The sequence below is a fragment of the Pandoraea iniqua genome, from assembly GCF_902459685.1.
Taxonomy (GTDB): Bacteria; Pseudomonadota; Gammaproteobacteria; order Burkholderiales; family Burkholderiaceae; genus Pandoraea; species Pandoraea iniqua.
Genome location: NZ_CABPSF010000001.1, coordinates 1,028,239 through 1,258,924, shown reverse-complemented (window position 1 = coordinate 1,258,924; position 230,686 = coordinate 1,028,239). Strand labels below are relative to the sequence as shown.

The following is a 230,686-nucleotide window of genomic DNA, read 5'->3' as shown; positions in this document are numbered from 1 at the left end:
CCTCGACGACGGTGACATTGTCCGAAAGGGTTTCTCGCCGTCGGGATCCTTTAAGAGTGAAGGGCTGATTCGGTGGGAGACGCTGAGAGACGAGCTGCGCCATACGAATCGATATTTTCTTGACGAAGCATTGGATTTTGAACGGTTGTCTGAGTTACTAGATCAGCTCATCGCCGACGAGATTCCAACCGAATGGTTCAGAGCAAGAATAGCAAGCGGGGATGTCGGCTACACCGCAAACGAGATGGGAGCACCGCCCAAACATCTGGCATCTCACGGTCGTGCCAACCCGGCAGGAATACCATACCTGTACTTGGGATCGAAACCCGAAACTGCCGTTGCAGAGATTCGCCCGCACACAGGTGAAGTCGCATTCGTCGCCGACTTTGTGATTTCGGATTCACTCAAAATAGCTGATTTGCGAAATCCTCGCTCTTTCGTCTCCCCATTCATTTGGAGTGACACTGCCGTTGTGGCGCAACTTCGCGCAGACATACCTTTTCTCGAACGTCTAGGACAGGAATTAACACGCCCAGTACTTCCGAGAAGCGCCGCAATTGACTACATCCCCAGTCAATACCTTTGCGAATTCATCAAGAAAAGTGGCTTTGACGGTGTTGCGTACAGTAGCTCGGTAAGCAGTGGAATCAATCTCGCTCTATTCGACCCTGGAAAAGCGACTGCGGGTGGTGTTCGTCGATTCGACGTGACCCGTGTATCGGTTGATATCTGCTGCACAACCCCGCCGAGCACGAGAATTGAGACTCCTGCTGGAACGGCATAGCACGCTTACGTAATTAAGTGATTGAATCGCATCGACCATTGTCATGCCCCCAATATCTCTTGGGATTTATTGGCAGCGACTTGCTTGTAAAGCAATACGAATAAAAACCATATCTGCCTGCACGTCAACGGAGCCCTCGGCTCCGTTTTTTGGGCAATGTGTATCTCTGACCACGCCCCCCCTCAAGCAGAGTCCCTATTGAGACGTCGGAATGTTCTGAATTTCAACGAGTGCCCTAGAATGCGACTCTGAACGCGTGGTGCCCACATCTTCGGATAGCTAAGCTGGTTCCCGTCGCGCCCCAAACGCGACCGGGTTTAGCGACCTGAACGATGTTTTCGGGCACACGGCCGCGATGTTTGCGGCTTTCGTGTGCGCAATGCCGCGCCTTCGTGTCCACGGGCGGGTCTGGATTGGGACACCTTCGGGTGTGCCGCCTAATCCGAATCATCAGCGGTTCGCTAACCTAGTCCAGTGCCCGCCCACCCCTGCGCAATGCAGCGGGTGGCGGGGTCCAAGAATTGACTAGATCGAGGTTCCCCGCATGACTTCTCACGCTTCCGCAATTTCCCTATCCCATACGTCGGCTGACAAGCTCAGCACACTCTCCGAACGCATCTTTGCTCTCGCGGTATGCACCACGCACAGCGGAAAGGAGATTCCCAACAGATTCTTGGTTGCGATGTTCGGGGAGCTTGGCGAATTGGCTACGGAGCTCGTTGGTGAGTGCCGTAAGTTGAGGTCCAACGCAACGGCTTCGTAGTTCCGAGGCTGGATATCGGCATGTCGCGGGGATCTCTCGCCGCAGGCCGTCGCGGATCAATGCGCCGCTCCAAGATAGGTGGGATTTTTACAGCAGGAATGCAAAGGGCTCCCGCACGGGGAGCCCTTTGTTTATCTGTGGCGGAGAGAGGGGGATTCGAACCCCCGATAGGCTATTAACCTATACACGCTTTCCAGGCGTGCGACTTAAACCGCTCATCCATCTCTCCTGAAGAGTCGCGCATTATAGCAGGTCGCCGGGAATATCCCACCCCCTTTCGCCGCTACCCCTTCAAAATTTATTCCTTACGGCCGCCGCAGGTGGTCCACCAGATGCTCGTCCCGTTCGCTCGGGCGCCCGCCCAGCAAGCTGAACAGGATCGCCACGGCGAACCCGACCGGCACGCCGAACGCCCCGGCCGCTATCGGATCCACGCCCCACCAGCGGGCGCCCGCGAACCCGGTCAGCCTCGTGAAGAACGGATACGTCGTCATGATGTAGTACACGCACACCAGCAACCCACTCACCATCCCGGCCGTCGCGCCCAGCCGCGTCGTTCGTTTCCAGAACACCCCTAGCACCAACGCCGGGAATAGGCACGACGCCGCCAGCGAGAACGCAGCACCCACCAGAAACAAAATATTCCCCAGTTTCAGCGACGTCACGTAAGACGCAAACATCGCCACGCACAGCAACAGAATCTTCGACGTCGTCACCCGCTTCTGGCTCGACGCATTGCGATCCACCATGTGGAAGTACACGTCGTGCGACAACGCATTCGCAATCGTCAGCAACAACCCGTCAGCCGTCGACAGCACCGCCGCCAACGCGCCCGCTGCCACCAATCCTGAGATCACATACGGCAGCCCCGCGATCTCTGGCCCGGCAAGCACGAGCATGTCCGGCTGCATCCAGATTTCGCCCCACTGCACCACGCCATCCCGATAAACATCCGAAATATCTAACTGCACCGGCGTCGCGTGCCGCCACTGCATCACCCATCCCGGTAAGTTCTCGTATCGGGCCCCGACCAGATGCAGCAGCACGTCGTACTTGAGCATCACGGCCAACGCCGGAGCGCTCACGTACAACAGCGCCACGAAGAACAGCGTCCAGCCCACCGAGCTGCGCGCCCCCTGCACCGTCGCTGTCGTGCCGTAGCGCGTGAGAATGTGCGGCAAGCTCGCCGTGCCAATCATCAGGCACACCATCAACAACAGAAAATTCAATCGCTGCGAACTGCGCGTCGTCTCGTCGCGCGCCGGGAATGGCTCCGTCATCGCGTGCGGCGGCTCACTTCGCTCCGCATACTGATTGCGCAACTCCAGCCACTGGTTCTGTGCATCCCCCACGTCGCGCGGAAACGCGTCCAGCTTCGCTTCCAGCACCTTCACATCGCGCAGCGGGCCGTTATGGCGCTTTGTATCGAGCAACTGGCGCTCCAGCTCCGCACGTTCGGTGTAGAAGCTGTCCGGCAGACCGTCCAGCCGGCGCTGCATCTGCTCGCCCTGCTCCCGGTAATAATCGCGCACCTCTCGCTCGGGGATCGACTGCTGAATCTCACGCTCCAGCGCCTCCACCTTTGCCAACGCCTGCCCGTAACTGAACTGCGGAAACCATCCATGCCCAGTCTGGTGTCCGATCATTGCCGTCGGCACGAGAAACGCCGTGATCATGATGATGTACTGCGCCACCTGCGTCCACGTCACCGCGCGCATCCCGCCGAGGAACGAGCACACCAGAATGCCCGCCAGCCCGAAGAAGATGCCGATGGTGAATTCCACGCCGATAAAGCGCGACGCGATCAACCCAACGCCCTGAATCTGCGCCACCAGATACACGAACGAACACAGAATCGTCGAGAACACCCCCAGCGCCCGCACGACATTGCTGTCGTACCGCGTGCCGAGAAAGTCGGGCACGGTGTAGCGCCCCATCTTGCGAAGGTACGGCGCCAGCAGAAACGCTACCAGACAATAGCCACCCGTCCATCCCATGACATAGGCCAAGCCGTCGTAGCCCGAGACGTACAACGAACCCGCCAATCCCATGAACGACGCCGCACTCATCCAGTCGGCCGCGCACGCCATGCCGTTGAACACCGGTGGCACGCGGCGTCCTGCCACGTAGTACTCCGTAGCATCTGACGTTCTGGAAATCAGTCCGATTACCGCGTAGACGGCAATGGTCACGAACAGAAACGCGTAACCGATCCATACGCCCGGCCCGTTGACCCGCTCAAGCAAGCCGATCATCAGCACGAACGCGAAGAAACCCGCCGTGTAATACAGGTAGTAGCGCAGCAGCCTGCGCGTGTAACTCATCGGGAAGTCGGCGCCGACGCGGCGCGAGAAGTCATGCGAGAAGAAGCGGAAGCAGTGCCCTGTGCGCCGCCGGACATGCCGGAAACCGCTGCATCGCCAAGCCCTAGGCTGTCAGTGTGTGCGCGGCGCAAAGTTTGCAGGTCAGCGCGATATCGTGCGTCGTTACGACGCTGGACCAACGCATAGATGACGATTAATCCGATATCGATAAGGATCGAACCCTGCGCGCCCATGTAGAACGGCAACGGCCAGCCGGCAAATCGCACCGACATCCATTCGCGCGCCCAGAATTGCGGAACGAACGTCACCACGAAGCCGATCGTCATCAGCGCCGCCACCAGCCACAACGTGCGGTGCCAGTGACGCGCCGCAATCGCGGCCGCTTCTCGATGCCAATGCGAATCGCGTGGCAAACCGTCCGTCAGTGCGGACGTTGCTGACAGATCACCGGCATCGGTTTTCGGGGGATTCACCATCGACGCACTCCGGCGTTCCGCAGCACCGACGTACCGCCAGCACGCAGCGGAAGACTCATCATCGCCATGTTCCGAGGTGCAGCAATGTCTACGCGCCATGGGCGCTCGCGTGGCCCGTCAAGTCCTGACGGAACCCCACAGACATTGCTTCGAGGAAGTTGTCTCGGCTTTCGCAGCCTGCGGCACTGTGCCCGGATCAATCTCCGCGACACAGTTGCCGCAGCCAACTCACTGCGCTTGCTTCAACTGATCGAGAATCGCCGGGTTTTCAAGCGTGGAGGTGTCCTGCGTGATCTCCTCGCCCTTCGCGATCACACGCAACAGACGGCGCATGATCTTGCCCGAACGCGTCTTCGGCAGGTTGTCGCCGAAGCGGATGTCCTTCGGCTTGGCGATCGGTCCGATCTCCTTGCCCACCCAGTTGCGCAGTTCGAGCGCCAGTTGCTTGGCCTCGTCCCCCGTCGGGCGCGAACGCTTGAGCACCACGAACGCGACAATCGCCTCGCCCGTCGTGTCGTCCGGACGGCCGACCACCGCAGCTTCCGCCACGATCGGATTCGCCACCAGCGCCGACTCAATCTCCATCGTGCCCATGCGGTGACCCGAGACGTTCAGCACGTCGTCGATACGCCCCATGATCGTGAAGTACCCGGTCTTCGCATCGCGAATCGAACCGTCGCCGGCCAGATAAATCTTCCCACCCAACTCAGGCGGGAAGTAGCTCGACTTGTAACGCTCCGGGTCGCCCCAGATCGTACGAATCATCGACGGCCACGCGCGCTTGATCACAAGCATGCCGCCCTGACCGTTCGGCACGTCTTGCCCCGTTTCGTCGACAATCGCCACGTCGATCCCCGGCAACCCCAGCGTGCACGAACCCGGCACCAGCGGCGTCGCGCCCGGCAGCGGCGTGATCACATGACCGCCAGTCTCCGTCTGCCACCAAGTATCGACGATCGGGCAACGGCCGCCACCAATGTTTTCGTAGTACCACATCCACGCTTCCGGATTGATCGGCTCACCAACCGACCCGAGAATGCGCAGCGACGACAGATCGTATTTCTTCGGATGCACGTCCGGCGTCTGCTCGGCCGCCTTGATCAGCGAGCGAATCGCCGTCGGCGCAGTGTAGAACACCGACACCTTGTGGCGGCCGATCATCTCCCAGAAACGCCCGGCATTCGGATACGTCGGCACGCCTTCGAACACGACCTGCGTCGCACCGACCGCGAGCGGGCCGTAAGCGATGTACGTGTGGCCGGTAATCCAGCCGATATCCGCCGTGCACCAGAAAACGTCGTCCGGCTTGATGTCGAACGTCCACTGCATCGTGAGCGACGCCCACAGCAGATAGCCGCCGGTGCTGTGTTGCACACCCTTCGGCTTACCCGTCGAGCCCGACGTGTAGAGGATGAACAGCGGATGCTCCGCGCCCACCCACTCCGGCTCGCACTGATCCGATTGCGTCGCGACCAAGTCTTGCAACACGTGGTCACGGCCCGCCTGCATCGCCACATTGCCGCCGGTGCGACGGTAGACGATCACCGACTTCACGTGATCGCAGCCGCCCATCGCCAGCGCCTCGTCGACGATGGCCTTGAGCGGCAGCGCCTTGCCGCCACGCATCTGCTCGTCGGCGGTGATGATCGCCACGGCGCCGGCGTCGATCGCGCGCTCGTTCAGCGACTTAGCCGAAAAGCCACCGAACACGACGGAGTGCGTCGCGCCGATCCGTGCGCAGGCCTGCATGGCCACGACGCCTTCGATCGACATCGGCATGTAAATCACGACGCGATCGCCCTTCTTCACGCCCTGAGCCTTGAGCGCGTTCGCAAAGCGGCTCACGCGCGCCAGCAGGTCGCGGTAGGTGACCGGGGTCACCGTGCCGTCGTCGGCTTCAAAGAGAATGGCGTTCTTGTCGCCCAGACCGGCTTCAATCTGGCGGTCGAGACAGTTGTACGACGCATTGAGCTGACCATCTTCGAACCACGTGTAGAACGGGGCGTTGGTCTCGTCGAGGACTTTGGTGAACGGCTTGTGCCAGGCCAGATTCTCGCGCGCCTGACGCGCCCAGAATCCCTCGTAATCCTTCTCGGCCTCGGCGCACAGCGCCTCATAGGCGGGCATGCCGGAGATGTTCGCTTTGGCGACAAGCGCCTGCGGCGGCGCGAAAATGCGCTGCTCCTGCATTACCGATTCAATTGCTGCCATGAGTTGTCCCCTCTTATGGATATGCAAAAACGATTGCAATCAAGCCAAAACAAATCGCTAACGCCACATTAAGACGAGCGACTTACTAACGCCTTACACTGGTGCACCCGCGTGACGTCTCTCGCGTGCGGGACTCACGCAAGCGCGTCACTGCGGTGCAGCAGACCGTGGCGTATTCGCTACAATCCTACCCGCATCATCCCTATCCCGCCAACCCCGGACTCGCCCGGAGCGCCCGTGAATTCGACCTCTTCGTCCCAATCCACGCCTTCAGCCCACGCGTCGGCATCGTCGACCGACCGGCTGTTTGCCCGCTTTCCGAGTTTCGCGCTGGCCCTCGCCATGACCTTCGTCGGCACCAATGTCGGCATCGGCAAAACCATGGTCGCCGTCATGCCTGTGGCCGCCTTTGCCCTCTGGCGCTTCGTGATCGCCGTCATCGCCCTCGCCCCCCGTTATCGCCCGGCGAGAATGCGGCTCGTCACCCGGTCGCAATGGCGCAACCTTTTTGTGCAGACGTTCTTCGGGACGTTTCTGTTCACCCTGCTGATGCTCTACGGCGTGCGTCAGACCACGGCCACCGCCGCCGGGGTGATCACCGCCACGCTGCCCGCCTGTGTCGCTCTGCTGTCATGGGCCGTGCTGCGGGAACACCCGTCGCGGCGCACGCTGGTGAGCATCGGGCTGGCCATCCTCGGGGTTGCGCTGCTGAATCTTTCTCGCGGCGACGCTCACGGGGCAGGCAGTGGCAGCGGCTCCACCGGCAACGCATGGCTGGGGAATCTGCTGGTGCTCGGCGCCGTGGTGTGTGAGGGGATCTACGTGATCGTCTCCAAGCGCCTCGCCTCGGAACTCTCGGCCATCGATATCTGCGCGTACACCCATCTGCTCGGCGGGGCGATGATGCTGCCGCTCGGCATCGTGGGGTTGATGGCCGTGGATTACTCGGTGCTCACACCCGGCCATTGGGCCCTCATCGTCTGGTACGGGCTCGCCGCGAGCGTGTTCTCGTTCTTCCTCTGGATGCGCGGCATTCGCCACGTGAGCGCCCAGCTGGCGGGCGTTTTCACCGCCATGGTGCCGGTGGCCGCCACGGCCTACGGGGTCGTGTTTCTCGGCGAACAGCTGACGTTCACCCAAGGCGCAGCGCTGGCGCTGACGGTCTCGGGTGTCGTGCTCGCCGCCATGCCCGGTGCGGGCGCCAGCAAGAAACTGGCCGCGGCACCCACGGATAAGGGCGGCTCGCCCGGCAAGACGTTGTAAAATGCCGCCGGTGTCGGATTTCGCCTCGCGAATCCGACCGGATGCTTTGATTTGATGTTGATTTGATAATAATGGCCTGCGGCTTCGGGCGCAGGCGAATGTCCCCCACTTCGTCAAGATTGCCATGTCGACTCCCGGCCGCTCCTCCGACGCGCCGATGCGCCCGCTGCCCCGCATCATTTTCTTCAGCCGCTGGCTGCAACTGCCGCTCTATCTCGGCCTGATCGCAGCGCAAGGCGTCTACGTCTACAAGTTTCTCGCCGAACTCTGGCACCTCGTCACCCACGCCGCCAGCTTCGACGAAACGCAGATCATGCTGGTCGTACTCGGCCTGATCGACGTGGTGATGATCTCGAACCTGCTCATCATGGTGATCATCGGCGGCTATGAGACCTTCGTCTCCCGCCTCGGTGTGGAAGGCCACCCCGACGAGCCCGAATGGCTCGATCACGTGAACGCCGGCGTGCTCAAGGTGAAACTCTCGATGGCGCTCATCAGCATCTCGTCGATCCACCTGCTCAAGACGTTTATCGATGCGTCCCAGCAAACGCCGCACACGATCATGTGGCAAGTCATCATCCACATCTCGTTCCTGCTTTCCGCCGTCGTGATGGCCGTGGTCAACAAGATGACCAACGACAGCCACGCCCCGGCGTACGCTACCCCCCAAGCTGTACCGGCTGTACCGAATAACAACACCCATTAAATCCTCACCAAGTCCCCACTAAGTCGAGAGCCGTTTCATGTCTACCGTCATTAAAGAAGACGACGTCATTCAGAGCGTCGCCGGTGCCCTTCAGTACATCAGCTACTTCCATCCGGACGATTACATCCAAGCGCTGGGCCGTGCCTACGAGGCCGAAGAAAGCCCCGCCGCCAAGGATGCCATCGCGCAAATTCTGACCAACAGCCGCATGTGTGCCGAAGGCCGCCGCCCGCTGTGTCAGGACACCGGTATCGTGACCGTCTTCGTGAAGGTCGGCATGAACGTGCAGTGGGATGCCAAGCGCAGCCTCACGGACATGATCAATGAAGGCGTGCGTCAGGCTTACATGCACCCCGAGAACGTGCTGCGCGCCTCGATCGTTGCCCCGCCCGAAGGCGGCCGCAAGAACACGAAGGACAACACGCCCGCCGTCATCCACTACGAAATCGTGGAAGGCGACAAGGTCGACATCACGGTCGCAGCCAAGGGCGGCGGCTCGGAGAACAAGTCGAAGTTCGTGATGCTCAACCCGTCCGACTCGATCGTCGACTGGGTGGTGAAGACCGTGCCGACGATGGGCGCCGGCTGGTGCCCGCCGGGCATGCTCGGCATCGGTATCGGCGGCACGGCTGAGAAGGCCATGGTCCTCGCGAAGGAATCGCTCATGGACCCGATCGACATCCATGACCTGATCAAGCGCGGCCCACAGAACTGGAACGAAGAGCTGCGTATCGAGCTGTTCGAGAAGGTCAACGCCCTCGGTATCGGCGCGCAAGGCCTCGGCGGCCTCGCCACGGTGCTCGACGTGAAGATTCTCGACTACCCGACGCACGCCGCGTCGAAGCCGGTCGCCATGATCCCGAACTGCGCCGCCACGCGTCACGCGCACTTCACGCTCGACGGCTCGGGCCCCTCGTTCCTCGCCGCCCCGTCGCTCGACGCCTGGCCGAACGTGCACTGGGAACCGAACACCGAGACGAGCAAGCGCGTCGACCTCGACACGCTCACGCCGGAAGAAGTCGCCAGCTGGAAGCCGGGTCAGACGCTGCTGCTGTCGGGCAAGATGCTCACCGGCCGCGACGCCGCCCACAAGCGCATCGCCGACATGATCGCCAAGGGTGAGCCGCTGCCGGTCGACTTCAATGGCCGCGCGATTTACTACGTGGGCCCGGTGGATCCGGTGCGTGACGAAGTCGTCGGCCCGGCCGGTCCGACCACGTCCACGCGCATGGACAAGTTCACCGACATGATGCTGTCGAAGACGGGCCTCGCGGTCATGATCGGCAAGTCGGAACGTGGCCCGGCCGCCATCGAAGCGATCAAGAAGCACAAGGCTGCGTACCTGATGGCCGTGGGCGGTGCCGCTTATCTGGTGTCGAAGGCGATTCGCGCCGCTCGCGTGCTGGCCTTCGAAGACCTCGGCATGGAAGCCATCTACGAATTCGACGTGAAGGACATGCCCGTCACTGTCGCGGTGGATTCCACCGGCGTGTCGGTGCACCAGACCGGTCCGAAGGAATGGCAAGCCAAGATCGGCAAAATTCCGGTCGCAGCGGCCTAATGTTGTCGTAATGCTGTCGTAATGGCGTTGTAGTCAAAGGCCCGGCACTGCCCGGGCCTTTTTCTTGTTGAAAACAGGCCGAATGCAACGCGAATGGATCGCGTTACCATTCGTGTCTCGGTTCACGAAAAGCCTTGCAGGGCTTGGCTTTCCGAGCTTTTCAGGCTATCGTTCAACCGCTTGCAAATTGCACAACTGCATATAGGGATCCGAAATGAAAGGCGACAAGAAAGTCCTCGAACTCCTCAACGCTCAGCTCACCAACGAACTGACTGCGATCAACCAGTACTTTCTGCACGCCCGCATGTACAAGCACTGGGGTCTCGACAAGCTCGGCAAGCACGAGTACGACGAGTCGATCGGTGAGATGAAGCATGCCGACAAGCTCATCGAGCGCATTTTCATGCTCGACGGCCTGCCGAACCTGCAAGACCTGCACAAGCTGCTCATCGGCGAGAACACGGAAGAGATTCTGGCTTGCGATCTGAAGCTGGAATACCTCTCGCAGAAGACCTGCAAGGAAGGCGTGGCGCACTGCGAAACCGTAAAGGACTTCGTCTCGCGCGAAATCTTCAACGAAATCCTGCACGACACGGAAGAGCACATCGACTGGCTGGAAACGCAGATCGAACTGATCGCCAAGGTCGGCCTGCAAAACTACCAACAGTCGGGTATGGCTTCGTTCGAAGACTGAGCAAGTTAGAGAATTACGCACGACACCCGTTGGCAAGTACCGACACAGCGTCGGTGAATACCGCCCAACGGGCTTTGCGCTAGAATTCCGGGGCCGGCCATTTGCCGGCCCTTTTCTGTTTACCATGCCCTCCAACGCGCCGATTGGCGTCTTCGATTCCGGTCTCGGCGGTCTCTCGGTCCTTCAGGCCGTGCGCGCCCTGCTCCCCCACGAGTCGCTGCTCTACGTGGCCGACTCCGCCTTCGCCCCCTACGGCGAACGTCCCGACGCCTTCATCGCCGAACGCAGTCTCGCCGTCGGCCGCTGGCTGCGTGAGCGCGGCGCCAAAGCGTTTGTGGTCGCGTGCAACACGGCTACCGCGCATGGCGTCACCGCGCTACGGGCCGACGCACCGTGGCCGGTCGTGGGTGTCGAGCCGGGTATCAAGCCGGCTGCCGCTGTGTCGCGCACTGGTGTGATTGGGGTGCTGGCGACTGCCGCCACCTTGCGCAGCGCCCGTTTCGCCGACTTGCTAGCGCGTCACACGGCGCAGGGGCAACGCTTCCTCTGTCAGCCGGGGCACGGTCTGGTCGAATGCATCGAAGCGGGCGATGTCGACTCGCCCGCCGTCATGGCGTTGCTGGAACGCTACGTCGCGCCGATGGTGGCGCAAGGCGCCGACACGCTGGTGTTGGGCTGCACCCACTACCCGTTCCTGATTCCGGCCATCCGCCAGCGCTTCGGCACGGCGCTCACGCTGATCGACACCGGCGCGGCCATCGCGCGGCAGTTGCAACGCCGTCTGGAAACCGACGGTCTCTGCGCACCGCGCGACCCCGGCGTCAGCGGGAGCATGCAATTGTTCACGACGGCCAATGTTCAGGCGCTTCAGACGATGGCGGACCGCTTGCTCGTCAACCCGCCAGTCGCCCAGATCGTCGAAATCGGACAAATCGACGGGACGGCGTGGCCCCGGATCGATGCACCAGTCAAAACAGGCTCGGCACTCGCCAACTGAGATTTAGCGGCGGCGAATGCCGGTCATCGGCCGCTGCCGCCCGTCCCACGGGCTTCTGCCGCACGCGTCGCCCGGCAAACCTTCCCATAATTCCCAACTGTTTAGCCCGATTCAAACACCCGTATATCCATGAGCGTGCTATGGGATAGGGTATTTAGGCTTGCAAAATCTGATCGGTTAAATAATAATTATTCTCATTAGTGTTACATTTTGACGTTTTCATCATGATCGTTTGCGTCTGCAAATCCGTCTCCGAGCGCCAGATCAAGGCCTGTCTCGACGCTGGCGCCACTTCGATGGAAGATCTCCAGATCGACCTCGGCGTGGCCCTGTGCTGCGGCAAGTGCGGTCCGTTCGTTCAAGAAATGGTGGCCGGTGCGTCGCCGTGCTGCGGCCGCTCGTGCGGTGGCTGCTGCCAGTCCGCCTGCAACGTCACCACGACGACCACGACGGAAGTCGTCGTCATGCAAGAACTCGCGTTGGCAGCGTAATTCAGCGTTCGCGCCCCCTCTGATTGATGAGAGCCGGGTAGCGCCTGTAACGTGTCATCCGGTAGGATTTCGCCATTGCGACAGGGCAACTACGTCGCGACGGCAAGGGAGCCAGCCAGGCGTCTCGCATGCGGTCAACCGCATCAGGCGGCCATGCGCCAGCCAGCGATTCGCGTCACCCACGGAGGTGTCTAATGGAACTCCTGATTGGCTTTGTCTCAACGTTATGCTTATCGTTCTTCCTGTTTCGAAGGTGAGTGCCCGGCAATCTCTCGGTTCACTGCTTTCGCGACATTCGCAGTTTTCGCCGACCGCGCCCCTTGGCGCGGTTTTCCTTTGATCGCACGTCCGGCCTTTCCGAACCCCCGAGTTCCGCACACCGCGCTTCTCTCACCGTTCACCGCCGCAATTAGCGTACCCTAGCCGTTACCATGTCGACCGTGCCCCCTACGACCCTCGCGCTCATGCCGAGCCGCGATCCGTTGATGTCGCCGCGAGCTATCGCGGTCGCCACAGCGATCGTAGTCGTCCATATTGCCGCCCTGATCGGGCTTTCGTTGATGCACAACGAACCCGAGAAGGCAACGATCGAGCCGACGACGTTTACCGCGACGATCATTCCGCTCACCCCTGCGCCCACGCCGCCGCAACCGGCGCCGCCCAAGCCGCAACCCGAACCGCCCAAGCCGAAGGTCGCGCCGCCGCCGCCCAAGCCTCGCGTACAGCCGCAAAACGCGATCACGCAAAAGGCCGAGCCTGTTGCGCCGCCGGCCCCGGCCGAGCCGACGCAGACCGCTGCCCCGACACCACCCGCACCGCCCGCGCCGACGCCGGCCCCCGCACCGTCGGGCCCGATCGAAGGTCTGGCCGTCAAGTGCGATGAGCCGCGCGTGGTCTATCCTACGCAATCACGACGCGTTGGCGAGGAAGGTACCGTCACGCTGCGTCTGGTGATCGATACGCGTGGCGTGGTGTCGACGGCCAATATCGTCAAGTCGAGCGGCTTCCCCCGTCTCGATCAGGCGGCCCGCACCGCCGCACTGGCGATGCGCTGTGCGCCCCCGATGCAAGGCGGCCGCGCGGTAGAAGCCGCCGCGACCAAACCGTTTAATTTCAATCTCAACGATTAACGTAACGATTCACGAACTGGATCTCCCGAGGAACGCAAAATGCAAGAGTATGGTTTGAGCCACGTCTGGGCGCAGGGCGATTTCGTCACCCGTGCCATCGCGATCGTGTTGTTGGTGATGTCGGTGCTGTCCTGGACGGTCATCCTCATCAAGGGCACGCAGATCTTCCGCCTGAGCCGCCTCACGCGCACGGCCGAGCCGGACTTCTGGCACTCGGAAAACTTCACCGCCGGTCTGCAAAAGCTGGGCGAATCGTCGGGCAGCAACAACCCGTTCCTCGCACTGGCACTCGCCGGTCAGGACGCCGCTGAACATCACCGCCAGAGCCAGCCGCATCTGCACGACAAGATGGACGTGAGCGACTGGATCACGCGCGCGCTGAAGAACTCGGTGGACGACACCGTCTCGCGCCTGCAAAGCGGTCTGGCCATGCTGGCCTCGATCGGTTCGACCTCGCCGTTCGTCGGCCTGTTCGGCACGGTGTGGGGTATCTATCACGCCCTGCTGGCGATCGGCGCGTCGGGTCAGACGACCATCGACAAGGTGGCCGGCCCGGTGGGTGAGGCCCTGATCATGACGGCCTTCGGTCTGTTCGTCGCCATCCCGGCAGTGCTCGGCTACAACGCCCTGACGCGCGGCAACAAGGGCGTGGTCTCGAAGCTGAACCGCTTTGCCCACAGCCTGCACGCCTACTTCCTGACCGGTGCCAGCCTGCATTCGCCGCAGTTCGCGAACAACGTCACGCCGGTGCGCAAGTCCACCCCGGCCAGCGCCAGCTAAGCCGCCGCAAGAGAGAAGGAGTTCGCCATGGCCATGGGGTCTTATAGCAGCGACGAAAGCATGGACGACGGCATGATGAGCGAAATCAACATGACGCCGCTGGTCGACGTCATGCTGGTGCTGCTGATCATCTTCATCGTGACGCTGCCGGTGCTCAACCACGCCGTCAAGCTCGACCTGCCGCAGGCAAGCAGCCAGCCGGAAGACACCAAGCCGGCCAAGATCGATCTGTCGATTCAAGCCGACGGCACGGTCTTCTGGGACAAGCAGCCGGTCGACGAGGCCACGCTGCACGCCCGCCTGCAACAAGCCGCCGACGCGCAGCCGCAACCCGAGCTGCACCTGTTCGCCGATAAGAACGTGCGTTACGAGAGCGTCGCCAAGGTGCTCGCCGATGCGCAATCGGCTGGCGTCACCAAACTGGGCTTCGTGACCGAACCGGCCAAGTAAGCGTCCGGGCAGTTCACAAGCAGCAGAAGTCGTACAGAAGTCGAAAAGCGCGGTGTTCATCACCGCGCTTTTTTTCGTCTTGCGTCACGACTTCCGCCCCGATTGTTCCAATCGGGTAACAATCCTTCCCCGCTTGAGGGCTACTCCCCGCCCCACCCGCCCCGATATAGTCTGCACATGACAACGGACTGATCGCGCCACGGCGTGTCAGCCCTCCACAGGAGAGTCCCCTCATGAGCACGACCTACACCCGCCCGGTTGCCCGCGTCTTCACGGCTGCGCAAACGCAGGAAGGTGCCGGCTTTTACGTCAACCGTCCGTTCCCCACGCGCATGCTGATGGACTTCGATCCGTTTTTGCTGCTCGACGAGATGGGCCCGATGCAGGTCGCACCGGGCGATGCCAAGGGCGCCCCCGACCATCCGCACCGCGGGTTCGAGACGGTGACCTATCTGCTCGCCGGCGAAATGGAACATCGCGACTCGCAAGGTCACGCAGGCAAACTCACGCCCGGTGATGTGCAGTGGATGACGGCCGGTGCCGGGGTCATTCACTCCGAGATGCCGTCGAAGGCGTTTCAGGAACGTGGCGGTGAGATGCACGGTTTTCAGTTGTGGGTGAACTTGCCGCGCGTGGACAAGATGATGACGCCGCGCTATCAGGAACTGCCCGCCGCCGGTATTCCGAGCGCCACCAGCGCCGACGGCAAGGTGTCGGTGCGCGTGATTGCCGGCGAAGCCCTCGGCACGAAGGCCGCGATCGAGACCCGCACGCCGATTCTGTATCAGCACTTCACGCTGCAACCGCAGGCGCTGCTCGAACAGGCAGTGCCGGCCGACTTCAACGTGTTTGCGTATGTGGTCAACGGGGAAGGCGAGTTCGGGACGGAAGCGTCGGCGGCCAAGAAGCATCAGATGGTCGTGTTCGGCAGCAACGATGACGGCAAAGGCGAAGGCGTGACCGTACGCAACGTCAGCGACAAGCCACTCTCGTTCCTGCTGATCGGTGGCAAGCCGCTGGGCGAACCGGTCGCACGCTACGGCCCGTTCGTGATGAATACGGAAGGCGAGATTCGTCAGGCGATTCTCGATTTTCAGGCGGGACGCATGGGGCGCATTCCGGCCACGGGTTCTGCTGCCTGATTCCGCGACCTGAGCGAAGCCCATCCGACGTAGCGACGTAGCGGCAATGAGATGAACGGCGGGTATCAAGGTGCGAGGTGCGCCGAGATACCCGCCGTCGCACTTGAGGGACCAATTTGGGTCACAATGACACGCAAAGTGCGTTGTGACCCATTGGAGCATCTAACAGGAGTTGTTATGAGCGCAGAAGCGATTGTCACCGCCCATCTGGGTGCGGCCGGTTTTACTACGCGCCTGTCGGATGGCAAGCACGAATGGGTCGGCGACGAACCCGCCTCGCTGGGTGGCGGCGATCTGGGCCCGATGCCCTCCGCGCTACTGCTCTCGAGTCTGGGCGCCTGCACGTCGATTACGTTGCAAATGTATGCCCGCCGCAAAGAATGGCCGCTCAAGGACGTGAAGGTCACGCTGGCCATGAATCCGGACGGCAAACCCGCGGCAGGCACGACGCAGATCACGCGCAAGATCGAGCTCGGCGGCGATCTGTCGGAAGAACAGCGGCAGCGCCTCTTGGAAATCGCCAACGCGTGCCCAATTCACAAGGTGTTGTCGGGTACGATCGCCATCGACAGTTCACTCATCGAGTAACGCGACGACGGAAAGCCGTCATTGCTGTGGATACGCTTCACCGCCCGCACCTGCTCCGCCGGCCCGCCAATGTGGCGTGCTGGCGGTTATCGATTCAAGGGGAAATTTCTTGCAGTACGAACACCTGATCGAGGTCAACGACCTCCTTAACCCGCTGGCCTTTTCGCTCTCGCGCGAACAACTCTGGAACGGGCTCGTGCTGCGCGCCGAGCAGCCGGCAAACTTCGTGCTGGGTCTGGACGAGTGCATCCTGCATGAACGCACCGACGACACGCTGGAGCGCGAACTGCGCTTCGGCCAAGCCGTGGTGCGCGATCGCGTGATCTTCACGGCGCTGCAATCGGTGCGCTACGAGACCGCCGCCACCGAGCAGCACGCGGGCGGCACGCTCACGATGGCCATCGAAGAGCCGTCGCCCACGCACTACTTCGTGCGCTTCATCTACAGCACCACGCTGCCGGAAGACGCCGCCACGGCCGATACCCGCTACAGCGAGTTTGTGAAATCGGCCTATCGCGAGGCCGACATCGACACCATCGCGCATATTCGCGCGCTCGCCGAGCAAGGCGCCCTCGACTGAGCGGCGCACCGCCCTTCGGTTGACGTCAGCAGTGACGTCGTGCCGGACGCCTCGTCATCGCGCCCGGCACGACACTCCACGAATTCAATAAATCTATCGCCATTAACAACACAATAGACAAATTCAAATACAAATGGGAATGATTCTCATTTAATATTCTTCTCACAGTCAGACATACGGATGAGCGAGATGAGCGCAAGCCACACCACAGCACGCCAGACCACGCCCGCTACGGCGCCGCGCCGCACCTTGTCGGTGTCGCGTACGCAAGTGGCTAGCCCGGTGGCAGCCAAGCCGGCAAGCACGACACCCGGCCGCGTCCTGACGAGCGACCATCTGCTGCAAGGCACGCAATGCGTGAACATCCTGCACAACGGCCAGACTTACCAACTGCGCGCTACGCGCTACGGCAAGCTGATTCTGACGAAGTAACCGAGGTAAGTTGCAAAAAGCAGTAAGAAGGCGAAGTAAAGAATTTTGGCGGTGGCTTGACCACGACCTTGCCGCCGCCTTCACCGAGTTTTGTGGGGACCACCTCGCCTAAGAGGTGTTTGGCAGTAGCCAGCGAACGCAACGCGATCCCATGTAGTTACGGCAAGCCCCTCTCTACCTGCGTTGCGCGCCAGCCAAGCCACTTTTTTTGTCCAGCCACAAGGGTTTCATTGATGTTCTCCTCGTGGCCCAACCTGCCAAGCCTCAGGTTGCGGCCATCCGGCCTGACAAGCCTTTAACCCGTTCGCGAGAGCGGGTTTTTCTTTTTGGGCTGCCGGATGTGCGACGGTGTGCAACGCGTCGCGAGACTGCTGCCCCGCGACGCAGACGCTGAATTACGCGCCAACCACTGCGGCAATACCCGCACGGGCGATCTGCGCGTCCTGCGCCGACTTGACGCCCGACACGCCCACCGCACCGATCACATTGCCGTCGACGACGATGGCAACGCCGCCTTCGAGCATGGCCGTGTTCGGCGCGCTCAGGAAGGCGTAGCGGCCGCCATTGATCATCTCTTCGAACACGCCGCTGTCGCGACGGCCCACGGCCGAGGTCTGCGCCTTGCCCAACGACATCATCGCGGTGCTGGGGGCAGCGCCGTCCATGCGATGCAGCGACAGCGCGTGGCCGCCGTCATCGACAATCGTGATGCACACGTTCCAGCCGTTCGCGGTGGCTTCGGCCACGGCGGCAGCGTTGATCTTTTGTACGTCTTCAGCGGTCAGGACTGCTTTGGTCTTCATATGTCTCTCTCATTCGGGTGGGTGAGCAAAACAGAAAGCCGGCGCTCCGGTCGCGGCACGTGCGGCCGTTCACACGAACTATGCCGCCGCTTCGTGACATCAGGCACACCGAGGGCGGCTCAATGCCCCACGGCAATTGCCATCCACTCGCGCAGCGCGACGCGCGTGGCGCGCATGCCGTCGAGTGTCGGCCACCAGCCGGGAATCGCATCGGGATCCAGCGCGCGCTCGTTGCAGCACGGTGCGGGTACCACCGTGAGTCCGGCGCGGACAAACTGGTCGCGGGCGCGGCGCATATGCCAGGCGCTCGTCACCAGATAGACGCGCGTGACGCCGGCATTGGCCAGCATGCGCGCACTGAACGTGGCGTTTTGCGCCGTGTTCAGCGATTGGGCCTCGGTCCAGCGGACCGGGACGCCGAATTCGTCGGAGAGCACTTGCGCCATCAGGCGGCCCTCCGCAATGGGATAGCCCGACGGCGCACCGCCGGACACGAGAACGGGAAGTTGGGCCCGGCGCGCGAGAAACGCGCCGTAGCGCACGCGGCCAAGGGTCATCTCACTCACATCGGCGCCATCGGGCCGGCCGAATTCCGGCCCGCCAAGACTGGTGCCGCCGCCGAGAATGACCACCGCCTGCGGCAGCTTGGCGGCAGCCTCCGGCGACTGGCGCGCGGCGTCGAGTGCCTTCACATCGATCGGCACCCCGACATTGAGCCCGTGCGACACGCGGCTTGCGACCCACGGCATGGCCTGAAGCCAAAACGCCAGCACGGCCACGACGGCCAGTGTCTTGCCCAGCCGCGGCCAGCGCCGCCAGCAGGCGAACGCCAGCAACGCCAGCACCAGAACATTGGCGGGCGGAAGGAACAGACTGACGAAGAGATTGCGGATAAGCCAATCGGTAGGCATCCGGCCAGTGTACTGGACTGCCTATCCGAGTGCACCCTTTCTCTATGACATTTCTCGTACGATAGGGGGGCTTATGCCAACAAGCTGCGTAGCATCCAAGCGTTCTTTTCATGCGACTGCATGCGTTGGGTGAGCAAGTCGGCGGTCGGCTCGTCCGATGCGGCGTCCACGGTCGGGAAGATGCCGCGTGCCGTGCGGGTCACGGCTTCCTGCCCTTCGACCAACTGGCGAATCATCTCTTCTGCGCTCGGCACACCCTCGGCCTCGGGAATCGACGACAGCTTTGCGAATTCCTTGTACGTGCCCGGGGCCGGATAGCCCAGTGCGCGAATCCGCTCGGCAATCTGATCGACCGCCAGCGCCAGTTCGTTGTACTGGCCTTCGAACATCAGATGCAGCGTGTTGAACATCGGACCGGTCACATTCCAATGGAAGTTGTGCGTCTTCAGATACAACGTGTACGTGTCGGCGAGCAGGTGGTTCAGCCCTTCGACGATGCGCTTACGGTCCTTTTCGCTGATCCCGATATTCACGCTGGCGACGTTGTTTTTCTTAGCCATGATCACTCCGTTCGTTAGGTTCACTTTATTGGCCCTCGCGGGCACGCTCTGGCGACATCGACAGGCGTGCGGTGTCACGGCTTGCCGCCTGTCGTGTCACCTGTTTTGTCATCTGAATCGCGTGACGATGCGAGGCACACTATTTGTCTGATGCGGCAACGCAATGAATGTTCCGGTTACACTGCGCCCATGCCAGCAGACCTAGCCCGATTCCTGTCGATGTCCAGCCTGTCCGGTTCTTCAAGTACGTCCAGCGCCGCCAACGCGCCGGGCAACAGCGCTGATGCCGCCCTGCCCCGTCAACTTCTGGTGACGCCGGAAGTCACGTCGCGCGCAGAGATCGCGTCGTTTGCGTCACGGCTCGCACAGGCGCTCGCGCGCGGCACCCGGCTTGTGCAACTCCGTAACCGTTCACTCGATGCCGACGGCTATCGCGCCCTCGCCGAGTCGGCGCTCGCGCTGACGCATGCCGCCGGCGCGCAGTTGCTGCTCAATCCCCGCGCCGACGTTGCCGATCTCTGGCTCGACGCCGCCAATGGCCTGCACGCCGACACGGTGCCGCATGCCGACGGCTGGCATCTCACGAGTGCGCGGCTGTTGGCCTGCCGTGAGCGGCCAACTGGCTGGAAACTCGTGAGCGCCGCCTGTCACGACACTGAGCAACTCGTACACGCCGGTCGTCTTGGCGTCGACTTCGTGACGCTCTCACCAGTGCTTGCCACTGCCACGCATCCCGACGCCACGCCCCTCGGTTGGCCAGCGTTCTCGGCGCTCGCCGCACAGACAACGTTGCCGGTCTTCGCGCTCGGTGGCATGCGTGCCGACAGCCTGACGGCCGCGCGTAACGCGGGCGCCTACGGCATCGCTGCCATCCGGGCGTTCTGGCCGGCCAGCTAAGCGTTACGGCTTCGCCAGCGCCTCGCGCGCCGCCTTCACACCCTGCGCATAGGCCGGATCGATCTTGCCGAAATGCTCGAGCTGGCGGTCCGCCACGTCATCGGGCACGCCCTGCATCGAAGCAGCGACATTGCCGAACAAGCGCGCTTTCTGCGCATCGTCGAACAACCGGAACAACGCGCGCGGCTGCGAGTAGTAATCGTCGTCGACGCGATGGTCGTAACGATCGGCAACGGCCCCGACCGCTTCCGGCGGATCGCGAAACTCGGGTTGATCGGCAAACGCGCCGTAGCGGTTCGGCTGATAGTTCGTCGTGCCGCCCAGATTGCCGTCCACACGCATCGCACCATCGCGATGGAAGCTGTTGTGGAACGGGCATTTCGGTGCGTTCACCGGAATCGCGCTGTGGTTCACCCCGAGGCGATAGCGCTGCGTGTCGCCGTACGAGAACAGGCGCCCCTGCAACATGCGATCGGGCGAGAAGCTGATGCCCGGCACCACATTCGCCGGATTGAACGCCGCCTGCTCCACTTCCGCGAAGTAGTTCTCCGGGTTGCGATTGAGTTCGAGCACGCCCACGTCGATCAACGGGTAATCGCCATGCGGCCACACCTTCGTCAGATCGAACGGGTTGATGGCGTACGTTGCCGCGTCGGCCTCGGGCATTACCTGCACCTGCATGCGCCAGCGCGGGAAGTTGCCCGCTTCGATGGCATCGAACAGATCGCGTTGGGCGCTCTCACGGTCACCGGCCACAACTTCTGCGGCTTGGGCGTTGGTCAGGTTCTCGACACCCTGCATCGACTTGAAGTGGAACTTCACCCAGAACCGTTCGTTCGCCGCATTGATGAAGCTGAACGTGTGCGAGCCGAAGCCGTGCTGCTGGCGGTAGTTCGCGGGCAAGCCACGGTCGCTCATGAGAATGGTGACCTGATGCAGCGATTCCGGGTGACGTGACCAGAAGTCCCATGCGGCGGTCGGGTTACGCAGGTTGGTCTTCGGGTCTCGCTTCTGCGTATGGATGAAGTCGGGGAACTTGAGCGGATCGCGCACGAAGAACACCGGCGTATTGTTGCCCACGAGATCCCAGTTGCCTTCATCGGTATAGAACTTCAACGCGAAGCCACGCACGTCGCGTTCGGCATCGGCCGCGCCACGTTCACCGGCCACCGTGGAGAAGCGCAGGAAAACCGGGGTTTCTTTGCCAATGGCTTCGAACACGCGGGCACGGCTGAAACGCGTGATGTCGTGCGTGATGGTGAGCTTGCCGTAGGCGCCGGAGCCCTTGGCATGCACACGACGCTCGGGAATCACTTCGCGGTCGAAGTGGGCGAGCTTTTCGAGAAACCACACGTCTTGCAGCAGCGCCGGGCCACGCGGGCCGGCCGTGATCGTGTTCTGGTTATCAGGCACCGGTGCACCGGCGGCGGTCGTGAGTTTCTTGGGATTCGTGGAATCTGACATGCGACGCTCTCCTGTTTCTTGATCGGTCAGCCCGCTGGGCAGGCTGTGGGGGAATTGGCTTACGCCGCCATCTGCGCAAACTCGGCAAGCACGTGTTCCAGCGTGGCTTCGATGTCGTGCAGATAGGTTTTCAGTGCGGTCATCGTGGTCGCCTCCAGTGGGTCGCAAAGGTTCGCAAACGCGTGTCGCTAGGTTAATAATTCTAATTAAAACAGTCGAATTAATCGTTTTTATCTATCACATAGCCAAAAGCAATGCGCCGCGGCGGGAAGCAGCGGCGCATGACGTTCTTGGGGGGGGAGACGGCCCGGTGGCGGGCCGCCGGGTCTGGCGAGTCTGGCTGGCCTTAGTTGGCCGTAGCCGGCAGATCGAGCGTGATCACACCGGGTAGATTGCATCGCGCGATGGCCTGCGCCACCGCCTCGATCGCAGGCAGGCGCGTGAAGCTCTTGCGCCATGCGAGCACGACGCGGCGGTCGGGCACCGGGGCCGAGAACGGCACGTAGCTCAGCAGGCTGTCGGACGCCTGCACTTCAGGCACCGACGTCTTCGGCAACACCGTGATGCCAACACCGCTCGCGACCATATGGCGAATCGTCTCGAGCGACGAGCCTTCGAAGGTCTTCTGAATGCCATCGGCGTTCTGCGAGAAACGCATGAGCTCCGGGCAGACGCCAAGCACGTGATCGCGGAAGCAATGGCCGCTGCCCAGCAACAGCATCGTTTCCTGCTTCAGGTCACCCGCATCGATCTGATCACGGTTGGCCCACGGATGGGCGCGCGGCAGCGCCACCACGAACGGCTCGTCGTACAGCGGGCGCACCATTAGTCCGCTCTCGGGGAACGGCAGCGCCATGATCGCCGCGTCGATTTCGCCCTGCTTGAGCAATTCGATCAGCTTGAGCGTGTAGTTCTCTTGCAGCATGAGCGGCATCTGCGGCGTGGTCTCGATCATCTGCTTGACCAGCGCGGGCAGAAGATACGGCCCGATCGTGTAGATCACGCCCAGACGCAGCGGGCCGGCGAGCGGGTCGCGCCCTTGCTTGGCAATTTCTTTGATGGCAATGGTCTGTTCGAGCACGCGCTGCGCCTGCGCAACGATCTGCTCACCCAGCGGCGTGACGCTCACCTCAGCGGCACCACGCTCGAAAATCTGCACATTCAGCTCGTCTTCGAGCTTCTTGATCGCCACCGACAGCGTCGGCTGGCTGACGAAACAGGCTTCCGCTGCGCGACCAAAATGGCGTTCTCGCGCCACCGCCACGATGTACTTGAGTTCCGTGAGGGTCATGTCGTCCTAACCTGTAAATTAATCGGATTACCGCAATCGATAGATTTTGTTTTTTATAGCACAATCGAGCGGTCATTGCCCGTTTTCAGGCGACGTCCGATCGTCGTCGCCGCATTGAGCGGACCCCGGATTCAGCCAATTGCAGCCCGTTTCGATAAGACTGGCTTCTCGCTGAAGCGCACGTCTCCGGTCAGGCTTTCAGATAGTCCTCTCGCGCACCGAGCCAGCGCTCCAGATGCGCCGCCACGGCGCCCGGATGGGAAGCCAGCAGTTGCTCGGCGGCTTCCTGCGCGCCGGGAATCATCCAGCCGTCTTCGTTCAGATCGACGAAGCGCAACATCGCGGCGCCCGATTGCCGCGCCCCGAGAAACTCCCCGGGACCGCGAATTTCGAGGTCGCGACGCGCAATGACGAAGCCGTCGGTCGTCTCGCGCATCGTTTGCAGGCGCGCCTTCGCGCCCATCGACAACGGCGACGCATACATCAGCAAACACACCGACTCGGCGGAACCCCGCCCGACGCGTCCACGCAACTGGTGCAACTGTGCGAGGCCGAAACGCTCGGCATGTTCGATCACCATCAGTGACGCATTCGGCACGTCCACGCCCACTTCGATCACGGTCGTGGCCACCAGCAGATGCGTGTTGCCGCGCGTGAAATCCTCCATCACGGCAGCCTTCTCGGCCGGCGAGAGTCGTCCGTGGACGAGGCCCACCCGTAACTCGGGCAGCGCGACCATCAGTTGCGCATGGGTGTCGACGGCGGTCTGCAATTGCAGCGCCTCACTTTCCTCGATGAGCGGACACACCCAGTAGACCTGACGTCCGGCCAGCGCCGCCGCGCGCACGCGGTCGACCACCTCGGCACGGCGTGTGTCGCTGATCAGTTTGGTCACCACGGGACTGCGGCCCGGTGGCAGTTCGTCGATGACGGAGACGTCGAGATCGGCGTAGTACGTCATCGCGAGCGTGCGCGGAATCGGTGTCGCACTCATCATCAGTTGGTGCGGCATGGCGTTCGCGCCCATGCCCGCCGTCTGCATCTTGCTGCGCAACGCCAGACGCTGCGCGACACCGAAACGGTGCTGCTCGTCGACGACGGCCATGCCGAGGCGCGCAAAAGTCACCGTGTCCTGAATGATCGCGTGCGTGCCGATGACGAGTTGCGCCTCACCGCTGGCGACACGCGCCAACGCTTCACGCTTCTCTTTCGCCTTCATGCTGCCGGCAAGCCACGCGACCTGTACCCCCAGTGGCGTCAGCCACCCGGAGAGCTTGCGCAGATGCTGCTCGGCGAGAATTTCGGTCGGCGCCATGATGGCGGCCTGATATCCGGCGTCGATGGCTTGCGCTGCTGCGAGCGCGGCAATGATCGTCTTACCACTGCCCACGTCGCCTTGCAGCAAGCGCTGCATCGGGTGAGGTTCGGTCAGGTCCGCGCGAATTTCCGCCCACACGCGCTGCTGCGCGCCAGTCAGCCGGAACGGCAGCGCCGCCTCGAAGCGTTCGAGCAGACCGCCGGGGACATGCTTGCCAAGCGAAGGCGCGGCCAGTCGGCGGCGTGCCGCCTGTGCCCGCTTGAGCGAGAGCTGCTGCGCCAGAAGTTCTTCACACTTGATACGCAGCCACGCCGGGTGCGAGCGCTCCATGAGTGACGTCTCGGAGACCTTGGGCGGCGGCGCATGAAGCAAGCGCACAGCGTCGGCGAGCGACGGCAACGGATGGTCCGGCCCGATCGAGGCTTGCAGGAGCCCGGGCGGCAGCAGTTCGGGGAGCGGCGTGCGCTCCATGGCGTTATGAATCGCTTTGCGCAGATACGCCTGCGACAGACCGGCGGCGCTCGGATAGACCGGCGTGAGCGCTTCGGGCAGCGGCTGCGCGGCGTCGGACACCACGCGATACGACGGGTGCACCATCTCCAGACCGAAGAAGCCGCCGCGTACTTCACCGCGCACTCGTACGCGGGTGCCGACGGATAGCTGCTTTTGCTGGCTGCCGTAGAAATTCAGAAAACGCAGCACTAATTCGTGCCCTTCGTCTTCTATGCGTACCAGCCACTGGCGTCGCGGACGGTAGGCAACGTCACTCGACGTGACCGTGCCTTCGACCTGCGCGAGTTCACTCGGCAGGACGTCATCGATCTTGCTCAGGCGCGTCTCGTCCTCGTACCGCATCGGCAGATGCAGGATCAGATCGATATCGCGCTTGAGGCCGAGTTTGGCGAGCTTGTCCGCACTGCCCTTGCGGGCGGCGCTGCTGCCGGCGGCAGCGGGCTTTTCGGAAGATTTTGCGGACGCTTTTTTGGCGGCGCTTTTGGTGCTGTTCTTGGCCGATGCGCCAGCCGCAGCATCGTCGTTGGCGGATACGCCGGCCTTCGATTTCGCACCGCGCTTCGTGACGGCTTTGCCCCCGGTTTGCGCCGCGTCACCCCGTGCGGACGCGGCGCCGGCGGCAGTGCCATCGGCAGCATCGGCAAGATCCACAAGGTCGGCGGCAGGCGCGGGGGCGGGCATTCGGCGTTCGGTCATGCAGTCGCGGCGTCGGGCGTTCGTCCTCGGGTGCACGCCTTATCGGCAAGCCATCGGACGAACCAAGTAAAATGTCGGTTGCTACGCATTGTAAACGCTGATGTATACCCTTTCCGATTTCGATTTCGACCTGCCGCCCGAACTGATCGCGCAGACCGCGCTCGCCGAGCGCTCCGCCAGCCGCCTGCTGGAGGTCGACGGCAGCGTCACGCCGCCGCATCTCTACGACCGCCGCTTTGCCGACCTGCCGGGCCTGCTAGCCCCGGGCGACCTGCTGGTGTTCAACGATACCCGCGTCATCAAGGCCCGCCTGTTCGGCCAGAAAGCGAGCGGCGGCAAGATCGAAGTGCTCGTCGAGCGCGTGATCGACAGCACCACGGTGCTCGCCCAGATCCGCGCCAGCAAGAGCCCGGGCCCCGGCACCGTCCTGCGTCTGGCCGACGCCTTCGAAGTCACCGTCGGCGAGCGTGTCGACCAGTTCTACACGCTGCACTTCCCGAGTGACTGTTACCCGTTGTTGGAAACTTACGGCCGACTGCCGTTGCCGCCGTATATCGCTCACGAAGCCGATGCGGGTGACGAGACGCGTTACCAGACCGTCTACGCCCGTAACCCCGGCGCTGTGGCCGCACCGACCGCCGGCCTGCACTTCGACGATGCCCTGTTCGAACGCCTCGACGCGCTGGGCGTACAACGCGCCACGCTCACGCTGCACGTGGGCGCGGGCACCTTCCAGCCAGTGCGCGTGGAGAATCTCGGCGAGCACAAGATGCACTCGGAGTGGTACGAAATCACGCCCGAGCTGGTCGACGCAATTGCCGCCACCCGGGCACGCGGCGGGCGTGTCATCGCGGTCGGCACGACGTCGATGCGCGCGCTGGAGTCTGCGGCACAAGCCACGCTGGCCGCTGGCGGCGAGCCGGGTACGCTGCGCGCGGGCAGCACCGAGACCGACATCTTCATCACGCCGGGTTACCGCTTCCAACTGGTCGACCGGATGATCACCAATTTCCACCTGCCCAAGTCGACGCTGCTCATGCTCGTTTCGGCGTTTTCGGGTATGGAGACGATCCGCGCGGCCTACCGCCACGCCATCGAGCAACGCTACCGTTTCTTCAGTTATGGCGACGCGATGATCCTGTCGCGCGTGGAAATGCACGAGGCCCCCAAGGCGGCGGCGTAAGGCGGTAAGTCGGTAAGGCGCACGAGCCCGGGACGCCACCGCAAGCGGCTGGCGTTCGGGCGCGGCGTGCGCTAGCCCATCGACGCGCGCGTGACGCTTATGGAACCGGCAAGGCCCGAGCCGGTACAATAGCGGCTTGGCCGCGCATGGGGCGCGTGCCGCTTTATCCCGTCCCGTGCGGGCGCCGGCTTGTTTTGCCGGTGGTGCCGGGGCGCATGACACATGCTCAAGTTCGAACTCATCACCACCGACGGACAAGCCCGTCGGGGGCGCGTCACGCTCAATCACGGCGTGGTCGAAACGCCCATCTTCATGCCCGTGGGCACTTACGGCTCGGTCAAGGCGATGTCGCCCGTCGAGCTGGTCGAAAACAACGCCCAGATCATCCTCGGCAATACCTTCCACCTGTGGCTGCGCCCGGGTCTGGAGACGATTGCCGCGCACGGCGGACTGCACAAGTTCATGGGCTGGGACAAGCCGATCCTGACCGATTCGGGCGGTTTCCAGGTCTTCAGCCTCGGTGAACTGCGCAAAATCAGCGAAGAAGGCGTGAAATTCGCCTCGCCGGTCAACGGCGACCGGCTGTTCCTCTCGCCTGAAATCTCGATGCAGATTCAGCGCGTGCTGAATTCGGACATCGTCATGCAGTTCGACGAGTGCACGCCGTACGAGATCGACGGCCGTCCGGCCACTGAAACCGAAGCCGGTCAGTCGATGCGCATGTCGATGCGCTGGGCCAAGCGCTCGATCGACGAATTCAACAAACTGGAAAACCCGAACGCCCTGTTCGGCATCGTGCAAGGCGGGATGTACGAGAACCTGCGCGACGAGTCGCTCGCCGGGCTGTCGGAATTGCCGTTCCACGGCTACGCAATCGGCGGATTGTCGGTTGGCGAGCCGAAGGAAGACATGATGCGCGTGCTCAACCACGTCGCACCGCGCCTGCCGGCGGACAAGCCGCATTACCTGATGGGCGTGGGCACACCGGAAGATCTGGTGGCGGGCGTGGCCGCAGGCGTGGATATGTTCGATTGCGTCATGCCGACCCGCAATGCGCGTAATGGCTGGCTGTTCACGCGTTTTGGCGATCTGAAAATTCGCAACGCGTCGCACAAGACGGACACGCGCCCGCTGGACGAAACTTGCGGCTGTTACGCCTGTCGAAACTTCTCGCGCGCCTATCTGCACCACTTGCAGCGAGCCGGGGAGATTCTGGGCGCGCGGCTCAACACCATCCACAACCTGCATTACTATCTGACGCTGATGCAGGAAATCCGGGATGCCATCGAGGCCCACCGTTTCGACGCTTTCGTCGCCCAATTCCGGGCCGATCGCGCGCGCGGCGTGCAGTGACGGCCGGCGCCTGAGGCTCAGGCACCGAATCCCCGGGGGAATGGGGTCGGGCGGTGGTAAAATGCCGGGCTTGGATCCTGCATCCTCGCACCGAAACACATGCCGCGCGTGACCGGATAACCGGCCACACGCGGCTTTTACACGTCTTACACATAAGGAGAACCGAACGTGCTGATTTCAGAAGCCTTCGCCCAGACGGCTGGCGCCGCCAGCCCGACCAGCAACCTGATGAGCTTCCTGCCGCTCGTACTGATGTTCGTGGTGCTGTACTTCATCATGATCCGTCCGCAGATGAAGCGTCAGAAAGAAACGCGCAACATGCTGGCCGCGCTCGCCAAGGGCGACGAAGTCGTGACCTCGGGCGGCCTCGCCGGTCGTATCTCGAAGGTCGGTGAGACCTTCGTGACCGTTGAGATCGCCGAGAACGTCGAGATCAACGTGCAAAAGGGCGCTATCACGACCCTGCTGCCGAAGGGCACCATCAAGGCGCTCTGATCCTTCGCGCAACCGCACGCGGCCGCCATATCCGGCGGCCGCAACGCATGGCGGTACCTGCCCTTCGGGGCGCGGGTACCGCCATGCGTCCGGTCTGAAGCACGGTTTGCCACGAGGCATCACCCTAGCCCGCCGCTATGAATCGCTATCCTCTCTGGAAATACATCGTCATTCTGGTGGCTCTCGCCATCGGGGTGCTCTACACGCTGCCGAACCTGTTCGGTGAAACACCCGCGGTACAGATTTCCAGCGTCAAGGCGACCGTCAAGGTCGACCCCTCGACGCTCTCGCGCGCTGAAGACGCGCTCAAGGCGCAGAACATTACCTATCAAGGGGCAGTGTTCGACAACACGGGTAGCAACCCGAGCGTGCGTATCCGCTTCTCGGATACCGACACGCAGCTGCGCGCCAAAGACCTTCTCCAGACGTCGCTGAACGCCGACCCCACCGACCCGACCTATGTCGTCGCGCTGAACCTGCTCTCGGCTTCGCCCTCGTGGCTGACCAAGATGCACGCGCTGCCGATGTACCTCGGTCTCGACTTGCGCGGCGGTGTGCACTTTCTGTTGCAAGTGGACATGGCCGGCGCCATCACGAAGCGTCTCGACGCCTCGGCCGCCGACGCCCGTGCCCTGCTGCGCGACAAGAACGTCCGTCACAACGGCGTGACGCGCACGGACAGCGGCATCGAAGTCGCTTTCACGAGTCAGGATGAAGCCGATCGCGCCCGCGGCGTGCTCGCCGACGGCCTGCCCGATCTCACCTACACCACGCAGGCCGGTCCTAACGGCACGTTCAAGGTTGTCGGTGCGTTCACCGAAGCGGCCCGCCGCGCGGTGCAGGACAACGCCGTCAAGCAGAACATCGTCACGCTGCATAACCGCGTGAACGAACTCGGCGTGGCCGAGCCGGTGATCCAGCAGGAAGGCCCTGACCGTATCGTCGTGCAATTGCCGGGCGTGCAGGACACCGCCAAGGCGAAGGACATCATCGGCCGTACGGCAACGCTCGAAGCCCGTCTGGCCGACCCGGACGCGCCGCGTCTCGTGACTGCCGACACGCCGGTGCCGCCGCAGGACGAACTGTTCCTGCATGGCAATGGCGCGCCGGTGCTGCTCAAGCGTTCGGTGATCTTCAGCGGCGATCGCATCACCAGCGCCGCCGCCGGCTTCGACGATCACCAGCAACCGTCGGTGAACATCAAGCTCGACGCCGCCGGTGGCCGTGTGCTGCGCGACGTGTCGCGCGACAACATCGGCAAGCCGATGGCCATCGTGCTGTTCGAAAAGGGCAAGGGCGAAGTGCTGACGGTGGCGAACATCCGCAGCGAACTGGGTCAGAGCTTCCAGATCACTGGGATGGGCTCGGCACAGGGTGCCAACGATCTGGCGCTGCTGCTGCGCGCCGGTTCGCTGGCCGCGCCGATGGAAATCATCGAAGAACGTACGATCGGCCCGAGCCTCGGTGCCGATAACGTGCAAAAGGGTGTGGATTCGGTGCTGTACGGCCTGATCGCCATCGCCCTGTTCATGATGATGTACTACATGCTGTTCGGCGTGTTCTCGGTGATCGCCCTGCTGTTCAACCTGCTGCTGCTCGTCGCCATGCTCTCGCTGTTGCAGGCTACGCTCACGCTGCCGGGTATTGCCGCTATCGCGCTCACGCTCGGTATGGCCATCGACGCGAACGTGCTGATCAACGAGCGGATTCGTGAAGAACTGCGGGCCGGCGCTTCGGCGCAAAAGGCGATTTCGCTGGGCTTCGAACACGCCTGGGCCACGATTCTGGACTCGAACGTGACCACGCTGATCGCCGGTCTGGCGCTGCTGGCCTTCGGTTCGGGCCCGGTGCGCGCGTTTGCCGTGGTGCACTGCCTGGGTATCCTGACCTCGATGTTCTCTGCCGTGTTCTTCTCGCGCGGCCTGGTCAACCTGTGGTACGGCGGCCGTCGCAAGCTTAAATCGCTGGCAATCGGTCAAGTCTGGCGCCCGGACGGTGCGAAGAACGCACCCGACGCAGGCGAGCAATAACCGCAGGCGCGAGAGGAAACAGTCATGGAATTTTTCCGTATCAAGAAAGACGTGCCGTTCATGCGGCATGCCCTGATCTTCAACGTTATTTCGGCGCTGACATTTGTCGCGGCCGTGTTCTTCCTGCTCACACGCGGTCTGCATCTGTCGATCGAGTTCACGGGCGGGACGGTCATGGAAGTGGCCTACACGCAAGCGGCCGATCTCGAGAAGATTCGCGGCGAAGTCGGCAAGCTGGGCTATCGCGACGTGCAGGTGCAGAGCTTCGGCACCTCGCGCGACGTGATGATCCGTCTGCCGATTCAGACCGGCACGGACGGCAAGCAAGTCACCAGCGCCCAGCAGAGCGACGCCGTCATGGGCGCACTCAAGGCTGATGCGCCTGACGTGCAGCTGCGCCGGGTGGAATTCGTCGGCCCGCAGATCGGCCACGAGCTCTTCACCGACGGGTTGCTGGCGCTGACGTTCGTGGTTGTGGGCATCATCATTTACCTGTCGTTCCGCTTCGAATGGAAATTCGCCGTGGCCGGCGTGATCGCCAACTTGCACGACGTGGTGATCATTCTGGGCTTCTTCGCGTACTTCCAGTGGGAGTTCTCGCTGGCGGTGCTCGCGGGGGTGCTGGCGGTGCTCGGCTACTCGGTGAACGAATCGGTCGTTATCTTCGACCGGATTCGCGAAACCTTCCGCAAGATGCGCAAGGCCACCGTGCAGGAAGTGATCGATCACGCCATTACGACGACCATGTCGCGGACGATCATCACCCACGCCAGTACGGAAATGATGGTGCTGTCGATGTTCTTCTTCGGCGGCCAGACGCTGCACTACTTCGCACTGGCACTGACCGTGGGTATTCTGTTCGGTATCTACTCGTCTGTGTTCGTGGCCGCAGCGCTTGCGATGTGGTTCGGCGTGAAGCGCGAAGACCTCATCAAGCACAGCAACAAGGACGAAGAAGAAGGTTCCGATCGCAACGATCCGAACTTTGGCGCACGAGTCTGACCGGCTCGCGTTGTCATTTGTCACTTGTCTGAAAAAACCGCCGGCGTGTCCGGCGGTTTTTTTTCGCCCATCCCCGCTGAACCGCATGCCGGACCGAATACGTGCGCGCGCCACGGGCTTGCGGTAATCTCGCGAGATTCGTCGATTACGACTACCTACAACATTCCCCGACATTGCCCGCCATGAAGCCGATCCGCATCTGGGACCTGCCCACCCGTCTCTTTCACTGGTTGTTTGTCGTGCTGGCGGTCACCGCCTACGTCACCGCCAAGACCGGTGGCAACGCGATGATCTATCACTTCTGGTGCGGCTACGCGATTCTCGCGCTGCTGATCTTCCGGCTGGTCTGGGGGCTCGTCGGGCCGCGCTATGCCCGTTTTTGCGACTTCATGACCGGTCCACGGACGTTTTTCCAGTCGTTGCGCACCCCCGCTGCCACTGACGCCCGCTTTGCCGGGCACACGCCGCTGGGTGGGCTGTCTGTCATTGCCATGCTGTTGTTCTTCGGCATTCAGGTGGTGCTGGGGCTGTTCTCGAATGACGATATTTTCAACGACGGCCCGCTCGTCAAGTTCATCGACAAAGACCTGAGCGACACGCTCACCGGCTGGCACCAGCTCAACCAGTGGGTGCTGATCGGGTTGGTAGCGCTGCACGTGCTGGCGATTCTCTACTATCGTTTCGGCAAGAAGAAAGACCTGATCACGCCCATGATCGTCGGCGACAAGCCGCTCGCCACGCCCGCTCACCCTGCCCGTGACGACTGGCGCGTGCGCGCCGGCGCGCTGGTGCTGATCGTGGTCGCATCGGCGCTGGTGTACCGCATCGTCCACCTCACACCGGCCGTGGCTTCGCTCCCGTCCTACTGATTTCGCGGGGGTTTGGGCCGAAGTCTGTCCTTACATCGCCCGAGCGTCAGATCGTCCCGCCGTCGATAGCGGACAAAAAAAGACCGGCCCCCTCTCTGGGACCGGTCTTTTTCTTTGGCGGCGTCAGACAGCGAAAGCTGCCTGCGCATGCCGAAAAGCGACTGACTTACTTCGCGCGGAAGTTGTCGTGGCAGCTCTTGCAGGTCTGTGCAGCGTCGCCGAAGGCCTTCTTGATCGATGCCAGATCACCGCCCTTGGCCACCGTGTTCAATTGCGCCACGGCCGTTTCCATCTTCTCCTGCGCTTGCTGGAACTTCACCTTGTCGGTGAAGACTTCCGGCTTGGCCTTGCTCTTTGCCGTGGTCTGCCCGCCTTCGAAGGCGGGCCACGGCAGCTTCGAGAGCGTGGCGACGAGTTCGGCGTTCTTGGCCACGTCGTCCTTGCTGAACGGCGCGTCACCCTTGACGACCGCACCGATGCGGCCGAAGTGGTTACCGAGCAGGAACAGGGCCGACTGGCGGTACTCCACAGCGTCGTCGGGCTTGGCGAACTGCGCGTGCGAGAGCGCCGGGACCAGGGCCGCGGCGAGGGTAGCGAGAGCAAGGGCGAGCTTCATTTCTGGGGATTCTCCTTTTGAGTTATGCGGCCATGATACACATCTCGTCAGTACCCCGTATGACATGCAAAAAGGGCCGCATCAGCGGCCCTTTTCTTTTCCAGCATGCGACGTGTCTGACGCGTCAGACGCGCTTGGCAAGCGACTCGGCAATACCGATGTAGTTTGCCGGCGTCATTTCCAGCAGAAGCGCCTTGGCATCTTCCGGAATCGCCAGTTGCTTGATGAAGGTTTGCAGCGCTTCACGGGTAATACCCTTGCCGCGCGTGAGTTCCTTCAGTTGCTCGTACGGGTTGGGCACACCGAAGCGGCGCATCACCGTCTGCACCGGCTCGGCCAGCACTTCCCACGTGTTGTCCAGATCTTCATTCAGACGTTGCGGGTTGACTTCGAGCTTGGCCAGACCGCGCAGGCACGAGTCGTAAGCGAGCAGGCTGTAGCCGAACGCCACGCCGATGTTACGCAGCACGGTCGAGTCGGTCAGGTCACGCTGCCAGCGCGACACCGGCAGCTTCTCGGCCAGATGGTGCAGCACAGCGTTGGCCAGACCCAGATTGCCTTCCGAGTTCTCGAAGTCGATCGGGTTGACCTTGTGCGGCATGGTCGACGAACCGATTTCGCCGGCCTTCGTCTTCTGCTTGAAGTAGCCGACCGAGATGTAACCCCAGACGTCGCGGTTCAGGTCGAGCAGGATCGTGTTGGCGCGCGCCACGGCGTCGAACAACTCGGCCATGTAGTCGTGCGGCTCGATCTGGATCGTGTACGGGTTGAACGTAAGGCCCAGACGCTGCTCGATGACGGCCTTCGAGAACGCTTCCCAGTCATATGCCGGGTAGGCCGACAGGTGGGCGTTGTAGTTGCCCACGGCACCGTTCATCTTGGCGAGCAGCTCGACGCGGCGCACGCGCTCGAGCGCACGGGCCAGACGCACGGCCACGTTGGCCAGTTCCTTGCCCAGCGTGGTCGGCGAAGCCGGCTGACCGTGGGTGCGCGAAAGCATCGGCTGCGATGCGTGTTCGCGGGCCAGTTCGCTCAGCTTGGCCACCAGCGATTCGAGCGCGGGCACGATCACCTTGTCACGCGCGCCCTTGATCATCAGGCCGTGCGAGGTGTTGTTGATGTCTTCCGACGTGCAGGCGAAGTGGATGAACTCGCTGGCCTTCTCGAGTTCGGCCTGACCCTGCACCTTCTCCTTGAGCCAGTATTCGACAGCCTTCACATCGTGGTTGGTGACCTTCTCGATGTCCTTGATGCGCTGCGCATCGGCGTTCGAGAAGTTGGCCGCCAGATCCAGCAGGAATTTCTCCGCTTCCGCCGAGAACGGGGCGATCTCAGCGAAACCGGCCTTCGACAGGGCGATCAGCCAATGGATTTCGACCGTCACGCGATGGCGCATGAAAGCGGCTTCGGACAGCCACGGACGCAGGGCGTCGGTCTTGCTGGCATAGCGGCCGTCGAGCGGGGAAAGCGCGGTCAAGGGGGAGAATTCGTCGGACATGGCACTGGGCACCGAAAAAGAAAACCGGGGAGCCGGCGAGGCCTGCCGCAGCACCCGCACGAGCCCGGCCGTCCCCATGGGGGAGCCCGGAACACCGCGCGACGCCGGCCAAACCTTGCAAAACGGAAACGCCAACTCGGAAAGGCCGATATTTTACCATTGCCCGCCCGGTTCACGCCCTTTCCGCTCCCGGCGGGGCTCCCCGGGGCGCTACGCGATGCCCCGGGCAGCACGTTATACTCTGCGGCGCTATTGCGATTTATCAAGGATTCACATGAAGTTGATCGGTGCCCTCGCCAGCCCTTACGTTCGAAAAGTCCGCATCGTGCTTGCGGAAAAGAAGCTCGATTACAAGCTTGAGCTAGAGAACGTGTGGGCCGACGACACCCGCATCCAGCAGTCCAACCCGCTGGCCAAGGTGCCATGTCTGGTGATGGAAGACGGGGAAGCCGTCTTCGATTCGCGGGTGATTTGCGAGTATCTCGACACGCTCTCGCCGGTGGGCAAGCTCATCCCCCCTTCGGGCCGCGAACGCGCCGAGGTGCGGGTGTGGGAAGCGCTCGCCGACGGGGTGACCGACGCCGCCGTGCAGATTCGCGTCGAAATGAAGTTTCACGACGAGGGCACGCGCTCGCAGGCCCTCATCGACCGTCAGCGCAGCAAAATCGACGAGGCGCTGCGCGCCATGTCGCAGGGGCTCGACGAGCGCCAATGGTGTGCGAGCAACCGCCTGACGCTGGCCGATGTGGCCCTTGTCTGCGCGCTCGGCTTCCTCGACTTCCGTTTTCCGGAAATCGAATGGCGCCGTGATCACCCGAATCTCGAACGCCACTTCGAGCGCATGTCGGCACGCCCGTCGGTCGCCGATACGGTACCGGCGTAAGTCCCCGTCTCAGGTCGTCCACGGCTATGCTCGACGCTGGCCGTGGCTGAGCGCATAACCGGTCGCATGATCGGCCGCGTGATCGACTGCAACTCGCCATGCCTAACCGTGACTTGGCGGCCGCCGCTTGGCCGGTACGGCGACGGCCGGGGCGTCGCGGCCTTGCGAGGCCGTACCGCCGCCTGACTCGTCCGACGGACTCCGCGTAATCAACGCGCCCAGCCCCCTCAGTAGTTGCCACGCCCGGGAATGCTCCGGCGTGGCCGCCGCCACGCCGACTTTGCGAGCGCTCACCGGTGCCCGTTCTGTGGCGGTCACCGGCACGCGTGCCGCCACCAGCCGCGAATAACCGGCCATCACTTTTCGAACGTAACCCTGCGTTTCCGGGTACGGCGGAATTTTTCGCCCGTAGCGCAGCACTGCCCCCTCTCCCGCGTTGTACGCCGCCAGTGCCAGCGACAAGTCCCCGTCGAAGCGCGTAAGCAACCATTGCAGATACGTCGCGCCCGCGCGCAGGTTTTCGGCAGGATCTTCCAGCCGGCGAAAGCCGAAACGCGCCCCCGTCTGCGGGCGCACCTGCATCAGACCGATGGCGCCTTTGCGCGATACGGCCAGCGCGTCGTATCCCGACTCCACGTTCACGATGGCATGCAGCAATGCGGCATCGAGCGACAGGTCGTTCGCCGTCGTCTGCACCAGCGCGTCGAACGGCAGGGTTGGCGATGGGGCAGCCCCGATTTCGTCGTCTCGGTTGTCTTGATTGCCTTGATCGCCTAACGCGTCAACGCCCGACGCCTCGGCTGCATGGGTAGGCGCGCTTGTGGCGACAGGCACGGCACGCCGTACCGGTACCTCGATGCCCGCATCGGCCATGCGCGGATGCGAGGGCAGCGTCAGGCGGTCCTGCGCGGACTGCACGCCCAACGGCACGTGAATGAGCGCCAATGCCAGCACGACGCCGGGTACCCAGACCGAATACGTCACCGGCACCAACCAGCGCCGCACGTCAATCGTCGATCGCGTCACGACGCATCCCCTTTGCCCGGTGCCGCCGCCGTCACGGATGCCGCCGATGCCGCCTCGTCAGCGTCCGGCTTGACGCCCCCATTCACCTCATAGGGCAAATCGAGCGCGAGTCGCAGAATCGCTGCCACGACGTCGAACAGATCCGACGGAATCGGTGCATCGATGTCCACATCTGCCATCAGCCGCCGCGCCACCGGGATGTGCTCGACCACCGGCACGCCTTCGCGCTCGGCTAACGCGACGATCGTGCGGGCGCGCGCATCCCGTCCTTTCTCGATGACACAGGGCACCGGCGTTTCACCCGCCACATACCGCAGACACACGGCGAGCCGCGTGGGGTTGCGCACCACCACCGTCGAGCGTTTCACATTGCTGGCGAGACTGCCGCTTTCGATCGTTTCCCGATGAATTTCCCGGCGTTTGTGCTTGATCTCCGGATTGCCGTCGACCTCTTTGAATTCGCGCTTGATCTCGTCGTGCGACATCATCAGTTGCTTGTGAAGGTTGTACTTTTGATAGGCGAAATCGAGCGCACCGAACACCACGTACGCGATGATGAGCACCGACATCAGCCAGAACAGCAAACGTGCCGTCAACGTGAGGCCGCAGTCCGCGCCGCATTGCGGCAGCACGGCAAGCGATGGGGTGTACTGCCGGATCAGATAGAAGAACACCGTGCCGAGCACGCCGACCTTGAGCAACGACTTCGCAAACTCGAAGAGCGACTGAATCGAGAACAGTTGCTTCGCTTTGGCAATGGGATCGATGCGTTCGAACTTCGGCGTAATCGCGTCCGGTGCCACCAGCACGCCGATTTGCAGCACCATGACGAGCCACGTGGTCACGATCAGCACCACGCCCAACCCGCCGCAAAATCGCACGAGCAGCAGCAGCGACGGCACCAGCAAGCCACGCACCGCTTCACCCACCGGGTCGCCCAGCACCAGCAGCATGCGCTGCACCAGCCCGACACAGGCGCCATACAGCGCGGGGCCCTCGAAGACCAGCCACGCCAGCACCACGCCGAGTTGCGCGCATACCGTGAGGTCGGCGCTTTTTGCGACGCGCCCCTTCTTTCGCTCGTCCTGAATCTTCTTGGGCGTGGGCGGCTGGTTCTTTTCGCTCATCGCTGCTCACCCTTTCCCCAGCGCGGTCACGACCCACGCCTGAAACAACTCAGGCAACCGGTACCAGTAGCCCAACGGCACCGCGATGGCGAACGGCAGACTGGCCAGCGTGACGAGCAACGCCATCGCGCTCTTGACCGGCATGGCAAGGAAAAATACGTTGAGTTGCTGCGCGGCGCGATTGATGAAACCCATCGCCATATCGACGAGCACCATCACCACCATGGCGGGCAACGCCACCGCCACGCACATCGTCTGCATGGCTTGCCACAGCGTGAGCAACCAAGGCACGCCCTGCGCCTGCCAGCGCCACGACGTCCCCGGCGGCAATACGGCGTACGAGTCGTACAACGCAGCGAGCACGGAATGCGCGGCCGGGGTCACGAAAAACAGCACGCACAGCATTTGCGTGAGCGCGATGCCGAAGATCGACGACTGCGCCCCCATGAGCGGGTTAAGCACGCTTGCCATCGATGCGCCGCGAATCGTGTCGATCACATAGCCGGTCATGTCGATCGCCCAGAAGGGCAGCGCCGCGGCAAACCCCAGCAGGAGCCCCACGCTCAGTTCCCCGAGGATCAGCATCGCCCACGTGCCCCACTGCGGCGCGATGTCGAGGCCAGCGTGCACCATCGGCACGACGGGCAACGCCAGCGCCAGCACGAGCGCATTGCGCAGCATGCCGGCGCCGAGCATGCCTTGGGAGAAAACGGGCAATAACATCGCGACGCCAAGCGGACGCAGCGCCGCCACGCCCCACGCGAGCAGCCAGCCGGACAGGTCGCCCCAGACGCGCATGAACCACGCGTCGCCCGCGCTATCCGATGCCGGGCCGAGCGTCGAGCCCAATACCGATGCGAACGCGTTCATCACCGAAGACATCGTGCGAGGGCTCCGGTCATTGCATCCGGCTGATCTGCTCGAATGCACTGCCCGCGTAATTGAGCAGCACATTCCCCATCCAGCCATAGGTCGCCACCAGCGTGACCGACACGGCGATGAGCTTGATCAGGAACTGAACAGTCTGGTCCTGCACCTGCGTGAGCGCCTGCACGAGCGACACGAACACGCCGACCGCCGACGCGACAATGACCGTGGGCAACGACAACAGCAACGTGAGCCAGAGCATCTCACTCGTGAATTTGACGACGATCGCTTCACTCATGTCGAATCACTCCGCCCGGTCACGCGTATGAAAGCAGCAACTGGCGGACCAACTGCTCCCACCCGTTCATCATCACGAACACCAGCAGCTTGAACGGCAGCGCAATGGTCATGGGCGAGACCATCATCATCCCCATCGCCAGCAGGATGTTCGAGATCACCAGATCGATGACGACAAACGGCAGGTAGAGCAGAAGCCCGATCTTGAAAGCTTCGGCAAGCTGGCTCAGCGTGAACGCGGGCATCAGCACGAGCAACGAATCGGGGCCGATGCGGGCGCGGTGTTTTTCGGGCCACGTATCGCTTGCAATACCGGCGAAGAAATCGCGCTGACGCGGGTCGGTATGCCGCGTGAGAAAGGCGCGATAAGGCACCAGAATGCTGGCGTCGGCATCGGCCACGGCGCTCGCTGACGACAGTGCCACGGGACGCTTCGCGAGATTGGCTTCGATGTCGAAAACGACCGGCGCCATGATGAAACAGGTCAGCACGAGAGAAAGCCCGTAGATGGCGATGTTGGGAGGAATTTGTTGCGTACCGAGCGCATTGCGCAGCAAGGCGAACACGACGGCCAGTTTCAGAAATGCCGTCCCGAGGACGACCAGCAGCGGCAGGACCGACAGCAGCGAAAGCAACACCACAAGCTGCACCGGGTGGTCGAGCAGGGACATACGGACTCCGTTGGGTACCCGAGGCCGGCACGCGTGTGCGGCGTTGAAGTGCGGCATCGTGCGAGCGCCCGGCGACAACGCCCGGAAGGTTCCTTAGGCGACGCACGGGATGCCACGACAAGTGGCGCGATCTTAGGAGGTCAGCGGGTGCACGCCCATCGGGTCGCCACCCGAATTGGCGGGACTTTGGGCGATGTCGCAGAGCGTGTCGTCGAACGCGTTGTCGAAGGCGTTGTCGAAGGCGTCTTCGAACGTGTTGTCGAGCGTGTTGCCGCCGCGCTCGCCTTCGAGACAAACGGCAAGTTGACCGTCTTCGAAGCACAGCAAGCGCGCAGACGCCCTCGCAGCACCGTCGCGCCAGAGCGTGACGTGGTTCATGTGGAGCGCTGGTTCAGTGGGGGAAAGGTCCGAGGGCGCTGCCGGTAATTGTCCGGCTCGCCAAGCATTGAGCACCGGCACCGGGAACGGCTTCGCGCTCAGCATCGCGAAGATGCGCACGAGCGACGGGGCGTCCATCGTCACGTCCTCGGGATTCACGTTCGCCGGATTCAGTCGCAGCACCTCGACTCCGCTCGCAGGCGCCCGCTGGCCGGCATGCGCGCCGGGAAACGACAACGCGTAATCGCCGTCGATAACCCAATACGCCCCCTTCGCTACGTCGGCCGGCTTGCTGAGTATCACGGCGTCGCCAGCGCGTAACGCGTAGCATCGTTCAGGCGAAATATCGGCCCACCCGGCGACTAAAAGACATTCGCGCTGCGGCAACCCTGCGGGATCGATCGGCTGCGAATCGATCTCGGCCTGCTCGCATCGCTCGCGAAGCCACGATGCCGCCCCATCGATCCATGCCAATGCCAGCCGCCTGCCATCGCGATGCAACACGACACCGACACGCCACGCGAGGCCCACGGTCGATGGCATCACTCGCGTCGCCTGCGGCCATGCATCGCCGCCTCGGCCACCGTCGTCGCTATCGCCAGTGCTACCGCTACCGCCACCGTCGCTGTCCGGGTTTGACGCCAGCGTCAGCGATGCGGCAATGTCGTGCCACGCTTCCGGCAGCGCGTCGAACGACGGCACCGGCAACCACGGTGCAAGCCACTCGCGCCACTGCTGCGTATCGCACCAGAAGCGCACTTCACCGACCGTGCCCTCGTCGATGCGCGCCGTCACGATCAGACCTTCGCCACCTATACGCAGCCAACCGGCCTGCACCTGCAAAGCGCCTTGCGCAAAGTGAACGCTGCCGCCACCGCCCAACATGTCGGCAAACACCTCGTCGCCGATGGCCTCGTCCATCGCGATGTTCGGCTCAGGGTGCATAGCGCGCCTCGACTTCCACCGTCACCGGCAATCCGAGCCGCCATGTCATCGTGCGCGCGAGACGGCCGCGTTGCGTCAGCAGACGACGGTACAACGTGAGACGCGGCGACAGCAGGCTGAGCGTGATGCCGTGCAACCCGCGTCTGGCCTCGACAACCATTTCGTCGAGCACGCCGCCGTGCACGCAGATCCGCAGTGCGCTCCCGCCATCCCACGCCTGCTCCTGCCGAGCGTGCCAGACGCGCAGCCAGCGCAGCACGTCGGCCGGGCCGGTGACGCGCGGTGTCGGTTCCGCGTTCAGCGTGAATTCCCGCTCATCGTCGTCATCCATTTGCCGACGTGTCGCGCTCCCCTTGCTGGCCGTGCGATGCGACACCAGCGAACCGGCCCCCAGACTGGCGAATGCCTCTGCTGACATGCCATTGCGACGTATCGTGCTCATCGTGAAGTCCTTGTGGTTGCGTTGTGTTGCGTAGTGGTTTCGTTGATGTTGCGTAGTGGTTGCGATCGGAATTCGGTTGAATCTCATGCTCGGTGCGAGCGCGTCGACGCTCGCAACGACGCCCGCCATTCGCGCAGCTTCTCCTGCTTGCGGGCATTCGCCTGCAATAGCACCCGTTGCGCTTGCAAGGCCGCTTGCGCCTGCGCGCAGGCGGCGACGGCGGCGTCCAGCGCAGACGATGCGCCGACCAGCGCCGAGCGCTCGGCCTCGACCGAATGACTCACCTCGGAAAGCGTGCGTTGGCGGTACACACCGCCGCGCGTGAGCGCGTCGCGCCAGCGTTGCCGTTGCACCTCACACGCCTGACGCCGTTGCCGCTCGGCCGCCTCGGCCTCATCGAGCGCCTGCGTCGCCCGCGTCACGGCGACACGCAGGCCCACCTCCCGCCGCTTGGCAATCGACGTCAATGCGTCGATCTGAGCGATCGCTTTCAGGTCGTGAGGCGGGCGAGCCATGCTTGCGTCTCGTCAAATGACGCGATCTCGCCATAGGGCTGGCACAGGAATGCGCGGATATCCGGTGAGCGTGAGAGCGCGTCGTCAGTCTCGACGTCCTCCCCCGGTTGATATTCGCCGACGCGTACGAGCAGTTCGACCTCGGAAGCCAGTGCCATCGCGCGGCGCACACGTGCGGCGGCCTCGACATGATGTGCGTCGGTCACTTGGCGCATCACGCGAGACAGGCTTGCCGCGATATCGATCGCCGGATAGTGATTCTCTTGCGCGAGCCGGCGGGAGAGCACGATATGGCCATCGAGAATCGAGCGGACTTCGTCGGCCAGCGGCTCATCGAGGTTGTCGCCCTCCACCAGCACCGTGTAAAACGCCGTGATGCTGCCGCGCTCCGCCGTACCGGCCTGCTCGAGCAAGCGCGGCAGGCGGGCGTAGAAACTCGGCGGCAGACCGCTGGCCGCGCCGAGCGGTTCGCCCGCCGCCATACCGATGTCTCGTACGGCGCGTCCGAAACGCGTGAGCGAGTCCATGAGCAGCAGCACGTCTTTGCCCTGATCCCGGAACGCCTCGGCAATCGCCGTCGCCGTATAGGCCGCCTTCATCCGCTCTAGTGCCGGGCGATCTGAGGTCGCCACGACGCAGACGGTGCGGGCTCTGGCCGCAGGGGTCAGCGCATGTTCGAGAAATTCCCGCACCTCCCGGCCACGTTCGCCGATGAGCGCCAGCACAATGATGTCGGCATCCGCCCCCTGACACATCATGGAAAGCAGCGTGCTTTTACCACCGCCCGCCGCCGCGAAGATACCGATTCGCTGCCCACGGCCGCACGTCAACAGACCGTCGATGGCGCGAATGCCGAGCGGCAGCGGTGTACTCACCAACACACGGGTCATCGCCGGTGGCGGGGGGGCGTCCAGCGATCGCCAGACCGCCCCGGACCGGGCAGTGTCCTGCGAATCGTCGAACATGCCTTGCAACGCCGCATCCGTCCCCGTATTCGTCCCCGTGTTCGTCCCCGTGTTCGTCCCCGTGTTCGTCCCCGCATCCAGCCGTCGCCCGAGACCGTCGAGCACCTGCCCGCCCATGTGCTCGTCCACCGCTACACGAGACGGTGTGCCGAGCGCATACACCAGCGCGCCGTTGGCAACGCCGCTCGGTTCGGCGTAGGGAGACAGCCACACGTGCGGTCCTTCGACGGCAATTACCTCCGCATCGATGACCGGCGACACAATGCGGCATTGCTCGCCAAGCGACGCGCCGGGCAAGCGGGCGCGCAGCGCGTTCGGCGTGACCTTGTCGATACGTCCATGGGGAATGTCCCGCCCGGGTGTGGCACGCCATTCGTCGCAGGCCTTGCGGCGTGCGCTGAGCGAGCGCCGCAAGGCATTGGCAACACGAATCGCGTCAGGCTGGCGCATGTCAGTAGGCCCCTTGCAGATCGATCGTGCCCAGCACGCGCACATGTGGCTCATCGGCCACTTCCTGAAACGACAGCACCGCCAGATCCGCGCGCTCACGCTCGATTAGCTTGCGCACGAAGCGGCGCACGTCGAGCGCGGTGAACAGCACGGCGGGGCTGCCATCGTGCGCCGCCAGCACCTCGTCGATGGCGCACAGAATCGACTCCGTCTGCTCGGCATTCAGATCGGCGTACGAACCCGACGACGTCTGACGCACGGCAGCGCGTACCGTGTCTTCGATCCCCTGCCCGACATTCCAGCCCGCAATCTGCGCGTTACCCCGCCGGAACCGCCGCGTGATATGACGCCGCAGGCCAAGCCGCACATATTCCGTGAGCATGATCTGATCGCGCTCGCGGGGTGCCCATTCGATCAATGCCTCGAACACGCGCCGCAGGTCTCGAATCGAGATGCCTTCGGCCACCAGCCGCTGCAAGACTTCGGCCGTGCGGTTGATGGGCAACTGCCGCTGCAACTCCTTCACGAGTTCGCCGTAGCGGTCTTCCATCGCATCCATCAGGAAGCGCGTTTCCTGTACACCAAGGAAGTCGGCCGCGTGGGCGTCGATGACCAGCGACACGCAATGGGCCACCCGCTCATCGCCTTCCAGCGCGACGCCGCCGTGCGCGCGCCACAGGTCTCGCTGCGCCGGCGTGAGCCAGTACAGCATGTGGCCGCCGAACGACAACGGGGTTCGCGGCATGTCGTCTTTATCTTCGGCGACGAGATCGCGCAGCGTCGTCAATGTGTGCTCGCCGTCAAATCGGGCGAGCGCCATATCAGCGGCCATCGGGAAGGTCAGCACGCTCTCGTGATAGAGCTGGATATCGAGCGTGTCCGGTGCAAGCGATGCGTCGATCACCAGACAGACCTCCGGCATCGGCACGCCGAACTGCTCGAATTTCTGATCGCGTAACGCGTCGATGCGGGCGCTGAGCGAGCCGGCACCGCCGGAGGCACTCGTCAACCCGCTCGTCAACGCGCTCGTCACGCCACCCGCCTGCGCATTCACCAAGCCGATCCCCACGCGAACCTGCAACGGCTGCGCGCCCGGGCGTCCGGCTTGTGCGCCCCCGGCGCTGCCGTCTCCGCTGGTACCGCCCGCCCCCGTGGTGCCTTCGCGCGCCCGGCGGCGCACCCACCACGCTGCCGTGCCCGACATTGCCGCGAGCAGGATGAAGTAGTGCATCGGGAAGCCGGGAATCAGGCCGAACAGCACCAGCACCACCGCAGCAACCATCAGCGACTGCGGCTGCGCCGCGAGCTGATCGGTCAGCTCGCGCGCGAGGTTATGCCGGTGTTCCCCCGGCACGCGCGTCACGATAATGCCCGCCGTCACCGAGATGAGCAGCGCCGGAATCTGCGACACGAGCCCGTCGCCGATCGACAGGATGGCGTAGAGCGCACCCGCCTCGCTCGCGCTCATGCCGTGCATGAACACGCCGACGCCGATTCCCCCCAGCAAATTGACCACGATGATGACGAGGCCCGCGATGGCATCGCCCTTCACGAACTTCATCGCGCCATCCATCGCGCCATAGAACTGGCTTTCCTTCTGCACCACCCGGCGCAGACGGCCGGCTTCGACCGCATCGATGGTCCCGGCACGCAGGTCGCCATCGATACTCATCTGCTTGCCGGGCATGCCGTCGAGCGAGAACCGTGCGCCGACTTCCGCCACCCGCTCGGAACCCTTGGTAATCACGATGAAGTTCACCACCGTGATGATCAGAAACACAATCATCCCCACCACGATGTTGCCGCCGGCTGCAAAGTCGCCGAAGGTGTAGACGATGTCGCCCGCATCCGCGCGCAGCAAAATCAACCGGCTCGTGCTGATCGTCAGCCCCAGCCGGAACAGCGTGGTCATCAGCAACACGGAGGGAAAGACAGAGAAGTCGAGCGGTTCGTTGACGTACAGCGCCACCATCAGGAGCAGCAGCGACACCGCAAGATTGAGCGCGATGAGCATGTCCATCACCGACGGCGGCATCGGGATGATGATCATCAGAACGGTGACGAGCAATAGGGCGGCGAGCACGATGTCCTGCCGTCCGGCGGCAGCGCCAAGCCACGACATGACGCGGGTCATTTACGTGGCTCCGCAACGTCATCAGCATCACCCACATCCCCCACATCGCGCGAGTCCCGCTGATGCTCGGTATGGATACGTTCCAGCAGACGCCGCATGCGCGCGAGGCATTGCAGCCAGTCTCCCGCCTGCAAGCGAGACGCCGCCGGTGGCGTAGCAATCAACATCGGACGCCCTTGCGCCACGCAGGCCCGTACCGGAATGCCCAGACTCCATTCCGGTGCGCAGGTTTGCAGCAACAACGGCAGCCAGCGCTCCGACCGGGCGCGCCGCTCGATCAAGGTCAGTGCCAGCGTTACGCCCATCGCGCCGGCCTCGATCATCAGATGGCACGGCGCAAGCGTCACACGCATCTTCGGTGCGATGGCGCGTGCCGGCAGCGCCAGCAGTTCGAAGAGCTGTTCAAGTTTGCGTTGTGTCTGGAGATCGATCGGAGAGGAATGCATGCGGCGCGCACCGGAGACCGGTCAGGCAGTCGTGAAGTGGATTGGCAGGAACACGAGCGATGGTCTCGCAGGCGCACCTCACCGGACATCCGGCGCAGACCTGAACTTCGCGGCAAAACGCGACATCGCCCGGGTCTCACAACATCATGCGAAGCCGGTGCGCCCAGTTCACGATATCGGCCACGTTGTGAGCGTCGAGCTTGCGCATCATGTTGAGCCGGTGCGTCTCGACCGTCTTGATACTGATCGACAGCAGCGCGGCGATGTCTCGATTGCGCTGCCCCTCGGCGACCAGCTTGAGTACCTGACGCTCGCGCAATGTGAGCAGGCGTTCCGGCGTTTCGTTATCGCAAGGGCTCGGCGAATACGGCGACTGCGTCGGCGATCGCATCACGCCGAACACGGCCGGGTCGATGAAGCGCCGCCCCGTCATCACTTGCCGGGCGGCGTGAATCACCGTGTCGCGCGCGCTGCTTTTGAGGACGTACGCCGCCGCGCCGGCATCGAGCGCCTGACGCGCGCGCTCGCCGTCGTTACTCGCCGAGTTGACCAAAACCCGCAGGCCGAGCCAGCGCTGACAGCACTGACGAATGACATCGATGCCGTCCATTCCCGGCAGGCCGAGATCGAGCATGACCAGATCGGGGCGATGCACCTGACACGCACGGTAGACGTCGAGCCCGTTTTCCACCCGGGCGAGCACGCGCCACTTGAGATCCCCCTCGACCAGACGGCACATGCCGTCGGCCAGCAACTCGTGGTCCTCTACAACGATTACGCCTGTGCTTCCCGTCATTCCCGACTCCTGGACATTTGTGTTTTATGGATATACGGATTTTTGACCATAAATTTGGTATCCGAATTAGCGACGCGATTCTTGAGCTTTATCCCGTATCCGTTACGCGACATCGCGTCAGATATTGACCTCCCAGTGGCGCGCCGAAGTATCAAATCAGGTATGGGCCGGATGGCACTCGCACGCAGGCACGCGACAATTCCGGTCTTTGCGGGCGCAGGTCAGCCACACGGATTGTCCTCGTTCGACCACTGCCTTGTGAGGTGCGCCGCCGACCTCTTTCTCTTTCTCTTTCCATCTCTCCCGACCACCTTCTCCACGTATGCGTCTGCCCTTCGCGCTCGCCGCCCTCGACTGGATTACCCCGTGCGATGTACAAGGCGCGCGGCATGTCATTGATCTCGACGGTCAACGCGGCTGGGTCTGCACGATCGACGGCGGCTACTGCGTGGCCATCGCGATACCCGTGCCCGCTCAGCACCGGCTCAGTGCACACGCCACCTCCGCCGCCACCGCCTACGACACGCCGCCGCCGCGCTGGCTCACGCGGCTCACGCTCGTGCTGGCGGCGCAGCCCGAACTTCGCAACGACAGCGTTTGCATCGCGCGCGGCGACGTATGGTGGGTGCATCGCTTCGATGCCGGAGAGACACCCGCCAGCGTCGAAGCGCAACTTCGCCGCCAGATACTCGCCTGCCACCTCGTGGCCCCCAAGCCCGACGCAGGCCTCCCAACGCCGCCATCGCCCGTTCCGCACATCGACGCCCGGCAAGCCAGCCAACGGCTTCGCGCAATGCGCCGCTCATGACCATGTGGAGTTACCGCTTGCTTCCTCCCGTCCTACGGCGCGTTGCGCTGTTGAGTTTGTCGTTGAGTCTGTCCGCAAGCCCCGTTCCCGCGACTGCCGGCACCGAGCCGGTCTGGCGCGGCGGGGCGTTTCTCTTCCAGAGCGCGGGCACGCCACTCGCCGAACTGCTGCGCGACTTCGGTGCGCATCACCGCATCCCGACCATCGTCAGCGCGCAAGTCACCGATCAGTTCATCGGCGTGTTACCTGAGGGCACGCCACAAGCGACACTCGATGTGCTCTCCGAACGTTATCGGCTTTCGTGGTATTTCAACGGCCAGACGCTGCATATCTATAAGGCCAGCGAGGTGGCGAGACAGGTCATGTCGCTGCGTCACGCATCACCGGATCAGTTGCTTTCGCATTTGCGCAGCGCGGGTGTCCTTCACCCGCAACACTGTGTCGCACGGGCGATTCCCGCCGCACGCGCGCTGGAGATTGCGGGCGTGCCGGCCTGTCTGGAAACGGTGGCAATGCTCGCCGAACATCTGGAGCGCGACGCGCGGGATCAACAGGAGAGCGAGGAGACCATCGAGATTTTTCCCCTGAAATTCGCGACGGCCGCCGACACAAGGTACTTTTATCGCGGACAGGAAGTTGTCGTGCCCGGCGTCGTCAGCGTCTTGCAAGACCTGATTCTCGGCGCTGGCCCGCTCGTCGCCGTGGCGGGCGAGGCGACCGGGGCGGTGGCGGGCCCGCCACGCGCGAACACGCCGCGTTTTTCTGCCGACGTGCGCCGCAACGCCGTCGTGGTGCGCGAGCGGCGCCGTAACCTGCCGCTCTACGCCGACCTCGTTGCGCAGTTGGATGTGCGGCCTCGTCTGGTCGACATATCGGTCGCCATCATCGACGTGAACGCCAGCGACATCGCCGAGTTGGGCGTCGACATCGCCGGCAGTGCGCGTCTGGGTGGCTTCGGCACGATCGGCCTGAACAGTGGCCGCATGGGGGGAGAGCGCGGCGACGCGGGCGATCAAGGGACGTTTTCAGCGGTGGTCGGCGACACCAATAAGTTCATGGTCAATCTCTCGGCACTTGAGCGAAATTCGAAAGCGCGTGTGCTTTCGCGCCCGTCTATCGTCACGCTCGACAACATGCAGGCGGTGCTTGATCGCAGCGTGACGTTCTATACGAAGGTCACCGGCGAAAAGGTGGCCAAACTCGAGAGCGTGACCTCAGGTTCGCTGTTGCGCGTGACGCCACGGCTGGTTCCCGACGAGGCCGGTGGCCGCGAGCAGGTCATGCTCACGCTCAACATCGAAGACGGCGGTGAGATACGCAGCCCGCGCGACTCGCGCAATGACGTTCCCTCGATACGCAACTCGGCCATTTCCACGCAAGCGACGTTGGAAGCCGGGCAGAGCCTGCTGCTCGGCGGCTTCGTTCAGGACACCCAACACGAGCAGGAGAGCAAGATCCCGTTGCTAGGCGATATTCCCTTCATCGGGCGACTGTTCAGCTCGACCACGCACCGCAATGAAAGCGTGATCCGGTTGTTCCTGATCAAGGCCGAGCCCACGTCCGGCGAGCCGAAAGCATGACGACCTACACCCTCACCCTGCTTGACGGCCCACTTACCGGGCGCTCGCTGCCCCTGCCGCCCGGTGCGTTTTCGCTTGGGGCTGAAGATTCGGATATCGCCATGGCGCTGGACGATGGCGCCAGTGCAACGCTGCATGTGGACGGCGATGGGGTGCACCTGCTGACTCGCATCGGCGTCTGGATCGACGGTGCGCCACTCGATTGGCCTGATGAAGCCCCGCCGGGCACATCCGCGGCATCGGGCTCGCCTTTGTCGACCCAGTTGCCGTTACGGTCCGTCATCGATCTGGCCGGACTCGGCCTCTGGCTGGACGTGAACGATGCTGAATTGCCAGTGCCACTGCCAGTACCCCTGCCCCGGCGCCCGGTGCGTCGTTCGTCGGCCGAAAGTCAGCCGCCGGTGCAAACACCACAGCAGCCGCATTGGCAGACGCTGGCGTCACGGCGCAGTCCGTCGCGGCCGTGGCGCCTGAAGCGCCCGGCGCGCCCCCGCCGCGCCACGTGGCTCGCAGCAACTTGCGTCTCGCTGATCGCCCTCGCCGGCGGCGCCATGATCTGGCGAACGGGTGCGGCCACCGTCATCGCGTCACCGGGCGACGTTGGCTCGCTGAAGGCGCTTGCCGCGCGTATCGCCCCGGGTATCTCGCTGACGGTTTCCGAGGGCACCGTACAGTTCTCCGGCGGTTGCGCGCCAGATGACGCCCGCGCGCGGCTTCGAACCGAAGCGCGCGGGCTCGACAAAGCCGTACGCGACGACACGTGGTGCCCCGCTGACCTGACACAGTCGGTGCAAACGTTATTGCGCCTTTATGGATATGGTGCGTCGTATGTGGGCGTCGCCCCCGGAGGGGAGATCGTGATCAGCGGTGCCTTTGTCGCGGACGCGCGCTGGCGGGCCGCGTCCGATGCGCTCGACGCGCTCGCCCTGCCCCACGGCTGGCGCGTCGACAACGACGAAGCCGACGGCTTCGACACCGTCGTGCAGCTATTGAAGGACGCCGGTCAGTTGCGTGGCGTCAACGTCACCCGCGAGCGCGACGGCTGGCGGCTCACGGGTCCGCTGTCGGCGCAGCGTCAGGCAGCCTTGCAGTCGCTCGCAGACACGTGGAACGACGCATCGCGCGCCTTGCGCCTGCGCATCGAGCCGTTGCCGGTGCGAATGCCGACGCTTTCACAAACCGGACTGCCTGCGCCACTGGTAAGTATCGGCGGCCCGCCCGCAGCGCCGCACATCACGCTGGCCGATGGCACTCGCCTCATGCAAGGCGCACGGCTGGCAGGCGGGGCTCACGTCATTGCCGTCGCTGCCGACGGCGTGTCGATTGCCGCACACGACCGGCTCTTCTATTTGCCACTCACCCCGGAGAGCACCTATGACGATACGTTTGACGCCGATTGAGGATCGACTTGCCGCTTCGGCGCCCGATGCGTCGGCGGCGTTGTTGGCGCAGCTTGCCCAACTCAGTGGCGCGCAACGGACGTTGAAAGACGCGCTGACATCACCGCTATCCCCGGCCGCGCATCGACACGCCCGGACGCAGGCCGAGGCCGTCGACGCGGCGATCGGCATTCTCTCGCGGCTGACGCAACGCTTTCGCGCTTCATATGGACGCACAGGAGAGACGCCATCGTCTCGCTGACGGCAATCGTCGCGACGACATCGAATCCGCCCGAGAGTGCCCGGATCACGACGGCCGATGCGCCCGGAAGCGACAAAGCGAATCACGTCTCGAAAGGCGGAGACGCCACCGCGTGTGAACATTCGGCACCGCGGCGTTCGCGCGCGACGCCTCATCGATTCGATCGTGGAATGGTTCGGTGGGCGCTGCTGTCATGACCACGCGCGAATCGCCCGAGGCCCCATCACCGTCAAATTTTAAGAGCACGTACACCATGTCACGTCACGACCTCGCGCAGACCCTTGTAGACGCGCTCAAGCTGATCGGCTGCGATCCGGGAAAGATCCACACCGTCGACAATCACTCGCCCATTGAACTGACGTTCAACGCCTCGCCGAGCATCATCGTAGAGACGCTGGAAAATCAGACCTGCGGCATCCATTCGGTGGTCGCGACCGACGAGGCTGCGCGATTGCATCGCGCCAACAGCGAGCGCCTTCTGCAATTGCTGATCGAGCCTGCGGAATGGGCGATCACCGGACACGTGCAGTTACGCGCGCAAGACAATCGGCTGGTGCTGCACGCGCTGGTGAACGAAGATGCGTCCGCCGAACCGGAGCCGTTCGCACAGGCGCTCACTGATTTTTACGACCGCATCAAGCTCTGCCGCGAACATCTGCGCGCATGAAATCCCGCTGACCGACGCATGAATAAGCCGCCATGCGCCCATGCGCGGCTACCCTTCTTGTGCAATGCCACTGCGCCACGTGTCGAGTGCTTCATTCAGGGCGTCACGCTGAGTCTCGTCCCGAAAGCAGCCGTCGTGTGCCGTTTTTATCAGCCCCGTCAGCTCACGGGAAAACGCATAGTGCACACCGGGCGTCGTCATCCCGAGGTGCATCGCGCGCTGCGCGAGCCATTCCGCCCCGGCCCACGGTTGATCGAGCAGGGTGAGCACTTCGCTGATCATCGTGTCGGTCTCGCAGGCGGCAAATCCGGCCGTTCGCATGGCTGCGGCGGATTGCTCGCAGGTCGACTCGAGCGTGAGAAAGAGAACGACGCGCCGCAAGTCGTCGATCACCGCCGCCAGATGCGCGGTATCCGCGTCGGCATTCTGCGCCCCCAACTCCAGTCCCAGCGCTTGCAACAGCGCCCGCAGCCGGGCACGTCGCTGCCCGAACTTGCGACATTCGTCGAACCACTGCACGAGCGAACGCTGCTGGCCGTGCGCCTGCCGATAAAGTGTCTTGAGCTGCTGGAGCAACGCCGCGTTGGGGTTGCCGCATTCGAGCACGGCGAAGGCTTCGATGGCCCAGTCGTCGCCCGACGTGAGTTCATCGAGCAGACGGCGCAAACGGCTGCGTGCTGCCGGATGCAGCCCCCCGTCGGCCAGCCACGCGCAGACCACCAATGCGGCGTGCCCGGCGGATAGCCCCGCATGGCGGATCAATTCGCGGGGATCGGGGACATGAGGCAGGTCGCGCATCTGCTGACGCAGTCGATCGAGTTGCGGCGCACTGACACGCGCCAGCAGACGCGTCTGCTGCTCCAGCAACGCGCGCCCCCGGGCCTTTTCGTCGCGCGGCTCGGGGCGTCCCGGTCGACGGAATCGAACGCCCAGCGCAAAGCTGAGATTTTCCTGAGATTCAGCGAGCGCGGCATCTTCGTCGTGTGCCATGGCCGACTCGATCATCGCGATATACCCTTCACCGGCGGGTCTGGCGACCCGCGCCATCCCCCGGCCCGGGTTGGGCACGGCGCCTTCGAGTTCAAGCATTTCGTCGTCGAGAATGCTGTCGAGCGCACGGTTTTCTCCCGCTGTGCCGGGTCTGGCATTGCCCGGTGTCTGGACGCGCTCAACCATAGGCCACCTCCAGACTCGGCGCGACACGCAATCGTTCGACGACGGCAGCAAGGTCGGCGTCGAGATCGAGACAAAGCGTCACCCATTCGCTCTCGAGACGTGCGTGGTGACCGGTCAACGCGGGGTCGGGCGTACAGGCAAGTACGATATTCGCGCGCTGAAGCGCCGTCGTCACTGCCTCGTGGTGAGCCGGTGGCACTCGCAACACCAACGCGCCTTCGCGCACCAACGACGGCAACGTGTTGGCCACTCGATGGGCGAAGCGCTCCCCGACATCGAGGGTCGCGACGAAATTCGAGAGTGCGCCGATCAACGCCTCAGCGATCCGGCGTTCGAGCGAACGCACGGTCGCCCGCTCCATCAAGGCCTCGTCGACCAGCCAGTCGAGCGTTTGCGCCAGCACCTCCCGGCGGGCTTCGTCTGCACACTGTGCCGCGTGCTGTTGCGACTGCGCGCGCGCCTCCTCCAGCAGTGCGGCACACATGGCTTCGCTTTCGAGCCGGGCACGTTCGCGCTCGGCCACGGCGGCATCGCGGCACGCCTTAGCTTCGGCCAGCCATTGTTCACGGCATCGGGATTGTTCGCGCATCAGATCGAGTGTCTCGCGCGCAATGACGGTGCCCTGCGGGACAGGGCCACTCAGTGTTTCAATCGACGTCAGCGGGTAGTCGACGACATACATAGCATCTTCTCCAATGCGGCCATTCGCGCCCAAAGATCCGGCGGCGGCGTCAGTTCGGCGTGCGTCGACGGCTCGCCCGGCGGCAACAAGATGCGCACCGCCCGGCAGGCGGCATTGACATCCGTGAACGGGCTTGGGGGTGTGGCATCGAGCGAAGCGGCCATCGCGGTGAGCGTGGCGTCGACAAGTTGCTCAGGGGAGAACGTGGCGAGGCCGGGCCAGTCGCGGCGCGTCAGCAGCAGGCGGTCACACTGCCACGCATCCAGCCATGGCGACAGGGCGCGCCGATAGTGACCGAGCCACAGGTAATCGGGACAACCCATCGCGCGCAGCCCATACGCCAACGCCACGCGGCGCAGATTCGGCACCAGACGCAACGTCGTGCACGCGGCCTCGCGCAGGGGCAGTACCGAACCGAGTCCGTCCGGCGTCGTCGGCGAGCGGCGTTGTTCGATCAATCGGCGGTCGATGTGAGCGCGCGCTGCGGGCTGCTGGCGGTAGACATATTGCCAAGCCGACATGTCCAACGCCTGCCACCAGCCGGGGTCCATGAAACGCCCCGGCTGCCAGATGAGTTGCAGCAGTTGGGTGGCCTCGAAAGAGATCAGGCAGGGATAGACCGCCGCTGTCACAGGGCCTCCGGCACCCGGATCTGCCCCTTTGACCGTACGCGCCATGCCAATACACCAGCGGCGATCAGAGCAATGCCCGCGACAATCCCGGCGTACCACCCTCGGCCCGTCACGCCGCCGCGCTCACTCGCCTCGCCGTTTGTCTTGTCTGGGGAAGGTGCCGTACGAGGCAAACGATAGTCGGCCGGTTGCATCACGACACTGATACGCTCCGGCGCGACGCCGGGGACGCTGTCGTGAATCAAGCTGCGAATATCGGTCATGCGCTTGGCCATATTGATCTCCGGGCTGTATTTCACGAAGACGGCAACGCCGGGCGGCAATGTCGCGCGCCCGGCGGAATCGATCGGCACCTGCGCGATCGAGACTTCGGCGACCATCACCCCGTCCAGCGCCGCCAGCATTCGCTCAAGACGTTGCTCTTTGAGGTAGACCAGTTTTGCCTGCTCTTGCACTGGCGAACTCACGAGCTGCCCGGGCGGAAAGACATCCTCCACGGAGGCGCGTTTTTCTCGCGGTAAGCCGTGCTGACGCAGCACTTCCACCGCACGCACGAAATCGTTGCGCGCCACGCGAACCGTCGCTCCCGTGGTCTCGGCGCGTTTGTCGGCGTCCATGCCTGAAATGAGGAGTAACGCGAGCATCTGGTTGGCTTCGGTCTCGCCCAGTCCACGATGCAGATCTTCCTTGCAACCGGACACCAGAAGCGCCAGCACCAGCACCGCCACACCGCGCCGCATCGGTATGCGCATGGCCCGCGTCATTGCATATGAACAAGTTTGTTCACGCCCTGCGTGGCGGCGCCGGCCACCTTGGCGACAAGCTCAAGCGACAGCACGCGCTCGGTCAACTCACGCTGCGCCTGAAGCAGGCGCTGTGGATCGTCGAGGGTGCGTTCGTCGATGGTGACGCGCGTCGTGAGGTTCTCGGTGTTGGCCGCGAGCTTGCCGGCGGCATTCAGCAGGTGATGCTCGGGCAAGGGCGTTGCGTGTGCCAGCACTTCGGCAAAGCGGGCGGCCTCGCCCACTTCGGCAAGCGTTGGCCGCGATGTCGGCAGGTTGATCGCAGTAATGCGCTGCACGCTTTCGTGGATCGAATCGACACTCATGATCTGGAGACGGAATGAATTGCGGGAAGGTTGCGCGAGGCGTCGTTTGCACTCGACGCGCTTGGTGTACTCGATATGCCTGATGTGTTTGATGTGCCCGACGGCAAGGCCGCCGTGGCGGCGAGCCATTCATGCAGAACCTGCGTCGCCGCCGGGTCCGATGAAGCGGTTTGCGTATCGTCGACGAGTGTTGCGTGCGCCGCCTCGACATCGCCGAGCGCCATCAGCAATGCCGTGTGCAGCCACTGCCGTGTTTCGACATCGTCAACCAATGCGGGCAGCGCATCGAGAATGGCCCGTGCTTCCGCCGCCATACCGTGGCATGCCCCCGCGAATGCCAGCTCGACGATGGTCTGTCGCGTCGACGCATCGAGCCATCGACCGACAGTGGGGATGTCATTCGCTTGCCGGTCCGGCATCGTTTCACACGCCCCCGACATCAGGCGATCTTGGCGATGATGCCCATCAACGTATCTTTGATGAGCTTGATGACCGCGCTGTGCAGGCCGAACATCGTCGTAGCCTGTTGCAACTCGAACTGCACGGCGATCATCTGTGCCGGGTCGTCGAGCTTTCGCGTGCGCAAGCTTTGCATCGCCTGCTCCGACACCCGACGCGACGATTCGCCGAACTGGCTGTTGATTTCTTCGACGTTCACACCACGCCTCCGTCGGCCAGCGCGCCGTGACCGGCGACGAGATCGGCACGCATGGCGGCGTAGGAATCGGCGCGTGTCATCGCCACGCGCTGACCACCACGCAGCGGCGGTGCTCCCAAGCGGATTTCCGTCGGTGCGCAATCGAAGCGCTTGCGGAAGGTATCGGTGAAATGGGCATGATTGGTGAAGCCGCATTCGAGCGCGATGTCGAGCACCTTGTGTCGCGTGGACAGCAGCAGATCGCGCGCAAGCCGCAAGCGTCGCTCAAGCAGCCACTGCTTGGCAGGCATGCCGTACGTTTGCTGGAAGAGATAGCGGAACTTGCGAAGCGGCATGCCGAACTCGTCGGCCAGCCGTCCCACGGGCCAAGGCTTGTGGAAGTTGGCTTCGACAAAATCGAACAACGAGTGGCTGCCTGCAATCGACTGCCGCAACATCGCCGAGAAATAGCGCTGATCGCGGCACAGGCAATAAACGTAGAAGAACCGCAGCATGGCCATGCGGTCGATGTTCTGCAACGCGACGGCCACATCGAGCATGCTCGGCTCGAGCAGCAGCGTACGCGCGGCCTGCCGGTGGAAGACACCGAGTGGGCGCCGGTCGAGCAGATCCACCACGTCCGGGTACAGCGCCTGCAAATCGCACACGTGAAAGTCGTGTGCCGTCGTGCCGTCCGAGGCGTCTGTTTCCGCGTCGGAACTGGTTGCCGTCATGCTACCGGCGGGCAAGGCTTGCACGAGACCATTCACTTTCAGATTGGTGTCGTTGCGGCTGATGAGAAATCGCACCGTACTCATGGGTCCTCCTGTACGGAAGTTCAGGGCGGGATGACAAAGTCAGTCTTCGCAAGATAGGCGGGTGCGCCTGCGAATGTCATCCGGTGGAGACCTTAAAGTGAGTCGTGTCGCCGCAGCGTTATGGGTTCTGCTCCCCGATTGTCGAATCCATGAAAAAACCCGGCGTTTTTGCGCCGGGTTGTTGTTTTTCCTTCTGCTTGATGTTTTGCGGTTTTGCTCAGGCCGCCACCGCCGGCGCAAAACTGTCGGCCCGTCCCATCGGCCAATATTTTTCGTAAAGCTGATAGCGGAATTGTCCGCGCAGCAGGTCGCCGGGTTCGAGATACTTCAGCGACTCCGACATCAGGCGGATCTCGTTGGACGACACACGCTTGACGATGTGATGCGCGCGCAGATCGGACGGATGCGCCAGCCCCGCCGCCTGAATCAACTCCTGCAACGCGTGCAGTGTGTGCTGGTGGAACTGATGCACGCGCTCGGCCTTGTCGGGCACCACAAGCGCGCGCTGGCGCAGCGGGTCTTGCGTCGCGACGCCGGTCGGGCAGCGGTCGGTGTGGCACTTCTGCGACTGAATGCAGCCGATGGCAAACATGAAGCCGCGCGCCGAGTTGCACCAGTCGGCGCCAATCGCCAGCGTGCGCGCAATGTCGAACGCCGTCACGATCTTGCCCGACGCGCCAATGCGGATCTTGTCGCGCAACCCCGCGCCCACCAGCGTGTTATGCACAAGCAGCAGCCCCTCTTGCAGCGGCGTGCCCACGTGATCGGTGAACTCCAGCGGCGCGGCGCCGGTGCCCCCTTCCGAGCCATCGACAACGATGAAGTCGGGCAGGATGCCGCTTTCCAGCATCGCCTTGACGATGCCGAAGAACTCCCACGGATGCCCGATACACAGCTTGAACCCTGTCGGCTTGCCACCCGACAGATTGCGCAGGCGATCGACGAATTGCAGCAGGCCCAGCGGCGTGGAGAACTCGCTGTGACGCGCGGGCGAAATGCAGTCCTGCCCCATCGGCACACCGCGCGTCGCCGAAATCTCGGGCGTGATCTTCGCCGCCGGCAACACCCCGCCGTGACCCGGCTTGGCCCCTTGCGAGAGCTTCACCTCGATCATCTTCACCTGCGGCGTCGTGGCCTGCGCGGTGAATTTCTCGGCGCTGAAGGTGCCGTCATCGTTGCGGCAGCCGAAGTAGCCCGACGCCACTTCCCAGATCAGGTCGCCGCCTTGTTCGCGATGATGCGGCGAAATCGAGCCTTCGCCGGTGTCGTGAATGAAGTTGCCGAGCTTGGCGCCCCGGTTGAGCGAACGGATGGCATTGGCCGACAACGCGCCGAAACTCATCGCCGAGATATTGAAGATCGACGCCGAATACGGTTGCGCGCGATCGGGCCCGATGGTGATGCGGAAGTCGTGGTTATCGAGCACCGTGGGCGCCAGCGAATGGGCAATCCATTCGTAGCCCGCGGCCTTCACGTCGATTTCGGTGCCGAAGGGTCGACTGTCGACATCGCCCTTGGCGCGCTGGTAGACGATGCTGCGTTGCGCACGCGAGAACGGTGTCTCGGACGTGTCGTCTTCCACAAAGTACTGACGGATTTCCGGTCGAATGAATTCGAACAGAAAACGGAAATGTCCCCACAGCGGGTAGTTGCGCAACACTGCGTGGCGTTGCTGCACCACGTCCCATGCCCCGAGCGCCACCAACGCCGCAAACGGCAGCGGCCATAACGGATGCCATCCGTCGAACAGCACTAACGCAAGCGTTGCGACGAGCAACGCGACAGCCAGCCACAGTGCCAGGAATCGGCGCGAAAACATGAAACCTCCTTGCTTTTGGGGGGACACACGCCGGCACGCTGCCGGGTGTCCCCCCGGCGAGCGCCGGCGGCTTTTAATGCGTATTGAGGATCGTTTGATTCGCGGCGTTCGTCGCGTTGCCGGTGGCCGTGGCCGTTGCCGGATCGATGGCCGTCGTGGACGCGATGATGCCGCCGCCCAGACAGATATCGCCGTCGTAGAGCACTGCCGATTGACCCGGCGTGACGGCCCATTGCGGCTCGGCGAACGACAACGTCAGGGCTTGGTCACTCGCCTGCACGACTTGGCACGCGGCGTCGGCCTGACGATAGCGCGTCTTCGCGCCGCAGCGCAGGCCGCCGGCCGGGGCTTCGCCCGCGACCCACGACACGTCTTCGGCGTTCAGCGTGCCGGAGAGCAGCCACGGATGATCGTGACCTTGCACCACGTACAGCGTGTTGTTCGCCATGTCCTTGCGTGCGACGAACCACGGCTCACCCGAGCCGTCGCGGCTGCCACCCAGACCGATGCCCTTGCGCTGACCCAGCGTGTAGAACGCCAGACCGACGTGCTCGCCCACGACCGCACCGTCGGGCGTCTTCATCGGGCCCGGCTTGGTCGGCAGATACCGATTCAGGAAGTCGCGGAACGGACGCTCGCCGATGAAGCAGATGCCCGTCGAGTCTTTCTTCTTCGCGTTCGGCAGGCCAATTTGGGCTGCGATTTCACGCACCTTCGTCTTCGGCATTTCGCCCAGCGGGAACATCGTGCGCGAGAGCTGATGCTGATTCAGGCGGTGCAGGAAGTAGCTCTGGTCTTTGGTGTGATCGACCGCCTTGAGCAGTTCGAAGCGCCCTTCGCGTTCGCGCACGCGGGCGTAGTGCCCGGTCGCGATCGTCTCACCGCCCAGTGCAATGGCGTGATCGAGGAACGCCTTGAACTTGATCTCCGCGTTACACAGCACGTCCGGATTGGGCGTGCGGCCCGCCGAATATTCGCGCAGAAACTCCGCGAACACGCGATCCTTGTATTCGGCGGCGAAGTTCACGGCTTCAACGTCGATGCCGATCAGATCCGCGACCGACACCACGTCGATCCAGTCCTGCCGGGTCGAGCAATATTCGCTATCGTCATCGTCTTCCCAGTTCTTCATGAACAGTCCGACGACGTCGTAGCCTTGTTGTTTGAGCAGCCATGCCGTGACCGACGAATCCACGCCGCCCGACATGCCCACTACTACGCGTTTTTGACTCATGTATTGCCTTGCCCATCGGTCACTGCCGGATGGGTCTGAAGTAGCGCGAGGTCGTATCGTACGCCCCGCAGGTAATCGTCCACGCACCGCTCCAGCAGCGGCGAGCGGTGACGCGCACGCTGGGCGCGCACCTCGTCCGGCGTGAGCCAGACCGTGCCCACGATGCCCTCGTCGAGTGTGCGCGAAGCGTCGTGCTCGCCAAGCTCGCCGGTGAAGGCAAAACGCAGGTAGGTGATGTCGCCCGGGCCCGGCGCCAGATAGACGCCAAGCAGTTGCCGTGGCGTGAAGACGTACGCCGTCTCCTCAAGCACCTCGCGCGCAACCGCGTCGAGAATCGATTCGCCATGGTCGAGATGCCCGGCCGGTTGATTGATCAACAGGCCCGTGCTTTTCTGCTCTTCGACAAAGAGAAAGCGGCCGTCGCGCTCGACAACCGCCGCGACCGTCACGTTGGGCTTCCAGCGCTCATCCATGGCGCATCCTCACTGGTCGCGGGACGTTACCCCGATAAAAGCGACATTTTACCGTCTGGCGGTAATCGGCGCTCAAGACGGGGGGCGACCGACCGGTCGGTCGGCCTTGCATGGCCGCGTCACCCCCTCCGGCGAGAATATCCATATGCCGTTTCGCGCAATAGGCGCGTTTGTCATCTTCGGGTAAGCTGCGAGCACCAGCAGTGTGCAGTGGCAGTACCGCCTCATCGGTTTGTGCAGTAGTTCGTTCGCAGTGGTTTGTTGCAGGACTAATGTCATCAGTGGCGATATGGCCGGCGCGGGGCGCCTCTCCGGCCGCCTTGCTCCCCCAGCAGCACTGGCTGCGGCTCCTTGGCCGTTGATGAGATCAGTTCACAAACCCAAGGAGAGACGCAATGAGAATCGGCATCCCCGCCGAGACGCTTGCCGGCGAAACCCGTGTGGCGGCCACGCCAGAAACGGTCAAGAAGCTGGTCGCGTCAGGTCATCAGGTGGTCGTTGCACATGGCGCAGGAGACGCAGCCAGCGTCCCCGACGCCGCCTTTGTCGCCGCAGGTGCTGCCATTGGCAGCGCGGCCGAGGCATTGGGGGCGGAACTCGTCCTCAAAGTGCGCGCCCCATCCCCGGAAGAACTTGCGCAGATCCCCCGCAGCACGGTGCTCGTGGGCATGCTCAACCCGTTCGACGCCGAAAACAACTCACGCATGGCCGCCGCGGGCATTACCGCGTTCGCGCTCGAAGCTGCGCCGCGTACCACGCGGGCGCAAAGCATGGACGTGCTGTCCTCACAGGCCAACATTGCCGGTTACAAGGCCGTGATGCTTGCCGCCAATCTGTATCAGCGTTTCATGCCGATGCTGATGACGGCGGCCGGTACGGTCAAAGCCGCGCGCCTCGTTGTGCTGGGCGCTGGCGTTGCCGGCTTGCAGGCCATCGCTACGGCCAAGCGTCTGGGCGCGGTGATCGAAGCGTCGGACGTGCGTCCGGCCGTGCGCGAGCAGATCGAATCGCTCGGCGCCAAGTTCATCGACGTGCCGTTCGAAACCGACGAAGAACGCGAGATCGCCAAGGGCGTGGGCGGTTATGCCCGCCCAATGCCTGCCGCTTGGCTTGCCCGCCAGTCGCAGTTGGTGCATACGCGTCTGACGCAAGCGGACATCGTCATCTCCACCGCGTTGATCCCGGGCCGTGCTGCACCGACGCTTATCGCTGAAGACACGGTCAAAGCGATGAAGCCGGGCTCGGTCATCATCGACCTCGCCGCAGGGCGTGGTGCAAACGGCGGCGGCAATTGCCCGCTGTCGGTGGCCGACGAGATCGTGAAGGTGCACGGCGTGACGATTGCCGGTTACACCAACCTCGCAGGCATGGTCGCCGCTGACGCTTCAGCCCTGTATGCGCGCAACGTGCTCGACTTCCTCAAGCTGGTGATCGACAAGGAAAACAAGCTCGTCATCGATACCAACGACGACATCGTTGCCGCGTGCCTGATGTGCCGCGACGGCCAAGTCCTGCGCGCCGCTTAAGGGGGAGACACAAGAATGGAAATGATCAATCACACGGTGATCAATCTGATCATCTTCGTGCTGGCGGTGTACGTCGGCTATCACGTGGTGTGGAACGTCACGCCGGCACTGCACACGCCGCTGATGGCGGTCACGAATGCCATTTCAGCCATCGTGATCGTGGGCGCCATGCTCGCGGCTGGCCTGACCGAAGGGGGTCTGGGCAAGACGATGGGCGTTGTCGCTGTGGCACTGGCAGCCGTGAATGTGTTCGGGGGCTTCCTCGTCACGCAGCGCATGCTCGAGATGTTCAAGAAGAAAGACAAGCCTGTTAAGGCTGAGGGGAACAAGCAATGAGTATGAATCTCGTCACGTTGCTCTATCTGGTCGCATCGATCTGTTTCATTCAGGCACTCAAGGGCCTGTCGAACCCGAAGATGGCGCGGCGCGGTAACGCGTTCGGCATGATCGGCATGGCCATCGCGGCCGTCACCACGATTGCCCTGATTTACGAATTGCGCAGGCTCTCGGGCGGCAACTATTCGGGCCTCGGTCTGATCCTCGCGGGCCTTGTCGTGGGTGGCGGTATCGGTGCTTACGTCGCTCGCAAGGTCGAGATGACGAAGATGCCGGAACTGGTCGCGGCCATGCACTCGCTGATCGGTCTGGCCGCCGTCTGTATCGCGGTCGCGGCAGTCGCAGAACCGGCCGCGTTCGGCATCGTGCCGGCCGGTGAAACATTGCTGCCGCCGGGTAACCGTATCGAGTTGTTCATCGGCACGTTCGTCGGCGCGATTACGTTCTCGGGTTCGGTCATCGCGTTCGGCAAGCTCTCGGGCAAGTACAAGTTCCGCCTGTTTCAGGGCGCACCGGTGCAGTTCACGGGGCAGCACACGATCAACCTGCTGCTTGCCATCGCCATGCTCGGCTTCGGCGTGATCTTCTTCCTGTCGCAAAGCTGGCTGCCGTTCATCCTGATGGCCGCCATCGCCTTCGTGCTCGGCGTACTGATCATCATCCCGATTGGCGGCGCCGACATGCCGGTGGTCGTGTCGATGCTGAACTCGTACTCGGGCTGGGCCGCGGCCGGTATCGGCTTCTCGCTGAACAACCCGATGCTCATCATCGCGGGTTCGCTCGTCGGCTCGTCGGGTGCGATTCTGTCGTACATCATGTGCAAGGCCATGAATCGCTCGTTCTTCAACGTGATTCTCGGCGGCTTCGGTGCACAAGCGGGTGCGGCGGCAGCAGGCGGCGAACAGCAGCAACGTCCGGTGAAATCAGGTTCGCCTGATGACGCTGCGTTCCTGATGAGCAATGCCGAATCGCTCGTGATCGTGCCGGGCTACGGCTTGGCCGTGGCGCGCGCGCAGCATGCGCTCAAGGAACTGACCGACAAGCTCACCGAAAAAGGGGTGCAGGTCCGCTATGCCATTCACCCGGTGGCAGGTCGTATGCCGGGTCACATGAACGTGCTGCTCGCCGAAGCCGAAGTCCCCTACGATCAAGTGCTGGAAATGGACGAGATCAACGGCGAATTCGGTCAGACCGACGTGGTGCTGGTGCTCGGCGCCAACGACGTGGTGAACCCTGCCGCAAAGAACGATCCGCAATCGCCGATTGCCGGCATGCCGATTCTCGAAGCCTACAAGGCCAAGACGATCATCGTGAACAAGCGTTCGATGGCCGCCGGTTACGCCGGGCTGGATAACGAACTGTTCTATCTCGACAAGACGATGATGGTGTTCGGCGACGCGAAGAAGGTGGTCGAAGAGATGGTTAAGGCCGTCGACTGAGGCCGCACGAACCCGTGCGTCGCAATGGCGCACGACGCAGGACAAGCGGGGCGGCGAAAACCGCCCCGCGCTACAATGCGCGCTCATTCTCACCCTGCCTTACGGCACACGGAATCGCGCCATGACGTCTGGCCCGCTCGGCATTGTTGCCGCTCTGCACGAAGAAATTGCCGACCTGCTCGCGGAAATGGCCCCCGGTGCCCGCGTCGAACATATCGGCATGCGTGACTATCACGTGGGTCAACTCCACGGGCAAGACTGCGTGATCGTGCTCGCGCGCATCGGCAAGGTGGCCGCCGCCGCGACAACCACGGCCCTCATTCACCGCTTCGGCGTCAGCGAAATCGTCTTCACCGGTCTGGCGGGTGGCCTCGCCCACGGGATCGCGGTCGGCGATGTCGTCGTGGCCGACACTCTCGTGCAGCACGATCTCGACGCCAGCCCCCTCTTCCCGCGTTTCGAAGTCCCCTTGCTTGGCCGCGCGACGTTCGATACCGAACCGTCCTTACGCGACGCCCTCGCCCACGCCGCACGCGAATGGCTCGCACAAGAGATGCCGAACCATGTCGCGGCGGACGCAAGAAGCGAACTGGGCATGACTGCGCCGCGCGTGCACGTCGGACAAATCGCGAGTGGCGATCAGTTCATCAGCAGCGCCGGGGAAGTCGCGCGCTTGCGCGAGGCGTTGCCGCAGACATTGGCAGTGGAAATGGAAGGCGCAGCGGTCGCGCAGGTGTGCCACGAATATGGCGTGCCGTTTGCCGTCATGCGCACGCTCTCCGACGCCGCCGACGATGCGGCTCACGTCGATTTCCCGCGTTTTCTGCGCGATGTCGCAAGCGTGTATTCGCACGGCATTCTTGCGCGCTTCCTGTCAGCACGAAGCTAGGCACGCACAACGAAAAAGACCGGCCAGTGGCCGGTCTTTTTTCATGGCGTTATGTCTTGGCATTACTTGGCACTAACGCTGCCGAGCGCAGATCATGCCTCGGGCTTGCTACCTTCAGCGTCGCCTTCCTGCGGGCGCTTGCGCACCGAGCCGGCAATCAGATCGAAGCGGAACAGACGGCATTCGAGCGCGCCGTTGAACAGCGGCGTGCGGCGCGATTCGCGCAGACGCATCTGGCCCGGCAGGCTCATGTCGGCCGTCAGCAGATAAGCGCTCCAGCCCGTGAAGCGTTGCTTGAGCACGTCGCCGAAAGCCTTGAAGAACTGCGCATCCACGCCATCCGGCTGCGCGCGCTGGAACTGGCCGCGACCACCCGACGATTCGAAATCGCCGTCTTCCCCGGCATCGCGCGGCGAACGGCGGCCGCGCACTTCGATACGCTCGCCATATGGCGGGTTTGCCACGATGATGCCCGGACGATCGACCGGCGGCGCCATGTCGCGTGCATCCACCTGCTTCAGGCCCACGTCGCCCACACCCGCACGTTCCAGATTCGCTCGCGCCTTGACCAGCATGTCGCCCGAAATATCGCTGCCAAAAATCGTCGACGGCACACCACGCACGCGGGCGTCGCGTTGCGCTTCCTGCGCCTGCACCTTCATGGTCTGCCACGCGTTGATGTCGTAGCCCTTGAGCTTTTCGAAACCGAAGCGGCGCGCCACACCGGCCGGCACGCCGAGCGCGATTTGCGCCGCTTCGGCGAGGAACGTGCCGCTGCCGCACATCGGGTCGTACAGCACCATGTTGGCGGCCGTGTCCGTGCGCCAGCCGGCCAGACGCAGAATGCCTGCGGCAAGGTTCTCGCGCAGCGGTGCCGCGCCCTTGTCCAGACGCCAGCCGCGCTTGAACAGCGCCTCGCCGGACGTATCGAGATAAAGCGTCGCGTCGGTCGCCGTCAGGAACGCGAACACGCGCACATCGGGTTCAGACGTATCGATGTTGGGGCGGGAGCCGGTCTTCTCGCGCAGACGGTCGCACACGGCATCCTTGATGCGCAGCGTGACGAATTCGAGACTGCGCACCGGCGCCTTGATGCCCGTGACGTCCACGCGCAGGGTCTGCTGGTACGAGAACCAGTCTTCCCAGCGTTGGCCGAGCGCGAAGGCGTAAATGTCCTGTTCGGTGCGATAGCCCTGCTGCGCGATGCGCAGCAGCACACGGCTCGCGATGCGCGAATGCAGGTTGGCGGCCATGCCGGCTGCCCACGGGCCCGCAAAGTGCACGCCGCCGGGCACTTGTTTGCCGACCGACAAGGGGGCCAGACGCCCCAGTTCAGCCAGCTCGGCGGCGAGCGCTTCTTCCAGTCCACGGGGACAGGGCGCGAAAAATTCGAAGGAAGCCATAGTGATGCGTACGGCCGGCGCACGGGGCGCCGGCAGAGGGAATAAAGCGCTATTGTACGCGTGCCGGCTTGCCCGGCGTGTTTGGCGTGAGGGGGATGCCACCCGGGCAGGCGGCGAGTTTGTGCAGCAACGTCTCGACAATCGCCTCGGGCGATTCTCGGATGTCGATCACGAGCGCGTCGCGCGGCTCTTCGAGCGTATCGAATTGGCTTTGCAGCAGTGCCGGATCGAAGAAATGCCCGCCTCGCGAGGCCAGACGCTCGCCGATCACCTCGGGCGCGCCTTTCAGATAGACGAACACGACGTCGCCGTCATGCTCGCCCAGCACATCGCGATACCGCGAACGCAACGCCGAGCACGCAAACACATGGTGACGTCCCGCCACACGGCGCGCGACGATCGCCTCGCGAATCGCAGCGAGCCACGGTGCGCGGTCGCTGTCGTTGAGCGCCTCGCCGCGGCGCATCTTGTTGATGTTAGCGGCGCTGTGAAACGAATCCGCGTCGGAAAACCCGCAGCCCAGCCGGTCGGCCAGCATCTGCCCGACCGTGCTCTTGCCGCTGCCCGATACGCCCATTACCACGACGATCATGGCTCGTCTCCTTGTGACCTGCCGACTCGCGTCAGCGTGTTGCCGATGTTGCGTGCCCTGCATGCTTACCTCACACCACGCTGGCCAGACCCAGCGTGAGCAGCAGTGCCACCACCGAAATGATCGTCTCGCAAACCGTCCACGTCTTGAAGGTCTGCGGCACGGTCATGTTGAAGTATTCCTTAACCAGCCAGAAGCCGCCATCGTTCACGTGCGACAGAATCAGCGAGCCTGCGCCCGTGGCCAGCACCATCAACTCGGGCTTGACCGTGGCACCGGCCGCCGCCGCAATCGGGGCGACGATACCGCAAGCCGTGGTCATGGCGACCGTGGCCGAACCCGTTGCCACGCGAATCAGCGCCGCCACCAGCCAGCCGAGCAGCAGCGGCGAGAGGCTGGCATGCGTAGCCACGTCGACAATCGCCTTCGACACGCCGCCGTCCATCAGAATACGCCCGAAGCCGCCGCCTGCGCCCACCACCAGCGTAATCGTGGCAATCGGTGCCAGACACTCGTTGGTGAACTTCAGAATCTGGTCGCGGTTGAAGCCGCGCTGCTTGCCGAACGTGAAGAAGCTCACCAGCGTGGCGATCAGCAGCGCCATCACCGAGTTGCCGATCAGGCGCAGAAAGTCGTTGGCGAACGTCTTCGGCGCGAAGAACAGGTCGGCCCAGCTCCCGATCAGCATCAGAATGACCGGCAGCAGAATCGTGAAGAGGGTAATACCGAAGCCCGGCAGTTGGCTCATCGGACGGTCTTCGTCGACGAACTGCGACAGCAGCGGGTTATCCGGATTCGGCACCACGTGGCGCGCCATCAGCTTGGCGAACAGCGGGCCGGCAATAGCAGCCGTCGGGATACCGACGATCAGCGCGTACATGATGGTGTGGCCGATGTCCGCGTTATAGGCGGTCACGGCGAGCAGTGCGGCCGGGTGCGGCGGAATCAGACCGTGTACGACCGACAGGCCGGCCACCATCGGGATACCCACCAGCACCATCGAGGTACCCGTGCGCTTGGCGACGTTGAACGCGATCGGGATCAGCAGCACGAAGCCGACTTCGAAGAACACCGGCAGACCGACGATGAACGCGATCACGACCATCGCCCAATGCACGTTCTTCTCGCCGAAGAAGCCGATGAGCGTGCGCGCAATGCGCTCGGCCCCGCCGGACTCCGCCATCATTTTGCCGAGCATGGTCCCGAGGCCCACCACCAGCGCAATGTGGCCGAGCGTGTTACCCACGCCGGTCTCAAACGCCTTGACGATGCCGCCCATCGGCATGCCCACCGCGAGGCCTAGCACGAGCGACACGACGATCAGGGTGATGAACGGGTTCAGTTTGAATTTCGCGATCAGTACGATCAGCGCAATTACCGCGACAAGCGCGTACACCAGCAGCAAGTTACCTTGCACCGCAGCCATGGGGGTCTCCTCGATTGGCTAGTTGGGCGGCTGCCCGCAGGGCTCACGCCCCATTGTTGGAATCCTGTTTTATCCGGTCGATGCCTGAATCAGTCCTGCGTCTTTCAGCCCTGCTTCCTGCAACCTGCTTAGTTCAGCCTGCTTAATTCAGCCTCGGGGCAGCGCCGTCGCCGCACGGGCCAGACGCGTAATGCCGTCCCAGTCCTTGGCGTCGACGAGTGCCTTAGGGGTGAGCCACGATCCGCCCACGCACACCACGTTCGGCTGCGCGAGGTACGACGGGGCCGATTCGGCGCTGATACCGCCCGTTGGGCAGAAGCGCACATGACGGAACGGGCCGTACAACGCCTTGAGCATCGGCACACCGCCCGACGGTTCTGCCGGGAAGAACTTCACCGTGTCGTAACCATCGGCCAGCGCCGCGAGAATGTCCGAGGGGGTGACCACACCCGGCAGCAACGGCAGACCGGCCGCCTTGGCTGCTGCGCCGAGCGCGGGCGTGTAGCCCGGCGAAACGCCAAAGCGCGCACCGGCGGCCACGGCCTGCGCCATTTCTTCAGGGCGCGTGAGCGTGCCCACGCCGACGATCAACTCGTCCGACAGGCTGGCCACGTGCTTGATGACGTCCATCGCCGCCGGCGTGCGCAGCGTGATTTCGAGCACTCGTACGCCGCCCGCGAGCAGCGCACGCGAGACGTGTTCACCCTGCTCTACGGTGTCGAACTGGAGCACCGGGACCACGGGGCCGGCACGAACGATGTCATTGATGTCCATTGCGTTTTTCCTTGAAGTCGGCGGCGCGGCCTGCGCGCCACCGGGGTCTTCCCACTTATTCAGATCCGAAGAACACGGAAGCGCCCGCTTCCGCCGCGCCCACAGCGGCGCGCATATGGCCGAACAGCAGGCGGCCGGTGTCGTCGCCCGAGGCGGGCACCGGCGCAAGCTCGCGCGCCGCCCACACGTCCGGGCTCACTTCGGCATGCAGCATGCCGGCTGCGGCATCGAGCACGATCAGATCGCCGTCGCACACGCGGGCGAGCGGGCCGCCACCGGCGGCTTCCGGCGACACGTGAATCACTGCCGGCACCTTGCCCGACGCGCCCGACATGCGGCCATCGGTCACCAGCGCCACGGCAAACCCTTCGTCCTGCAAAGCACCGAGCAACGGCGTGAGGCGATGCAGCTCGGGCATGCCGTTGGCGCGCGGTCCCTGACCGCGTAATACCACCACGACGTCGCGATGCAGCTCACCCGCGTCGAACGCAACCTTGACCGCTTCCTGCGACGTAAATACGCGTGCCGTTGCGCTCACACGCCGATGTTCCGGCTTGACCGCCGACACCTTGATGACGCCGCGGCCCAGATTGCCGTGCATGAGGCGCAGCCCGCCATCGGGGGCGAACGGCTCGGCATGGCTGCGCAACACGTCACGATCACCACTGTAGGCGCTACCGTCGCGCCATGCCAGCCCTTCGGCCGAAAGCCACGGCTCCTGGCGGTAGCGCGACAGGCCCGGACCCGCCACGGTCTGCACGTCGTCGTGCAGCAGGCCCGCGTCGAGCAGTTCGCCGATCAGGAAGCCCATGCCGCCCGCCGCGTGGAAGTGGTTCACGTCGGCCTTGCCGTTCGGATACACACGGGCCAGCAACGGCACCACGGCCGACAGCGCGTCGAAGTCGTCCCAGTCGATCACAACGCCGGCCGCACGGGCCATCGCGACGAGATGCAGGGTGTGATTGGTCGAGCCGCCCGTCGCGAGCAGGCCGACGATGCCGTTGACCACCGCGCGCTCGTCGACCACATGGCCGATAGGCGTGTATTCGGCGGTATCGGCACCGATGGCCAGCACGCGCGCGAGGGCGGCGTCGGTCAACGCGTCGCGCAGCGGCATGTGCGGATGCACGAAGGCGGCGCCCGGCAGGTGCAGGCCCATGACTTCCATCAGCAACTGATTGCTGTTGGCGGTGCCGTAGAAAGTGCAGGTGCCCGCGCCGTGATACGCCTGCGACTCGGCTTCGAGCAGCGCGTCGCGGCCGACTTTGCCGGTGGCGTACAACTGGCGGATGCGGGCTTTCTCGTCGTTCGACAAGCCGCTCGCCATCGGGCCGGCCGGCACGAAGATCGTAGGCAGATGGCCGAACTGGAGCGCACCGATCACGAGACCCGGCACGATCTTGTCGCACACGCCGAGCATGAGTGCGGCGTCGAACATGTTGTGCGAAAGCGCCACGGCCGTGCTCATCGCAATGATTTCGCGCGAGAACAGCGACAGCTCCATGCCCGCGTTGCCCTGCGTCACGCCATCGCACATCGCGGGCACGCCGCCGGCCACTTGTGCCGTGGCGCCCAGCTTGCGGGCGGCTTCGCGCAGACGCACCGGATATTGCTCGTACGGCTGGTGCGCCGAGAGCATGTCGTTGTAGGCCGTCACGATGCCGACGTTCGGGCGACGTTGCTCGCGCAGCATCAGCTTGTCGTTGGCCGGCATGGCCGCAAAACCGTGGGCGAGGTTGGCGCACGAGAGTGCCCCGCGCTGCGGGAAACTGCCACGGCTGGCGGCGATGCGTGCCAGATAGGCGGCGCGCGAGTCGCGGCTGCGCGCGGCAATTCGCGCGGTGACCGCCATCAGGGTCGGGTGCAGGGGCTTCGTTTGCTCAGACGTCATGCCGGCTCGGCTTGAATTTGATGTGCCCGGCTGGGCACGATTGGGAGCGGAGTTTAGTAGAAATTCTACATCCCATCAATCAAAAGCCATCGGCATACGGGGTTTTACTGAGTGTTTTCCATGAGTTACGGCAATTATTGCCGTATTGAGAAAACAACCACCATAATGTGAAATGCCATATTTCTGTAGTTTTTGTACATTCCAATCATTCCTATCCGCCGTTGAACCATGACGGATGGGCCACGGCACCCTGCAACGCGGGTGCTATAGTGAGCGCCTGACAAGCTTGGCATTCGGCGCGCGTGAACGTGCGCCAGCGCCCGGCCTAATGGGGTTGTCGCAGAAGGGTTTCACAAGTGCGCTGTGGTGCGCTGTGCGCAGCAGTCGGCGCACGGCTTGTGAAGCCTGATTGCTTATGTGGGTTGCTGCCTGCCATGCTGAACCGAATCGAAGCCACACTGACTCAATTGCGCCCCTCAGAGCGCAAGCTCGCCACCTATGTGCTGGACGCCCCGCGTGAAGTGGTCGATCTGTCGATGAACGAACTGGCCGAGCGCGCCAACGTCAGCCAGCCGACGATTGCCCGTTTTTGTCAGGCTGTCGGATGCAGCGGGTATCGCGAATTCAAGATCCGGCTGGCGCAAGGTATTGCCCAAGGCGTGCCGTTCGTGCACCGCGACGTGCGCCCCGACGAGCCGGTGCCGGGCATTGCCAGCAAGGTGCTCGACCGCACCATCGGCAGCCTCATGCAAGTGCGCAACAACCTGTCGCCCGACAGCATCGGGCTCGCCATCGACCTGCTCGCCAATGCGAAGCGCATCGAATTCTATGGCGCGGGGGCCTCGGGAATTGCCGCACAGGACATGCAGCACAAGTTCTTCCGTTTGGGCGTGCCGGCCGTGGCCTATAGCGATCCGCACGTGTACGGGATGTCGGCCGCCTTGTTGCACGAAGGCGATGTGGTGATTGCGATTTCCAACACCGGGCGCACGCAGGATCTGCTGGAAGCGGCCCAGTTGGCGCGCACCGCCGGGGCCAGCGTGATTGCCATCACCCACAGCAATTCGCCCTTGGCGCGACTGGCCAGCGTGGCGCTCTTCGCCGATGTCGACGAAGACACCGATGTGTACTCGCCGCTGACCTCACGCATTGCGCATCTGGCCATTGGCGACGTGCTCGCCGTCGGGATGGCGCTTCGGCTGGGCGACCGTCTGCCCGCCCAACTCGCCCGCGCGAAGGAAGTCATCAACCGCCGCCGCACGGCGAGCGACGGTCGATAACCGGGGGAATTATCCCCGCTTTGCGTCCGGATTCACGACGTTCTGCAATGACTGGCCGGTGAGCGCCGCAATCAGATTGTCGGCAGCGCACGATGCCATGGCGTGACGCGTTTCGTGCGTGGCGGAACCGATGTGCGGCAGCGCGACGACGTTCTTCATCTTCAGCAGCGGCGAGTCCACCGACACCGGTTCACGCTCGAACACATCGAGCCCTGCGCCACGCAGATGACCCGACGCCAGCGCATCGATCAACGCCGCTTCGTCGATCACCTTGCCGCGCGCCGCGTTGATAAAAATCGCACCGGGTTTCATCTGTGCGAACTCCTTCGCGCCGATGATGCGCTCGGTCGCCGGCGACAGCGGCACCAGCGTCACGACGAAATCGGCTTGTGCGAGAAGCTCCGGCAACGTGCGGTACTGCGCGCCGTAGGCCGTCTCTGCCGCTTCGTTGCGCGAACGGTTGCTGTACAGCACCTTCATGCCGAAACCGAGCGCCGCCCGGCGCGCCACGGCACCACCGATACGCCCCATGCCCACGATGCCCAGCGTCTTGCCCTGCACGTCGGTGCCGAAATACGCCTCGCTCAGACTGCCCTTCCAACCGCCCGCTTTTACCAACTCAGCCAGTTCCACCACACGCCGCGCGCTCGCGAGAATCAGCGAGAAAACCGTGTCGGCCGTGGTTTCGGTCAGCACGTCGGGCGTGTTCATCAGCACGATGCCGCGACGCGTGAGGTCGGGCACATCGAACTGGTCGTAGCCGACGGAGATCGTGGCCCATGCTTTCAACTTCGGTGCCGCGTCGAGCAGCGCAGGCGTGACGTTGGCCCCCACACCGATCGCGCCATCGGCACGCGCGAGCGCCGCCGTGAACGCCGCGCGATTGGCGTCGTTCACACCGTCGAATTCATTCAGTTCGAAATGCTCCGCGAGACGCGCACGCACGTCTGCCGGCACGCTCTTGTACAACACGACTTCCGGACGACTCATCCTCTTGACTCCCTGTTGATGCTCGATTGGTGCCACAGTCATCAGCTTTGCTTCGCACGCGCAACGGCAAACGCGCGCTCGAGAAAATCGAGGCGGTCCTGCCCCCAGTACGGCTCGCCTTCGAACACGAACCAAGGCACGCCGTACACACCGGCCGACATCGCGTCTTCGGTGTTCGCGTCGTACGCCGCCTGCACGCTCGCGCCTTGCGACGCGGTGAGCAACGACTTGCCGTCGAGCGACAGATCGTTGGCAATCGCCAGCAGCGTGGCTTCGTCGGCGATGTTGCGCTCCTGCGTCCAGAGCGCCGACGAGATGGCGCCCGCGAGTTCCAGTGCCTTCGCCGTGCCATGGGCGAGTTGCGTGGCGATGATCAGACGTGCGGCCGGATCGCCCGCGACCGGGAAGAACTTGGGCTGCGGGTTGAGCGGCACGTCGAGGTACTTCGACCAGCGTGCGAGTTCGACCAGACGATACGCCTGACGCTGCGGCGTGCGCTTCGCGAGCGGCAGGCCGCCCGAGACCGCGAACACCCGGCCAAGATCGACCGGCTTGAGCTGAACCTGCACGTCGTACTCGCGTGCCAGTTCGATGAACCGCGCGTGGCCCATATACACATAGGGCGACGGCGGGGCGAGGTAGTAATCGCAGGTCAGACTCACGGCAGGCTCCTCTCGGTTCTCTTGGATATCGGTGATATTGCGGTACGTATGAAGTGCGTGTGCAGTACGTGTCCGTGCAGTGTCAGAACGGCTTCACGACCGCGAGAATCACGGCGGCGAGCAGCCCGAGCACAGGGAATTCGTTGAAATAGCGATACCAGCGGTGCGAGTGGGTATTGCGGCCGGTTTCGAACTTGCGCAGCAGACGGCCGCACGCATGGTGATAGCCGAGCAGCAGCACCACGATCAGCAGCTTGGCGTGCAGCCAGCCGCTCTGGCGGCCGATGCCGTAGTACAGCCACAGCACCAGACCGAAGGCGAGCGCGGGCACGGCCAGAATCGTCATGAAGCGGTAGAGCTTGCGGGCCATGAGCAGCAGGCGCTGCGTGGCGGTGGCGTCGGTCTCCATCGCGAGATTGACGAAGATGCGCGGCAGGTAGAACAAGCCCGCGAACCATGAGGCGATGAAAACGATGTGAAACGCTTTGATCCAGAGCATCGGGGACAGGCGGCCACGGGCGGGCCATCGAATATTTTGAACAGCACGCAATGTACAACAATCCGCTCGCTCGCGAAGGGCGCCGTCTCGTCCCAACGGGGCGCGGGGATGCGGCAAATCGACGCGAGGGCATCACGGGTATCGCGGCGTCTTGCCCTATGAAACATTCCCGGCAGGCGACGCCCCCACCCGGCTGTGCCAGAATACGGGCCATATCGGCTTTCGATGTTTTTACCCCTCGGCGCCCAGCGCGCCGGCCACCGGCCCCTGCATGAGAATTCTTGGTATCGACCCCGGCCTGCGTGTCACCGGCTTCGGCGTGCTCGAAAAGCACGGCAACCGCTTGCAGTATGTGACGAGCGGCGTCATTCGCAGCGGCGAAGGCACGCTCTCTGCCCGTCTGCGCATCATCTTCGAGAGCGTGGCAGAACTGGTCGCCACCTACCAGCCCGATCAAGCCGCCGTTGAAAAAGTCTTCGTCAATGTGAACCCGCAGTCGACGCTGCTGCTCGGGCAGGCGCGCGGTGCGGCCATTACCGCGCTGTCGGTCGGCGGGCTGGAAGTCTTCGAATACACCCCCTCGCAACTCAAACAAGCCGTGGTCGGCACCGGCCGGGCCCGCAAAGAGCAGGTGCAAGACATGGTGATGCGTCTGCTGGCGCTCACCGGCAAGCCGGGCACCGATGCGTCCGACGCGCTCGGCGTCGCCATCTGCCACGCGCACTGCGGCGAAACCTTCACGGCGCTGGCCGACGTCTCGCCCGCACTGGCCGGCAAGGCCCTTCGCGTACGACGCGGACGGCTGGTCGGCTGACACGGCCAAAGCGCTACAATGCTGCCATGATCGAAACCGACAAACTCGCCGCCGAGCGCATCATTGCGCCGACACCGGCCTCGCCCAACGAAGAAGCCTTCGAGCGCGCGCTGCGCCCTAAGCTGCTCGACGAATACGTCGGCCAGCGCAAGGTGCGCGGCCAGTTAGAAATCTTCATCGAGGCAGCCCGCAAGCGTGCCGAGCCGCTCGACCACGTATTGCTCTTCGGCCCGCCGGGTCTGGGCAAGACAACGCTCGCGCACATCATCGCGCGCGAGATGGGCGTGCATCTTCGCCAGACCTCGGGCCCCGTGCTCGAGCGTCCGGGTGATCTCGCCGCCCTGCTGACCAATCTCGAAGCCAACGACGTGCTGTTCATCGACGAAATTCACCGGCTCTCGCCGGTCGTCGAAGAAATTCTGTACCCCGCGCTCGAGGACTATCAGATCGACATCATGATCGGTGAAGGGCCGGCGGCGCGCAGCGTTAAGCTCGACTTGCAACCGTTCACGCTGGTCGGCGCCACCACGCGCGCCGGCATGCTGACCAACCCGCTGCGCGATCGCTTCGGCATCGTCGCGCGGCTGGAGTTTTATTCGGCAGACGAACTCGCCGGCATCGTGCGACGCTCGGCCGGCCTGCTGGGCGCGGTTATCGTCGACGACGGCGCATTTGAAATCGCACGCCGCGCGCGGGGCACGCCCCGTATCGCCAACCGGCTGCTGCGCCGAGTGCGTGATTACGCCGAAGTACGTGCCGACGGGCGCATCACGGCAGAGGTGGCCGACGCCGCGCTGTCGATGCTCGACGTCGATGCGAGCGGCCTCGACGTGATGGACCGCAAGTTGCTCGAAGCCGTGCTGCACAAGTTCGACGGCGGCCCGGTGGGCGTCGACAATCTCGCCGCCGCCATTGGCGAAGAGCGCGACACCATCGAAGACGTGATCGAGCCGTACCTGATCCAACAAGGCTTCTTGCAACGCACGCCGCGCGGGCGTGTGGCCACGCTCGCGGCCTATCGCCACTTCGGCCTGTCCGCCCCCGGTAGCGCGCCCACGAGCGACTCACTGTGGTCACCCGAGCCGCCCGCCGGCGCGACGGGCGGCAACTGACGGCACGCCGTGCCGTCGTAGTCAGCCGCGTATGAGCACACAGGACGATCTCCCCACCCCGCCGCCGAAAACACCGCTACAGCCCGCCGGCCCCGTCGTGGGCGTGTCGGGCCGGGTGCGGCACGCGATTGCCATGCGGCTCGTGAGCCTCACGTCCGGCCCCGGCGCCCCTCGCCTGAATTACGACACGCCTGCGGGCGACCCCGGTCTTTTCGGCCCGGACGCCGCCTGCTGGCATGTTCATGGTGACTTCACATCGATGATGATCGGCGGCATCAGCGCGCTGTTGATGCAGTCGCTGCATCCGCTCGCGATGGCGGGCGTCTGGGATCATTCGACCTTCCGGCAGGACGTGATCGGCCGCCTGCGCCGTACGGCCACTTTCATTGGCGGCACGACGTTCGGCAATACCGCCGATGCCGAGGCCTTGCTCGATCGCGTGCGGCGCATTCATCTTCAGGTGAAAGGCACCGCGCCGGACGGCAGGCCTTACGCGGCTTACGATCCCGATTTGCTGACGTGGGTGCACGTGGCGGAGACGTCGAGCTTTCTGCGCAGCTATCTCGTCTACAAAAACCCGGCATTCCCGCGTAGCGAACAGGATCGCTATTACGCGGAAGTTGCGCGCATTGCGATTGCACTGGGTGCACGCAACGTGCCGGCGAGCGTTGCCGAGATCGACGCCTATCTGGCCGCCATGCGGCCGTCGTTAGCGACGAGCGAGCGAACCGACGAAGTGGTGCACGTGTTGCGCAACCTACCCTCGCCATTTGCAGGGGCGCGCGTCTTCGGGGGATTGCTGTTCCGGGCGGGCGTGGATCTGCTGCCCGATTGGGCGCAAGGAATGTTGGGCTTCGAACAAGGCGCCGTCGTGCGGCGCCTTACGGTGCGGCCGGCCGTGCGTCACACGGCGCAGCTGGCACGCTGGGCGATGCGCAACAGCGTCGCGCATCGGGCACGCAAGCGCGCGCTGGCGACACCCGATGCCGTCTCGCACGCGCCGTCGCTGGAGCGGTGACGTCGAAACGTCTTACACCACGCGGGGATCCACGCGATCGGTCGAATTACCCGCATTCCCTTCGGCCGGCTTGTCGTTGATCTCGTCGCGCACGGCGTCATCCAGATGCGTGACATCCCCCCAACTCAATACCTGCCAATGCTCGCCATCGAACGCGATGCGGTTCACGCTCGCATTGAGTAGCGGGTACGAGCGCGGCGCGGACAGATCCAACCCTGTGGCCAGCCGATAGCAGCAGTCAAGCACGCCGCCATGCGCCACCAGCGCGAGATGCTGCCCTTCGTAGTCGCGCACCAATTGGCGGACGAAATCGGTAATGCGTGTGTAGAAGCCGCGCGTGGACTCTCCGCCCGGAATCGTGAAATCCGGATCGCGGGTCTGCCATCGCACATAGTCCTGCGGAAATTGCGCCTGAATGTCGTCAGGCGTGCGCGTCTCGAACGCACCGTAGTGCCGCTCGCGCAGGTTGGCCGTGCGCACCAGCGGCAGTCCGCAGGCCTTTGCCACCGGCTCGGCGGTCTGTACCGCGCGCTGCAAGTCGCTCGTCAGCACCTGATCGAATACGTGACCTTGCGCCGCAACTTCACGCGCCACGCGCGCACCCAATCGCACGGCCTGATGTTCGCCCTCGGCGGAGAGCGGAATGTCGGTATGTCCCTGAATGCGCTTCACGCGGTTCCAGTCGGTCTCGCCATGGCGAATCAGGGTCAGCGTCGTTGTCTTGCCAGTCATTCTGAGAATTACGTTGGTGCGCGATTGCGCGAAGGTCTGCGGGCGTCTGCGAGGGTCGGCGAGGGGGCTGAGCGTGCCTGCCGGTGCAACGGACGGGGCAACCTCGCCCCATCCGCCCTCACGAGTGACTCACCCGTTATGCCGCCTTCGGGTTGAGGGTGTAGGTACCGGTCACGCTCGCCTTGCCGAGCACGTGCGACTGGATCGTATGGACGACGTCGTCACCGCCAAAGCGGCCGTCGAGCGGCACACGCGCAACGTCGAGGGCATACACGGTGAAGTGATAGTGGTGAACGATCGTATCGTTCCACGGCGGGCACGGGCCGTCATAGCCGTAGTAGTCGCCCTGCATGCTCTCGTCGCCAGCGAACCACGCGGTGTAGTCGTTGACGCCGTGGCGCATGCCGTCGAGCGCGTCCGGGCCGAACTTGCCGCGCGGCGTGACGTGATTGCTGTGGCTGGCCGCCGGGATTTCGTTGACCGATGCCGGTACGTCGACCAGCACCCAGTGATAGAAGTCGACGCGCGGCAGATCGGCCGGCACTTCGCGACCTTCCTTGTTAACGTCATCGCCTTGGCTCGGCACATCGCTGTCGGTACAGATCACGACAAACGAGCGCGTACCGGCGGGCACATCAGACCATGCCAGATGCGGATTCTTATTTTGCGACAGCGCCACGTGCGACTGCGCGTCCGGCTTACCGAACGCAAACTGTGCATCTATCGCCGCATTGTCGGCGAACGAGTCACTCCAGACTTTCATCAGCTTCTCCCTTGCGATGTCATTTCAAAACCCAACGACGGTATCACACCGTCGCGTATCGCGTGAGGTGCCGGGTCTGACGGCGTCTGAGCCAGTCTGAATTACGCGCTTTCGGGACGCGTTTGAAGCCAGAACGTGACGGGGCCGTCGTTCACGAGCGAGACGCGCATATGCGCGCCGAATTCGCCCGTCTCGACCTGCGGATGGCGCGCACGCGCCTGCGTCACGAAATGGTCGAACAGCCGCTGACCGTCGGCCGGGCTCGCTGCCGGCGTGAAGCTCGGACGCGTGCCACTGTTGGTGTCGGCCGCCAGCGTGAACTGCGAGACGAGCAGCAGCCCGCCCGCCAGTCCGTTGCCGTCCAGACTGCTCACGCTGCGATTCATCTTGCCCGCATCGTCGGAAAAGACGCGGTAGCCGAGCAGCTTCGTGAGCAGTTTGTCCGCACTCGCCTCGGTGTCGCCGCGCTCCGCGCAGACCAGCGCCAGCAGGCCCGGCCCGATGGCGCCCACGGTGCGGCCATCGACCGTCACCGCGGCTTCCAGTACGCGTTGAATGAGCGCGATCATGAGAGGCGAATTTGCGTCGAGTCGAGGTGATTACGCCAGCGTGACGCGGGCGAAGCGGCGCTTGCCGACCTGCACCACGTACGTGCCGGCGTCGATCTTCGCGCCCTTGTCGGCCACGACTTCGCCATCGATACGCACACCACCCTGTTCGATATTGCGGTTGGCTTCCGAAGTCGACGGCACGAGGCCCGCCTGCTTGAGCAGTTGAGCGATGCCCAGCGGGGCGCCATCGAGGGAAACTTCCGGAATATCGTCCGGCACGCCGCCCTTGGCGCGCGCATTGAAGTCTTCGAGCGCGCGCTCGGCATCGGCCTGCGAGTGGAAGCGTGCAACGATTTCCTGCGCGAGCAGCACCTTCACATCGCGCGGGTTGCGCCCGCCGTCGACGTCCTGCTTCAGTTGCGCAATCTCTTCGAGCGTGCGGAACGACAGCAGCTCGTAGTAGCGCCACATCAGGTCGTCGGAGATGCTCATCAGCTTGCCGAACATCTCGCTCGGCTTCTCGCTGATGCCGATGTAGTTGCCCTTGGACTTCGACATCTTCTCGACGCCATCGAGCCCCACGAGCAGCGGCATCGTCAGAATGCACTGCGGCTCCTGACCGTACTGCTTTTGCAGCTCACGGCCCACCAGCAGGTTGAATTTCTGGTCGGTACCGCCCAGCTCCAGATCCGACTCCAGCGCCACCGAGTCGTAACCCTGCATGAGCGGGTACAGAAACTCGTGAATCGCGATCGGCACCCCGCCCTGAAAGCGCTTGGTGAAGTCTTCGCGCTCCAGCATGCGCGCCATCGTGTAGCGCGACGCGAGCTTGATCATGCCGTCGGCGCCGAGCTTCATCGACCATTCGCTGTTGTAGCGAATCTCGGTCTTGCTGCGGTCGAGCACCAGCGCGGCCTGTTCGAAGTAGGTCTTGGCGTTCGCCTCGATCTGCTCGCGCGTGAGCGGCGGACGCGTGCTGTTACGGCCCGACGGGTCGCCGATCAGCGAGGTGAAGTCGCCGATCAGGAAAATGACCGTATGGCCCAGATCCTGCAACTGGCGCATCTTGTTGAGCACCACCGTGTGACCGATGTGGATGTCCGGCGCCGTCGGGTCCAGACCCAGCTTGATGCGCAGCGGCTTGCCCGTGGCTTCGCTGCGGGCCAGCTTTTGAAGGAACTCCTCCTCCACCAGCAGCTCGTCGCAGCCGCGCTTGGCGATCGCCATAGCGGCCCGCGTGGCGTCAGTCACTGGGTACGTCTTTTCCGGGGTGAGTGTGTGTTCACTTGTCATAACTTCATTGTCCAGACTGCGTTAGGATTTCCCCCAACGCAAGAGATGTTGGCGCGTCTGCTATAATCGCCGCTCAATTCTCGGCTCGGGCCAAGGCGCCGCCGGGTTGCCGGAAGGCAATTCGAAGCGTGTCGCTCCGCCCGGGCTTTTTCGTAAGTTGCGCAGAATTTTACGTGATGTGGCCAAAACTCCGTGATTTTTTTGCGCGTGAACTGCTGACCCTGATTGATCCCACGCAGCCGAAGCACCGTCGAAGAAAGGTGCAAATCGTGGCGACGGTCGGTTCGGCCCTGACGTTGGGAATGGTGACCGCATTCGGCGTGGCCCCCATGGTGCCGGACTCGGCACGCAATGGTGCCAGCATCACGCTGCCGCTCACCTTCCCCGATCTGGCCCGACAAATCCAGCAGCTCGACGCGCAATCTCAGACCTTCATCCATCAAGTGGCGCTGCGGCGCGGCGAGACGCTTGGCGACATGCTTTCACGGCTGTCGATCCAGGACCCTGCTGCCGAGCGCTTCATCCGAGAGAATGCCGTCGCACGGCGTCTCATCGGCGTGCCCGCCGGTCAGGTCGTTCAGGCCGAAACCGACGACGACGGCAAGCTCGTTACGCTCTCCACCCTGATCTCGTCCGGCACGGCCAACGCCCAGCAGCTCGTGATCGAGCGCAATGACGCCGGCAAGCTGCGCGCCCGCATGGAACAGCTCGCGAACGACACCGAGTGGTCCATGCGCTCGGGTGCCATCGCCGGCAACTTCTTCACGGCCATGGACGACGCGGGCGTGCCCGACGCCGTGGTCGCGCAGATGGTCAACATCTTCTCCGGTGTGATCAACTTCCAGCGCGACGTGCGCCGCGGCGACCGGTTCCGGCTCGTGTACGAAGTGGTCAAGCAGCAAGACCGCACCGTGCGCACCGGCCGAATTCTCGCCATCGAGTTCATCAATCAGGGCAAGACGCATCAGGCCATCTGGTACGCCGACCCGCAAGGCAATAGCGACGGCGCGTATTACGGCTTCGACGGACGCAACCTCAAGCAGGCTTTCCTGCGCACGCCGGTCGAGTTCTCGCGTATTTCGTCGGCATTCGGCGGCCGCGAGCATCCGTTCCAGCATCAATGGAAGAAGCACGAAGGCGTCGATCTTGCCGCTCCGGTCGGCACGCGAGTGTTCGCTGCGGGCGATGGCGTGGTGAAGTTCGTCGGCAAGCAGAACGGCTACGGCAACCTGATCGAGATCAACCACGCCGGCGACTATCAGACGCGCTACGCCCACCTGTCGGGCTTTAGCTCGGGCTTGAAACCGGGCGCGCGCGTCACGCAGGGTCAGGTGATCGGCTTTGTCGGCCAGACCGGCTGGGCAACGGGTCCGCATCTGCATTACGAACTGCGCTACAAGAACGTGCCGCGCAATCCGTTTGCCACCGATGTGGCCGCCGTCGCACCGCTCTCGGGCCCGCGCCTGAAGCTGTTCGACATGTATGCCGCCAACCTTCTCAAGCGCATCGATCTGATGCGCACCGTGCAGGTCGCCGAGCGCGATTAAGGTATGCTGGAGGCCGCACCGGCGGGCGATGACGTGCGAAATGTAGGATTCGCGCGCGTCGCCCGCCGGTGCGAAAAGTTTCCCGGCTCTCCTCGAACGCCTGCGCTCTGCTCATGACCGACACCGTTTCCCAAGGCGCCCACTCGGCCGCCGCTGCTGCAACTTCCCACTTCATCGGTCTTATGTCCGGCACCAGCCTCGATGGTGTCGACGGCGTACTCGTGGCGTCTCCCGGAGGCCAAGTGCTCGCCGAAGCATACGTCCCCTTCCCGGCGGAATTGCGCGAAACGCTCATGGTGCTGCAAGCGCCGTCGGAGAACGAGTTGCACCGGGAAGCGCTGGCCGCCAATGCACTCGCGCGGCATTACGCCGATTGCGTGAAAACGCTCCTCGAGAACGCCGGGTTACCGGCGTCGGCGATCACCGCCGTGGGCGCGCATGGGCAGACCATTCGCCATCGTCCCGGCGAATTCGACGGTGTGGGTTACACGCGTCAACTGAATGCCCCCGCCTTGATTGCAGAACTGACCGGCATCGACGTGGTGGCGGATATCCGCAGCCGCGACGTCGCTGCCGGCGGCCAAGGGGCCCCACTGGTGCCCGCCTATCATCAGGCGAAGTTTTCGGACGCGGGCGAGACGCGCGTGGTCTGCAACCTCGGCGGCATCAGCAACGTGACGATTCTCCCCGCTGCGGCATTGGGCAAGCCGGTGACCGGTTTCGACTGTGGCCCCGGCAATGCCCTGCTCGACGGCTGGGCCGCGCGGCATATTGGCAAGGCCTACGACGATGGCGGCGCATGGGGCGCCAGCGGACGCGTCGACAACGCCCTGCTCGCCGCGTTGATGAGCGCGCCCTATTTCACCCAAACACCCCCCAAGAGCACCGGACGCGATCTGTTCCACGCCGCATGGCTGGACGCCCATCTGGCGGCCTTCCCCGGTGTGGCGCCTGTCGATGTTCAGGCGACGCTGGTCGCGCTCACGGCCCAATGCGTGGCCGACGACGTGCTTCGCTATGCACCGGACTGCAAGGGCTTCTACGCGTGCGGTGGCGGCACGCGCAATCGGGCGCTGATGCAGGCGATTGCCGCCCGTCTGCCCGGAATGACGGTCACGACGACGGATGCGCTCGGCGTGCCGCCGAATCAGGTCGAAGCGCTCGCCTTCGCGTGGCTGGCTGAGCGGTGTCTGGCGCGCCTGCCGGGCAATCTGCCATCAGTCACTGGCGCTGCCGGCCCGCGCGTTCTCGGGGCGATCTACCCCCGCTGACAGGGATTCCGTGGCGATACCGGCGGTTGAGATGACGCGTTAACGAGAAAAGGGCCCTTGCGGGCCCTTTCTCTTGGTACTTCCGGTACTGCCGTCGTGTCGATCAGACCGAGAACGACGAGCCGCAACCACAAGTCGTGGAGGCGTTCGGGTTCTTGATCACGAACTGTGCGCCGTTGATGTCTTCCTTGTAGTCGATCTCGGCGCCCACCAGATACTGGTAGCTCATCGAGTCGATCAGCAGCGAAACACCGTTCTTGTCGAGCACGGTGTCATCTTCGTTCACGTCTTCGTCGAAGGTGAAACCATACTGAAAGCCGGAGCAACCGCCACCCTGCACGAAAACGCGCAGTTTGAGTTCCGGGTTGCCTTCTTCGTCGATCAGTTGCTTGACCTTGTCCGCGGCGCTGTCCGTAAAGACCAGAAACGCGGGCATTTCCGTGACGGCGGCCTCAAGCGGTGCGTTCATCGCAAATCTCCATAATTCGGTTGGGTACCATTCTATTCCCTATTCCGAAATCGTGCCGACGGCAGAAAAATCAAGAGCTTAGGGACAAAAAATACCGTTACGGCAGTACGGGAATATGGGTCAGACCCATGTTCTCCGGCAGGCCGAACATCAGGTTCATACATTGCACGCCCTGACCGGACGCGCCCTTGACCAGGTTGTCCTCGACCACGAGGATGACCAGCGTGTCTTCATTGCCCGGGCGATGCACCGCCACGCGCACGTAGTTCGAAGCACGCACCCAACGCGTTTCCGGCATCGAACCTGCCGGCAGCACGTCGACGAACGGCTCGTTCTCGTAATACGTTTCAAACAATTGCTGGAAATCGGTGTCGCGCGCTTCGGGCAGAATCGTCGCGTACAGCGTCGAATGAATGCCGCGAATCGTCGGCAGCAGGTGCGGCACGAACGTCAGGCCCACATCGTAGCCTGCAATCGCTTCCAGACCCTGCTTGATTTCCGGATGGTGGCGATGGCCCTTCACGCCATACGCCTTGAAGTTGTCCAGCGTCTCGGCCAGGATCAGCGAGGTCTCGCCCTTACGGCCGGCACCGCTGGCGCCCGACTTGGCGTCGGCGATCAAGTGCTTCGCATCGACCAGCTTGCGGCCACCGGCGAACAACGGCGCGTAGCCGAGTTGCACCGACGTCGGGTAGCAGCCCGGCAGGCCGATCACGCGCGCCTGCTTGATCTGCTCGCGGTTGATTTCGGGCAGGCCATAAACGGCTTCTTCGAGAATATCCGGGCAGGCATGCGGCATGCCGTACCACTTCTCGAACGTGGCCGTGTCCTTGAGACGGAAGTCTGCGGCCAGGTCGATCACGCGCACGCCGGCAGCGAGCAACTCTCGCGCCTGCGCCATCGCCACACCGTGCGGGGTCGCAAAAAAGACCACATCGCAATCGGTCAGACGGGCGTCATCGGGCGTGCAAAACGCCAGATCGACGCGGCCACGCAGGTTCGGATACATATCGGCGACCAGCGTACCCGCTTCTTTGCGCGAGGTAATCGCCGTCAATTGTGCTTCCGGGTGCTGCGCCAGCAAACGGAGCAGCTCCACACCGGTATAGCCGGTGCCGCCTACGATACCTACCTTGACCATGTCCTACCCCAACGAAATTGGAAACGGGATTCTATCAAGCTTCGACGACACGTGTGAGACGGCGCCGCCCCCCGAAACATCACAAACCAAAAACATAAGAAAAAAGGCCGCGCGAGGCGGCCTTTTCTCCGGATCTGCCGAGTCGGCAGATGCCAACAAGCACTCGTGCGATTAACGCTTCGAGAACTGTTTGCGACGGCGGGCCTTGTGCAGACCAACCTTCTTACGTTCGACTTCACGAGCATCGCGGGTAACGAAACCAGCGGTCGACAGCGACGGCTTGAGGGTCGCGTCGTAGTCGATCAGTGCACGCGTGATGCCGTGACGAACCGCACCGGCCTGACCCGTTTCACCACCGCCCGACACGTTGACTTTGATGTCGAACGTTTCAGCGTGGTTGGTCAGTTCGAGCGGCTGACGCACGATCATCAGCGACGTTTCGCGAGCGAAGTACTCTTTGATCGGCTTGCCATTGACGACGATGTCGCCCTTGCCAGCCTTGATGAACACACGAGCCACTGCGCTCTTGCGACGGCCCGTGCCGTAATTCCAATCGTTTTTGAACATGGCTGGCCCTTAGATCTCGAGCGACTTCGGTTGCTGCGCTTCGTGCGGATGGTTACCGTCGGCGTAAACCTTCAGCTTCTTGATCATCGCGTAGCCCAGCGGACCCTTCGGCAGCATGCCCTTCACGGCTTTCTCGAGCGCACGGCCCGGGAAACGCTCTTGCATCTTGCCAAACGTGGTTTCGTAGATACCGCCCGGGTAACCCGTGTGACGGTAGTACTTCTTATCAGTTTGCTTTGCGCCCGTAACTTTCAGCTTGGCAGCATTGACGATGATGATGTAATCACCCGTGTCAACGTGCGGCGTGAATTCCGGTTTGTGCTTGCCGCGCAGACGGCGTGCCACTTCGCTGGCGACACGGCCGAGGACTTTGTCCGTCGCGTCAATCACAAACCATTCGCGCGTCACCTCTGCCGGCTTAGCGGAAAACGTCTTCATGATCGATCCAATTAAAAAACTGCTTGCCCCATAGACACCAACTTCCTGCTTGTCTGCCGGCCGCGTCCTTGTGATTTGGGTCACATGGCGCAGTCCTGTGCTTGCAGGCTCTCCCTGATGCTTTTTCCGTGGGCATTTCCGGAAAAGCCGTTGATTATACAGAAAAAACGACCGCCCGGTAAACGCGCTTAGGTAAACCGCCTTTTCGCAGCACTTTTCGGGGGCACAAAAAAAACCCGAACCTCATTGGGTCCGGGTTAAATCCACCAAAGGAGGAGGGTGGAGGAGACACTTGCAGAATTGCTGTGAAGCACAACAACCAATGACTGAAGTCTAGCAAAGGCGATGGTGCGTTGCAAGAAAATTTATAGTGCGAAATACAACACCACATTATGAAATTCTCAAAAATCGCACACAAACCAATATCACCTTTTAAATTCAACAACTTACGATGAAATCCGTGTTCGGGTCGCTCTGCTCGCTAGAGCCTTTTGCCTAAATTTAGGGTTTTTCCCCCTGAAAACCCGATCAAAAAAGCGCCAATATTGCGACGCAACAACTCAGACCGCCCGGAGGCTGCCGGACGCGAGTCGGACGGCATCGTACGCACTATTGCGGAAGCCGCTACAATTTTTGCTTGAACGAGAATTCGGGGTATCGAGATTATGGAATGCAAGGTTAGCTGGATGGGCCAGGATGGCATGGCCTTCATCGCGGAAACAGGCAGTGGGCATATCGTCGCGATGGATGGAGCGCCGGAAGGCGGTGGCCGTAATCTGGCGCCGCGCCCGATGGAGATGCTGCTGGTCGGCACCGGGGGTTGTACCGCGTACGACGTGGTGATGATCCTCAAGAAGAGCCGCGCAGAGGTCAAGGATTGCAGCGTCACGCTCAAGGCCGAGCGCGCCAGCGAAGACCCCAAGGTCTTCACGAAGATTCACTTCCACTTCACCGTGACGGGCCGCAACCTGAACCCGGCTACCGTCGAGCGCGCAGTGACGCTCTCGCACGACAAGTACTGCTCGGCGTCGATCATGCTCGCCAAGACGGCCGAGCTCACGCACAGCGTGGAAATCGTCGAAGGCTGAGGCGCAGGGGCATGAGCGTGAGCGACTGGCGTCGCGCGCGCCATGCGCTAAACGTCGCGTCGCAGAAAGACAAAAGGCTCCCTCACGGGAGCCTTTCGCTTTTGTATCGTTGCAGAGACGGCCGATAAGCCGGATTCTGTGAACGCGACTCGCGCCGCGCCTGACAACCATTCCTCTAGGCGACGCATCACTACGCCGCTCAAGCTTCCTACCCGCAGGCTCCCGGGGGCCCCGTTGCCGGCACACGCACAAGGCGCATGCCGCTCACCTGCCTATTTGGAATTGCTCCGGGTGGAGGTTACCGTGCCGTGTGCGTTGCCGCACGCCGCGGTGCGCTCTTACCGCACCGTTTCACCCTTACCTGATCCGCCTGGCTTGCGCCAGGGGCCATCGGCGGTCTGTTCTCTGTTGCCCTGTTCCGCGTCTCACGACGGATGGCCGTTAGCCATCACCCTGCCCTATGGAGTCCGGACTTTCCTCCCCCTTCCGAAGAAGGCGGCGATTGTCTGGCCGACTCTGCGGGCCGAAGTGTATCACGCACAGACGCTGGGCCGCGCCGCCCGGGACGAAACACCGCTACGTCGCCGTAGAAGGCCGGATCCTCGCTCGCCGGCCACCACCCCGGGATGCCCAGCACAGGCAACGGGGCGAAATCGCGGGGAGACAGCGTGGCGTCCGCCAATACCGGCGCCAGCCCCGCATCCAGCCAAGCGCGGCGCTCGCCGGACGACCAGTCGAAGTAGGCGGAGGGAACGTCGACAATCCATGCATGCGCAGTGATCGCCTTATAGGGCGCGACCAGCTTCTCCAGCAAAGCGTGCCCGAACGGCTGCACCTCGCAGGCACGGCCCCACGCCGCACGGCGCGTGACGAACAGGGTCTGCCAGTCGAAGCCGCGCAGCGCAGCACCCAATGCCGGGTCGCTACAGGCAAAGACGACGGCGTTCTCGTCGAACAACGTCGCCGCGTCGCGGGTTGCCCCACGGGTGGCCTGCACGCCATCGGACGCGATGGCGGCGGCTTGCCGGGCGTTGAGCGCCGCCTTGCTGCGCGGGTAGGCCAGCCAGATCAGCGCATTGAAGAAGTCATGCAGATTGGGGCGGGTCGGCACCCCGCCGGTCGCGGCGATGAACGCTTCGTAAGCCGTCCCCTCCGGCAAATCCGCTTGTGCGACGAAGCACAACGGCTTGCCGTGCCCGCTGACCTGAGCGGCCGCCCTCGCCTGCGAAGACAACGCCGCTCGCCAGTCGCCGCTGGCGAGCGCGCCCTGCCCGTGCGCCCTCACCGCCGCAAACCACGGTTGCGGCCAGTCGATATCCGGCAAGACATCCGCCGGGCGCGGCTGGGTCGTCACGGGCAACGCAGACAACATCTACAACGCCCTGCCTCAGCCCTTCAGCTTCCAGCCGATGACCTCACCACCGCGCAGCGGCACGACGGTCGCGTCGCCCATCGGCAGCTCGGCCGGCAGTTCCCAGTCTTCGCGCACCAGCGTGATTTTGTCGGCGTTGCGCGGCAGTTCGTAGAAGTCCGGGCCGTGGAAGCTGGCAAACCCTTCGAGCTTGTCGAGCGCGCCGGCGTTGTCGAACGCTTCCGCATACAACTCCACGGCGTGCAGCGCGGTGTAGCAACCGGCGCAGCCGCAGGCCATTTCCTTCGCGCCACGGGCGTGCGGGGCGCTATCCGTGCCCAGGAAGAAGCGCGCGCTGCCCGACGTGGCGGCCTTGACCAGCGCTTCACGGTGGATTTCGCGCTTGAGCACCGGCAGGCAGTAGTAATGCGGGCGGATACCGCCGGTGAAGATCGCATTGCGGTTGTACAGCAGGTGATGCGCGGTGATCGTCGCGCCGATGGGGCCTTCGGCCTCGGCGACGTACTCGGCGGCATCCTTCGTGGTGATGTGCTCGAACACTACCTTGAGCGCCGGGAAATCACGGCGCAGCGGCTTCATCACGCGGTCGATGAAGACCTTTTCGCGATCGAAGATATCGATATCCGAACTCGTGACTTCGCCGTGCACGAGCAGCGGCATGCCGACTTCCTGCATGGCTTCGAGCGCGCCGCGGCACTTGGCCAGATCGGTCACGCCGGCATCCGAATTGGTCGTGGCGCCTGCCGGGTAGAGCTTCACGCCGTGCACGAAGCCCGATGCCTTGGCGCGGCGGATCTCGTCACCCGGGGTGTTGTCGGTGAGATACAACGTCATGAGCGGCTCGAACGTGTTGCCGGCCGGGCGTGCCGCCAGAATGCGCTCGCGGTAGGCGGCAGCATGCTCGGTGGTGGTGACCGGCGGCTTGAGGTTCGGCATGATGATCGCGCGGCCGAACTGGCGGGCGCTGTCGGGCAGCACGCTCTTGAGCACAGCGCCATCGCGCACGTGCAGGTGCCAGTCATCGGGACGGGTGATAGTCAGTTCGGTAGTCATGATCGGTTCCGGGGCTGCGGGGCCGTGCCGGCGGGTGGGGCGTCGGCGCGACGAACTTTTTAGGACGGGAATGTACGTGCACAGGGGCCGGTGCTATGCTTGTGCAACCCCATATTGTAACGGCAGCTGCGCACTGACACGACGTGAGCTGCCAATCAGAGATTTGCCCGCCCCATGTGCCAACTGCTTGGAATGAATTGCGCAGAACCGACCGACATTACGTTCTCATTTACCGGTTTTGCGGCGCGCGGGGGCGGCACGGACCATCATGCCGACGGCTGGGGTATCGCCTTCTTCGAAGACAAGGCCTGCCGGCTCTTCATCGACCATCAGGCCGCCGCCAATTCGCCCATCGCCGAACTGGTGAAGAAATACCCCATCAAGTCGAAAAACGTCATCGCGCATATCCGCAAAGCGACGCAAGGCATCGTTGAGCTGGAAAACTGCCATCCGTTCCAGCGCGAACTGTGGGGGCGTCACTGGATCTTCGCCCACAACGGCGACCTGCACGACTACGACCCGTTCCTCTCCGGCGTGTATCAGCCGGTCGGCACCACCGACAGCGAGCGCGCCTTCTGCGACATCATGCAGGGCCTGCGCAAGCGCTTCCCCGGTTCGCAGCCGCCGCTCGACGAGCTGTTCCACGCCGTCGAAGACATCACGCGAACGATCACCCGCCATGGCGTGTTCAACTTCGTGCTCTCGAACGGACAGGCCCTGATCGCCCACTGCTCGACCAAGCTGCACTTCATCGCCCGTCAGTGGCCGTTCGCGAAGGCGCACCTGATCGACGCCGACTGGGAAATCGACTTCGCCAAGTTCACGACGCCGGCCGACCGCGTGGCCGTCATCGCGACGGTGCCGCTGACCGACAACGAAGTCTGGACGACCTTCGAGCCGGGCGAGCTGATTCTGTTCGAAAACGGCGCCCCGACGCAGCGCGCCGTCGTCCCGATTCCGGAAGCGGTGCGCCTGCGCAACGCACAGAACACCGCCTGCCAGTAAGCCTCTGGCGCACACCGTGTGTGCCGAGTGCCCATAAAAAAAGCGTGCCCGAGGGCACGCTTTTTCATTTCTGCGAGTCCTTCGAGCCGGGCACCCGCGCGTCGCTTCGTGGGCTGACGCGCCGTGCCCTGCCCCGAGATCAGTGCAGGATCTTGGCCAGGAAGTCCTTGGCGCGATCCGACTTCGGGTTTTCGAAGAACTCTTCCTTCTTGTCGTCTTCGACGATCAGGCCCTGATCCATGAAGATCACGCGATTGGCCACCTTCTTGGCGAAGCCCATTTCGTGCGTGACCACCATCATGGTCATGCCTTCATGCGCCAGTTCGACCATCACGTCGAGCACTTCGTTAATCATTTCCGGATCGAGTGCCGACGTCGGCTCGTCGAACAACATGGCGATCGGGTCCATGCACAGGGCACGGGCAATCGCGACACGCTGCTGCTGACCGCCCGACAGCTGGCCCGGGAACTTGTGCGCATGGGCCTTCAGGCCAACGCGCTCAAGCAGCTTCAGACCCTTGTCGGTGGCTTCGTCCTTGCGGCGGCCGAGCACCTTGATCTGCGCGAGCGTCAGGTTTTCGGTGATCGACAGATGCGGGAACAGTTCGAAGTGCTGGAACACCATGCCCACGCGCGAGCGGAGCTTGGCCAGGTTCGTCTTGGGGTCTGCGACCGAGGTGCCATCGACGATGATCTCGCCTTGCTGGATCGGCTCGAGACCGTTGACGGTCTTGATGAGCGTGGACTTGCCCGAACCCGACGGGCCGCACACCACCACGACTTCACCCTTCTTGACTTCAGTGGAACAGTCCGTGAGCACCTGGAACTGGCCGTACCACTTGGAGACGTTTTTGAGGGAAATCATTTCGCCAACCTCTTTTGAAGACGTTTAACCAACATCGAAACCGTGAAGCAGATCACAAAGTAGACCGCCCCGGCAAACACAATCATTGCAGGCAAACTACCGTCGCGCTGCCCCACCTGATACGCCATGCCGAAGAAATCGGACAGGGCGATCGCGTACACGAGCGACGTATCCTGGAACAAGATGATGCCCTGCGTCAGCAGCAACGGCACCATGTTCCGGAAGGCCTGCGGCAGCACCACGAGACCCATTGCCTGCCAGTACGACATCCCGAGCGCCGACGCTGCCGAGAGCTGGCCGCGCGACACGCTCTGAATACCGGCGCGAATGATTTCCGAATAATACGCTGCTTCAAACAGCGAGAAGGCGACGAGCGCCGAGACCATCCGGATGTCCCACGTGGGCGGCACGTCGAGCAACGAGCGCAGCACCTGCGGCACGATCAGGAAGAACCACAGCAGCACCATCAGCAGCGGGATCGAGCGGAACACGTTCACGTACAGATCCGCGAACCACTTCAGCACCGCCACGCCCGACAGACGCATCATCGCGAGCAACGTGCCCCACACGATGCCCACGATCACGGCGAGCGCCGTGATCTGCAACGTGGTGACCATGCCCTTGACCAACAGGGGCCACGCGTCTACCACGCCGCCCCAAGCGAAGATCTCACCCATTATTTGCCCCCGATGTAGCCCGGCAGGCGGGTCTTCGATTCGAGCCAACGCATGAACGTGAGCACGACGATGTTGATGATCATGTAGGCAACCGTCACGGCGATGAACGACTCGTAGCTATGGGCCGTGTAGTCGATCAGCTGCTTGCCCTGGCCGGTCAGTTCGAGCAGGTTCACTGTCGAGATCACGGCCGAGTTTTTGAAGATGTTGACGAATTCCGAGGTAATCGGCGGGATCACCACACGGAAAGCCACCGGCAGCAGTACGAAACGGTACGTCTGCGGCAGCGTGAGCCCCATGGCCAGACCGGCATTCTTCTGACCCTTGGGCAGCGAATTGATACCGGAACGCACCTGTTCACACACCCGGGCAGCCGTAAAGAGGCCCAGGCCAACCACACCGGTGAGCAGCGAGACGTTCGCCGGATTGAGCGAGAACAGCCACTGGCGGACGGCTTCCGGCAGGAAGTCGGGTGCCACGTAATACCAGAAGAACAACTGCACCAGCAACGGGATGTTCCGGAACAGCTCGACGTACCCCGCCGCGAAGCCCGAAATCCACTTATTGGGAACGGTGCGCATCACGCCGAGCACGGAGCCGACGATCAACGCGATGATCCAGCCGCCGAGGCCGACTTCAAGCGTGAGCTTGAAGCCCGAGAGCAGCCACCCGAAGTAGGTGCTGTTCTCACCGGTCGCTACCGGCTGGAAGAAAAAACTGAAATCGAGACCGAGAGCCATGATCTCCCCTTTTCTACTTGTCTTGCTTAAAAAGAAGCGGAAGGATGACTCCTTCCGCTTCGGCATTACTTACTGATCATGCTCAGCGTTGCTGCAAGCCATGAGGCTTACTTGGCCGGCGTCACGTCAGCGCTGTCGTTCGGCGCCTTCCACAGTGCGGCCATTTCAGCCGACGGCGGGAAGTCCATGTTCGTGCCGTTCAACGCGGGGATCGGCGACTGGAACCACTTCTTGTAGTCCGCGAACGCCTTGCCCGACTTCTGGTAGTTGGCCACAGCCGTGTCCACCACCTTCTTGAAGCCCGGATCGTCCTTGCGCATCATGCAGCCATACGCTTCGTACGATTGCGGCTTGCCGACGATGGTGTAGTCCTTGGCATCCTTGAACTTGGCGCGCTCACCGGCGAGCAGGGCGTCGTCCATCATGAACGCAACGGCACGGCCTTGATGCAGCGTGATTGCTGCCTCGCCGTGATCCTTCGCGCTGATGATGTTCATGCCCATGTTCTTGTCCTGATTCATCTGACGCAGCAGACGCTCAGAGGTCGTACCGGCGGTGGTCACGACGTTCTTGCCCTTCAGATCGTCGAAATCCTTCACGCCCGAGCTGTTCTTGGTCAGCAGGCGCGTACCGATGATGAAGAAGGTGTTCGAGAATGCCGCTTGCTTCTGACGCTCGGCATTGTTGGTGGTCGAACCGCACTCGATATCGATCGTGCCGTTTTGCACCAGCGGAATACGGTTCTGCGACGTGATCGGGGTCTGCTTCGCGTCGAGCTTCGTGAGCTTCAGTTCTTTCTTGACTTCATCGACGATGGCCATCGCGACATCGTTCGCGTAACCAACGACATTATGGTTGTTGTCATAGAACGAGAACGGGATCGACGACTCCCGGTTACCCAGCGAAATCACGCCGGTGTCCTTGATCTTCTTGAGCGTACCGCTTTCCTGCGCTTGTGCAGCACCTGCCATCAGGCCCACACAACACAACGCCAATGCAATTTTCGAGAGGGTCATTCCTTGGTCTCCTTGGCACAAAACGAATGCATTTTAGCACTGCAATTGCCAGTTTTTTTATTCTCGAATGTTCGGAACGTACGTCTTTTTTGACGCATTTCGCCCCGAACATTCGTTTTTTACGCATTAGTGCGTATTACTACTTAGAGCAAAAGCACCGCCAGATCAGGGGTACAGGCCGCGCATCTCGCGCGCTTGCAGGATACGGCTACACGCCACAATGAATGCCGCCGTACGCAGCGACACCGAATGTTCCTGCGCCACGTGCCACACGCCGTCGAAGGCTTCGCGCATGATGCGCTCCAGGCGGTGGTTGATCTCTTCCTCGGTCCAGAAGAAGCTCGAGAAGTCCTGCACCCATTCGAAGTACGACACAGTAACACCCCCGGCGTTGGCCACCACATCGGGCACAACCAGAATGTTCTTGGCACGCAGAATGTCGTCGGCTGCCGTCGTGGTCGGGCCGTTGGCGCCTTCCACCACGACCTTCGCACGAATCTTGTCGGCGTTCTTCTCGGTGATCTGGTTCTCCAGCGCCGCCGGGATCAGGAATTCGCAGTCGAGCGACCAGAATTCGTCGTCCTTGATGGTCTCGGCCGCCGGGAAACCGCCCACGCCGCCGGTTTCGGCCACGTGCTTGAGCAGGTTCGGCACATCGAGGCCGTCCGACTTGTAGATCGTACCGGTGTGATCTTGCACGCCGATGACATGCGCGCCGGCTTCTGCGAACAGGCGGGCCGCAATGCCGCCCACGTTGCCGAAGCCCTGCACGATCACGCGCGAACCGCGCACGTCCATGCCCAGACGGCGGGCCGACTCGCAGCTCACCACGAACACGCCGCGGCCGGTCGCTTCGCGACGGCCCAGCGAGCCACCCAGCGAGATCGGCTTGCCGGTCACGACGCCCGTGGCCGTGGAGCCCTCGTTCATCGAGTACGTGTCCATCATCCACGCCATGATTTGCTCATTCGTGTTGACGTCCGGTGCCGGAATGTCCTTCGTCGGCCCGATGATGATGTTGATTTCGCTGGTGTAACGACGCGTCAGGCGCTCGAGTTCGCCGCGCGAGAGCTTACGCGGGTCGACACGGATGCCACCCTTGGCGCCGCCGTAGGGCACGTTCACTGCCGCGTTCTTGACCGACATCCAGGCCGACAGGGCCATGACTTCGGAGAGCGTGACGTCTTGGTGGAAACGCACACCGCCCTTGCCGGGACCGCGCGAGGTGTTGTGCTGGACGCGATAGCCCTCGAAGTGGGCGATGGTGCCGTTATCGAGTTCGATCGGGCAGTCGACGATCAGGATGCGCTTCGGGCGCTTGAGGGTTTCGACCCAACGCGAAAGGTTGCCCAGATAGGGCGTAACGCGGTCGACCTGTTGAAGATAGTTGCCCCAGGGGCCGAGATCATCGGCTTGGAGGTAGGAAGGCAAGGCGTGTTGTGACGATTGAGACATCTCTGGATTCTCCGGCTTCAATCAGCGCCGCACGCACACACCGTGCTTGCGACACGAATGGCAGGCACTTTACCTAGAGCCGCAAAGAACAATCCAATGCCGAATAAACATGCATCTATGCGTTTCGTGCATAGATTACAAATCTCACCCTTTGACCTGATCGCGCACGGCCTGCCAGAACGCCTCGACAGCTTCGCGCTTGGCCTTCTCGCGGCGGTTGCTGGCGTCGGCATAGGCCAGACGGTCACGATAGAGCCGGATTTCCATATCGAGATGCCACGGCGCGGCGGTCTTGCCCGGTGGCGCGAGGTCGATCAGTTCCTCGCGGGCGACCGAGTCGACCACGGCGCTTTCCGGCAGAAACGCCACGCCATGCCCGGCCAGCACCATGGCCTTGAGGGCCTCGGCCATGTCGGTCTCGTAGACCTTGTCGAAATGAGGCGGGCTGGTCGTGTCGCCCACCAGCAGGTCGGCCATGCGCCCGAGGTAAGCATTCGATGTGTAGGCCAGATAAGGCACCGGCGCTTCCGCCGTGCCGGGGAGCTTGAAGCGCGCCCGCTTTTGCGGCGTCGGCGCGCTGTAGGGGCTGAAGCGCTCGCTGCCGAGCACGACCATCTCGTAGCGCGCCACGTCGAGCTGCAACGGCTGGCTGGGATGGTAGTAGCACATGAGCAGGTCGCAGCCGCCGTCGGTCAGCGACATCGCAGCATCGTGCACGTTGAGCGCCCGCAGACGGGTGCGCAGCAGACCCAGCCGCTTTTCCAGCGTCTTGAGCCAGCGTGGGAAGAACGTCATCGACAACGTGTGCGGCACGGCGAAGTCGAGCACCGAGTGGTCGGCAGACCGTTGCTCGCGCAGCAAGGCCCGTGCTTCCTGCGCCTGCGAGAGCAACGCGAGCGCCTGCTCGTAGAAGACTTCACCGGCAGGGGTGAGCCGGGTCGGGTAGCTCGACCGGTCGATCAGCTCACTGCCGAGCCACGCCTCGAGGGCCTGAATGCGGCGCGAAAAGGCGGGCTGCGTCACATGGCGCAACTCGGCCGAGCGGCTGAAACTGTGCGTCTTGGCGAGCGACACGAAGTCTTCGAGCCATTTGATTTCCATGCGGAGCCCCCGGGGCTGACGGTGTCAGCGCGCTAGTCTACTCAATCGGACGCGCGTGCGACAGAGCCGCACCCAACGGTGGGCCGTCGGCCGCTCAGGACACCACCGTCGCGAAGTGCGAGGCCTCGGCGTCGCCCTCACCGCCACGCCGCTGTTGTTGCAGCGCCCACATCTGCGCGTACAGCCCTTCGGCGTGCAGCAGTTCGTCGTGCGTGCCACGCTCGACGATGCGGCCCTTGTCGAGCACGATGATCTGCGCCGCGTGCACGACCGTGGAAAGCCGGTGCGCAATCACGAGCGTGGTGCGCTCGCGGGCAATATTGCGCAATTCCGTCTGAATCGCCTGCTCCGAGCGCGAATCGAGCGCCGACGTCGCTTCATCGAAGATCAGAATGTGCGGATTCTTCAGAATCGTGCGGGCGATCGCGACGCGTTGCTTTTCACCGCCGGAGAGCTTGAGCCCGCGCTCGCCGACCATCGACTCATAGCCCGCCGGCAGGCTCTCGATGAAGTCGTGAATATGCGCCGCGCGCGCCGCCGCAATGACCTGATCGCGCGAGGCCGACGGATTCCCGTAAGCGATGTTGTAGTAGATCGTGTCGTTGAACAGCACGGTGTCCTGCGGCACGATGCCGATAGCGGCCCGCAGCGAGTCTTGCGTGACGTCGCGAATATCCTGCCCGTCGATGGTGATGCGCCCCGCCGTGGTGCCGGGGAAGCCCACGTCATAGAAGCGGAACAGCAAACGCGAGAGCGTCGATTTGCCCGAGCCGCTGTGGCCCACGACCGCTGTGGTCGTGCCTGCGGCGATGGTGAAATCCACGTCGTGCAGAATCTGGCGCGTCGTCTCGTAGCCGAAATTCACGTGTTCGAAGCTCACCGTGCCGCCGGTGCAGATCAGCGCGGGCGCACCGGGCGGGTCGGCCACTTCGCGGTTGACGTCGAGCAGCGTGAACATGCGGTCCATGTCCGTCATGGCCTGCTTGAGTTCGCGATAGATCACGCCGAGGAAATTCAGCGGGATATAGAGCTGCAACATGAACGTGTTGACCAGCACCAGATCGCCCAGCGTCATCCTGCCGCTCATCACGCCCTGCGTGGCGTGCCACAGAATCAGGATCAGCCCGGTGGCAATGATCACCTGCTGCCCGAAGTTGAGCACGGAAAGCGAATTCTGCGAGCGGATGGCCGCCGCACGATAGCGCTTCAGATTCTCGTCGTAGCGCTCGGTCTCGAACGCCTCGTTGCCGAAGTACTTCACCGTCTCGTAGTTGATGAGCGAATCGATGGCGCGCGCGTTAGCCTTCGAATCGAGCTCGTTCATCGTGCGGCGGAAGTGCGTGCGCCACTCGGTCACCTTCACCGTGAACGCGATGTAGAACACGAGGGCCGCGAGCGTCACCAGCGCATAGAACGCGTCATAGCGCACGACGAAGAAGCCGAGCACCAGCGCCACTTCGATGAGCGTGGGCAGAATGCTGTACAGCGAGTACGAAATCATCGACTGGATGCCGCGCGTGCCCCGCTCGATGTCGCGGCTCATGCCCCCGGTCTGGCGCTCCAGATGGAAGCGCAGCGAGAGCGCGTGCAGATGGCGGAACACCCTGAGCGCCACTTGGCGCACGGCGCTTTCCGTCACCTTCGAGAACAGAATTTCCCGCAGTTCGGTAAAGAGCGACGTGGACAGGCGCACCACCCCGTAGGCGATCACCAGCATGCCCAGCCCGCCCACCACGATCAGCGCCGGGTCAGCGGTGGCACGGGCGGTCGCGGAGAGCGTAGCCACCGGCCCCAGCGCGTCGACGATGTGCTTCATCAGAATCGGCACGCCGAGGTTGGCCACCTTGGCCAGAATCAGGCACGACAAGGCGAGCGTTACCCGCCCGCGGAACTCGAGCAGGTACGGCAGCAGCGACTTGAGCACCTGCCAGTCGTTGCGCGGCTTCTTCGGAAGGTTCTTTGCGTTCGGGGCATTCGCCGCCGCCGGCGCAGGCTCGGCCGGAGTAAAACGTCTCATGATGCTGTGGGGGCGGGGTCCGGCCCGGGCAACAGGTCCGGTGGGGGGCTTTCCGCTAAAATCGTCAATGGCGTATTTTCGCAGAACCCGGCGTCTCATGCTGAGCCAGCGCCGGGCGGGCGTCTCCCTAGGGAGCGCTCCTCGAATGCCCCGTCTGACGGGGTGTTCCCGAGTTTTCCCGCTTTTTGGCTCACGCAAGGAACCCCATGAGTACCCCTTCCCCTGCCCTGACGGCCCTGCCCGACGAAAAAGAACTGGCGTTGCGCGTGATGCCGATGCCCGCCGACGCCAATGCCCATGGCGACGTGTTCGGCGGCTGGATCATGTCGCAGGTCGACATTGCCGGCTCGATTCCCGCCGCGCAACGCGCCAACGGCCGTGTGGCAACGATTGCCGTCAACTCGTTCCTGTTCAAACAGCCGGTGTTCGTCGGCGATCTGCTGAGTTTCTACGCGAAGATCGTCAAGACCGGCAATACGTCGATTACCGTCTACGTCGAGGCCTATGCACAGCGCATGCGCCTGTCGCACGAGATCGTGAAGGTGACCGAGGCCATGGTCACCTACGTGGCCACCGACGAGGACCGCCGCCCCCGCCAGTTGCCCAAGCTCGAAACGCTGGGCTGAACGCCCGCTTTACGAGTTACGAATTACGAAAACTGACTGAAATCCGGCTTGCGTTTCTCGAAGAAGGCGGTGAATGCCTCGCGCGCTTCGGGAGACAGCAGGCGTTTGCCAAATTCCAGCGCCTCGTCGCGAATGCGCTCCTGCACGTCGCGCGCGCTGTCGCCCTTCATCAGTTGCTTGGTCACCCGCAGCGAGCCCGCCGGCATGGCGGCCAGTTGCGCTGCACGCTTCGCCGCAAATTCCCCCAGTTCGGCCGCCGGTACGATCCGGTTCACAAACCCCATCGCTACGGCTTCATTCACGTCGAACGGCTCACCGAACAGCAGCTTCTCGGCGGCGCGGTGATAGCCCGCCACGCGCGGCAACAGCCAGCTCGACGCGGCTTCCGGCACCAGTGCCAACTGCGAGAACGGCAGCGAGAAGCGAGCCGTCTCGGCGGCATACACTACATCGCAGTGCAGCAGCATCGTCGTGCCGACACCCACGGCGTTGCCCGCCACCGCTGCCACGATCGGCTTGGTCGCCTGACTGATCTGGCGCAGAAACTGGAACACGGGCGCGTCGTCGTCCTTCGGCGGGTGCTTCAGGAAGTCTTCGAGATCGTTGCCGGCCGAGAATGCCTCCGGCTGCCCCTGAATCAGGATCACGCGAATGGCAGGATCGGCATCCGCCTCGGCCAGCCCATCGGCGAGCGCCTGATACATCTCGGCGGTGATCGCGTTTTTCTTGTGCGCACGGTTGAAGGTCAGCACCTGCACCGCGCCTTGGCGTTGCACCAATACGTCGTCCATCTCCACTGTCTCCTGATCCTGAATGTCGCGTTCGTCTTATGACAAACGCCGGGGGCAGATACGCGCACTACGCGATCCACACCCCGGCGCCCGATGACCGGTCACTTGCCTGTCCGGTCCCCGTCCTTACATGCGCTCGATGATCCCCGCTGCGCCCATGCCCGTGCCCACGCACATCGACACCATCCCGTACTTCAGGTTGTGACGGCGCAGAGCATGCACGACCGTAGCCGCACGCACCGCACCGGTGGCACCCAGCGGGTGGCCCAGCGCAATGGCGCCGCCCATCGGATTGACGCGGCTGGTGTCGAGATCCAGATCCTGAATCACGGCGAGCGCCTGTGCGGCGAACGCTTCGTTCAACTCGATCCAGTCCATGTCCGACTGCTTGAGGCCTGCGGCACGCAGCGCCGCCGGAATGGCTTCCTTGGGGCCGATGCCCATGATTTCGGGCGGCACGCCGCGCACGGCGAACGACACGAAACGCGCGAGCGGCGTGAGATTGAATTGCTTGAGGATCTTCTCGCTCACGACGAGCAGTGCACCGGCACCGTCCGAGGTCTGCGAGCTGTTGCCGGCCGTGACCGAGCCCTTGTTGGCGAACACCGGACGCAGCTTGGCGAGGCCTTCGATCGTCGTATCCGGGCGCGGACCTTCGTCGAGCGACAGCGTACGCGTCTTGATCGACACTTCACCGGTGGCGAGATTCGGGAAACGTTCGACGATCTCGATCGGCGTGATTTCGTTCGTGAACTCACCGCGTTGCTGCGCAGCGATCGCCTTCTGGTGCGAGGCCAGTGCGAAGGCGTCCTGCGCTTCGCGCGAGACCTTCCACTGCTGCGCCACCTTCTCGGCGGTCAGACCCATGCCGTAGGCAATGCCCACGTTCTCGTCGCGCTCGAAGATCGACGGCGAGAGCGACGGCGTGTTGCCCATCATCGGCACCATGCTCATGCTTTCGATGCCGCCGGCGAACATCGCGTCGGCTTCACCCACACGAATGCGGTCGGCCGCCATCGCGAGTGCCGTCAGGCCAGAGGCGCAGAAACGGTTGACCGTCACACCACCGACCGTGTTCGGCAGCCCCGAGAGCAGCGCACCGATACGCGCCACGTTCAGGCCCTGCTGGGCTTCGGGAATGGCGCAACCGATGATCGCGTCTTCGATCACTTTCGGATCGAGATCGGGCACCTGAGCGAGCGCGCTCTTGAGAATCGTCGCGAGCAGGTCGTCCGGACGGGTGTTCTTGTAGCTGCCCTTCGGTGCCTTGCCGATCGGGGCGCGCGTGGCGGCAACGATGTAGGCGTCTTGCAGTTGTTTGCTCATGTCAGTCTCCGATCGGCTTAGTTGCGCACCGGCTTGCCGGTTTGCAGCATGCCCATGATGCGTTCCTGGGACTTCGACGTGCCCAGCATTTCGATGAAGGCGCGACGCTCGAGCGCCAGCAGCCATTCTTCGTTCACCAGACTACCGGCTTCCACGTCACCGCCGCACACGGCTTCCGCGATACGCGAGGCGATCAGGAAGTCGTGCGCCGAGATGAAGTTGCCGTCGCGCATGTTGACCAGTTGCGCCTTGATCGTCGACACGCCCGAACGGCCTGCCACCGGAATGCCGGCCGGCTTGAGCGGCGGGCGGTATCCGGCCAGCGACAGCGCGCGGGCTTCGTTACGGGCGACCGACAGCAGCTCGTGCACGTTGTAGACGATGGTGTCCGACGGCTTCAGGTAGCCCATGTCGCGCGCATCGATCGCCGACGCCGAGACCTTCGCCATGGCGGCGTTAGTGAACGACTTGGTGACGAATTGCAGATACTGGACGCTGCCTGCTGCGGTGGCTGCTTCGGCCGCACGAATCGCGGCTTCCTTCAGACCGCCGCCGGCCGGCACGAGGCCCACGCCGACTTCCACCAGACCGATGTAGCTCTCGAGGGCCGCCACGCGCTTGGCGCTATGCAGCAGCAGTTCGCAGCCACCGCCGAGGGCGATGCCCGAGACGGCGGAGACGACCGGCACCTGCGCGTACTTCACACGCATCATGCCGTCTTGGAATTTCTTGATGAACGGCTCGATACCCTTCGCGCCGCCCATCATGAAGGCCGGCATGGCGGCTTCCAGATCGGCACCGGCGGAGAACGGACCGCCCGGCGCGCCGAGCTTGAGCGACGTCGGTTGCCACACGACGACACCGCGATATTGCTCCTCGGCCAGATCGATGGCGCGCACCAGACCGTCGATGACGGCCGGTCCGATCGTGTTCATCTTCGACTTGAACGAGACGATGAGCACGTCGTCCTGACCCGGGGTCTCGTCGACCCACAGACGCACGGCGTCGTTCTCTTCGATCGTCTTGCCGAACTTGCGCGGGTCGTTGCCGGCTTCGCCGACGAGCGCCGCCGGGAACACCTGACGCTGGTACACCGGCAGCGTGCTGCGCGGCACAAAGGCGTCCTTGGCGGGGGCGTACGAGCCTTCGGCCGTGTGAACACCACCGGCTTCGGCGACCTTGCCGCTCGTCACCCAAGCGGGCAGCGGGGCGTTCGACAGGGCCTTGCCCGCGTCGATGTCTTCCTTGACCCACTGGGCCACGTCCTTCCAGCCGGCGGCTTGCCAGTCTTCGAACGGGCCGGTGGTCCAGCCGAAGCCCCAGCGAATGGCGAAGTCGACTTCACGCGCGTTGTCGGCGATCTGGTCGAGATACACGCCGATGTAGTGGAACACGTCGCGGAACACGGCCCACAGGAACTGCGCCTGCGGGTTGGTCGATTCGCGCAGCAGGCGCAGGCGCTCGGCCGGGGCCTTCTTCAGAATGCGCACGACCATCTCGTCGGCCTTCTTGCCCGACTCGACGTACTCGCCCGATTGCGGGTCGAGCACCTTGATGACCTTGCCTTCCTTCTTGTAGAAACCCGCGCCGGTCTTCTGACCCAGTGCGCCCTTCTCCACCAGTGCTTTCAGCACGGGCGGCGTAGCGTAGGTCGGTGCGAACGGGTCGTCCTTGAGGCCGTCCTGCATCGTCTTGATGACGTGCGCCATCGTGTCCAGACCGACCACATCGGCGGTGCGGAACGTGGCCGACTTGGCGCGGCCCAGCTTGCTGCCGGTCAGGTCGTCGACAACGTCGAACGGGATGCCGTACTTCTGCGCTTCGGCAAACACCGCCAGAATCGAGAAGACACCGACACGGTTGGCGATGAAGTTCGGCGTGTCCTTCGCGCGCACCACACCCTTGCCGAGCGTGGAGGTGAGGAACGTTTCGAGCTGGTCGAGAATCGCCGGCGCCGTGGTGGCGGTCGGGATCAGCTCAACCAGATGCATGTAGCGCGGCGGGTTGAAGAAGTGCACACCGCAAAAGCGCGCCTTCAACTCCGCGTCGAAACCTTCCGAGAGTTCGGTGATCGACAGGCCCGACGTGTTCGACGCGAAGATCGCGTGCTTGGCCAGATGCGGAGCGACCTTCTTGTACAGGTCGTGCTTCCAGTCCATGCGCTCGGCGATCGCTTCGATCACGACGTCGCAACCGGCCAGCTTTTCGAGGTCGTCTTCGTAGTTGGCGGCTTCGATGTATTGCGCGTCGGCCTTATCGGCGAACGGCGCGGGGCTCAGCTTCTTCAGGCCGTCGATGGCGCGCAGCACGATGCCGTTTTTCGGGCCTTCTTTGGCCGGCAGATCGAACAGCACGACAGGCACTTTCGCATTGACCAGATGAGCGGCAATCTGCGCGCCCATCACGCCGGCGCCGAGCACGGCTACCTTGCGAACGACCAGGGGTTTGTTGGTTTGACTCACGGTGATCTCCTCCGCTCTCAGAACAGGTCGACGTCGACTTCCATTTGCGTCTTCGCGCCGGCACGTGCCACGCGGATGTGATACGCGGTCTCAGGCAGCAGCTTGGCGAAGTAGAAACGCGCCGTAGCGAGCTTCGACTCGTAGAACTTGTCGCCGCTGCCTTGCTTGTCGAGGGCAATCTTTGCCATGCGCGCCCAGAAGTAGGCGAACACGAGATGGCCGACCACGCGTTGGTAAGGCACAGCTGCCGCGCCGACTTCGTCGGGGTTGGCCATCGCCTTCATGCCGATTTCCATCGTCAGCTTCTGGACCTTGTCGCCGATGTCCGCGAGCGGGTTGATGAACTCCTGCATGTCTTCGCGCACGCCTTCGGCTTCGACGAAGTCCTGCACGAGCTTGCCGAACTTCTTGAGCTTGGCGCCCATGTCGCCCAGCACCTTGCGGCCCAGCAGGTCGAGTGCCTGAATCGTGTTCGTGCCTTCGTAGATCATGTTGATACGCGCATCGCGCACGTATTGCTCCATGCCCCACTCGGCAATGTAGCCGTGGCCGCCGTAGATCTGCATCGCGTGGTTCGTGCACTCGAACGCGTTGTCGGTCAGGAAGGCCTTGATGATCGGCGTGAGCAGCGCGACCAGATCGGCAGCCTCTTTACGCTCGGCTTCGTCGCCGTGCGAGAGTTCCTTGTCGATATGCAGCGCGGTCCAATACGAGAACGCACGGCCGCCTTCGACATAAGCCTTCTGCGTGAGCAGCATGCGGCGCACGTCCGGGTGGACGATGATCGGATCGGCGGGCTTGTCCGGTGCCTTCGGGCCGGTGAGCGAGCGCATCTGGATGCGTTCCTTCGCGTACACCAGCGAGTTCTGATAAGCGACTTCGGTCAGGCCCAGACCCTGCATGCCCACGCCTTGACGTGCGGCATTCATCATCACGAACATGGCGTTCAGGCCCTTGTTCGGTTCGCCGACGAGCCAGCCCTTCGCGCCGTCGAGGTTCATCACGCAAGTGGCATTACCGTGAATGCCCATCTTGTGTTCGATCGAACCGCACTTGATGCCGTTGCGCTCACCCGGTGCGCCGTTGGCATCGGGGATGAACTTCGGCACGACGAACAGCGAAATGCCCTTGGTGCCCGGGGGCGCATCCGGCAGACGTGCCAGCACAAGGTGGATGATGTTGGCGGCCATGTCGTGCTCGCCAGCCGAGATGAAGATCTTGGTGCCCGAGATGGCGTACGAGTCGTCGCCGTTGGGTTCAGCCTTCGTGCGCAGCATGCCCAGATCGGTGCCGCAATGCGGCTCGGTCAGGCACATCGTGCCGGTCCATTCGCCCGAGACGATCTTCGGCAGATAAGTGGCTTGTTGTTCGGGGGTACCGTGCGCGTGCAGGCATTCGTAGGCGCCGTGCGACAGGCCCGGGTACATCGTCCACGCCTGATTGGCCGAGTTCAGCATCTCGTACAGCGCGTTGTTGATGACTTGCGGCAGGCCCTGACCGCCGAATTCCGGATCGCAGCCCAGCGAGGCCCAACCGGCTTCGACGTATTTCTGATAGGCCTCTTTGAAGCCCGTAGGCGTAGTGACCACGCCGTCGCCTTCGTATTTGCAGCCTTCGCGATCGCCCACTTGGTTCAGCGGGAAGACCACTTCGCTACAGAACTTGCCGGCTTCTTCGAGCACCTGATTGATGGTGTCGGCATCGACGTCCGCATGCTTCGGCAATGCTTTCAATTCGTTTTCCACGCCCAGCAGTTCGTGCATGACGAATTGCATGTCGCGCAGCGGCGCGTTGTACTGTCCCATGACCTTCTCCTCCGAAACGAATCGCGGACGGCTCGCGCCTCACCCGCGCTGATAAGACGAAATCAGTTTTTCCAGTGCCACCCGGGTCATCTCTACGGCACCCGGTTCCCGCAGGAAGCGCGCGTCGTGATGCAGGCCGAGCGTCAGGCTGTACATTTCAAAGAGCATCAGGCGCGGATCGGTGTCCGAGCGCAGATGCCCCTCCTCCTTCGCTTGCGTGATCGCGCGCAGCAGGGCCGATCGCCACAACCGCACACTCTTCACCAAGGCTTCGCGCACCGGACTGGCCGCGCGATCGTCGTACTCGACGGCACCGCTGATATAGATGCAGCCCGTCGTGACTTCGCGAATCCGTTTGTCCATCCAGCGATCGACCAGAGCGCGCAGTCGCGGCAAGCCGCGCGGCACGTCCATGCTGGGGGCAAACACTTCTTCTTCGAAGCGCCGGTGATATTCGCGCAGCACTTCGATCTGCAAGTCTTCGCGCGAACCGAAATGCGCGAAAACCCCGCTCTTGCTCATCTGCATACGATCAGCCAGTAAGCCGATCGTCAGGCCTTCGAGTCCGTCACGCCCCGCCAGTTCTAGCGCGGCATTGAGGATCGCGTTGCGTGTCTGTTCACCCTTTCGCATGTGTATGGCATCGCTTTGGTTATCCGTTCTCCGATGCTAACCATAAAATCGAACGGCCGTCCTATTATTGGGGGACGCCCATGGGCGAACAAGGAATTTATTAGATCGGAATACCTAATCGAAACGCGTGGCGGCGGGCGTGAAAACCCCGGCCAACCGGCCGTCTGGCGGGCTTCAGTCGTACTTGCCGCGGGTGATGGCTTTCATCGCCAGCCGGTACAGCCGGTAGGCCGCCCACTGGCGAAACCGCCGCCATAACGAGCGCCCGCCGTACTGGGCGGCATCGATCAGGCGCGCTTCGGCGAACGCTTTGCGGATATGGTCACGCAGCTCGATGACAACCGGGTCGTCGAGTACGACGACGTTGGCTTCGTGATTGAGGAAGAGAGACAGAGCGTCGAGATTGGACGAGCCGACCGTGGCCCAGACGTCGTCGATGACCGCGACCTTGCCGTGCAACTGGCGCATGTCGTATTCGCCGATGCGCACGCCCGCGTCGAGCATCTTGGCGTAGAGCCACGGCACCGCCATATCGAGCAGACGGAATTCCTTGCGCCCGATGAGCAAATGCACGGCCACGCCGCGTCGCGCGGCCTGCGTCAGCGCGCGGCGCAGGCGGCGTCCGGGTACGAAGTACGGGTTGGCGAGCCAGACCTCGTGGCGGGCCCGGCCCAATGCCATCAGGTAGGCCTTCTCCACCGAGCGGCGATTGTGCAGGTTGTCGCGCGCGACGAATGCCGCTTGCCCGGCGACCGACGAATGCAAGCGCCCGCGCTGGCCGCGGCGACGGTGCCGGAAGGGTGTGCCCAGATAGCCGGGCGCGAGACGCAGCCACTGGATATGAAACGCGATGGCAATTTCCGCGACGATCGGGCCGCGGCATTGCACCGCGAAATCCCAGCGCGGGTCGCTCATGCGCACGCCACCGCCCGCGTTGTAGTCGTCGATGACGTTGATACCGCCGACAAACGCGACCTCGTGGTCGACGACGGCGAGCTTGCGATGCGTGCGTGAAAACCCGAATTTTCCGAACAGATGCGGGTTGTAGACGCGATGCATGACACCGCACTCTCGCCAATCCTCGATCAGTGGCAGGCGACGGCTGGTGCCGACGCCATCGGTGATCACGCGTACGGCGACGCCACGTTGGGCGGCGCGTTGCAGCGCGGCGGAGATATTCTGTCCGGCGTCGTCGGCTTCGAAGATGTAGGTCTCGATCACCACTTCGCGCCGGGCGGCGTCGATGGCGGCGATCAGCGCAGTGAAGTACGCCTCGCCAAGGTAGAGCAGCGTCAGGTCGTTATCGTGGGAAAACGGCAGGTACTTGCTCATCGGCGCGCCGGGGCGTCAGCGCACGCGCATGGGTAACTGCCGGATCGCGTCGCCGTTCGATGGCGAAAAACAGCGCGCTGCGGCGGCTTCCCAAGGCAACCACTCGTAAGCGACATGCTCACGCGGGGCAAGCGTCACCGGGGTGTTTTCCGGGACACACAGGCCGAACCAGTGTTCGGTGTTGCGCGTGACGTCCGGGGCATAGCGATGCGCCCAACGCGGGTAGATGTTGTATTGAATCTGGTGCTGCCAGTCGGTCAGCGCGCTGGCGGGCAGGCCGCCGTCCCCCACGCGAATGCCCGTTTCCTCGAACACTTCACGCGTGGCCGTCTCGATCAGCGGCTCGTCGAGGCGATCTTTGCTGCCGGTCACCGACTGCCAGAAATTGTCGGCATCGGCCCGCTCGATCAACAACACATCGAGCGCCGGCGTGTAGATGACGACGAGCACGGATTCGGGAATCTTGAAGGGCTTCATGCAGGTGGTGAGCGAGGGAAAGCTGCGCCGGTGCGTCGCGCTGGTGAGTCATTGTAATGGGCAACGGCAGCAATTCGGCGTTCGGCTCGCAGGATAGGCAAAGATCGCAGGCAACCAGACGGCGAAGCAAGGCGATGCTTATGCGCGCGTGACCGCGTCCCAGTAGCACTGCGGCAGATCGTCGGGACGCCGCCCGTCGACGTCGATCCAGCCGAGCATCGTATGCTCGTTGCTCGTGACCAATGGCGTGAGATCGCCCCCATCCCGCTCGCAAACGTAGAAGACCAGCATCACATACCGCCCGGGAATCACTTCGAACGACGCGCTGCCGTGGTAAGTCACCTGCGCGATCTGCCAGCCACATTCTTCCAGCACTTCGCGGCGCACCGCGTCTTCCAGCGATTCACCGGGTTCGGGCTGGCCACCCGGCAGTTCCCACTCGTTGCGCGGATTTCGCGCGAACAGCACCGTGTCGTCGCGGCGAATGATCGCCTTCGCACTCACTATCATCGACTTGCCCTCCCTCGGTATTCCCACCGCATAAACAAAAACCCCCTCGCCTTGCGGCAGAGGGGGTTCGAACGTTTCATCACGAGCGGCACGCCCGCGAGATGCGTTAGGCCTTCGGCGCTTCCGACTGACGCAGGCGGATGTGCAGGTCGCGCAGTTGGCGCTCGTCGACCGGCGACGGGGCTTGCGTGAGCAGATCCTGTGCGCGTTGCGTCTTCGGGAACGCGATCACGTCGCGAATCGAATCGGCACCGGCCATCATCGTGATGACGCGGTCCAGACCGAAGGCGATGCCACCATGCGGCGGCGCGCCGTATTGCAGCGCGTCGAGCAGGAAGCCGAACTTCGCACGGGCTTCTTCCTCACCCAGCTTGAGCGCACGGAACACCTTGCTCTGCACTTCCTCTTGGAAGATACGGACCGAACCGCCACCGATTTCCCAGCCGTTGAGCACCATGTCGTAGGCCTTCGCCAGGCACTTGCCCGGGTCGGTCTCGAGATAGTCGATGTGCTCGTCCTTCGGGCTCGTGAACGGGTGATGGCAGGCCACCCAGCGGGCGTCTTCTTCGTCGTATTCGAACATCGGGAAGTCGACGACCCACAGCGGACGCCAGCCGGCTTCGAACAGGCCGTGGCTCTTGCCGAATTCCGAGTGACCGATCTTCAGACGCAGCGCGCCGATACCGTCGTTGACGACCTTTTCCTTGTCGGCACCGAAGAAGATGATGTCGCCGTCTTGCGCGCCGGTGCGCTCGAGAATCGAGGCGATGGCTGCGTCGTGCAGGTTCTTCACGATCGGGCTTTGCAGGCCGTCGCGGCCCTTGGCCACTTCATTGACCTTGATCCAGGCCAGACCCTTCGCGCCGTAAATCTTCACGAAGTCGGTGTATGCGTCGATCTCGCTACGCGAAATTTCCGAACCACCCGGCACGCGCAGGGCCACCACACGGCCGCCTTCGGTCGTAGCCGGCACCGAGAACACCTTGAAATCCACGTCGCCCATCACGTCGGTCAACTCGGTGAATTCGAGCTTCACGCGCAGGTCCGGCTTGTCCGAACCGAAGCGGCGCATCGCTTCCGAGTACTGCATGACCGGCACCTTGGCGTCGAACTCGACGTTGATCGCTTCCTTGAACACGTGACGAATCATGTTCTCGAACAGATCGCGAATCTCTTGCTCCGACAGGAACGAGGTTTCGCAGTCGATCTGCGTGAATTCCGGCTGACGGTCAGCGCGCAGGTCTTCGTCGCGGAAGCACTTGGTGATCTGGTAGTAGCGGTCGAAGCCGGCCACCATCAGCAGCTGCTTGAAGAGCTGCGGCGACTGCGGCAGCGCGAAGAACATGCCCGGGTTCACACGCGACGGCACCAGATAGTCGCGCGCGCCTTCCGGCGTGCTCTTGGTGAGCATCGGGGTTTCGATGTCGATGAAGCCTTGCGCGTCCAGATACTTGCGCACTTCCATCGCCACCTTGTAGCGCAGGCGCAGGTTGTATTGCATCTGCGGGCGGCGCAGGTCCAGCACGCGGTGCGTGAGGCGCGTCGTTTCCGACAGGTTTTCGTCGTCGAGCGGGAACGGGGGCGTGACCGACGGGTTGAGCACTTGCAGCTCATGGCACAGCACTTCGATCTTGCCGCTCGTCAGGTTGGCGTTTTCCGTGCCTGCCGGACGGGCGCGTACCAGACCGGTAATTTGCACGCAGAACTCATTGCGCAGGCCTTCGGCGGCCTTGAACATCTCTGCGCGGTCCGGATCGCACACGACCTGCACCAGACCTTCGCGATCGCGCAGGTCGATGAAGATGACCCCGCCGTGATCACGGCGGCGATTGACCCAGCCACAAAGCTTGACCGTTTGGCCCAGTTGTTGCTCGGTCACCAGACCGCAGTAGGAGGTACGCATGGACATTTTGCTGTTCCGATTTTCAAAAAATGACGCCGGGAGTCACCGGTGGCTCACAGGAGCGGGCCGGGACGCTGCTGGCGCGGGTTGTGGGCGGGCGCCACCACGCCCATCGATACGATGTACTTGAGGGCGGCATCGACCGTCATGTCGAGCTCGACCACGTCGCTCGCCCGCATCATCAGGAAGAAACCTGACGTGGGGTTCGGCGTCGTCGGGACATAAACGCTCACATACTCGCCCTGCAAGTGATTGACCACGTCGCCGCCCGGCGCGCCGGTCAGGAAGGCGATGGTCCAGGAATCCGCGTGCGGATAACGCACGAGCAACGCCTTGCGAAACGCGTTGCCATTGCTCGAGAGCAATGTATCGGACACCTGCTTGACGCTGCCGTAGAGCGGTCCGACCACGGGAATGCGCGTGAGCACGGCTTCCCACCAGCCGACCAGCTTCTGGCCAATGAAATTATGCGCCAGAAGGCCAACGACGAACACGAACGCGAGGGTGACCACCACGCCGAAGCCCGGCACGCGCATGCCGATCAGGTGCGACGGCTGCCAGTCGTCAGGCAGCAGCAGCAAGGTCTGATCCATCGTGCCGATGATCAGGCCCAGCACCCACAACGTGATGGCGAGCGGCACCAGCACCAGCAGGCCGGTGAGGAAAATCGTCTTCAACGCGGGTTTTTTGACGCTCATGGCAGGACTCGCGAATGTCGGCGGCTACTGGGTCAGCGGGGTCAATCACGCGCCAGGCCGCCGGGCCGGACGCGTCGTTCTGCTTGTTCGTTCAATTCAGGCAATACAGGTAATTCGGGTAATACTGGCAACACTTAATGACAAGCGCAGCCGCCACCGCAACTGGCCGCCGGGGTGCTCGACGACGCGCCGTCCGAGCTGGACGCAGCCGACGATCCCGCCGATGCATCCGATGCGCTCGATGTCGAAGCGCTTTCGCCCGACGAGGCCGCTGCCGTCGACGACGCCGCCGCGCCGGAAGCGGGTGCACTAGCGCCGCCCGAACCCCCACGGAAATCCGTGACATACCATCCCGAACCCTTGAGCTGGAAGCCCGCCGCAGTCACCTGCTTGCGAAACGTATCCTTGCCGCATTCCGGGCACTGGGAGAGCGGGGTATCGCTCATTTTTTGCAGCACATCTTTCGCGAAACCGCATGTTTCGCAACGATAGGCGTAGATAGGCATGATTCTTTCCGACGGGAAAAGGCGCGCAAAGCCTTGAATTATAACCGCTTCACAAGGCTTTCGGGATTTGTCCGGAGATATATGGGCACGCGGTGACGCAAGATCAAGGTCTCGCGTCACCGCATTTGACGTTTCTGGCCGGTGACTACGTGTGACGGCATCCCGCGCAAAAGCGAGCGCTCACACAGCCGCCACCCTCGCGGCACAGACGAATCAGATCGTCGACACCTCTTGGCTCGGCGGCTGACCGCGCTCTGACGCCGGTTGCAGCAGCGAACCCACGACCATGCCCGTAATCGAGGCCAGCAGGCCGGCCAGTTGCGGCGGCACGAGGGCCTCGGGTGCCAACACTTCGCAGCCGATCCAGACGACCAGACCGCTGAACACGGCAAGCGTGCCGCCCAGCGAGCTCGAGCGCTTCCAGTACAAGCCGAACGCCAGCGGCACGAAGCAGCAGACCAGCGTGACCTTATAGGCGCTCTCGACCATCTGGAAGATCGATGCCTTCGAATTCAGCGCGTACACCAGCACCAGCGCGGTGAAGCACAGCACGACGATGCGCATCAGGCGCAGCAGGTGCTTGTCGTCGATCGGGCCGCGCAGCATCGGGCGAATGATGTTCTCGGCAAACGTCACCGACGGGGCCAGCAGCGTGGCCGACGCGCAGCTCTTGATGGCGGACAGCAGCGCCCCGAAGAACATCACCTGCGCCACGATCGGCACGCTGGTGAGCACCAACTGCGGCAGGATCTGTTGCGGATCGGTGCCGATGTACTTCTGCACCATCGACGGGGCGATCAGCAGCGCCGAGTAGGCGAGGAAGATCGGGATGAACGTGAAGAAGAAGTACAGGACGCCACCGGTGATGGAGCCTGCGACCGCGATGTTCTCTGTCTTGGACGACATCACGCGCTGGAACACGTCCTGCTGCGGTATCGAGCCGAACATCATGGTCACGCCCGCCGCAATGAACGCCAGCACATCGGCGGGATTCATCGCGGGCAGGAACACGAACTTGCCGGCATCGGCCGCATGGGCGATCACCGCCGACGCACCGCCCGGCACCATGCCCGAGACTTCCACGGCGATGTAGACCAGACCGACCACGATGATGATCATCTGGATGAAGTCGGTCACGGCGACCGAAATCATGCCGCCGAGCAGCGTGTATGCGAGCACCGACACCGCGCCGATGATCATGCCCGTGGGCTCCGACATCGCGCCGCCCGAGACCGTATGGAACACGAGGCCCAGCGCCTTGATCTGCGCGCCGACCCAGCCGAGGTACGAGATCACGATGGCGATACTCGTCACGACTTCGACGGTGCGGTTGTATTTGAGCTTGTAGAAGTCGCCGATCGTCATGAGGTTCATGCGATACAGCTTGCGGGCGAAGAACACGCCGACGAGCACCAGACACATCGACGAGCCGAACGGGTCGGCCACGATGCCGCGCAGACCGTCGCCGATGAACGTGGCCGGGATGCCGAGCACGGCTTCCGAACCGAACCACGTGGCAAACACCACGGCGATGACCATGCCATACGGCAGGCGGCGCCCGGCAACGGTGAAATCTTTGGTATTGCGGACCTTGAGGGCGGCCAGCAGCCCGATGGCCACCGAAATGACCCAATACAAAATGACAAACCAGATCAGCATAACGCGGCCCCAGCCAAGCCCCAGGGCGACGGTAGCGGCGGCAGCGTCAGTGTGCGGGGCGTGATCTGGCCGCCGGCGGCCGCACACGCGAACTAACGAAACCGTGCCGCGGGCCGCAGCCTTCCGGGCAACAGAAATTCAGGTCGAGCATGACGGGGCTGATGCTGTTCAGCGCTCGGGGGCGCCCGTTTTTGCCACCTGGCGAAAAAATTTGGGCCGATTATAGCGGCGTGCGACACGCGCGGGGAAAAAATCACAAATCCCGGTGCCGGACGTCGCAGATTTCGGGAAACGACGATAGCCGGGCACGGTGCGGCCGGCTCAACGCCGCCGCCAGACCATCCAGTGTTCAGCCCCGGCGAACACCGGCACCGAATCTGCCGCATCGACGGGAAGATCCACTTCGCAGACGAAATCCTGCGTCAACAGGGCATCGAGCGCCTCGGGCGCAATGCCAAACGGCGGTCCCTTGGGAGTTTCGCGCAGGAAGAAGAAGCCCGCGAGACGGGCGCCGCTCGGCAGCAGTTGCGCCACCCGGCGGGCGTAGTCCTGCCAGAGCGTGCGCGGCAGTGCGCACAGAAACGCGCGCTCGTAAATCACGTCGATCGTGAACGGCGGCGTATAGGCAAAGAAGTCGGCCTCATCGACCAGTTCAGCGCGCGAGCCCAACAGCGCCTTAGCCTGCTCGACGGCCACCGGCGAAAAGTCGATGGCACGCACCGGCCAGCCCTGACCATCGAGCCATGCGGCTTCGTAGGCAGCCCCGCAGCCGGGAATCAGCGTCGCCTGAGGCACGGCCTCGCTGGCGACAAACTCTCGTAGCGCGCGCGGCACGCCGGCAGCATCCCAAGGCATGAACGCCTTCTCGAAGCGCTCATTCCAGAACTCGGCACGCGATGAATCACGATGCGCAAATGCCGGTGCAGCTGAGGCCGTCGCATCGAGGGCGCCGTTCGCAGGAGTCGACGCGCCCTCTCCGCTCTGCCCGCCCTGATCCTGCTGAGATTTATCCGCCATAGATCCACACGAATGCCGCGAGCACCCCGATGACGACACCGCCCACCAGACAGAACGCGCCGGTCAGCAGGCGGTTGGTGCGGCGTTGCTCCTGAAGCAGTGCGAGCAGCACCGTGTCGTCCTGCGGACGGGCATGCGCGGCCAGCGCCTGATGAATCAATCGCGGTAGTTGCGGCAGGGTCTTGCTCCACTGCGGCGCTTCGGTTTTCAGTCGCTCCAGCCAGCCGCGCGGACCAATCTGCTCGGCCATCCAGCGCTCGAGAAACGGCTTGGCCGTCTTCCACAGATCGAGATCCGGATCGAGCTGACGCCCCAACCCTTCGATATTGAGCAGCGTCTTTTGCAGCAACACCAGTTGCGGCTGAATTTCCACATTGAAGCGGCGCGACGTCTGGAACAGGCGCATCAGCACGAGCCCCAGCGAGATTTCCTTGAGCGGACGGTCGAAGTACGGCTCGCAAACCGCACGAATCGCCCCTTCCAGTTCCTCGACACGCGTATCGGACGGCACCCAGCCCGACTCCAGATGCAGCGATGCCACCCGGTGATAGTCGCGACGGAAAAACGCGAGGAAGTTCTGCGCCAGATAGTTCTTGTCGAACTCGGACAGCGCGCCGACGATGCCGCAGTCGAGCGCGATATAGCGCCCGAACGTGGCCGGATCGAGACTCACGAGAATATTGCCTGGGTGCATGTCCGCGTGGAAGAACCCGTCGCGCAGAAACTGTGTGAAGAAGATCTCGACGCCTTCGCGCGCCAGCTTCTTCAGATCGACGCCCGCCTCGCGCAGCACCTCGATCTGGCTGATCGGCACACCGCGCATGCGCTCCATCACGAGCACGGTGCTGGTACTGAATTCCCAATACATCTCGGGCACCATCAACATGCCCGATTCGATGAAATTGCGACGCAGTTGCGCCGCGTTCGCGGCCTCGCGCATCAGGTCGAGCTCGTCGTGCAGATACTTGTCGAACTCGGCCACCACCTCGCGCGGCTTCAGGCGCTTGCCGTCCGGCCACAGCCGCTCGACCCAGCCCGCCAGATCGCGCATGAGCGCGAGATCGCTGTCGATCACGCCGAGCATGTTCGGGCGCAGCACCTTGACGGCCACCTCCTTGCCCGCATGCTGGCCTTCGCGAATGCGCGCGAAGTGGACCTGCGCAATCGATGCGCTGGCCACCGGTGAGCGCTCGAACTCGACAAACACTTCTTCCAGCGGTCGGCCCAGCGATTTCTCGATGGCCGCACGAGCCAGTTCCGGATCGAACGGGGGCACCTGATCCTGCAAGCGCGCCAGTTCCTGCGCGATGTCGGGCGGCATCAGGTCACGGCGGGTGGAGAGCACCTGCCCAAACTTCACGAAAATCGGCCCAAGCGCTTCGAGCGCCAGACGCAGACGCTCGCCGCGCGGTGCCTTCAGCCCGCTACGCCCGAATGAGAGCACCCGCATGAAGCTGCGTGCAATGGGATGGCGAATGCTGGAGAGCACCAGCTCGTCGAGGCCGTAGCGATAGCAGACGAACAGAATCTTGATAAGGCGCAGAAGTCGCATCGGTCAGCGGCCTCCGGTGGAACGCGGCGCGCCGGGCTGGCGCTCAAGTTTCTCGAGTCGCTTTTCGAGTCGCGCCAGATCGTCGCGCAGGGTGCCGATGTCGTCGCGCATGGCGTCCAGCCGTGGGCGGGCCACGAGCAACGGGTTTTCTTCAACGAGATAGTCGGTGAGCGAGCGCGCCAGCGTCGCCCCGGTGCGGCGCGCACCGGCCACGGCGGCCTTGCCGGTTTCGGTCACCCGGTGGGCGGCGGCATCACCGATCACGCGGCTCAGGTCTTCGGCGGCCTCCCAGCGCAGGTGCTGGGCAAGATAGGACACCGTATTGGCGAACTCGGCGTCGCCCTCGATCTTCACGTGACGCATGACGGCGGCCTGACCGCCGCCCGCAAAGTCGGCCAGCGCCGACGGGGGCACGGCGATGCTGACGTCGCAGGGGGTGTCGGCCTCGAAGGCGGCGAGATAGCCGTCGTCGCCCACCTGCAAACGCAGGTCGAACGGCGACATCGCCAGCCGGGCGGAGGCGCCGATGTGTTGGCGCAGGCGTTCGCGCGCCCACGGTTCTCGGGCGAGCAAGTGATTCACGGTGGCGGCAAAGGCTTTGGCGGCTACGGTCATGAGCTTGGCGGCCGACCGGCGCAGAACACCGGTCGCACCGAAAGACGTCGCCCGGCATACCTCGCCAGGCGGCAAAAACAAAAGAGCCCGCGCTTCAAACGCGGGCTCTTATTGTAAGGCAGGTTACGGCAAAAACGGCGGTAGCTTAGAGCTGCTGAATCCCGGCCAGTACCCAACCGGCATTGCCGGTCACCGGCTTGGTCAGGTTCCAGACTTCGTTGAACGGCTCGGCGGCAGCGCCTTCCGTCTCACGGATCAGACCCGAGAAACGCACGCTGGCCATGTACTCGCTCGTCGTTTGCTCGATGCCGAGCAGTTCAGCGTCGAGTTGAACCACATCGGTACGGTTGGTCGACTTGCCACGTTCTTCGAGGTCCATCTTGATTTCCGCGAACATCTGCGGCGTGGTGAACTCGTTGATGTCGGCTTGATCGCCCTTGTCCCAAGCGGCTTGCAGACGGTTGAAGTACACCTTCGCGCTGCGCAGGAAGCCTTCGACATCGAAGCCTGCCGGCACGCCGAACGGACCTGCGGCAGCGGCTGCTGCACCCGCGACACCGGCAGCAGCCGGGACAGCGGACAGCGCCGGTTGCGTCGACGGGTTCGAAGCGGCCGGCTGTTGGGCCGGTTGCTGGCTATCCCACGACTGGCGCAGGGTGTTGTTCGAGGCGTCGTTGCCTGCGTTGGCACCAGCGTAGGCCGGGGTCTGCGACTGCGACTTGTTGCCGCGGAAGCGACGGATGACCCACAGCACGGCGAAGGCGATCAACGCGATGATGATGACGTTGGCCATCATGCTGGCGAACGCGCCGCCCATGCCGAAGTGCGACAACAGGGCTGCGATACCCAGACCGGCGGCCAGACCGGCGATCGGGCCGAGCCAACGGTTGGCCGGCTTGGCAGCGGCGGCCGCCCCTGCGGCGCCTGCGCCAGCAGCAGCCGGTGCGGCTTGGTTCGGTGCGGCGTTCGGGCTTTGGGCCGGTTGTTGCGGCGTCGCCTGACGCTGCGTCACGGTGTTGGACTGCTTGCCGACGCTCCGGCCGCCGCCAACGCGCTTGGCGTCGGCGTCTGCGATCGTCATGCCGACCGCCAAAACGCCGGCCACTACGCCCAACAACAGCTTGTTTTTCATGAACTGGAACATCGCTCTGGTCTCTCCGTGGAGTTATAAGGTGCTGTTTACTGACAGGCGTTTATCGGATTGGTTCAGCATCTTTTTTACGTACTGAAACGGGATAACGCGACGCCCGATTCTGCCACAGCAAAATTAGCCTGTACTTAGAGAAACGCCCCGGGGCGGAACTTTTCCACCAACCGGGGCGCTGCGCCGTATCAAGTAAGTAAGTGCTTATTCTTGGCGCATCCGCTCAGTGCATCAGAACTTGCGGCCGATGTGCAGCGCGACCACACCGGCGGTGAGGTTGTGGTACTCCACCCGCTCCAGACCGACGTCTTCCATCATCGACTTCAGCGTCTCCTGATCCGGGTGCATGCGAATCGACTCGGCCAGATAGCGGTAGCTTTCCGCGTCGCCCGCGATGCGCGAGCCCAGCCACGGCAGCACTTTGAAGGAATACGTATCGTACGCCTTCTCGAGCGGCTGCCACACCTTCGAGAACTCCAGCACCATGACCTTGCCGCCCGGCTTGATCACACGGCGCATTTCCGCCAGTGCGGCGTCCTTGTGCGTCATGTTGCGCAGTCCGAACGCTACGGTTACCACATCGAAATAGTTCGACGGGAACGGCAGCTTCTCGGCGTCGCACAGCAGCGCGGGCGTGACGATACCGGCGTCCAGCAGGCGATCGCGGCCCACGCGCAGCATCGATTCGTTGATGTCCGTGAGCCAGACTTCACCGGTCGGACCAGCCTGACGGGCAAACGCCTTCGACAGATCGCCCGTGCCGCCCGCGATGTCGAGCACCTTGAAACCGGGGCGCACGGCGGCGCGGCCGATGGTGAACGCTTTCCAGATACGGTGCAGGCCGCCCGACATCAGGTCGTTCATGACGTCGTACTTGCTCGCTACCGAATGGAACACTTCGGCGACTTTGCCGGCCTTTTCCTTCTCGTCGACGGTCTCGTAACCGAAGTGGGTCTGTTCACCCATCGCAATCTCCCAATTCATGAAAGCGGCGCACGCAGCGCCGCCGGTGCATCAGTGGTGGTGGCAGCCGTGGCCGCTGGCGAGCGACGGCATCGGCGTGTCGCGATCGACGCCTGCGGCTGCCAGCTTGTCGAGATACTCCTGCCACAGCGCGTCCTGACGCACGCACAGCTCGTAGAGGAAGTCCCAAGAATAGATGCCGGTGTCGTGGCCGTCCGAGAAGACGGGGCGCACCGCGTAGTTGCCGATCGGCTCAAGGCCGTTCAGTTCGACCTCGCGCTTGCCGGTCTGGAGCGTTTCCTGCCCCGGGCCGTGGCCACGCACTTCCGCCGACGGCGAGAGCACGCGCAGAAGTTCGAACGGCAGCCGGTAGTGTTTGCCGTCTTCATATCCCAGTTCGAGCACACGCGAGACGCGATGCAGCGTGAGGGAAACAGGAATCGGCGTGTCTTTCTCCAGCCCTGCCATGTGTGTCACTCCAGAAATTCAGTCGATGTGCCGCGCACACCGGCCGGAAGTATAGCTGCTCGGGGGATTGGCGGCCACGCGCTCAGGCGGACGCCGGCCAAACCGGCATGCGGCTCAATTCTGCCACGATCGCTTCGCGCAACGCTGGCAGCCATGCGGCCCGCTCGGCGAGCACCGCCGGCGCTACCTCGCGCTGCGGCGCGCTCCAGACGGAGCCCGGGAAGTGGGTATCGTCCTGATACCGGGGAATCACATGCCAGTGCACGTGCGGCACCATATTGCCCAGACTCGCCACGTTGACCTTGTGCGGCGACATCACCGTGCGCTGCGCCGTCTCAACGGCAAACACTGCCCGCATGACGTGTTCACGCGCCGCTTCGGGCAAATCGCTCATCTCGGCCACGTGCGCGCCCCACACCACGCGCGCGAAGCCCGGATAACCGGCTTCGTTCGCCAGCACCACTCGCAGCACCGGGTCGCGCCACACGACGTCGCCGCCGTCTCCTGCGCAAAACGGACAATCCATGATGTTCTCCCTTAATCCCCGCACCCGTCAGTGCTTTCTGCGTTTCGTGCGCTTGCCCGTGGCCGGGTCTACTGACCCGAGCGCGAGTTCGGCGAAATCGATTTCGCTCAGCATTTCGCGCAGCGTCTCGTCATTGATGCGATGCGTGATGCGCAGCCGCGACAACTCCACGCGTTCTGCCTGAAGCGCCGCCGCGCGCAGCCTGCGCTCGACTTCCACTTCGCGCACCGCCCGCTCGCGCGTCTCGTCGGTCGCCGTCGAAGCGTTGAGCGTGCGGCGGTAGCGCCCCATCACGCGCGCAGCCGCTTCGGCGCACACGGCGGTATCGAGTTCGTCGCCTGACTTCGCAATCACTTTCTGCAACGACTCCACGGCGCGAATCGCCGCCTCGGAGGCCGCCACACGGGCCTCGCCCATTTCACGATTCCGTGGGTCCTCAGCCGGCCAGCGCACGCCGCGCAGCAGAATCGGCAGGCCGAGACTCCCGCCTACCAGCGATAGCAGAATCACACCAGCGGCCAGAAAGATCAGCAGATCGCGCCCGGGGAATGGTGCGCCACCGGGCAGCGCCAACGGCACCGAGAGCGCACCGGCCAGCGTCACCGCGCCGCGCACGCCCGAGAGCGCCGTCACCCCCGTAAAACGAATGCCGGGTTTGAGGGTAATTTCGCCGCGCCGCATGCCCATGAAATACATCACCCGCCACGCCACCCACACCCAGCAGAACCGCAGCACGATCAAGACTGCCGAGATCGCGCCGACGTAGAACATCAGTTCACCCAGCTTCGTGAGCGTGCCCCACAGGTGCTCGTTCGGCCCCAGCGCTGCGCGCACGATGTCGGGCAGTTGCAGCCCGAGCAGCACGAACACGGCGCCATTGAATACGAATTCCAGCATCGACCAGACGCCGTTGCCGAGAATGCGGGTGACCGTACGGGTATTGAGCAGATCGGTCGAACTCACCGTCATGCCGGCGGCCACGGCCGCGAGAATGCCCGAGAAGCAGAAGTGTTCCGCCAGCAGGTAAGCGGCGAACGGCATGAGCAGCAGCAACAGCACGACCGTCGCGGGTTCTTCGGTCGAGGCGTCCATCACGCGGCGGTGAAACTGCGTGAACAGCCACGTCACGGCCCAGCCGGCGAGCAGGCCGCCCAACGCAATGACGAAGAACGAGAAAGTGGCGTTGCCGATGGAGAAGATGCCGGTGGTCGCCGCCACGAGGGCGAACTTGAACACGACCAGCCCCGACGCGTCGTTCATCATCGCCTCGCCTTCGAGCACGTGCATGAGCCGCGTCGGCATGCGCATGCGCCCGGTGAGCGCAGATACGGCCACCGCGTCCGTAGGCGAGAGCACGCCGCCGAGGGCAAACGCCACGGCCAGCGGAATCGACGGAATCATCCAGTGGATGAAGTAGCCCACGCCGAGCACCGTGAAGATCACGAGGCCAAGCGCCATCGCGATGATCGGCACCCGTAGGTGCCAGAACTCGCGTTTGGGCATGCGCCAGCCGTCGGCAAAGAGCAACGGCGGGATGAACAGCAGGAAGAAAATCTCGGGGTCGAGATCGATGTGGACGCCCGCGCCCGGATAAGCGAGCGCGGCGCCCACCGCGATCTGGACCAGCGGTATCGGGAGAAACCGCACGAAACTGCCCAGCACACCCGTGAGCGCCACCACGAACAGCAGGATGAGCGCAGTAAAAACTACTTCCATGCCACCTCCATGGTCCGTCGGTCAGGCATCGGCCGCGTCCACGAAAATGCCATCAGACGAGAACGCGCTCGATACCGCCGTTGTTCGCATCCTTCACGTAGTCCGCCATCCACTGGTCGCCGAGCACGTGCTTGGCAATTTCCACGACGATGTAGTCGGCAGTGATGTCGGCATCCTCGTTATAGCGCGACAGGCCTTGCAGGCACGACGGGCAGCTGGTGAGGATCTTCACATCTCCCACCTTGCCATCGGCGCGCAGCTTGGCCGCGCCCTTGCGCATTTCTTCTTCCTTGCGGAAGCGGATCTGCGTCGAGATATCCGGGCGCGTGACCGCCAGCGTACCCGATTCGCCGCAGCAACGATCGTTCTTCTCGATCTTGTAGCCGTCGTGCTCGCTGCCCATCAACTGGTTCACGAGCTTGACCGGGTCCATCGTCTTGATCGGCGTGTGGCACGGGTCGTGATACATGTAGCGCGTACCGTTCACGCCTTCCAGCTTCACGCCCTTCTCGAGCAGGTATTCGTGGATGTCGACGATGCGGCAGCCCGGGAAAATCTTCTCGAATTCATAGCCGGCGAGCTGATCGTAGCAAGTGCCGCACGACACCACCACGGTCTTGATATCGAGATAGTTCAGCGTGTTGGCCACCCGGTGGAACAGCACGCGGTTATCCGTCACGATCTTCTCGGCCTTCTCGCCCTGCCCCGAGCCGCGTTGCGGGTAGCCGCAGCACAGATACCCCGGCGGCAGCACCGTTTGCACGCCTACGTGCCAGAGCATGGCCTGCGTGGCGAGCCCGACTTGCGAGAACAGGCGCTCCGAGCCGCAGCCCGGGAAGTAGAACACCGCTTCCGAATCGACCGACGTCCCCTTCGGGTCGCGGATGATCGGCACCACCTTGTTGTCTTCGATATCGAGCAACGCGCGCGCCGTTTTCTTCGGCAGGTTGCCCGGCATCTTCTTGTTCACGAAGTGGATCACCTCTTCGCGCAGCGGCGGCTTGCCGACCGTGGCCGGCGGATGTGCCATCTGCTTCTTCGCGAGTTTCTTGAAGATGTCCGCACCGAAGCGTTGCGCCTTGTAGCCCCAGTCGATCATCACCTTGCGGGTGATATTGATCGTCTCCGGGTTCGTCGCATTCAGGAAGAACATGCCTGCTGCCGCGCCCGGGTTGAATTTCTTCTTACCCATCTTGCGCAGCAGGTTGCGCATGTTCATCGTCACATCGCCGAAGTCGATCTTCACCGGGCACGGCGTCGCGCACTTGTGGCAGACCGTGCAGTGATCGGCCACGTCGTTGAACTCGTCCCAGTGCTTGATCGACACACCACGGCGGGTCTGCTCTTCGTACAGGAAGGCTTCGATCAGCAGCGACGTGGCGAGAATCTTGTTGCGCGGGCTGTACAGCAGGTTCGCGCGCGGCACGTGCGTCGCGCACACCGGCTTGCACTTGCCGCAGCGCAGGCAGTCCTTCACGCTGTCGGCAATCGCGCCGATGTCCGACTGCTGCATGATCAGCGATTCAAAGCCCATCAGCCCGAAGCTGGGCGTATAGGCATTGCGCAAATCGGCCGGCAGGTCGGGCATGTCGAGCAGCTTGCCCTTGTTGAAGCGCCCTTCCGGATCGACGCGCAGCTTGTAAGCGCGGAATTCGCCGATCTCTTCTTCCGTCAGGAATTCGAGCTTCGTGATGCCGATGCCGTGCTCGCCCGAGATCACACCATCGAGCGAACGAGCAATTTGCATGATGCGCGCCACGGCCTTGTGCGCATCCTGAAGCATCTCGTAATTATCCGAGTTGACCGGGATGTTCGTGTGCACATTGCCGTCGCCCGCGTGCATGTGCAGCGCGACGAACACACGCCCATGCAGCACGCGCTTATGGATCGCCTGCGCTTCGTCGAGAATCTGCTTGAACTCGCCGCCCGTGAAGATCTGGCGCAGTTCGGCGCGCACTTCCTGCTTCCACGACACGCGCACCGTGCGGTCTTGCAGCAGGTCGATCAGGCGCGTTTCCGGATGCTTGTTCAGCCGGTCGTTCAGCGCCACATTCATGTCGCGAATGCCGTGGCGGTTGAGCAGCGGAATCGCGTCGTTGAGCGACAGCTCGAAGTTGTCACGCAGGAACACCCACCGTGCGCGCACGTCGCGCAGCAGCGTGAGGGCGGTCTGCACGCGGTCTTCGAGCAGCTCGGCCGACGGAATTTCGTTCGCGTCGTCGGTCTTGCCCAGCGGCAGGTTGCCCGCTTCGAAGAACTTTTCGAGCGCGTCGATCAGTTGCAGCTTGTTCTTGAGCGACAACTCGATGTTGATACGCTCGATGTGGTCCGTGTACTCGCCCATGCGCGGCAGCGGAATCACCACATCTTCATTGATCTTGAAGGCGTTGGTGTGGCGCGCGATGGCGGCCGTGCGCGAGCGGTCGAGCCAGAACTTCTTGCGGGCTTCGGCCGACACGGCGACAAAGCCTTCGCCGCTCTTGCCGTTGGCCATACGAATCACTTCCGAGGTGGCCTGCGCCACGGCGGTGTCGTCGTCGCCAACGATATCGCCGATCAGCACCATCTTCGGGAAAGCGTTGCGCTTCGACTTCGTGGCATAACCCACGGCGCGCAGATAGCGTTCGTCCAGATGCTCCAGACCGGCGAGAATCGCGCCGCCCGCAGCCGTCTGCGCAAACATGTAGTCCTTGATTTCGACGATGCTCGGAATCGCTTCCTTCGCTTGGCCGAAGAACTCCAGACACACCGTGCGCGTGTGCGCCGGCATCTTGTGGAGAATCCAGCGCGCGCTCGTGATCAGGCCGTCGCAGCCTTCCTTCTGAATACCCGGCAGCCCGGCGAGGAACTTGTCCGTCACGTCCTTGCCAAGACCTTCCTTGCGGAAGCGCTTGCCTTCGATATCCAGCGATTCAGTCTTGAGCAGCACCGCGCCCGGCGCGTGATTGCCGTCGAACCATTTCAGTTCGAAGCGCGCGACCGGAATATCGTGAATCTTGCCGAGGTTGTGGTCGAGGCGCGTGACTTCGAGCCAGTTGCCCTGCGGGTCGACCATGCGCCACCACGCGAGGTTATCGAGCGCGGTGCCCCACAGCACGGCCTTCTTGCCGCCGGCGTTCATGGCGACGTTGCCGCCGATGCACGATGCGTCGATCGACGTCGGATCGACGGCAAAGACCAGCCCGGCACGCTCGGCGGCATCCGCCACACGGCGCGTGACGACGCCAGCACCCGAGAAGATCGTCGGCACCGGCTTGTCGACACCCGGCAGCGCCGAGTATTCGACTTCGTCGAGTTGTTCCAGCTTTTCGGTATTGATGACGGCCGAGAACGGCGTGAGCGGAATCGCCCCGCCCGTGTAGCCCGTGCCACCCCCGCGCGGAATCACCGTCAGACCAAGCTCGAAGCAGCCCTTCACGAGCGACGCCATTTCGGCTTCCGTATCGGGCGTGAGCACCACGAACGGATATTCCACGCGCCAGTCGGTGGCGTCCGTCACGTGCGACACACGCGACAGGCCGTCGAACTTGATGTTGTCGTGTGCCGTCGTGCGGCCCAGCACCTTCTTCGCGCGGCGGCGCAGTTCCGCCATCTTCTCGAACTCACCGGCGAAATCGGCAACGGCGCGGCGCGCGGCCACTTCCAGTTGCTCCACGCGGGCGGCGCGTTCGCGCCCCGTGGCGTCGGCGTGTTCGGCCACGTCGGCACGGCGACGCTTGTCGATTTCGTTCAGACGGTGGTTGAGCGCGTCGATCAGCAGCTTGCGGCGCTTCGGGTTGTCGAGCAGGTCGTCCTGAAGGTACGGGTTGCGGCGTACCACCCAGATATCGCCGAGCACTTCATAGAGCATCCGGGCCGAGCGGCCGGTACGGCGCTCCGCGCGAAGTTCGTCGAGGATATTCCACGCGTCGGCGCCAAGCAGGCGAATGACGATTTCGCGGTCCGAGAACGAGGTGTAGTTGTAGGGGATTTCGCGCAGTCGAGGGGGCTGTGCGGCTACAGCATGCTTTGCGTCGTGCGGCTCGAAGGCAGGCAAGGGTGCGTTCATCTTGTCGGGCTCGTCAATGCGGCGGTGCATCCGCCGTCGGCGTTCGTCTCGCGGGACGCGCCGAAAGTCAAATTGGGTATGCGCTAGAAATTGCCGGCCGCTGGCGACGGGTGTGTGCGGGGCCGGCAAGGACGATCAGCGAGATCGCCGACTGCCGTGCAAAGACGCCGATGACGAATCGTGTCCGGTCATCGAGCAGTAGCACTGAGGGGTGAGGCAGTTGATGCGCATGCCCAGATCTTTCTTCCGGCTTGGGAAAGTGTTGGTAGGGGAATGTAGGCCGAATTGTACTTCATTGCACCGCAACACGTCGGCTCCCCAACCAATTCGCGGCTAAGGGCCTGCGGGACGCCGAAAACACGAAATCCGCTAAAACGGACCGCTATATCCGTTTGAATACAACGACTTACACGCATTCGTGGGCTGAAAATTTCTCCGAACAGGAGTATGTTGGCGCGATCCCCCAATCATTCACCCGCCAAGAGGTGTCTTATGGTCTCGTTTCAACTGAACGGCCGTCCCGTGCAGGTCGATGTCGACCCTGCCACTCCCCTGTTATGGACCCTGCGCGATGCGCTCTCGATGACCGGCACCAAGTTCGGATGCGGCATGGCGCTATGCGGCGCCTGCACCGTGCATCTCGACGGCTCCCCGATTCGCAGTTGCATCACCCCCGTCTCCGCTGTGGCCGGTAAAAAGGTCACGACCATCGAAGCCGTCGGTACTGACCCCGTCGGCAAAGCTGTGCAAGACGCATGGGTCAAGCACGACGTGCCCCAGTGCGGCTACTGCCAGAGCGGCCAGATCATGTCCGCCGCGGCACTCCTGCGCGAGAACAAGCAGCCCAACGACGACCAGATCGACGCCGCCATGGCCGGCAACATCTGCCGCTGCGGCACGTATGCGCGCATTCGCGCCGCCATCAAGGACGCAGCCGCGTCGCTGGCCTGAAGCGAGGAGACATCACCATGCGCGAACTTCGTTTCCACGGGCTTCGTTTTGACTTACGCCCCGGTGCCACGGTCGGCGACTACACCGGCGTGTCCCGCCGTGCGTTTCTGAAGACCTCCGCCGTCGCGGCGGGTGGCCTCATGCTTGAAATGTCGTGGCCCGGCGCGGTCCGGGTGGCCCACGCCGAAGGCCCGGCGGCCACGCCCGTCGTGCCATCCGCGTTCGTGCGCATTGCGCCGGACGACACCGTCACCATTCAGGTCAACCGCCTCGACTTCGGTCAGGGCGTGCAAACCGCCTTGCCCATGCTCGTCGCCGAAGAGCTCGATTGCGACTGGTCGAAGGTGCGCAGCGAACTGGCCCCGGCGGCCGACGTCTATAAAGACCCGTTGTTCGGCATCCAGATGACCGGCGGCTCCGGCTCGGTCGCGCACTCGTGGCTGCAATACCGGCGCATTGGCGCGTCGGCGCGCGCCATGTTGATCGCCGCCGCCGCGCAGCAGTGGAAAGTACCGGCTGCGCAATTGCGCACCGAAAACGGCGTGGTCCTCGGCCCCAACGGCCAGCGCGCCACCTTCGGCAGTCTGGCCGCCAAGGCTCAGGCATTGCCGGTGCCGACCGACGTGAAACTCAAGGATCCGTCGGCCTTCCGCCTGCTCGGCAAACCGACCGGGCGGCTCGACGCGCGTGCCAAGTCGACCGGCACGCCGATGTACGGCATGGATTTCAAGTTGCCGAACCTGAAGGTCGCCCTCGTCGCCCGCCCGCCGGTTTTCGGCGCGAAGGTGAAGACGTTCGATGCGAAAGCCGCACGTGCTGTCAAAGGCGTGCGCGACGTGCTGGAGATTCCCGACGACCGGGGCGGCACGGCAGTGGCGGTCATCGCCGACGGCTACTGGCAGGCCAAGACCGGCCGCGACGCCCTGAACGCGACGTGGGATACCAGCGGCGTCGAGCATGTCGACACGACCGCACAGCTTGCTAAGTACAAGGAACTGGCGAAGACCCCGGGCGTGGTGGCGATCGACACCGACGTCTCGAAGCTCAAGGGCGCACCGAAGACACTCGTCGCCGAATACAGCTTCCCGTACCTCGCCCATGCCCCGATGGAACCGCTGAACTGCACCGTGCAGCTCAGCGACAAGGGCGCGGAAGTCTGGACCGGCACGCAATTCCAGACCGTCGATCAGGCAGCCATCGCGGCCACGCTCGGTCTCAAGCCCGAGCAGGTCAAGTTACACACCTTGATGGCAGGCGGCGGTTTCGGGCGACGTGCGGTGCCGACCTCCGACTACGGCGTCGAAGCCGCGCAGGTCGCCAAGGCGTGGCGAACCGCCGGCCATCGCGAGCCGGTCAAGGTGATCTGGAGCCGCGAGGACGATATCCATGGCGGCTACTACCGCCCGATGTACGTGCATCGCGCCGAGATCGGTCTGGATGCGAAGGGCAACGTGCTGGCGTGGAATCACACCATCGTGGGCCAGTCGATCCTGCAAGGCACGCCGTTCGAAAAGATGATGGTGAAGAACGGCGTCGACAGCACCAGTGTCGAGGGTGTCGCGGGCACGCCGTACGCGGTGCCGCTGCGTCTGTCGCTGCATAGCCCGAAGGCCAACGTGCCGGTGCTGTGGTGGCGCTCGGTCGGCAACACCCACACGGCGTTCGTGATGGAAACGTTGATCGACGAACTGGCGAAGAACGCGGGGCAAGACCCGGTCGACTATCGCTACGCGTTGATCGGCGACAAGCATCCGCGTCACCGCGCCGCACTGGCGCTGGCCGTCGAGCGTTCGGGCTACGGCAAGACGAAGCTGCCGGCGGGTCAGGCGTGGGGCGTGGCTGTACACGAGTCCTTCGACTCGGTCGTCGCATACGTCGTGGTGGCCGAGGTGAAGAACGGTACGCCGCGTCTGGTGAGCGCGACGGCGGCGGTGCATTGCAACTTCGCGGTCAACCCGCTGACGGTGGCGGCGCAGGTCGAAGGCGCGGCCCTCATGGGCTTGGGCACGACGTTGACGGGTGCCGCGATCACGTTGAAAGACGGTGAAGTCGAGCAGAGCAATTTCCACCAGTACACGGTGGCGCGCCTGACCGATATGCCGGCCATCAGCGTGCATATCGTGAGTTCGGGCGATGCGCCGACCGGCATGGGCGAACCGGGGTTGCCGCCTCTTGCCCCGGCATATGCCAATGCTGTTTTCGCGCTGACCGGCAAGCGTCTGCGCGCGTTGCCGTTCGATCTGACAACGGCATAACGAGCGCGTCTCGGAGGGGGCTTAGGCGCAGGGTTTCAGGCCCCGGCCCCCTCCAATCGTCAACCGATCAGCAGATGTTTGAACGGTGCGAAGATGCCTTGCCAGAACGACTCGGGCACCTTGAGCATCAGGTAGGTAATGAAGAGGTACCGCAGCGTTTTGCCGATGGCGATGTAGACGAGGCATTCGCGCCATGAAAGACGGAGCCATCCGGCGAGGGTGCAAAGCGGGTCACCGACCACGGGCAGCCACGAGAGCAGGAGCAGGGGCGGTCCGAAGCGGCGCATCCAGCGGTGATATCGCTCGTTCATCGGCGCTTTGGTGCCACCCTGCTTGGCAGCACCTGCGTCGGCAACCCCTTCGACGTTCACCGATTCCCCACCGTCCACAGCCTCAGCACGCGCATGCGCCCGCCGGCGCGCGTTGATCCGCACATAGCCGCGCCGCGCGGCGAACCCCATCCACCAATCAACCATGCCTCCGGCGGTATTGCCGACGCTCGCAACCACGATCGCGGGCCAGAACATATGCGGATTGAGCGCCACGTAGCCGAACAGCGCGGGCTCCGAGCCCATCGGCAGCAACGTCGCCGACAAAAACGCGATGAGGAAGACGGCTGGCAGGCCGACACCGGGCAGCGCGAGTGCGCCCAGCAGCCAGGGAATGAACGACTCCATGCAACTCCGGCGGAAATAAGGGGAAGTCAAAAAAACCGACCGGCCGGTCGGTGTCTCGCGAGCTACGGGACGGTACACGCGTTTGGCGTAAACAAAAAGTCTGGCGCATAATGCATGCCCATGACCCGACCTTCGACGCCGCCCGTGGCCATTCTACTGGCAGGCGGACTCGGTACCCGCTTCGATGCGGCTGGGCGCCGGAACAAGCTGCTCGCGCCGCTGCCAGGCGATCCCCTGAACCGACCCGTTGCCCTCGCCAGCGCCCACGCGCTGCTGGCGGTATTGCCGCGCGTGATCGCGGTAGTGCGACCGGATTCGGCCGAGTTGGAGAACGTGTTGTTGCAGGCGGGTTGTGAAGTCGTCATGAGCCACGCGACCAAGCGCGGCATGGGTGCGACGCTCGCTGCCGGCATTCAGTCCTGCGTGGACGAAGCGCCGCCCCCCGGGCTCGAACATCTCGACGGCTGGCTCGTTGCGCTGGCCGACATGCCGTACCTCAATCCCCATACCATTCGCGCCATTGCCGACGGGCTGACTTCGCCCGAAGCCATTGTTGCGCCGAGTTATCAGGGACAGCGCGGCCATCCGGTCGCCTTCGGTTCCGCTTACACCTCCCGTCTGATCGCCCTCGATGGCGATACCGGCGCGCGCGAGTTGTTGATTAGCGAGCACATTACGATCGTCGATGTCGACGACGCCGGAATCGTGCGCGACATCGACACCCCAGACGACCTTCGCTAGGGCGCGCACTCCCCTTTCCCGTTTTTTCCCGAGAGACCTTGCGCGACCGCCCCGGCGGACGTGCTGGTCTATCATTGTCCTTTTGTTCCTGATGTGCCTAACCTGAAGAAGCCTTAAATCATGTCCGACGCAGCTCCCGAATATCTGAAGAAGATCCTCACCGCAAAAGTCTACGACGTCGCCAAGGAAAGCGAACTCGAATTGGCACGCACGCTCTCCATGCGGCTGCACAATCGAATTTACCTGAAGCGCGAAGACAACCAATCGGTGTTCTCCTTCAAGATTCGAGGCGCGTACAACAAGATGGCGAGCCTCAGTGAAGCCGAACGTGAACGCGGCGTGCTGACCGCCTCGGCCGGCAATCACGCACAGGGCGTGGCGTACTCCGCCGCACGCCTCGGCTGCAAGGCCGTGATCGTCATGCCCGTGACCACGCCGCAAGTGAAGATCGATGCCGTGCGCACCCACGGCGGGCGCAACGTCGAAGTCGTGCTCGCCGGCGACTCGTATAGCGACGCCTACGCACACGCCATGACCTTGCAGGAAGAGCGCGGCCTGACCTTCGTGCCGCCGTTCGACGACCCCGAAGTGATCGCCGGCCAAGGCACCATCGGCATGGAAATCCTGCGTCAGCATCAGGGCCCGCTGCATGCCATCTTCGTGCCGATCGGCGGTGGCGGACTGGCCGCCGGCGTAGCCGCATACGTCAAAGCCGTGCGCCCCGACATCAAGGTGATCGGCGTGCAATCGGTCGACTCCGACGCCATGGCGCAGTCGATCCATGCGGGCGAGCGCGTGCTGCTCAACGACGTGGGCCTCTTCGCCGACGGCACCGCCGTGAAGTACGTCGGCGCGGAAACCTTCCGTCTGTGCCAGAAGTATCTCGACGAAGTCGTGCGCGTCGACACCGACCAGCTCTGCGCCGCCATTAAGGATGTGTTCCAAGACACCCGAAGCGTGCTCGAACCCTCGGGCGCGCTGTCGGTGGCCGGTGCCAAGCTGTATGCCGAGCGCGAAAAGCTCAAGGGCGAAACGCTCGTGGCAATCACCTCGGGCGCGAACATGAACTTCGACCGCCTGCGCTTCGTGGCCGAGCGCGCCGAAGTCGGCGAAGCCCGCGAAGCCGTGTTTGCCGTGACCATTCCGGAGGCGCGCGGCAGCTTCAAGCGCTTTACCGAAGTGGTGGGCAGCCGCAATGTGACCGAGTTCAACTACCGAATTAGTGAAGCGTCCAGCGCCCACATCTTCGTGGGTATCCAGATGCACAACCGCGACGAGGGCACGCGCATCAAGGCCGGTTTCGAGCGTCACGGTTTTCCGACACTCGATCTGTCCAACGACGAGCTCTCCAAGCAGCACATCCGCTACATGGTCGGCGGGCGTTCCGCGCTGGCGAGCCACGAAGTGCTGTTCCGTTTCGAATTCCCGGAGCGTCCGGGCGCGTTGATGAAATTCCTCTCGGCGATGAGCCCGAACTGGAATATCAGCCTGTTCCACTACCGGAATCAGGGCGCGGACTACAGCAACATTCTCGTGGGCATGCAGGTGCCGGATGAGGACAAGGCGGCGTTCAGCGACTTCCTCGCCACGCTCGGCTATCCTTACTGGGACGAAAGCAACAACCCCGTGTACAAGCTGTTCCTCGGGTAAGCCGTCGCATCATCTATTCATCCGAAACCGCATAGGAAACCGTCCGCCGCCATGCCGATCACACTCGAAAACAAGCTCGTCGTTGCGATCTCTTCGCGCGCGCTGTTCGACTTCGAGGAGGAGAACCGCGTCTATGAGACCGGCGTGGCGAGCGGCGACGACCAGTCGTACATGCAGTACCAGCTCGACCGGCTCGACGTGCCCGCGCGCATCGGCGTGGCCTTCCCGCTGGTGCAGAAACTGCTCGCGTTCAACCGGGGCGATGAACATCGCGTAGAAGTCGTGGTGCTCTCGCGCAACGATCCCGTGAGCGGTCTGCGCGTCTTCCGCTCGGCCAAACAAGAGGGGTTGAAGATCGAGCGCGGTGTGTTCACGCGCGGACGCGAACCGTTCGGCTATCTGAACGCGCTCGGCGCGCATCTCTTCCTCTCGGTCAACGAGAACGATGTGCGCAGCGCACTGATGGCGGGCTTCCCTGCCGCGCGCGTGTACCCCGATTCGGCCAAAGAGGCGGAGCTGCATCCCGACGAAATTCGCATCGCGTTCGATGGCGACGCGGTGCTCTTCTCCGACGAGGCCGAGCAGATCTTCCAGCGCAACGGCCTCGACGCGTTTCAGCAGCACGAAACCGAGCGCGCTGCCACGCCGCTGCCGCCCGGTCCTTTCAAACCGCTGCTGCTCGCGCTGCACCGTTTGCAAGTGCTGGCGGGACAGGAAGTGCCGGTGAAAATCCGCACGGCGCTCGTGACGGCACGCTCGGCGCCTGCGCACGAGCGCGCCATCCGCACGTTGATGGACTGGAAGATCAACATCGACGAGGCCATGTTTCTGGGCGGGCTGGACAAGGGCGCATTCCTGCGCGAGTTCGAGCCCGATTTCTTTTTCGACGATCAGACACGCCATTGCGAGTCGGCCGCGCGGGTCACCCCGACCGGCCACGTCATCAGTGGCATAGCAAACCATGACAACGCCTGACCAATCTCCGCTCGGTAAAGAAGTTGGCTACACCGAGCAATACGACCCGTCCCTGCTGTTTCCGATTGCCCGCGCCCCGGCGCGTGCCGCCATCGGCGTGCCGGACGCCCTGCCGTTCTTCGGCGCCGACATCTGGAACGGCTACGAACTCTCGTGGCTGGGCGACAAGGGCAAGCCGCACATTGCGCTGCTCACGGCCATCGTGCCGGCCGACTCGCCGAACATCATCGAGTCGAAGTCGTTCAAGCTCTATCTGGGATCGTTTGCGCAGACCAAGCTGGCGAATGCCGACGCCGCGCGCGCGTTGATTCAACAAGATCTGTCGGAAGCCGCGGGCGCCTCGGTGCAGGTGAAGCTGGTCGAGCCGGCTGGCTTCGGCAAACTTCAACTGGACGAACTCGACGGCCTGCTCGTCGATCGACTGGACGTCGAGACCGATATCTACTCGCCGGATGCCAGCCTGCTCAAAGCGGCGCAAGGCGAGCCGCATGTGGAAGAAACGCTGGTCTCGAACCTGCTCAAGTCGAACTGCCCGGTGACCGGACAGCCCGACTGGGGCAGCTTGCAGATTCGCTACAACGGCCCGCCGATCGATCAGGAAGGCCTGTTGAAGTACGTGATCTCGTATCGCCGGCACACCGGCTTTCACGAGCAATGCGTGGAAGGCATCTTCATGGACATCATGCGGCAGTGCAAGCCGACCCAGTTGGCGGTGTACGCGCGTTACACGCGGCGCGGCGGGCTCGACATCAACCCGTTCCGCACCAACTTCACGCAGCCGATGCCGGACAACGCCCGTACCGCACGCCAGTAATTCAGGACCTGAATCAAAGCCTGAATCAACACCTGAACCCGAGCGCTGAAAGGTGCTTTTGCGCCGTGCTGGCCACCGGCGCATGTCTCGGTTGTCCGTCGCAACGCAAGAGCGTCTCTTTCAATGCGCGGACGGCCGGCCCCCAGCAATGCAGCCTGAGCAGGCATTCCGCGACGCGATACATCGGCCCGGGCGCCGTCTCGTCCATCATGGCCGCCGCGATGAGCAGCGGCAACGCCGCCTCGGCCTCGCCCGCGCGGCAAAGCGCCAGCCCGAGCGCGACGGCATAGTCGGGTTCCAGCGGACACGCCGACAGCAGCGGCGCAAAGCACTCGATCGCGTGAATAAAATCGCCACGCTCGAACGCGCCGTAACCGCATCGGTACACGGCATCGCATTGCGCGGCATCCCACTCCCCCGGTTGCGGAAGCGCCATCTCAGGCGCCGCAGACTCCGACGAATCACCCTCGCGGATCGTTTCCAGTGCCATCTCGATCTGGCTCGTAATGCTTCTTGACGTCGGCCCGGGGCGGACCATGCGCTCAGATGTGTCCACTAGCACCCGCCTCCGTGTCACGCGTTGTCGGGCCGGCGTGCCGCGCCGATGCAAACGGTCTCGACGGTTCGCCGCGACATGCCGTCACGCATTTGCAGGCGTGCCGCAATCCTGACGCCACCAACACCAGCGACAACGCACCCATCGTCCCACCCACGGCGTAACGGATGTGCTTATCGGCAGCGGTAGGCGGCGGGTCGGCATCGAATGCGCTGTCGTAAAACGCGAGATAGGTGGCAGCCGCTGCCCCCGCCGTGCCGAGTGCGGTGAGCGCGACGGCGACCCAACCATTCACGTAAGCCGAGTGACTGCGCTCGCTGATCGAGCGCCGGGAGGCCCGGCTACTCGAGCGCATGTCGTCGGGGGGCGTCAGTCCCTCGATGTTGAACAATTCGTCGCCGTCGTTTGAGCCGCCGCGCAGTTGCACGACGGCGACACGCGGTACCGTCGCCATCGAAATCGATTCTGTCCTCACAAGTCGCCTCCTCGCTAAATGGGAGACGCCATCGTGCAGGCACAGAATCGACGCCGCCATCGAAGCCGAACCGCAGACTTTGCGGAACCGTCACCGACGTGTCCGCCCTCGCCTATACGTCTGCTGAATCCAGACGCGGAAAAAACAAACGGCCGACACATTGGTCGGCCGTTTGTCGCGTACTGAGGCGTTTCGTCAGGCAGCGGGCTTCTTGTAGGCCACGCAGTCCACTTCGACCTTGCAGTCGATGACCATGCTCGACACCACGCAGGCGCGTGCCGGCGGATGATCGCCGAAGTATTCCTTGAACACCTTGTTGAACGAGGCAAAGTCACGCGGATCATCGAGCCACACGCCGATGCGCATCACGTGCTCGGTGCCGTAACCAGCTTCCGTGAGAATCGCGATCATGTTCTGAATCGCCTGATGCGACTGCGCGACGATGCCGCCGTCGATCACTTCGCCGTCTTTCATCGGGGTCTGTCCCGAGACGAACAGGAAGCCGTCGGCTTCGGTAGCTCGTGCAAAGGGCATGCGTTGGCCGCCAGTGCCCTGCCCGCCTTCTACGCCATATCGTTTGATGCTCATCATCGCTCCTTTCGACAAAACTGCCTGAACTGCATTTACAAAACCGGTTGCGGCGTGCCGCGCCGCACGAAGCGGCCCGAGCGAGCCGCCGACGTCGGGGCGCGGTCCTGCCACGACAACACGCCGTTGACCCACACTGCCGCGATACCGAACGCGGGCTGCATGGGGTCGGTAAACGTCGCCGCATCGCCCACGGTTTCCGGATCGAACAAGACCAGATCGGCCCAATAGCCTTCACGTACGAAACCACGTTCCGTCAGCCCGAAACGCTCGGCCGACAGTCCGGTCATCTTGTGCACTGCCTCGGCCAGCGGGAACAGTTGCTGCTCGCGGCTATAACGGCCGAGCACGCGCGGGAATGCGCCCCACAGGCGCGGATGCGGCAGCGGGTCGTTCGGCAAGCCGTCCGAGCCGACGACCGTCGCGGGGTGACGCAAAATCCGGCGCACGTCGTCTTCTTCCATGCAGTGATAGACCGCACCGGCCGGTTGCAGCCGCTTGGCCGCTTCCATCAGATCGACGCCCCATTCCTCAGCAATCGTCGCCAGCAACTTGCCGCCTTGCACCGGATGCGGTTGCGACCACGTCACGAGAATGTCGAAGTCGTCGGTCACCTGCTTCAGATCGAGCGTGCTCGAACTGGCGGTGTACGGATAGCAATCGCAGCCGACCGGCTGATAACGCTGCGCCTTGTCCACGGCCTCGAGAATCTCTGCGCTGCGGCCCCAGTTATCGACACCGGCGCACTTCAGATGCGAGATGACGACCGGCACGCGCGCATGGCGGCCGATGCGAAACGCTTCGTCGAGCGCCTCCAGAATTTCCGCAAATTCCGTGCGCAGATGCGTCGCGTACAGACCACCGGCCTGCGCCAGCGGCTCGGCGAGCGCGAGCACTTCTTCCGTCGGCGCTGCGTTGGCATTGGCGTAAGCGAGACCGGTCGAGAGACCGAGAGCGCCATGGTCCAGCGCCTCGCGCAGTTGTGCGCGCATGCCTTCGATTTCCGCCTCGGTGGCCGCACGATCGAGCCGATCCATATGATTGCTGCGCAGCGCCGTATGACCGATGAGCGCCGCCACGTTGATGGCCGGCTGCGCCTTTTCGAGCGCTTCGACGTAGGCGGCAAACGTCAGGTATTGGAACGCTTCGGCCTCCCCGAGCAGGTTCATCGGATCGGGCGGATCGCCCTTGAGCGACACCGGCGACGCGCTGATACCGCAATTGCCGACGACCACCGTCGTCACGCCTTGCGACAGCTTGGGCGTCATTTCCGGGGCGCGCACGACGTTGGTGTCGTCGTGGGTGTGCACGTCGATAAAGCCGGGGCTCAGCACCTGACCGGCCCCGTCGATGCGTTGTGCCGCTTGCCACGCCGACAGCGTGCCCGCGGGCGCAATCGCGTGAATGCGGCCATCGCGCAATGCCACGTCGAAGCGCGCCTCGGACATCGTGGCGCCCGAGCCATCGGCCACGCGCACGTTGGTAATCAGCGTGTCCACGGATTGTGCGGTTGCGGGGGTATCAGTCATATCAATCTCCCAGAGGCTGGCGATCGCCGCCACCCCGATGCGTGTCGAGCACGTACTTGATCCGCCGCAGCAGCGCCTGACTCTGCGGCTTGGCCAGTAGCGCCAGTTCCGTGGCGAGCACATCCATGGCCAGCAACATGGCGTAGCGCGACGACGACGGTTTGAAAATGAAATCGGTTTCCAGCGCGCGAATCGGCAGCACTTCATCAGCGAGCGCCGCCAGCGGCGAGCCGGTGGCCGTGATCGCGATCAACTGCGCGCCGTATTCGCGGGCGACCTCGCAGGCCGACAGCAACTCCGGCGTGTGACCGCTGACGGAAAACGCCAGCACCACGTCTTCACGATTCAGCGTGCCCGCCACCATGCGCGCCAGCACGGCGTCCTGATAGCTGGCAATCGGGCGCCCAAGCCGCACGAGGCGGTAACGGGCTTCGTCGGCCATGAGCGACGAGCCGCCGCCCATCCCGAACGCGTAGACCATGCGGGCGGACGCGAGGCGTCCGGCGGCGCGCCGCACCGTGTCCGGCTTGATGAGCGCGCGGTGCACCTGTAGCGTTGTCTGAATATCGTCCGCGATGCGATCGATCGTCTCGCCCGAGCCATCTTGTCCGTTGGCGGCGTTCGCGCCAAAGAAGCGCTGCCCGACCACCGCCGCCTGCGCCAGACGAAGTTTGAGATCGCGCACGTCGCGGCAGCCCATCGCCTTCGCAAAACGCGTGACGCTCGCCTCGCTCACGCCAGCACGGTCTGCGAGCACGTTGATCGATGAGGCTGCGGCGCCCGCCACGTCCTCGAGCACCACCTGCGCGACCTTGCGCTCGGCTTGGCTCAGGGCGTCGCTGCGTTCTGCCACGCGCGTCACGATATCGAAGGGCTCAGTCATGTATTGGGTCGCGGATTGGATCGCAAATTGGGTCGGGGTGGGGCCCCGATGGGCGCCGGTTTCAGATTTTGACGAATTTCTGGTACTTTATAACAAAATTGTCAAACGCTGGTAATTCAACGCTATTATAGGAGCCATTCGGCTAATGGCGAGGCATGGCCCGCGGGCTCTTCGTGGAGAATTCTCAATGACTGATACAAACTATCAACATGGCATGATCGATACCCTCAACAAGGGGCTCGGCGCATTGGATGCCGCCTTGGCGCCGTCGGCCACGACGGGACTGGGCTGGAATTTGCTGAACGAAGACCTGAGCCTGCCGACGGCGGTGCTCTACGAGGACAAGATTCGCCACAACCTCGCGTGGATGCAGCGTTTCGTTCACGAATACGGGGTGAAGCTCGCGCCGCACGGCAAGACGACGATGGCGCCGAAGCTGTTCCGCCGTCAGTTGGACGGTGGCGCGTGGGGCATCACGCTGGCCACTGCGCAGCAAACCAATGCGGCGTATCACCATGGCGTGCGTCGCGTGTTGATGGCCAACCAGTTGGTCGGCAAGCGCAACATGACGATGATTGCCGACCTGCTCGCCGATCCGAGTTTCGAGTTTTTCTGTCTGGTGGATTCCGCCGCAGCGGTCGCGCATTTGGGCGAGTTCTTCCGCGCCCGCAAGCAGCAGATTCAGGTGCTGATCGAGTTGGGCGTGACGGGTGGACGTACCGGTGTGCGTGATAGCGCACAACAGCAGGCGGTGCTAGATGCGCTTACCGAGTACAAAGACGCCGTGAAGCTGGCGGGTGTCGAAGTCTACGAGGGCGTACTCAGCACGGAAGCCGATATTCGCGCGTTCCTGCAACGTGCGGTCGGCATCACACGCGAGCTGATCGCGGCGGGTCGCATCGAGCGCACGCCGGCGGTGCTATCGGGGGCGGGCTCGGCGTGGTACGACATCGTGGCGGAAGAGTTCGCCAACAAGGACGTGGGCGCGCCGCTCGACGTGGTGCTGCGTCCCGGCTGCTATCTCACGCACGACGTGGGCATCTACAAGGCCGCGCAGGCGCAGATCGCCACGCGTAATCCGATTGCGAAGCAAATGCGCTCGCAACTGCAACCGGCGTTGCAACTGTGGGCTTACGTGCAATCGATTCCGGAAGCCGAGCGCGCCATCATTGCGCTGGGCAAGCGCGACGCGGCGTTCGATGCGGGTATGCCGGAACCGGCACAGCGCTTCCGTCCGGGCAAGGACAAGGCACCGGCCGCGACGCCCGAGCATTGGGAAATCACGGGCATGATGGATCAGCACGCTTATCTGCGCATCGCACCGGGCGACGACATTCAAGTGGGCGACATGATCGCGTTCGACATCTCGCACCCGTGCCTCACGTTCGACAAGTGGCGTCACCTGCCGGTCGTCGATGGCGATTACAACGTGGTTGAGGTCGTGCAGACGTTCTTCTGATCGACTGACGAACGCGCAGGTGAAAGCAAAGAAGCCGCCCGAGGGCGGCTTCTTGCATTGAGGCGGGTGCGATCGCTACACAAGGCTGACGGGCTGACCGAATGGCGGACTGACTTTCGGGCGAGTTGTCGGCTGACTGGCGGACTGACTAAGTGACGATCGACTTTTTCGCCGCACGCTTGCGCGGTGCCGTCGATGCCTCTGGCGTCGCGTCATTACCCTTCTCTGCGACAGCCTTACCTGCGTCCTCCCCGCCACGCGCACGCGACGATACCGACTTGAAGCGCGCTTCGAGATGAACCAATGCGCTTTCCAGTGCGGCGATGTCGGCGGCGGTCATGCCGTCGAGCGCATCGTCGAAAAACGCCTGACGGCGCGGCGTGGCTTCATCGTGCACGCGCTTGCCATCGTCGGTGAGCGTGACGTTGGTGAGCCGGTTGTCATCGGGATCGGTCACGCGTGTGAGCCAGCCGAGCGCTTCCATCGATTGCAGTTGGCGCGTGAGTTGCGCGGGATCGAGACGGCAGTGTTCGGCGAGAAACTTCTGCGAACACGTACCGCGCTCGGCCAGCGCAAAAATGATGCGCCAGCGTGGCAGCGGGTGCCCGACCTTGGCGTCGAACGCGCTCATCATGGCGCGATACGTCAGGCTCAGTTGCTGAATGACGTTGCGTTTCAGTGGTGTCGGCATGCCATTACTCTCCGGCAGGCGGCGTCGGCTTGGCGCCGCGCGAAAGACGAATGAGCGGCACACGGCGAACAAACCACAGCCCAGCAAGTGCCGCGGCGAGCGACAGCATCTGTCCGTTGTGAATGGCGCCGACGAGCGCCGTACGCGACGCTTCGATCAGCAACGCGCCGTTCTGTCCCATATGGGCCACCGTTGCCAGAAAATCGCTCTGCGCTTGCGCGTTGACGAGAATCTGCGGATCGGTGAGTTGCGCCGTCCATTGCTGGCCGCCGGTAGCGACGAGTGACTCCTTCACGCGTGCGGTGTAGCTATGGCCCACGAGCGTACCGACGATTGCCGTCCCGAGCATGCCGCCAATCATGCGCAGCGACTGCATGAGTGCGGTGGCAATGCCAAGGTGCGCACGTCCCGCCACTTCCTGCGCGAACACCGTGAGGTTCGGCAACACAAAGCCGAGGCCCAGACCGGCGAGCAGCATATAGAAAGCGATGAGGCCATGCGGCGTGCCGCGATGCGTGGTGATCACGCCTGCACAAGCAATCGCGAGCAATAAGAAGCCGCCATAGAGCATGACATTCGGATTGCGCAGACGCGTAATCAGTCGACCATTGGCAATACTGCCGACGGTGATACACACCACCATAGGCGTGATCAGCAAACCGGTTTCGCGGGGCGACAGACCAAAGCCGCCTTGCAACATCAACGGCGCGTAGAACAGCACACCGAACATCGAAAAGCCGCCAAAAACCGCCAGTACAAAGAGCGCCGCCAGACTCGGGTTACGGAACATTTCGAACGGAATAATCGGATGCGACGTGCGTTGCTCCCACCAGTAGAGCGCGAGCGACGTCACGACGAACGCGACGAAGAGAAACACCACGCCGCGCGAGAGACCGTCTGCCGGCAACCATTCGACGAGCATTTGCAGGCTGCCGAGTGCGGCGGCGATCAGCAGTGCGCCCAGCCAGTCGAGACTGGCCTTGCCGTGTTCGTCGGCGCGCATATGGGGCAGATGGCGAGCGACAAACCAGAGGCCGAGCAAGCCGACGGGCAGGTTCACGTAGAACACCGAGCGCCAGCCATAGGCTTCCGTGAGAAAGCCACCGAGCGAGGGGCCGATGGCATTCGCAATACCGAACGCCGAGCTGAGCATGACTTGCCAGCGCAGGCGCACGTGCGGATCGGGGAACAGTTCAGGAATGCAGGCGAAGGCGGTACCGACGAGCATGCCGCCACCGATGCCTTGCAGCGCACGCGCGATCACGAGGAACGGCATGCTGTTCGCCGCACCACACAGGACGGAAGCCCCGGTGAAGACGACGATGGCGGCGATCACAAACGGCTTTCGCCCGTAGTAGTCGCCGAGCCGGCCGAAGATCGGCACGGTAATGACGGAGGTGAGCAGATACGACGTGGCAACCCACGCGTAGTACTCGAACCCCTTGAGTTCAGCGACGATGGTCGGCAGCGCGGTCCCGACGACGGTCTGGTCGAGCGCGACCAGCATCGTACAGAAACACAAACCCAGCATCGCCACGATGGACTGCCGAAAAGGCAACACCTGCCCCGCCGAATGCGGGGTGGACGGATTAGAAGACATTTTTTGGACGGATCAATGTTTGATCAGTCAACGATTCTATCACGTTAGTTGCGGAGGGCGCTGAGGCGGTGTTCATCGGAAATAAAACGCTAACGGCGTAGCGGGGTCGGGATGTCTCGCACGCTACGCCGCTGGGCGCGGGCCGTATAGATTGGAAAAAGTTTCAGCGACCTAAGGGCGACGACCGTTTTCGGCCAACACCGGCCACTGGAGGTCGCGGCTGCAATCCGCGACAATCAGCCAATATTCCAATGCAGGGAGCGTCGAAAATGTTGATTGCGTTCGGAGGGCTACCGGGCACCGGAAAGACAACGGTAGCGCAAGCACTTGCTCGCAAGCTCGCGGCAGTATATTTGCGGATCGATACGTTGGAACAGGCTTTTATGGCGGCCGGGAGCAACGGGGCGGATATCGGACCTGCCGGCTATCTGGCCGGATATGCAGTTGCGAAAGATAATTTGCGCCTTGGGTTGACCGTCGTTGCGGACTCAGTCAATTCGCTGCATGTGACGCGTAACGCTTGGAGACGTGTGGCGCTTGAAGCAGGCGTGAGCATCTTCGAGATTGAGTTGATCTGTTCAGATAAAACGGCGCACCGTTTGAGGGTCGAGGAACGACAGGCAGACATCCTTGGCCACAAGCTGCCAACCTGGAAGGACGTGCTCGAGCGTCAATACGATGCATGGGAATCAGAACATCTTGTCATCGACACAGCCAACGCTTCGATTGAACGTGCCGTCGAAACTATCGATCGTCGGCTGTCGATGCCGGATCCATAAATCCGAATGCCTTAGCGTTCGAAAAAGTACGGGCATGAGCAGCCGATCGCTTTTGACCGCGATCGCCAAGGGCGGCTCCTCTGGGAAGTGATGAACACTACAGCAATCAAGTGGGAGGACGTTTCGATGGCAAACATCGACTGGACGAGTTACGGCATCGCGCAAGGGGAAAGTGCGAGCGAAGATGCAATCGCCGCACTGGAGCAACGGTTGGGATATCCGCTCCCGCCCGCCTACGTAGATTTGGCACGATTCTGTAATGGCGCGAGCCCGGAGATTTCAGAGTTTCGCGTTGCAGATTTCGCAACCTGTATTAGCGATTTTTTTGAAATCTCAACCACACCAGATCTATTCACAGTCTTGTGGTATCTGCGGCCTCAGGCAATGAACCTACCATCACAGTTTGTGCCAATTGCTAGAGATCCAATGGGCGGGATGATCCTCTTGAACTATGAAACGATACCGCCCACCGTTGAATTTCTGGATCAAGCGACGGGAAAAATACATTTCGTCTCGAGCAGTTTTGAATCATTCGTCACGAATTGGCACGAGTAACGCGAAACGTTGTCATATGCGTCGCGTTCCTGCTGCCGGACGACTATCGGCGCGCATAGGAATACTACGTTCGACGAACACGAGCCACCTATGCTGATTTGGGCGCGAACTCGAAAATCCCTTGATGGCCGAGGCGAAAACGAAGGCACGACCGTAAAGATCGAGATTGAAAAACTCGAAGACGGAATCTTTCTACTGATGCGGTATGAATCTCTAGACGCGCCATTTCCGACTTCGGATCATTTGTTTCTTTCAATCGACGAGGCATACGACGAATGTGATCACGTGTATGGCATCGGTCGCGAAGATTGGCTTCAACGGTGACTGCATCCGGGGCAGTCACGCGCGGCCCTAGGACTTCGTACGGCCATGTGCAGACGTTCGACATCGTCACAAGAATCGTGAACAATCGGTCACGACGGAAGACTGCCACGCGACCTCACCGTTACAACTACATACCGAAGTTCGAACGCGCCATGGCAAAGCCTATTTTGATGGTCCTACTAAAGGGCCCATTTCCGGACATTTTTTCCTTTGTCGAGGCGTTGCTCCAGCCGCTTGGATTTTCACTTGCCAATCCAGAAACGGGGCGAGTAACGTGCTGGATCGACGACGGCAAACAGATCGCGATTCCCCGTGACATGATCACGAACCAAGCGTCTATGGCGACTCCGAAGAGCGTTCAGTTTTGGAGCACCAGCAGCGAAGACCTATTTGTGTCCTGGGTCGATGCGCCGTCTGGGTGGTGGTTTTCCTTTCACCTGGACGGCGTCACACCGGAGTTGAAGGTCGCGTTGACGACTGCCCTTTCGAATTCGGTCCTGGGCGAATTAATGCAGCAGTACAAAGATGAGTGCGCCTTCAGGATAGACTTCGACTAACTTTTCAATCGAAAATTCGGCCGAAACAATTGCTTGAGTAGGTCGGCTATATACGCATCAACGACCGCCTGCTGGCGAGGCAGAGGGCGGCTTCGGGTCGAATTCCGCCATTCATTATCAGCGGTATTAACAGGATGCAAACGCATCCAGTTGCACCGCTGCATCCTATGCCGACTCCGTCACCCGCCTAGTTCCCGATTAAATTCATACGCTCCGGTGTTCGTCTACCCAACGAGCCCCTATTCAGCCGCGGCTGCCCCCAGCATTTTCCGGGCCACAGCCCCCCTCAAATAAAACAGCCCACCGACCGAACTAACACTCAGACCGATGGGCTTCACCCCCTGACGATTTAACCTCGAGACTTACCGATCCTGCCGCAACGCCAGACGTTCCGCATCACTAAGACGAGACCACAGCGCCTGATCGACCTTCTCCCCCAGCCCCACGATCTGCACCGGGTTCGACGCGTTGTAGCCTGTCGTCGTGGGTGACAACAACGAGCGCAACGGTGCCGCTCTGCCCGGCTCCCCAGTCGCCGGTTCACTACCCTGCCCCAGCGTGCGCACCGTGAAAATCGACGGCTGTGACTGACGTGCGGCATTGCGCTCACGCTGCACGGCGTCCTGCGCCGCAGCGGCCGCCTGCGATGCGCTCGCGCTGGCATTGGTCAGCGCGGCAACGTTCACGCCAGCGACAACCGGCAATCCCGCCGACTTGCCCTGCACCTGAATGTTTGCGGCATTTACCACTTGCAGCGCCACCAGATTCAGACTGCCCGACACACGAATACCCGCCTCGCCCGCATCGATCGTCCCCAACGGCGCTAGCAGATCGACGTCGCCTGCCTTCACTTCGGGAATCGGATTGAGCGTGGCGATCCCGGCACCGGTACTCGGCACCTGCGGCGATAGCTTGACGTTGCCCCATTGGTCATATTCACGCTTGGGCGGCGTGTACACCACGGTGGACTTCGAGCCTCGACCGGCGTTGATATCGCCTTCCGACGACCATCCCAGAATGTCGCCGCCAAACGTCGTCATGATGCGGCTCTGCCCCAGCAAGATGCTGCCGTGCGAGAACATCTCGATGTTGCCGCCCCCTTGCGTCAACACCCCCGATTGCGCAGGCGGTGCCGCACCCTCAATGCCAACCACCATTCGGCCACCCGGCGTCAGCATCTGAATATCGCCGCCGAAATTGGTTCGGACGAAACCACTGCGCGGCGCATATTCATACCGCCGGTTGAGTTCGTCATACGTGGTGCGCAGCCCCCGGAACATCACGATATCGCCGGCGTACGTCACCGGATTACCGTCCGCATCGATGTCGGGTGCAAGTGCGGCAATCGCATTGCGGCTGCGCAGGAAGCTACCGTAGCGCGGGCTCGCCGGATCGTTGTACTCGCGACCACCGGCCTTCAACTCCGCAAAATAAACGTTGCGGGCAAAGACACGCTGCTGCGCCACCGGCAACGCGAAATAGAAGGCACGCGCTTCGTCTGCCGTCCCCGAGAATCCGTAACGTTCGCCAAGCCATGTCACGAGTTCGGTTTCGTACGTCTTGACGACCTTGCCCGCCTGATCGGCCAGCGGTACGCCGGTACGCGCCAGATTCGTCGCGTCCAGATAGGGTTTGACGAACTGGAGGTAATCCAGTCCCTTCGCCCCCACGCCCGCCTGCATGGCGATGCTCGCCCCGGGGCGCGTGTCGCTCGACACCACCGGCCCCAGACTCGTAACCCCCGCTCGATCCTCCATCAGAATGTTGCGACCGGCACTGATATCCAATGTGCCGGGGCCGGCCACGTTGAACGTGCTGTACAGAATGTCGCGCCCAGCGGACACCACCGAAACATCGGACGCATTGCTGTGCACGAACAAGTTCCCCGTGCCGGTGTAGCCGAACTCGGCATTCCCGATTCCCGCACCGTCCTCGAGCACCAGACTCCCGCTTCTCACGATGTCGCGCCCTGCCCGCATGGCGACCGGCCCGCCTTCGTACCATGTGCGGCCGAGTCTCGGGTCTTTTTCGAAGAAGTTTCCTTTGCCGGTGAATTTCAGGACACGTCCGGTGTTCACGCCGACGAGATCACCCTCCACCGCGTAAAAGAGCGACGTTGACGCGCCCGTATTCGGCAACCCGGCCGCAGAGTTTGCACCGAAGACAAACATAGGGAACGTCGAGCCGTTCGCGCGATTACCGTCCCCCGCATAGTTGCGGGCGTCCGCCGTCGACGCGTATGAGCCCCCAATGGGGTACATCCATGCGAGATACGCAGGCCGTTGCGGTGTCGGCATCGTGCTCGTCGGCGCGCTCGACGGGCTGACCGTGAACACCCCTGCGAAAATCGAATCGGCTGCGAGAAATTGCAACTCACCGCCCGACGCCGACGGCGCAAGCAGCAGGGGCATGGGGGCGACGCTGCTGTCAGCTTGGTAGAAACGAACCGCCTGGCCGTAGTACAGGCTGCCACTCGGCGCAACCGCCCGCAGAATCGATGGGTACACGATCCCCTCGTCGGTGACGGTGCCGACCATGCTCGTCAAGGGTGTGAGATTTCCCCCGGCGGACACCATATCGATGGCGGTGCGATTCGTCCACAAGGTGAACCAGCTCCAGCCATAACCATTGATGGCGGATTTGCTCACGTAGGGCGAATAAAACTCCAACGTCAGGCGGCCCGGGTCCGCGACGTCCTGCGTGACCTGATCCGCCAACGAATACAGGCTAAAGGTGGCGTCCCCCGGCACGAGTGTGAACCCGCCCCGCGCAATGCCTCGCGTCGACCGGAAAGCATCGAAGGCGCGCGTTTCATTCGGCGTATGTTGGGTGGCCGTGCTCCCGTAGGTAAGATCGATCGCGCCGATCGTCGCGGCCTTGATCTCCGTATGACCTCGCAGATTGGTGACCACGCCGTTTGCATGATTGAGGGCGCTCACACCGATCGGATTGATCGCGCCGCTCACACGCACGTCGAGATCGCCGCCGCCGGTCAAGGAGATGCTGCCATCCGGCGCGACGCGCCCGGTGCCCCCGACGGCCAGCGCAAGCCCCTGCGGACGCGCGTTCACGTTGATGTCATACCGGCTGCCCACGAGCCTTGCCAACTGACCTGCGTCGCCGTCGACCTGCGCCGTGAGATTGCCGCCGCCCAGCGTTCCGAAGCCGGTAAAGCCGACCAGACGCGTGACACCGTTACCCAACCCACTGACAAAACTACCGAAGTTGATCCACCATGCCGTAGGCTGCGCCGGTGCACCGATATCGACATCGGCACTGCCCTGACGCCAGAGCCACGTGCCGACATTGGCGCTGTCATAGCCGGCATCCTCCGGCAGCGGTCGCGTGGAGCTCGCCCCGCTCGGTTGCAGCAACGATCCCGTCAGGTTCCCCCCGACGCGCAGCAACAGATTGCCGCCCTGATCGGGATACCACGCGCGATACAAGCTCTCCTCGCCGCCGTTCACGAACGGCTCATTGTTGCCAGCCACTTCGCTGAGCACCTTGCCCAACGAATTTTTCCCGCGCGGCTGATTGAACGGGTCGCCCGGACGCGTGGCGCTCGACGACGTGCCTGCGGTATAGACACCGAACAGCGAGTCCATGCGCATGTTGCCGCCACTGAGCAGTTCCAGATCGCCCGTGCCCGTGCGCAACACGCTAAAGCGTTGGTTCGTCGGGGAGTAGGCATAGGTCATGCCCGGGGTCGTACACCATGTCGGGTTGTCCTCGCACAAGGTTGGCCATTGCAAGCCCACGGTATCCACCACGTCACCCGCGTGAACGCTCGGGTCGGCAAATTCGTCCGCACCTTGTTGGGTCCAGGTGTAGCTCACCTTCACCAGACAGTTTTCTGAATCGTTCTTACAAAACTCTTCGGCCGTCATGTCGACGCCAATGCTCTTGAGAAAATCATCTTCGATCTTCTCCCCGGCCACAATGCCGTCGATGCCGAGGTCTGCGGCGGCTTGCGTCCAGTATCCGACCCCCTTGGGCGGAATACCCCGGCCATACATGCCGTAGTGACTGTCCGCCAGTCGCAGATCACCATGCGGCGGGCGCGCTTGCACAATGCGGCTGTCGGCGGCGTCGGTGTCGGCCCCCGCCACCAGTCGCATCGACCACGACTGCGACCCCTCCGGCAACATTTGCGCGAGCGCCCACACCTTGCCCTGACGTCCGCCAATCTCCGGGCGCAATGCCACCGAGTCGGCATCCCCCGGCAGTTTGACGTCGGTTCCCGACGGAATGATCGCACCGGCAGCAAGCGCTTTGGCGCCGTTAAGCGATACGAAGTTTCGCGTCAGGGTCCCCTCTCCCGGGTCTGGCATACCGGGCAACGGTATGCCTTTCGGCCAGATCATCGCGCTGACGCTCACGCCAGAGGTGAACACCGACCCTGCGTCGAGACGCGCGTTCGCGGCGATGGTGACGGTCGTCTTCAGGACGGTGCCCGCCGCGTAAAGCACGTTGCCGGCGCTGTCGCGTATGGCGGCTGCGAGCACCGTCCCGGCGGGCAACACCAACGGCTCGGCGAGCGTGACCGATACCGGCACGCGCGCCCCTGCCGGGATAACGAAGCCTCTGATCGGCACGTCGTAATTGAGGACAGAACCGACGGGGAAGGCAGTGCCGTCGGCCAGCGTCACACCCACGCCCGGCACCACGATGTCGTCGCCGCCGAAGTTGATCCCCTTCAACAGCATCCAGCCCGAGTCGTCCTTGGTGACCGGTGGCGGCGAGAAGCCGTCGTTGATGCTGCCGAAAATGTCGAGATTGCCGCCGGCGCGCACGGTCAGCATGCCCACTTCGCCAGAGCCATAGACACCGGTCTTCGCCGACAGCGGATTCAGGCTCGCATAGCGGTAGCCGGACAGATCCACATCGCCACGAACCACCATGTCGCCGTCGGCGGTCTTGCTGACGACTTCAACGCCGGGACGCAAATGCAAGACGTTGAGGTAGTTGGCGTTGTTCAACCCCGCCATCTTCACGTTCAGCAGATTGCCGTTGGCCAGCGCATGGTCGATGAATTGCGTGCTGTCGGCGTGTTTGGCGTCGAGGTAGGCCTGATCGATCACCTGATACGGACGGCCACCCGCCGCCAGTTCCAGCACCGGTTTGCCGTTGACGTCCAGCACCACATTGCCGTTAGCGTCCTTGACGGTTGCATAAGGTGCATCGGCGTAACGCTGCATGCCATTCAGGGCAATCGACTTCGCGCCGCGAATCGCCACGCCGCCACGCGCATCGATGGCGATGTCGCCATATGTCGGGGCGTCGGCATCGTCGACACGGCCCTGACTGCCCACGCGCGGGGCATTCAGCGTCAGGGTGCCGCGCGACACCCCATCGTTCTGTCCCGGCACCGCACCAAACGCCGCTCCTGTGCCGTGTCGCAGATCGATCTGCGCACCGCCCGCCAGCGTCAGCGTGCCGTCACCCGAGCTGAGTTCGACGATGGCCCGGTTCGGGCTGTCGATGATCTTGCCGTAGCTGTCCACACGCAACAGCGTGCCATGCGCGTCAAGGACGGCACCGTCGGTCAACGTCAGCCCATTTTTTGCGGCCAGACGGATGGTGCCGACAGCGTCTCCGCTCGCATCGATACGTCCTGCCACCATCAGGCGGCCATTGTCGACAGACACGTTGACTTCGCCCGCCTTGACCTCGTTACCGATCGTCAGATCGCCGCGTTTGAGCTGGAAGCTGCGACCGCCCAATACGCCTCCCTCGTTCAGACGCGTGTTGAGTGCCGCGAACTCGGTATCCGGGGACCCCGCGCCCAGCGATTGCGCACGGACTTCCACCCGGGCGGACTTGAACGGCACGAGCGTGCCGCTCGCGTCGTAATAGCCGCTGCTCTTGCCCAGAATCCTGCCTTGCAAGTCCACCTGCCCCGCCGCCGCATCGAGGGCCACCGCCTTGAGCGTGCCGGCGCTGCTGTTGACGGCGGAGATGTCGATCGTCGACGCCGCAGACTGGAAGATGTTGCCGCCACGGCTTTCCAGCACGACGTCGCCGCCCCACGTGTATTTGTCGACGTCGAAGAAGCTTCGCTTGCGTCCTGCCAGATCGATCTGCGCGCTGTCGGCCAGTGTCAGGTCCTTGTCGGCAATCAGCGTGAGCTTGCCGCTCGGCAACACCACGGCGGTGGCCACACGCAAGGTGTCGCCGTGCAGGGTCAGATCCGCGCCAAGGGCATCGATATCGCGGGAGTGGTCGACGGGCGTTGCGCCCGCCGGTGCCGCGACGGAAATCGCACCGCCTGCCGTGATTCGGCTCGATGAACCCGCAGCCCCCGTCATCAGGGGTGTCGTCAGGTTCAGGTTGCCGCCTTGGTATTGGAACCCGTTGTAAGTGTCGTAAGCGCCTTGCGATTGATACACCGACAGGCTGCCCCGGTGGTTCGACGTAATGCGCTCGCTCGCCTTGATGTTGACGTTCGCGAAGCCCAGCGCCAGCCGCTCGTACGAGGTCACACTGCTCGGCTGAGCGAACGGGCTGAAGCCGAATTCGAAGCGATCCGTCTCCAGATTCAGCGTCCCGGCCCCCGTGCCTGCGCCGCCGGCAATCACCGTGCCGGGCATGTTCGACGTGCCGCCCCAGACCAGATTCGCCGTGCGAATTGTCGCGACGCTTGCGCTGTCGCCTTGCCCGTACATGGCCGGGGTCGTCAGCACCAGACGGCTCAGCGACGACTTGCCGGTGGCCTTGTCATAGGTATCGAGTACCGAATCGCCATAGAAATTGATGCTGTTTGCGGCGCTCAGCGTGAGCGTTTCCAGCGCGGGGGCGCCTGTCGACGTGTCACCGTGCAGCAAACGATCCAGCACGCGCTGGTTCATCGCCAGCCCCGCCGCAGCGGTGCCGTTTGCCTGCGCCGCTGCGAGCGCCTGCGTGGACCCGATGTTGATCGCGCCCACGGCCAGCGTCAGATTGCGCGTGCCGTAGCGCACCGCGTCGTCAATGGTGAATGTCCCGGTGGTCGACGCGGCCAGCGTGCCTTCTGAATAGAGCGTTGTCGTGCCGACACATTCGCCGGTGAGACACACACCGATCTCCAGTGCGCCACGCGCGCTACTGGTCGACGGCAAGATGTTGAGCAGCCCGTTGGACGCGGCAAGCACATAGCGGTCCGATTTATAGACGAAGCCGTCGGCGGCGTCGTAAGCGACCTTGCCACGGCCGAGCGTATTGATACTCGCGCCCTGCTCCACCCGGATCAGGCCACCGGGTGCCGTCGGGTCGGAGGATTCCGATGCCACCAGGAAAACTTCCGGTGCCGAAAGCGTGGTGCCGCTGCGCAGGTAGATCTCCAGCGGCGTATTTTCACCGAACGTCACATAGTTGCCGCCTTGCCCGTAGGTCGTCGTTGTCATGCCCCCGATGACCATGCGGGCTGCGCCGATATTGTTCAGGCTGTCTGCCCGCAGCGTGACGCCGGCAAACCCGGCGGTGGCCTGCGCGGCGACAATTTCGATCGCCTGCTTTTGACCCACGTTAGGCACGACAACGGATACCGTCCCCCCGTAGCCCCCCGCTGCGGGTGCAAAGCGACCGATGCCGTCGAATCGGAAGGCATTCGCCCCCGCCCCTTGCTGCAACGTCAGTTGAAGCGTCTTCGCGTCGGCCGGTAATCCGGGACGTGGAATCCCTCGACGAGCGGCATCCGCCAGCGAAAATGCGGTGAAGCCGGTTTCGTTGTACTGAGAATAGGTCCGCAGGACCTTTGCAGGCGTGAGAATGATCTGGCTGGCGAGGCTATCGTGCGTACCGGTTCCTGCGACCGACAGCGTGCCGGACGCCGACCACGATCCATTGCGCATTGCCAGCGCCGCCCCGCCTGCCCCCTGTCCCGCGCGTGCGTTGATCTCCACCCGGAATGCGCCCGGCAGCAGCGCATAGGTCGAGGGCATCAGCGTGTAAGTGCCTGCCGGAAGTCCGGGCACCCCCGCGCCAATGGTGATCTGGCGGCCGATGGCCGGATCGGCGGCACCGCCGCCCGACGACGGCGCGTAGCCACTTTGTGTGCCGGGAACAATCGCGTAAACCGGATTGGTCTTCAGGTCCGGCAGCGTCAGTCCGCCGTTCGGCCCCACTTGCACCAGCGGATAGAAGCGCGCGTCCGTGGACCCTCCGCGCCCGGAGACGAAGCCTGCCCCCGTCAGTTCCCCGCCGCCGGAAAGGTCCAGCACTGCGCCGCTATCGACAGTGATCGACTTCCCGCCCAGCACCATACCCCGCACGAGATTGCCGCGGAAGTCAGACCCGCCCACACCGTCTGGCGTGACGTCTTTGCCGTTGTACTGCCAGCTTTGCCCATCGGTCGTGCCGCCGTACGGCATGACAAGCCCGGCACCGCTCACGGAACTCACGCTCCCGGGGAGCAGGTGAACGTTCAGCGTGACCTCATCGTTGAAGCCGGTTGTGCCTATCCGAAGGCGTCCAAGCGGCGCGCGAACGATCCCGCCTTGTTCGATATTCGCTGCCAGCAGCGAGAGAGTGCCGAACACCGAGAAAGGGACATCGGGGATGGTATCGGTCGTGCGTGCAATGGTCAGCGTGCGTTTCGGGTCGTACCCGCTCGCAATGCTTCCCGCGATAACGGCAGCCCCCGCGTTCGTATCCGGGTACAGCTGTGCCGCGCGCAACGTGATGTCGCCGGGACCGACGAGCGAGGTGGCAGGCGCTTGCCCGTCCCATCCGTCGACCGTCGCCATGAAGCGCAGGTCTCCACGACTGGTCAATTCGATGAGGTCGGCATTGAACATCGTATTCCCGCGCACGTCGATCAGATTGGCGAGGGCATCCATTTTGGCGATGACCGGACGGACCTGTGGCGTCGCCGAGCCGGGGGTGACATAGCCGTCCCGGCCGCCCGGACGTTGCATGGCCAGACGAAGGTACGAGGATTCAAGATGCACGTTCGGCGAACCGGTGGAACCCGCCACCGTGGTGATCCCCCCGTAGAACTGAAGATTCTGGTTGACCTTGAGCGACACGTCACCGGCAACGGCGGTTGATGCGAACAACGAGAAATTGTCGAAGCCGCCCGCGTTGATCTGGGCAACGGACAAACGGCCATAGCCGTACGTCAATGCCGCAGCCGCCTGTGCGGGCGTCTGGATCGTGCGCAACGGGCTCGCGCTCTGCGTCTGTTCAAGAATCAGCTCGCGTGCTTTCAAGACACGTTGGGTGGCGTCATTCTTCCGGTACATCGCGGTGATTTGCGCCACCGACAGGGTGCCGCCGGCCGCGTTGCCGCCCCCTGATGCGGCCTTGAACGCGCCGTCCAGATAAAGACCGCTGTTGGATGCCAGCGAGATGCTGCCGCCATTCGATGCGACGAGTCGGTTCCCTTGCGCGTCGACATTGAGGGTGGCCTGCGCACCCGACGCGTCGAGCAATGCGCCATCACGCACGACAATGAACAGGTCCGAGCCCGTCGCGGTGCCGTTGACGTGATTGATATCGCCACCGATCACGATGTTGCCGCCGTTGCGCACGAAACCGTAGGGATTGCCGCGCGCGTCGAGCGCCGTGGCCGCGCGGGCTGCGACGTCAAGCACGGCGTTCTCGCCGATCCAGATCGAGCGGCCGTGCCCGATCGCATTCACAGTCTCGGCGAGCAGTCCGTTTTCCTTCATGTCGCCCAGCGTGATATTGCCGCCCCAGGCGTTGAGGGTGCCATCGATCGTCATCTGACCGACGCTGTTCAGCGTGATCGATTGGCCCGGATCGACGCTGACGACAGCCCCCTTGCCGATCGTCAATTGCGATGCCGCCATGTCCGCTGCCGTGGACAGGTAATTACCCGTCTGGAGCATCAGACTTGCGCCCTTGCGCTGGGTCAGTTTCGCCTTGGCGGCGTCGGCCTGATACAACGGCGGTGTCCAGACGGTGAACATGCCACGCAGGTCGCCAGTGGTCAGATCGCGTGTTTCATCGGCGCGACGATAGACCGGCATGGTGACGTCGACGTACGTGCCGTCGTTGACCGCCACGCCTGATGCGCCCGTTAGGCGGTAGCTGGAGAATCCCTTATTGAAGAATCCGGCATCCCACGCCAACGTGCCGGGTTCCGGCACGGCCGATGCGTCGCCGATGACGATCTTGCGCGACTGAACGTCCAGCGTGCCGCCGCCGCTAAAGCCATAGGCACGAATCGCAGCGTCTGGATCGAGGGCCAGGGTTGCACCGTTGCCCACGGCTGCCAGCGTCACATCGCCGCCACGTCCGCCCTGCAACTTGCCGTCGCTCATGACCGCCAAACCGGAGGACACGTCGATCATGCTGCCACGCGCGAGCGCCAGATTGCCGCTACCGCGAATGGAGACACTGCCACCGTCGCGATACGGCAGGCCATCGACACCTTCGGGGGACGTCAACAAGTTGCGCCACAAGCCGCTCGCGTCGAGTTTCACCCCCTCGGCAATGGCTACGTTCCCGATGGGCGATGCCACATTGACGACGGTGTCGGCGAGGCCGTTCTGGCTCATCTGATTCAGCAGGCTGCCAATCTGAATGCGCCCGCCATGCGCCGTCACATCGGCATTCACGGCAATATCGTTGCCAAAAAGCGTGAGCGTGCCGCCCGAGGCCACCTGAAGCGCGCTGCCCACTTCGATCTTGTCCTTGGCTGCCACACGGATCGCACCGAGGGAAAAGCCGTTGAGCAACGACGTGTCGAGTACCAGCCCGCCCTGACGATCGGCAGGCAGTGCCGTCGTGAGATCCAGCCCCGCCGCAATCTTCGCCTGCGCCTCACGCAGGTCGACCTGACGCATCACCGCGCTCAGGTTGTCGTAAAGCAGCCCGCTCGTCTTGTCATACATCGGCTGGATTTTGCCGACGATCAGTTGACCGCGACGGGCGGCAGCGTTCTGCGACTGGTTGTACGAATCGAGGTCCGGTGCCGGCGCTTGCGTCTGGCGCGCGCCCTGAAACACATCACCCACGATGCCGCCTTCGAGCACCGCACCTTGGGTCGAAATCACGAGACGGCCGGCATCGCGGCCAACCGTGTAGCCATTTTCCAGCCGTGTGGTCGAGCCGATGAACGGCGTGGCGTAGTACTGCGTCGCCTTGTCGCCCCAGCGGGCGTGAGTGTCCTCGAAGCCCTTGTAAATGCCGGTGTATAGCAAGTCGCCGGGGGCTGACGACACCTCGTAAAGACGCCCGTCGGCGCCCTTGAGCCACGTCTGGTTCAGCGTGCCCGTCTGCACATTGAACGTGCCGCCCGACAGATTGATCTTCGAGTCGGCTTGTGTGACGACGTCTTTACCGCTGAAGGTCAGCGAGCCGCCCTGCGCCATCCATTCGCCGACCGTATGACCTTGTGTGCCGAGATAGCCGCCAACTTCGAGCAAGCCGCCAGCGGTGTACCACCGGTCGCTGTCGTAGCCGTTCGTGCCCTTCGGGACAAACACGACTTTGCGCCGGTCGATCCACACGTCATTACTGTTGAGCAGCAGGTTGTCGCGATTGCCCGGCGCGTCGCGTTGCTCGTTGCCCTGCACGTTGACCTTGACGTTGTTGCTCTCCATCGACAGATTGACGCCGACGGCCCCCGAAACATCGAGTTGCGCACGGTCGCGCACGAGACTGCGTGTCGCGGCGTTGACGACAATCTGCCCGCCGGTGGCAAGCGTCAACGAATCCGGCAGAAAGTCGACGGTCCCGGAACTCGTGATTTCCACGCGCGACTGATCGCGACGGTCATTCACCGGGTTGATGTCGTACTGGCTGTCGACGGGCGGTCCGAGCAGGGAACTGCGCTGGCTATTCAACGCGCTGCCATTGCCTTCGATGACGATGGCGCTCGTTGCGCCGGGGCCAAGGGCCACCTTGCCGTCTGCGCCGAGGGCCACGAAATGCAGCGTACCGCGCGTGTTCACCGTCGTCGTGGCGATGGCAACGGCGTTTTGCTGTACGTCGCGCCCAACGAGCGATACATCGCCCTCCCGCGCCACGATCAGCCCAGTATTGCGAACCAGCCCCGACGCGCTATTCGCATCGAACTGCGGCGTGACCATGTTGCCGCGCGTCGTCAACGTGGGATCGCTGTCGGTGCCGACACCCCGCCGGATGATGAAGCTGTCGCCCGCCGCCATGGCGGCCTGTCCTCGCGGTGTGGCAATGCTGCCCGCGTTGTGGACTTCCTGCCCGAGCAGCAGCACGTAACCGCCCCCGTCCGTAGACGCATTCGGTGCGCGCGTGGCGATCTGTGCGCCCGCCTGCACCTGCACCTTGCCTGCCGCCCCCGTGAAGGTCGGCGTGCTCGTGCCAGTGCCGTAAATACCGTTGTTCTTGAACTGGTCGTTCGTAATGCTGGCGGCTGCTGCCACGAGGTTGCGTGTATCGACCTGACTCGTGCCTGTGAACAAGATCCCGTTGCGGTTCGCGATCAGTACGGTGCCGTCCGCCTTGATCTGGCCCTGAATGACGCTCGGACGCGCCTGCGGATCGTTCACGCGGTTGAGTACGGCCCAATCGCGTTGTTGATCGAACGCGACGGTCGTGTTCTTGCCGACGTTGAACGTCTCCCAGTTCAGAATGGCCTTGTCGGCGGTCTGGCGGACGGCGACCGTAGTCTTACCGTCGGACGTCGTCTGCGTCGGCGCGTTCGCGTTGATCCAGCCTTGCGTCAGGCTATTGGTATCGACCTTGAGGCCACCCGTTGCCAGTCCATCCGGCACGGAAGCATCGCTTTGCGCGGCCTGACGCGCTGCCGCTTGCATCGATTGTTGCGCAGCAAGGGCCTGCGCCGTGATGCCCAGATTATCGATGGAGCGCTGCAACTGAATGTTCGCGAGACGCTGCTGCTCCGAGGGCGTATTCAGTGACGACACCGGCATGCCGTTGGGCAACCGGCCCGTCTGCGTCGCCGTGCTCTGCGCGGCGCCCCGGGCAGCGAACCATCCAGCGCTGAACGCCTGCTGGGCGTGGGCATCGACGAACAGACCTCCTGTCGCAAGGGCTATCGCCACGGCGCGCGTCATCGGCGAGACACGGAGCAATCGATGAATTCTATTAGGATGCCGTAATTTTTGTGATGCGCCCTGGTGCCCGCGTGTGTTCATCTCAAATCCTGCCGATAGAGGGTGTCATACCCGTTCAACTGCCCGCCCCGTGCCGGACAGTCCTGTTCATCGGGTCGCGCGCGGCGGCTACGGCGTACCGCCCGGCCTGCGTCGCAGCCCTATGCCCAAGGACGAACGAAGCGCCCCTCTACCCGCAGATTATTTTTTGATTATTTTTATCGTTCGCAACACGACACCCACGCGGCGTGCATGACGCGTGGAAACGGTCAGGAAAGCACAACCAACCCGCCCGGCAAACTACGGGCGCTCAGATCGAAAGTCCGCTGCAACTGCGCCACGGCGACGTCAAGCAGCGTGATATCGAAACTACCGCTGACCGGCTGCTGCGCCAGCGATGCATTCATCAGTACCACCCGCCCGCGACGATATCGGTTGATCTCCTCGATGACATCATTCAAGGGTGTCTGGCGGAAGACCAGTATGCCTTTTCGCCACGCCGACACATCTGCGACCGCGACACGCTTCACCCGCCCCACGGACGCGTCGTCATACACCGTCTGGTCACCCGCGCGTAATACGTGGCGGCCCGCCGGATGCTCGACGCTCACCGTACCGTCGACGCACGTGACGCACACGCCGCTGGTGAGCTGCCGCACTTCGAAACGCCCTGCACTCGCCTGACTGCGCCCGGCACCCGCGACCACGACAAAGGGCGTGGGGCTCGCGGCAACGTCCACCGCAGCCTCACCGGACAACAAACGAATGCCGACGGTCGCGTTACCCGTCGTTTCCCGGCGAATGCTGGTATCGGTGTTGAGCGTGACGCTGACGGTCGATGCGACCTGAATCGAGCGCTGCTCGCCGGTCGCGGTACGAAAGTCCGCGCCCCACGTCGAGGGGGCGGGCCAAAGACCTGCGGGGGGATGGAACACGGCGATGCCGGTCACGGCAGCGGCACTCACCGCCGCGCCGAGAAACGCACGGCGGCCAACGCTCGGCCCCTGCAACGCACGAGCGTGTTGCCGGGACGCTTCGGGATTACCGTGCAGCACCTCGCGCGCGGCGGGCCTGATCAACGCCCACTCCCGCTTTGCCGCGCTGAAGGCGCTCTGGTGGGCCGGGCTGGTGTGCAGCCAGCGTTTAAAAGCATCGGCATCCCACGACGTCACATCGCCTGAGCCGAGGCGGCGCAGCCACGTCCACGCCTGACGCTCAAGCTCGTCGGGCGTGGGCGGACGGCGGTCATCACGTGCGCTCATGCGATTCCCCTCACGCCCTTGCCATCCATGACGGACAGGGCTTTCGCAGGCGAACGGCGGGGTGTGGAAAGTTTCGGGTCATAGGTAAGGACGAACGCGCCCCCCACATAACCGCAGAATATTTTCATCATCGGTCTTTCCGGGCGATCAGATGATCGTGCGCCCGCTTCAGATCGGACTCGACCGTGCGCAGCGAAACGCCGAGCCGCCGGGCCACTTCCTTTTGCTCCAGCCCGTCCCAATGGACCATCAGCACGACCTGACGCCGCCGGCGGGGCATGCGGTCGATGATCTGACGCATCGCCGTCATTCGGGAGCGCGCCTCGACCACTTGCTCCGGGCCGGGGGCGGGATCGGCCATGTCCATGAGTTCCGCGACCTCGTCGAACGACAGCGAACGTCCCTGCCGCCGCTGGATGTCGACCGCGATATTGAGGGCAATGCGCAGCAGATAGCCTGCCGGACTTTGAATCTGCTCGGCATCCTCACGGCTGTGCATGCGTAGCCATGTGTCCTGCAAGGCATCGCCGGCGAGATCGCCGTTGCCGAGCAATCGCGTCATGCGGGACTTGAGCGTGGTGTAGTGCTTGGTGAGGTAGTCCACCAGCACCATCGGCGGCGTATCGTCGCTCATGAGCCGGCCCTGCCCCCTGCGGCGGGGTCGCACGGCAGGCCGAACTCGGCGTCATGCGGGAGCAGCAGCAGGGTGACCGGCTGCGGCATGTCGTTCGGGGGTGCGGCGTCCATGCGGATGTCGCGCAGCGTTTCGAGCACAGCGATGTCCCGCCGACCGTCGCCGGTCGATCCGATGAGGCGTGGCCGCTCGACGCGGCCGGTCGCATCCAGTTGAAAACGCAGGACGGCACGATAGCGCCCGGGGGCGGTCAACGGCTTCGCGCAGAGCGCCTGCCAGACACGTGTCTGCACGAGACCGGGATAACCGGTGCGATTGCCCAGCCCATTGCCGACCGGCGCAGCGACCGGGTCGCTTGCTGCCTTGAGGATGAACGCGCTGCTTTGCCCCATGTCGAATTTTTCGGCGCTCAGGCCCGTGCCTTCCAGCATCAGGTGCAGGGCGGCCTCGGGCGAATACCGGCCGCGAACGGCCGTGGAGAGTTGTCCCGTCACAATTTCGCTGCGATAGAGCGCGGGCTGACGCGCGACGGCACCATAGCGCTGCAACGCGTCGTTCAAAGGCTGGGCAGGGATATCGAAGTCGAAGTGCGGTTCGCCGGTTTGCACAGGCATCGCTGCCGTTGGGGAACTCGCCTGCGCTGCGCTCGTGACGGCCGGAAAGCCCAGACCGAACGCGCATCCTGCCAGCGCAAGCCCACTGAGCGATGCCGGGATGCCTGTCATCTTCTATCGCGCGATCGTCCGTATTCCATGAAGCCGAGTCGCCTCGACCCCATAGCAAGTACGGATCAGGCTACCGGTCGAACGTGAAATTTCCATGACAATTGATACATCACGTCGCAGTCCTGATCGTCAGATAGCCGAATTTTTGAATTCTGTCGCCGAGCGGGTCGGCCGATTCAGTTCAAACTGCGCCGGGCGTGGCGATGTTGCAGTACTGCCCTTTGAAATACAGCAACGGCTGCGTAGCGGCAGCCGTTTGCAGGTCAAGCGCTTTCACTTCACCGATCACGATCAGGTGGTCACCGGCAGCGTGCTCGGCGTAGATCTCGCAATCCAGCCAGTGGAGGCTGCCGCCGATGATCGGATTGCCCAGTGGGGATTCCTGCCAGTCGACGCCTTGCCACTTGTCGGTGCCTCGGCGGGCGAATTGATTGGAAATGGCGACTTGTTCGCCTGACAGGATATTGACTGCGAATCGACCTGCCTGCCGAATCTTGGGATAGCTGGCCGAACTCGCCATAACGCTGAACGACACCAGCGGCGGACTCATCGATACGCTATAAAACGACTGGCAGGTAAAGCCAATCGGCTCGCCATCGACGTGCGAGGTAATCACCGTGATGCCGGATGCGTAGTGCCCGAGCGCCTCACGAAAGCGCAATGGCTCGATAGCAGTGCTGGAAAGAGACATGGTGCTTACTAAATACTGGGGGATGCTCGATCAGCGCAAGCCAACCCACACGGTGCCGCCCAATCCATTTCGACCAGAGACAACGCCTTGCGGGCCTGCTTGCGCTCCGACTTCAGATCGGAAGCCGCTGACAATCAGTTCGAGAGTTCTCGTCGGACGATTTCTGCGCCGGCGCTCAGTGCGCTCAGCTTGCCTCGTGCGACGTTGCGGGACAGCGGTGCCATGCCGCAGTTGGTGCACGGATAGAGCTTGTCGGCATCGACGAACTGAAGTGCCTTTCGCAGCGTAGCGGCGACTTCCTCCGGCGTTTCGATGGTGTCGCTTGCCACGTCGATAGCCCCGACCATCACCTTCTTGCCTCGAATGAGTTCAATGAGGTCGATGGGAACATGCGAGTTGTGGCATTCCAGCGAGACGATATCGATGTTGGATTTTTGCAGCTTGGGGAAAGCCTCTTCGTACTGGCGCCACTCCGACCCCAGCGTCTTTTTCCAATCCGTATTGGCCTTGATGCCATAGCCATAGCAAATATGGACGGCAGTTTCGCACTTGAGCCCTTCGATCGCGCGCTCCAGCGTGGCAACGCCCCACTCATTCACCTCATCAAAGAACACATTGAAAGCAGGCTCGTCGAATTGAATGATATCGACACCGGCAGCTTCCAACTCCTTGGCTTCCTGATTCAGAATCTTGGCGAATTCCCAAGCCAGCTTTTCGCGGCTCTTGTAGTGATCGTCGTAAAGCGTGTCGATCATCGTCATCGGACCCGGCAGCGCCCATTTGATGGGTTGCTTGGTTTGCTGACGCAAGAACTTGGCATCCTCGACAAACACCGGCTTTTGGCGAGCCACAGCCCCAACAACCGTCGGCACGCTCGCGTCATAGCGATCACGAATTCGGACGGTCTGACGGTTCTCGAAATCGACACCGCTGAGGTGTTCAATAAACGTCGTCACAAAATGCTGACGCGTTTGCTCGCCGTCACTGACGATGTCGATGCCCGCGTGTTGTTGCTCCTGCAAAGACAAGCGCAACGCATCTCGCTTGCCTTCGACCAATTCCTCATCTTGCAACTTCCACGGCGACCAGAGTTTCTCGGGTTGTGCAAGCCAAGAGGGTTTCGGCAAGCTGCCGGCAGTCGACGTCGGTAACAGTTTTTTCATGGTGGATGATCTTGCGTTATTGATGAATCAAATAGCGTAGTTAGCGGACCACTGCTCAAGAACCGCTTGGTATGGTTTGATGAAATTCTCTTCAACAAACCGTCCCTGCTCGACAGCCAGACGGCTACGTTCTTCTCGGTCGTACACAATTCGCGTCAGCGAAAAATCTTCGTGCTTCAGACTCGGTTGATAGGATTCACCGGCCGCGGAATTCGCGTTGTAAATCTCGGGCCGGTAAATCTTCTGGAAGGTATCCATCGTGCTGATGGTGCCGATAAGCTCAAGACTGCTGTAATCAGCAAGCAAATCGCCAGAGAAGTAGAAAGCCAAAGGCGCGACGCTGCCCGGCGGCATGAAGTAGCGAACCTTCAACCCCATCTTCTTGAAGTATTCGTCGGTCAGGGAGTACTCGTCTTGGAGGTATTCAATACCCAAGACAGGATGCTGGTTGGCGGTCCGGCGATAGGTTCTGCTGCTCGACACGCTCAGGCAGATAACGGGCGGCTTGTTGAAATTGCCTTTGTAAGCACTCGAATTCACAAAGTACTTGAACAACTTCCCGTGCAGATCGCCAAAGTCCTCCGGCGCACTGAACTTCGGCTGACGCTTGTTGTGTTCCAGCAGCAGCACGCTGAAGTCGTAATCCCGCACGTAGGACGAGAAGTTGTTCCCTGCGATTCCCTCGATACGCTCGCCAGTCTTCCGATCGACGATATTCGTCTTCAGTATCTCGATCAGCGGGAGCGAAGTCCCGTTGCTTTCGCCATCGATACTCATCTCGACGGAAATGATCTCGAGATTGACGGTATAGCGATCGCCTTTAGGGTTATCCCAATGCGCCAGGGCATTGAAACGATTGTCGATCATCCTGAACGTGTTACGCAGATTCTCCCGACGGCTGCTGCCTCTGGCGAGGTTGGCGAAGTTGGTCGTGATGCGCGTATTGTCCGAAGGGTGATAGTCCTCATCGAAGCAAATGCTCTTGATGGCAAATGTGAAATCGTTACTCATTGCGTACTCATTGCGATTGATACCCTAATTTCCGAGAGATGGCCTGCGCTGGCTTCGTGCGTCTTCAGCGCTTCCCAATGGGTGCTGAACGGCGAGTTCAGGACTCCATGGCGGAGTCGTCGTCCCCATAGAACTTCACGCCAAGCTGGATACGTTCGCGCCCGCTTTCGACGCGGTGACGGTTCGTATCGCGCAGCGAATAGACGCAGCCGCAGTACTCCTGCTGATAGAAGTTCTCGCGCTTGCTGATCTCGATCATGCGAGCCGAGCCGCCGCCTTTGCGCCAGTTGTATTCCCAGTACAGGAGGTCGGGATAGTGCGACGCCGCCCGCACGCCGCAATCGTTGATCTGCTGCATGTTCTTCCAGCGCGAGATCCCCAGCGAACTGGTGATGACCGGGAAGCCATGCTCATGGGCGTAGAGCGCGGTGCGCTCGAAGCGCATGTCGAAGCACATCGTGCAGCGCACGCCGCGCTCCGGTTCGTTCTCCATGCCTTTGGCACGTTGGAACCAGTTGTCGCGGTCGTAATCGGCGTCGACGAAGGGAATGCCGAACGTTTCCGCAAAACGGATGTTCTCGTTCTTGCGAAGTTCGTATTCCTTGAGCGGATGGATATTCGGGTTGTAGAAGAAGATCGTGAAGTCGATGCCGGAGGCTTGCATCGCTTCCATCACTTCACCCGAGCAAGGCGCGCAGCACGAGTGCAAGAGCACTTTCTGGTGCCCGCCGGGTAATGCCAATGGCTTGCGTTCGATGGCGGACGCCACAAGAAACCTCTCTGAAATACGCCCGCGTTCGCTGGACTAGGAGGCTCGAATTATGGTGTCCGACCGGGGATCATGAAAATGGATAAGTTCTCATGTTCTTATGAGCTTCACTCATGGAGGCCGCTGCCGCGCGGTATCAGGTCACAGCATCAGGTCACAGCATCAGGTCACGACAGGATGCTTCGCTTGCTCGATGAAGGCACGCAGGTAGTCGATCTCCATATCCGCCTCGCGCGCGCCCAGATAGATGTGTTTGGCGATGCCGTTCTTGCCCAGCCGGACGGGCACTACATCCATCGTGTCCGCGTATTCCAGCACCAGCCAGCGTGGCAGCGCAGCCACGCCACGGCCGCTGGCGACCATCTGAAGCATGATGTCGGTGGTCTCGATCGGCTTATGCCGCTTGGGCGTGATGCCGGCGGGCGTGAGGAACATGCTGTAGATATCCAGACGATCGACCGGCACCGGGTAGGTCACCAGTACCTCGTTGGTCAACTGCTTGGGCTTGATGTATTCCTCGTTGGCGAGCTTGTGGTTGCCCGCAACGACCAGTACTTGCTCGTAGTCGAACACCGGCTCGAAGACGAGGCCGGGTTTGTCCAGCGGATCGGGGGTGACCAACAAGTCGATCTCGTAACCGAACAGAGCGCCGATACCACCGAACTGGAATTTTTGTTTGACGTCGACATCCACATCCGGCCACGCGGCCAAATAGGGCGACACGACTTTTAACAGCCACTGGTAGCACGGGTGACATTCCATGCCGATGCGCAGGGCGCCTCGCTCACCTTGCGCGAACTGCCGCAAGCGCTCCTCGGCCAGACTCAACTGCGGCAGCACCCGGTTGGCCACCGCCAGCAGATATTGGCCGGCCTGCGTCAAGCGCAGGCCACGGCCTTCGCGCAGCCAGATGTCGGTGCCCAACTGCTGCTCCAACTTTTTCATGCTGTGGCTCAACGCCGACTGCGTCACGTGCAGCACGCCCGCAGCAGCGGTCAACGACCCCTGCTTCTCCACCTCTTGCACGATGGACAAATGAATACGATCAAGCATGATGAATGAGCAAATTTCATATTTTATTGAGATTGCAACATTCTAATTCATCATTGACGGGCTCGTGATCTGCCGATTAGCGGCTTCGGGGGAGCTCCGCCGCCACCCCCAACACCAACTCACGATAAATATCGCGCGCCCCTTCCAGTTGATCGAGTGCGATGGACTCGTCGATCGTGTGAGCATCCTCCTCGTTACCGGGGCCCAGCCCAATGGTCGGAATGCCGCGCCGTCCGGCCGATTCCGAGCCATTGGTGCAAAAACGCCACGTGCCCAGACTCGGCGTGCGCCCTGCTGCCTGCACTGCCTGCGCGGCACTCGATACGAGCGCATGATCGTCGGCGATCTGCCATGCCGGCAGCCACCGGAACGGCCGCGCACAACAACCGGTGAACGTGCGCACCTTGTCGCCCGTCACCGCGAGCGTGAACCGATCCAGTCCTGCCGCGCGCAGCCTTGCCTCGATTGCCGACAAAACATCTTGCGACGTCTCCCCCGGCAGCGTGCGACGATCAAAGCGGATCGTCGTCGCGGTCGGAATCATCGAGATCGACGGGTACGGTGTCGACACGATATCGGTCGGCACCAGCAATGCATCGCCCAGCGAAGCGTGCGTCGGCAAATCAAGGTCTTGCAACACGATCAATGCCTGCGCCGCCGCATGCAGCGGATTGACACCACACTCGGGCGACGCCGCATGCGCAGGCGTGCCCTCGAACGTCAGCAGAATCTCCATCCGCCCCTTCTGCCCAGACTTGATCTGAAGCTTCGACGGCTCGCAAATGACCACGGCCGCCGGTGAGCAGAGATCGAGCACGGAGGCCAGGGCAAACCCCTCCACCACCTCCTCCATCACGCTCGCAGACACTGCCACGCGCCGCGTCAGGCGTCCGGTGCGCGCCGCTTCCGCCACACCGCACAGCGCGGCGGCAATGCCGCCTTTCATGTCGGTACTCCCGCGACCATACAGCCGGCCGTCCCGGATCTCACCGCCGAACGGCTCAGTGGTCCACTCGCCGACCACGGGCACGACGTCCATGTGACCGTCGAAGAGCAACGCGAGGTCGGCGTCTTCGGGGCCGACGATGCCCAGCACCGAGCCGTTATCGTCACGACGCACGTCGGTAAAACCGAGCTCACGCATACGGCGCTCCACCAGCGCCGCCATGTTGCCTTCGTCTCCCGAGAGACTGGGCGTGCGCACCATTTCCTGTGTCAAAGCAATGACGTCGATCGTCATGAGTCCGGGTCCGAAATAAGAGGGGGTGACAGAAGAATCAACGATTGACCAGCTTCGCCGGCACGCGCAATACGAGGATGGCACCGATAAACGCAAAGCTCGCGAGGAAGTACATGCCCCAGTCGGTCGAGCCCGTGCTGTCTTTGATCCAGCCGATTGCATACGGGCTCACGAACGCGGCCAAGCCGGCGAACGCATTGATGCCCGCGATGCCCGCGGCAGCACTCCGGCCTTCCAGAAACGCCGTGGGCAAGCTCCAGAACAACGGCGAGCAGACCATGCAACCGGCCGCAGCGACTGACAGCATCGCAACCGCCACCGTCGGGTTGTGACCGAACAGCGTCGAGAGAATCAGCCCGATGCCGCCCACGATGAACGGAATCACCATGTGCCAGCGGCGCTCGCGCGTCTTGTCGGAATGACGGCACACCAGAATCATCGACACCACCGCGCAAGCATTCGGTATCGCGGTCAGCAAGCCAATCTCCAGCAACGACGTCACACCGGTCGACTTGATGACCGACGGCACCCAGAAGGCGAGACCCGACAGACTCGACACCGTGCAATAGCAGATCAGCGCCATATGCAGCACACGACGGTCTTGCAGCAGCTTCCACAACGAAACGTGCTCGACCTTCTCGCGCGTCTCGGCGGCCACGTTATGCGCGAGACGCGCCTTCTCCGCATCGCTCAACCAGCGCGCGTCGACAATGCGGTCGTCCAGATAGGCGAGCACAGCAACGCCGAGAATCAACGAGGGCACCGCCTCGATGATGAACATCCACTGCCAGCCGGCCATGCCGTGTCCCATGTGGAACGTCTGCATGATCCAGCCCGACAACGGCCCACCGAGAATGCCGGCGAACGGTACGGCCGTCATGAAGATCGCCACGATCTGACCGCGCCGCGTCGACGGAAACCAGTACGTCAGGTACAGGATGATGCCGGGATAGAAACCCGCCTCGGCGGCACCCAGCAAGAAGCGCAGCACGTAGAACTGCGTGGGCGTCTGTGCAAACGCCATCGCGGCCGAAATGAATCCCCACAGCACCATGATGCGCGCCAGCGTTTTTCTCGCACCGATGCGATGCATCAACACGTTGCTGGGGACTTCGAACAGGAAGTAGCCGATGAAGAAAATGCCCGCGCCGAGGCCGTACACCGTTTCGGAAAAACCGAGGTCGTCGAGCATCTGAAGCTTGGCAAAGCCGACGTTCACACGATCAAGAAACGCGGCCACATAGCAGAGCATCAGAAACGGCACGAGGCGCCACGCCACGCGTCGGTACAGCGCATTATCAGAGGCGTGGCTCATGGCACGAGGGTCGGCATGGCTCGCGGAAATACCCGCGAGATTGGCAGGGGGAGGTGCGTTTTTCATCATAGGCTCCAGCGCGAAAAATAACGTGACGTACTGTTGGCCAGGCGTGATGTGCACGAAGACTTCGGCATAAGCTTCGGGCAACACGTTCCTCTGCGGGCCTGTCGGCCTGCATGCCTGATACGGGGGTTGAACATTCGGAAGAGGCCACGCGTTGCCTGACGCGCGCCTCGGGTAAGACGGTGCTACAACGGGCGCATTACTCTTGCGGTGCAACCGCGCCGCGACGTTCGACGATCATGCGATAGGCCTCCGGACGACGGTGTTTGGCGAAGTTGAAAGTGGTGTTCTTGTACGAGTTGCAGAGGTCCAGATCGCAGCGCGCGATGGCGAGTTCGTCGCCCTTGGTCGAGCACGCCGCCACCACTTCGCCCGACGGCGCAATGATGCAGGTGCCGCCGATCATCTCGCAGCCCTCTTCGTTGCCCGCCTTGGCGACACCGACCACCCACGTGCCGTTCTGGTACGCGCCGGCCTGCATCACGAGCTGGTTATGGAACATCGAAAGATCGTCATGCTCGGGCGCGGGCGGGTTGTGCACCGGCGTGTTGTAGCCGAGCAGAATCATCTCGACGCCTTGCAGGCCCATCACGCGATAAGTCTCCGACCAGCGACGGTCATTGCACAGCGCCATGCCCATGACACCGCCGAAACCGCGCCATACGTCGAACGTCTCGCCCGGCTCGAAGTAGTACTTCTCCAGATGCTGGAACGCGCGCCACGGCTCGTGTTCGGCATGGCCCGGCAGGTGGACCTTGCGGTACTTGCCGATGATGTTGCCGTCGGCCCCGACGAGAATCGACGTGTTGAAACGATGCGGGCGGCCGGCGTCGTCGAGCGCGATCTCGGCGTAACCCAGATAGAAGCCGATACCGAGACGCTTGGCGGTATCGAACAGCGCCTGCGTCTGCGGACCGGGCATCTCGCGCTCGTAGAAGGCGTCGATCTCGACCGGGTCTTCCATATACCAGCGCGGGAAAAACGTGGTGAGCGCCAGCTCCGGGAATACGACAAGATTGCAACCCATCGCATGGGCGTTGTGCAGATGAGCGAGCAGACGCTCCATCACGTCGGCACGGGAGTCGGCGCGCTGGATCGGACCCAGCTGCGCGGCGGCGACGTTGACGATACGGGACATTACGTTATCTCCTTGATGAATCCTCGAACACCCGCGAGCACCGTGGCCCGGGGCATCTTCCATGTCATGCGCGGCATATCGCCAGGTATATCGCGCGCTACTTCAATCTGAATCGCAATCCGAACCCCGGTCACGCGGCCAACTCGCACATCAACGCGAGCAGCATGTTGGCCCCGGCATCGATGTCGGTGTCGTGGGTAAATTCGGCCACGTTGTGCGATAGCCCCTTTACGCTCGGCACAAAAATCATGCCGGCAGGACACACCCGCGCGAGCATCTGCGCGTCGTGCCCGGCACCGCTGGGCAGTCGACGCACGGAATGACCACGCGCCTTGGCGAGCGATTCGACCCGCGCAACGATGCGCTCGTCGAATTGCACCGGCGCGAAGTCGGCCAGCGAACGGCGCGTGAGGCGAACGCCCTCTGCGTCAGCCAGCGCATCCGCCTTCTCGAACACACTGCGCACAGCATCTTCCAGCGCATTGGCGTCGGTGTTGCGCAGGTCGAGCGTGAAGACCGCCCGGTTTGGAATCACGTTGACGAGGTTCGGCGAGAGCGTGACGTGGCCCACCGTGGCGAGTTGTCCGCCACCGATCTCGCGTGCGACCTCACGCGCAAAACGCGCAATCTCGAACGCGACGTAACCGGCGTCGTGACGCATGCGCATCGGTGTCGTGCCCGCGTGATTCGAGACACCCTCCACCGTGAACTCGGTCCAGTGAATGCCTTGCACGCCGGTCACAGCACCAATGGTGATGCCTTCGTGTTCCAGCACCGGACCTTGTTCGACATGAAGCTCGACGAAGGCGTGTACGTCCGGTTGTCCGACAGGTTGCGTGCCGTCGTAACCGATGCGCGTCAGGTTCTCGCGCACGGACGTGCCGTCGATACCCACGGTATCGAGTGCGTCATCCAGCGCCATGCCACCGGCGTAGACGAGGCTGCCCATCATGTCGGGCGAGAAGCGCGCGCCCTCTTCGTTCGTGAAGAACGCCACCGCCAGCGGGCGCCGCGTGACAACCCCGGCGTCATTGAGCGCGGCGACGACTTCCAGTCCGGCAAGCACGCCGAGGTTGCCGTCATAGCGACCGCCGGTGCGCACCGTATCGATGTGCGAGCCAGTCATGACCGGTGGGCCATCCTCCAGACCGGCCCGCACGCCGACCACATTCCCGATGGCGTCGACCGTCACCGTCAGACCTAACTCCCGCATCCAGCCAGCAACGAGGTTGCGGCCTTCTCCGTCAGCGTCGGTCAGCGCAAGACGGCAACATCCGCCGCCTTCGATCGTGCCGACCTCCGCCAGTGCGGCGATGCGCGAGAGCAAGCGCGGCAGAGAGATGCGCAGACCGGTGTGCAGGTTGTCGATCACGTCTGTGGGCGTTGCTGTGAATAACGTGCTCATGGTGGTGTCCAGCGTCACGCGGCTTGCTGCGCGATGCCGGCGGCCACGGCTTCGGCGGGCTTGCCGACGATTTTCTCGAACAGCACCGGATCGGTCGCCCCTTCGCTACCGAACACCAGCACACGGCTCGTCGCGTCGAGCCCCAAGGCGGCACGCGTCTCGGCGTCTGCGGCAGCACCAAGACAGCCGGCGAGACCAGCCACTGCCGATTCACCGGCGACCATCGGCGCATCGCCGAAGCGGCCGTCCGCGAGAATGCGCATCGTCTCGAGCGCGGACTCGTCGTCGATGGTGAGGAATGCTTGTGCTCCCGGCGCGAGGATCTCCCATGCCAGCAGCGACACCTCCCCGCACGCAAGACCGGCCATCACGGTATCGAGATCGCCGTGAACCGCCACTGGCTTGCCCGCACGCGCGCTCTCGAACAGGCATGCCGCCTTGTCCGGCTCGACCACGACGAAACGCGGACGCGCTTCACCGGTGAGTTCGAGCGTCTCCCAGAAATGGGCCAGCACCGCTGCCGCGAGTCCACCGACACCGCCTTGCAGAAACACGTGCGTGGGCAGTTGGCCGGTCGCATCGCGAAACTGACGCAGCGCTTCGTCGGCCATGACGGCGTAGCCTTGCATCACGTCCTTCGGGACATCCATGTAACCGGGGTACGACGTATCCGAAACCACAAAACGGCCGAGACGCGCGGCATCTTCCGCGGCCTGACGTACGGCATCGTCATAGTTGCCGGCGGTGCGCACCACTTGCGCGCCGTAGTGCGCAATCGCGTCGACGCGCCCCTGACTCACCGTGGCGTGCACGTAGATGACGCATTCGCAACCGAAGCGCTGGGCGCCCCATGCCACCGACCGGCCGTGGTTCCCGTCCGTCGCGCAGGTCACGCACAACGTGCGCGTCAGCTCGGCGAAACGCCCTGACAAGAGGTCTGCCACCGTGACACCCTTCTCGCCCGTGCGCGCTTCGATCTCGCGAATCAGCAGCCGGCTCACGGCATAAGCGCCGCCCAGTGCCTTGAAGCTGCCCAGACCGAAACGCCCGGCCTCGTCCTTGTAGCGAATCTGCGCTACGCCAGCCGCACGTGCCAGACCGCCCAACGACACCAGCGGCGTGGCGGCATAGCCGGGCCAGCGCGTGATTTCGCGCGATGCCGTGGCGAACGCGTCACCGCCGAGAATCTCGCGGCGGGCATCGCCATAAGGTGCACCGGGCTGTTCCGCCGGGTTCACGAAGCGCTGCAAGCGCAGATTAGGAAGGGGGGCCGTCATACGTGTCTCCTTAGTCTTTGGATAGATGCTTGAGATCGCCGGATCGGTAAGGATCAAGCGCTCACCGCACGCCGGTCAGCGATGCAAATCGCCGTAGTCGTCGTGCAGGCGTTCGATGCGGGCAAGCCGCTCACGCGCGGCGTCGCCCAGTGCAATGCCGAGGCGAGTGCACAGGTGATTGATCAGGCTCATGGCGGCGATGTACGAGTCGAACATGCCGGCAGTGCGGTTCACGCATCGCAGCACGACGTCGCTGCGCGCGGGCAGTTCGGTCGCCGTCGGGTCGGTCAGGATCACCACCCGTGCGCCGACGCGGTTGGCATGCTCGACCATCGGGCGCAACAACGTCACGCGGCGACGGAAATCCATCACGATCAGCACGTCGTCGGCACTCAGATCGGCGAGGTCTTCCGCCAGATTCAGGCCTGCGCCCGGCACCAGCAGAACGCCGTCGCGCACCTGCGTCAGCAGGGCCCACATGTACTGCGCCAGCACCCGCCCGTTGCGGAAGCCGGCAATCGCAACACGACGGGCGCCCGCAGCAATCTCGACCGCGCGGTCGATATCGGCCGCGTCGATGCGCTCGAAGGTGTGCGCAAGGTTTTGCAGGTCGGCGGCGAGATGGCTGCCCAGCGCCCCCTCGGGCGCGTTGGTCGAGGGCGCCGGTGCCGCAATGCCCGCCAGCGCGTAGAGCGGCGAACCGTGATCGGCGTCGTCGCGCATGCGGGTGCGCAGGTCATTGAACGTTTCGTAGCCGAGCCGCCGGAAAAACCGGGCCGCCGACGCCTTCGAGACCTGCGCCATGTCCGCCAACTCGGTTGCGGAATAGGCCGCGAGCTGGGACAGATGCGCCAGCGTTACGTCGGCCAAGCGCTTCTCGCTCGGCGTGAAATCGTCTTGCAGTTGCAGGATGCGGTCTTGCAGCGTGCCGTTCATGGTGATGTCCAGTCGCCCGTCCGTTACCGGTGGGCGGAGGTTTAAGGGTTCCGGGAAGTTGCCACAACGCGCCGTTTGCGTCGCGTGTTTCAGTGTCATTGTCTTTTTGGAACCGTTGTTTCAGTAAACTATGTATACGAAAATAAAGTGTCAAACGAAAAAAATAGATTTTTAGGGACACCCTGCGCGAGGGTGTCGCAATCGCGCGATCCGGGACGAGTAGAATCCGCCTGTCGCAGCGCATGGCCGGCAATGGTCCCGGCCGCAGGCGACGCTTAACTGGCACGGGCATGGACATGAACATCAAGACAGCAATCGCGCTGGCGCTGACAGTGGCCGCGAGTTGGGCACACGCCGAGAAGATCGGCGACGTGAGCACGGCGTTCAAGTGGGTGGGGCCGGATCACAAGATCGTGGTCGATGCGTACGACGACCCGAGGGTGCGCGGCGTCACGTGTTATGTGTCGCGGGCGAAGACGGGCGGGGTGAAGGGGATGGTCGGGCTGGCGGAAGACAAGGCTGAGGCCTCGATCGCGTGCCGGCCGGTCGGGCCGATCACCTTTACCGGGCCGTTGCCGAAGGAAGAGGAAGTTTTCTCGGAAAGCCTCTCGCCGCTGTTCAAGAAACTGCGGATCGTGCGCATGGTCGACAAGGCGCGCAACACGCTCGTCTATCTGACCTACTCCGACAAACTGATCGACGGTTCGCCGCAAAACGCCGTCACGGCCGTGCCGGTGGATCGCGCGATGGTCATTCCGACAAAATGACCCAGCCTTCGACCCTGACCTTCACCGCCACCACGCCCGCCGACGCCGACCTTCTGGTCGACATGCGGATTGCCGCGATGCGTGAAAGCCTTGAGCGCATCGGACGCTTCGATCCTCAGCGCGCCAGAGACCGCTTTCTCGCCTCATTCGACCCGGCGCTGTGCAAGTTCATCGAGATCGACGGCGTCCGGGTGGGCTTCGTGCTCGTGCGTCCAGAGGCAGACCACTGGCGCCTGAATCACCTTTACGTGCTGCCTGAACATCAGGGCAAGGGCATCGGAGCACTCGTTCTGCAAGACCTGTTCAATCGTGCCGACGCCCAGCGCATGCCGGTTCGCGTGGGGGCGCTGCGCGGCAGTGATTCCAACCGCTTTTACCAGCGGCATGGCTTCATGAAGACAGAAGAATCCGAGTGGGACATCGATTACGTGCGTCCAGCGTAGTCTGGCATAGTCGGGCAAATGACCACGACACGCCCAAGGGAGCGCGCATGCAACTCAGCATCGAAGCCGCCAGAGACCTCGTAAGACGAGCCGCCATGACGGCGGGCGCGAATGCCCCGACCGCGACATCGCTCGCCGATGCTACGGTTGCCGCCGAACTCGCAGGCCACGCGTCAGTCGGTTTCGCCCATCTGCCGGACTATCTCGAAGGCTTCGCTACCGGCCGTATTGCCGGTGCCGCGCAACCTGACCTCAGCGCGCCGATGCCGACGACGCTTCGTGTCGATGCAAAAACCGGCATTGCCCAACTCGGGTTCGATCTGGCGTTTCCCCGGTTGGTGGAAAACGCGAAGCAATATGGCGTGGCGCTATTCCTGCAAGCCAACAGCTATACCGTCGGCGAATTGAGCTATTACACGCGGCGGCTGGCCGAGGCGGGACTCGTCTGTCTGGCTACGTCTAATGGCCCTGCGATGGTGACCACCGCGCAAAGCCGCCAGCCGGTATTCGGCACCAACCCGTTGTCATTCGCCGCGCCGATCGACGGTGGGCGTCCGCTCGTGGTCGATCAGGCATCGAGTGCCACGGCGTTCGTCAACGTTCGCGAAGCCGCCGCACGCGGCGAGGCCATCCCCGAAGGGTGGGCACTAGACGCCACCGGTGCGCCGACGACGGATGCGCGCGACGCGCTGACCGGCATGCTGCTGGCGTTTGGCGGCGCCCGAGGCGCCAACATCGCGTTGATCGTGGAAGTGCTGTCAGCGGGGCTGACCGGCGCGAACTGGTCGCTGGATGCCCCTTCGTTCCAACAGGGCGACACATCGCCGGGTGCAGGATTGTTCATCGTCGCTATCGATCCGGCCGCGCTCGCGCCCGACTTGCCCGCGCGGCTGGCTGCGCACGCCGAGCGCCTGTCCGCCAAGGGCATCTATCTTGCAGGGCGTAGCGCGCCGCCAGATCACGTCACCATCACGCCTTCGGCGCTTGCCGATATCGAACGCTTCGGCCGGCCTGGCAGCGATGTTGTCATCGCCATCGACCGATAGCCGCCCCCCGCCCTGTGGCAAGTGCCAGCTCCGCGATCGAACTCAATATGACGGCCGTAACGCCCCAAATGTCGTATTGCTGATCGGCCCAGTACCACGAGCCGGCACGTTCGCCGTCGACGTATTGCCGGGGCAAATCCGGGTTCAGCAGTGCGGAGAATGGAAACTCGAATACGTATTGCACTTCGGCAGGCGCCGGTTTCCAGACGGATTCGCTCGACAGGAGCCCGATCACGGGAACGATGGCGTGATTGCGTTTTCTCGTCTTATGAATCGGCAAGCACCCGAGAACCCGCACTGATTCGGGAGCCAGAAGAATTTCTTCAAAGGCTTCACGCAACGCCGTATCGCCAACGCTGGTATCCGACGCTTCGGGACGTCCGCCGGGAAAACTGACGTGCGACGAATACTCGTTCAATCCCGACGAACGCAGGGTCAACAGAATCGTCGGCTCGTTGCGTTCAACGATCGCCACCAGCACCGAAGAGAATTTCCATGACCCATTGTCATCGTCGAGCGACTGCTTCGCCGTCGGCCAATCCGTTGATGCAGGGATCTGAAGATCGACTACACCGCGCACAATCTTTTTCAGTGCATCCCATTGCGCGAGCCCATCATTGACGTCCGACACATCCCCATCCGTTCCCATACTCGCCTCCTGTGCGCTTGGCGCATCGATTTTTGAGGGGTACTGAGCCAGTCAGCACCGGTTCACGAACACCGTCGTACCGATGAAACGGCTCAAGTATAGGATCGTCAGGCAATTTAAAAGATACCGAAGTCGTCGTTGCTATCGGGAATCGCACACAGCAATTCCTCAAGTCCCTGCCATCGCAGTCCTTTGGCAATGCCTTCCAGAAGCCGGTAAGCGGTCGGCACTGAAACCCGGCGTCGGGCCTCAGTGCGGGATTTCGCCACGTATAGGCGCGTGGCGCATGTCATTGGGCAAGATTGCATTCGAAATCCTCTTAAAGACACGACGGGCTAACGCGCGTTGAAAGCGGACATCAACGCCGCCAACACATCGCGCAACTCGGTCGTGCCGAAGCGTCGTTCGCTACCGGCTTCAACGTCGATGCTTCCTGCGTTCTGCGCGTCGAATGTCGTCATCACGAGATTCGCGAGATTGGCGTTCAAACCGGCACGCGACAGCACAGATGCCCACTCGCTGCGCGGCAGTGTGAAGGCGGCAACCTCGCGCCCACTGAGATCGCCCAGCGTCCGCGCGACATCTTCCGCGTGATAACGGCGCGGCCCCTCGACGCTGACGATGCGAGCGTCGCTGCCGTCATGGCCATCGAGCAAAAGCTGCGCGGCGACAACGCCGACATCCTTCGCCGCAACGGTCGGAAACGGCCTGTCGACGGGATGATGAAAACTCGGCAGGCGTCCGGAGGACAACGCAACGAGCAACGTCCGCGCCCAGTTATGCATGTGTTCCGCCGAACGCAGCAACGTGAGGCGAGGCGCCACCTCCCGATACGCCGTCTCAAGCTCGCGAAACAGCATCGTGATGCCCGAGCCCGCATCGAGTTCTGCGCCATAGTCCGACAGCGCGAGTACATGCAGATGCGGATACTCACGCAATGTGCGCGCCGTCGTGCGAATCGTGTTGCGCATCGCGGCTTCGGGGTCCGCCGCACCGTGCGCCACCGGACACAGCAACTGCACCGCCTGCGCACCCTCGAGCGCGCGATGTAACGACGCTTCGTCGTCGAGATCGGCGGCCACCACCTCGCACCCCATGCGCTTGAATACCTCGTGTTGTGCCGGGTCTCTCACGACAGCTCGCACGCCGTGGGCCGCCTGCCCGGCGTTCAACAGCGCTGCCACTGTCGAACGGCCAACGTTTCCCGATGCGCCAAAGATCACGTACATAGTGCCTCGCCTCTCATTCTTGAAACTTGAGTCTACGAAGCCTCACGCCTGAAAACTCGCACAGACGGATGTTTCCGAACAGATTCGGATGACAACGTGAGCCCTCCATCGACGTGCGCCATGGCAGCACCAGCACGCCGCCTGAAATTGCAGGAGAATGCGACATCGCGTCGTCTCATGGAAGGCATGCAATGACTGCAACTCGTGCAACTCACACCACGCTGACGCCGCACTCCGGCCAGCGGAAAAGCCTGCTGTCGAGCGCGTCGCTCGGGTGGACGGGGTTTGGTGCCGACCTGTTTAGCGTCGCCGCCGGGGCGCACCGCATTCCCGGCATCGCGCATCACCGGGTCGGCGTGCACGTTGGGCGCCCGGTCAAAGCCGTGTGTCGATGCGAAGGCCCGCCCACCGCGCGTATTCAGTCCCACGGCGACACCGACGTGATTCCCGCCGGCATGCCGGGCGAATGGTCCGACGACAACGACTGCACGATCCTCACCGTCTGGTTCGCCGACGATTTTGTGCGCAACACTTACGACCAGCTCGGCCTCACGGCTTCCGAGGCGCAGATCCGGCCGCAGTTCCAGTGGCGCGACGCACGCTTTCAGCAGATGGCGTGGGCGATGCGCGCCGAACTCGAAGCCAAAGACGCCTCCGATCCGCTCTATGCCGAGAGCTTATGCACGGCGATGCTCGTGCGTCTGGCGGGGGCTGGGGTGGCCGACCGTCAGCAAGATCGCAAAACGCGCACACTCTCCGCTCGCGCCGCCTCGCGCGTCATCGACTATGTCGAAGCGCATCTCGACGAGCGCCTTTCATTGACAGAACTGGCCGCACTCGTCGATCTGAGCGTGCCGCATTTCAAAGTGCTGTTTCGCGAAACGATGGGCGTCCCCGTGCACCGCTATGTCGTGCAGCGCCGCCTCGAACGGGCTAAGACGCTGCTGATCGAAGGCCGGCTGAGCGTGAGTCAGATCGCGCTGGAAGCCGGCTTCTCTCATCAGAGCCATATGGCGACGTGGATGAAACGGGAGCTTGGCGCAACGCCGCGCGATATCGCAGCGAGCGCCGCCACCTCACGCGCGCCGTCCCTGCGAAGCGCGATCCAGCCAGCCGACTAACGACAGCGCGACGGCAAACGCGAGCGCAACCATGCACACGCCGCTCCATCCGGCCCATGCCCATGCGGCTCCCGAGAGTGCCGCACCCATCGCGCCGCCGACAAAGAAGATGCCGACGAAGAGCGCGTTCAACCGTCCACGCGCCGCAGGGTTAAGCAGGTTGACCGCACGGCGTCCCAGCGTCTGGTCGGTGATCACACCCGCGTCGAGCGCTGCCGCCCCAGCGACCAACATCGCCAACGCCAGCACGGGATGTGCCACCGGCGAGAAGCCGCCCCATCCCGCGCCCGCGGCGCCGAGCATGAGTACGGCGGCAATCATCACGATGTGCGAAACGATCTGCGTCGCATGCCCTGCGCCACGGTCGCCGAGATACCCGGCAAGCGGCGTCACAATGGCCCCCGAGGCCCCCGCCAGTGCGAACACGGCGATACCTTGCATGCCGAGGGAGAACGGCGGCTGCGCGAGTCGCAAAGCAATGGCCGTCCAGAACGCGCTGAACGCCCCCAGCGCGAGCGCCGCCTGCAAGGAGCGACGTTGCAATACGGGTTCAGTCCGCAATAGCGTCCAAAGCGAGCGGAGCAATGCCGGATAGTTCGCGCCGGTGTGCGGCGTGTGATTCGGCAACCGGAGGTACAGGACGACCGCGAGCAACGCGTCGGCAGCCGCCTCGATGCCGAAGAACACACGCCACCCGAACGTGCCCGTAATCAGACTCGCCAGTGGACGCGACAACAAAATCCCGAGCATCAACCCGCTCATCACGTTGCCAATGGCCTGACCGCGCCGCTGCTCGGGCGCCATCGACGCCGCCATCGGCACCAGCATCTGTATCACGCTCGACGTCGCACCCGCGATAAACACCGATGCCAGAAACACCCAGCCCGAATGGGCCAGTGCAGACAGCGCCAGAAACGCCGCGCAGCACGTCAGCGTCACCACGATCAGGCGGCGATTCTCAAGCAAATCGCACAGCGGCACGAGCAGCAGCAGCCCTGCCGCGTAACCAAGCTGCGGCAGCATCGCGATCAAGCCCGACAGCCCTGCCGGTAAATTCAGCGCATGGCTCACCGGACCTGTCAGTGGCTGCGCGGCCGACAAATTCAGGATGATGATGCCGACCGCTGCCGCGAAGAAAAGCGTCATTTGACGGCTGAGGCCAACACCCAAGGGGGCGGCCGAGGGCGGTGGCGACACGGTTGACGGTAGCGGCGACGCCGTGGCGAAGTCGCGGGTACAGACGGAGGGGGGCTGAGTCATTTGGCAATTCCTGTGAGTCGGTCCGCCGATTGTAGGAACGCCAACGTTATGCCACAATTGAATTATGTTTATATTGATTATGCGAGTTTGTTTTGAACACACATGACTTGCAGGCCTTCGTCGCGGTGGTCGAAAGCGAATCGATGGTGCGGGCGTCGGAGAAGCTCTTTCTGACGCAGCCGGGTTTGACGCGTCGCGTGCAAAACCTCGAAAAGATGCTCGGCATCGAATTGCTCGACCGCCAGAGCAAACCGCTCAAGCCCACCGCCGCCGGCGAAGAGGTTTATCGGCTGGCGCGCACCGTATTGCGTGCCGTCGACGACCTGATGGCCGTGGCGTCCACTGATCGCGAGCCGACAGGCGAATTCAATATCGGTGTGCCGCCGTTTCTGTCCGAACTGGCGCTGGAGCAACCGATCGATCGGTTGCGCAGTGCCTTCCCGAAGCTGACACTTCGCGTGACAGCTGGCTGGTCGCCGGGCCTGTTGCAGAGCGTCGAGCGCGGCAAGCTGGACGCGGCCATCGTGCTGTTGCCCGAGCGTGCGGTGATGCCGGAGGGCCTGACGACGACGCTGCTCGCGCATAAACCTACGGTCGTGGTCGCGCCCCGCGCATTCGGCCTCGCCGATAAGTCTGCGACGCTCGCCGAATTGGCGGGGCATCCGTGGGTGCTCAATCAGGATGGCTGCGGCATGCGCTCGGCGCTCAGCCGTGCGATGTCGACTGCCGGGTTGCCCTTCAATGTGGCGGTCGAAGCCTTTGGTTCCGAATTGCAGTTGTCGTTGGTCGCACGTGGTCTCGGCATCGGCCTCGCCGCCCCGGAAGTGCTCGCGCGCAGCCCGTATGCCGACACGCTCGAAATCGTGGACGTGCCGGAATTCAAAAGCGGTCTGAACGTGTGGCTGGTGCATGGCACGTTGCCGACCCGCCTCGTTCGCCCCGTCGCGCTGATACAAGATGCGCTGATCGCCGAGTTGGAAAAAGACGCCATCCAGAGAGTCAAAAAATCATGAGATTCGTCGTCGCAACGTACGGAACGGAAGGTGACACACGCCCGCTGGCCATGCTCTGCCGGGCGTTGATGGATGCCGGTCACGAGGCCCGCCTGCTGGCCGACCGCGCCACGCTCGATTTCCCGGCCAAGTTGGGGGTGCCCACCGTTGCGCTGGCCGGCGACATCAAAGGCACCCTGCGGCCAGAGCTTGCGATTGCCAACGTGGTCGCCACCCAGCGCGGCTTCTCCAGCATGGCCGGCGCACTGGCACATATCGCCAATACGCACGCGCAGGCTTGGCTGGAAACCATCGTCCGCGAAGGCGAAGGCTGCGACGCCATCATCGTGTCGGGTCTCGCGGCATTTGTCGGACTCTCTGCGGCGGAGCATCTCGGCATCAAGGCCATCGGCACCGGCCTCATTCCGATCTCGCCCACGGCGGCGTTCGCCTCGCCCTTCTTCCCGCCGAAATGGGTGCCGTCGTTCCTGAACCGAGCCAGTCAGAGTTTCGTGAATCAGATGCTATGGCGGGCCTTCCGGAAGCAGACCAATGCCGCACGCGCTGCCGTGTGCGGACTGCCGCCGAGGCAGGCGTTGTGGACGGGGCACCCAATGCTCTATGGCATCTCGCCAAGCCTCGTCCCGCGCCCCGCTGACTGGCCGGAGAACGCGCAAATCTGTGGGCAATGGGTGTCGCCGTCCGCCGAATGGCCCGCACCGCAGGCACTGACCGATTTTCTTGCAGCGGGTGACGCACCGATCTATGTCGGCTTCGGCAGCATGACGGGGTTCGACACCGAAAAGCTGCTCGCAGAAACGGTCACCGCCGTGGCCGGTCGCAGGGCGCTGTTCTATCCGGGCTGGAGCGGCGCGAATACCTCTGGACTGCCATCTAATTTTCACGTGCTTGGCGACACGCCACACGACTGGCTATTCCCGAAAACATCGCTCGTCATCCATCATGGCGGCTCCGGCACGTCGCATTCGGCGACGCGTGCCGGTGTGCCTTCGGTCGTCGTGCCATTTGCTGGCGACCAGTGGTTCTGGGCCGACCGGTTGCGGCGTGCAGGCGTGGCGGATGAAGCCTTGAGCGGGCGATCACTACGGGCCGCATCGCTCGCCAAGCGCATCGAATTCGCTGAGCGCACAACGACAAAGTCACGGGCGCGGGAACTGGGCGAACAGATGCGCTCGGAAGCCGGCCTGCGCAACGCCGTCAACGCCATCGAGCGGCTGATGAACGCCTGATGAACGCCTGATGTCTGCGGCGCACCACACGCCACCCGCCCATTTCGAGCAATCAGTCCACGCACTTTAGTAGCCATTTGCGTTATAGTTTCAGGCTGAGGACGACCTCAGCCTGCTGGCAAGACAATCCGGGACGGCCCGGCTCTACTGAAATAGGAGAGCCATATGGCTTGGATATATTTGCTGTTCGCAGGTCTTCTCGAGATCGTTTGGGCCTTTACGATGAAGCAGTCTGCGGGCTTCACGAAGTGGGTCCCCTCTGTCATCACCTTCGTCACCATGGCCGCCAGCTTCGGTTTGCTGTCGGTCTCCATGAAGACGCTCCCCCTCGGCACGGCTTACACCATCTGGACCGGTATCGGTGCCATCGGCGCATTTACCGTGGGCGTTCTCGTGCTCGGTGAGGCCGCCAGTGCCATGCGTCTTCTCGCCGCCGTGCTCATCGTGAGCGGGCTCGTGCTGATGAAGCTCGCGTCATAACGCCGCACCCCCAACGCCTGCATTGACGGAACCCTTGCGGGGGCGCGCGTGTCCGTATTACCAGTGACATCCGATGCCCCCTCCGCCGATTGCCCTTCAGCGACAACCGGCATTCAGCCGTCACTCAGTCGTCATTCAGTCGCTAAGTACGCCCCTTCCCTGAACCCTTCCCTTTAGGAGGCCCGGTGGACCTCTCCGAGTACTTTCCTGCCTTGCTGTTTCTGCTGGTCGCCCTGCTCATGGGCACGGCGTTGCTGTTCGTTGCCAAGCCCATCCGCCCGCACCGGCCGGATGCCGAAAAGAACTCGGCGTACGAATGCGGCTTCAATGCGTTCGGCGACGCGCGCAAACAGTTCGATGTCCGCTTCTACCGCGTCGCGATTTTCTTCATCGTCTTCGATATCGAACTCGCCTTCACCATCCCGTGGGCAGTCTCCATGCGCGAGGTCGGCTGGCCCGGCTTCATCGCGATGATGTTCTTCCTGTTCATTCTGGCGTTGGGCTTCGCGTACGAATGGGGCAAGAAAGCGCTGGAGTGGGAATAAGTCCAGACAGTGGCGACACTCGCGTGCACACCTGTTCATAAGCTGAACAGGTGTCATGCGCGGACACCCCATCCAAACCCGCCGAAATTTACCTCGAAGCCCGAGATACTTAGGTTTCGAAGCATTGGTATCGAACTTGCTAATCCTTGAACGCGACGACGAGAACGTCGCGCAGCGCTCCCCTCGCGCAGGTTGAACTCATCTTCATTACCTCAAGGATGCTTACCGTGGACAAGATCGAATACCTCGAACGGCAGATCAAGGAACATCACGCGACGCTCGCACACCACCCCGTGTTTCACTCCATCGAATCGATACAAGGTTTGCAGGTCTTCATGGAGTGGCACGTCTTCGCGGTCTGGGATTTCATGTCGCTGGTCAAGCGTCTCCAGGCCGACCTCACCACGATCACGCTGCCGTGGGTTGCCCCGCGCAACATTCACGCCGCGCGCCTGATCAACGAAATCGTGCTGGGCGAAGAGTGTGACGACACCCCGCAAGGCCCGATGAGCCACTTCGATCTCTACCTCGCCGCCATGCGCGACGTGGGCGCCGATACGCGCCAGATCGCCCAGATGATCGAACTGGTGAAAAAGGGCAACAGCGTGAGCGCTTCGCTCGTCACCGTTGGCGCCCCGGCCCCGGTCGTGCGCTTCGTCAATTCAACCTTCGCTACCTGCTATGAAGGCGCCACGCACCAAGTGCTCGGCAACTTCTTCTACGGCCGCGAAAACGTGATCCCCGACATGTTCCGCACGCTGCTCGACGGCTGGAAGATCGATGCGAAGAGCGTGCCGCTGCTCACCTACTACCTCGATCGCCATATCGAAGTCGACTCGGGCGAACACGGCCCGGCCGCGCGCGCCATGATCGTCGAAGCCGCACAGGGCGAAGAGCGCTTGATGATCGAAGCCCTCGAAGCCGGACTGCGTGCCATCGACGAGCGCCTGCGCCTGTGGGACGGCCTGCACGAACACATCGTGGCGCTGCAAAAGGAAGCGGTCGCCGCCTGAGTTTCGAGTTCTGGCGGGTCGTCGCTCACCCGCAGCCCCCGGGCGGACGCCCCCCGGTCCGCCCAGCTTTTCGCCAGTCCCCACGATCCGAGGCAACGCCATGTCATTGCAGAGTTACGTCAGCCACGCTGACCAATGGGAACAACGCGCCACGATCCGCTCGCGCCCGCGCCGTATCGTCGAAGACGACGAACTGAGCTACTACCCGGTCGAGCGTCAGCCGCTCTACGCGCATCCGGCGGTGATCGATGCCGGGCGCGAAGTGCAGGAGTACATCCTGCTGCAAAGCTTCTACAAGTACATCAACGACGTCATCATCTTCGAGACGGAAATCGTCAACAAAACGGCACTCGCCATCGCCAAGCTGCGCTTTCCGTTCGAATTTCCGTTTGCCTGCCGCAGCGACGCGATGTCGGTCGTCATCGACGAGAACTACCACGCCTATGTGGCGATGGACTATCTCGATCAGGTGGAGCGCAACACCGGCATCGCCCCCATCGAGCAGAACCGCGAAATCGAACTCTCGCGCGCCATTCCCCGCGCGATGGAGTACGTGCCCGCGCAATACGCCGCCGGCATGGAACTGCTGGGCGTGGCCATCTCCGAGAACACCGTCACCGCCGAAGTCGCCGCCTTCTCGCGCGACAACACGCTCAAACGCTCGGTCAAGGGCGTAATGGCCGATCACCTCGCCGACGAGGGCCGCCATTCGGTGTTCTGGATCAATCTGGTCAAACTCTATTGGCAGTCCATCGAAGAGACGGCCCGCATCGAACTCGGCCGTGGCCTGCCCTTCTTCCTCACGGAATACCTCACGAACGAGCTGCAACTGGAGTTCGATCGCCGTCTGATCAGCACGCTCGCGCTGCCGGCCGCCACGCGCGAACAGATCGCCAACGACATGGTCGGCGCGTACCCCATCACGAATCAGCACCCGATGATCGTCAACATCCGCAAGTTTCTGAAGATGGCCGGCCTGCTCGATCACGAACCCACCCGCGCTGCCGTTGCGCAATACCTCTGAGGACCGGGCCATGAGAGCGATTTCCTTCGCCGTCGTCGGTAACAACCGTCTGGGCGCACGTGTGTTTCAGGCACTCCACGACATGGGTCACGACGTAAGCCCCGCCTGCGCCGACGCTGGCCCGTTGCGCGATATCGCCGAACAGTTGGGTGCCGCGGTGCCCGACGCCGGCACGGTGCTGAGCGGCATCGAATGGCGCATCGACTGCGGCGCGGCCGATCCGCACATCGGCTGCGAGGCACAACATAGCCTCACCTTCACCGCCCGCGCCCCGGCGTTCCCGCCCACGCGGGCCGATCTCGCGTGGCAATGGGCAGGCCCGAAGGGAATCGCCGACGTCGCGACGAGCGTCTGCCAGTTTGGCGAGCCGGTCTGTGGGGCCGATCTGGCCGCCCAGATCGATATCGAAGCCGAAGCCCTGCTCGTGGATACGGTGAGCCGCCTCGGCCGCGATGCGCTTTCGCTCGACGACCTCAAACCGGCGAAGAAGAAGCCCGGCGGCGTCGCCCTCGACTTGCATCAGTTGTCGGGCTGGCACGTGACGAACGAAACCGCGCGCGATGTGGTGCTCGAACCGTCGCTGCCCGAAATGGTGTCGCGCCGGGCCGTTGCCACGCCGTCCGCGATTGCCCTGCGCGATGCCGACGGCGATGTCGATTACCGCACCTTCGTGGGTGCATCGATGAAGCTTGCGTCGCAACTCGCCGCATTGATGCCGGCAGCGTCGGCCGACGACGATGCCCCGCGTGTCATCGCCGTGCGCCTGCGTAAGTCGCGTCTGCTCTACACGGCGATCCTCGGTGCCATCGGCGCGGGCGCCGCGTACGCGCCGCTCGACCCGTCGTTCCCGCCCGACCGCGTCCGCCAGATTCTGGAACAAAGCCGCGCCGTTTGCCTGCTCACCGATGAAGACTTCGACGAGAGCGTGCTGGCCGGTCTCGACGTCAAGGTGCTGCGCATCACGGCACTCGACGCATCGAACATCGATATCGCGAACACCTCGTGGCCGGTAGAACGTCAAGCCGATCGCACCGAGCGTTGCGCTATCACGATCTTCACATCCGGATCGACGGGCACGCCCAAGGGGGTCATGCTCACGCACCGCAATATCGTGCACTTCTGCCACTGGTATCGCGACTACATCGGCATGGACGCCAGCTCGCGCGTGTTGCAGTTCTGTACGGTGGCCTTCGACGTCTCGCTGCTCGACATCTTCCCGACGTTCCTCGCGGGCGCAACGCTTGTGATCCCGACGGAAGAACAACGCCACGCACTGGACGATCTGAGCGCGCTCATCGCCGACGAGGCGCTCACGCATGCCTTCCTGCCACCGGCACTGCTCGCCGTGATGCCGGATGCCGAATGGCCTGCGCTGCGTCACCTGCTGACCGGCGGCGACGTCTGCTTCCCGGAAACTATCGCGCGCTGGAGCCAAGGGCGTGAATTCCACAACATCTTCGGCCCGGCGGAGTGCACGGTGCTCGTCACCATCGCTCGCCTGAAGGCGGGCGACAGCAATCGCATGATCGGCCGCCCGATTGCCAACGTGCGCTGCTACGTGCTCGACGAAGCGGGCGAACCCGCACTGACGGGCCAACCGGGCGAGCTGTGTGTGGCAGGCGCCGGCGTTGCCGACGGCTACCTGCACCGGCCGGACCTGACGCAAAACAGCTTCGTGCCGAATCCGTTTGCGGATGCCGGCGGTGTCTGGCCCGCCGCCAGCGACGAGAAGCTGTATCGCACGGGCGACATCGTGCAGTGGGACGACAGCGGCGTGCTGCACTTCGTGGGACGTCGTGATGCGCAAGTGAAGATTCGTGGCTTCCGCGTGGAAATGGGCGAGATCGAAGGCGCCGTGCTGGCCACCGGCCTCTACGGCCAGTGTGCTTGTGTGGTGGACGAGCGCAAACGCATTCGCGGCTTCGTCGCACGCCCCGGCTCGGCGCAGGCGACTGGCGACGCGGTGCGCGAACAACTCGCCGCGCGCCTGCCCGACTACATGGTGCCGTACGAGATCGTGGTGCTCGACGCCCTGCCCGCCACCAACAACGGCAAGATCGACCGCGGTGCGCTCTCGCGCATGCCGGCGCAGCGCACTGTTACTGCCACGGAAGACGAACCGCTCACCGAAACGGAAACGCAGTTGCGCGCCCTCTGGGCACGGCTGCTCGATCTGGAACCGTTCGAGATCGGCCGCGACGATTCGTTCTTCAATCTCGGCGGCCATTCGCTGCTGGTCTCTCGCCTGATGCTGGCCGTGAAGAAGGAGTTTGGCGGCAATGCACCACTCGCGCGCTTCATGGAGCGTCCGACCGTGAGTGCGCTGGCCTCGCTGCTGACCAGCGACGATCTGAAGAAGGGCGAACGCATTCCGCAGCGCGTCTTCGACGACATGGCACTCCCAGAGGAAATTCGTCCGGTGGATGGACTGCGTCCGACGCCCGACGGTGCCAAGGCGATTCTGCTGACCGGTGCCAATGGCTTCCTCGGCACGTTCATCGCGGCGGAGTTGATCGCGCAGACGTCCGCCGTCGTGCACTGCATGGTGCGAGCGCCCAGTCAGAAAGATGGCGAAGGCCGGCTCGCGCAGGCGCTGCACGCCAACGGTCTCGGCGCGCTGATCGGCCATCCGCGCCTGAAGGTCGTGCTCGGCGATCTGGCCAAGCCGCACCTCGGACTCGCCCCCGATGCGTGGCACGTGCTGGCACGTGACATCGATGCGATTTATCACAACGGTGCGCACGTCAACCACGTCTACGACTACCCGTATCTGTACGACGCGAATGTCGGTGCCACGCTCGAACTGCTGCGGCTCGCCTGCGAGTACCGCAACAAGTCGATGCACTTCGTCTCGACGCTGTCGGCAGCGAGTGCAATGGACGACAAGGGCCACGTGCTCGAAGCCGGCCCCGCGCGCAATGCCCCGGCGTTCGTGAACAACGGCTACAACGTGACGAAATGGGTGGCGGAGCATCTGGTCTGGGAGGCCGCCGAGCGCGGCGTCGACGCGACCATCCTGCGTCCGGGCAACATCACCGGCGTGGCGAGCTCCGGCCTGTGCCAGCCCACGCGCAACCGCATCCTGCTGCTCGTGAAGGGTTCTCTGCAACTGGGCGCGGCACCGGCCGGCGACACCGATTTCGACTTCACCCCGGTCGATTTCCTCGCCCACGCTGCGGTGCGTTGCACGACTGATCCGCAGCGCGAATTGCGCGTGTTCCACCTGCAAAATCCGCAGCCGCTGACGTGGGAAGACTATCTCGGCGCATTGGCACCCTGCGGCTATGCACTGGCGTTGGAAGAGCCTGCCGACTGGCGCAACCGCCTCACCTCGATCGATGAAACTAACGCGCTGTTCGATGTGGTGGCGTTCTACCTCGACGACAGTCAGGAAGACATCGGCGACATGGCGCGCATTGCGCACCAGCGCACCGCCGAAACGCTTGGGCGTCTGGGCGTCGCTTACCCGCGCAAAGACCGGCAGTTGCTGGCCGCGCACTTCAACTACCTGATCGAAAGCGGTTTTCTGCCGCTGCCGGCCACCGTCGACGAGCCGTACACACAACGAGAGCTGGACGCTGAGCCGGCCGCCTGATCCCGTGGATTCAACGATTTTCGTGCAGTCCCTTCTCACCTCAAGGAGCACATCATGCTGCAAAAAGTCCGCACCGAGCTGCAACCCGACACGCTGATTCACAACCTGAGCACCACCGTGCATGCCGGCGTCGCAGATCTCGACGCCCCTGCACGCAAGGTGTGGGACGTGGTTGGCCGCTTCGACGGCTACAACCGCTTTGTCACCGGTCTGGAGTACATCCAGATGACCGGCACCGCCACCGGCCCGCGCTCGCTGCGCCATAAGCATTTCACCGGCGGCGACCTCGTCGTCGAGCAACTGAACACGCGCGACGATGCCGGCATGACGATGAGCTGGACGCTCATCTACACCACGTTCGACATCGGCAACATGTGGGCGTCGATGGAAGTCGTGCCGCGCGGTGACAACGGCTGTACGGCCACCTACCGCATCGTCGGCGAAGCCAAATCCGGCAACCCGAAAGATCAACCGGCGTTCGACGCCTTTGCCGTTGCCTTCCTGAAAATGGCGATGGACAACCTGCGCACGATGTTCAACGGCTGACCGGGACGCTGCGAGACGTTGGCTGCCCTTCGATCCTCCGCGGCGTTTGCTGCGGAGGATTTCTCACCTGCTTCGTCACGGACCGCCTCATGGACAGACATATCCCGCCCGCCGGGCGCTGGCAACTTGCGATGCGCGCGCAACGCATGAAGCCGTCGTCGTTGCGAGAATTGCTCAAGGTCGCCGAACGTCCCGACATCATCTCGTTCGCCGGTGGCTTGCCCTCCCCCTATGCCTTGCCGGTCGAACGCCTGCGCGCTGCGGCCGACGACATCCTGCGCCACGACGCGACCGGGGCACTGCAATACGGCCCATCGGAAGGCTACACGCCGTTGCGCGAAGCCATCGCCGAGCGTCTGTCGACGGGTGGCACACGCATCAACGCATCGCAGATTCTCGTCACCACCGGCTCCCAGCAAGCGCTCGATCTCGTAGCCCGCGTGCTCATCGACCCGGGCAGCCGCGTGCTGGTCGAAACGCCGACGTACCTCGGCGCCGTACAAGCGCTCGCGCAGTACGAACCGGCCTTCGAAGAGGTGCCGACCGATGCCGCAGGCCTGTTGCCCGACCGGCTCAGCGATGCCTCGATGCGCTCCGCCCGCCTGCTCTACACGCAGCCCAATTTTCAAAACCCGACCGGGCGCACGCTGTCTCTTGAGCGACGCATTGCGCTCGTCGCGCGCGCCCACGACACGGGGTTGCTGCTGGTCGAAGACGATCCCTATGGCGAACTCGTGTACAGCGGCCACACCCCGCCGTCGCTGCTCTCGATGGCGCCGGAGAGCGTCGTTCACCTTGGCTCGTTCTCGAAAGTGATTGCGCCGGGATTGCGCGTCGGTTATCTCGTCGCGCCTGAGGAACTGATGGTCAAGCTGTTGCAGGCCAAACAGGCGAGCGACCTGCACACCACCGGCCTCACGCAACGGCTTGCCCATGCGCTGCTGACCGACGGCGACTACGACACGCACCTCACGGCCATTCGCCTGCGCTACCGCGCGCAATGCGCGCTGATGCTCAAATGCCTCGCGCAGTACATGCCCGACGGTGTTGCGTGGACGCGTCCCGCCGGTGGCATGTTCCTTTGGGTCACGCTCCCCGAACAAATCGACAGCGCGCACCTGTTCGAAGACGCCCTCAAACTTGGCGTCGCGTTCATCCCCGGGGCGTCGTTTCACGCCATCTCACCGCAAGCGAATACGTTGCGGCTGACGTTCGCGACTGCGACGCCTACGGAGATCGAAACCGGTATTGCGCGTCTGGCCGATGCCATTAAGGCACGCCTGCGAGAAACGGCGGTCTGCGTCGCCGTGCCCTGATCCCCACCCTCACCGTCATTCTCTTCATCCTCGTCACGACGCACGGGCCGTTATGGCCCGGGCGCCGCGTCATGCGCACGCCTGAAGCGCGGCATCCGTTTGCTCGGTCAACCCCAAGTGTTGCGCGATTTGCCGGAATCGCGCGACGCACGGGTTGGTCGTGGCAGCGCTCCACACCAGCGCAACGTCGATAAACGGCGCACGCAGTAACGGAACGAACTTCACATTGTCCGCATGCGTGCTGCGCATCGAGTTGTGCACGAGCGCCACCCCGAGCCGTTGCCCAACCAGATTGACGATGGTCTGCTGAAAGTTCGTCTCCAGTCGCACCTGCGGCATGAAACCGGCCTGCCGGCAGTGTTCGGTGATGGTGTTGTAGATATACGGCGACGCCTCGCGCGGCGAGATGATGAACGAATCGTCCTTCAATTCAGCAACGGAGATGGCCGAGCGAGACTCCAGTCGATGCCCCGCCGGCAACGCGGCCACCAGCGGCTCGCGAAAGATGGTTTCCGTGCACAGCTCGTCGGTCGCATCCGACGAATACATGATGCCCACGTCGAGCTTGCCGCTGCGCAGATCTTCCGCCAGCGTGGTCGGAATCGTCTCTCTGAGCTTGACTTCAATGCGCGGGAAGGCCGCCGCATAGGCGCGCGTGAGGATCGGCAAGACGCTACACGCGACCGCAAACATGAAGCCGGCCGATAGCGTGCCGGCGTCACCGAGTTCAGCAGCGCGCGCATGCGAGCGCGCGCGATCGAGTGTGGCGAGCACCGAGCGCGCGTCGCCGTAAAAGCGTTGACCGGCGGCGGTGAGTTGTACGCTGCGCTGCGTCCGCTGGAACAACACCACGCCGAGCTCTTCTTCGAGCATGGCGATCTGTCGGGAAAGCGGGGGTTGCGAGATATGCAAAAGACTCGCTGCACGACCGAAATGCAGCGTTTCAGCCAGTACTACGAAATAGCGGAGTTGCCTCAGTTCCATGGAGCCTGCCCCTAAAAAGAACATCGGTTTCTATTCATAGCGAACCGGTATCAGTCATCACATCATATGGTATTGGAGGCCTCCGGCGAATCGAACTATGCTTGCTCTTGCTTTATGGAGCACCCCCCACGGCAGTCGCCATTTTGCGATGCGGTGCCGCCAAACGCGGCACATGCCACTTCCTATAAAGTTAATGAGAGACGCTATGACCGCCCACGATCCGCTGGACAGTTCAAACGCACACTTTCAGTCTTCACCACGTCCGTCGCTCGATCAGCTTTGTGGTGCCGACCCGACCATGCTGGCCACGTTGGCCCGTGCCCGCCTTCTCATCGATCGTCAACTGCCGATTCTGGTGCTCGGTGAAACCGGCACCGGCAAGGAATATCTCGCCCGTGCACTGCACGACTACAGCCTGCGCCGCCACGCCGCCATGGTGTCGGTAAACTGCGGCTCCATTCCCGAGAACCTCATCGAAAGCGAACTCTTCGGTTATCAGCGCGGCGCCTTCTCCGGCGCCTTGAATTCCGGCATGAAAGGCAAAGTCGTGCAGGCCGATGGCGGCACGCTGTTTCTCGACGAAATCGGCGATATGCCCGCAGCGCAGCAAACGCGATTGCTGCGGGTGCTCTCCGAGCGCGAAGTCACGCCCATCGGTTCGGCCAGACCCATCGCCGTCGACCTGCAACTCGTTTGCGCAACGCACCAGAATCTCGAGTCGCGCGTACAGGCCGGGCTATTTCGTGAAGATCTTTACTACCGCATTGCGGTCGGCATCGTGCATCTTCCCCCGCTACGCGTCCGGCATGATCGCGACTGGCTGCTCGGCGCAATGATTGCCACCGAATCGCGCGGCACCGCCAATCTCGATTCGCTCGATCGCGAGGCGCGCGAGTTGCTGCTGTCGTATTCTTGGCCGGGCAACCTGCGCCAGATGCGCACCGCAGTGCAATATGCCTGTGCAGTCAAGAGCGACGACACCATCCGCGTGCGCGACCTGCCGGCCAATCTGCTGCAAAGCGCCAGCCGTCAGGCCGCCGGCAACGCCCCGGTGGCCGCCGCGCTGCCGGGTCTCATTCAACCCACACCGCTGGCGTCGCTGTCGCCCATCGCCAACGGCGAACGCGAGATCATCATTCGCGTGCTCTCCGAGCGTCGATGGAATATTTCAGCCGCCTCGCGAGAACTCGGCATCTGCCGCACGTCGCTCTACCGGAAGCTTCGCGAACTGCACATCCCCCACGTTCGCGACATGGGCAGCGACGCCCTGCTCGGCTCGCATCGCTGATGCTGCGCCCTTCACCCTACGGTCCGTCTCTGACATGTCGAGTGGCACATGCGATGTTTGGACGTAATGCTCCAGACGCCTTTCGCAGTGCAGCAGACGGGTGACGGCCCGCCTGCTCCCTTTCTTCCCGAGTGAATGCGCCCGCGCAGCGTCAGGCGCGGTCTGCCAGCAAGGCCATCATTGCGGTGTCCTTGTAGCGCGGCCCTGTCGTTGCGCCCGCCGGCATCTGCGCATCGAGTGCGCGCAGAATTCCCGCATCGATGCGCGCCGTCGCCGCCCCCAAGTTTTCTTCCAGCCGGGCGATGCTGCGCGTACCGGGAATCGGCACGATGTCGTTGCCACGCGAAAGCACCCATGCCAGCGCGAGTTGCGCGGGTGTCACCCCCGCTTGCGCGGCGTAGGCGGCCAGCGTTTGCGCCAGTCGCATGTTGGCCGCGAAATTCTCGCCTTGCAGACGCGGATCGGAGGTGCGGCGCGAATCGCCTTCGGGGAAATCTTCCGCGCGGCGTGCCGTACCGGTCAGAAAGCCGCGTCCCAGCGGCCCGAACGGCACGAGTCCGATGCCCAGTTCCCGCAGGCAAGGCAGAATTTCCGCTTCGAGATCGCGATGGAATAACGAGTATTCGCTTTGCAGCGCACTGACGGGATGCACCGCGTGGGCGCGGCGAATCGTGCGCTCGCTCGCTTCAGACAGGCCGAAGTAGCGCACTTTCCCCGCACTGACGAGGTCGCCAGCGGCGCCCGCGACGTCTTCGATCGGCACGTTCGGATCGACGCGGTGCTGATAGAGCAAGTCGATATAGTCGGTGCCCAATCGAGCGAGACAGCCGTCGACGACGGTGCGGATGTGCTCGGGCCGGCTATCGGCCCCGGTCACGGCGCCGTTATCGAAACGGAATCCGAACTTTGTCGCGATGATGGCTTGTTCGCGCCGGCCCTTGAGCACGCGCCCGAGCAGTTGCTCGTTGACGAAGGGACCATAGACTTCGGCCGTGTCGAAAAAATTACAGCCAAGTGCCAGCGCCCGTTCTATTACGCGAACCGATTCGGCGTCGTCCGCCGGGCCATAGGCGTAGCTCATGCCCATGCACCCGAGGCCCAAGGCGGGCACCTCCAATCCCTGCGTCCCCAGCCGTCGTTTTGGCAGCATCGTGTCGCTCCTGTGCGATGTCGTTCGATGTGGTGTCGATAAATGTGATCTCTTGCACTGATGGCTCTGATGGACCTGATGGCCGCGACATTGGCGCACCAGTGCACACGCTCACAATGCAAGTTTCGAACCACTGCCCACCTCGTCACAACGCGCATGGAGCGAATACCGCATGGCGGCTGGTTTTGCCGTCGATGCATCGTTTTTCGAACGCGCGTTGGAAGTCCGGCGATAACGACACATACGCGTGCGACATCTGTCGCAACACGCGACAGGTGTCCATACCGGTGAGACAGTGCGCCGGACGCATCCCCGTTTCAGGCAGTGATTCCAGAGTCATTTCGGTGTCGGCATGGCCGCATGGCATCCGAATTGCTTGGAGTCCGTCATTTCGTCCCTGCCCGTCGCGCACGGGTGACTCATTACAATGACCGAAATCAATACGGCAAGTCAGGCGAGCACGGGGCTCGCCCTGTATGGCGAAACGCGCAGCATCATGGCCCGCTTCTCGGGCTGGCTGACGCATCTGACCGCCGACGAACAATGTCGCGCGCGCGCCTTTTCCCGACCGGCCGATCGGCAGGATTATGTTGCGGCGCACATTCTTGCGCGCGTCGCTGCCGCCCGCGTGACAGGGGTCACCAGTGCGGCGGGCGATCTGGCGCGCACCTACGCACTGGTGCAACGCTGCGAACAATGCGGCGGTGCACATGGGCGGCCACACCTGCCGGCGCATCCCGGATTGCACATCAGCCTGAGTCATACGCGAGGTGCCGTCGCCGCCGCGTGTGCCATCGAGCCGGTCGGCATCGATGTCGAACACTGGGATCAGGCCTTGTCGGTCGATCTGGATCTTGGCGATCTGTCGGAAGACATGGGCATCACCGGCAGCGAACGCGACCGCCTCGCCGCCTTCGCGAGCGTGGCGCTCACGCACCATGCGCCGTCACCCCGTGCCTTGGCGTGGCTGCGGTTGTGGACACGCAAAGAAAGTCTGGTGAAAGTGGGCGTCACGACGCTCTCCGGTCTGAGCAGCGTCGACCTTTCCGGTCTGCCGATGAGCGAAGCCCCGCTGCGCGCGTGGCAACGGCGCGTCGCGCACGGCCACTGGTCGATGACCGACTGGCTGGACCCTGCGATGCGCATCAGCGGCACGGTAACGTGTACTGGGGCGGTGACCATCGAGCAAATCGAGGCGAACGAGGCATAGCGCGGGCCGACTGTTCCGGTCATAGGGCGGGGCAACTGTACCTGTCGCGCGACAACGGAACGCCGCTAGAATCGACGCACCTGTCACCCTTCCAAGGTGCTGCTTATGATTCGCGTACTCGGCCGGCCGGGGTCCATCAACGTGCGCAAGGTACATTGGCTCTGCCATGAACTCGACGTCCCGTTCGTCAACGAACCTTGGGGCGATGCGACGGGTACGCTGCCGCTCGCCGACCCGGGTTTCATCGCCTTGAACCCGAACCGGATGGTGCCGGTGATCGACGACAGCGGCTTCGTAATGTGGGAGTCGAACAGCATCCTGCGCTATCTGGCGGCCACACGCGGCAGCAGCGCGCTGTACCCGTCGGCACCGCGTCAGCGCGCTCGCGTCGATCAGTGGATCGACTGGCAGGCGGCCGATCTGAACCCCGCATGGCGCTATCCGTTCATGTCGCTGGTGCGCCGCGCGCCGGGCTACGACAACCCCGCGACGCTGGGCACGAGTGTGCAGCGCTGGTGCGAGCTCATGACCGTGCTCGACCAGCAACTGCAAGCCACCCAAGCCTTCGTGTGTGGCGAGACGTTCACACTCGCAGACGTCCCCATCGGCTTGTCGGTGCACCGCTGGTTCAGCACGCCCGTCGAGCACCCGCCGCTCGACGCCGTGACGGCGTACTACGACCGGCTTTCGCAGCGGGAGGGCTTCCGCCTTTATGGCCGCAACGGCACGCCTTGAAAGGCAATGAAAGGGTGCGCGAGGCTATGAACTTTGAGGGGCCGGGAAACTGGCACAGACGCGCCACTTGTTGTAGATTTCGTTTCAGCAGACAGAACCATCGTAGTTCTGCACCGGATCATTAGGATTGCTGAAAGGAACGACCATGAGAATCGACAGTGGCCTGAGTTATCTGGGCGCCAACGGCACGCAATCTCCCGCGGCCGCCAAGCGCACCGACGCCTCCTTTGCCGCGGCACTCGCTGCCACGACGCAATCGCCGACGCACATCAGCAGCGCGCCGTCGCAGAAGACGGCCGAGTCCAAGCCGACCGACTTCACGAGCATGACCCGGCAACAGATGCGCGACTGGGTCAACACGCAGATTCAAAGCGGGCAGATGTCGCTCGATGACAGCTCGCCGCTGATGGCCATGACGATGAAGATTTCCGTCGACACGGGTATCGAAGTCCCGGCCGGCAGCGATACCGAGCAGATCGACTTCACCAACCGGGCCCGTCAGGGGATTGCCGCCGCCCTGTCGCGCAACGAACCCGAGAATGCCAAGCGCTTGCAGGTCGCGCTCGACCTGCTGCTCAAGCATCAGGGCGAGACGTTCGGCGTGAACACCCACGCCTGACACCTAGCGCGTAGTGCCGCAACAGGCCGGCGGCTGTCATTTCTTTGTAATCCCTGTGCAAGCCCGGTGTGGGAGGCGGCTCCCTAGACTGGCATCGCGTGATCGAACATCCGATCGAGCCCATGCCACTCTTCAGGAGCCAACCCCATGCCGTACGCCGTCCGTTCTCTCGTTGCCCAGTCTGCTGCCGCCCTTGCCCTGCTTGCCGGCGCCGCCGTCCCTGCCTTCGCTGCCCCCGCCGCTTCCACCGCTTCCGCCATCAAGAACATCGTGCTGGTGCACGGCGCGTTCGTCGGCGGCGCAGGCTGGCGTCCCGTCTACGACATCCTCGTCAAAGACGGTTACCACGTCACGCTGGTGCAAGAGCCGCTCACCTCGTTTGCAGAAGACGTGACCGCCACCAAGCGCGTACTCGACACCCTCGACGGCCCGGCCGTGCTCGTGGGCCACAGCTACGGCGGCGCGATCATCACCGAAGCGGGCAACGACGCCCACGTCAAGGCGCTGGTCTACATCGCAGCGCACGCCCTCGATACCGGCGAGACCGAAGCCAGCAACGGCAAGAAGTATCCGAATGCCACCAAAGCGGTCGTCAAGACGGCCGGCAACTTCCTGTACCTGAACCCGGCAGACTATCCGGCGGACTTCGCCGCCGACCTGCCGCGCGCGCAGGCCGAATTCGAAGCCCATGCGCAGATGCCGACGTCGGCGTCCGTTTTCACCGCGAACATTCCCGACCCGGCGTGGAAGACCAAGCCGAGCTGGTACATGGTCGCCAAGGCCGATCGCATCATCAATCCGGATCTGGAACGGATGTATGCCGCCCGCGCGCATGCGCACACGGTAGAAATCGACGGCGCCAGCCATTCGGTCTACGAGTCGCACCCGAAGGAAGTCGCCGCGCTCATCGAACAGGCCGCAGAACACGCCGGGGAGTGAGCTTTCACACTGCTGCACGCCTGAGCGCCGCAGGCCACACCTCGCCAAAACGGCTATGCTGTGGCCAGCGGCGCGCTGACATCACCGCGCGCCTCCACGCCACTACTTACGCCGCGACATCATGCGAATTCTTGTCATCGAAGACGAAGCCAAGACGGGTGACTACCTGCGTAACGGGCTGACCGAAGCGGGCTACGTCGTGGATGTTGCGACCGACGGCATCGATGGCCTGCATCTCGCCACCGAGACTGCCTACGACCTGATTCTGCTCGACGTGATGATGCCTGCGATGGACGGCTGGACCGTCATGCGCAAACTCGGCGAGCGCTCACGCACGCCGGTGCTGTTCCTGAGTGCGCGCGGCACGCTCGAAGACCGTCTCAAAGGGCTGGATCTCGGTGCCGACGATTACCTCGTCAAGCCCTTCTCGTTCGCCGAATTGCTCGCCCGCATCCGCATCATCCTGCGGCGCGGGCAACCGCAGGCCAGTGACGATGCACTTGTCGTCGGCGACCTGCGCATCGACGTCTCTCGCCGCCGTGTCGAACGCGGCGGCACACGCATCACCCTCACCCCCAAGGAATTCGCGTTGATGCGGTTCTTCGCGGAGCATCAGGGCGAAGTGCTGTCTCGCACCCTGATCGCGTCGCGCGTGTGGGACATGAATTTCGACAGCGATACCAATGTGGTCGACGTGGCCGTGCGCCGCCTTCGCCAGAAGATCGACGATCCGTTTGCCACACGACTCATTCATACCGTGCACGGTGTGGGCTATCGCTGCGAAAGCGAAGCGTGAGGCAACCACCGATGCCAGCCCCGATGCCAAGCGCCAAGCGCCTCACCCTCTCCACCCGGCTCGCGTTGTCATTCGCGTTGCTCGCCTTCATCGCGACGGCGGGTGTCGGCTTCATGCTGAACTGGAAGCTCGAAGCGCAGTTGAGCGTGCGCGACGACGGCGCCCTCGTCACCCGCGTGGATCAACTGCGCACGCTGATGCAGGATGTGGACGCACACGATCTCATTCGTGACAAGCCGCACCTGTTCGCCAATATGCTCGGCAACACCGAGTCGTTACTGGTGGTCGGCTATCCGGGGGAAGCGCCGCTCATCAACGTCAATCCGGGGCACTCTCCCGTGCCCACGATGCAACCGGTCGCGGCCGACGCGCCGCTCACGCTGGCGGCCGTACGCCACACGACGATGCCCGATGGCACGCCGTTCATCTACGTCGCAGCGGCTGCGCACGGTGTCACGGGGCAACGCGACTTGCAGATCGTCTCCGGCCGGTTGATGACGGAGCGCACAGAAATGCTGCACGACTATCGCCGCCAGATCGTGCTCTTCGCACTCGCTGGCGCCGTGCTCGCCGCGCTGCTCGCGTTTGCGCTCGCCCGTTATGGCCTGCGGCCGTTGCGACGCCTTGCCGCGCAAACCGCCGCCATTGGTGTGGGCACCTTGTCCACGCGGATCGCGCGGCACAGTGCGCCGCCCGAACTCGATCCGCTAGTGGACGCTTTCAACGCCATGCTCGACCGGCTGGAGCGTGGTTTCACGCAATTGAAGCAAGTCTCCGCCGACATGGCGCACGACCTGCGCACGCCGATCGCCAACCTGCTCGGCCAGACGGAAGTGGGGCTGCGCCAGACACGCGAGCCCGCCTATTACCAGCAACTGCTCGGCTCGAATTTTGAAGAGTTGCAGCGCTTGTCGAAGATGATCGACAACATGCTGTTTCTCGCGCGTGCCGAGCACGCCGACCATGTCATCGACCGGCAGTCCGTGGCGCTCACGGAAGAACTGCCGCGTCTGGCGGAATACTTCGAAGGGTTGGCAGAGGAACGTGGCATCCGTCTGGAATGGCAAGGCGACGCCCACGTGCTCGCCGACGCTCAATTGCTGCGCCGCGCACTCGCCAACCTGATCGTCAACGCCATTCGATATGCCGATGTGGATACCGTTGTCCGCATCGGTGCTGAACCACGCGATGGCGCGACCGCATTGCACGTCGAGAGCTACGGCCCGACCATCGACGCCGCGCATCGCGAGCGGCTGTTCGACCGGTTCTACCGTACCGACGCCGCGCGCCACCAATCGTCCGGCTCGAATGGTCTCGGGTTGTCGATCGTGCGAAGCATCATGCAGTTGCACGGTGGCACATGGGCCGTGCACAGCGAGGCCGGTGTGACGCGATTTACGCTGACGTTTCCTGACGCATAAAGGCGTCTCCCCGCATCACGCCGACTCTGCCATCGTTTCGCGCATCACCTGTGCGAGCGCGATCACGCCCGCTTCGATGTGTTCCGAACGGATCGACGAGAAACCGAGCCGGAACATATTGCGCGGCGGCGCATCGCCCATGAAAAACACATCGCCGGGCTCGATCAGAATGCCGCGCGCCTTGGCCCGCAGCGCGAGCAGATTTGCATTCAATCCCTCGGGACCACGCACCCAGCAGGACGCCCCGCCCTTCACGCGCACGAACGTTGCCTCCGGCATGTGCGCACTCAGGGCGGCGGTCAGCACCTCGGCCCGCTTGGCGTAGGTATCGGCCAGACGCCGCAGCAACGCGTCGTGATGCCCCAGCGCGAGGAACATCGAGAACGAGCGCTGAATGAACGCCGACGGGTGGCGAATCATCAGGCGTCGCAGCGCGCGCAACTCGGCCACGAGCGCCGCCGGCGCCACGATATAGCCCAGCCGCAGCCCCGGCGCGAACGACTTCGACAAGCTGCCGATGTAGATCACGCGGTCGCTGCGATCCAGACTCTTCAACGCCGGAATCGGAATGTCCGAGTAGCTGTTCTCGCTCTCGTAGTCGTCTTCGATCAGCACGAAGTCTTCCGTCTCGGCACGCCGCAGCAGTGCCTCGCGATGGGCGAGCGGCATCGTCGTCGTGGTCGGACACTGGTGCGAGGGCGTGACATACACGTAGTCGCACTGCGACAGGTTGTCATCGACCGGCACCCCGAACTCGTCGACCGGCAAGCCGATCAGCTTCGGCGTGCGTATCGCGAAGATATTGCGCGCATCGGGATAACCGGGGTCCTCGATGCCGACCGTCGTGCGCGCACCGACCAGCAGGTCGGCCAGCAGGTACAGCGCCTGCTGCGCGCCATTGGTCAGCACGATCTCGTCCGCATCGGCCCACACGCCGCGACGCGGCAACACACGCGTGCGAATCTGCTGAATCAGCGTTTCGTCGTCGCGCGCGATCATGTCGGGCGCCCAGTCGCGAATCTCCATGATGGTGAGCGCCTTCTGGCAGCATTCGCGCCAGTCGGCCGTCGGGAACATCGTGGGATCGAACTGCCCGTAAATAAACGGGTATTGGTACTGCTGCCAGTCGATAGGCTTGACGATGTTGCGCTGCCCCGATGGCCGCACCACGTACCGCCCCTCCCAATCGGGTGTCAACGGGTCGAGCGGCGCGATGGTGCCAGCGGCGGTGCTCGCAGGTGCATCCCCTGCATTAGCGGCTACACCGCGCGCACTTGCATTCGCCGCGTCTCGTGACTCGGCACTTTGCGTGCCGACGCGCGGCGCGAGAATGTCGCCATTGACGAAGTAGCCGCGCCGCTCCCGCGCGATCAGATACCCCTCGTCGACCAACTGCTGATACGCCAGCACCACGGTGTTGCGCGCCACGCCCAGCCCTTCGGCCAACTCGCGCGACGACGGCACCGCCGCGCCGCGCATGAGCCGCTCGTCAAGAATCGCCGATACCAGCATCTGGCGGATCTGACTTTGCAAACTCATGCCGGCACGCGCCGACACCAGAAACAACTGGTTCCACATTGCCGCAGAAATCCGGCTCGACATCGCGTCCCCTTTCTTATTGATACTTCCAGAGCGTCAATTATTACTCATGGGACGGTGACGTTAATTCCGAATTCGGGTTTATCCGCAGTTTGGCTCCATTGCGTCCGATTCCAGCATTCATGCGGGTTAGCGGCCGATTTCGACCAAACGGAGCCAGTTGGCATCATCAAATGCGGCCAACTGGCTCTAACGAACAAAAATACGCGCGGCAATGATGCACTCACCTGACGCGGATTCGTAACCCTTACTGCGTCAACCCGAAAGTGTTCCACCGACAACCTATCGATTAGAGGTGAACCATGAATGGACTTCCGAACCGGCTGCGACGCGTCTTCGCCGCCACGGCGTTGGCGGCAGCGGCGCTGCCTGGGGTATTGGCACTCGGGCTGGCGGCACCGGCCACTGCGCAAGCGCAGGAGAAGGAGGTCACGATCGCTTACCAGCAGATCGTCGATCCGTGGCTGGTAGCGATGGCCAGCGGCGAGTTCGAGAAGGCCACGGGTTACAAGATTCACTGGCGCCAGTTCGAATCGGGCGCGAAGGTCGCTACGGCGCTCGCCTCCGGTGACATCAAAATCGGCGTGCTCGGCTCCAGCCCGATGGCGGCAGCCGTCTCGCAGGGGCTGGATCTGCAACTGTTCTGGATCCTCGACGACATCAATCAGGCCGAGGCGATGGTCGTGCGCAATGCGTCGAACATCAAGACGCCGGCCGACCTCAAGGGCAAGAAGATCGGCGTGCCGTTTGTCTCGACCACCCACTACCACACGATGTTTGCCTTGCAGCAATGGGGCATCAAGCCGACGGAAGTCCAAGTGCTCAATATGCAGCCGAACCAGATCGTGGCGGCGTGGGAGCGTGGCGACATCGACGCCGCCTACGTGTGGGACCCGGCGCTCGCGCAGATCAAACAGACCGGTCACGTGCTCATCACCTCGGGCGAACTGTCCAAGCAAGGCAAGCCAACGTTTGACGGTATTGCCGTTGACCGCAAGTGGGGTGAGGCCAACGCCGACTTCATGGCGAAGTTCGTGAAGGTGATTGCCGCCGCGGACACGTCGTACCGCCAGAATCAGGCGGCTTGGACGGCCACGTCGCCGCAGGTCAAAGCCATCGTGAAGACGATTGGCGGCAAGCCGGAAGACGTGCCGGGTGCGCTCTCGCTGTATGCCTACCCGTCGGCGCAGCAGCAAGCGTCGGCCGAATGGCTGGGCGGCGGCAAGAGCAGCCGCGCTGCCAAGGCACTCAAAGATACCGCCGAGTTTCTCAAGAGCCAGCAGAAGATCAACGAGGTCAAGCCCGACTACACGACGTACGTCACGTCGCGTTACGTCGACGCCGCGCTCAACCTGAAGTAAGCCGTGCCGGGGCCGCCACGCCCAGCGCGCGGCAGCCCCTCCCCGATCAATGGATCGACAGGAGAAGGGCTTCATGGAACAACTCATCGTCAACGACGTCAGCGTCGTCTACCCCGGCCGGCGTGCTGGCGAGCAGGTGCAGGCGCTCGCCCACGTCAATCTGACCATCGCGCCGCGCGACTTCGTGGTGGCGCTCGGCGCGTCGGGCTGCGGCAAGACCACGCTGCTCAGCCTGATGGCCGGCTTTATCGCCCCGACGTCCGGCGAACTGCTGCTCGGCGACGCCCCCATCGAAGGCCCGGGTGCCGACCGCGGCGTGGTGTTCCAGAAACATGCGCTGCTGCCGTGGCTCAACGTCATGGAGAACACCGAGTTCGGCCTGAAGCTGCAAGGCGTTCCCAAACAAGAACGACGCGCCCGGGCGGCGCGCAATCTGGCGCTCGTGGGCTTGCAGGACTTCCACAACCACATGATTTACCAGCTCTCCGGCGGCATGCAGCAGCGCGTGGGCATTGCGCGCGCACTCACCTGCAATCCGTCGATGCTGCTCATGGATGAGCCGATGGCTGCGCTCGATGCCCTCACGCGCGAAACCATTCAGGAGCTGCTGCTCGATGTGTGGCGCGAGACCGGCAAGATGATTTTCTTCATCACACACAGCGTGGAAGAAGCGCTGTTCCTCGCCAGCCGTCTGATCGTTATGTCGCCCCGCCCCGGGCGCATCACGCATACCTACGAACTCGATTTCAACCAGCGCTATCTCGAATGCCGCGATGCGCGCGCGATCAAGTCGAGCCCGGATTTCATCGAGATGCGCGAGACCGTCCTCAGCATCATTTATGGCGACGAACGTGCCGGCCAGACCTCAGCGTCCGGTGCCAGCGCGGTCGCTGCCTGACCCAGCGCCGGAGCCGTTGCCATCATGATGACCAAACCCGTTGCTACCCACCCGGCACACGCGCCGGTCTCACCCACCGCAGCCGCCACCGTCGTAACGCCGAGCCCCCGCGCACGGCGCCATCGCGGCCCCATCGCCCGGCTGTTTGCACCGCGCCCCGTGAAGGCCGGCGAATCGTTCGGTGCGCCGGGTCAGGGGCCCAGCCTGCTGATCAGCGTCGTCACTGTCGTAGCGCTGCTGCTGGTGTGGGTTGCCATTACCTCGTCGGGCATGATCAAGCCGCTGTTTCTGCCGGGTCCGCGTGCCATCGTCGAGAAATTCATTCAGGTGTCCACCGAAGGTTTCGCCGGCTCCACGCTCTGGCAGCACACGCTCGCGAGCCTGTATCGCGTGTTCGGCGCGTTCGCGCTGGCGTGTGTCACGGCGATTCCGGTGGGCATTCTGATGGGCGTGTCGCGCATCGGGCGCGGCGTATTCGATCCGCCCATCGAGTTCTATCGGCCGCTGCCGCCGTTGGCCTATTTGCCGCTCGTGATCATCTGGTTCGGCATCGGCGAGTTTTCCAAAGTGTTCCTTATCTATCTGGCGATCTTCGCCCCGCTCGCGATTGCTGCGCGTGCCGGCGTGCGATCGGTCTCGATGGAACAGATTCACGCGGCGTATTCGATGGGCGCCTCGCCGCGCCAGATCGTCATGCACGTGATTGTGAAGTCTGCGTTGCCGGAGATCTTTACCGGCATGCGCATCGGCATCGGCGTGGGCTGGACCACGCTGGTGGCTGCCGAAATGGTGGCGGCATCCAGCGGCCTCGGTTTCATGGTGCTCAACGCCGCAGAGTTTCTCGCGTCGGACATCGTGATCATGGGGATCATCGTGATCGGTTTCTTCGCCTTCGGCTTCGATCTGATCATGCGTTATCTCGAGCGTGTGCTCGTGCCCTGGAAAGGCAAGGTGTAAGCGGTTCAGCGGTCTGTGGTCATTAGATAAGGCGCAGGGCGGCTCCCCCAGCCGCCCCTGACGCCCAACGTGTATTCAGGAGGTTGTGTGGCAGTCGAGACATTGCAACGCGGGCACCTTGCCCGCGAGCGGCATTTTGCCGCGTCCCCCCGTAATTTCCATTCCCCCGAGCTCTCCCCGTCTTCCCTGCATTCCCGGTATTCCCCCGACAACGTGTTTGCTTTCATCGCGGACAACAGCGGCGTACCCGTACCTTGCATGGGAGGTCGCCATGGCCGGTCATGACAATGGTGCCAAGCTGCATTCGAGCCTGAAGCAGCGCCACATGAGCATGATTGCGCTCGGCGGCGTGATCGGTGCGGGTCTGTTCGTCGGCAGCGGTGTGGTCGTGCATGCGGCCGGTCCGGCGGCGGTGCTGTCGTTTCTGATCACCGGTGCGCTCGTCGTGCTGGTGATGCGCATGCTGGGTGAGATGGCGTGCGCGTTGCCCGCCGTCGGTTCGTTCTACGAGTACGCCCGCCTCGCGTGGGACGACAAACCCGTGGGCGGCGAGCTGGCCGGCTTTCTGACCGGCTGGATGTACTGGTACTTCTGGGTGATTGTGGTGGCCGTCGAAGCGGTGGCGGGTGCCAATCTGATTCAGTTCTGGCTGCCGGATATTCCCGCGTGGGCCATCAGTCTTGTTCTGCTCGTCGTGCTCACGCTGACCAACCTCGTGTCGGTGGCCTCGTACGGCGAGTTCGAATTCTGGTTCGCCTCGATCAAGGTAGCCGCCATCGTCGTGTTCCTGTTCCTCGGCGGGTTGTTCGTGTTCGGCATGTGGCCGGGTGCGGTCGCCAGCACCGGCAATCTGCTCTCGCACGGCGGGTTCATGCCGAATGGCATCGGCCCGGTGATGGCCGGGGCGGTCGCGGCGACAGGCTTCTACTTCGGTGCCGAAATCGTCACGATCGCGGCGGCAGAAGCGGCCGAGCCGCAACAGGCTGTCGCCCGTGCGACGAACTCTGTCATCGGGCGCGTGCTGTTCTTCTACATCGGCTCGATCCTGCTCGTCGTGATGCTCGTGCCTTGGAACTCGGCGGGCATGGCCACGCCGTACGTGAGCGCGCTCGAAGCAATGCGCATCCCGGCAGCGGCCCACATCATGAACGCTGTGGTGCTGACCGCCGTCCTCTCGGCGTTGAACTCGGGCCTGTACGCGTCGTCGCGCATGTTGTTCGCGCTGACGCGTCGTGGCGACGCACCGCGCTCGCTGGCCAAGCTGAATTCACGGGGCGTGCCGGTTCGCGCGATCCTCGTGGGCACGTTGTTCGGCTACGCTGCGGTGGTGATGTCTTACGTGTCGCCGGATACCGTGTTCGCATTTCTCGTGAACTCGTACGGCACGGTGGCCATCTTCGTCTACGTGCTGATCGCGTTCTCGCAGTTGCGTCTGCGCAAGCGTCTTGAACGTGAAGCCCCGGGCAAGCTCAAGGTGCGCATGTGGTGCTTCCCGTACCTCACTTGGGTGGCGATCATCGGCATGCTGTCGATCGTGGGCGCGATGGCGTTCATCCCCGATCAGCGCACGCCGCTCGCGCTCGGCATTGTCAGCCTGACGGTGCTGCTCGTGGCGTTCACGGTGCGTTCGATCTGGCGCAAGCTGCGCTCGCCGGACCCCGGTTACGAAATCTGATCCATCGCGATAACGTGATCGAACAACGACGCCGGCCGCAGACTTCTGCGGCCGGTGTCGTTTTGAAAGGGAAGATCCGGCGAATGAAGTGCTAACGCCGCGACGGGTTACCGGCGTCAGTGGCAGGCCGAATGCAGTGCTTGAGAGAGCAGACGCTGCTCGTCGTCGGAGAAGATGCCGATGAGCACGATCACCGACGTTTGCGAAGGAAGATCCGGACGACGGGTAAGCATCGAGCGACGCCCCACGACATGCAGTTCGCTCATCTGGCCCGGTTGCAGCGAGACGAAGCCCTTGGCGCGCCAAAGCTGGCCCGGATACATCGCCAGCGCAGCCTTCAGGCGAGTGCGGTCGAACACTTCAGACGTTTCTACGTTGAAACTGCGCAGCCCGGCGGGCAATGCACGCGAAGCCGCGCGTAGCGGACGCGACGGGAAGTCGCCCGACAACGCGATTTCGTCATCGGGAAACAGGATCGCCGTCGGCACGACACCGTCTTCCGCCGGCACGACGACCTGAGTCGCGCCCAGCGAGGACAGCCGGTTGCGCACGGCGCGCAGCTTGTCTTCGTCGACGAGGTCAGTCTTAGTGAGTACCAACGTGCTTGCCGCTTCAATCTGCCGCCGTGCAATATCGCCGACGTAACGATCGTCGAGCACATCGTCGATGCTGTCGACATCCACGGCAACCACAATGCCGTGCAGTCGGAATGCCCGGTCGAGCATGCCGACCTGCGCAATGCGCACCGGGTCGGAGACGCCACTCGCTTCGATCACCAGCAAGTCGGGGCGTTCGGCGCGCTCGCCAAGCGCCAACAACGTTTCCACCAGACGACCGCCGATGGTGCAGCACACGCAACCGTTCTCCAGTCCGATCACATCGTCGCCGCGCTCGCGAATGAGCGCGGCATCGACGTTGATCGAACCGAAGTCGTTGACGAGCACGGTCACACGCAAGCCGTCCGCGTTGCGCAGTAGGGCGTTGATCAGCGTCGTCTTACCGGCGCCAAGATAACCGCCGAGTACGACCATCGGGATCGGGCGGCGAAGCGTTCCGCTCCCCGGCGTCATGACGGTATCCATCACGTCGGCGAGCGGAACACCTCGCCGCCCAGCACCGTGCCCCAGACCGGCATTTGCCGCAGGTCATCGAGCGGCACCTCGTACGGATCAGCGTCGAGCACCGCGAAGTCCGCGTACTTGCCGACTTCGATGCTGCCGATCAGATGATCCATGCCGAGCGAGAACGCGGCGCCCAACGTCACGGCACGCAACGCGTCGGCCACGGGCAAGCGAAGTGATTCACCGAGAATGCGGCCCGACGACGTCTCGCGCTTGGCCGCACACCACGCGGTGAACAGCGGGTTGAGCTGCGTGATCGGTGCGTCCGAATGCAGCGCAAACGGCAGCCCGAGTTGGCGCGCGATCTCGGTGGCGTCCATGCGGTTCGCGCGATCTGGCCCCATCGTCTGCTGGTAATGCGCGTCGCCCCAGTAGTACACGTGATTGGCGAAGAAGTTCACGCACATCCCCAACCGTTGCGCACGGGTGAGCTGCGCAACATCGGCCATCTGGCAATGTTGCAACGTGTGACGATGATACACACGCGGGTGGCGCGCCAGCAACGTTTCGATGGCGTCGAGCACCACGTCGGTCGCTTCATCGCCGTTCGTGTGGATATGCAGTTGCAGACCTGCCGCATGGAACGGCATGAACGTGTCGACCAGTTGCGACGGCGGAATCAGCCAAAGGCCGTTCGGCTTGCCGTTGAAGTACCCCGGCCAGCGCACGCGCGCCGTAAAGCCCTGAATCGAGCCGTCGACGATGAACTTCACCGGGCCGTAATGCAGCTTGTCGGTGTTGCCTTCGCGCGCATTCAGGACACGTTCCGGCCCGCCTTCCGGGCATCGTTGCGGCGCGAAGGCGGGCACGATGCGAATCGGATAGGCGGGGTCGGCCGTGATCTCATGCAGATTGGCGTTGCCAGTCTCGGTCAGGTCGTTGACGAGATCGGTCGCCGTGGTCACCCCGGCAAGCTGCGCCACGCGTCCGAAATTCCAGATCGCGCGCGGGCTCTCGCTGGCTGCAATCGACAACCCTTCGCCGATCACGCGGTACACGGGGAACATTGCGGCGAACTCCTGCAACTCGCCCGTCGGCTCGCCATCGGCGCCCATCACGACACCTTCGACGTCGGTGTCGCCGTCGATACCGGCAAGCTCGAGCATCGCCGTGTTCACATTCATCAGATGCACGCTGGCGTGCAGAATCGCGATGGGGCGTGTAATCGAGATCGTATCGAGGTCGCGCGCAACGAGCGGCGTGTCTTCGAAGAAGATCGGATCGTAGCCCCATGCGAGCAACGGCTTGTGACTGTCGGTCAGCTTGCGCTCGGCCTCGCGCAACCGGTCGATGACGGCGGCGGGTGTCTTCAAGCCCTCCCACAAGTAGCCGTCGGGGCCGCGCCGGTCGTAGTAGCCCACATACACGGCGTCCCACATCGCGCCTTCCATCAGGTGGCAGTGCCCCTCGACCAGACCGGGCATCAGCACCTTGTCGCGCAACGTGTCGTCGGGGGCAGCGTCGGTCCAGCGGCGCATGTCGTCCAGACCGCCGACCGCGAGAATCTTGCCGTCGCACACGGCCACGTGCGTCGCGACCGGTTGCGCCGGGTTCATCGTTAGAATCTTGCGCGCGGCAAAAACACGCACGTCGCTCCGGGATACCGCCTTGTTGTCTCTGTCTGTCATTTCTACTTCTTGTAGGTGGAAAGCGTGCCCACGGCGGGGCCCATCGAGCGCTCACGGCTGCCGCCGAGCATCAGGTGCAACACGGCCATCACCACCACGTTGACGATCAGGCAGATCAGTCCGAGGTTCACGCCGCCGAGGTCCGGGTTCTTGAAGTAAAGCACGAGCGCGAGCCCTTGTCCTGCCAGCACGCCGGCCGCGACCGCCGAGGCACGCACGCGCAGGCGGAACACCACGGCGATCACGCCGGGCAGAAACTGCGTCACGCCGTAGTACGCCATGTTGATGAGCGTGAGCATCAGGTTGGGCGTGAGCAGCGTCAGCACGATGGAGCCGAGCAGATACAGCACGATCACGACCTTGGAACTGGCCTTCTGCCGATGCTCGGGCATGCCGGAGAGGATGTTGCGCGTGACGATCGGCCCCAAGGCGAGACAGATACCGGCCAGCACCAGCAGACCTGAGAGTGCAGCACCTGCGGCCACCAGCCCGACGAGCCACGACGGCAGCAGTTGCGTCACGGCCGCGAAGAACGCCTCGTTGGGCGAGCTGAGCGTAATGTTCTGACTGATGGCGTAATACGACGCCAGCACCAGAAACGGATACATCAGCATGTAGAGCGGCATGGCGACCTGCGTGCGGCGGATCGTGTGGGCGCTCTTCGCCGTAAAGAAGTTCTGCACGCCAAATGGCATCACGTACATGCCGAGCGACTGAAATACGATCGTCGTCATCGCAAACGTCAGTTGCTGCGTGCTCATCGCATTGCTCACGTGCTGGCTGGCGGCCTGAAACACGGGTGTCACGCCCGCTTCCCACGCCACGGCCACGCCGGTGATCACGATGGCTGCGACCATCAGGATGTCTTTGAGCACCGCAATGTAAGCCGACGCACGCACCCCGGCAATCGCAATGTAGATGAACGCGAGCAGCGCCGAGAACGAAATCAGCCAGAGCGGCTGGAAGTTCCAGCCCAAGCTCTTGAGTGCTGCGACCAGTCCGGTGAACTGCAACTGGCCCCAAGGCAGCAGAAACACGATGGCGGTCACCGCCACCACCAATTCGAGAAAACGGCTGTTGAAGTGCCCCTTGAACAGATCGGGCAATGTGATCGCGTTGTAGCGCTTACCGGCGTCCCAGATTTTCGGCCCGAGGAAGTAACCGATTGGGTATGCCAGCAGGATGTAGCCGAGGAACCAGACGCCATACGTCGGCCCCTTGGCGTAGATGCCGCCCGGAAACCCGACCATCGTGCCGATGCTGTAGATCTCGCCGGCCGCGAGAAAGAACACGAGCCATGCGCCGAACTGGCGCGATGCCACGAAGAAGTCGTGCATGCTCTGCGGCCCACGGCCGCCGCGCGCTCGCAATGCGAGATAGACCGACAACAGAATGAAGCCGGCAAAAATGAGGGTGGCCATCGAGGTAATCTCCGAAAGGCGCTTAACGAAGGGGGAACGGCTAGCGCGCGAGGGCGCAGACGTAAGTGGGCGTATGCAGAACGCGGGGCTTAAGCGGGGTCTTCGACCTGATGGCGGTCGAACAACATCCAGCACAGATAGAGACAGCCCGAGGTCAACACGAACCACAAGAAGATCCAGCCGTAGATGAACGGCACGCCGAGCACATAGCGGTCGACGGACGCCGCCCACGGTAAGAGCCCGACGACGCCGAGGTACGGCAAACCAAGTCCAATGAGCAATCTGAGCATGTCCTGTCTCCGGCACGCGACACGTTGTTCGGCAGGTGTGCCAGCGAGACTGGCCACCTATTTGTCTGGCCCAGTATCTACAGCCAAAAATCACGACGTTTAGAGCCACATCGCAGGAATGTGTGGTGCCAGTCATTTGATTTTGGTGGACCACCAACGACGCGTCGCGGTTGTGCCGACGGTGCTTTTCGCTGGCACCATCACAAAGCGCCGGTGGTACTAATGCGCGGAAATTGTTCTTGGCAGTATGGGCTCATTTCCTCAGGAGCCTACCGTGGGTACGATTGATTCCTTCGCGCTGGATCGTCGCTCCGAAGCTGCGCCATACGATCCGCTTTACGATCCGTTAGTCTCGGCAAATCCGGGACTCGGGATGGATTACGCACCGACCTACTGGGTCGCCACTGCCGGCGATCCGCCCGAAGACGACGGCCCGCTGCCCGGCGATGCCGACGTCGACGTGGTCATCGTGGGCGCGGGTTTCACCGGCCTTGCCACCGCGCTTTTCCTCGCTCGCGAACACGGCATCCGCGCGACGGTGCTCGAAGCCAACCGTACCTGCTGGGGCTGCACCAGCCGCAACGGCGGACAAGGCCAGAACGCCAGCGGACGTCTCTATCGTTCGCAGTGGATCGAGCGCTGGGGCAAAGAAACCGCACTGAAGCTCGACGCCGAAATTCGCGAAGGCTTCGACACCTTCAAATCGCTGGTTGCCGAAGTGCCCGCGTGCGATCCACAGCCGGGCGGCCATCTCTACATCGCCCATCGCGAGCGCAAGATGGACTTTCTGCGCAACGAAGCGAAGGTCATGCGCGACGTGTTCGGATACGACACGCGCATCCTCTCGCGTGACGACGTGCGCGAACAGTACGTCGACGATCAGGAGAACTGCGGCGCGCTGCACGAGCCGGACGGCATCGGCGTGCATCCGCTCAAGCTCGCGTTCGGCTATTTGCGCATGGCGCGGGCGCTCGGCGCGCGTGTCCATCCATCAACGCCGGTGCTCAGTGTCGAAACCATCAATGGCGTGCACCACGTGCGCACGCCGCGCGGTGTCGTGCGCGCCAAGGCAGTGGCCTTCGCCACGGGTGGCTACACCCGCAACGATGTGACCAAGGCGTTGCGCGCGAAGATCATGCCGATTCTGTCGAACTCGCTCGTCACGCGCGTGCTCACGCCGGAAGAACTCGCGGCCACCAACTTCCGCACGCACGAAGTCATTACCGATACGCGCACGCTTCGCTATTACTACCGGCTGCTGCCCGACAACCGTTTGCAGATCGGCAGCCGCAGTTCGATCACCGGCGCCGATGCGCAAAATCCGAAACACATGGCCGTGCTCGTCGAGGGGCTGCATCGCAAATTCCCGGCGTTGCGCGGTATTCGCGTGGATTACTCGTGGTGGGGCTGGGTCGACGTCAGCCACGACATGATGCCGCGCGTCACCCAACCCGACCCGCGCCAGAGTCTGTTCTATGCCGTGGGCTATGGCGGCAACGGCGTGTCGTTCTCGGCCCATGCCGGACGCCGCCTCGCCCAGCGCATCGCGGGCGAGCGCGATCCGTCGTGGAGCCTGCCGATCTACGACTCGGCGCTGCAATACCCCAACGTGTTCGGCACGGTGCAGTGGCAAGGCTTCGCGCCGTTCCGCCGCATCGGCCAGCGCTTTCTTTATCAGCGGTACCACGCGCAGGACGAAGCGCGTTGATTCGCTGTGCGCTCTGCCTTATTGGCCTCACCCGATTCACCCGATTCACCTGCCTCACTTGCTTTTTGGACTGATCAATGACGACATCTAACGCCTCCGCCGACCTCCAGTTGCTGGCCTCGTTCAACGACGCCTGGAACCGGCACGACATCGACGCCCTCATGGCGTGCATGACCGACACGTGTGTGTTTCACGCCGTGGCCGGCCCCGACATGATGGGTCGCACCTTCGAGGGCCGCGAGGCTGTGCGCGCCGCCTTCCAATCGGCGTGGGAAAACTTCCCGGATGCCTCGTGGACCGAAGGCGACCACTTCGTGAACGGCAATCGCGGCGTATCCGAATCGACCTTTCGCGGCACCAAGGCCGACGGCACCCGTGTGGAAGCGCGCATGGTCGACGTATTCACCCTGCGCGACGGCAAGATCGAAGTGAAGAACGCCTTCCGCAAGGATCGTCCGGCGTTCTGAACGATGTCGGCAAGACCATGACACCTGTCAGCCACCCGGCGTCGCCCCCCCTTCGCGCGCGGCAGTTCACTCTGCCGGCCACCTGTTGCATGCGGGTGGCTGAAGGACCAGACGCCGGGTTCTTTGCCCCGCCTGCCGGGGCATTTTTTCTTTTTGCCGACGGTGTGGCGTCTCGTTCGTCGCAAACGTGCCGAATCAGGCGCTACATTTTTCAATACAAAACATACCAATAAATAAAAATACAGATTGACCAAGGCGAATGAATCGCCTAGATTTCCACTTACGCAATGAAATCGGAATTATTTGTTCCGTTTATTTTTCACTGGAGACACCATGAACGCCAAAGACCCGGCTACGGCCACCCAGCAACTCACGGCCACCGACGCCGGCCCGCAGACCATGACGCCGTCTGAAGCATTTGTCGAAACGATGGTCGCCAACGGCGTGAGCGAGATGTTCGGCATCATGGGCTCGGCCTTCATGGATGCGATGGATATCTTCGCGCCCGCAGGCATTCGTCTGATTCCGGTCGTGCACGAACAAGGCGCTGGCCACATGGCCGACGGCTATGCTCGCGTGTCGGGCCGCCATGGTGTCGTGATCGGCCAGAACGGCCCCGGCATCAGCAATTGCGTGACTGCAATTGCCGCCGCTTACTGGGCGCACAGCCCGGTCGTGATCGTCACGCCGGAAGCCGGCACGATGGGTATCGGCCTCGGCGGCTTTCAGGAAGCGAAGCAACTGCCGATGTTCCAAGAATTCACGAAGTATCAGGGTCACGTGACGCATCCGGCCCGCATGGCCGAGTTCACGGGCCGCTGCTTCGACCGCGCCATGGCCGAAATGGGCCCGACGCAACTCAACATCCCGCGTGACTATTTCTACGGCCAGATCAAGGCTGAGATTCCGCGTCCGCAACGCCTCGATCGTGGCGCAGGCGGCGACGAGCGTCTGAACGAAGCGGCCGAACTGCTGGCGCAAGCCAAGTTCCCGGTCATCATCTCGGGCGGCGGTGTGGTCATGGCCGACGCCATCGAAGAATGCAAGGCACTCGCCGAGCGTCTGGGCGCACCGGTCGTCAACAGCTATCTGCACAACGACTCGTTCCCGGCCAACCATCCGCTGTGGTGCGGCCCGCTCGGCTATCAGGGCTCGAAGGCCGCGATGAAGCTGCTCGCACAGGCCGACGTCGTCGTGGCACTGGGCTCGCGACTCGGACCGTTCGGCACGCTGCCGCAACACGGCCTCGACTACTGGCCGAAGAACGCCAAGATCATCCAGATCGATGCCGATCACAAGATGCTCGGTCTCGTGAAGAAAATCTCGGTCGGTATTTGCGGCGATGCCAAGGCCGCCGCGGTCGCCCTGTCGCAGCGTCTGGCCGAGCGCACGCTCGCTTGCGATGCGACGCGTGGTTCGCGTGCCGATCAGATCGCCACGGAAAAGGCGGCGTGGGAGAAGGAACTCGACGAGTGGACCCACGAGCGCGATCCGTACAGCCTCGACATGATCGAAGAGCAGGCGAAGGAACGCACGTTCAACGGCGGCCACTATCTGCATCCGCGTCAGGTGCTGCGCGAACTCGAGAAGGCCATGCCGGAAGACGTGATGGTCTCGACCGACATCGGCAACATCAACTCGGTCGCGAACAGCTATCTGCGCTTCAACAAGCCGCGCAGCTTCTTTGCTGCCATGAGCTGGGGCAACTGCGGTTACGCGTTCCCGACGATCATCGGCGCGAAGGTTGCCGCACCGCATCGCCCGGCCGTGTCGTACGCCGGTGACGGCGCATGGGGCATGAGCCTGATGGAAACGCTGACGTGCGTGCGCCACAACATTCCGGTCACGGCCGTGGTGTTCCACAACCGTCAGTGGGGCGCTGAGAAGAAGAATCAGGTCGACTTCTACAACCGCCGCTTCGTCGCGGGCGAACTCGACAGCCCGAGCTTTGCCGGTATCGCCAAGGCGATGGGCGCGGAAGGCATCGTGGTCGATCGTCTGGAAGACGTTGGCCCCGCGCTCAAGAAGGCCATCGACATGCAGATGAATCACGGCAAGACGACCATTATCGAAATCATGTGTACCCGTGAGCTGGGCGATCCGTTCCGTCGGGATGCCCTCTCGAAGCCGGTGCGCACGCTCGACAAGTACAAGGATTACGTCTGATCGTTGTGCCGTAGTTTTGCGCTGGTGTTTTGAACTGTATGCAGGGTGATAGCGCTCCCGGCTCTGTGGGTGCCGGGAGCGCTTTTTTTATTCCGCTCGCCATGTCGCCATGTCGCCATGACGGCGAGCTTCTGGGCTTTGACATCATGAAAGCCATGCACCGCATTCTCGACACAGCCCGCAGCGCCCCCCAGCGCATCGTGCTGTGTGAATCGGAAGACCCCCGCGTGCTTGAAGCGGCCGGACGCGCCACGCGCGAGGGCATCGCCCGCATCGTGCTCGTCGGCGATATCAACAAGACGCTGCGCGCGGCAGACGCGGCCGGCGTCGATCTGGCCGGGATGGAAGTGATCGATCCGGCTACCTCACCGCTGGCGGATGAATTCGCGCGGACGTGGTTCACCATGCGCGAAAAAAAGGGCATCACGCGCGAGCAAGCCGCCGCCGAGATGCGCGCGCCGCTGGGCTTCGCCAACATGATGCTGCGTCTCGGTCATGCCGACGGCTCCGTGGCCGGCGCCGTCAACACCACGGCCGACGTGGTTCGCATGGCCATTCAACTGGTTGGCGTGCAGCCGTCGTTTCAACTCGTGTCGAGCTTCTTCCTGATGATGCTCTGCGAGCCGTTCCACACGATGAAGGGCGGCCTGATCTTTTCCGACTGCGCGCTCGTGGTCGACCCCGATGCTGCGCAACTGGCGCAGATCGCCATGGCCGCGGCCGACAGCGCACAGGCGTTGCTGATGGAGTCCCCTCGCGTGGCGATGTTGTCGTTCTCCACCAGCGGCAGCGCCCGGCATGCGGCGGTCGACAAGGTGGTGGAAGCGACGCGTCTCGTGAAAGCGGCTCGTCCGCAGCTTGCAATCGATGGCGACGTGCAACTCGACGCGGCCATCGTTGCCGAGATTGCTCAACGCAAGGTCGCTCACTCGCAAGTGGAAGGCCACGCGAATACGCTGATCTTCCCGAGTCTCGATGCCGGCAACATCGGCTACAAGCTCGCCGAACGGATTGGCGGTGCCAAGGCTATCGGCCCGCTGCTGCAAGGGCTCAACCGCCCCGCCAACGATCTTTCGCGCGGCTGTAGCGCCGACGATATCTATTACGTCATCGGTGTCACCTGCGTGCAGGCACAGGCCGCACTGGCCCGGCTCGCCAGTACCGCGGCACCCGCCGTCGCATGACGGCATGACACTTCCCGCGATTCTTCCGCTGTTGCCGTTACTGTTGTTGCTCGGCTTTGCGACGTATTTTCAAACCGTGACCGGCTTCGGTCTGGGCATGATCGTGCTCGGCGGCGCGAGCGGCTTCGGGCTCGCCCCGGTCGCCAGCGTGGCCATCCTCGTGAGTCTGGTCACGCTGGTCAACAGCGCGCTGGCGCTGCCCGGTACGTGGCATCACATCGACTGGCGGGCCGTCGGCGCCGCCACGCTCGGCATCATCCCGTCGGTGGTCGTGGGCGTGTTGCTGTTCGATTATCTCAACGGGATGGCGTCGAATGTGCTGCACCTGCTGCTCGGTGCCGTCGTGCTCTACGGCGGCATCGGCTCGGCCTTGCGACCGGCCCCCAAGCCTGAACGCTCGGGCGACAAAGGCTTCTTCCTCAGTGGTATTTTCGGCGGCTTGCTGAGTGGGATGTTCGGTATTTCCGGGCCGCCGCTGATCTTCTATTTCTATCGGCAACCGCTGACGCTGGTACAGATCCGCTGTGCGCTGATTCTGCTGTTTGCCGTGACCGCATCGATCCGCACGGTCTACAGCGCGTTCGCGGGGCAGTTGCCCGCGCCGGTCTGGTGGCAGGCGGGGATGGCACTCCCTGTGGTCGCGCTGGCCACGCTGCTGGCCCGTCGGCATCCTCCGCCGCTCTCGGGCGTCGTGACGCGGCGTATCGCCTTCACAACGCTGATGTTGCTGGGTGCCCATCTGATGATCAGCGCGCTGCTCGCAATGATCTGATCAGTGGCCCCGGCGGCCACCACTGCCGATCCACTCCACCAGCTTCGAGAACATCGTCATGTCGGGCAGCGATGTGAGATCGAGCGCCAGCGCATTGCGGTAGTACGGGCTCAGATCGAGACCGACACCCAGCCCCAGCACTTCCACGTCGCCGCGCGCTTGCTGCTGCGCAACCACTTCGCGCAGATGATGATCGAGATAGTGTTCGTCGTTGACCTGATTGGTGGCGGCGTCCATCGGGCTGCCGTCGGAAATCACGATCAGCAGGCGCCGGTTCGCCACGCGCGAGCGCAGCCGCTCGCAGGCCCATTCGACCGCTTCGCCATCGACACCCTCCCGAAACAGATCGGCCTTGAAGAGCGAAGCAATGTCGGTGCGCGCACGCCGCCAACTCGTCACCGCATCTTTGAAAATCAGATGCGACACTTCGTTCAGGCGCCCCGGAAACGGCGGCTTGCCGCGTGCGAGCCAGTCGGTGCGCGCGCGCCCGCCATTCCATGCGCCGGTGGTAAAGCCGAGGATTTCGTTGGTCACGCCAGCCGCATCGAGCGCGCGGGAGAGCACGTCCACGATCATGCCGACCGATTCGATCTGCGCCTTCATCGAGCCCGAGCAATCGATCAGAAAACTCACCATCGACTCGGCGACGAGTGTGTGTTTCTCCAGCCGGAAAATACGGCGCTCCGCCGGTGAGCTGACCAGTTGCGCCAGCCGCCGGCCATCGATGCGCCCTTGCTCTTCACCGAACGACCAGCCGTCCCGCTGCGCGACGGCCAGCGCAGCTTTGAGCGCACGCGCGAGGCGCGGCACGTTGATGGCCTGCGCGACGATGCGCTCGTCCAGCCGCTCGCGGAATTCCGCGAGCAAGGTACGGCGCACCAGCGCGCCCGCATAAACCTCGCGATCGTAGCGGTTCGTAAAGACGCGATAGCCCTGTTCCGACGCCTTCAATACGCGGCTGTCGCCGGAGTGCGCCAGCGTAATGCCGTCGTCTTCGCGTTCGTCGAAATCGAGAAACAGCGAGAACGCGTTGCGCACGCCCTTCTGCTCTTCATCGTCCTTGGGTTCGGCATCGTCGCGCTCGCCGCTCGCCGAGCGGATCATGGCGGCGATCTCGGCGGCCAGCTCGCGCGCGTGCACGGCAAACGCGGCCTGATCGGCACGTGTGCGCCGCATGCCCGCCAACGCGCCGCCGATGACAGGCGCGATCGCCATGCGGGTAGCTTCGATGAGACCTTCCGTCTCGTCGATCACCGGGTAGCCGGTCAGCCGCGACCAACTCATCTGCGCGACGGTGTAGAGCAACAGCCCCACATGACTGTCGGCGACGCCGGTTTCGTGCATCGCGCGCGACCACGCTTCGAAGCGCTCGCGCAGGTTGTTGGCGATGCCCGGCATGCCCGGCGGCACAAAGGTTTCGCAGCGCAATTGTTCGAGCAGTTCGAACAGCAGGCGCTCCAGCGGCGCGTCGGGGAGCAGGCTGCGATGCAACGCGGCATCGCTGTGACGCAAACGCAATGCCGCGCCATCGGCGGCCCCGCGCAGCGAACGGAACGGATCGTGCGGCGTCGGCAACGTTTGCAGGTGCGGGGCATGCAGCGGCAACGGCCGCATGTTCCGGCACAGCCGCGCGCCGCTGTAGTGCAACGCGGCGTCGCCGGTGAGCGCTCGCACGGTGGCCGCGCACAGCGCTTCGCCGCGTGCGGCGCGCCGGGCGGCTTCGCGATCCGAGATCGTCATGACGCATCGGCCAGCAGCGAGCGCGTGCCGTCGTCGAGCGTCAGTTCTCGGCCGAACGCGCGTTGGTAGTACTCGGCGACGATGGGCCGTTCCGCCTCGTCGCACTTGTTAAGAAAGGTCAGACGGAACGCCAGTCCTTCGTCACGGAAGATGCCCACGTTCTCGGCCCAGTTAATGACCGTGCGTGGCGACATGAGCGTGGAGAGATCGCCGGTGGCGAAGCCCTTGCGGGTAAGTTCGGCCACGCTGACCATCGAGTCGATCAGCGTGCGCCCGGCATCGGTGCCGAGCTCCGGCACCCGCGCCAGCACGATACCGGCCTCGTCTTCGCGCGACAGATAGTTGAGCGTGGCGACCACGTTCCAACGGTCGATCTGCGCATGGTTGAGAACCTGCGTGCCGTGATAAAGGCCGTTCAGATTGCCAAGACCCACGGTGTTCGTCGTCGCAAACATGCGGAACCCCGAGTGCGGATGAATCACGCGGTTCTGATCGAGCAGCGTGAACTTGCCGTCGCGCTCGAGAATGCGCTGGATCACGAACATCACGTCGGGGCGGCCCGCGTCGTACTCATCGAAGATCAGTGCCACCGGCCGTTGCAAGGCCCACGGCACGATGCCTTCCTGAAACTCGGTGACCTGATGACCGTCGCGCACGACGATGGCGTCTTTGCCGACGAGATCGAGGCGGCTGATGTGGCCGTCGAGATTCACCCGCACGCAAGGCCAGTTCAGGCGGGCAGCCACTTGCTCGATGTGCGTCGACTTGCCGGTGCCGTGCATGCCCTGCACCATCACGCGCCGGTTGTTCATGAAGCCCGCGAGAATGGCCAGCGTCACGTCCGCGTTGAAGCGATAGGCCGTATCGATCTCGGGCACGTGGTCGTCGCGCTCGCGGTACGCAGGCACCTTCAGATCGACATCGATACCGAACACGCTGCGCGCATCGATCAGGTGATCGGGTTGCGCCAGCATGGGCTGACTTTGGATTTCACTCTGGCTTTGCATCACGTCCGTCTCCTGTGCCGCGCCGTCTGGCCGTCATTTTCGGCATCATAGCGTTAACTATTTTTAGAAACAAATTGTTCCGAAAAATAAAATTAACGATTGACGGTCAAGATAGCGTCGTCTACATTCGAGCGAACTGAAACGCATCGGACCCTGCCAATGCCGTTCGACAACCCGTTTGGGTACAATACCGCTGATCCATTTTCCGGAACGGCGCATATGAACGACGCAGCGACCAAGAGCGACTCCTCGGCAGACAGCAAGGCCGACACCCCGACCCTGCGGGCGTTCGCCTTACTGGAATATCTGGTGGCCGCCGACGCCCCGGTCTCGCTCGCCGACATGGCGCACGACATCCAGATGCCCAAGGCATCGTTGCATCGCATGCTCGGCTCGCTCGAAGCGGGCGGCCTCGTGATTCGCGAACCCGGCCAGAAAAACGCCTATGTGATCGGCCCGCGTCTCGCGCAGCTCAGTCTGGGTGTGATGATGCAGGCCGGTGCGCGACGCATGCGTCACGCGATTCTCGGCCGCTTGGTCGCCGACCTTGGCGAGACCTGCAACCTCACGATGCTCCACGAGACGGAAGTGCTCTATCTCGACCGTATGGAAGCGCCGTGGCCGCTGCGCCTCGATCTCAAGCCCGGCTCGCACGTGCCGGCGCATAGCAGCGCCAGCGGCAAGTTGCTGCTTGCGATGATGCCGCGTGAACAGCGTGCCGCCCTGCTGCGTGCCATGAAGCTGCAACGCTTCACGCCCAACACACTGACCGATCCCGAGTTGCTCGAAAGCGAACTCGACCGCATCGCCCACAAGGGCATTGCCGTCGATAACGAAGAGTTCGTGCTGGGGATCGCCTGCGTCGCCGCGCCGGTGCTCAAGGAAGATGGGCAGTGCATCGCCGCCGTGGCCGTGCATGCACCCGTGTCGCGCACGTCGCTCTCGAAAGCGATGGAATTCGTGCCGCGCTTGCAGGAAGCCGCCAAGGAACTCGCCAGTACGTTCTGATAGCGGCGATGGAATGTAGGGGGCGCGAGGCTCGCGTTCCCTGCGCCTTGTTCAGCGTCTCAAACCTTCTCCGCTTCGCCCTTTTTCGCCAGCGCATCCAGCTTGCTCGCGCGCTGCCAGTCGAGTAACGGCACCAGCGCCGTCGCTGTCTCGCGAAGCGTCGGCACCAACCCCAGCAACTCCTCCAGCGTCACACGCGCCGTCGGGCCATGCACCGCCAGCACGGCGCGCACGTGGCCGTCGTCAGGGGCGCGCACCGGCACCCCCACGGCCACCATGCCGCGCACGAATTCTTCGTTGTCGATACCGATGCCGCGCGCCGCCAGCCGGTCGAGTTCGGCATCGAGCAGGCTCACGTCCGTGATCGTGCGCGGCGTCATCCGCTTGAGCGTCAGGCGCGCGAGCACCGCACGCCGCTCGGCCGCCGGCATCTGCGACAGAAACAACTTGCCGCTCGCCGTGCAATGCAACGGCACGCGCATGCCCGGATGCATCTGCATGCGCAGCGGCTCGTTGGTTTCCACTCGTTCGATGTAGAGCACTTCGTCGCCGTCGAGCGCGGTGAGATTGACGGTCTCGCCGACGCGATCGACCAGCCCGCGCAGCAGCGAGCGCGCGGCACGCGTGAAGTTGTTATTCGCCAGTGTGACCAATGCCAGACGCGCTGCACGCGGCCCCAGCGACAACCCGCGCTCCGAGCCGCGCGAATCGGGCACATGCGCCACGTAGCCGCACAACTCCAGCGCCTCGATCAGCCGCATGAGCGTGGCTTTGGGGATCGACAGACGCGTCGCCAGTTGTGACAGCGTATAGGGCTGCCCGGCGATCGCCAGTCGCTCGATGATGGCCAGTGCCCGCAGGTTACGCGCCTCTTCGCTCGCGCGAATGTCCAGTTCGTCCAGCGTGCCTGTCTCGCGCATCGCGCCTCCTCGCACTCGACCATCAAAATAAAAGAAACAAAATATACCAATTATTTGATGATCATCAGCCCCGGGATTACCCCTGTCCGAGTGACATTCGACAACGATCGGGGACGCGACATCTCTCGCTTTAGCACTGCCCCCCCTCCCTTAGTGAAACCCCGCAGATGCGCCGCAGCAATTGCATTGTTCTGAGACGCCATCGGCGAATTCCGTTTCAGTTTCCCGTTCCGCACGTCTTTTCACTTGGCATTTATCAAGCGCTCGCCGACATTGAATCGAAACAATCCGAAACGAATCGTTTCATCCGGGCGCGGTGCACGGATGCGAACTCAGGCAGGAGACAGGTGGCATGGAACATGAGGTGGACTATCTGATCGTCGGCGCAGGCTCGGCAGGCTGCGTGCTCGCGAACCGGCTGAGTGCCGACCCCGCGAACAAGGTGTTGCTGCTCGAAGCGGGCGGACCGGATAGCAATCCGTGGATTCACATTCCGGTCGGCTACTTCAAGACGATGCATAACCCGGCACTCGACTGGTGCTATCGCACCGAGGCCGACGAGAACGTCGCGAATCGGCAGATCGACTGGCCCCGCGGCAAGGTACTCGGCGGTTCCAGTTCGCTCAACGGGCTGCTCTATGTGCGCGGTCAGCGTCAGGATTACGACCGCTGGGCCTCGCTCGGCAATCGCGGATGGCGCTATGCCGACGTGCTGCCCTACTTCAAGAAATCGGAAGATCAGGAACACGGCGCAAGTGAGTATCACGGCGCCGGCGGCCCGCTCAAGGTGTCTGACCTGCGGCTGCGCCGCCCCATCGCCGATCACTTCATCGCGGCCGCGCAGGACATCGGTATTCCGTTCAACGCGGATTACAACGGCGCGACACAGGAAGGCGTGGGCTACTTCCAGCAGACGGCATTTCGGGGCTTTCGTTGGAGTACGGCAAAGGGGTTTCTGAAGCCGGCGCGCGAACGTCGCAATCTGATTGTCGAGACGCGCGCACAGACGTGTCGCGTGCTGTTCGATGGCAAGCGCGCGGTCGGTGTCGAGTATTTGCAGGATGGCCAGCGCAAGAAAGCCCGGGCACGCGTGGAAGTGATTCTCGCCGCCGGGGCCATCGGCTCGCCGCAGTTGTTGCAGAACTCGGGCGTGGGGCCAACCACGGTACTGGCAAAGGCGGGCGTCGCACTGCGGCACGCGTTGCCGGGCGTCGGCCAGAATTTGCAGGACCACCTGCAAGTTCGCCTCGTCTTCAAGACGCGTGAGCGCACGCTGAACGATGAAGTGAACAACCCGTTACGCAAGGCCCTCATTGGCCTGCAATACGCGTTCGCTCGCACCGGTCCGCTGACGCTGGCAGCAAGTCAGGTGACGATCTTCACGCGCTCACGCCCTGAGGTCGAGCGCCCCGACATCCAGTTCCACATGCAGCCGCTCTCGGCGGACAAGCCGGGCCAAGGCGCGCATCCGTTCTCGGCGTTCACCTCGTCGGTCTGTCAGTTGCGTCCATTCAGCCGGGGCAGCGTGGAGATTGCTTCGAACGATCCGCTGCAATACCCGGCGATTCACGCCAACTATTTGTCCGACGCGCGCGACCATCAGGTCGTCATCGACGGCATCAAGGTGGCGCGCCGCATTGCCGCGGCGCCATCGCTGGCACCGCACATCATCAGCGAGTTCGTGCCCGGCGCACAGTACCAGAGCGACGACGAATTGCTGCAAGCCGCGCGCCTCTACAGCCAGTCGATCTATCACCCCGCAGGCACCTGCAAGATGGGCCACGACCCCATGGCCGTGGTGGACGACCGGCTGCGCGTGCACGGGCTCGCCGGGCTGCGCGTGGTGGACGCATCGATCATGCCCGAGCTGGTCTCGGGCAACACGAATGCACCGACGATCATGATCGCCGAGAAGGCGGCGGACATGATTCTCGAAGACGGCCGGCGAGGGCCGGGCATGACGGAGATTTATCGCGACACAGAGACCAGAACGGCAGCACAGGCATCGACGGCGGTCGCAGTCTAGGCAGCGTTGGCAGTAAAGACGGCACACATCATTAAAAGATTCGGAGACAACCATGAATGCATCGACTCAGACCGACGCCCGGCAGATGCGCCGTGTCGTCGTCGCCAGCCTGATCGGCGCCACCATCGAGTGGTATGACTTTTTCCTGTACGGCGTCGTCGCCGGCATCGTCTTCAACAAGCTGTATTTCCCGAGTGGCGACCCGCTGGTCTCGACCATGCTCGCCTACGGCACGTTCGCGGTGGGCTTTCTGAGCCGGCCGCTGGGCGGCGTGATCTTCGGCCACTTCGGCGACAAGCTCGGACGCAAGAGCATGCTCGTAATGACGCTCTCGATCATGGGCGTGGCGACCATGCTCATCGGGCTGGTGCCCACATTCGCGCAAATCGGCCTATGGGCGCCGTGTCTGCTGCTTTTTCTGCGCGTGCTGCAAGGTATCGGGCTCGGTGGCGAATGGGGCGGCGCAGTGCTCATGGCGTTCGAATACGCCCCCAAGGAGAAGCGCGGCTATTACGCGAGCATTCCGCAGGTCGGGCTCGCGCTCGGGCTGTGTCTTGCGTCGGGTGTGGTGGCGTTGCTGTCGTACACGCTCACCAACGCGCAGTTTCTCGCATGGGGCTGGCGCGTGGCGTTCTTCCTGTCGGTCGGGCTGGTCGCCATCGGCATGTACATCCGCCTGAACGTGATGGAGACGCCCGAGTTCTCGAAGATCAAGAAGGCCGGTGCCGAGATCAAGATTCCGATTGCCGACGTGCTGACCAAGAGCCCGGGCAACGTGCTCGCCGGCATGGGCGCGCGCTTCATCGACGGGGTGTTCTTCAACATCTTCGGCGTGTTCTCGATTGCCTACCTGACGCAGACGCTCAAGCTCTCGCAGACCGAAGCGCTCATGGGCGTGATGGCCGCCGCGTTCGTGATGATCTTCACGATTCCGTTCTTCGGCAAACTCTCGGATCGCGTCGGCCGCACGCGTATCTACTTCTGGGGCTCGCTGCTCACCGGCCTGTCGTCGTTTGCCGGGTTCTGGCTGATGAAGGCGAGCGGCGGCAATGTGTTTCTCGTGTGGCTCGCCATCGTGATTCCGCTGGGTGTCATCTACGCCTCGGTGTACGGTCCCGAAGCCGCCTTGTTCGCAGAGCTTTTCGATGCACGGGTGCGCTACACCGGCATCTCGTTCGTCTACCAGTTCTCGGGAATCTTCGCGAGCGGCCTGAGCCCGATCATCGCCACCTATCTGTTGCAGAAGAATGGCGGCGAGCCGTGGCTGATCTGTATCTACGTGCTGTGTGCGGGTCTGATCAGTGCCCTGTCGGCCGCGTGGATTGCCAGTAAAAAGCGCCGCCAGCATGTATGGCACGGCGCGGGCATCGCGGAACATTGATGCGCGAATTAAAACGCACTTTGCAGTAGCCGCAACGACAAAGCGAGCCCTTCACGGGGCACGCTTTGTGCAGGGTGTTTGATGCCGGGCAGGGCCGGCGCCGGCGATCTCGTGCGATGATTCAGGGTATCGCTCACCTGCCCACGAGACACGATGCAGCGAGATCCGTCGCTCGACACCTCTTTGCCTGAAGACGAACCCGATCGCCGGGGCCCCCTCTCCGAAGGTGCCCTGCTCGGTGCGCCGTCGCCTGCGCCCGGTCCGGCACCGGCCGATGCCGTGCCGCTGCCCATCAGCGTCTATCCGGCGCTCATGGGCATTCTGCTTGCCTACGGCGTGCTGGTCGTCGGCAACGGGCTGTTCGCCACTTCGATTCCGTTCCATGCGCTGCATTACGGTGCGTCGACGTTTACCGTCGGCGTGATCCAGTCGTGCTACTACGGCGGCTTTCTGCTCGGCGCGTTCTACAACCGCTCGCTCATCGAGCGCATCGGCCAACATCGCGCGTTCGTCGCCTTCACAGCGCTGGCCGCGTTGTTCGTCATGGGCTTCGCCGTGAGCGAAACCACGCTCATGCTCTGCCTGTTCCGCCTCGGCACCGGGCTCGCGCTCATGGGCGTGTACACCACGGTCGAGAGCTGGCTCAACGGGTCGGTACCCAACACCATGCGCGGGCGCGTGTTCGGCTCGTATCTCACGATCAACTATCTGGCCGTGGGCGCCGGCCAATTTCTGCTCAACGTCGGCGAAGCCGGCAGCGAAGGGCAACTGTTGCTGGTCGCGGGGCTGTTTGTCGCCTCCATTCTGCCCATCACGCTGATGCAGGGCTGGCCCACGCGCGTGGCCGATGAACGCCTCGTCAAGCAACCGGCCATGAGCCTGTTCGACGGCATCACCGAGATGGCCCGCGCGACGCCGATCGCCATTCCGGGCTGTATTCTTGCGGGCTTTCTGTACAGCGCGTTCTACGCCATCGTGCCGATCTACCTGACGCGCATCGGCCTGTCGATCGGCAGTCTGTCCACGTTGATGGGCGTGGCCCTGTTCGGCGCCCTGCTCATGCAGTGGCCCATCGGCCGGCTTTCCGACCGCATGGACCGGCGCACGCTGTCGCGCCGGCTGGCGCTCGCCTCTGCTGCGTTCTGCGCGCCGTTGATCGTCATTCAGGCGCACTGGCTCGTGTTCCTGCTGATGTTCCTGTTCTCGGCGGCCAACTTCACGCAGTACGGCCTGATCGTCTCGCATGTGAACGATCGCACCGCGCCCGAGCAACGCGTGGTGGTCAGCGCCACGTTGCTGATCCTGTTTTCCGTCGGGGGCATTCTCGGACCGATGATCGCGTCGCTCGTCATGACGCTGGTCGGCCCCGGCGGACTCCATCTGTTCAATGTGGTCTGCGCGCTGCTGCTCGCGCGGGTGGCGCGGCGGGCGCAAGTGCTTCAGCCCTAGGCGAAAGCTGGGGATTTGACGCGGCGGGGGCGGATGGCCGAGGCTCGCGGCCGGCCGCCCCAAGATGGTGCGAACCCGCCACACACTGGTGCGATACCCGTGTAATGCGGCCCAATGGCGTCCGAAAATCACGGACAATAGCGCCGGCGCCGCCCCTGCGCCTTTGAGCACGGTTCTTGCTCACCTATTCTGTAAACAACATTGCCGCCCCCGTGCCTGTCCACACCATGAGCATGATCGACCTCGACGCCCCCGGTTTGTTGCCGCCCCGCCTCACGGCGGCGGAGGACGGCCGCCGTATCGTCATTTACGGCGACTTCACCATTTGCAGCGTCTTCCAGCCGGTCTTCTCGGTGTCGCACCGCCGCGCCATCGGTTATCACGCGTCGCTGCGTGCGCACGACGCGCAAGGCCGTCACGTGCCGTCGCACGAAGTCTTCACGCTCGCGGCCCGTCACGGCGACATGCTCGAACTCGGCCGCCTCGCCGAATCGCTGCATCTGGGCAACTTCCATGAATTCGACAGCCGCGACGCGTGGCTCTTCCTGAACCTGCATCCGGCCGCGCTGATGGATACGGTCTACGGCGATGCGCTCATTGCGACGCTCAAGGCTATTGGACTCTCGCCGCAGCGCGTGGTGCTCGAAGTGCCCGAGCAGGCGGGCGGCGACACGCCACGCTTCGGCGCCATCGTCGGCAGCCTGCGCAAAGCAGGCTTCGTGATCGCGCTCGGCGGTTTCGGCGCCAAGCATTCGAATATCGACCGGGTGTGGGATCTGCGCCCCGACATCGTGGTGCTCGATCGCGGCATTCTCGCGCAAGCCACCGAGCAGTCGCATCTGGCGCGGGTGCTGCCCGGTCTGGTGTCGCTGCTGCACGAATCGGGACAACTGGTAATGATGGGCGGGCTCACGACCGACCGCGAAGCGTTGATCGCACTGGAGTGCAACGTCGACTTCGTGCAGGGGCAGTATTTCGCTGCGCCGGATGTCGACCCGGTGCCGTCGAAGGTCGCTGCCGAGCGCATGGACGCGCTTTCCGCCGCGCTACGCACGCAGTTGGTGGAACGCGAGCGTGCCGAACATGCACGTCTCGCGCCGTATGTGGCGGGTATCGAAGCGGCCGCCGCACGCATCGCACAGGGCATGGACATCATCGAGGCGTCGCACGATCTGCTGGCACTGCCCGACGCGGCACGCTGCTTTCTGCTCGACGCGGCAGGCCGTCAGATCGGCGACAACGTGCTGCCGATCAACCATTCGTCGCAACGTGCAAAGCGCTTCCGTCCGTTGCTGCATTCGCAAGGCGCGAACTGGGCACGGCGTCCGTACTTCATTCAGGCGATGCGCGAACCCGGCGAAGTGCATTTCACGCCGCCGTATCTGTCGATCAACGAGGCGCACCTGTGCGTGACCGCCTCCATCGCCACCCCGGCGAAGCAGGGCCTGCAAGTGCTCTGCGTCGACATCAACTGGTGATCCAGCGGGAATCAAGCGGTAAGGCAGTGCGTTAGGGCGATGGCGTTGATGCGTCAGCGCCTACGACGCTTTGCCTGAGCGCGCCCCTCGCGTGCCCTGCTCGGCCTTCACCGCATCTTCGATACACCGCACGAAGTATTCGGCGGGTGCGGTGAGAATCGCGCTGTCGCGGAACAACAGGAAGAGTTTGCGGGCGGGCGGCTGCTCCAACAGATCGAGTGTCTTGAGCTCTTCGGCCGCGCCTTCGGTGCGCAGTGCAAGGTGCGTCCATGACGTCACAACGTTGCTGTTGACGGCCAGACTGTAGAAGAGCGTCTGCGACGCGCAGCGCGTAATACGGCGTGGCGGTGCCAGCCCCTGCCGGGCAAACAGCTCCGTGAGGAACGCCTGAAACTCACTTGAAGGGGCCGTGTGCAGCCATTCGGCATCCTGCAAGTCGGCTAGCGAAGTCGCATTCGCCAGTTGCCCGCGCCGCGCCACCGAAAACCACATCGGAAACGTCGCCAGATGCACCGCGCGCACGGTCGCGAATTCACGCGCATCGACACCGGAACCCAGCGCAAAATCCAGCGCGCCGCTCTTCAACTGCTCCACCAGTTGCGACGCACTGAACTCCGAGAATTCGAGCGTCACGTCGGGCATCGTCTGACGAAAACGGTTGTACGCCTTGGGCAACACGGTGATTGCGGAAAGTGGCGTCACGCCGATGGAAACCCGTCCCTGCCGGGTATCGCGCAGGCGGGTCATCTCCGCCTCCGTGCGCGTCATCTCATTGACGATCAACTCGGCCCGCTGAAGCAGCGCGCGCCCCTCATGCGTGAGCGACACCCCGGTCGAACTGCGCACGATCAGCATCAACCCCACTTCGGTTTCGAGATCGCGTAACGCACGCGTGACGGCCGGTTGCGTGACGTGCAACGTGCGCGCCGCTTCGTGAATGCTGCCCGTGTTGGCAACGGCCACGAGGGCCCGCAATTGGTGGAGTTTCATCGCTACATACCAAGGGTTATCACTGATAAATGAATGTTATCAGGATAAGAATTTATGCGTATCGGGATTATTACGGCTTGATTACTATCGGCCCGAATCGTCGCATGCGTGCGCATGGACAGAACGACACCCCCAATGCATGGAGACAACCCGTATGACGCCTAACGCCGCCCCGCCCCTCAATGGCGCGCTCGCCAGTTCGCCCCCGCCATCGGGACATGCGGTGAGTTCGCCGCCGCCCGCGACGAGCGATGCCACGACCCGTGCTGACCGTGCTACCCGTGCATCACGCCGCCGCACCATCGTCGCCACGTCGGTCGGCAACGGTCTGGAGATGTTCGACTTCACGGTGTTCAGCTTCTTTGCGGGCATCATCGGCAAGAACTTCTTCCCGGTGGGCTCCGGTACCGGGCCACTGTTGCTCGCGATGGCAACGTTCGGCGTGGGCTTCGTCATGCGCCCGCTCGGCGGCATTCTCATCGGCAACTATGCCGACCGTGCGGGCCGTCGCGCCGCGCTCTCGCTCACCATCGCGCTGATGATGGTCGGCACGGGGCTGATCGCACTCACGCCGAGCTACGCGAGCATCGGCGTGATCGCGCCCGTGCTGATCGTGTTCGGCCGGCTGTTACAGGGGCTTTCCGCCGGCGGCGAAATCGGCGCATCGACGACCTTCCTGATGGAATCGGGACCTGCGTCGCGGCGCGGCTTCATGGTGTGCTGGCAGATGGTCAGTCAGGGGGCTGCTGCGCTGCTCGGTGCGCTCTCGGGGGCATTGCTCTCGTCGTTGCTCACCCCCGCATCGCTTGAGAGCTGGGGATGGCGCGTGCCGTTCATCCTCGGCCTGATGGTCGGTCCGGTCGGTATGTACATCCGTCGCAATCTCGACGAAACCTTCGAAGCCCCCGAGCGCGAGCAAAGTGCTGTGGGTGAGATCGTGCGCCACTATCTCGGGCGCGTGCTGCTCGGCACGTTGCTGCTCGTCGGCGGCACGACCATGCTCTACATCATCGTGTTCTTCATGCCCGCTTACGGCGTGCGCACGCTGCACCTGCCGGTGGCCACGTCGTTCCTCGCGGGGTGTGCATCGGGCGCCATCATCATGGTGTCGTCGCTCGTCTCGGGCCTTTGGATCACCGATCGCGTGGCACGCCGCAAGCCGGTGGTGATCGTTACCTCGCTCATCACGCTGCTGTGCGTGTACCCGGCGTTCAAGTGGCTGACGACGGCGCCTTCCGTGCCGCTCATGATCGGCATCGTGACCGTCGTCATGGGTATTGCATCGCTCGGTACCGGCTCGTACTTCCTGCTGATCATGGAAGCGTTTCCGCGCCGCGTGCGCGCCACGGCCCTCGCGATGATCTACAGCTTCGGTGTGACGATCTTTGGCGGCTTCGCACAGTTCAACGTGACGTGGCTGCTGCACCGCACCGGCGACGCCATGTCGCCCGCGTGGTATCTGCTCGCCTGCGGCGTGGTGAGCCAGATCGCGTTGTGGTGCTTCCCCGAGCGCCCGGCCGATGCCGTGGCAACGGCGACCTCAGTGGCGGCACACAAAGCCTAGCCGCCTCACGGGATCGCCCGACTTCTCGCTTCCCGTACTTCCCGCACTTCTCGCACTCGACGTTGTACCGACAGGCCGCCGCTCCGGCGCGCGGCCCGGGGCTCTGCACGCTCGCGATTTCGTGCATCGGCCGCCGCGGTGGCGTCGCGCATCAGGCAAGACAGACCAACTACAAGATTCAGAGAGACATGAAAAAACGATATTCGCTCGCGCTGGCCCTCGCCAGTGCCGGCATCGCCGCAGCAACGCCCGCCAGTGCCGCCGTGCAGATTTACGGCGCCGTCGACAGCTTTCTCATGTACTCGCGCAACAGCGGGCAAGAGAACCTGCAATTGCTCTCGGGCGGGGCGTCCACGTCGCGCTGGGGCATCACCGGGTCGGAAGACCTTGGCGGCGGCATGCGCGCCGCGTTCCGGCTGGAAAGCGGCTTCGATCTGATGAGCGGAAAACAGCAAAGCAGCAGCGCCTTCTACAACCGCGAAGCCAATGTTTCGCTGTCGTCCGTCGAGTGGGGCACGATCAAGTTCGGCAAGCAATATCCGGCCATCGGCCCGGAAGGCATCGATCCGTTCGTGTCGGTCGGGCAACTCTCGCCGTATGCCACGAGTGCGCTCGTCGTCTCCGATCTCGGTCCGGGCGCGGCGTCGATTCAGGCCCGCGTGGACAACGCCATCAGCTACGAAACCCCCGACATCGCGGGCCTTAACGCCACGGTGCTTTACGCCTCGCGCAACGTCGCAGGTTCCAGCCCGAACGCCAGCAACATCGGCACGGTGGTGAATTACGGGCGCGGCCCGCTGATGCTCTCCGGCTCGTACAACGCCGTATGGGCCAACACGAGCACCAGCACGACACCCGGTGCACCGCTCAATGGCCCGCGCACCGACGCTTACATGCTCAGCGCCACGTATCAGTTCGGCGAAACGATGGGCTCGGCGAGCTACGTGCTCACGCGCCCGAACGGCCCCGGCACCTTCACAGCACAGGTCTACTCGCTGGGCATGGTCTGGCAGCGCGGGCCGCACGTGGTGCGCGCGGGCGTCATCTATCGCAACGTGGCGGGCAAGGTCGATCACGCCGTCGGCGCCTTGCTCGGCTACGACTACCAGTTCTCGAAGCTCACCGGCCTCTATGCCCGCGTGGGCGGCTTCCGCAATTACGGGCAATCGTCACTCTCGTTCGGTGCCGATCCGCTCAGCACCCCCGGTATCAATCCCGTCGTCTTCGCCCTCGGCATGCGTCAGAAGTTCTGAGCGCACGCTGGCTTAACCCATCAGGAGGACTCCATGTCTGACATCGCTTCCCCGCTCGACTACATCGAGCAGCACACCCCGCAATTCACCGAACTCGCCGACAAAATCTGGAACCTCGCGGAACTGCGCTACGAAGAATTCGCATCGAGCGAGTTGCACATCGAAGTGCTCGAAGCCGCCGGTTTTCACGTGACGCGCGGCGTCGCCGGCATTCCCACGGCCTTCATCGCCGAAGCCGGCGACGGCGGCCCGATCATCGGCATTCTCGGTGAATACGATGCGCTCTCCGGGCTGAGTCAGGAAGCCGGTGCGCTGCAATGCCAGCCGTCGGCAGAAATCGGCAACGGCAATGGACACGGCTGCGGCCACCATCTGCTGGGCACCGCCGCCCACTTGGCCGCTGCCGCCGTCAAAGCGCATCTGGACGCGACCGGACAACCGGGCACCGTGCGCTTCTACGGCTGCCCCGCAGAAGAAGGCGGTTCGGGCAAGACGTTCATGGCGCGCGCCGGGCTGTTCGACGATCTCGACGCGGCGTTGTCGTGGCACCCGGCCGTGCATAACGGCGTGTTCAACGGGCGCTCGCTGGCGAACGTGCAGGCGTACTTCCGCTTTCACGGCAAGGCGTCGCACGCCGCCGCGTCGCCGCATCTTGGCCGCAGCGCGCTCGACGCCGTGGAGTTGATGAACGTCGGCGTGAACTACATGCGCGAGCACATGCTGCCCGACGCGCGCGTGCATTACGCAGTGACAAACACGGGCGGCACGTCGCCGAACGTGGTGCAGGCCAACGCCGAAGTGCTGTACCTCGTGCGCGCACCGCGCAACGATCAGGCTTCGGAGCTGTTCGAACGCGTGAAAAACATCGCCAACGGTGCCGCCTTGATGACCGGCTGCACGGTCGACGTCGTCTTCGACAAGGCATGTTCGAACCTCGTGCAGAACAGCGTGCTCAACGATGTCGTCTATCGCAATCTGGAGACGTTCGGCGCGCCGCAATACGACGAAGATGAACTCGCCTATGCGCGCAGTGTGCAAGACAGTTCGCTGTCGCCGGAAGATATCGAAGGGGCCACGCGCACGCTCGGTCAGGCATGGCGCAATCCGAAGCCGTTGTTCGATCACGTGGCGTTGTTTCAGGCAGGCAACGAGCCGACGCTGCACGGCTCGACCGATGTGGGCGACGTGAGCTGGATCACGCCGACGGCGCAGTGCTTCACGACCTGCTATGCGTTCGGCACGCCGTTCCACTCGTGGCAACTGGTGGCGCAGGGCAAGAGCACGCTGGCGCACAAGGGCATGTTGCTCGCGGCGAAAACGCTCGCCGCATCGGCACTCGATCTGTTCCGCTCGCCGGAGACGCTCGCCAAAGCGAAGGCCGAATTGCACGAGCGCCGCCAAGGCCGCCCGTACGTCTGCCCGATTCCGGCGGAAGTGAAACTGCCGTTCGCACGCGACTGATCGCGGCACGCGCAACGAAAAACCCCCGCGCGTCGTTTGACGTGCGGGGGTTTTTTCATGCTTGCAAAGCGAGATGCTTAGGCCGCGCGTTGCACCTGATAGCGTTCGAGCCAGTGCGCGTACGGTGCGGGCAGCACCCACGACGGACGCGATACATCGAGTTCGCGCGCAGCGTAGTACGGCCAGTGCGGGTTGGCGAGCAGCGCGCGCCCGATCATCACCAGATCCATCTGGCCACTGGCCACCACGCGCTCGGCGGCGTGCGGATCGTCAATGCCCC

At 63.3% G+C, this 230,686-nt stretch carries 204 protein-coding genes, 1 tRNA gene, 1 other RNA gene and 1 pseudogene (2 of these 207 running past the window's edge); 87 read left to right on the top strand and 120 right to left on the bottom strand.

Annotated features, from left to right (window positions below):
- Positions 1 to 784 carry the 3' portion of an RES family NAD+ phosphorylase gene (locus tag PIN31009_RS05600; protein WP_246185503.1) on the top strand. The gene continues 74 nt to the left of window position 1, outside the view, so only the last 784 of its 858 coding nucleotides appear in the window; its start codon lies beyond the left edge, outside the window; the stop codon is at positions 782 to 784.
- 901 nt (positions 785 to 1,685) lie between these two features.
- On the opposite strand, the gene PIN31009_RS05595 is transcribed toward PIN31009_RS05600, so the two are convergent.
- The 4 genes from PIN31009_RS05595 to acs all read right to left on the bottom strand — a co-directional run bounded on the left by PIN31009_RS05595 (position 1,686) and on the right by acs (position 6,558).
- A tRNA-Ser gene (locus tag PIN31009_RS05595) sits at positions 1,686 to 1,776 on the bottom strand.
- 76 nt (positions 1,777 to 1,852) lie between these two features.
- Entirely contained in the window at positions 1,853 to 3,871 is a 2,019-nt protein-coding gene (locus PIN31009_RS05590) for a sodium:solute symporter family protein (RefSeq protein ID WP_087689191.1), read from the bottom strand.
- Positions 3,868 to 4,347 (bottom strand): DUF4212 domain-containing protein, encoded by a 480-nt coding sequence (locus PIN31009_RS05585; RefSeq protein ID WP_150789557.1) that lies wholly within the window; start codon positions 4,345 to 4,347, stop codon positions 3,868 to 3,870. The genes PIN31009_RS05590 and PIN31009_RS05585 overlap by 4 nt, the downstream gene beginning before the upstream one ends.
- A 228-nt stretch (positions 4,348 to 4,575) precedes the next feature.
- On the bottom strand, positions 4,576 to 6,558 hold the full coding sequence (gene acs, locus PIN31009_RS05580) for an acetate--CoA ligase (RefSeq protein ID WP_058377513.1): 1,983 nt from the start codon (positions 6,556 to 6,558) through the stop codon (positions 4,576 to 4,578).
- A 303-nt stretch (positions 6,559 to 6,861) separates the two neighbouring features.
- On the opposite strand from acs, the gene PIN31009_RS05575 reads away from it, so the two are divergent.
- The 13 genes from PIN31009_RS05575 to hemP all read left to right on the top strand — a co-directional run bounded on the left by PIN31009_RS05575 (position 6,862) and on the right by hemP (position 17,372).
- The gene (locus PIN31009_RS05575) at positions 6,862 to 7,821 is read left to right on the top strand and encodes a DMT family transporter (RefSeq protein ID WP_281355824.1); all 960 of its coding nucleotides are present in this window, start codon (positions 6,862 to 6,864) and stop codon (positions 7,819 to 7,821) included.
- A 124-nt stretch (positions 7,822 to 7,945) separates the two neighbouring features.
- Positions 7,946 to 8,527: a TIGR00645 family protein gene (locus PIN31009_RS05570; protein ID WP_058377511.1), complete on the top strand. Its 582-nt coding sequence runs from the start codon at positions 7,946 to 7,948 to the stop codon at positions 8,525 to 8,527.
- A gap of 37 nt (positions 8,528 to 8,564) precedes the next feature.
- Positions 8,565 to 10,088: a fumarate hydratase gene (locus PIN31009_RS05565; protein ID WP_058377510.1), complete on the top strand. Its 1,524-nt coding sequence runs from the start codon at positions 8,565 to 8,567 to the stop codon at positions 10,086 to 10,088.
- Between the two features lie 214 nt (positions 10,089 to 10,302).
- On the top strand, positions 10,303 to 10,782 hold the full coding sequence (gene bfr, locus PIN31009_RS05560; protein ID WP_058377509.1) for a bacterioferritin: 480 nt from the start codon (positions 10,303 to 10,305) through the stop codon (positions 10,780 to 10,782).
- A gap of 124 nt (positions 10,783 to 10,906) precedes the next feature.
- Entirely contained in the window at positions 10,907 to 11,779 is an 873-nt protein-coding gene (gene murI, locus PIN31009_RS05555) for a glutamate racemase (protein WP_150789556.1), read from the top strand.
- A 224-nt stretch (positions 11,780 to 12,003) separates the two neighbouring features.
- Positions 12,004 to 12,270, top strand: a complete 267-nt coding sequence (locus PIN31009_RS05550) for a (2Fe-2S)-binding protein (protein ID WP_150789555.1) — start codon at positions 12,004 to 12,006, stop codon at positions 12,268 to 12,270.
- 431 nt (positions 12,271 to 12,701) lie between these two features.
- The gene (locus PIN31009_RS28080) at positions 12,702 to 13,400 is read left to right on the top strand and encodes an energy transducer TonB (RefSeq protein WP_217426759.1); all 699 of its coding nucleotides are present in this window, start codon (positions 12,702 to 12,704) and stop codon (positions 13,398 to 13,400) included.
- A 39-nt stretch (positions 13,401 to 13,439) separates the two neighbouring features.
- Positions 13,440 to 14,180: a MotA/TolQ/ExbB proton channel family protein gene (locus PIN31009_RS05540; RefSeq protein WP_058377506.1), complete on the top strand. Its 741-nt coding sequence runs from the start codon at positions 13,440 to 13,442 to the stop codon at positions 14,178 to 14,180.
- 27 nt (positions 14,181 to 14,207) lie between these two features.
- On the top strand, positions 14,208 to 14,630 hold the full coding sequence (locus tag PIN31009_RS05535) for an ExbD/TolR family protein (protein ID WP_058377505.1): 423 nt from the start codon (positions 14,208 to 14,210) through the stop codon (positions 14,628 to 14,630).
- A 233-nt stretch (positions 14,631 to 14,863) separates the two neighbouring features.
- On the top strand, positions 14,864 to 15,772 hold the full coding sequence (locus tag PIN31009_RS05530; protein ID WP_150789554.1) for a pirin family protein: 909 nt from the start codon (positions 14,864 to 14,866) through the stop codon (positions 15,770 to 15,772).
- A gap of 177 nt (positions 15,773 to 15,949) precedes the next feature.
- Positions 15,950 to 16,360 (top strand): OsmC family protein, encoded by a 411-nt coding sequence (locus PIN31009_RS05525; RefSeq protein WP_150683322.1) that lies wholly within the window; start codon positions 15,950 to 15,952, stop codon positions 16,358 to 16,360.
- Between the two features lie 109 nt (positions 16,361 to 16,469).
- Positions 16,470 to 16,940 (top strand): SRPBCC family protein, encoded by a 471-nt coding sequence (locus tag PIN31009_RS05520; protein ID WP_150789553.1) that lies wholly within the window; start codon positions 16,470 to 16,472, stop codon positions 16,938 to 16,940.
- A 180-nt stretch (positions 16,941 to 17,120) separates the two neighbouring features.
- Positions 17,121 to 17,372, top strand: a complete 252-nt coding sequence (gene hemP / locus PIN31009_RS05515; protein ID WP_058377501.1) for a hemin uptake protein HemP — start codon at positions 17,121 to 17,123, stop codon at positions 17,370 to 17,372.
- Positions 17,373 to 17,767: 395 nt separating this feature from the next.
- Here the strand turns inward: hemP and PIN31009_RS05510 are convergent, their stop codons facing one another.
- From PIN31009_RS05510 to PIN31009_RS05500, 3 genes are all read right to left on the bottom strand, one after another.
- A complete protein-coding gene (locus PIN31009_RS05510) occupies positions 17,768 to 18,175 on the bottom strand; it encodes a GlcG/HbpS family heme-binding protein (RefSeq protein WP_150683320.1) in 408 nt (135 codons plus the stop codon).
- A gap of 119 nt (positions 18,176 to 18,294) precedes the next feature.
- Positions 18,295 to 19,086, bottom strand: a complete 792-nt coding sequence (locus PIN31009_RS05505) for a YdcF family protein (protein WP_150789552.1) — start codon at positions 19,084 to 19,086, stop codon at positions 18,295 to 18,297.
- Between the two features lie 71 nt (positions 19,087 to 19,157).
- Positions 19,158 to 19,646, bottom strand: coding sequence for a Dps family protein (locus tag PIN31009_RS05500; RefSeq protein WP_150789551.1), 489 nt, complete (start codon positions 19,644 to 19,646; stop codon positions 19,158 to 19,160).
- 219 nt (positions 19,647 to 19,865) lie between these two features.
- On the opposite strand from PIN31009_RS05500, the gene PIN31009_RS05495 reads away from it, so the two are divergent.
- Complete coding sequence (locus tag PIN31009_RS05495) at positions 19,866 to 20,543, top strand: thiamine phosphate synthase (protein ID WP_150789550.1); 678 nt, start codon at positions 19,866 to 19,868, stop codon at positions 20,541 to 20,543.
- Positions 20,544 to 20,546: 3 nt separating this feature from the next.
- Here the strand turns inward: PIN31009_RS05495 and PIN31009_RS05490 are convergent, their stop codons facing one another.
- The 3 genes from PIN31009_RS05490 to recG form a co-directional block, all read right to left on the bottom strand.
- Entirely contained in the window at positions 20,547 to 22,007 is a 1,461-nt protein-coding gene (locus PIN31009_RS05490; protein WP_150789549.1) for a catalase, read from the bottom strand.
- A gap of 346 nt (positions 22,008 to 22,353) precedes the next feature.
- Positions 22,354 to 23,298 carry a LysR substrate-binding domain-containing protein gene (locus PIN31009_RS05485; protein ID WP_087689225.1) on the bottom strand — a complete coding sequence of 315 codons (945 nt, stop codon included), beginning with the start codon at positions 23,296 to 23,298 and terminating at the stop codon, positions 22,354 to 22,356.
- A gap of 190 nt (positions 23,299 to 23,488) precedes the next feature.
- Positions 23,489 to 25,810: an ATP-dependent DNA helicase RecG gene (recG, locus tag PIN31009_RS05480; RefSeq protein ID WP_425495466.1), complete on the bottom strand. Its 2,322-nt coding sequence runs from the start codon at positions 25,808 to 25,810 to the stop codon at positions 23,489 to 23,491.
- Positions 25,811 to 25,925: 115 nt separating this feature from the next.
- Between recG and queA the strand changes: the two genes are divergently transcribed.
- The 6 genes from queA to PIN31009_RS05450 all read left to right on the top strand — a co-directional run bounded on the left by queA (position 25,926) and on the right by PIN31009_RS05450 (position 32,757).
- Positions 25,926 to 27,008: a tRNA preQ1(34) S-adenosylmethionine ribosyltransferase-isomerase QueA gene (queA, locus tag PIN31009_RS05475; protein ID WP_150789547.1), complete on the top strand. Its 1,083-nt coding sequence runs from the start codon at positions 25,926 to 25,928 to the stop codon at positions 27,006 to 27,008.
- A gap of 222 nt (positions 27,009 to 27,230) precedes the next feature.
- A complete protein-coding gene (gene tgt, locus PIN31009_RS05470; RefSeq protein ID WP_058377492.1) occupies positions 27,231 to 28,361 on the top strand; it encodes a tRNA guanosine(34) transglycosylase Tgt in 1,131 nt (376 codons plus the stop codon).
- A gap of 228 nt (positions 28,362 to 28,589) precedes the next feature.
- Positions 28,590 to 28,856, top strand: coding sequence for a preprotein translocase subunit YajC (gene yajC, locus PIN31009_RS05465; protein ID WP_233179920.1), 267 nt, complete (start codon positions 28,590 to 28,592; stop codon positions 28,854 to 28,856).
- 137 nt (positions 28,857 to 28,993) lie between these two features.
- Complete coding sequence (secD, locus tag PIN31009_RS05460) at positions 28,994 to 30,886, top strand: protein translocase subunit SecD (protein WP_150789546.1); 1,893 nt, start codon at positions 28,994 to 28,996, stop codon at positions 30,884 to 30,886.
- 24 nt (positions 30,887 to 30,910) lie between these two features.
- Entirely contained in the window at positions 30,911 to 31,888 is a 978-nt protein-coding gene (secF, locus tag PIN31009_RS05455) for a protein translocase subunit SecF (protein ID WP_150789545.1), read from the top strand.
- A 182-nt stretch (positions 31,889 to 32,070) separates the two neighbouring features.
- On the top strand, positions 32,071 to 32,757 hold the full coding sequence (locus tag PIN31009_RS05450; protein WP_150789544.1) for a cytochrome b/b6 domain-containing protein: 687 nt from the start codon (positions 32,071 to 32,073) through the stop codon (positions 32,755 to 32,757).
- Positions 32,758 to 32,923: 166 nt separating this feature from the next.
- Here the strand turns inward: PIN31009_RS05450 and PIN31009_RS05445 are convergent, their stop codons facing one another.
- Both PIN31009_RS05445 and purB read right to left on the bottom strand, forming a co-directional pair.
- Positions 32,924 to 33,373 (bottom strand): c-type cytochrome, encoded by a 450-nt coding sequence (locus PIN31009_RS05445; RefSeq protein ID WP_150789543.1) that lies wholly within the window; start codon positions 33,371 to 33,373, stop codon positions 32,924 to 32,926.
- 124 nt (positions 33,374 to 33,497) lie between these two features.
- Positions 33,498 to 34,871: an adenylosuccinate lyase gene (gene purB, locus PIN31009_RS05440; RefSeq protein ID WP_150683311.1), complete on the bottom strand. Its 1,374-nt coding sequence runs from the start codon at positions 34,869 to 34,871 to the stop codon at positions 33,498 to 33,500.
- Positions 34,872 to 35,145: 274 nt separating this feature from the next.
- Between purB and PIN31009_RS05435 the strand changes: the two genes are divergently transcribed.
- Positions 35,146 to 35,754 carry a glutathione S-transferase family protein gene (locus PIN31009_RS05435; RefSeq protein ID WP_150683310.1) on the top strand — a complete coding sequence of 203 codons (609 nt, stop codon included), beginning with the start codon at positions 35,146 to 35,148 and terminating at the stop codon, positions 35,752 to 35,754.
- Positions 35,755 to 35,856: 102 nt separating this feature from the next.
- Here PIN31009_RS05435 and PIN31009_RS05430 read toward each other — a convergent pair whose 3' ends face one another.
- From PIN31009_RS05430 to PIN31009_RS05375, 12 genes are all read right to left on the bottom strand, one after another.
- Positions 35,857 to 36,780, bottom strand: a complete 924-nt coding sequence (locus PIN31009_RS05430; RefSeq protein ID WP_246185502.1) for a lytic transglycosylase domain-containing protein — start codon at positions 36,778 to 36,780, stop codon at positions 35,857 to 35,859.
- Complete coding sequence (locus PIN31009_RS05425; RefSeq protein ID WP_150789542.1) at positions 36,777 to 37,907, bottom strand: EscU/YscU/HrcU family type III secretion system export apparatus switch protein; 1,131 nt, start codon at positions 37,905 to 37,907, stop codon at positions 36,777 to 36,779. Before PIN31009_RS05425 ends, PIN31009_RS05430 begins: the two co-directional genes overlap by 4 nt.
- Positions 37,908 to 37,913: 6 nt before the next feature.
- Entirely contained in the window at positions 37,914 to 38,789 is an 876-nt protein-coding gene (sctT, locus tag PIN31009_RS05420; protein WP_246185501.1) for a type III secretion system export apparatus subunit SctT, read from the bottom strand.
- A 16-nt stretch (positions 38,790 to 38,805) separates the two neighbouring features.
- Positions 38,806 to 39,072, bottom strand: a complete 267-nt coding sequence (gene sctS / locus PIN31009_RS05415) for a type III secretion system export apparatus subunit SctS (protein ID WP_058377483.1) — start codon at positions 39,070 to 39,072, stop codon at positions 38,806 to 38,808.
- Positions 39,073 to 39,091: 19 nt separating this feature from the next.
- Positions 39,092 to 39,742, bottom strand: a complete 651-nt coding sequence (gene sctR, locus PIN31009_RS05410) for a type III secretion system export apparatus subunit SctR (protein WP_150789541.1) — start codon at positions 39,740 to 39,742, stop codon at positions 39,092 to 39,094.
- Between the two features lie 132 nt (positions 39,743 to 39,874).
- Positions 39,875 to 41,065, bottom strand: coding sequence for a DUF971 domain-containing protein (locus tag PIN31009_RS05405; protein WP_150789540.1), 1,191 nt, complete (start codon positions 41,063 to 41,065; stop codon positions 39,875 to 39,877).
- A complete protein-coding gene (locus PIN31009_RS05400) occupies positions 41,055 to 41,507 on the bottom strand; it encodes a hypothetical protein (protein WP_150683306.1) in 453 nt (150 codons plus the stop codon). The genes PIN31009_RS05405 and PIN31009_RS05400 overlap by 11 nt, the downstream gene beginning before the upstream one ends.
- An 83-nt stretch (positions 41,508 to 41,590) precedes the next feature.
- Positions 41,591 to 42,022 carry a hypothetical protein gene (locus tag PIN31009_RS05395; protein ID WP_150789539.1) on the bottom strand — a complete coding sequence of 144 codons (432 nt, stop codon included), beginning with the start codon at positions 42,020 to 42,022 and terminating at the stop codon, positions 41,591 to 41,593.
- Positions 41,998 to 43,437, bottom strand: coding sequence for a FliI/YscN family ATPase (locus PIN31009_RS05390; protein ID WP_150789538.1), 1,440 nt, complete (start codon positions 43,435 to 43,437; stop codon positions 41,998 to 42,000). Before PIN31009_RS05390 ends, PIN31009_RS05395 begins: the two co-directional genes overlap by 25 nt.
- A gap of 1 nt (position 43,438) precedes the next feature.
- Positions 43,439 to 45,571 carry a type III secretion system export apparatus subunit SctV gene (gene sctV, locus PIN31009_RS05385; protein WP_150789537.1) on the bottom strand — a complete coding sequence of 711 codons (2,133 nt, stop codon included), beginning with the start codon at positions 45,569 to 45,571 and terminating at the stop codon, positions 43,439 to 43,441.
- Positions 45,568 to 46,017 (bottom strand): hypothetical protein, encoded by a 450-nt coding sequence (locus PIN31009_RS05380; RefSeq protein WP_150789536.1) that lies wholly within the window; start codon positions 46,015 to 46,017, stop codon positions 45,568 to 45,570. The genes sctV and PIN31009_RS05380 overlap by 4 nt, the downstream gene beginning before the upstream one ends.
- A gap of 136 nt (positions 46,018 to 46,153) precedes the next feature.
- Positions 46,154 to 46,813: a two component system response regulator gene (locus PIN31009_RS05375; protein WP_150683301.1), complete on the bottom strand. Its 660-nt coding sequence runs from the start codon at positions 46,811 to 46,813 to the stop codon at positions 46,154 to 46,156.
- Between the two features lie 322 nt (positions 46,814 to 47,135).
- On the opposite strand from PIN31009_RS05375, the gene PIN31009_RS27845 reads away from it, so the two are divergent.
- The 5 genes from PIN31009_RS27845 to PIN31009_RS05355 all read left to right on the top strand — a co-directional run bounded on the left by PIN31009_RS27845 (position 47,136) and on the right by PIN31009_RS05355 (position 51,509).
- Positions 47,136 to 47,621 (top strand): hypothetical protein, encoded by a 486-nt coding sequence (locus tag PIN31009_RS27845; RefSeq protein ID WP_174996962.1) that lies wholly within the window; start codon positions 47,136 to 47,138, stop codon positions 47,619 to 47,621.
- 17 nt (positions 47,622 to 47,638) lie between these two features.
- Positions 47,639 to 49,201 (top strand): EscC/YscC/HrcC family type III secretion system outer membrane ring protein, encoded by a 1,563-nt coding sequence (locus tag PIN31009_RS05370; RefSeq protein WP_174996960.1) that lies wholly within the window; start codon positions 47,639 to 47,641, stop codon positions 49,199 to 49,201.
- Positions 49,198 to 50,601: a type III secretion system inner membrane ring subunit SctD gene (gene sctD / locus PIN31009_RS05365; protein ID WP_150789534.1), complete on the top strand. Its 1,404-nt coding sequence runs from the start codon at positions 49,198 to 49,200 to the stop codon at positions 50,599 to 50,601. Before PIN31009_RS05370 ends, sctD begins: the two co-directional genes overlap by 4 nt.
- Positions 50,576 to 50,842 carry an EscE/YscE/SsaE family type III secretion system needle protein co-chaperone gene (locus PIN31009_RS05360; RefSeq protein WP_174996958.1) on the top strand — a complete coding sequence of 89 codons (267 nt, stop codon included), beginning with the start codon at positions 50,576 to 50,578 and terminating at the stop codon, positions 50,840 to 50,842. The genes sctD and PIN31009_RS05360 overlap by 26 nt, the downstream gene beginning before the upstream one ends.
- Positions 50,843 to 51,095: 253 nt before the next feature.
- Positions 51,096 to 51,509: an InvB/SpaK family type III secretion system chaperone gene (locus tag PIN31009_RS05355; RefSeq protein WP_167365778.1), complete on the top strand. Its 414-nt coding sequence runs from the start codon at positions 51,096 to 51,098 to the stop codon at positions 51,507 to 51,509.
- Between the two features lie 48 nt (positions 51,510 to 51,557).
- Here PIN31009_RS05355 and PIN31009_RS05350 read toward each other — a convergent pair whose 3' ends face one another.
- The 11 genes from PIN31009_RS05350 to PIN31009_RS05300 all read right to left on the bottom strand — a co-directional run bounded on the left by PIN31009_RS05350 (position 51,558) and on the right by PIN31009_RS05300 (position 60,088).
- Complete coding sequence (locus tag PIN31009_RS05350; protein ID WP_150789531.1) at positions 51,558 to 52,685, bottom strand: TyeA family type III secretion system gatekeeper subunit; 1,128 nt, start codon at positions 52,683 to 52,685, stop codon at positions 51,558 to 51,560.
- On the bottom strand, positions 52,678 to 53,367 hold the full coding sequence (locus PIN31009_RS05345) for a hypothetical protein (RefSeq protein ID WP_150789530.1): 690 nt from the start codon (positions 53,365 to 53,367) through the stop codon (positions 52,678 to 52,680). Before PIN31009_RS05345 ends, PIN31009_RS05350 begins: the two co-directional genes overlap by 8 nt.
- Positions 53,343 to 53,999, bottom strand: coding sequence for a type III secretion system domain-containing protein (locus PIN31009_RS05340; RefSeq protein ID WP_174996957.1), 657 nt, complete (start codon positions 53,997 to 53,999; stop codon positions 53,343 to 53,345). The genes PIN31009_RS05345 and PIN31009_RS05340 overlap by 25 nt, the downstream gene beginning before the upstream one ends.
- Complete coding sequence (gene sctJ / locus PIN31009_RS05335; RefSeq protein ID WP_217426758.1) at positions 53,996 to 54,727, bottom strand: type III secretion system inner membrane ring lipoprotein SctJ; 732 nt, start codon at positions 54,725 to 54,727, stop codon at positions 53,996 to 53,998. The genes PIN31009_RS05340 and sctJ overlap by 4 nt, the downstream gene beginning before the upstream one ends.
- A 32-nt stretch (positions 54,728 to 54,759) precedes the next feature.
- Positions 54,760 to 55,107 (bottom strand): type III secretion system inner rod subunit SctI, encoded by a 348-nt coding sequence (gene sctI / locus PIN31009_RS05330; RefSeq protein WP_174996955.1) that lies wholly within the window; start codon positions 55,105 to 55,107, stop codon positions 54,760 to 54,762.
- Positions 55,104 to 55,526 carry a DUF1039 domain-containing protein gene (locus PIN31009_RS05325; protein ID WP_174996953.1) on the bottom strand — a complete coding sequence of 141 codons (423 nt, stop codon included), beginning with the start codon at positions 55,524 to 55,526 and terminating at the stop codon, positions 55,104 to 55,106. Before PIN31009_RS05325 ends, sctI begins: the two co-directional genes overlap by 4 nt.
- Before the next feature lie 20 nt (positions 55,527 to 55,546).
- Positions 55,547 to 55,765, bottom strand: coding sequence for a type III secretion system needle filament subunit SctF (sctF, locus tag PIN31009_RS27840; protein ID WP_174995982.1), 219 nt, complete (start codon positions 55,763 to 55,765; stop codon positions 55,547 to 55,549).
- Positions 55,762 to 56,562 (bottom strand): helix-turn-helix transcriptional regulator, encoded by an 801-nt coding sequence (locus tag PIN31009_RS05315; protein WP_246185500.1) that lies wholly within the window; start codon positions 56,560 to 56,562, stop codon positions 55,762 to 55,764. The genes sctF and PIN31009_RS05315 overlap by 4 nt, the downstream gene beginning before the upstream one ends.
- A gap of 217 nt (positions 56,563 to 56,779) precedes the next feature.
- Positions 56,780 to 58,381 carry an FMN-binding glutamate synthase family protein gene (locus PIN31009_RS05310; RefSeq protein WP_150683290.1) on the bottom strand — a complete coding sequence of 534 codons (1,602 nt, stop codon included), beginning with the start codon at positions 58,379 to 58,381 and terminating at the stop codon, positions 56,780 to 56,782.
- Positions 58,382 to 58,454: 73 nt separating this feature from the next.
- The gene (gene mnmA, locus PIN31009_RS05305) at positions 58,455 to 59,615 is read right to left on the bottom strand and encodes a tRNA 2-thiouridine(34) synthase MnmA (protein WP_174996951.1); all 1,161 of its coding nucleotides are present in this window, start codon (positions 59,613 to 59,615) and stop codon (positions 58,455 to 58,457) included.
- Complete coding sequence (locus PIN31009_RS05300; protein WP_087689263.1) at positions 59,612 to 60,088, bottom strand: NUDIX hydrolase; 477 nt, start codon at positions 60,086 to 60,088, stop codon at positions 59,612 to 59,614. Before PIN31009_RS05300 ends, mnmA begins: the two co-directional genes overlap by 4 nt.
- 395 nt (positions 60,089 to 60,483) lie before the next feature.
- On the opposite strand from PIN31009_RS05300, the gene PIN31009_RS05295 reads away from it, so the two are divergent.
- The 4 genes from PIN31009_RS05295 to PIN31009_RS05280 all read left to right on the top strand — a co-directional run bounded on the left by PIN31009_RS05295 (position 60,484) and on the right by PIN31009_RS05280 (position 64,278).
- Positions 60,484 to 61,614 (top strand): Re/Si-specific NAD(P)(+) transhydrogenase subunit alpha, encoded by a 1,131-nt coding sequence (locus tag PIN31009_RS05295; RefSeq protein ID WP_150789525.1) that lies wholly within the window; start codon positions 60,484 to 60,486, stop codon positions 61,612 to 61,614.
- A 15-nt stretch (positions 61,615 to 61,629) separates the two neighbouring features.
- The gene (locus PIN31009_RS05290; protein ID WP_058377458.1) at positions 61,630 to 61,950 is read left to right on the top strand and encodes an NAD(P) transhydrogenase subunit alpha part 2; all 321 of its coding nucleotides are present in this window, start codon (positions 61,630 to 61,632) and stop codon (positions 61,948 to 61,950) included.
- Positions 61,947 to 63,389, top strand: a complete 1,443-nt coding sequence (locus PIN31009_RS05285) for an NAD(P)(+) transhydrogenase (Re/Si-specific) subunit beta (protein ID WP_058377457.1) — start codon at positions 61,947 to 61,949, stop codon at positions 63,387 to 63,389. Before PIN31009_RS05290 ends, PIN31009_RS05285 begins: the two co-directional genes overlap by 4 nt.
- 121 nt (positions 63,390 to 63,510) lie before the next feature.
- Entirely contained in the window at positions 63,511 to 64,278 is a 768-nt protein-coding gene (locus PIN31009_RS05280; RefSeq protein ID WP_150789524.1) for a 5'-methylthioadenosine/adenosylhomocysteine nucleosidase, read from the top strand.
- A 92-nt stretch (positions 64,279 to 64,370) separates the two neighbouring features.
- Here the strand turns inward: PIN31009_RS05280 and PIN31009_RS05275 are convergent, their stop codons facing one another.
- From PIN31009_RS05275 to edd, 5 genes are all read right to left on the bottom strand, one after another.
- On the bottom strand, positions 64,371 to 65,681 hold the full coding sequence (locus PIN31009_RS05275; protein WP_150789523.1) for a THUMP domain-containing class I SAM-dependent RNA methyltransferase: 1,311 nt from the start codon (positions 65,679 to 65,681) through the stop codon (positions 64,371 to 64,373).
- 49 nt (positions 65,682 to 65,730) lie between these two features.
- On the bottom strand, positions 65,731 to 66,273 hold the full coding sequence (locus PIN31009_RS05270) for a gluconokinase (protein ID WP_087689274.1): 543 nt from the start codon (positions 66,271 to 66,273) through the stop codon (positions 65,731 to 65,733).
- Between the two features lie 70 nt (positions 66,274 to 66,343).
- Positions 66,344 to 67,699 (bottom strand): GntP family permease, encoded by a 1,356-nt coding sequence (locus PIN31009_RS05265; protein WP_058377453.1) that lies wholly within the window; start codon positions 67,697 to 67,699, stop codon positions 66,344 to 66,346.
- 147 nt (positions 67,700 to 67,846) lie between these two features.
- The gene (eda, locus tag PIN31009_RS05260) at positions 67,847 to 68,473 is read right to left on the bottom strand and encodes a bifunctional 4-hydroxy-2-oxoglutarate aldolase/2-dehydro-3-deoxy-phosphogluconate aldolase (RefSeq protein WP_058377452.1); all 627 of its coding nucleotides are present in this window, start codon (positions 68,471 to 68,473) and stop codon (positions 67,847 to 67,849) included.
- Between the two features lie 55 nt (positions 68,474 to 68,528).
- On the bottom strand, positions 68,529 to 70,364 hold the full coding sequence (gene edd / locus PIN31009_RS05255; protein ID WP_150789522.1) for a phosphogluconate dehydratase: 1,836 nt from the start codon (positions 70,362 to 70,364) through the stop codon (positions 68,529 to 68,531).
- 434 nt (positions 70,365 to 70,798) lie between these two features.
- Here edd and PIN31009_RS05250 point away from each other — a divergent pair, with 434 nt between their 5' ends.
- On the top strand, positions 70,799 to 71,644 hold the full coding sequence (locus PIN31009_RS05250) for an SIS domain-containing protein (RefSeq protein WP_150789521.1): 846 nt from the start codon (positions 70,799 to 70,801) through the stop codon (positions 71,642 to 71,644).
- A gap of 9 nt (positions 71,645 to 71,653) precedes the next feature.
- Here the strand turns inward: PIN31009_RS05250 and PIN31009_RS05245 are convergent, their stop codons facing one another.
- The 3 genes from PIN31009_RS05245 to PIN31009_RS05235 all read right to left on the bottom strand — a co-directional run bounded on the left by PIN31009_RS05245 (position 71,654) and on the right by PIN31009_RS05235 (position 73,795).
- Positions 71,654 to 72,634, bottom strand: a complete 981-nt coding sequence (locus PIN31009_RS05245) for a 2-hydroxyacid dehydrogenase (protein ID WP_150789520.1) — start codon at positions 72,632 to 72,634, stop codon at positions 71,654 to 71,656.
- Positions 72,635 to 72,675: 41 nt separating this feature from the next.
- The gene (locus tag PIN31009_RS05240) at positions 72,676 to 73,296 is read right to left on the bottom strand and encodes a 2-hydroxychromene-2-carboxylate isomerase (RefSeq protein ID WP_150683282.1); all 621 of its coding nucleotides are present in this window, start codon (positions 73,294 to 73,296) and stop codon (positions 72,676 to 72,678) included.
- Positions 73,297 to 73,378: 82 nt separating this feature from the next.
- Positions 73,379 to 73,795 carry a CopD family protein gene (locus tag PIN31009_RS05235; RefSeq protein ID WP_087689304.1) on the bottom strand — a complete coding sequence of 139 codons (417 nt, stop codon included), beginning with the start codon at positions 73,793 to 73,795 and terminating at the stop codon, positions 73,379 to 73,381.
- 271 nt (positions 73,796 to 74,066) lie between these two features.
- Here PIN31009_RS05235 and ruvC point away from each other — a divergent pair, with 271 nt between their 5' ends.
- From ruvC to PIN31009_RS05220, 3 genes are all read left to right on the top strand, one after another.
- Complete coding sequence (gene ruvC, locus PIN31009_RS05230; RefSeq protein WP_058377446.1) at positions 74,067 to 74,609, top strand: crossover junction endodeoxyribonuclease RuvC; 543 nt, start codon at positions 74,067 to 74,069, stop codon at positions 74,607 to 74,609.
- 26 nt (positions 74,610 to 74,635) lie between these two features.
- A complete protein-coding gene (ruvB, locus tag PIN31009_RS05225) occupies positions 74,636 to 75,721 on the top strand; it encodes a Holliday junction branch migration DNA helicase RuvB (protein ID WP_087689308.1) in 1,086 nt (361 codons plus the stop codon).
- Between the two features lie 133 nt (positions 75,722 to 75,854).
- The gene (locus tag PIN31009_RS05220) at positions 75,855 to 76,739 is read left to right on the top strand and encodes an oxygenase MpaB family protein (RefSeq protein ID WP_246185527.1); all 885 of its coding nucleotides are present in this window, start codon (positions 75,855 to 75,857) and stop codon (positions 76,737 to 76,739) included.
- A gap of 12 nt (positions 76,740 to 76,751) precedes the next feature.
- On the opposite strand, the gene PIN31009_RS05215 is transcribed toward PIN31009_RS05220, so the two are convergent.
- From PIN31009_RS05215 to tyrS, 4 genes are all read right to left on the bottom strand, one after another.
- A complete protein-coding gene (locus PIN31009_RS05215) occupies positions 76,752 to 77,471 on the bottom strand; it encodes a histidine phosphatase family protein (protein ID WP_150683280.1) in 720 nt (239 codons plus the stop codon).
- Between the two features lie 136 nt (positions 77,472 to 77,607).
- Positions 77,608 to 78,234, bottom strand: a complete 627-nt coding sequence (locus tag PIN31009_RS05210) for a YbhB/YbcL family Raf kinase inhibitor-like protein (protein WP_150789518.1) — start codon at positions 78,232 to 78,234, stop codon at positions 77,608 to 77,610.
- A 101-nt stretch (positions 78,235 to 78,335) separates the two neighbouring features.
- The gene (gene dtd, locus PIN31009_RS05205; RefSeq protein ID WP_150683278.1) at positions 78,336 to 78,803 is read right to left on the bottom strand and encodes a D-aminoacyl-tRNA deacylase; all 468 of its coding nucleotides are present in this window, start codon (positions 78,801 to 78,803) and stop codon (positions 78,336 to 78,338) included.
- Between the two features lie 30 nt (positions 78,804 to 78,833).
- On the bottom strand, positions 78,834 to 80,078 hold the full coding sequence (gene tyrS, locus PIN31009_RS05200; protein WP_150789517.1) for a tyrosine--tRNA ligase: 1,245 nt from the start codon (positions 80,076 to 80,078) through the stop codon (positions 78,834 to 78,836).
- Positions 80,079 to 80,347: 269 nt separating this feature from the next.
- Between tyrS and PIN31009_RS05195 the strand changes: the two genes are divergently transcribed.
- A complete protein-coding gene (locus tag PIN31009_RS05195; RefSeq protein ID WP_343039024.1) occupies positions 80,348 to 81,625 on the top strand; it encodes a M23 family metallopeptidase in 1,278 nt (425 codons plus the stop codon).
- Positions 81,626 to 81,738: 113 nt separating this feature from the next.
- The gene (locus PIN31009_RS05190; RefSeq protein WP_150789516.1) at positions 81,739 to 82,896 is read left to right on the top strand and encodes an anhydro-N-acetylmuramic acid kinase; all 1,158 of its coding nucleotides are present in this window, start codon (positions 81,739 to 81,741) and stop codon (positions 82,894 to 82,896) included.
- 103 nt (positions 82,897 to 82,999) lie between these two features.
- Here the strand turns inward: PIN31009_RS05190 and erpA are convergent, their stop codons facing one another.
- The 4 genes from erpA to rplM all read right to left on the bottom strand — a co-directional run bounded on the left by erpA (position 83,000) and on the right by rplM (position 85,511).
- Positions 83,000 to 83,365 (bottom strand): iron-sulfur cluster insertion protein ErpA, encoded by a 366-nt coding sequence (gene erpA / locus PIN31009_RS05185; protein ID WP_058377438.1) that lies wholly within the window; start codon positions 83,363 to 83,365, stop codon positions 83,000 to 83,002.
- A gap of 97 nt (positions 83,366 to 83,462) precedes the next feature.
- Positions 83,463 to 84,506 (bottom strand): N-acetyl-gamma-glutamyl-phosphate reductase, encoded by a 1,044-nt coding sequence (gene argC, locus PIN31009_RS05180; RefSeq protein WP_058377437.1) that lies wholly within the window; start codon positions 84,504 to 84,506, stop codon positions 83,463 to 83,465.
- A 171-nt stretch (positions 84,507 to 84,677) separates the two neighbouring features.
- Positions 84,678 to 85,073 (bottom strand): 30S ribosomal protein S9, encoded by a 396-nt coding sequence (rpsI, locus tag PIN31009_RS05175; protein ID WP_058377436.1) that lies wholly within the window; start codon positions 85,071 to 85,073, stop codon positions 84,678 to 84,680.
- Positions 85,074 to 85,082: 9 nt separating this feature from the next.
- The gene (gene rplM, locus PIN31009_RS05170) at positions 85,083 to 85,511 is read right to left on the bottom strand and encodes a 50S ribosomal protein L13 (protein ID WP_010805091.1); all 429 of its coding nucleotides are present in this window, start codon (positions 85,509 to 85,511) and stop codon (positions 85,083 to 85,085) included.
- Positions 85,512 to 86,176: 665 nt separating this feature from the next.
- Here rplM and PIN31009_RS05165 point away from each other — a divergent pair.
- On the top strand, positions 86,177 to 86,599 hold the full coding sequence (locus PIN31009_RS05165; RefSeq protein ID WP_058377435.1) for an OsmC family protein: 423 nt from the start codon (positions 86,177 to 86,179) through the stop codon (positions 86,597 to 86,599).
- 109 nt (positions 86,600 to 86,708) lie between these two features.
- On the opposite strand, the gene rnpB is transcribed toward PIN31009_RS05165, so the two are convergent.
- From rnpB to pyrC, 3 genes and pseudogenes are all read right to left on the bottom strand, one after another.
- An RNA gene (gene rnpB / locus PIN31009_RS05160) (RNase P RNA component class A) lies at positions 86,709 to 87,117 on the bottom strand.
- A 98-nt stretch (positions 87,118 to 87,215) separates the two neighbouring features.
- Positions 87,216 to 87,971 (bottom strand): annotated as a pseudogene (locus PIN31009_RS05155) (DUF3025 domain-containing protein); the annotation flags it as partial.
- Positions 87,972 to 87,986: 15 nt separating this feature from the next.
- On the bottom strand, positions 87,987 to 89,024 hold the full coding sequence (gene pyrC, locus PIN31009_RS05150) for a dihydroorotase (RefSeq protein WP_058377434.1): 1,038 nt from the start codon (positions 89,022 to 89,024) through the stop codon (positions 87,987 to 87,989).
- A gap of 174 nt (positions 89,025 to 89,198) precedes the next feature.
- Here pyrC and PIN31009_RS05145 point away from each other — a divergent pair, with 174 nt between their 5' ends.
- A complete protein-coding gene (locus PIN31009_RS05145; protein WP_058377433.1) occupies positions 89,199 to 90,029 on the top strand; it encodes a class II glutamine amidotransferase in 831 nt (276 codons plus the stop codon).
- Between the two features lie 139 nt (positions 90,030 to 90,168).
- Here PIN31009_RS05145 and PIN31009_RS05140 read toward each other — a convergent pair whose 3' ends face one another.
- The 7 genes from PIN31009_RS05140 to PIN31009_RS05110 all read right to left on the bottom strand — a co-directional run bounded on the left by PIN31009_RS05140 (position 90,169) and on the right by PIN31009_RS05110 (position 97,900).
- Positions 90,169 to 90,894, bottom strand: coding sequence for an amino acid ABC transporter ATP-binding protein (locus PIN31009_RS05140; protein WP_150683273.1), 726 nt, complete (start codon positions 90,892 to 90,894; stop codon positions 90,169 to 90,171).
- Positions 90,891 to 91,571: a glutamate/aspartate ABC transporter permease GltK gene (gltK, locus tag PIN31009_RS05135; RefSeq protein ID WP_150683272.1), complete on the bottom strand. Its 681-nt coding sequence runs from the start codon at positions 91,569 to 91,571 to the stop codon at positions 90,891 to 90,893. The genes PIN31009_RS05140 and gltK overlap by 4 nt, the downstream gene beginning before the upstream one ends.
- A complete protein-coding gene (locus PIN31009_RS05130; RefSeq protein ID WP_150683271.1) occupies positions 91,571 to 92,311 on the bottom strand; it encodes an amino acid ABC transporter permease in 741 nt (246 codons plus the stop codon). The genes gltK and PIN31009_RS05130 overlap by 1 nt, the downstream gene beginning before the upstream one ends.
- A 107-nt stretch (positions 92,312 to 92,418) precedes the next feature.
- On the bottom strand, positions 92,419 to 93,327 hold the full coding sequence (locus tag PIN31009_RS05125) for a glutamate/aspartate ABC transporter substrate-binding protein (protein WP_150683270.1): 909 nt from the start codon (positions 93,325 to 93,327) through the stop codon (positions 92,419 to 92,421).
- A 165-nt stretch (positions 93,328 to 93,492) separates the two neighbouring features.
- Positions 93,493 to 94,782: a Glu/Leu/Phe/Val family dehydrogenase gene (locus PIN31009_RS05120; protein WP_058377428.1), complete on the bottom strand. Its 1,290-nt coding sequence runs from the start codon at positions 94,780 to 94,782 to the stop codon at positions 93,493 to 93,495.
- A 144-nt stretch (positions 94,783 to 94,926) separates the two neighbouring features.
- The gene (locus PIN31009_RS05115) at positions 94,927 to 95,883 is read right to left on the bottom strand and encodes a LysR family transcriptional regulator (protein ID WP_058377427.1); all 957 of its coding nucleotides are present in this window, start codon (positions 95,881 to 95,883) and stop codon (positions 94,927 to 94,929) included.
- A 94-nt stretch (positions 95,884 to 95,977) separates the two neighbouring features.
- Positions 95,978 to 97,900 carry an ABCB family ABC transporter ATP-binding protein/permease gene (locus tag PIN31009_RS05110; protein ID WP_150789515.1) on the bottom strand — a complete coding sequence of 641 codons (1,923 nt, stop codon included), beginning with the start codon at positions 97,898 to 97,900 and terminating at the stop codon, positions 95,978 to 95,980.
- A 206-nt stretch (positions 97,901 to 98,106) separates the two neighbouring features.
- On the opposite strand from PIN31009_RS05110, the gene PIN31009_RS05105 reads away from it, so the two are divergent.
- Positions 98,107 to 98,526, top strand: coding sequence for an acyl-CoA thioesterase (locus tag PIN31009_RS05105; protein WP_150683267.1), 420 nt, complete (start codon positions 98,107 to 98,109; stop codon positions 98,524 to 98,526).
- Between the two features lie 23 nt (positions 98,527 to 98,549).
- Here PIN31009_RS05105 and PIN31009_RS05100 read toward each other — a convergent pair whose 3' ends face one another.
- From PIN31009_RS05100 to PIN31009_RS05000, 21 genes are all read right to left on the bottom strand, one after another.
- Complete coding sequence (locus PIN31009_RS05100; protein WP_150683266.1) at positions 98,550 to 99,317, bottom strand: enoyl-CoA hydratase; 768 nt, start codon at positions 99,315 to 99,317, stop codon at positions 98,550 to 98,552.
- A 126-nt stretch (positions 99,318 to 99,443) separates the two neighbouring features.
- On the bottom strand, positions 99,444 to 100,643 hold the full coding sequence (locus PIN31009_RS05095) for an acetyl-CoA C-acyltransferase (protein ID WP_058377423.1): 1,200 nt from the start codon (positions 100,641 to 100,643) through the stop codon (positions 99,444 to 99,446).
- 17 nt (positions 100,644 to 100,660) lie between these two features.
- A complete protein-coding gene (locus PIN31009_RS05090) occupies positions 100,661 to 103,105 on the bottom strand; it encodes a 3-hydroxyacyl-CoA dehydrogenase/enoyl-CoA hydratase family protein (RefSeq protein WP_150683264.1) in 2,445 nt (814 codons plus the stop codon).
- Positions 103,106 to 103,122: 17 nt separating this feature from the next.
- A complete protein-coding gene (locus PIN31009_RS05085; RefSeq protein WP_150789514.1) occupies positions 103,123 to 104,910 on the bottom strand; it encodes an acyl-CoA dehydrogenase C-terminal domain-containing protein in 1,788 nt (595 codons plus the stop codon).
- Between the two features lie 39 nt (positions 104,911 to 104,949).
- Positions 104,950 to 105,543 (bottom strand): TetR/AcrR family transcriptional regulator, encoded by a 594-nt coding sequence (locus PIN31009_RS05080; RefSeq protein WP_058377421.1) that lies wholly within the window; start codon positions 105,541 to 105,543, stop codon positions 104,950 to 104,952.
- A 174-nt stretch (positions 105,544 to 105,717) separates the two neighbouring features.
- A complete protein-coding gene (clsB, locus tag PIN31009_RS05075; protein WP_150789513.1) occupies positions 105,718 to 106,875 on the bottom strand; it encodes a cardiolipin synthase ClsB in 1,158 nt (385 codons plus the stop codon).
- Between the two features lie 15 nt (positions 106,876 to 106,890).
- Positions 106,891 to 107,352 (bottom strand): dihydroneopterin triphosphate diphosphatase, encoded by a 462-nt coding sequence (nudB, locus tag PIN31009_RS05070; protein ID WP_150789512.1) that lies wholly within the window; start codon positions 107,350 to 107,352, stop codon positions 106,891 to 106,893.
- Between the two features lie 138 nt (positions 107,353 to 107,490).
- A complete protein-coding gene (locus tag PIN31009_RS05065; RefSeq protein WP_150789511.1) occupies positions 107,491 to 107,862 on the bottom strand; it encodes an NUDIX domain-containing protein in 372 nt (123 codons plus the stop codon).
- Between the two features lie 106 nt (positions 107,863 to 107,968).
- On the bottom strand, positions 107,969 to 109,771 hold the full coding sequence (aspS, locus tag PIN31009_RS05060) for an aspartate--tRNA ligase (RefSeq protein WP_058377417.1): 1,803 nt from the start codon (positions 109,769 to 109,771) through the stop codon (positions 107,969 to 107,971).
- 47 nt (positions 109,772 to 109,818) lie between these two features.
- Entirely contained in the window at positions 109,819 to 110,463 is a 645-nt protein-coding gene (locus PIN31009_RS05055; RefSeq protein WP_058377416.1) for a DUF502 domain-containing protein, read from the bottom strand.
- A 134-nt stretch (positions 110,464 to 110,597) separates the two neighbouring features.
- A complete protein-coding gene (locus tag PIN31009_RS05050; protein ID WP_150789510.1) occupies positions 110,598 to 110,969 on the bottom strand; it encodes an FmdB family zinc ribbon protein in 372 nt (123 codons plus the stop codon).
- Positions 110,970 to 111,182: 213 nt separating this feature from the next.
- Positions 111,183 to 112,628, bottom strand: coding sequence for a high affinity choline transporter 1 (locus PIN31009_RS05045; RefSeq protein WP_150683258.1), 1,446 nt, complete (start codon positions 112,626 to 112,628; stop codon positions 111,183 to 111,185).
- 321 nt (positions 112,629 to 112,949) lie between these two features.
- A complete protein-coding gene (locus tag PIN31009_RS05040; RefSeq protein ID WP_150789509.1) occupies positions 112,950 to 113,645 on the bottom strand; it encodes a methyltransferase domain-containing protein in 696 nt (231 codons plus the stop codon).
- Positions 113,635 to 115,197 (bottom strand): ubiquinone biosynthesis regulatory protein kinase UbiB, encoded by a 1,563-nt coding sequence (ubiB, locus tag PIN31009_RS05035; RefSeq protein ID WP_150683256.1) that lies wholly within the window; start codon positions 115,195 to 115,197, stop codon positions 113,635 to 113,637. Before ubiB ends, PIN31009_RS05040 begins: the two co-directional genes overlap by 11 nt.
- A gap of 3 nt (positions 115,198 to 115,200) precedes the next feature.
- Complete coding sequence (locus PIN31009_RS05030; protein WP_150683255.1) at positions 115,201 to 115,812, bottom strand: ubiquinone biosynthesis accessory factor UbiJ; 612 nt, start codon at positions 115,810 to 115,812, stop codon at positions 115,201 to 115,203.
- Between the two features lie 145 nt (positions 115,813 to 115,957).
- Complete coding sequence (locus tag PIN31009_RS05025; protein ID WP_246185499.1) at positions 115,958 to 116,944, bottom strand: Tim44 domain-containing protein; 987 nt, start codon at positions 116,942 to 116,944, stop codon at positions 115,958 to 115,960.
- Positions 116,945 to 117,187: 243 nt separating this feature from the next.
- Positions 117,188 to 117,922 (bottom strand): bifunctional demethylmenaquinone methyltransferase/2-methoxy-6-polyprenyl-1,4-benzoquinol methylase UbiE, encoded by a 735-nt coding sequence (gene ubiE, locus PIN31009_RS05020; RefSeq protein ID WP_058377411.1) that lies wholly within the window; start codon positions 117,920 to 117,922, stop codon positions 117,188 to 117,190.
- A gap of 48 nt (positions 117,923 to 117,970) precedes the next feature.
- Complete coding sequence (locus tag PIN31009_RS05015; RefSeq protein ID WP_150789507.1) at positions 117,971 to 118,387, bottom strand: gamma-butyrobetaine hydroxylase family protein; 417 nt, start codon at positions 118,385 to 118,387, stop codon at positions 117,971 to 117,973.
- Positions 118,388 to 118,469: 82 nt separating this feature from the next.
- Positions 118,470 to 118,913, bottom strand: coding sequence for an HIT family protein (locus PIN31009_RS05010; protein ID WP_150789506.1), 444 nt, complete (start codon positions 118,911 to 118,913; stop codon positions 118,470 to 118,472).
- Between the two features lie 27 nt (positions 118,914 to 118,940).
- Positions 118,941 to 120,629 (bottom strand): Na+/H+ antiporter, encoded by a 1,689-nt coding sequence (locus PIN31009_RS05005; protein ID WP_150789505.1) that lies wholly within the window; start codon positions 120,627 to 120,629, stop codon positions 118,941 to 118,943.
- A 52-nt stretch (positions 120,630 to 120,681) separates the two neighbouring features.
- Positions 120,682 to 124,677 carry a DUF3683 domain-containing protein gene (locus PIN31009_RS05000; protein ID WP_150683252.1) on the bottom strand — a complete coding sequence of 1,332 codons (3,996 nt, stop codon included), beginning with the start codon at positions 124,675 to 124,677 and terminating at the stop codon, positions 120,682 to 120,684.
- A gap of 492 nt (positions 124,678 to 125,169) precedes the next feature.
- Here PIN31009_RS05000 and PIN31009_RS04995 point away from each other — a divergent pair, with 492 nt between their 5' ends.
- Positions 125,170 to 125,628: a (2Fe-2S)-binding protein gene (locus PIN31009_RS04995; RefSeq protein ID WP_150789504.1), complete on the top strand. Its 459-nt coding sequence runs from the start codon at positions 125,170 to 125,172 to the stop codon at positions 125,626 to 125,628.
- Between the two features lie 140 nt (positions 125,629 to 125,768).
- Entirely contained in the window at positions 125,769 to 127,883 is a 2,115-nt protein-coding gene (locus PIN31009_RS04990) for a xanthine dehydrogenase family protein molybdopterin-binding subunit (protein ID WP_246185526.1), read from the top strand.
- Between the two features lie 59 nt (positions 127,884 to 127,942).
- On the opposite strand, the gene PIN31009_RS04985 is transcribed toward PIN31009_RS04990, so the two are convergent.
- Positions 127,943 to 128,560 carry a YqaA family protein gene (locus tag PIN31009_RS04985; protein WP_150789503.1) on the bottom strand — a complete coding sequence of 206 codons (618 nt, stop codon included), beginning with the start codon at positions 128,558 to 128,560 and terminating at the stop codon, positions 127,943 to 127,945.
- Positions 128,561 to 128,680: 120 nt separating this feature from the next.
- On the opposite strand from PIN31009_RS04985, the gene PIN31009_RS04980 reads away from it, so the two are divergent.
- The 4 genes from PIN31009_RS04980 to queF all read left to right on the top strand — a co-directional run bounded on the left by PIN31009_RS04980 (position 128,681) and on the right by queF (position 132,740).
- Positions 128,681 to 129,301, top strand: a complete 621-nt coding sequence (locus tag PIN31009_RS04980) for a nucleotidyltransferase family protein (RefSeq protein WP_150683250.1) — start codon at positions 128,681 to 128,683, stop codon at positions 129,299 to 129,301.
- Between the two features lie 120 nt (positions 129,302 to 129,421).
- Positions 129,422 to 130,951 (top strand): threonine ammonia-lyase, biosynthetic, encoded by a 1,530-nt coding sequence (gene ilvA / locus PIN31009_RS04975; protein ID WP_150789502.1) that lies wholly within the window; start codon positions 129,422 to 129,424, stop codon positions 130,949 to 130,951.
- A gap of 51 nt (positions 130,952 to 131,002) precedes the next feature.
- Complete coding sequence (locus PIN31009_RS04970; protein ID WP_058377403.1) at positions 131,003 to 131,926, top strand: 5'-nucleotidase; 924 nt, start codon at positions 131,003 to 131,005, stop codon at positions 131,924 to 131,926.
- The gene (queF, locus tag PIN31009_RS04965; protein WP_150789501.1) at positions 131,913 to 132,740 is read left to right on the top strand and encodes an NADPH-dependent 7-cyano-7-deazaguanine reductase QueF; all 828 of its coding nucleotides are present in this window, start codon (positions 131,913 to 131,915) and stop codon (positions 132,738 to 132,740) included. The genes PIN31009_RS04970 and queF overlap by 14 nt, the downstream gene beginning before the upstream one ends.
- 25 nt (positions 132,741 to 132,765) lie before the next feature.
- Here queF and PIN31009_RS04960 read toward each other — a convergent pair whose 3' ends face one another.
- The 5 genes from PIN31009_RS04960 to PIN31009_RS04940 all read right to left on the bottom strand — a co-directional run bounded on the left by PIN31009_RS04960 (position 132,766) and on the right by PIN31009_RS04940 (position 136,771).
- A complete protein-coding gene (locus PIN31009_RS04960; RefSeq protein ID WP_150789500.1) occupies positions 132,766 to 133,230 on the bottom strand; it encodes a hypothetical protein in 465 nt (154 codons plus the stop codon).
- 52 nt (positions 133,231 to 133,282) lie between these two features.
- Positions 133,283 to 133,771: a hypothetical protein gene (locus tag PIN31009_RS04955; protein ID WP_150789499.1), complete on the bottom strand. Its 489-nt coding sequence runs from the start codon at positions 133,769 to 133,771 to the stop codon at positions 133,283 to 133,285.
- Positions 133,772 to 133,966: 195 nt separating this feature from the next.
- Positions 133,967 to 134,353 carry a RidA family protein gene (locus PIN31009_RS04950; RefSeq protein WP_044457733.1) on the bottom strand — a complete coding sequence of 129 codons (387 nt, stop codon included), beginning with the start codon at positions 134,351 to 134,353 and terminating at the stop codon, positions 133,967 to 133,969.
- Positions 134,354 to 134,394: 41 nt separating this feature from the next.
- Positions 134,395 to 135,888: an N-acyl-D-amino-acid deacylase family protein gene (locus tag PIN31009_RS04945; RefSeq protein WP_150789498.1), complete on the bottom strand. Its 1,494-nt coding sequence runs from the start codon at positions 135,886 to 135,888 to the stop codon at positions 134,395 to 134,397.
- Between the two features lies 1 nt (position 135,889).
- Positions 135,890 to 136,771: a MurR/RpiR family transcriptional regulator gene (locus PIN31009_RS04940; RefSeq protein ID WP_150789497.1), complete on the bottom strand. Its 882-nt coding sequence runs from the start codon at positions 136,769 to 136,771 to the stop codon at positions 135,890 to 135,892.
- A gap of 187 nt (positions 136,772 to 136,958) precedes the next feature.
- Between PIN31009_RS04940 and PIN31009_RS04935 the strand changes: the two genes are divergently transcribed.
- On the top strand, positions 136,959 to 138,230 hold the full coding sequence (locus PIN31009_RS04935) for an amino acid deaminase (protein ID WP_087689384.1): 1,272 nt from the start codon (positions 136,959 to 136,961) through the stop codon (positions 138,228 to 138,230).
- A gap of 148 nt (positions 138,231 to 138,378) precedes the next feature.
- On the opposite strand, the gene PIN31009_RS04930 is transcribed toward PIN31009_RS04935, so the two are convergent.
- Together PIN31009_RS04930 and PIN31009_RS04925 are read right to left on the bottom strand one after the other, a co-directional pair.
- Complete coding sequence (locus PIN31009_RS04930) at positions 138,379 to 138,921, bottom strand: MarR family winged helix-turn-helix transcriptional regulator (protein WP_150789496.1); 543 nt, start codon at positions 138,919 to 138,921, stop codon at positions 138,379 to 138,381.
- Positions 138,922 to 138,925: 4 nt separating this feature from the next.
- Positions 138,926 to 140,521: an MDR family MFS transporter gene (locus tag PIN31009_RS04925; RefSeq protein ID WP_087689389.1), complete on the bottom strand. Its 1,596-nt coding sequence runs from the start codon at positions 140,519 to 140,521 to the stop codon at positions 138,926 to 138,928.
- 269 nt (positions 140,522 to 140,790) lie between these two features.
- On the opposite strand from PIN31009_RS04925, the gene PIN31009_RS04920 reads away from it, so the two are divergent.
- The 3 genes from PIN31009_RS04920 to PIN31009_RS04910 all read left to right on the top strand — a co-directional run bounded on the left by PIN31009_RS04920 (position 140,791) and on the right by PIN31009_RS04910 (position 142,736).
- Positions 140,791 to 141,300, top strand: a complete 510-nt coding sequence (locus PIN31009_RS04920; protein ID WP_087724136.1) for a P-loop nucleotide/nucleoside kinase family protein — start codon at positions 140,791 to 140,793, stop codon at positions 141,298 to 141,300.
- A 126-nt stretch (positions 141,301 to 141,426) separates the two neighbouring features.
- Positions 141,427 to 141,855, top strand: a complete 429-nt coding sequence (locus PIN31009_RS04915) for an SMI1/KNR4 family protein (RefSeq protein WP_174996949.1) — start codon at positions 141,427 to 141,429, stop codon at positions 141,853 to 141,855.
- A gap of 476 nt (positions 141,856 to 142,331) precedes the next feature.
- A complete protein-coding gene (locus PIN31009_RS04910) occupies positions 142,332 to 142,736 on the top strand; it encodes a hypothetical protein (RefSeq protein ID WP_150683239.1) in 405 nt (134 codons plus the stop codon).
- Positions 142,737 to 143,098: 362 nt separating this feature from the next.
- On the opposite strand, the gene PIN31009_RS04905 is transcribed toward PIN31009_RS04910, so the two are convergent.
- The 15 genes from PIN31009_RS04905 to PIN31009_RS04835 all read right to left on the bottom strand — a co-directional run bounded on the left by PIN31009_RS04905 (position 143,099) and on the right by PIN31009_RS04835 (position 170,464).
- Positions 143,099 to 155,740, bottom strand: coding sequence for a filamentous haemagglutinin family protein (locus PIN31009_RS04905; RefSeq protein ID WP_217426757.1), 12,642 nt, complete (start codon positions 155,738 to 155,740; stop codon positions 143,099 to 143,101).
- A gap of 308 nt (positions 155,741 to 156,048) precedes the next feature.
- Positions 156,049 to 157,041, bottom strand: a complete 993-nt coding sequence (locus PIN31009_RS04900; protein WP_150789494.1) for a FecR family protein — start codon at positions 157,039 to 157,041, stop codon at positions 156,049 to 156,051.
- Between the two features lie 127 nt (positions 157,042 to 157,168).
- Positions 157,169 to 157,675: an RNA polymerase sigma factor gene (locus tag PIN31009_RS04895; RefSeq protein ID WP_087689401.1), complete on the bottom strand. Its 507-nt coding sequence runs from the start codon at positions 157,673 to 157,675 to the stop codon at positions 157,169 to 157,171.
- Complete coding sequence (locus PIN31009_RS04890; protein ID WP_150789493.1) at positions 157,672 to 158,400, bottom strand: TonB family protein; 729 nt, start codon at positions 158,398 to 158,400, stop codon at positions 157,672 to 157,674. The genes PIN31009_RS04895 and PIN31009_RS04890 overlap by 4 nt, the downstream gene beginning before the upstream one ends.
- A 181-nt stretch (positions 158,401 to 158,581) precedes the next feature.
- Entirely contained in the window at positions 158,582 to 159,091 is a 510-nt protein-coding gene (locus PIN31009_RS04885; protein WP_150789492.1) for a flavin reductase family protein, read from the bottom strand.
- A gap of 134 nt (positions 159,092 to 159,225) precedes the next feature.
- Positions 159,226 to 160,254, bottom strand: a complete 1,029-nt coding sequence (locus PIN31009_RS04880) for a methionine synthase (RefSeq protein ID WP_058377389.1) — start codon at positions 160,252 to 160,254, stop codon at positions 159,226 to 159,228.
- A 27-nt stretch (positions 160,255 to 160,281) separates the two neighbouring features.
- Positions 160,282 to 161,265, bottom strand: a complete 984-nt coding sequence (locus PIN31009_RS04875; RefSeq protein ID WP_150789491.1) for a DUF1852 domain-containing protein — start codon at positions 161,263 to 161,265, stop codon at positions 160,282 to 160,284.
- 97 nt (positions 161,266 to 161,362) lie between these two features.
- Complete coding sequence (locus PIN31009_RS04870; protein ID WP_150789490.1) at positions 161,363 to 162,034, bottom strand: epoxyqueuosine reductase QueH; 672 nt, start codon at positions 162,032 to 162,034, stop codon at positions 161,363 to 161,365.
- Between the two features lie 162 nt (positions 162,035 to 162,196).
- Positions 162,197 to 163,087: a LysR family transcriptional regulator gene (locus PIN31009_RS04865; RefSeq protein ID WP_087723674.1), complete on the bottom strand. Its 891-nt coding sequence runs from the start codon at positions 163,085 to 163,087 to the stop codon at positions 162,197 to 162,199.
- Between the two features lie 76 nt (positions 163,088 to 163,163).
- Complete coding sequence (locus tag PIN31009_RS04860; protein WP_150789489.1) at positions 163,164 to 164,327, bottom strand: YgeY family selenium metabolism-linked hydrolase; 1,164 nt, start codon at positions 164,325 to 164,327, stop codon at positions 163,164 to 163,166.
- Between the two features lie 37 nt (positions 164,328 to 164,364).
- Positions 164,365 to 165,708 (bottom strand): MFS transporter, encoded by a 1,344-nt coding sequence (locus PIN31009_RS04855; RefSeq protein WP_174996947.1) that lies wholly within the window; start codon positions 165,706 to 165,708, stop codon positions 164,365 to 164,367.
- A 199-nt stretch (positions 165,709 to 165,907) separates the two neighbouring features.
- Positions 165,908 to 166,846 (bottom strand): N-carbamoyl-D-amino-acid hydrolase, encoded by a 939-nt coding sequence (locus PIN31009_RS04850; RefSeq protein ID WP_150789487.1) that lies wholly within the window; start codon positions 166,844 to 166,846, stop codon positions 165,908 to 165,910.
- Between the two features lie 130 nt (positions 166,847 to 166,976).
- On the bottom strand, positions 166,977 to 168,251 hold the full coding sequence (locus tag PIN31009_RS04845) for a M20 family metallo-hydrolase (RefSeq protein ID WP_150789486.1): 1,275 nt from the start codon (positions 168,249 to 168,251) through the stop codon (positions 166,977 to 166,979).
- Between the two features lie 14 nt (positions 168,252 to 168,265).
- Positions 168,266 to 169,528, bottom strand: a complete 1,263-nt coding sequence (locus PIN31009_RS04840; protein ID WP_150789485.1) for a diaminopropionate ammonia-lyase — start codon at positions 169,526 to 169,528, stop codon at positions 168,266 to 168,268.
- A gap of 75 nt (positions 169,529 to 169,603) precedes the next feature.
- Positions 169,604 to 170,464 carry a MurR/RpiR family transcriptional regulator gene (locus PIN31009_RS04835; RefSeq protein ID WP_150683229.1) on the bottom strand — a complete coding sequence of 287 codons (861 nt, stop codon included), beginning with the start codon at positions 170,462 to 170,464 and terminating at the stop codon, positions 169,604 to 169,606.
- Between the two features lie 296 nt (positions 170,465 to 170,760).
- Between PIN31009_RS04835 and PIN31009_RS04830 the strand changes: the two genes are divergently transcribed.
- From PIN31009_RS04830 to PIN31009_RS04820, 3 genes are read left to right on the top strand one after another with little or no spacing between them, the layout of a single operon-like run.
- Complete coding sequence (locus PIN31009_RS04830; RefSeq protein ID WP_174996945.1) at positions 170,761 to 171,231, top strand: CreA family protein; 471 nt, start codon at positions 170,761 to 170,763, stop codon at positions 171,229 to 171,231.
- Positions 171,228 to 171,674 (top strand): GNAT family N-acetyltransferase, encoded by a 447-nt coding sequence (locus PIN31009_RS04825; RefSeq protein WP_150789483.1) that lies wholly within the window; start codon positions 171,228 to 171,230, stop codon positions 171,672 to 171,674. Before PIN31009_RS04830 ends, PIN31009_RS04825 begins: the two co-directional genes overlap by 4 nt.
- Positions 171,675 to 171,721: 47 nt before the next feature.
- Positions 171,722 to 172,720 (top strand): Ldh family oxidoreductase, encoded by a 999-nt coding sequence (locus tag PIN31009_RS04820; RefSeq protein ID WP_150789482.1) that lies wholly within the window; start codon positions 171,722 to 171,724, stop codon positions 172,718 to 172,720.
- Here the strand turns inward: PIN31009_RS04820 and PIN31009_RS04815 are convergent.
- Together PIN31009_RS04815 and PIN31009_RS04810 are read right to left on the bottom strand one after the other, a co-directional pair.
- Positions 172,701 to 173,369: an NUDIX hydrolase gene (locus PIN31009_RS04815; protein ID WP_150789481.1), complete on the bottom strand. Its 669-nt coding sequence runs from the start codon at positions 173,367 to 173,369 to the stop codon at positions 172,701 to 172,703. The genes PIN31009_RS04820 and PIN31009_RS04815 overlap by 20 nt on opposite strands.
- A 335-nt stretch (positions 173,370 to 173,704) precedes the next feature.
- Positions 173,705 to 174,598: an NmrA family NAD(P)-binding protein gene (locus PIN31009_RS04810; protein WP_150789480.1), complete on the bottom strand. Its 894-nt coding sequence runs from the start codon at positions 174,596 to 174,598 to the stop codon at positions 173,705 to 173,707.
- Between the two features lie 191 nt (positions 174,599 to 174,789).
- On the opposite strand from PIN31009_RS04810, the gene PIN31009_RS04805 reads away from it, so the two are divergent.
- On the top strand, positions 174,790 to 175,719 hold the full coding sequence (locus PIN31009_RS04805) for a helix-turn-helix domain-containing protein (RefSeq protein ID WP_150789479.1): 930 nt from the start codon (positions 174,790 to 174,792) through the stop codon (positions 175,717 to 175,719).
- On the opposite strand, the gene PIN31009_RS04800 is transcribed toward PIN31009_RS04805, so the two are convergent.
- Positions 175,675 to 176,979 (bottom strand): MFS transporter, encoded by a 1,305-nt coding sequence (locus tag PIN31009_RS04800; protein WP_150789478.1) that lies wholly within the window; start codon positions 176,977 to 176,979, stop codon positions 175,675 to 175,677. The two genes, PIN31009_RS04805 and PIN31009_RS04800, sit on opposite strands and share 45 nt — an antisense overlap.
- A 92-nt stretch (positions 176,980 to 177,071) precedes the next feature.
- Here PIN31009_RS04800 and PIN31009_RS04795 point away from each other — a divergent pair, with 92 nt between their 5' ends.
- From PIN31009_RS04795 to PIN31009_RS04755, 9 genes are all read left to right on the top strand, one after another.
- Positions 177,072 to 177,992 carry a LysR family transcriptional regulator gene (locus PIN31009_RS04795; RefSeq protein ID WP_150789477.1) on the top strand — a complete coding sequence of 307 codons (921 nt, stop codon included), beginning with the start codon at positions 177,072 to 177,074 and terminating at the stop codon, positions 177,990 to 177,992.
- Positions 177,989 to 179,221: a glycosyltransferase gene (locus PIN31009_RS04790; RefSeq protein ID WP_150789476.1), complete on the top strand. Its 1,233-nt coding sequence runs from the start codon at positions 177,989 to 177,991 to the stop codon at positions 179,219 to 179,221. The genes PIN31009_RS04795 and PIN31009_RS04790 overlap by 4 nt, the downstream gene beginning before the upstream one ends.
- A gap of 165 nt (positions 179,222 to 179,386) precedes the next feature.
- Positions 179,387 to 179,701 (top strand): DMT family transporter, encoded by a 315-nt coding sequence (locus PIN31009_RS04785; RefSeq protein WP_058377377.1) that lies wholly within the window; start codon positions 179,387 to 179,389, stop codon positions 179,699 to 179,701.
- A gap of 185 nt (positions 179,702 to 179,886) precedes the next feature.
- Positions 179,887 to 180,246, top strand: coding sequence for an NADH-quinone oxidoreductase subunit A (gene ndhC, locus PIN31009_RS04780; protein WP_212677131.1), 360 nt, complete (start codon positions 179,887 to 179,889; stop codon positions 180,244 to 180,246).
- 227 nt (positions 180,247 to 180,473) lie between these two features.
- Positions 180,474 to 181,259, top strand: a complete 786-nt coding sequence (locus tag PIN31009_RS04775) for a DUF3050 domain-containing protein (RefSeq protein WP_150683220.1) — start codon at positions 180,474 to 180,476, stop codon at positions 181,257 to 181,259.
- 100 nt (positions 181,260 to 181,359) lie between these two features.
- The gene (locus PIN31009_RS04770; RefSeq protein ID WP_150789475.1) at positions 181,360 to 182,283 is read left to right on the top strand and encodes a diiron oxygenase; all 924 of its coding nucleotides are present in this window, start codon (positions 181,360 to 181,362) and stop codon (positions 182,281 to 182,283) included.
- Positions 182,284 to 182,293: 10 nt separating this feature from the next.
- On the top strand, positions 182,294 to 185,878 hold the full coding sequence (locus PIN31009_RS04765; RefSeq protein WP_150789474.1) for an amino acid adenylation domain-containing protein: 3,585 nt from the start codon (positions 182,294 to 182,296) through the stop codon (positions 185,876 to 185,878).
- Positions 185,879 to 185,932: 54 nt separating this feature from the next.
- Positions 185,933 to 186,424: an SRPBCC family protein gene (locus tag PIN31009_RS04760; RefSeq protein ID WP_058377374.1), complete on the top strand. Its 492-nt coding sequence runs from the start codon at positions 185,933 to 185,935 to the stop codon at positions 186,422 to 186,424.
- Positions 186,425 to 186,513: 89 nt separating this feature from the next.
- The gene (locus PIN31009_RS04755) at positions 186,514 to 187,740 is read left to right on the top strand and encodes an aminotransferase-like domain-containing protein (RefSeq protein ID WP_150789473.1); all 1,227 of its coding nucleotides are present in this window, start codon (positions 186,514 to 186,516) and stop codon (positions 187,738 to 187,740) included.
- A gap of 69 nt (positions 187,741 to 187,809) precedes the next feature.
- Here PIN31009_RS04755 and PIN31009_RS04750 read toward each other — a convergent pair whose 3' ends face one another.
- A complete protein-coding gene (locus tag PIN31009_RS04750) occupies positions 187,810 to 188,724 on the bottom strand; it encodes a LysR family transcriptional regulator (RefSeq protein ID WP_150683216.1) in 915 nt (304 codons plus the stop codon).
- Between the two features lie 205 nt (positions 188,725 to 188,929).
- Between PIN31009_RS04750 and PIN31009_RS04745 the strand changes: the two genes are divergently transcribed.
- Positions 188,930 to 190,012, top strand: a complete 1,083-nt coding sequence (locus tag PIN31009_RS04745; protein WP_150683215.1) for a sigma-54-dependent Fis family transcriptional regulator — start codon at positions 188,930 to 188,932, stop codon at positions 190,010 to 190,012.
- Between the two features lie 151 nt (positions 190,013 to 190,163).
- Here PIN31009_RS04745 and PIN31009_RS04740 read toward each other — a convergent pair whose 3' ends face one another.
- The gene (locus tag PIN31009_RS04740; protein ID WP_150789472.1) at positions 190,164 to 191,162 is read right to left on the bottom strand and encodes an aldo/keto reductase; all 999 of its coding nucleotides are present in this window, start codon (positions 191,160 to 191,162) and stop codon (positions 190,164 to 190,166) included.
- Between the two features lie 427 nt (positions 191,163 to 191,589).
- On the opposite strand from PIN31009_RS04740, the gene PIN31009_RS04735 reads away from it, so the two are divergent.
- The 6 genes from PIN31009_RS04735 to PIN31009_RS04710 all read left to right on the top strand — a co-directional run bounded on the left by PIN31009_RS04735 (position 191,590) and on the right by PIN31009_RS04710 (position 196,882).
- Entirely contained in the window at positions 191,590 to 192,372 is a 783-nt protein-coding gene (locus tag PIN31009_RS04735; protein WP_150683213.1) for a 4'-phosphopantetheinyl transferase family protein, read from the top strand.
- Between the two features lie 105 nt (positions 192,373 to 192,477).
- Positions 192,478 to 193,107, top strand: coding sequence for a glutathione S-transferase family protein (locus PIN31009_RS04730; RefSeq protein ID WP_150789471.1), 630 nt, complete (start codon positions 192,478 to 192,480; stop codon positions 193,105 to 193,107).
- Positions 193,108 to 193,252: 145 nt separating this feature from the next.
- Positions 193,253 to 193,726 (top strand): hypothetical protein, encoded by a 474-nt coding sequence (locus tag PIN31009_RS04725; RefSeq protein WP_150789470.1) that lies wholly within the window; start codon positions 193,253 to 193,255, stop codon positions 193,724 to 193,726.
- 147 nt (positions 193,727 to 193,873) lie between these two features.
- A complete protein-coding gene (locus PIN31009_RS04720; protein WP_150789469.1) occupies positions 193,874 to 194,665 on the top strand; it encodes an alpha/beta hydrolase in 792 nt (263 codons plus the stop codon).
- Positions 194,666 to 194,786: 121 nt separating this feature from the next.
- Positions 194,787 to 195,461 (top strand): heavy metal response regulator transcription factor, encoded by a 675-nt coding sequence (locus tag PIN31009_RS04715; RefSeq protein ID WP_087689469.1) that lies wholly within the window; start codon positions 194,787 to 194,789, stop codon positions 195,459 to 195,461.
- An 11-nt stretch (positions 195,462 to 195,472) separates the two neighbouring features.
- The gene (locus tag PIN31009_RS04710; RefSeq protein ID WP_150789468.1) at positions 195,473 to 196,882 is read left to right on the top strand and encodes a heavy metal sensor histidine kinase; all 1,410 of its coding nucleotides are present in this window, start codon (positions 195,473 to 195,475) and stop codon (positions 196,880 to 196,882) included.
- Positions 196,883 to 196,897: 15 nt separating this feature from the next.
- Here the strand turns inward: PIN31009_RS04710 and pdxR are convergent, their stop codons facing one another.
- On the bottom strand, positions 196,898 to 198,484 hold the full coding sequence (gene pdxR, locus PIN31009_RS04705) for a MocR-like pyridoxine biosynthesis transcription factor PdxR (RefSeq protein WP_150683208.1): 1,587 nt from the start codon (positions 198,482 to 198,484) through the stop codon (positions 196,898 to 196,900).
- Positions 198,485 to 198,783: 299 nt separating this feature from the next.
- On the opposite strand from pdxR, the gene tauA reads away from it, so the two are divergent.
- From tauA to PIN31009_RS04685, 4 genes are all read left to right on the top strand, one after another.
- Positions 198,784 to 199,842, top strand: coding sequence for a taurine ABC transporter substrate-binding protein (gene tauA, locus PIN31009_RS04700; RefSeq protein WP_150789467.1), 1,059 nt, complete (start codon positions 198,784 to 198,786; stop codon positions 199,840 to 199,842).
- 73 nt (positions 199,843 to 199,915) lie between these two features.
- Positions 199,916 to 200,740 (top strand): taurine ABC transporter ATP-binding protein, encoded by an 825-nt coding sequence (locus PIN31009_RS04695; RefSeq protein WP_058377362.1) that lies wholly within the window; start codon positions 199,916 to 199,918, stop codon positions 200,738 to 200,740.
- Between the two features lie 24 nt (positions 200,741 to 200,764).
- Complete coding sequence (locus PIN31009_RS04690; RefSeq protein ID WP_343039023.1) at positions 200,765 to 201,697, top strand: ABC transporter permease subunit; 933 nt, start codon at positions 200,765 to 200,767, stop codon at positions 201,695 to 201,697.
- A 271-nt stretch (positions 201,698 to 201,968) separates the two neighbouring features.
- Entirely contained in the window at positions 201,969 to 203,372 is a 1,404-nt protein-coding gene (locus PIN31009_RS04685) for an amino acid permease (RefSeq protein ID WP_058377361.1), read from the top strand.
- A 116-nt stretch (positions 203,373 to 203,488) separates the two neighbouring features.
- On the opposite strand, the gene PIN31009_RS04680 is transcribed toward PIN31009_RS04685, so the two are convergent.
- The 4 genes from PIN31009_RS04680 to PIN31009_RS04665 all read right to left on the bottom strand — a co-directional run bounded on the left by PIN31009_RS04680 (position 203,489) and on the right by PIN31009_RS04665 (position 207,832).
- Complete coding sequence (locus PIN31009_RS04680; RefSeq protein WP_246185496.1) at positions 203,489 to 204,442, bottom strand: CobW family GTP-binding protein; 954 nt, start codon at positions 204,440 to 204,442, stop codon at positions 203,489 to 203,491.
- 11 nt (positions 204,443 to 204,453) lie between these two features.
- Positions 204,454 to 206,121, bottom strand: a complete 1,668-nt coding sequence (locus PIN31009_RS04675) for an amidohydrolase (RefSeq protein WP_150789466.1) — start codon at positions 206,119 to 206,121, stop codon at positions 204,454 to 204,456.
- Between the two features lie 2 nt (positions 206,122 to 206,123).
- Positions 206,124 to 207,542 (bottom strand): sodium:solute symporter family protein, encoded by a 1,419-nt coding sequence (locus PIN31009_RS04670; RefSeq protein ID WP_150789465.1) that lies wholly within the window; start codon positions 207,540 to 207,542, stop codon positions 206,124 to 206,126.
- An 89-nt stretch (positions 207,543 to 207,631) separates the two neighbouring features.
- Entirely contained in the window at positions 207,632 to 207,832 is a 201-nt protein-coding gene (locus PIN31009_RS04665) for a DUF3311 domain-containing protein (protein ID WP_087689487.1), read from the bottom strand.
- 247 nt (positions 207,833 to 208,079) lie between these two features.
- Between PIN31009_RS04665 and PIN31009_RS04660 the strand changes: the two genes are divergently transcribed.
- The 5 genes from PIN31009_RS04660 (at position 208,080) to PIN31009_RS04640 (ending at position 214,129) form a co-directional block, all read left to right on the top strand.
- Complete coding sequence (locus tag PIN31009_RS04660; RefSeq protein WP_058377357.1) at positions 208,080 to 209,540, top strand: NAD(P)/FAD-dependent oxidoreductase; 1,461 nt, start codon at positions 208,080 to 208,082, stop codon at positions 209,538 to 209,540.
- Between the two features lie 77 nt (positions 209,541 to 209,617).
- The gene (locus tag PIN31009_RS04655; protein WP_058377356.1) at positions 209,618 to 210,007 is read left to right on the top strand and encodes a nuclear transport factor 2 family protein; all 390 of its coding nucleotides are present in this window, start codon (positions 209,618 to 209,620) and stop codon (positions 210,005 to 210,007) included.
- Between the two features lie 333 nt (positions 210,008 to 210,340).
- Positions 210,341 to 212,173 carry a sulfoacetaldehyde acetyltransferase gene (gene xsc, locus PIN31009_RS04650; RefSeq protein ID WP_170936039.1) on the top strand — a complete coding sequence of 611 codons (1,833 nt, stop codon included), beginning with the start codon at positions 210,341 to 210,343 and terminating at the stop codon, positions 212,171 to 212,173.
- 146 nt (positions 212,174 to 212,319) lie between these two features.
- A complete protein-coding gene (pta, locus tag PIN31009_RS04645) occupies positions 212,320 to 213,357 on the top strand; it encodes a phosphate acetyltransferase (RefSeq protein WP_150789464.1) in 1,038 nt (345 codons plus the stop codon).
- Positions 213,358 to 213,361: 4 nt separating this feature from the next.
- Positions 213,362 to 214,129 (top strand): sulfite exporter TauE/SafE family protein, encoded by a 768-nt coding sequence (locus tag PIN31009_RS04640; RefSeq protein ID WP_150789463.1) that lies wholly within the window; start codon positions 213,362 to 213,364, stop codon positions 214,127 to 214,129.
- On the opposite strand, the gene PIN31009_RS04635 is transcribed toward PIN31009_RS04640, so the two are convergent.
- Both PIN31009_RS04635 and PIN31009_RS04630 read right to left on the bottom strand, forming a co-directional pair.
- Positions 214,130 to 215,869 carry a cobaltochelatase CobT-related protein gene (locus PIN31009_RS04635; protein ID WP_150789462.1) on the bottom strand — a complete coding sequence of 580 codons (1,740 nt, stop codon included), beginning with the start codon at positions 215,867 to 215,869 and terminating at the stop codon, positions 214,130 to 214,132.
- Positions 215,866 to 216,843 carry an AAA family ATPase gene (locus tag PIN31009_RS04630; protein WP_217426766.1) on the bottom strand — a complete coding sequence of 326 codons (978 nt, stop codon included), beginning with the start codon at positions 216,841 to 216,843 and terminating at the stop codon, positions 215,866 to 215,868. Before PIN31009_RS04630 ends, PIN31009_RS04635 begins: the two co-directional genes overlap by 4 nt.
- Before the next feature lie 252 nt (positions 216,844 to 217,095).
- Here PIN31009_RS04630 and PIN31009_RS04625 point away from each other — a divergent pair, with 252 nt between their 5' ends.
- A complete protein-coding gene (locus PIN31009_RS04625) occupies positions 217,096 to 217,884 on the top strand; it encodes an IclR family transcriptional regulator (protein ID WP_058377351.1) in 789 nt (262 codons plus the stop codon).
- Between the two features lie 59 nt (positions 217,885 to 217,943).
- Here the strand turns inward: PIN31009_RS04625 and PIN31009_RS04620 are convergent, their stop codons facing one another.
- A complete protein-coding gene (locus PIN31009_RS04620; RefSeq protein WP_150789460.1) occupies positions 217,944 to 218,804 on the bottom strand; it encodes an IclR family transcriptional regulator in 861 nt (286 codons plus the stop codon).
- A gap of 352 nt (positions 218,805 to 219,156) precedes the next feature.
- On the opposite strand from PIN31009_RS04620, the gene PIN31009_RS04615 reads away from it, so the two are divergent.
- The 4 genes from PIN31009_RS04615 to PIN31009_RS04600 all read left to right on the top strand — a co-directional run bounded on the left by PIN31009_RS04615 (position 219,157) and on the right by PIN31009_RS04600 (position 225,138).
- The gene (locus tag PIN31009_RS04615) at positions 219,157 to 220,830 is read left to right on the top strand and encodes a GMC family oxidoreductase (RefSeq protein ID WP_150789459.1); all 1,674 of its coding nucleotides are present in this window, start codon (positions 219,157 to 219,159) and stop codon (positions 220,828 to 220,830) included.
- A 52-nt stretch (positions 220,831 to 220,882) separates the two neighbouring features.
- Positions 220,883 to 222,211, top strand: coding sequence for an MFS transporter (locus PIN31009_RS04610; RefSeq protein ID WP_150683197.1), 1,329 nt, complete (start codon positions 220,883 to 220,885; stop codon positions 222,209 to 222,211).
- Positions 222,212 to 222,364: 153 nt separating this feature from the next.
- On the top strand, positions 222,365 to 223,660 hold the full coding sequence (locus PIN31009_RS04605; RefSeq protein ID WP_058377347.1) for an MFS transporter: 1,296 nt from the start codon (positions 222,365 to 222,367) through the stop codon (positions 223,658 to 223,660).
- 227 nt (positions 223,661 to 223,887) lie between these two features.
- Positions 223,888 to 225,138, top strand: a complete 1,251-nt coding sequence (locus tag PIN31009_RS04600; RefSeq protein WP_150683196.1) for a sensor domain-containing phosphodiesterase — start codon at positions 223,888 to 223,890, stop codon at positions 225,136 to 225,138.
- Positions 225,139 to 225,198: 60 nt separating this feature from the next.
- Here the strand turns inward: PIN31009_RS04600 and PIN31009_RS04595 are convergent, their stop codons facing one another.
- Complete coding sequence (locus tag PIN31009_RS04595) at positions 225,199 to 226,128, bottom strand: LysR family transcriptional regulator (RefSeq protein WP_150789458.1); 930 nt, start codon at positions 226,126 to 226,128, stop codon at positions 225,199 to 225,201.
- 154 nt (positions 226,129 to 226,282) lie between these two features.
- Between PIN31009_RS04595 and PIN31009_RS04590 the strand changes: the two genes are divergently transcribed.
- From PIN31009_RS04590 to PIN31009_RS04580, 3 genes are all read left to right on the top strand, one after another.
- On the top strand, positions 226,283 to 227,692 hold the full coding sequence (locus PIN31009_RS04590; protein WP_150789457.1) for an MFS transporter: 1,410 nt from the start codon (positions 226,283 to 226,285) through the stop codon (positions 227,690 to 227,692).
- A gap of 188 nt (positions 227,693 to 227,880) precedes the next feature.
- Complete coding sequence (locus tag PIN31009_RS04585; protein ID WP_150789456.1) at positions 227,881 to 228,945, top strand: porin; 1,065 nt, start codon at positions 227,881 to 227,883, stop codon at positions 228,943 to 228,945.
- A gap of 33 nt (positions 228,946 to 228,978) precedes the next feature.
- A complete protein-coding gene (locus PIN31009_RS04580; RefSeq protein ID WP_150789455.1) occupies positions 228,979 to 230,406 on the top strand; it encodes a M20 family metallopeptidase in 1,428 nt (475 codons plus the stop codon).
- A 77-nt stretch (positions 230,407 to 230,483) separates the two neighbouring features.
- On the opposite strand, the gene PIN31009_RS04575 is transcribed toward PIN31009_RS04580, so the two are convergent.
- On the bottom strand, positions 230,484 to 230,686 hold the 3' end of the coding sequence (locus tag PIN31009_RS04575; RefSeq protein WP_150789454.1) for an NADH:flavin oxidoreductase/NADH oxidase. It continues 904 nt past the right edge of the window; the window shows 203 of its 1,107 coding nt (coding positions 905-1,107); its start codon lies beyond the right edge, outside the window; its stop codon occupies positions 230,484 to 230,486.

Coding starts and splice junctions, on each gene's coding strand:
- PIN31009_RS05590 (WP_087689191.1), bottom strand. CDS start 3,871: ATGAGTTACACGCGCAGGCTGCTGCGCTACTACCTGTATTACACGGCG.
- PIN31009_RS05585 (WP_150789557.1), bottom strand. CDS start 4,347: ATGGTGAATCCCCCGAAAACCGATGCCGGTGATCTGTCAGCAACGTCC.
- acs (WP_058377513.1), bottom strand. CDS start 6,558: ATGGCAGCAATTGAATCGGTAATGCAGGAGCAGCGCATTTTCGCGCCG.
- PIN31009_RS05570 (WP_058377511.1), top strand. CDS start 7,946: ATGTCGACTCCCGGCCGCTCCTCCGACGCGCCGATGCGCCCGCTGCCC.
- PIN31009_RS05565 (WP_058377510.1), top strand. CDS start 8,565: ATGTCTACCGTCATTAAAGAAGACGACGTCATTCAGAGCGTCGCCGGT.
- bfr (WP_058377509.1), top strand. CDS start 10,303: ATGAAAGGCGACAAGAAAGTCCTCGAACTCCTCAACGCTCAGCTCACC.
- murI (WP_150789556.1), top strand. CDS start 10,907: ATGCCCTCCAACGCGCCGATTGGCGTCTTCGATTCCGGTCTCGGCGGT.
- PIN31009_RS05550 (WP_150789555.1), top strand. CDS start 12,004: ATGATCGTTTGCGTCTGCAAATCCGTCTCCGAGCGCCAGATCAAGGCC.
- PIN31009_RS28080 (WP_217426759.1), top strand. CDS start 12,702: ATGTCGACCGTGCCCCCTACGACCCTCGCGCTCATGCCGAGCCGCGAT.
- PIN31009_RS05540 (WP_058377506.1), top strand. CDS start 13,440: ATGCAAGAGTATGGTTTGAGCCACGTCTGGGCGCAGGGCGATTTCGTC.
- PIN31009_RS05535 (WP_058377505.1), top strand. CDS start 14,208: ATGGCCATGGGGTCTTATAGCAGCGACGAAAGCATGGACGACGGCATG.
- PIN31009_RS05530 (WP_150789554.1), top strand. CDS start 14,864: ATGAGCACGACCTACACCCGCCCGGTTGCCCGCGTCTTCACGGCTGCG.
- PIN31009_RS05525 (WP_150683322.1), top strand. CDS start 15,950: ATGAGCGCAGAAGCGATTGTCACCGCCCATCTGGGTGCGGCCGGTTTT.
- hemP (WP_058377501.1), top strand. CDS start 17,121: ATGAGCGAGATGAGCGCAAGCCACACCACAGCACGCCAGACCACGCCC.
- PIN31009_RS05510 (WP_150683320.1), bottom strand. CDS start 18,175: ATGAAGACCAAAGCAGTCCTGACCGCTGAAGACGTACAAAAGATCAAC.
- PIN31009_RS05505 (WP_150789552.1), bottom strand. CDS start 19,086: ATGCCTACCGATTGGCTTATCCGCAATCTCTTCGTCAGTCTGTTCCTT.
- PIN31009_RS05500 (WP_150789551.1), bottom strand. CDS start 19,646: ATGGCTAAGAAAAACAACGTCGCCAGCGTGAATATCGGGATCAGCGAA.
- PIN31009_RS05495 (WP_150789550.1), top strand. CDS start 19,866: ATGTCCAGCCTGTCCGGTTCTTCAAGTACGTCCAGCGCCGCCAACGCG.
- PIN31009_RS05490 (WP_150789549.1), bottom strand. CDS start 22,007: ATGTCAGATTCCACGAATCCCAAGAAACTCACGACCGCCGCCGGTGCA.
- PIN31009_RS05485 (WP_087689225.1), bottom strand. CDS start 23,298: ATGACCCTCACGGAACTCAAGTACATCGTGGCGGTGGCGCGAGAACGC.
- recG (WP_425495466.1), bottom strand. CDS start 25,810: ATGCCCGCCCCCGCGCCTGCCGCCGACCTTGTGGATCTTGCCGATGCT.
- queA (WP_150789547.1), top strand. CDS start 25,926: ATGTATACCCTTTCCGATTTCGATTTCGACCTGCCGCCCGAACTGATC.
- tgt (WP_058377492.1), top strand. CDS start 27,231: ATGCTCAAGTTCGAACTCATCACCACCGACGGACAAGCCCGTCGGGGG.
- yajC (WP_233179920.1), top strand. CDS start 28,590: ATGAGCTTCCTGCCGCTCGTACTGATGTTCGTGGTGCTGTACTTCATC.
- secD (WP_150789546.1), top strand. CDS start 28,994: ATGAATCGCTATCCTCTCTGGAAATACATCGTCATTCTGGTGGCTCTC.
- secF (WP_150789545.1), top strand. CDS start 30,911: ATGGAATTTTTCCGTATCAAGAAAGACGTGCCGTTCATGCGGCATGCC.
- PIN31009_RS05450 (WP_150789544.1), top strand. CDS start 32,071: ATGAAGCCGATCCGCATCTGGGACCTGCCCACCCGTCTCTTTCACTGG.
- PIN31009_RS05445 (WP_150789543.1), bottom strand. CDS start 33,373: ATGAAGCTCGCCCTTGCTCTCGCTACCCTCGCCGCGGCCCTGGTCCCG.
- purB (WP_150683311.1), bottom strand. CDS start 34,871: ATGTCCGACGAATTCTCCCCCTTGACCGCGCTTTCCCCGCTCGACGGC.
- PIN31009_RS05435 (WP_150683310.1), top strand. CDS start 35,146: ATGAAGTTGATCGGTGCCCTCGCCAGCCCTTACGTTCGAAAAGTCCGC.
- PIN31009_RS05425 (WP_150789542.1), bottom strand. CDS start 37,907: ATGAGCGAAAAGAACCAGCCGCCCACGCCCAAGAAGATTCAGGACGAG.
- sctT (WP_246185501.1), bottom strand. CDS start 38,789: ATGTCTTCGGTGATGAACGCGTTCGCATCGGTATTGGGCTCGACGCTC.
- sctS (WP_058377483.1), bottom strand. CDS start 39,072: ATGAGTGAAGCGATCGTCGTCAAATTCACGAGTGAGATGCTCTGGCTC.
- sctR (WP_150789541.1), bottom strand. CDS start 39,742: ATGTCCCTGCTCGACCACCCGGTGCAGCTTGTGGTGTTGCTTTCGCTG.
- PIN31009_RS05405 (WP_150789540.1), bottom strand. CDS start 41,065: ATGCACCCTGAGCCGAACATCGCGATGGACGAGGCCATCGGCGACGAG.
- PIN31009_RS05400 (WP_150683306.1), bottom strand. CDS start 41,507: ATGAGCACGATACGTCGCAATGGCATGTCAGCAGAGGCATTCGCCAGT.
- PIN31009_RS05395 (WP_150789539.1), bottom strand. CDS start 42,022: ATGGCTCGCCCGCCTCACGACCTGAAAGCGATCGCTCAGATCGACGCA.
- PIN31009_RS05390 (WP_150789538.1), bottom strand. CDS start 43,437: ATGCGCCAGCCTGACGCGATTCGTGTTGCCAATGCCTTGCGGCGCTCG.
- sctV (WP_150789537.1), bottom strand. CDS start 45,571: ATGACCCGCGTCATGTCGTGGCTTGGCGCTGCCGCCGGACGGCAGGAC.
- PIN31009_RS05380 (WP_150789536.1), bottom strand. CDS start 46,017: ATGCATTCCTCTCCGATCGATCTCCAGACACAACGCAAACTTGAACAG.
- PIN31009_RS05375 (WP_150683301.1), bottom strand. CDS start 46,813: ATGACGGGAAGCACAGGCGTAATCGTTGTAGAGGACCACGAGTTGCTG.
- PIN31009_RS27845 (WP_174996962.1), top strand. CDS start 47,136: ATGCGTCTGCCCTTCGCGCTCGCCGCCCTCGACTGGATTACCCCGTGC.
- sctD (WP_150789534.1), top strand. CDS start 49,198: ATGACGACCTACACCCTCACCCTGCTTGACGGCCCACTTACCGGGCGC.
- PIN31009_RS05360 (WP_174996958.1), top strand. CDS start 50,576: ATGACGATACGTTTGACGCCGATTGAGGATCGACTTGCCGCTTCGGCG.
- PIN31009_RS05355 (WP_167365778.1), top strand. CDS start 51,096: ATGTCACGTCACGACCTCGCGCAGACCCTTGTAGACGCGCTCAAGCTG.
- PIN31009_RS05350 (WP_150789531.1), bottom strand. CDS start 52,685: ATGGTTGAGCGCGTCCAGACACCGGGCAATGCCAGACCCGGCACAGCG.
- PIN31009_RS05345 (WP_150789530.1), bottom strand. CDS start 53,367: ATGTATGTCGTCGACTACCCGCTGACGTCGATTGAAACACTGAGTGGC.
- sctI (WP_174996955.1), bottom strand. CDS start 55,107: ATGAGTGTCGATTCGATCCACGAAAGCGTGCAGCGCATTACTGCGATC.
- PIN31009_RS05325 (WP_174996953.1), bottom strand. CDS start 55,526: ATGCCGGACCGGCAAGCGAATGACATCCCCACTGTCGGTCGATGGCTC.
- PIN31009_RS05315 (WP_246185500.1), bottom strand. CDS start 56,562: ATGAGTACGGTGCGATTTCTCATCAGCCGCAACGACACCAATCTGAAA.
- PIN31009_RS05310 (WP_150683290.1), bottom strand. CDS start 58,381: ATGTTTTCGCGCCGATTCCTGGCACTGTGGCTGGCTGTCGCGTTGCTC.
- mnmA (WP_174996951.1), bottom strand. CDS start 59,615: ATGAGTCAAAAACGCGTAGTAGTGGGCATGTCGGGCGGCGTGGATTCG.
- PIN31009_RS05300 (WP_087689263.1), bottom strand. CDS start 60,088: ATGGATGAGCGCTGGAAGCCCAACGTGACGGTCGCGGCGGTTGTCGAG.
- PIN31009_RS05295 (WP_150789525.1), top strand. CDS start 60,484: ATGAGAATCGGCATCCCCGCCGAGACGCTTGCCGGCGAAACCCGTGTG.
- PIN31009_RS05290 (WP_058377458.1), top strand. CDS start 61,630: ATGGAAATGATCAATCACACGGTGATCAATCTGATCATCTTCGTGCTG.
- PIN31009_RS05285 (WP_058377457.1), top strand. CDS start 61,947: ATGAGTATGAATCTCGTCACGTTGCTCTATCTGGTCGCATCGATCTGT.
- PIN31009_RS05280 (WP_150789524.1), top strand. CDS start 63,511: ATGACGTCTGGCCCGCTCGGCATTGTTGCCGCTCTGCACGAAGAAATT.
- PIN31009_RS05275 (WP_150789523.1), bottom strand. CDS start 65,681: ATGGCTTCCTTCGAATTTTTCGCGCCCTGTCCCCGTGGACTGGAAGAA.
- PIN31009_RS05270 (WP_087689274.1), bottom strand. CDS start 66,273: ATGATCGTCGTGGTAATGGGCGTATCGGGCAGCGGCAAGAGCACGGTC.
- PIN31009_RS05265 (WP_058377453.1), bottom strand. CDS start 67,699: ATGGCTGCGGTGCAAGGTAACTTGCTGCTGGTGTACGCGCTTGTCGCG.
- eda (WP_058377452.1), bottom strand. CDS start 68,473: ATGGACATCAATGACATCGTTCGTGCCGGCCCCGTGGTCCCGGTGCTC.
- edd (WP_150789522.1), bottom strand. CDS start 70,364: ATGACGTCTGAGCAAACGAAGCCCCTGCACCCGACCCTGATGGCGGTC.
- PIN31009_RS05250 (WP_150789521.1), top strand. CDS start 70,799: ATGCTGAACCGAATCGAAGCCACACTGACTCAATTGCGCCCCTCAGAG.
- PIN31009_RS05245 (WP_150789520.1), bottom strand. CDS start 72,634: ATGAGTCGTCCGGAAGTCGTGTTGTACAAGAGCGTGCCGGCAGACGTG.
- PIN31009_RS05235 (WP_087689304.1), bottom strand. CDS start 73,795: ATGCTCTGGATCAAAGCGTTTCACATCGTTTTCATCGCCTCATGGTTC.
- ruvC (WP_058377446.1), top strand. CDS start 74,067: ATGAGAATTCTTGGTATCGACCCCGGCCTGCGTGTCACCGGCTTCGGC.
- ruvB (WP_087689308.1), top strand. CDS start 74,636: ATGATCGAAACCGACAAACTCGCCGCCGAGCGCATCATTGCGCCGACA.
- PIN31009_RS05220 (WP_246185527.1), top strand. CDS start 75,855: ATGCGGCTCGTGAGCCTCACGTCCGGCCCCGGCGCCCCTCGCCTGAAT.
- PIN31009_RS05215 (WP_150683280.1), bottom strand. CDS start 77,471: ATGACTGGCAAGACAACGACGCTGACCCTGATTCGCCATGGCGAGACC.
- PIN31009_RS05210 (WP_150789518.1), bottom strand. CDS start 78,234: ATGAAAGTCTGGAGTGACTCGTTCGCCGACAATGCGGCGATAGATGCA.
- dtd (WP_150683278.1), bottom strand. CDS start 78,803: ATGATCGCGCTCATTCAACGCGTACTGGAAGCCGCGGTGACGGTCGAT.
- tyrS (WP_150789517.1), bottom strand. CDS start 80,078: ATGACAAGTGAACACACACTCACCCCGGAAAAGACGTACCCAGTGACT.
- PIN31009_RS05190 (WP_150789516.1), top strand. CDS start 81,739: ATGACCGACACCGTTTCCCAAGGCGCCCACTCGGCCGCCGCTGCTGCA.
- erpA (WP_058377438.1), bottom strand. CDS start 83,365: ATGAACGCACCGCTTGAGGCCGCCGTCACGGAAATGCCCGCGTTTCTG.
- argC (WP_058377437.1), bottom strand. CDS start 84,506: ATGGTCAAGGTAGGTATCGTAGGCGGCACCGGCTATACCGGTGTGGAG.
- rpsI (WP_058377436.1), bottom strand. CDS start 85,073: ATGTTCAAAAACGATTGGAATTACGGCACGGGCCGTCGCAAGAGCGCA.
- rplM (WP_010805091.1), bottom strand. CDS start 85,511: ATGAAGACGTTTTCCGCTAAGCCGGCAGAGGTGACGCGCGAATGGTTT.
- PIN31009_RS05165 (WP_058377435.1), top strand. CDS start 86,177: ATGGAATGCAAGGTTAGCTGGATGGGCCAGGATGGCATGGCCTTCATC.
- pyrC (WP_058377434.1), bottom strand. CDS start 89,024: ATGACTACCGAACTGACTATCACCCGTCCCGATGACTGGCACCTGCAC.
- PIN31009_RS05145 (WP_058377433.1), top strand. CDS start 89,199: ATGTGCCAACTGCTTGGAATGAATTGCGCAGAACCGACCGACATTACG.
- PIN31009_RS05140 (WP_150683273.1), bottom strand. CDS start 90,894: ATGATTTCCCTCAAAAACGTCTCCAAGTGGTACGGCCAGTTCCAGGTG.
- gltK (WP_150683272.1), bottom strand. CDS start 91,571: ATGGGTGAGATCTTCGCTTGGGGCGGCGTGGTAGACGCGTGGCCCCTG.
- PIN31009_RS05130 (WP_150683271.1), bottom strand. CDS start 92,311: ATGGCTCTCGGTCTCGATTTCAGTTTTTTCTTCCAGCCGGTAGCGACC.
- PIN31009_RS05125 (WP_150683270.1), bottom strand. CDS start 93,327: ATGACCCTCTCGAAAATTGCATTGGCGTTGTGTTGTGTGGGCCTGATG.
- PIN31009_RS05120 (WP_058377428.1), bottom strand. CDS start 94,782: ATGTCTCAATCGTCACAACACGCCTTGCCTTCCTACCTCCAAGCCGAT.
- PIN31009_RS05115 (WP_058377427.1), bottom strand. CDS start 95,883: ATGGAAATCAAATGGCTCGAAGACTTCGTGTCGCTCGCCAAGACGCAC.
- PIN31009_RS05110 (WP_150789515.1), bottom strand. CDS start 97,900: ATGAGACGTTTTACTCCGGCCGAGCCTGCGCCGGCGGCGGCGAATGCC.
- PIN31009_RS05105 (WP_150683267.1), top strand. CDS start 98,107: ATGAGTACCCCTTCCCCTGCCCTGACGGCCCTGCCCGACGAAAAAGAA.
- PIN31009_RS05100 (WP_150683266.1), bottom strand. CDS start 99,317: ATGGACGACGTATTGGTGCAACGCCAAGGCGCGGTGCAGGTGCTGACC.
- PIN31009_RS05095 (WP_058377423.1), bottom strand. CDS start 100,643: ATGAGCAAACAACTGCAAGACGCCTACATCGTTGCCGCCACGCGCGCC.
- PIN31009_RS05085 (WP_150789514.1), bottom strand. CDS start 104,910: ATGGGACAGTACAACGCGCCGCTGCGCGACATGCAATTCGTCATGCAC.
- PIN31009_RS05080 (WP_058377421.1), bottom strand. CDS start 105,543: ATGCGAAAGGGTGAACAGACACGCAACGCGATCCTCAATGCCGCGCTA.
- clsB (WP_150789513.1), bottom strand. CDS start 106,875: ATGAGCAAGTACCTGCCGTTTTCCCACGATAACGACCTGACGCTGCTC.
- nudB (WP_150789512.1), bottom strand. CDS start 107,352: ATGAAGCCCTTCAAGATTCCCGAATCCGTGCTCGTCGTCATCTACACG.
- PIN31009_RS05065 (WP_150789511.1), bottom strand. CDS start 107,862: ATGATAGTGAGTGCGAAGGCGATCATTCGCCGCGACGACACGGTGCTG.
- aspS (WP_058377417.1), bottom strand. CDS start 109,771: ATGTCCATGCGTACCTCCTACTGCGGTCTGGTGACCGAGCAACAACTG.
- PIN31009_RS05055 (WP_058377416.1), bottom strand. CDS start 110,463: ATGAGCGTCAAAAAACCCGCGTTGAAGACGATTTTCCTCACCGGCCTG.
- PIN31009_RS05050 (WP_150789510.1), bottom strand. CDS start 110,969: ATGCCTATCTACGCCTATCGTTGCGAAACATGCGGTTTCGCGAAAGAT.
- PIN31009_RS05045 (WP_150683258.1), bottom strand. CDS start 112,628: ATGCTGATCTGGTTTGTCATTTTGTATTGGGTCATTTCGGTGGCCATC.
- PIN31009_RS05040 (WP_150789509.1), bottom strand. CDS start 113,645: ATGGCGGATAAATCTCAGCAGGATCAGGGCGGGCAGAGCGGAGAGGGC.
- ubiB (WP_150683256.1), bottom strand. CDS start 115,197: ATGCGACTTCTGCGCCTTATCAAGATTCTGTTCGTCTGCTATCGCTAC.
- PIN31009_RS05030 (WP_150683255.1), bottom strand. CDS start 115,812: ATGACCGTAGCCGCCAAAGCCTTTGCCGCCACCGTGAATCACTTGCTC.
- PIN31009_RS05025 (WP_246185499.1), bottom strand. CDS start 116,944: ATGAAAAACAAGCTGTTGTTGGGCGTAGTGGCCGGCGTTTTGGCGGTC.
- ubiE (WP_058377411.1), bottom strand. CDS start 117,922: ATGGGTGAACAGACCCACTTCGGTTACGAGACCGTCGACGAGAAGGAA.
- PIN31009_RS05015 (WP_150789507.1), bottom strand. CDS start 118,387: ATGGCAGGGCTGGAGAAAGACACGCCGATTCCTGTTTCCCTCACGCTG.
- PIN31009_RS05010 (WP_150789506.1), bottom strand. CDS start 118,913: ATGGATTGTCCGTTTTGCGCAGGAGACGGCGGCGACGTCGTGTGGCGC.
- PIN31009_RS05005 (WP_150789505.1), bottom strand. CDS start 120,629: ATGGAAGTAGTTTTTACTGCGCTCATCCTGCTGTTCGTGGTGGCGCTC.
- PIN31009_RS05000 (WP_150683252.1), bottom strand. CDS start 124,677: ATGAACGCACCCTTGCCTGCCTTCGAGCCGCACGACGCAAAGCATGCT.
- PIN31009_RS04995 (WP_150789504.1), top strand. CDS start 125,170: ATGGTCTCGTTTCAACTGAACGGCCGTCCCGTGCAGGTCGATGTCGAC.
- PIN31009_RS04990 (WP_246185526.1), top strand. CDS start 125,769: ATGCTTGAAATGTCGTGGCCCGGCGCGGTCCGGGTGGCCCACGCCGAA.
- PIN31009_RS04985 (WP_150789503.1), bottom strand. CDS start 128,560: ATGGAGTCGTTCATTCCCTGGCTGCTGGGCGCACTCGCGCTGCCCGGT.
- PIN31009_RS04980 (WP_150683250.1), top strand. CDS start 128,681: ATGACCCGACCTTCGACGCCGCCCGTGGCCATTCTACTGGCAGGCGGA.
- ilvA (WP_150789502.1), top strand. CDS start 129,422: ATGTCCGACGCAGCTCCCGAATATCTGAAGAAGATCCTCACCGCAAAA.
- PIN31009_RS04970 (WP_058377403.1), top strand. CDS start 131,003: ATGCCGATCACACTCGAAAACAAGCTCGTCGTTGCGATCTCTTCGCGC.
- queF (WP_150789501.1), top strand. CDS start 131,913: ATGACAACGCCTGACCAATCTCCGCTCGGTAAAGAAGTTGGCTACACC.
- PIN31009_RS04960 (WP_150789500.1), bottom strand. CDS start 133,230: ATGGCACTGGAAACGATCCGCGAGGGTGATTCGTCGGAGTCTGCGGCG.
- PIN31009_RS04945 (WP_150789498.1), bottom strand. CDS start 135,888: ATGACTGATACCCCCGCAACCGCACAATCCGTGGACACGCTGATTACC.
- PIN31009_RS04940 (WP_150789497.1), bottom strand. CDS start 136,771: ATGACTGAGCCCTTCGATATCGTGACGCGCGTGGCAGAACGCAGCGAC.
- PIN31009_RS04935 (WP_087689384.1), top strand. CDS start 136,959: ATGACTGATACAAACTATCAACATGGCATGATCGATACCCTCAACAAG.
- PIN31009_RS04930 (WP_150789496.1), bottom strand. CDS start 138,921: ATGCCGACACCACTGAAACGCAACGTCATTCAGCAACTGAGCCTGACG.
- PIN31009_RS04925 (WP_087689389.1), bottom strand. CDS start 140,521: ATGTCTTCTAATCCGTCCACCCCGCATTCGGCGGGGCAGGTGTTGCCT.
- PIN31009_RS04920 (WP_087724136.1), top strand. CDS start 140,791: ATGTTGATTGCGTTCGGAGGGCTACCGGGCACCGGAAAGACAACGGTA.
- PIN31009_RS04915 (WP_174996949.1), top strand. CDS start 141,427: ATGGCAAACATCGACTGGACGAGTTACGGCATCGCGCAAGGGGAAAGT.
- PIN31009_RS04910 (WP_150683239.1), top strand. CDS start 142,332: ATGGCAAAGCCTATTTTGATGGTCCTACTAAAGGGCCCATTTCCGGAC.
- PIN31009_RS04905 (WP_217426757.1), bottom strand. CDS start 155,740: ATGACGCGCGCCGTGGCGATAGCCCTTGCGACAGGAGGTCTGTTCGTC.
- PIN31009_RS04900 (WP_150789494.1), bottom strand. CDS start 157,041: ATGAGCGCACGTGATGACCGCCGTCCGCCCACGCCCGACGAGCTTGAG.
- PIN31009_RS04895 (WP_087689401.1), bottom strand. CDS start 157,675: ATGAGCGACGATACGCCGCCGATGGTGCTGGTGGACTACCTCACCAAG.
- PIN31009_RS04890 (WP_150789493.1), bottom strand. CDS start 158,400: ATGACAGGCATCCCGGCATCGCTCAGTGGGCTTGCGCTGGCAGGATGC.
- PIN31009_RS04885 (WP_150789492.1), bottom strand. CDS start 159,091: ATGTCTCTTTCCAGCACTGCTATCGAGCCATTGCGCTTTCGTGAGGCG.
- PIN31009_RS04880 (WP_058377389.1), bottom strand. CDS start 160,254: ATGAAAAAACTGTTACCGACGTCGACTGCCGGCAGCTTGCCGAAACCC.
- PIN31009_RS04875 (WP_150789491.1), bottom strand. CDS start 161,265: ATGAGTAACGATTTCACATTTGCCATCAAGAGCATTTGCTTCGATGAG.
- PIN31009_RS04865 (WP_087723674.1), bottom strand. CDS start 163,087: ATGCTTGATCGTATTCATTTGTCCATCGTGCAAGAGGTGGAGAAGCAG.
- PIN31009_RS04860 (WP_150789489.1), bottom strand. CDS start 164,327: ATGACGATCGACGTCATTGCTTTGACACAGGAAATGGTGCGCACGCCC.
- PIN31009_RS04855 (WP_174996947.1), bottom strand. CDS start 165,708: ATGAAAAACGCACCTCCCCCTGCCAATCTCGCGGGTATTTCCGCGAGC.
- PIN31009_RS04850 (WP_150789487.1), bottom strand. CDS start 166,846: ATGTCCCGTATCGTCAACGTCGCCGCCGCGCAGCTGGGTCCGATCCAG.
- PIN31009_RS04845 (WP_150789486.1), bottom strand. CDS start 168,251: ATGAGCACGTTATTCACAGCAACGCCCACAGACGTGATCGACAACCTG.
- PIN31009_RS04840 (WP_150789485.1), bottom strand. CDS start 169,528: ATGACGGCCCCCCTTCCTAATCTGCGCTTGCAGCGCTTCGTGAACCCG.
- PIN31009_RS04835 (WP_150683229.1), bottom strand. CDS start 170,464: ATGAACGGCACGCTGCAAGACCGCATCCTGCAACTGCAAGACGATTTC.
- PIN31009_RS04830 (WP_174996945.1), top strand. CDS start 170,761: ATGAACATCAAGACAGCAATCGCGCTGGCGCTGACAGTGGCCGCGAGT.
- PIN31009_RS04825 (WP_150789483.1), top strand. CDS start 171,228: ATGACCCAGCCTTCGACCCTGACCTTCACCGCCACCACGCCCGCCGAC.
- PIN31009_RS04820 (WP_150789482.1), top strand. CDS start 171,722: ATGCAACTCAGCATCGAAGCCGCCAGAGACCTCGTAAGACGAGCCGCC.
- PIN31009_RS04815 (WP_150789481.1), bottom strand. CDS start 173,369: ATGGGAACGGATGGGGATGTGTCGGACGTCAATGATGGGCTCGCGCAA.
- PIN31009_RS04810 (WP_150789480.1), bottom strand. CDS start 174,598: ATGTACGTGATCTTTGGCGCATCGGGAAACGTTGGCCGTTCGACAGTG.
- PIN31009_RS04805 (WP_150789479.1), top strand. CDS start 174,790: ATGACTGCAACTCGTGCAACTCACACCACGCTGACGCCGCACTCCGGC.
- PIN31009_RS04800 (WP_150789478.1), bottom strand. CDS start 176,979: ATGACTCAGCCCCCCTCCGTCTGTACCCGCGACTTCGCCACGGCGTCG.
- PIN31009_RS04790 (WP_150789476.1), top strand. CDS start 177,989: ATGAGATTCGTCGTCGCAACGTACGGAACGGAAGGTGACACACGCCCG.
- PIN31009_RS04785 (WP_058377377.1), top strand. CDS start 179,387: ATGGCTTGGATATATTTGCTGTTCGCAGGTCTTCTCGAGATCGTTTGG.
- PIN31009_RS04770 (WP_150789475.1), top strand. CDS start 181,360: ATGTCATTGCAGAGTTACGTCAGCCACGCTGACCAATGGGAACAACGC.
- PIN31009_RS04765 (WP_150789474.1), top strand. CDS start 182,294: ATGAGAGCGATTTCCTTCGCCGTCGTCGGTAACAACCGTCTGGGCGCA.
- PIN31009_RS04760 (WP_058377374.1), top strand. CDS start 185,933: ATGCTGCAAAAAGTCCGCACCGAGCTGCAACCCGACACGCTGATTCAC.
- PIN31009_RS04755 (WP_150789473.1), top strand. CDS start 186,514: ATGGACAGACATATCCCGCCCGCCGGGCGCTGGCAACTTGCGATGCGC.
- PIN31009_RS04750 (WP_150683216.1), bottom strand. CDS start 188,724: ATGGAACTGAGGCAACTCCGCTATTTCGTAGTACTGGCTGAAACGCTG.
- PIN31009_RS04745 (WP_150683215.1), top strand. CDS start 188,930: ATGACCGCCCACGATCCGCTGGACAGTTCAAACGCACACTTTCAGTCT.
- PIN31009_RS04740 (WP_150789472.1), bottom strand. CDS start 191,162: ATGCTGCCAAAACGACGGCTGGGGACGCAGGGATTGGAGGTGCCCGCC.
- PIN31009_RS04735 (WP_150683213.1), top strand. CDS start 191,590: ATGACCGAAATCAATACGGCAAGTCAGGCGAGCACGGGGCTCGCCCTG.
- PIN31009_RS04730 (WP_150789471.1), top strand. CDS start 192,478: ATGATTCGCGTACTCGGCCGGCCGGGGTCCATCAACGTGCGCAAGGTA.
- PIN31009_RS04725 (WP_150789470.1), top strand. CDS start 193,253: ATGAGAATCGACAGTGGCCTGAGTTATCTGGGCGCCAACGGCACGCAA.
- PIN31009_RS04720 (WP_150789469.1), top strand. CDS start 193,874: ATGCCGTACGCCGTCCGTTCTCTCGTTGCCCAGTCTGCTGCCGCCCTT.
- PIN31009_RS04715 (WP_087689469.1), top strand. CDS start 194,787: ATGCGAATTCTTGTCATCGAAGACGAAGCCAAGACGGGTGACTACCTG.
- PIN31009_RS04710 (WP_150789468.1), top strand. CDS start 195,473: ATGCCAGCCCCGATGCCAAGCGCCAAGCGCCTCACCCTCTCCACCCGG.
- pdxR (WP_150683208.1), bottom strand. CDS start 198,484: ATGTCGAGCCGGATTTCTGCGGCAATGTGGAACCAGTTGTTTCTGGTG.
- tauA (WP_150789467.1), top strand. CDS start 198,784: ATGAATGGACTTCCGAACCGGCTGCGACGCGTCTTCGCCGCCACGGCG.
- PIN31009_RS04695 (WP_058377362.1), top strand. CDS start 199,916: ATGGAACAACTCATCGTCAACGACGTCAGCGTCGTCTACCCCGGCCGG.
- PIN31009_RS04690 (WP_343039023.1), top strand. CDS start 200,765: ATGATGACCAAACCCGTTGCTACCCACCCGGCACACGCGCCGGTCTCA.
- PIN31009_RS04685 (WP_058377361.1), top strand. CDS start 201,969: ATGGCCGGTCATGACAATGGTGCCAAGCTGCATTCGAGCCTGAAGCAG.
- PIN31009_RS04680 (WP_246185496.1), bottom strand. CDS start 204,442: ATGACGCCGGGGAGCGGAACGCTTCGCCGCCCGATCCCGATGGTCGTA.
- PIN31009_RS04675 (WP_150789466.1), bottom strand. CDS start 206,121: ATGACAGACAGAGACAACAAGGCGGTATCCCGGAGCGACGTGCGTGTT.
- PIN31009_RS04670 (WP_150789465.1), bottom strand. CDS start 207,542: ATGGCCACCCTCATTTTTGCCGGCTTCATTCTGTTGTCGGTCTATCTC.
- PIN31009_RS04665 (WP_087689487.1), bottom strand. CDS start 207,832: ATGCTCAGATTGCTCATTGGACTTGGTTTGCCGTACCTCGGCGTCGTC.
- PIN31009_RS04660 (WP_058377357.1), top strand. CDS start 208,080: ATGGGCTCATTTCCTCAGGAGCCTACCGTGGGTACGATTGATTCCTTC.
- PIN31009_RS04655 (WP_058377356.1), top strand. CDS start 209,618: ATGACGACATCTAACGCCTCCGCCGACCTCCAGTTGCTGGCCTCGTTC.
- xsc (WP_170936039.1), top strand. CDS start 210,341: ATGAACGCCAAAGACCCGGCTACGGCCACCCAGCAACTCACGGCCACC.
- pta (WP_150789464.1), top strand. CDS start 212,320: ATGAAAGCCATGCACCGCATTCTCGACACAGCCCGCAGCGCCCCCCAG.
- PIN31009_RS04640 (WP_150789463.1), top strand. CDS start 213,362: ATGACACTTCCCGCGATTCTTCCGCTGTTGCCGTTACTGTTGTTGCTC.
- PIN31009_RS04635 (WP_150789462.1), bottom strand. CDS start 215,869: ATGACGATCTCGGATCGCGAAGCCGCCCGGCGCGCCGCACGCGGCGAA.
- PIN31009_RS04630 (WP_217426766.1), bottom strand. CDS start 216,843: ATGCTGGCGCAACCCGATCACCTGATCGATGCGCGCAGCGTGTTCGGT.
- PIN31009_RS04625 (WP_058377351.1), top strand. CDS start 217,096: ATGAACGACGCAGCGACCAAGAGCGACTCCTCGGCAGACAGCAAGGCC.
- PIN31009_RS04620 (WP_150789460.1), bottom strand. CDS start 218,804: ATGCGCGAGACAGGCACGCTGGACGAACTGGACATTCGCGCGAGCGAA.
- PIN31009_RS04615 (WP_150789459.1), top strand. CDS start 219,157: ATGGAACATGAGGTGGACTATCTGATCGTCGGCGCAGGCTCGGCAGGC.
- PIN31009_RS04610 (WP_150683197.1), top strand. CDS start 220,883: ATGAATGCATCGACTCAGACCGACGCCCGGCAGATGCGCCGTGTCGTC.
- PIN31009_RS04605 (WP_058377347.1), top strand. CDS start 222,365: ATGCAGCGAGATCCGTCGCTCGACACCTCTTTGCCTGAAGACGAACCC.
- PIN31009_RS04600 (WP_150683196.1), top strand. CDS start 223,888: ATGAGCATGATCGACCTCGACGCCCCCGGTTTGTTGCCGCCCCGCCTC.
- PIN31009_RS04595 (WP_150789458.1), bottom strand. CDS start 226,128: ATGAAACTCCACCAATTGCGGGCCCTCGTGGCCGTTGCCAACACGGGC.
- PIN31009_RS04590 (WP_150789457.1), top strand. CDS start 226,283: ATGACGCCTAACGCCGCCCCGCCCCTCAATGGCGCGCTCGCCAGTTCG.
- PIN31009_RS04585 (WP_150789456.1), top strand. CDS start 227,881: ATGAAAAAACGATATTCGCTCGCGCTGGCCCTCGCCAGTGCCGGCATC.
- PIN31009_RS04580 (WP_150789455.1), top strand. CDS start 228,979: ATGTCTGACATCGCTTCCCCGCTCGACTACATCGAGCAGCACACCCCG.